The organism is Flavobacterium sp. MMS24-S5, from assembly GCF_050320125.1.
GTDB lineage: Bacteria > Bacteroidota > Bacteroidia > Flavobacteriales > Flavobacteriaceae > Flavobacterium > Flavobacterium tyrosinilyticum.
In genome coordinates this window covers 3,520,496-3,751,181 of the sequence record NZ_CP190016.1, presented here as the reverse complement: position 1 = coordinate 3,751,181, position 230,686 = coordinate 3,520,496, and the positions used below count along the sequence as shown (strand labels likewise).

Sequence of the window (230,686 nt, the reverse complement as noted above, 5' to 3'; positions counted from 1 at the left end):
CTGATATAAATAATTATGATACGAATATCCGTACTAACATAAATTTTACTAATATTTTCATTGCTTTAGACAAAAAACTAAACAACTGCATATATTGGTTTGAAACCAAAACAAATGATCACTGTAATAATTTACAGATTATTTTAAATGAAAATCGTGAATCTTTAGGCATAAATTTGAGAACAATTCCTGTTAGAAATAATAACACAAATACTAATGTACTTTATGTAGGAATTCGTCGTGGCGGGCAAAGAAAAAAAGACAAGTTATCTAATATTTCAGGAAGAATAGCTATTCATCTAGGTTACTATCATAAAGGTTCAACTCAGGGATTACAATTAATACATTGGGCAAAAAATATTGATTGTGAAATTACACTAAAAGTTGTAGAATTTGAAGACTTACAAATGACTATTTAAACACAATAGAAAAAATTATTGCCTATAAATTAAAACCGATGTGTGGAAAACATTAATTACAGAAATACATTTTTCAAACATAAAAACAATACTATGAATAAATACATTACTGATTTGTATGAGGCTTTTAACAATGTCTGCGAAGAATTTTACTGTACAGAATCTGTTAGACAACCTGAAGCTTTTTTTGATGGAAGAATACCCAAAACTACATTCATACAACAAACTGAATTACAGTTTTCAGCAGAATTATATTCCGAATGGAGACAAATAATAAAAAGAGAAAAAGACGATTATCATAATTTAAAAATAGGATTTGAAGTAAGTAAAAAATTTATTGATAATATCTATATAAAAGATCAAGAATCTTTTAGGCCTGATCTAATTCTCCATCAATCACAAATCGACTTCAATCCGGATTTTCAGAAAATTTACATTGAAGTCAAAGCCAATCATAATTTATCTACAAAAAAAATCATGAATGATATCAAAAAAATTGTTCTTGCAATGACGCAATATAAATTTGAACGTGGGGTTTTTATATGTCTAAACTGCAATATAGATAGATTAAAAGTTTTAATTGCTCATGCTAAAGTTAAAATTGAACAAATAAATAACGAAGAAGAAGAAACAAATCTATGGGACAACATTTATTTAATTTCAGGTTTTAATAATCATAGACAAATTATAAGATTTAGTAATATTAATTTGCCTAACCACTTAATACCATTTCACCTATAAACATAATTTTAATCAAAAAAAGAGACTTTCTCAAAAAAGTCTCTTTCCCATTTTTACGATATCGTAAAACGTTATTTCCCTTTAAGCAACTTCTCCGAATACTCCACTTTCTCCTTCTCCGATCGCTCAAATTTATCTCAGCAACGATAGCGCGGATTTGCAATCCGTGCCCGCAAAGATTGGCTCGTTTATTCTCTTTAAAATTTAAAAAAGCATATCAACTTGTGTAACTTTTGTTTCAATGATTTGTTTTGCTTCCTACTGTTGTGGGCACGGATTTGCAAAATGAGTAGAAGTACTTGGTAATGATTTTTTATTTATTGGTATAATTGTTTGGAAATAAATTTGTTGAATTATGGATTTCCGTAAAATTTAGAATCAATAGATTTTGATATTTGTTCAAGGATAATCCAACAGAGAAACAATATTTAATTAGAAATCATTTCAAATTTTATGAAAAAAACTATTTTAACATTTATTCTATTTTCATTTTCATTATTCATTTTTTCACAAAACAAACAAAAAGAAGCTACTCAAGCAGAACAATTTAGTTCGCAAGCTGGAGTTTTAATGGAACGCCAATTTTATGAAATAGGAAAAATTAAAGCTCTTCAGGTAAAAGTACTAAAATTTAAAGATCTAAATTCTTCTGCTACTAAAAGTTCTCTTCGTTTTGAATATGACCATAAAAGTTCCTATTCAAGCGATACTAAGATAGCCGCTCTAGATTTTGATGAATTAGATGGACTAATTAAGTCTATTAAAAATCTCCAAACAAACGTTTTCACTTCCACAAAAGAGGTATATACAGAAGTAACTTTTACAAGTAGATCTGGATTTGAAGCTGGAGCATATTACACCACAGACAAGAATAAATGGACAGCATATGTTCAAGTAGAAAAAAATGACAGAAATTCAATGATATTTCTTCTTCCTGAAGATTTTGCGACTCTTCTTTCTTTAGTTGAACAAGCAAAAACAAAAATGTAAATACAGTTTGATTTTCTAAAACATTATTGCACTCAAAAGCTGGAGTGAGAATCAGCTAATTTTAAATCAAAAAAAATGTCAGATAACCTAAGAAAAAAAAGACCACAAGATGCAAGCAAAATTAGTCTTACCGAATCATGGGAAGTTGATTATTGGTGCGAAGAATTGGGAATCTCAAAAGCTAAATTACAAGAAGCTGTTAAAGCAGTTGGCCATTCAGCAGCGTCAGTAAGAAAATATCTTGCTAAATAATTAGAACAAGTTTTTTGCAGAATCAAAAAAAGAGACTTTCTCACAAAAGTCTCTTTTCCCATTTTTATATTATTCTCGAAAATATTATTTCTCTTTCAACAACTTCTCTAAATACTCCACTTTCTCCTTCTCTGCCTGAACCAAACGCTCATAAAGTTTTTTATTCTCGTCATAAGATTCAATCAACTTATCGATTGGATTAAAAGTTGGGTGAAATTGAAATAAAGCAGAATTATCATGATTAGTTACTGTATTACCAATAATATTAAAAACCGCCTCATCACTAAAATTCTTAATAGTTTCTACAGAAACCCCTAAAGCTTCGGCAATTTTAGTTAGTCTTTCATCATCAATTTTTTCGCTTCCTTCAAGAGTAGAGATATATTGCTGGCTCATACCAAGGGCAATTGCTAGTGCTTCTTGCTTCATGTCTCTAAGCTCTCTAATTCGGCTAATATTTCTGCCAATATGTTTTGGTTTTGTTGCTGTGCTCATAATTCAAAGATATTTAAAATTCTTTAAAGTTTTTTAATTTCAAGAAATCTCTTACTTTAAAAAAAACTAAATATTTTTCTCTCTTATTTCTTATTGCTAAACAATGCAGCAATTGCCCCAGTTGACCATAAAGCCAGAAAAATTAAAACGGGTTGAAAAAACAATCGTATTAATCGCGCCTGATCTGTGTCGAGTCCAAAGGCAGAAGTTCCGTTTAAGTATTGCGCTATATTTCCTGGAAAAACTAAAACGTAAAATAGGGCCAGCGCTATTCCGACTTTCACTTTGTATTGGGTTAAAAATACCATTGCCAAACCTAAAGCAATTTCGACAATTCCAGAAAGTATAACTACCAAATCTTTGTCGAGAGGAATCCAGTTGGGAACCTGTGCCTGAAAATCTGTTCTCTGAAAAGTAAAATGTCCGATAGCAGCTGTTATCATAAACAATCCCAAAAATATTCGAATAAAATTTTGAAGCTTTGAAGTTTTTATATGTTCCATATGTAATTATTATTTTTTTTAAATGAACTTTCTATCAAATTTACAAGAAATAAAGTGAGATTTTTTCTATATTTTTAATGTTGTTTTTGTTTAATAACCATATCCTCTTATTTTAATTGAAAACAAAAAATGATTTCTTTCGTTTTTGTCATCGCCTAATATTGTTACCGAAACTATTTTTTTTCTACTTCTAATCCTCTCTCAAAATATACAAATCTGCAATTTTGTTAATTTTTTTCTTAAAAAAAATACATATTGAAGTAACTTTTCCTACTTAATTCTTTAAATTCGCCGCAAACCAACCCCTAAGCTTTTAAAAACCAATGTCCATTTTTAATCTTTTTAAAAGATCTACTGTAAAATGTCCAAGATGCCTTGGAAAAAGATTTGTTGATTGGGATGATATCCGCCGTTTAAACCGACAATTGAAATGGGTTCCCGCACCATGCGCCTATTGCGATGCCACAGGAAGAGTCCAAAAAGAAATGCTTTCAAAAGTTTCAGTCGATTGCATGTATCTCACAATCGATTTACCAGAATCTGTAATCGAAAAAATAAAAGAAGGCGATCCTGAAACAGTCGAAAAAGGAAAGCTACGCGAACTTTTTGTAGATCATCTTATACAATATTCAGAACATCATTACCTTACAGAAAATCTCGATGCCGAAAGTATTGCCAATTTGTATTTAAAATTCGAGGCAGAAAAAGCTCCTTTTGCTGTAACCAAAGAAGAATTAATAAAATACATTCAAGGCGTAATCGAACTAAAGAAAACGGTGTTACAATAACATTTGCAGCTCGGCTACTCAAAATCTACGACCGTTTACAAAAACAGGTAAAAACACCTATAGCCACCATTTTATTTAGTGGTAATATTGCGGTAAATAATTTTTAGTTTCTAAAAAAGCTTCTAGAGAGCTTCTTAATTTTTTGTCACTTTTTTTTTGGAACAGAAAGTGGAATTTCAAATCGCTGGTACCGATTGGAAATTTCACTTTTTTTTGTTTTTAACTGTGATGTTTTTTTTACCGCAAAGAGCGCAAAGAATTACGCAAAGTTCACAAAGTTTTTCTCTCGCAGATTTAGCAGATCTAAGAGATTTTGTTTTATCTGCTTAATCTGCAAAATCTGCGGGAAAACTATGTTGCTATAAAGCTTTGCGAACTTTGCGGTTTTACTAAGTCTCTAATTAAAAATTCTTAGCGCTCTTTGCGGTAAAAAAAACATCACGCATAAAGCCTAAAATCAAATTTCAGGCTGTATTTTTGCGTTCTGTAAATGCCACGAAATTAAAGTCCAAATGACTAGAGAACATTATATTCCATTCAACAAAGAATTCTTACTGGAACAGCAAATCGCAGCTTTTGCCGAAAATCCAGAAAAGGTTAGCGATTTTAAGAAATTGTTCGAAATTATCGAGCATTATTATCATTACGAATCTTTTAATCTTAATCGAAATCTAAAACAGCATTACGCGCTTTACGATCCCGATTTAAGCGAGAAAGAACGTGAACAATTTATCAATAAAAGCAATTTTCCTGTTTTTAAAGAAACACTTCTTAAAGTTTTAGAGCGTGGCAATTACTACAGAATCAATCAGACCGCATTAGACGAAGCCTTTAATGAATCTGATTTGGTGGGTCTGAATCTTGCGATCGATTTTAATGCTTTTAAAGATTTTGAACTCTATGCGCGCGGGCATCATAAAGCAAAAGAAAAAGTCAAAAAATACTTTTTCTGAACGAAAGAAGTGGAGATTGAATATTACGATCGTGTTCTCATTTACCTCAATTACAGCGATGCAGATTACCTCAAAGAAAAGAAAGTCAAATTGGGTAAAATGCCAATCGATCCAGGTTCTATTGCATTAAAAATCTTTAAACGTGTTCCTAAGAATGATCTCGAAACGGTTTTCCCAAATGCCATTCCGAAAATGTCTTTGAAGGATAAATTATTGCTTTGGGTTCCGGGTGTTTTTGGTGGACTTTCTCTATTAAGCGCCAAAGTGATACCTGCTTTGATTAATATGTACGAAGCTTACCAAACGGGCGAAGCAATTGATCTCTTAAACAGTAAAACGTCCTTAAATCAAGGCTTAATTGCGCTAGGAATTTTAGGAGCGTATTGTTTCCGTCAATACAATAACTTTATAAACAAAAAAATCCGATATTCTAAAACACTTTCAGACAGTTTGTATTTTAAGAATGTTGGTAACAATAGCGGCGCATTTTATTCTTTATTAAATTCTTCTGAAGAAGAAGCTTTGAAAGAAACGATTCTTGCCTATACTTTTCTGCACGAAAGCGAAAAATCTTTAACCGCCGAAGAGCTAGACGATCAAATAGAATCTTGGTTTAAAACCAAGCTAAATACCGATTTGGATTTTGATGTAAACGATGCTTTAGCAAAACTAAAAAGCATTGGTTTAGGAATAGAAACTAACGGAAAATGGAATGTAATTCGACTCAATGAAGCACTTGTTGCCATTGATGAATTATGGGATAATGTTTTTCAGTATAACCAGAAAGTTGATTCTTTAAAAAATTAAAAATGTATACCTACACATGTTCTTGCTGCGGAGAGGTTTTTGATGAAATGCCTTTGTGTTTTGGAAATGAATTTCCTGCTTATTATTTTTCCATTCCACCCGAAGAAAGAGAAAAAAGAATTGAATTCGGAGGAAGCTGGTGTTACATCGATGAAGAACATTTTTTTCATCGTGGCAGATTAACCATTCCTATTCTAGATTATCATGAAGATTTGGTTTTTAATGTTTGGACAACGATAAGTGAAGATAATTTTTGTTTGCGAATGGACTTATGGGAAGATCCAAATCGAGTAAATCAAGAACCTTATTTTGGCTGGATGCAGACCAATGTGCCTACTTATGGCAAAACTATTTCGCTTAAAACAATTGCAATCGAACAAGTTTTAGGCTTAATTCCCGAAATAAAAATGATTGAAGAAAATCATCCTTTGACGCTAGATCAAGAAAACGGAATTACACTAGAGAAAGCCATTTCGATTGTAGATGAAATAATGAAAATTCAGCACGGTAAAAGCTAAAAGAAATTTTATTAGATTTACGCATCTAACCCTAAAACCACAAACAATGAGAACATTAGACCAATGGTTTGCAGAATATGCCGTAAGTCATCAGAACCCAACCAATAAAGCGATTCACTACATTTGCGTTCCCGCAATTTTCTTTTCTATCGTTGGCTTGTTAATGAGTATTCCAAGCGGAATTATTGCCAACACTTTAAACCTAAATTTACCAATTATCGAAAACTGGGCTTTTGTGGTTCTGCTTTTTGTATTGGTTTTCTACATTAGATTATCGGTTGCAATGGCTATTAAAATTGCTTTGTTCTCGGGAATCTGTTTAATTTTAAATTATTATATCGGACAAGTTGTACCGTTGTGGGCATTCTCAATTGGCGTTTTTGTTATCGCTTGGATCGGACAATTTTACGGGCATAATATTGAAGGCAAAAAACCTTCATTCCTTAAAGATCTTCAGTTTTTATTGATTGGTTCAGCTTGGGTGGTAGAGAATTTATTTTCGAAGAAATAAAAGCAGAATGAAAGCTGCAAAAACAAGTAGAACGGCACAATATATGGCCTTCTTTAGAGCGTTGGAAACGAAACGCAATGAGAACGAAAGATTGTTTTCTGATCCTTATGCCATACATTTTATAGACTTTAAACTGAGACTGGCTGTACGTCTGTCTCAATTTCCTTTTTTTAGGAAATATATCAATGGCATCATAAACAAAAAGATTCCAGGAGCTCTTTCTTCTGGAATTGCAAGAACAAAATATATTGATAGTCTACTGGAAAATTCGATCTCCGAAGGCGTAAAACAAGTCATCATTTTAGGTGCCGGATTTGACACTAGAGCAGTTCGCCTTGATTCTCTAAAATCGATTCCCGTAATAGAAATCGACCATCCGAATACTTCAAATTTTAAGGCTGAAATCTATCAGAAACGTATTGGCAAGATTCCAGAGAATGTCACTTTTCTTCAAATTGATTTTAATAAAGAAGATCTAAATCAGCTGGCATTAAAACACAATCTTGACTTTTCAAAACCTACCACGATAATCTGGGAAGGTGTTACCAATTATTTAACGGAAAAAGCAGTAAAAAGTACTTTTTCTTTTATTTCAAAATTTGCCAACAAGAGTCAAATTATTTTTACTTACGTACATAAAGATATTCTTCAAAATCCTGATGCTTTTTTAGGAGGAAAAAAATTGTTAGAAGATCTTAAAAACATAGAAGAACACTGGACTTTTGGATTGCTGCCTGAAGAAGTGCCTGGCTTTTTAAATCTGTTTGAAATCAAACTTTTGGAAGATTTCGGAGCCGATGAATACCGCAATAGATTTCTCCCCGATCGCTCTGAAAAAGGTTACGAATTTTATCGGACTGCAATTGGCATAAAAGAAACCCATTTCTCTTCTACAATCTAACTTCTTTTTGATTGTTCTGAAATTATTCTATTTTTTTTATGCTAATATTTTCTTAATAAAAATCGTACAAAGGCAACATTGTATAATTTAGCATTCGTTAAAATTTAAGAAATCATCAATCAAAAAACCAAAAACAAATGAAAAAAACTATTCTTTTACTCCTCTTTGCAATCTTCAACACCGCTTTTTCTCAAAGTGGAAAAATCTATTTAAAAAACAATAAATTCAATGTAGGCAAACCCAATACCTATATTTTCGAACCACCGCAAGGTCTTGTTATAGAAGACAATGCTAAAGCAAATGTTTTGTACGCTACTCCTGACGATTTTTCTAATGATTTAGTTTCTTTAAAAAAGGACGGAAAACGTTATGAATTCACCACAAAAGTTTCCGATTCGGCTAGAGTGCTTATGGTAACTATAAATGATCTGCACAAAATCGCTGATAGCAATAAAGATCAAGGTTATTCGGTACTACTGAAAACACAAAATGATATTGAATTAGGAAAATCTCTGATGAACCAAATTTTCATGAGAAATTATGGGAATCACTTTTTAAACCTAAAATTAGATACCAAAAAAGAAAACGTTATTGCCGCTTATGACGCTTTGTTTGCAAAATATCCAAAACTAAGAGAAGACAAAGATGCTGTAAATTATTTGTATTTAAAGAAGGCTCTTAATGCCGAGCAAGGCCAAAAAGATCTCAATGCTTTCGCATCAAAATGCATTGAAAAAAATACAGAAGAGTATTTAACTCTTGCTTACAATATCTCTCAAGGCAGCAATAAGCCCGAAGAAACTGAAAAACTCGGAAAAGAAATTTCGGCTAGGTATCCTACAGGTAAACTTGAAAAAATGTTTTTTATGCGAAGCTTCTACGATCAGCCTAATAAAACGGAGGCTTCGATTATGGAAAGCATGAAGACTTACAACGCCAAGTTTAAAGATATTTCAGCAGAGTCTTCGAGAACTTTTTATCGCGCTTTACTAACGGTATATTTGGAGAATGGACAATATGAAAAAGCAATTGCATTAGAACCACATTTAAAAAACGCTAGTGATTTGTACAATGACTTTGCTTGGGGCAAATCGGGAGGAGATCTAACTACACCCGTAAAAGATCTAGATTTTGTTGTAAAAGTATCTGAGAGAGCAATGTATTTGCTTGAACAGCGAAATAAAGAAAGCTATTATCCTGCATATAAAGAGTCGTTTAATATGTTTGCAGACACTTATGCCCTTTTGCTTTATAAACAAGGCAAATATGAAGAGGCGTTTAAATATCAAAGTGGCGTTAAAGAGAATAACGGTTTGGATTCTGGTGGAAAAGACCGCTATTTGACCATGATGGATAAGGTAAAAAGCAAAGACGAAGTAAAAGCTTATATTGACGACGAAATTAGTAAAGGCAATACATCATCAGTATTTCTTGCTAAACTAAAAGAGATTTATATCGAGAAGAAATTGCCTCTTGCAGAATTTAATGCCATTGAGCAAAAAACAGATGCAAAAGCAAAAGAAAACAAAAGCAAAGATCTAATTGAAAGATTCGGAAGTACAAATGCAATTGATTTTACCTTAAAAAATCTAGACGGAAAAGAAACAAAACTTTCTGATTATAAAGGTAAAGTGGTGGTTCTTGATTTTTGGGCAACTTGGTGCGGACAGATGTAAAGCTTCTTTTCCGAAGATGCAGAATTTAGTAACTAAATACAAAGGAAAAGATGTTGCCTTTTTGTTTGTAAACACTTGGGAAAATGGTAAAGAAGAAGATATATTTAAAAAAGTTTCTGCGTATATAACAGATAAAAAATTTGACTTCAACGTTGTTTTTGATTCAAAAACAGAAGTAGTTACCAGTTACAAAGTAAACGGCATCCCGACTCGCGTTGTCATTGACAAAAACGGAACTATTCTGGCTTACGATTATTCAAATACCGATATCGCAGCAATTATTGATGAACAATTAAAATAAGTATTCTCTTATTTTTAAAATAAAATGTACATTTGATATACCAAAACTAAATTTATGATACAGTTAATTTGGGCGATAGTAAACATTGCCACAGTATTAGGGCTTGTCATTTTTTGTACAAAAACGGCTTCAGAAATTCGCAACAAAGTTAGCCTTTCTGCTGCGATTCTTTTTTCTTTTTTTGCTTTATCTTTTATCGCAAGGCCAAGCAAAGAGGAAAAAGATAAAAAATTTGAATTTGAAAATAGGGAAACCAAAACGCAGTCTTTAAATCACAATAACTATTTTTCAAATATTGTTCTTGAAGAGGATCTCCTTTCAAAAATCGAATTGTATGCTAATTCCGATGGCGAAAATGCTACTTCAGCAATGATTCGAAGAATTGGATTTGTTTGTGGTACAACATGGTCTACACAGTACATTATTATAAATAAAACAGAAAAGAAAAACGCCTTTCAATATGAGGTTGGAGGAACTAGAAAATGGACACTTCTTGGTATAGAAGTATACTCAGAGTTAAAAGACTTTAAGGGCTCAGGCGAGTTTAAGTCTTTGTAATTTTCTTTAATCTAATTCATTTCTAAAAAAAATAAAGGGCAAAGAAGAATTTTATCTTTTTGTCCTTTTTTATTTAAAAAACACTACAAAAAATTCAACCTATAAAATGAAAAATTTCATTATCGCTATTACTTCTTTAATTTTACTTTCTTCTTGCAAACAAACAACTAATAAAAGCGTTTCTGGCAAAGCAGAAATAAAAAAAGAGAGTGTTAAAGTTGAAGATGGTGCCAAAACAGCACAATCAGATTCTAACTTATTAGAACAATTTTCTAAAAACAAAAATGAAGTGGTTCTCCAATTAAAATCATTGCCCAATAGAGAAGCTGCCAATGCATTGTATGAAAAATATTTTGAAGCAAATGGCACTTTATTGCAAGAGATCGCCGCAAAAGAATCTGGAGTATTGGATAAGTTTTATAATGAAGACGAAGCCGACAAAAAAGCGGTTAAACTTTTGGGAGAAAGACTTTCTAAACATGAATTGGAGTATTCTGAAATTGGAGAAGGATATGTTGAAATAGATCCGCTTAATGATTTCTATTATAAGATCTTCAAAGATTATGTAACGAATGATTATAAAGATTATCTGTACTTAAAGAGTGAAGAAAATAAGTCGCTCTATTCTGCAGATGCAGGACTTGTAATCTCTTTTAAAGATTTGGGCGACCGAATCATTTCGTGGGAAAATTTTATGGCCAAATACCCGAATTCAAAATTAATTCCATCTGTAAAAGAGCAATACAAAAGTTATCAAATGGATTATCTGGTGGGTCAAGACAATACGCCAACAACCGAAAGGTCTTCAGACGAAAAATATATTTATCCAGAAAACATTCAGGAATTTAATCGTTTCTTGAAAAAATATCCAAAAAGCCCAACGGTTCCTTTAATCAATTTGTTTAAAGAAAACTTTAAAAATGAAAAAATCTATGATCTTATAACGACTGAACAAGATAAATTGTAAATCTGAATTTGAAATATGTTTAACACTAACCAATCTGAATATGGAAAATAAAAACCAACCTATTACATTTGTTTTTTGGATTATTGCGATCATTTTAGGCGTAACTTTATACAAGCAATTTGATTTTAAAAGTCTAAAATTTGAGAATCCTGCATTGGCAGTTATTTACAGTATTGTCTTTGTATTTTCGGTTTATTATATTATTAAAAATTCTAAGAAAAAATAATACAACAAACCAAAGCTGAAACATAGCCAAATCAAATTGAAGTAATTAATTTTAGCTATTATGAGAAAGATAATTGTTTTGTCAATGATTTCATTAGATGGTGTAATGCAAGCTCCAGGCGAGCCAGAAGAAGATACTTCTGGAGGTTTTAAATTTGGAGGCTGGACAATTCCATATGGTGACGAAGCTTACGATAAAGCAGTTCAAAACGAACTGCAACCTGCAGATTATCTTTTGGGCAGGAAAACATTCGAAATTTGGGAAAATTATCAGCCAACCATTCCGAATTTTGGCCAGGAATTAATAATGGAAATAAATATGTTTTCTCTAAAACCAGACAAAAATCAGATTGGAAAAATTCCGTTTTTATTGAAAGTCTTGATGCTATCAAAAAACTGAAAAATTCTGAAGGAAAAGACATTCAAGTTTGGGGCAGCAGCAAACTGATTCATTTATTATTGCAAAATGATCTGGTTGATGAACTTCGCTTAAAAATTCATCCTTTGTTACTTGGAAAAGGAAAAAAACTTTTTGATGATAATGCAAATCCATCGGGATTTTCCTTAATAGAAAGTACGGTAACTACAACGGGAGTAATTTTAGCCAATTATAAAAAAAATGGTGAGGTGAAAACTGGAAATGCTATTGTTTAAATTTATCAAGAAACAATTTTAAATCTTTCACAGGCAATTAATTTAAAATCCCAACAACATCAATGAAAGAAAATTGGCTATTTATAAAAACTCCAGATCATTACGGAATACCCGAAATAATTCAGTTTGATAATAATGAAATTAATTATTTTATTGTTGAAAAGGATAAAGAAAATTCTTCATTAAAAATAAAAGTTGAAAATCGAAGTAAAAATTTAACCGAAATAGAACATCAATTTATAAATCAAAATAGGATTCGTTTTTTTGAAAAAGGAAAAACATCTTACTTTTTAAGTGATGACGAATCAATTACAGAAGATTCTATTTTCGAAAATGATTATCAAAAACTAAATCCCACAGAAACAAAACTAACAGAAATTGAAATTCAGAGTTTAAAATTCGAGCTAAATTGGAACGGCGAAAAAAATATTATACGTTTTAATGAAGATTTAGATCCTCCTTATATGCAAGAAATAAACAAACGTATGAATAGAGATGGACGAAAAATTCTATTAGAAAGGCTAAATGAGACATTATTTGTTTCACTTTATGAAAATGCCATTTTAGACAAACTAATTCCAATAAAATATGTACACAATCAAAGAATTATTTTATACGGTTTTCCTAAAGAACCTTATGAAATAGATTGTCAAATAACAGAATAAAGCTATTTTTTCTCTATAAGATAAACATGCCAAAAGAGCGTTTAACTTTTGGTACGTTCATCTTACCAAGTAGGCTTTTTTTATTGAATCCTTGATAAATCAATCATAATATCCATCATTTATCTCTTTAACAATTTTCCATTTTCCATTTTCTATTTTCATAATCACAAATGATCTCGGTTCAATATATTTTTGCTTAGTTGTAGTTATAGCTTTAGCAAATACAACGTATTCTTTCTTATACATCATAGGTTCTGAAAATGAAAAAACAGTCATTTCATTTTTTTTGTCCATCGCTTTATTGTATTCATTATACAAATATGGTTTTGGAAATGTATTTTCTGGCATGAATTTAACTTTAAAACTTTTAAAATCCTTTTGTTGCCATAATGTCTGCTTCAACCATAAGGAATCAATATTTTTATCATGATTACGATATTTACTATTCATTTCAATCCAAAATTTTTCTTCGAAAACTCTTGGATTTTCGTCAATACTGCTTTCTTTAATATTTGGATTTTCACTTATGCTTGCTCTTTTTTTCCATAAATCCAAAGTGTAATTGTTATTTATTTTGTTCGCTATAATTATTATAGAATCGTTAGTTTTGACTTTCTCCGTCAAATAAGCATTTATAGGAGAAAATTTGCTCTTTGTAGAAGAACAACTACAAACAACACATAATAAACCAATTAAAAAAAAGTTCTTTTTCATATTATCTTAATTACAGGGAATTCCTATTGCTGTTTGTCCATTTACAGAGCCACCCACACTTTCAGTCATATCGTCCCCTTTATCCTTCTATAATCTGGTTTTCATAAAAATAAAAAAAAACAAAAAAAAGCCTGAGAATATTGATTCTCAAGCTTTTTTTTTTAAGTGACCGCGGAGGGGTTCGAACCCCCAACCCTCAGAGCCGAAATCTGATATTCTATCCAGTTGAACTACGCGGTCAAAATGTTAAATTTTTAATTTTTTAAAAATTCCAAATTCCAAGTTTACTATTTGAATTTGGAATTTATATATTGAACTTTCCAATTTGGAATTTGGAATTTCTTTATTGGAATTTATTACGAAAGTAATTTCTTTACAATTGTAGAAATGGTTTTTCCTTCAGCAGTTCCTCCTAATTGAGCAGATGCTAATCCCATTACTTTACCCATTGAAGCAATTCCAGAAGCTCCTGTTTCAGCAATAATTTTTGCTATTACAGCTTCTACTTCTTCTTCGCTTAATTGAGCTGGTAAAAACTTCTCGATTACAGCTACTTGAGCCAATTCTGGTTCTGCTAAATCTGGACGGTTTTGCTCTGTAAAGATTCTTGCGCTTTCTTTACGAGTTTTAACCAATCTCTGAAGTAATTTAATTTCTTCATCTTCAGATAAATCTTCTTTAGATCCAGAAGCTGTTGAAGCCAATAATAATTCTGATTTTACAGCTCTTAACGCTTCTAAAGCTACAGTATCTTTTGCTTTCATGGCCGTTTTGATTTCGTCCATGATTTGTGTTTGTAAACTCATGTTTATGTTTTATTTAAAATAAGCCAAAGCTTATTAATTGATATATTAATTAGCCCTTCGACTTCGCTCAGGGTGATAATAAGATTCACTTTAAAAACCTATTTAGGAAGTCAAATTTTGAAATTCTGTGCGAAGATAAAAAAAATAACCCGAAAATTAAATCCAATTTTCGGGTTACCCAATATTATGATTCTAAAATTAATCTACGTTATCGTGCAAAAATGAATTGTTTGAACGTAATTGCAAATCGTTGTTACTATCTGTTCCAACAGAAATTCTAGAATTTGTATTGTTAGATTGTGAGTTAGACAAATCTATTCCTAATCTTTTATAAGCTGGCTCTTTTTCCAACTCATCAATTCTAGAAACATTGTTATGAAATTTATAGTTAAATTCTTTTAGTTTCTTTCTTCTTTCTTCAGCTCTTAAACGCAATGTTTCTTCAATAGTTAATTCTAAAGGAGAAACTTCAGAAGTTGTAGCGAAATCAGGCTGACTAGCAAAATCAGGTCTTGGTTTCAAAGTGATGTTTAATTCCTCTGGAATTGTCTCTTCAACTACTTTCTCAACTGGTTTAGAAGCCAACAAATCGTTTTCAACTTCCATATATTCTTCTAGAGAATACTTAATGATTCCGTTATCAGAAACTTCAGTTACTGGAACAAATTGTACTGGATCGTTTACTTTAATATCACGAGTTTCATTTGTCAATTCAAACAAAACTCTATTATCTTCAACAACTGGCTCTCTTTTTATAGGCTCTTGTTTGAACAAAGGAAGATCAAAAGAAAAAGTAGTTTGCTCTTCTCTTTCAAATACTCTTTGCTGTTGCACTGGCTGTTGCTGTACTGGTGGCTGTTGCACTTCTCTTGCTGCTGGCGTTTCAGGAGCAGAGATTGTAAAATCGATATCGGTAATTGGCGAAACAATTTCGAAAGTTACGTCAAGATTTTTGATAAACTCAGACATAACCACTAACTCTTCCTGATTAATAGCTGGAGCAACAGCTTGAACTGGAGTCGGAGTAAAAGTTTCGTCATCATCAATTAAATCAAACACTACTTTATCTTCCACTTTTGCTGTTGGTGTATCCACAGTTAAATCAAAAGATGCAAGCGGCTTATTCGTTAGATTATGAACACTTCTTTGCTCATCTTCTAACGTATGAATGATTTTCTTTGGTTCTGTATTTACAATTTCATTTTGTTGTTCTACATCAAAACCTGTTGCAATAATAGTTACTGCAATAGCTTCGCCAAGACTTTCGTCTTCACCAACTCCCATGATAATGTTTGCGTTGTAACCCGCTTCAGCTTGGATGTGATCGTTGATTTCTCCAATTTCGTCCAGAGTAATCTCATTAGTTCCAGAAACGATAAGCAACAATACGTTTTTGGCACCTGTAATTTTATTATCATTCAACAATGGAGAATCCAAAGCCGAAACGATAGCATCTTTAGCTCTGTTTTCGCCTTCAGCTACAGAAGACCCCATTATAGCAGTCCCACTGTTGGCCAAAACAGTTTTAGCGTCACGTAAATCGATATTCTGAGTATAGTGGTGCGTAATTACTTCGGCAATACCTCTAGAGGCTGTTGCCAAAACTTCATCCGCTTTCGAGAATCCAGCTTTAAAACCTAGATTTCCGTATACTTCTCTTAATTTATTATTGTTGATTACAATTAAAGAATCGACTTGCTTGCGCAATTTCTCAATTCCAATAATAGCTTGCTCCTGACGCACTTTTCCCTCAAACTGAAACGGAATGGTCACGATACCAACTGTCAATATTTCTCTTTCTTTTGCTAATTGCGCAATTACCGGAGCTGCACCAGTTCCAGTTCCTCCACCCATACCAGCAGTAATAAATACCATCTTAGTACCGCGGTCAGAACATCTTTTCAATATCAGAAATACTTTCAATTGCAGACTGCTGTCCAACATCTGGGTTTGCTCCAGCTCCTAACCCTTCAGTTAAATTAACTCCTAACTGAATTTTATTGGGAACTGAACTATTTTGAAGCGCTTGCGAATCGGTATTACAAACGATAAAATCTACGCCTTTAATACCTTGTTTAAACATGTGGTTAATTGCGTTACTTCCGCCTCCACCTACACCTATTACTTTGATTACATTTGATTGATTTTTTGGTAAATCAAATGAAATACTTCCAAATTCTGAGTTGCTCATCATCTTTTTGGTTTTTTGAAATTCTTATTAAGTACATTTTTTACTTCTTGACTTGGGGCAAGAAATAATCCTTCTCTTTTTATTATTCTGCGTTGTCTAAAAATTCTTTGATTTTGTCGACATATCGATCAAAAAATGATCTTCTTATTTTGGTTTCAGTAGATTCATTTTTAGGCGCCTTCTGACTTACAACTTCTTCAGGCTCATCAATGGTTTCTACTCTTTCAACGTAGTTTTCTTCTACTTCGTATCGCTGAACTGGCGGAGCGGTTCTATAAACAATTTTTGGCTGCTCTTTTACCATTTCCATTCTAACAGCGCTTTGCGAACTGTTTTCGATACTGTTCATTACTAATCCTACTGCAGTTGCATATAGCGGGCTAGAGATTTCTTCTCCAGAGTTTCCTGCCAAATGCTCGTTCGGATAACCAATTCTCGTATCCATTCCAGTAATGTATTCTACCAGCTGTTTAATGTGCTTTAATTGTGCACCACCACCTGTCAATACAATTCCAGCAATTAGCTTTTTACGAGGATCTTCGTGTCCGTATGCTTTAATTTCTGCAAAAACTTGCTCTACAATTTCCACCACTCTTGCGTGAATAATTTTAGATAAGTTTTTAAGCGAAATCTCTTTTGGCTCTCTTCCTCTTAAACCTGGAATAGAAACAATCTCGTTATCTTTATTTTCGCCTGGCCAAGCAGATCCGAATTTTATTTTTAAAAGTTCAGCTTGTTTTTCGATGATCGAACAGCCTTCTTTGATATCATCTGTAATTACATTTCCTCCAAAAGGAATTACAGCCGTATGGCGAATGATACCGTCTTTGAAAATAGCTAAATCTGTTGTTCCACCACCAATATCGATAAGCGCAACACCAGCTTCTTTTTCTTCCTGACTCAAAACAGCATCTGCCGAAGCTAATGGTTCTAATGTCAATCCAGACAATTCTATTCCTGAACTCTGAATACATCTTCCAACATTTCTGATTGAAGATGCCTGTCCAACTACAACGTGAAAACTAGATTCTAATCTTCCGCCATACATTCCGATTGGCTCTTTAATTTCAGACTGTCCGTCAATTTTGAACTCTTGAGGCAAAACGTGAATAATTTCTTCTCCTGGTAACATCGCCAGTTTGTTTACCTGATCGATTAGAAGCTGAATATCTTTTTCGCCAATTACTTCTTCTGGATTATTTCTACTGATGTAATCTGTATGCTGAATACTTCTGATGTGCTGTCCTGCAATACCCACAACCACATCTTTAATTTTGTATCCTGAATTATTTTCTGCTTCGACAATCGCTTGCTGTATCGATTGAATCGTCTGCGTAATGTTGTTTACTACTCCTCTGGCAACACCCAAACTTTTGGATTTACCAATGCCCAAAATCTCCAACTTACCATATTCATTTTTTTTGCCAATCATGGCAACGATTTTGGTTGTTCCAATATCTAGACCTACTGCAATATTATCTTTTTCCATTTTCTATTATTTAGTGCAAACTACTTGTTCCGTAAACCTAAGGTCAATTTTTTTGTATTTGTATAACGAACTATCTAAAACTGCTTTTTGAAAAAAGGCTTTATAGTTTCTAAATTTCTTATCAACATTCATCGTTCTTCCAAAATCTATGAAGTAATCATAGTTACGATTAAACATTTTTAAGCTTCCATTCGGCATAATCTCTACAGCAATGATGTTTTTTTTCAAAAACGCATCGTCATAAATTGTGCGAAATAAAGCGGCTAAATCTTCGTTATTTTTTTCATTTATTGCCCCTGAAACAAGAGGAACTCGCGCAGTGAAATTGTCCGATAAGGGCATTTTATTTCCCTCATAGTCAATATAAAAAGAAGCAGCGCCGTCATAAACTCTTGCTATGGGCGTCTTCTGTTTTACTACTGCTTTTAGAACTCCATCAATACTTACAAAAACATTTGACTTCTCAATCATCTCTTGCGTATCGAGGGTTTTCTCTATCTTATTCAAATCTAGTTCATCTTTTCTAATACTGGAAGCGTCTCTTCTATTTTCTATCAACAATTTATTAACCGTCTCTGGCTTCACAAAAAGCGTATTTTCTCCTACAAAAACGACCACTGATTTTTTCAATTTTCGATCTCCATTTCGGTGTTTAGCGAAAGAATACAGAAACAAAACCAGTCCGAAAATAAGTACTAATCTAATATTTGCCCAATTAAATATTTTCATTTAAAACCTTTTTAATTGACGGAACCATCTCTCCCAGATCACCAGCTCCAATTGTTACAATAATAGGTGCATCACTGGCTTTAATTTCACCTAATAAATCTTCTTTTGCAACAATTTTTTTGTTCGAATTTGTCATTTTACCCAAAAGCCACTCAGAAGTTACTCCTTCCATCGGAAGCTCTCTAGCAGGGTAAATATCCATCAAAAACACTTCATCAAACTGCGATAAACTTGCCGCAAATCCGTCAATAAAGTCTCTTGTTCTGCTAAACAAATGCGGCTGGAAAATTGCCAAAACTTTACGTCCTGGATACAACTCTCTAATTGCTTGATGAACAGCATTTATTTCTGTTGGATGATGTGCATAATCATCAATATATACTAAATTTTCACTCTTAATTTGATATGAAAAACGTCTTCTTATTCCGTTGAATGAAGCAATGGCTTTTGCAATAGAATCGGTCGGGGTGCCATAAGTTTTAGCCATCGCAATAGCCATCAATCCATTCATTAAATTGTGTCTTCCAGGCAATCCAAAACGCAAATCCTTCATAATTTCTGATGGCGTCTGCACATCAAAAACATAAGCCCCATCTTCAATGCGAACATTAAAAGCCTTATAAACAGCATCTTCATTTACAGCACATTGAACTCCCTCTAAAGGCAATTCTTTGGTAATGAAGAGATTATTTTTATCCTCAACTTTTGAAGCAAATTCTCTAAAAGAAGCCTCAATTGCATCACTTGTTCCGTAGATATCTAAATGATCCGCATCCATAGAAGTCACACAAGCGATATCTGGACGCAAATGCAAAAACGATCTGTCAAATTCATCTGCTTCTACAACTGTTACTGTTTTTCCGCTTCCTATCAAGTTTGAATTATAATTCTCTACAATTCCCCCAATAAAAGCAGTTACATCAGCGCCGCTTTGAAACAAAATATGCCCCAAAATACTAGAAGTCGTTGTTTTTCCGTGCGTTCCTGCAACTGCAAAACAAAAAGTGTCTTTACTTATGATTCCAAGAACTTCAGCTCTTTTTTTAACCTCGTAATGTCTTTCAATAAAATAATTCCATTCTGAATGTGTTTTTGGAACCGCTGGCGTATATATCACCAACGTATTCTCTACATAATAATCTTTTGGAATTAAGTTTATATCATCTTCAAAATGAATATCAATACCGCTTTCAATCAATTCATTAGTTAGCATAGAAGGCGTTTTGTCGTAACCTGAAACTTGTTTTCCAATAAACTTGAAATAACGAGCCAGAGCACTCATTCCGATTCCTCCGATACCAATAAAATAAACGTTTTGTATTTGATTTAAATTCATTTTTTATTTGCTTTAAGCCTTCAACTTATTATATTATTTAATCAACTTCACAATCTCTGCCACAATATCTTGTGTAGCTCTTGGTTTTGCCAATTTTTTAATGTTATCACTTAATTGTTTCTGTTTTCCAGAATCTTTCAGCAGCGCTTCAAAAACAATGCTAAACTGACTGTCAAGCTCAGATTCTTTCAACAAAATCGCACCTTTAGCATCAACAATCGCTTGTGCATTTTTAGTCTGGTGATCCTCAGCTACATTCGGTGACGGAATAAAAATCACTGGTTTCCCCACAATGCACAATTCTGACACTGATGAAGCACCTGCACGTGAAATTATGACATCTGATGCTGCGTAAACAAAATCCATTCTTTCAATAAAATCAACCACTTTTACATTTGGCTGATTGTATTTTTTATAATCTTCAAAATATAATTTTCCGCATTGCCAGATTACCTGAACGTCTTGCGAAAGGAAATTCTGCAATTCTTTTTCAATTAACTGATTGATTCTTCTTGCCCCTAAACTTCCTCCTAAAACCAATAATGTTTTCTTATTCGGCTCTAAACCATAGAAAGCAATTGCTTCTTCACGTTTGCTTTCAATGTCAATTAAATCCTGACGAACTGGATTCCCTGTTAAAACAATTTTTTCTTTTGGAAAAAAACGCTCTAAATTTTCATAAGCCACACAAATCGCATTGGCTTTCTTGCTCAACAATTTGTTTGTAATTCCTGGATAAGAATTCTGCTCCTGAACCACTGTTGGAATTCCTGCCGAACCTGCCGCTTGCAATAAAGGTCCGCTGGCAAAACCACCCGTACCGATTACCACATTGGGCTTAAATTTTTTAATTATTCTTTTTGATTCCAATAAACTGCTTGCCAGTTTAAGCGGAAACATTAAATTTTGTAATGTCAATTTTCGCTGTAAACCAGCAATCCAAAGACCTTTTATTTCGTAACCTGCCTGAGGCACTTTCTGCATTTCCATTTTATCTCTGGCACCTACAAAAAGAAATTCTGCATCAGGAAATTGTAATTTTAATTCATTTGCAATTGCAATCGCAGGATAGATGTGCCCTCCTGTTCCTCCTCCGCTAAGTATGAATTTATACTTTGTCATCTGTCTAAAAATTACAACTTTTTAAAAAATTTTTATATTTTAATCTTATTTGTTTAAAACCGCATTCATCGGATTTCTTGAATTGTCTTCTATCGAATACATTGCCTCTTCTTCATATATTTCATCTGCTGGTAAATCCTCTTCTGCCATTTCTTTATCTATCAATCGCTGTAAGGCTTCTTTTCGTTTTTCTCTCTCCAATTTATCCTCAGCAATTTCTTCTTCTTTTCTTGTTACACTAATGATAATTCCAAGTCCAAGACAGGTCATCCAAATCGAACTTCCCCCGCTACTTATCAACGGAAGCGTCTGCCCTGTAACTGGCAATAATTCTACCGCAACCGCCATATTGATCATTGCTTGAAATATCATCGGAAACCCAACACCAACGACAACTAATTTTCCAAACACTGTAGGAGCTTTATGCGAAGCAATTACAAATCGGAACAATAACAACAAATACAGAATAACAATTGAAACTCCTCCAACCAAACCATATTCCTCCACAATAATGGCATAAATAAAATCGGAAGAAGATTGCGGCAAAAAGTTCTTCTGAACACTTTTTCCTGAACCTAATCCACCTAATTTTCCAGATGCAATTGCAATTTTCGCTTTCTCAATTTGATAATCATCTTCGTCTGGTTTGTCTGTTGTGAAATTCGTAATACGACTTTCCCAAGTTGAAACCCTGCTGAAGAATCTTGAATCTGGAAAAGCTTTTGCCACTAAAAGGAAAAATGCTAACATTGCGACTCCTGAACCAATGATAAAAGCAATATATTTTAATGGATATTTACCAATAAATGTCAGCATCAAAACCATTGCAAAAATTAACGCCGTAGTCGAAAAGTTTGCTGGAAGAATTAATACTAATGTGATAAATACTGGAACCCAAAGCTGAATCAACGAGGTCTGAAATGGCTCATTTTCTTCTTTAGTCTTTGACAAATAACGCGCTACATAAATAAACAAAACAATAGATGCCAATGTTGATGTCTGAAACGTAATTCCGATAAAGGGAACCTGAATCCAACGGCTAGCGTTTGCGCCAGCAATAACAGTTCCTTTTAAAAGCGTATAAAGCAGTAAAATCCAAACCACTGGAAGCGCAATCTTCGAAATGGCTCTAAAATAGTGATACGGAACTCTATGCACCCAGTAAATAATTAAGAATCCGATACAAATATGTGCCAGATGTTTTACTAAATACCCTAATGTATTTCCTGTCCCGTGCCCAATATAAGCCAAATTACTACTCGCACTAAAAACAGGCATAAACGAAAACAACGCCAATAAGGCCACAAATGACCATATTACCCTATCTCCTTTTAGTTTGTTTACTAATTGCTTCATTGTAGATTTCTGATTTTAGATTTTAGATTATTTTCCAAAACCTTCGGTTTTTATTGATTGATTCTTTTATTTACTGTTTTTAAACTACTCACAAAAATTGCTGTTAATTCATTTGCTTCTTTTAACAACGTTTCTAATTCCTCTTTAGCAATCCACATTTTTTCTTTTATAATTTCTAACCAAAACAAAGTTTCATCTGCTTCTTCTAAAACTATGTTCATTTTAGAAATAAATTCTTTATCACTTCGAGCTCTGCATACCGCTCGATAATTCGCACCGACTGATGTTCCACTTCTCACTATTTGACTTGCAATAGATCTAATCACATTGCTATTTGGAAGCTTCTCAGCTAAATCAATTACCATCAAAGAGAATCTCTTTGTTCTCACCTTCATTTCATTCGTCGTCATATTCAAAAGAACTTATTTGAGTTCAAAGATTGGAAACAATCTAAAATCTGAACTCTAAAATCTAAAATTATAAATTGTGTACCGCTTGCTTAAATTGTTTTCCTCTGTCTTCGTAGTTTTCGAATAAATCGAAACTTGCGCAGGCTGGAGACAATAAAACCACGTCGCCTTTTTCTGTTAATCTTTGCGCAGTTTTTACTGCATCATTCATGTTATTTACTTCAACCATAATATCAACAACGTTTCCAAAAGCATCAATAATTTTACGGTTATCGATTCCAAGGCAGATAATTGCTTTTACTTTTTCGCGTACTAACGACATTAATTCGTTGTAATCGTTTCCTTTATCAACACCACCAACAATCCATACTGTTGGCGAATTCATACTATCCAAAGCAAAGAAAGTAGCGTTTACGTTTGTTGCTTTTGAATCATTGATATATTGAACGTTCTGTATTTTTAATACTTTTTCTAAACGGTGTTCAACACCTTGGAAATTAGATAGACTTTCACGAATCGTTGCATTTCTAATTTGCATCAATTTAGCTACAGAGCTTGCTGCCATGGCGTTTTTCATATTATGTTTTCCTTCTAACGCAATGTGTTCTGTATCCATTGTAAACTCTTCTTGGTTGATCTTTATTTCCATTTTGTTGTTATTTATAGAAGCCCCTTCATCAAATTTTTTCGTCAATGAAAAAGGAATTAGTTTTGCTTTTGTTTTGTTCTTCTGTAACCATTCTGTACTTGCGATATCATCCGCATCGTAAATGAGATAATCATTTTCAGTCTGGTTCATTGTTATTCGGAACTTCGAGTTGATATAATTTTCGTATTTATATTCGTATCGATCTAAATGATCCGGACTTATATTGGTTATTATCGCAATATCGGGTCTGTAATTTATTATTCCGTCTAGCTGAAAACTGCTTAATTCAAGCACGTAGGCATCAAATTTATTCTCAGCCACCTGCCAGGCGAAGCTCTTTCCAATATTCCCTCCCAATCCGACATTTAATCCTGCATATTTCAACAGGTGATGGGTCAGCATTGTTGTGGTTGTTTTACCATTACTTCCTGTAATCCCGATGGTCATTGCTTCTGTGTAAGGAATCGCAAATTCAATTTCCGAAATCACTTTCACTCCTGCCGCAACCAGCTTTTTTACTATCGGAGATTTATCTGGAATTCCTGGACTTTTCATTACCACATCTGCATTTAGAATTAAATCTTCTGTATGCTGCTCTTCTTCCCAGGCTATTTTATTAATGATAAGAACTTCTTTGTAACTCTCTTTTATTTTTCCAAAATCTGATACAAAAACATCATATCCCTGTTTCTTACCGAGGATCGCGGTTCCTACACCGCTTTCTCCCCCTCCTAAAACTACTAATCTCATTTATCTTAATTTTAGGGTAATGATTGACAATATGGCTAACATTACTGCAACAATCCAGAAACGAGTTACGATTTTACTTTCGTGATATCCCTTTTTCTGATAATGATGGTGAAGCGGCGACATCAGGAAAATTCTTCGTCCTTCTCCGAAACGCTTCTTCGTATATTTAAAATAAGTTACCTGAATAATTACTGAAGCACTTTCTGCTAAGAAAATTCCACAGAATAAAACAATCAATATTTCTTTACGAACTGCAATGGCCAAAACTGCGATAATCCCACCAATAGTCAAACTTCCCGTATCTCCCATAAATACAGAAGCTGGATAAGAATTGTACCAAAGAAAACCAATCAAAGCACCCACAAAAGCCGAAATAAAGACCGTCATTTCTCCCGAATTGGGGATGTACATAATATTCAGATAATTTGAAAAAATGATATTACCCGAAACGAATGTAAAAATCCCGAGCGCGAGGACAGATATTGCAGAGGTTCCTGCGGCCAGTCCGTCGATTCCATCTGTTAAATTAGCCCCATTTGAAACCGCTGTAATAATGAAAATCACTACTGGAATAAAAATTAACCAAGCCCATTTTTCATATCCATCTCCCATAAAAGACAATACTTCAGCATAATCAAATTCGTTGTTTTTCACAAAAGGAATTGTCGTTGCTGTAGATTTTTCTTCAACCCCTGCTGGTACAATAACTGTTGAATTTACTACAGTTTTAAATACATCTGTACGGCCAGTATCGGTTCTTACCGTTACGGCAGGATTAAAATAAAGAACCGCTCCAACGATAATTCCAAGACCAACCTGTCCAATTACTTTAAAAATACCTTTTAAACCTTGCTTGTCTTTTTTGAATATCTTGATATAATCGTCAACAAAACCAATAGTTCCCATCCATAACGTAGTTACAATAAGCAATACGATATAGATATTATGCAATCTTGCAAATAACAAAACTGGAATTAAGGTTGCAACAATGATAATTAACCCTCCCATTGTTGGTGTACCAGCTTTTTCATTCTGACCTGCAAGACCAAGCTCACGCACTGTTTCTCCAACTTGCTGACGGCGTAAAAAGTTAATTACTCTTTTACCATAAATAGTCGACAGAAGCAACGAAAGCATAAATGCCAAAGCTGACCTAAATGTGATGTACTGGAAAACTCCTGTTCCAGGAATGTCCAATGTTTTATCAAAATATTCAAATAAATAGTACAGCATATTTTCTTATTTTTTTAAATTCCAATCTCGAATTAAATTCCAATTTTTTAAAACCCAAAATCCAAATTTTATTGGGATTTGGAATTTGAAATTTCCTTTTTGTTATTTATTTAGTTGTTCTAAAATCTCTTTTACCGTTTCCATATCATCAAAATGATGGCGAACACCATTTATTTCCTGATACGTTTCATGCCCTTTTCCTGCAATTAAAATGATATCTTTAGGCTGAGCCAATTGACAAGCCGTTTTAATTGCCTGTTTTCTATCTGTAATTCGCAGCATTTTTTTATAGTTTTGAGGCTCAACTCCCTGCTCCATTTCATCCAAAATAACTTCAGGATCTTCATTTCTAGGATTATCCGAAGTCAAAACTGCTTTATCGCTCATATCTGAAGCAATCTTTGCCATAATCGGGCGCTTTGTTTTGTCACGATTTCCTCCACAACCAACAACAGTAATCAGCTGTTCATTTTTGGTACGAATATCATTTATCGTTTTTAAAACATTTTCTAAGGCATCTGGCGTATGTGCATAATCTACAACAGCAGTAATTCCGCCATCTGATACGATATACTGAAAACGTCCCGAAACACTTTCTAAATCAGACAGTAAACGCAACGCTTCAAGACTATCAATTCCTAGCTCTACTGCGGTTCCATAAATCGCTAAAACATTGTATGCGTTGAATGTACCAATCAGTTTTACCCAAACTTCATTCTCATTGATTTTCAACAATAATCCAGACAATTGGCTTTCTAAAATCTGCGCCCTATAATCTGCATACGATTTTAAAGCGTAAGTCAGTTTTTTAGCCACTGTATTCTGAAGCATCACCGATCCATTTTTATCATCAATGTTTGACAAAACAAAAGCTGACTTTGGAAGCGAATCAAAAAATGACTTTTTAACATCTCTATATTCAGCAAATGTTGGATGATAATCTAAGTGATCGTGAGAAAGGTTCGTGAAAATCCCACCCACAAAATGCAAAGCTTCTGTACGTTTCTGGTGAATTCCATGCGAACTTACTTCCATAAAACAATGCGTAACTCCCGCTTCAACCATTTCATTTAAATAATGATTAATAGTTAAAGAATCTGGTGTTGTATGCGTTGCTGGATATTCTGTTTGATCTACTACAATTTTTACCGTTGACAATAAACCAACCTTAAAACCTGCTTTTTGAAACAACTGAAACAATAAGGACGCAATAGTCGTTTTTCCATTTGTTCCTGTTACACCAACTAATTTTAGTTTTGCAGATGGATCTTCAAAATAATTAGCCGCCATAAAAGCCAAAGCCGTGTTAGTATCTTTTACCTGAATATAAGTTACATCACTAACAAGATTTTCAGGAAGCGTATCACAAATAATTGCTTTTGCTCCAAGATCAATCGCTTTTTCGATATAATCGTGTCCATCTGAAAGTGAACCGCGAATTGCTACGAAAATATCATTTGCTTCTACTTTACGAGAATCAAATTCGATTTTCTGAATAGCAATATCTGTTGAACCTTTTACAGATTCAATAGCTACTTTATATAATATGTCTTTTAATACTTTCACGATAATTCTAATACAATTGTTGTGTTTTTACTTATACTGGTTCCTGCTTGAATCGATTGATTCTTTACTTTCCCCATTCCATTTACTTTTACTTTCAAACCTAAATTTTCTAGTAAAGCAATCGCGTCCATTCCTGGCATTCCTTTTAAATTCGGAATCTGGTTAAGCTTTTTATTAGCTTCAGCCGTATATTTATCATAACTAGCATCCTGTTTTGGGATTCTAGAATCTAATTTTTTGATTTTATTTGTCGAAGGCGCATCGGTAAAAATCTTTTGCGCAATTCTCTTAAAAACCGTCCGGCAACATCTGCTCCATAGTAATTATTTCTAGACGTATTAGGTTTATGAACCACTACAATACAAGAATACTTTGGATGATCAGCTGGAAAATACCCCGCAAAAGAAGATGCATAATACATTCCTTCTCTTCCTGCGTTACCATAATTCACCATAGCTGTTCCCGTTTTTCCTGCCATTGAAAAATCTTTCGAATACAACTTAGAGCCTGTTCCTTTTTTAACCACATTCGCCAAGACTGCTTTTACTTTTTTAAGTGTTTCTGGCGAACAAACCTTTGGATTCATTACTTCTGTATCAAACTTTTTAATGGTTTTGTTCCATTCTTTAATTTCTGACACAAATTGTGGTTTTACCATTACCCCATTGTTTGCAACCGCATTATACAAGGTTAAAGTCTGCATTGGAGTAACCGAAACGTTATATCCAAAAGCCATCCACGGAAGTGTAGTTCCCGACCAATGTTTGTCTCCAGGCTGCGGAATATAAGGCCTTCCTTCTCCTTTAAAATGTAATCCTAACGGTTTATTTAAACCTAATTCATTAATATGATTTACAAACTTACGCGGGTTACTTTTATAATTTTCATAAACCGCCTGAACCATTACTGTATTCGACGAAAGCTCAAATCCGCGTGCCAAAGTAACTTTCCCGTAACCACCTCTATGCGAATCACGAACAGCTCTTCCATAATATCTAATTTCCCCTCCATGGCTATCGTAAACTGTACTCGTATCAGCCACTTTATCTTCTAAAATCGCCATTAAATCAACTAATTTAAAAGTCGATCCAGGTTCGTGAGATTCAGCAACTGCATAATTGGTTGTTTCGTAATAAGAACCATCTTCTGCTCTTCCTAAATTTGAAATCGCTTTTATGTATCCTGTTTCTGTTTCCATTACTACCACACAACCGTGATCTGCTTCGTAATCTTCCAATTGTTTCAGCAAAGCGTGGTGTGCGATATCTTGAATGAAAACATCTATAGTCGAAATCACATCGTAACCGTCAATTGGATCTACTTCGTTTACATCGCGAATTGGTTTCCATTGTCCTTTTGCAATTTTTTGCTTTAGAATCTTACCATCTTTTCCGTTCAAATAGCTTTTAAAAGCCCATTCAATTCCTTTTCCTACTTCTATTCCAGTTGCTGGATCAATACGGTCGTAACCAATTGTTCTTTCTGCAATTTTACCTATTGGATGTTTTTCTAACAGTTTCTTGCTCAACAATAATTCCACCTTTGAAAGCACCTAAATTGAATAATGGAAACCCTTTAATTTTCACATATTCCGTGTAACTCAAATTGCGGGCAATCAAATAATAACGGTTTTTATTCTCTCGTGCTTTTCTTAATTCTTTTTGAAAATAACCGCTTGGCTTATCTAAAACAGTTGCTAGAGAATCTGACAATTGCTTTACATATTTTTCGAATGTTTCTTTTTTTGGCGCTTTTGCATCAAAACGAATTTCATAATTCGGAATTGATGTTGCCAATAAACTTCCATCGGCAGAATAAATATTTCCTTTATTGGCAGGGATTACAAAATTCCTAACGGTACGCTGTTTCGCCAGTTTTCTGTAATAATCTCCATCAACCCACTGAATATTGGTTAATTTAACGACAATAGCAATTGCCATCAAAAAGATGAAAACTGCTACGAGGTAAATTCTGTAGGATATATGTTTATCGTCTACTGCCATATTCTTTTAAAGAAACTTTTTTCTTCTTCTTTTTTAACTTCTATTTTCACTGGAGGAACCGTCGACGGAAAAATTTGTTTTTCTAACATTTTATCCGAGATAGTTGACTCCATTTTTAATTTCATCAATTCTGAACGGCGATCTACAAATTCCGATCTTAGTTCTTTTACTTCATTATTTAATTTCGCGATTTCAAAAACCTTTTGTTCGTATCGCTGTGTATTGGCAATCATCAAAATGGCCAGCAGAATTATAAAGACGATAAATCGCCAATTTTTTACTGCATCTTCATGAATCAGGAATCTTGCTTTTAATATGCCAAATACACCACTTTTCATTATTTCCTACCTTAATATATATTATAGCTTTTCTGCGACTCTTAATTTGGCACTTCTTGCTCTATTATTAATTTTGATTTCTTCGTTGTCTGGAACAATCAGTTTTCCGATAGTTTTGAATGGAACTGAAAAATTTCCGTAAAAATCTCTTTCTGGTTCTCCTTCAAACATTCCGTTTTTAATAAACCTCTTTACCAAACGATCTTCTAAAGAATGATACGAGATTACCGAAAATCTTCCTCCTGGCTTTAAAACTTCCAACGACTGCTCAATAAATTCTTTTAGAACATCCATTTCCTGATTTACCTCGATTCGAATTGCTTGATAAATCTGAGCCAAAACTTTGTTTCGAACTTTCTCTGGCAAAAACTTTTTCAGAACATCTTTCAATTCTTCAGTCGTTTTGATCGGGTAATCTTTTCTTGCCTCAACAATTGTTCTTGCCAAAACCGGTGCATTTTTCAACTCTCCATAATCAAAAAAAACACGACGTAAATCCTGTTCTTCATATTCGTTAACCACTCGATAAGCATTTAAATCATTTTTCTGACTCATCCGCATATCTAGTTCGGCATCAAATCTGGTAGAGAAACCTCTTTCTGGAACATCAAACTGATGTGATGAAACTCCCAAATCTGCCAAGATTCCATCTACTGCTTTTACTCCGTGAAAACGTAAAAACCTTTTTATGAACCTAAAATTTTCGTTTATCAAAGTAAACCTTTCGTCTGGCAGTGCATTGGCAAGCGCATCTTCGTCTTGGTCAAATGCAAACAGCCTTCCGTTTGGCCCTAATCTTTTTAAAATCTCTTTTGAATGACCACCGCCTCCAAACGTAACATCTACATACACACCATCAGGTTTAATATTTAAACCATCTACTGTTGGATGAAGCAAAACCGGATTATGATATTCCATCTTCGTCGTCATTAATATTTCCCATTACTTCTTCGGCTAGATCTGCAAAATCCATATCTTCGCCACTAATTGATTTCTCGTATAAATCTTTGTCCCAAATCTCAACAATATTAACCGCAGATGAAAAAACCACATCTTTAGAAATACTTGCAAACGTTACCAAATCTTTTGGAACAAGCAATCTTCCTAATGCATCAACCTCAACCACTTTAACACCAGCAGTAAACCTTCTAATGAAATCGTTGTTCTTTTTTACAAAGCGATTAAGCTTGTTGATTTTTTTCATCATCGCATCCCATTCTACCATAGGATACAACTCTAAACACGGCTGAAAAACAGAACGCTTCAAAACAAATCCGTCTTGAAGAGAAGCCGTCAACTGCTTTTTTAAAGGTGCAGGCATCATTAGCCTCCCTTTAGCATCGACTTTACATTCATATGTTCCAACAATTGTGTTCAAAAAAAACTAGTTAACATGTTATACAGCAAAAATATAAAAAATATTACCACATATTACCACTTTATACCACTTTGTTAATAAGTTTAACCACTTTGCTACCACTTTCCATAACCTGCAATTAATCAATACTTTAACTATTAATTAACAGATTCTTAAATACATTATTCATTCAAAAAAATAATGCGCTAATTTTCTTAAAAAATTGATTATAATGCACATTTCTTAACATTTGCGTATTTTAACAAATATCATCTTAATTACTGATTTTTAACATTTTACATATTCTACTGAAATTATCTAGTTAAAAAATGGCATCAAAAATTCATTTTTGTTGAATTAACCCTATATTTGTCGAAATTGAAATTGGCATTAGATTAGATGGACAAACACTATAAAAAAGAAGGCAAATACAGCTATTTCGAAGCTGGAGAAGGAACTCCGATCGTTATTCTGCATGGTTTAATGGGAGGTCTAAGTAACTTTGATGGTGTAGCACAATATTTCCCAACGAAAGGATATAAAGTTGTTATCCCAGATTTGCCAATATACACCCAAAGCATTTTAAAAACGAACGTAAAAAGTTTTGCGAAATACGTAAAAGACTTTATCACTTACAAAGGGTTTGACAAAGTTATTCTTCTAGGAAATTCTCTTGGAGGGCATATTGCTTTGTACCATACAAAACTTTATCCTGAGAAAGTTGCTGGACTTGTAATTACTGGGAGTTCTGGACTTTACGAAAGCGCAATGGGAGATAGCTATCCAAGAAGAGGCGATTACGAATACATCAAAACAAAAGCTGAAGCTGTATTTTATGACCCAAAAATCGCAACTCCCGATTTGATTGATGAAGTTTACGCTACAGCTAATGACCGCATCAAATTAATCAAAACTTTAACCATTGCAAAGAGTGCCATTCGTCATAATATGGCTAAAGATTTGCCAAAAATGGACGTTGAAACCTGTATTATTTGGGGTCGAAATGACTCTGTAACTCCTCCAAATGTAGCTGAAGAATTTAATAAATTGTTACCAAATTCAACTTTATACTGGATTGACAAATGCGGACACGCAGCGATGATGGAACACCCTCAGGAATTTAATGAAATTCTTGAAAAATGGCTTACTGAAAAGAATTTTTAGCCGTCAAAATTTATTTTTTTTAGGAGGTTTTAAAACGAAAGAACATGAAAATTAACACCGCCGAATTTATTGTCAGCAATTCTGATGCATCAAAATGTCCAAAGGATTTTTTGCCAGAATATGCTTTTATAGGAAGATCAAACGTAGGTAAGTCATCTTTGATTAATATGCTTACCAACAATAAAAACTTAGCCAAAACATCTGGAAAACCAGGAAAAACACAATTAATAAATCATTTCAAAATCAACAACAATTGGTTTTTGGTCGATTTGCCTGGTTATGGTTACGCTAAAGTTTCTAAGAAAACAAAATCAGTTTTTCAGCAATTCATTACTGATTATTTTGAAAACAGAGAACAACTGGTTTGTGCTTTTGTTTTAATCGACATTCGCCACGAAGCTCAAAAAATAGATATCGAATTTATGTCTTATATGGGCGAAAGCGAAATTCCGTTCTGCATTATTTTTACTAAGGCAGATAAAATTAGCAAAACAAAAATAGATTCGCATATTGCAGCTTACAAAAAACAGATGTTTGCCAACAACTGGGCCGAAATGCCTCAATATTTTGTAACCTCATCTACAGAATCTACCGGAAAAGAAGAACTATTATCTTATATAGATGAAGTGAATCAAGAAGTTTTTAAAAACAACTCGGAGTTTTAAAATTTAAATTCCAATTTTTTGAAATTCCAAATTCCAAACTTACGAACTCACAATATTAAAATCCCAAATTCCAATTGTAATCCTGGAATTTGGGATTTTTATTTTTGAAAGTAAAAACTTAAAAATAAATTGTTTTTCATAGTCTGAAAACTATCTTTTAAACTACATTTGACACAACCAAAAATAGTTTATGAAGAACCCAAAACCATTCTTTTTTATTTTCTTGACCCTGATCCTGACCTCTTGCAAAACACCAACTTATATGTTTACATCTAGACCAAGATCCGGTGTTAATTTTACCTCAGGAAGATGGTTGATGAATGAATTAGATTGTCCAAAAAAATCCAAAGACAAATTAACAGAAGAATCTTTAGCGTTTTTTAAAAAGAATTTGAGAGACCGTTTGTTTTATATAAATGATGTTAACGGATTACTAATCAGCCGAAAGATTCATTTAAATCCCAATAAAACCAAACTAAAAGAATTAAAAGATGGAACTGGTTTTGATTTTTTCGTCAATATCTCAACGACAAAACGCAAAAGCGATTTCTCTTACATTGAGCTCTATCAATCCGATGACGAAGTAGGAAAAAACGAAGCTGCCGTACTTGTTGAAATTTACGATCTAAATTCTCAAGAAATCATCTATTCTCAAAATGTGGTCGGCATTTCTCAAAAAACAAAAACCGAACCGATGTGGTCTACCGAAAAATCAAACAAGTTTATTGACAATGTAGAGTTTTATAAAACATCAGATAAATTAATGAAAGGAGCTTTAAAAAAGATATTCAAAGACCTAGACAAAAGATCTATCAAATAAAAAGAAACAACAATCCCGAATCCCAATTGCAAACTTGGAATTTGGGATTTTTTTATTGGAATTTTTTCTTTGCTGTTCTTCTAAAGTTTAAAGCTTTCCATTCTTTATAAATCAAAAATTGATAGAGGATATAAAAGAGCGAATTGAAAAACCAGAAATCAAGCACAAACGGTTCTGTAAAAATTACCGATTCGGTATTTCCTGATAGAAAAATACCCGCACTACTTGTTAGGTAGATAATTAACCCATTACAGAAATAGAAATAATTATGCTTGTGGTTTTTTAAATTTGAAACAATAAAATAAACCGCATAACACAACAATGGAATAGATGTTAGAGCTATTTCTACTAAATTAAACTCCCAATAAAGCGAAGGCTTGTTATAATATTGATATCCTAAAAAAGCAGCACCGAAACGAATAGCATTATCATAACCTGCTTTAATTTCTGGTTTGAAAAACTTTTATAGAAAAAGAGATTAAGTGTGATAAACTGGAAATTAAAATAATAGTGTGAAAGGAAGAAATTAGAATTCGGATAAAGGAATCCGATGATATTGCAAAGCAATTCTACACAAAATAGCAGAACCAAATAAGTGGTTATAATACGATACAATATATCTCTGTTTTTGCACGTCATGTAAAACCGTATCGCATTGGCAAGTAAAAAAAACAATCCGACAAGGCTTACAAGGAAAGGAAATAGCATACAATTTGGTTTACTCAGACAATTTACAATAAAAAGCAAAAAATCCCAAACCCAATCTTTGAAATTGGAATTTGGGATTTTTTTATATTGGAATTTCTATTACTTTGTAAGCTCTAGTTTTTCTGCAAAGTAGTCACAGAAATCTTTCATTGTGTCAGACATTTTTTCGTCGTCTGTTGCACGTTTAAAAGTATCGGCCATCGCAACTAAAGTCTGGTGGAAGAAAATCTTCATTTCATCTACCGGCATATCTTTTGTCCACAAATCAATACGCATGGTTTCTTTTACCTTACTATCCCAAATAGACAGCATGATTGCTTTTGCTTCTTCAGCTTGAACTCCACCATCTTGCGCACTCCATGTTAATTTTTCAGGAACGCGGTTTTCGTCCAATTCTATATTAAATTTAATCTCTGAGTTTATATTTGCCATTATTTCTTAGGTTTATATTTTGATTTTTCGAAGATTTCTTTTGGCTCAAGTTTGAATAATTCAGCCAAAGTAACATCACTATTATTTTTCATGTAAGAACGTACCATCTGCCAGCCAATCCAAGCTCCCACTCGTCCTGGAGAATCGTTATCTATTTCTAAAAAGAATTTAGAAAAAGGTGCTGGAGCTATAAATCGTGCTCTCAGCTTTGGATCTTCACTGTAAAGCATTTCATTTTCTATGAAATAACGCCACATATAGGCTTCGTTTTCTTCACACCATTTTATCTGCTCTGGAGTATATCCCATTTTTTCTGCATCTGTATATTCAGGAATCAGCAAATCTTTTGCATAAAGCTGTTTCCCTTCAAAAACCATTTGAGCAACCAAACTCTTATCTATAGAATTTGGAATATTTCGATACGAAAAACTAGACACTACGTCTGGCATAATTTGTCTTTCTTCAAAGTTCTCTTTTAAGTAATTTGGAAACTCATAAAACTTATGATTTTTTCCTAAATACAATTCTAAAGCTACCACTACAAGACTATCTGCATAAATAGATTTTGCATTATAATCCATTTCTCCAATTACCGTAATTACCTTTGGAATTTTAGTTTTAGGAAAATAGTATTTTACATGCTGAAAAAGTTCATTAAACTCTTTGCGAACCGGCTCAAAATTGCTGTACTTTTTCTGAACTTCTGTATAAACTTCTCTCCAGATTGGATCGTTCATTTTCTGAACCCAAACGTTATCATCATTACCAGGAAAGAAAAACGGATATTGTTTTTTTACTTTCGCAAGATCTTGCGGTTTGGTTTCAAAAAACACCTTATCAAATCGTTCTACTTTAATATCAACAGGAATTTCTTCTACTTCTTTTTCAACCTTACTTTTTTGATTGCAAGACAAAAAAAACAGGCATAGAACCACTGCAAAGCGATATATTTTCATTTTATTTTAATTAGATTTGTGTTATCAGAATTTTAAATAGTTGCATACTCAAAATAATTCTGCAAATATACATCCCTGCATCTTAAAACTTAAACTATTATGGCTAAAAAAAGCACAATTCAGACAGAAAAAGTAAATACGCACATTGTAGAGTGGTTAAAAAATTACGCTGCTAATGCAAAAGTAAATGGTTTTGTAATTGGAATCTCAGGAGGTGTAGATTCTGCAGTAACTTCTACTTTATGCGCACAGACAGGACTGAATGTTTTATGTGTCGAAATGCCTATTCATCAGGCAGAAAGTCAAGTTTCGAGAGGAAGAGAGCATATTGAACAGCTCAAAAAACGCTTCCCTAATATTTCTGACGTTAAGACCGATTTGACCCAAACTTTTGAATCTTTTAAAAGCGCAGTGCCTTCAACTGAAGATGCAGCAAAAGTTAATTTAGCTTTAGCAAACACACGTGCCCGCATTAGAATGACTTCTTTGTATTATTTAGCAGGAATTCATGGTTTACTTGTAGCCGGAACAGGAAACAAAGTGGAAGATTTTGGCGTAGGTTTTTACACCAAATACGGAGATGGCGGCGTAGATTTGAGTCCGATTGCTGATTTAATGAAATCTGATGTTTACGCTTTAGGAGAATTTTTGCAAATTCCACAATCTATTTTAACAGCCGCACCTACCGATGGATTATTTGGAGACAATCGTACAGATGAGGATCAATTAGGCGCAAGTTATGACGAATTAGAATGGGCGATGCTAGCCGCGGAGTCAGGAAAAACGGCATCTGACTTCGAGGGGAGAGAAAAATCTGTCTTTGAAATCTATAAACGATTAAACACCAGCAACAAGCATAAAATGGATCCAATTCCTGTTTGTTTAATCCCAAAAACGTTAAAATAATACATTTTAACATTCTCTGCGAGTTATTACAGAATTTATTTATTAATTTTACCATTCCAAAAACATGAACAATTCTAAAAAAGGTAAAAATTATGATTAAAGTATGTCTAGCAGACAATCATCCTGTGACGCACTTTGGCGTTAAGTCTTATTTTAAAGACCACGATCAAATTTCAATTGTTGCCAACGTAGGCAATTTTTCAATGGTTAGAGATATTCTTCAAACGAAGGAGATCGACATTTTAATTCTAGATTTAGAGTTAGAAGGTCTTTCAAGCATCTTTGAAATTAAATCTATCTTAAAAAATTTCCCAAAAACAAAAATTGTTATTTTCAGTGATCTTGCTGAGCAAATGTACGCTCCAAACGCAATTAAAGCAGGAGTTTCTGGGTATGTACACAAAACAGAAAAACTTGAAACATTAGGTCATTCTATTATTAAAGTACACGAAGGAAAAATTATCATCAACGAAACAGTACGTAAAAACATGGCACTTATTGCGAAACAAAGCAAAAGTGAGCGTCTGTACAGAAAACTTTCTAACCGCGAAATTGAGGTTTTACGTTATTTAAGCGATGGTAAGAAAAACAATGAAATCTCTAAAATCTTAAATCTGAACGAAAAAACAATCAGTACTTACAAACTGAGATTATTGACAAAATTAAACGTTACTAATCTTGTTGACTTAGTGAACAAAGCTAAGACTTTAGAAATTATTTAATCAAGTCGAAAATCTTAGCCTTTTAAGAGAATCGAAAATTATAAAACTCTATCTATTTTGAATTATCAAATTAGATAGAGTTTTTTCTTTTAGTGATAAGGCACTACTACTCGCCCTAATTTTTTCGAAAAGTTATTCAGCAATTTAGAATAATCGATCACCATACTCAAAACTTCCGAATTATCTTCCTGCGGATCGGTTAAAAGAGAATTCTTTAATTCTGCAATAATTCCAGACACCAAATACCATCTCATAGAAAATATCGTATCTGAAACATTCTGCTCAATGGTTTCACTTTTATGTTTTGGGTAAATATTCTGCCCTTCCCAATTATGAATGGTTAATCGTTCATCTTCCATCAAAATATTGGTTACTTCCTGAGCAAAATCAGGTTCTAAATGCATCAAATATTTATCTAAACTAAATGTTTCATTCTGATTATAAAAATCAATGATGTTCGTGTAAATATTCTGAAACAAAATATTGGACAACTGCACCTCATCTTCTTGAAGACTTAGATATATTTTTTCGAATACCTTATATTGTCTTTTTTCTGAAACTTCTTTTACATTTCCTTCTTCATCTGCCCTCAAAAAAACATCTTCAAAATTTTCTACTACACTTCCGTACAATAGCAAAATCTCAATGACTTTTCTTTCGAAACCATATAAAATATCTACTTTTTGATTTTGTTCTTGCGGAAAATATCCTGGATCTCCCGGATAATCGTAACCTTCGGGCGGGCCAGTTCTTGGATCTTCTGGGTCTCCTCCTGAAAATGAACCTGCTTGTGGAGGCTGATTTCTGACTACCTCAAAAGGCCTTTGTTCTTGTTTCTGCTTTTTATTAGCGTCTGCTATATCTTTCTGAATCAGCTGCGCCAAAGTACTCGTCAAGACCTGCTCCGAAATATCCATGATTCGAGCACATTCCTGAATATAAACTTCACGCTGAATACGGTCTGGAATTTTAGAAATACTCGTAACCATATCGCGAATCAGATCTGCCTTTTTTATTGGGTCATTCTTGGCTTCGCCCATTAAAATCGAAGCCTTAAATTGTATAAAATCTTTACTGTTGTTTTCTAGATAAGCGACTAAATCGTCATGAGAATTTTTACGCGCAAAACTGTCCGGATCTTCTCCCTGAGGAAAAGAACAAACACGAACATTCATACCTTCTTCCAAAATCAAATCAATTCCTCGAATGGCCGCTCGTAAACCAGCCGCATCTCCATCAAAAAGAACGGTGATATTTCGCGTCAGACGATTGATCAAACGAATCTGATCTGGTGTTAAAGCTGTTCCAGATGAAGCCACAACATTTTCTATTCCTGCTTGGCTAAACTGAATCACATCGGTATAACCTTCAACCAAGTAACAGTTATTTTGTTTGGCGATAGATTGTTTTGCATGATAAATTCCATAAAGGACTTTACTTTTATGGTAAATATCACTTTCAGGCGAATTGAGGTATTTTGCCGCTTTTTTATCATTCGTTAAAATACGCCCTCCAAAACCTAAAACACGACCCGACATACTTTGAATCGGAAACATTACACGACCTTTAAATCGGTCAAATGGTCGATCTTCTCTCGGAATTGTCAAACCTGTACTTTCTAGAAACTCTAATTTATATCCTTTCCCTAAGGCTTCTTTCGTCAAAGCATCCCAAGTTTCTGGAGAATAACCTAAATTGAATTTTTTAATGGTTTCATTCGTAAATCCTCTTTCTTTAAAATACGATAAACCAATTGCTTTTCCTTCTTCAGAATTAACCAAAACATCCTGAAAATACTTAGCAGCAAATTCAGAAACCAAATACATACTTTCACGAAGATCTGTATTGGCTTTTTCTGCTTCAGTCTGCTCCGTTTCTTCAATTTCGATATTGTATTTTTTAGCTAAATAGCGAATGGCTTCCGGATAAGTAAATTGTGAATGTTCCATTAAAAATTTAACAGAGTTTCCGCCTTTTCCGGTACTAAAATCTTTCCAGATTCCTTTTGCCGGAGAAACCATGAACGAAGGAGAGCGCTCGTCTGAGAACGGACTCAGCCCTTTAAAATTACTTCCTGCACGCTTCAAATTCACAAAATCGCCAATAACCTCCTCTACTCGAGCAGTTTCAAAAACAGAATCAATGGTGGTTTGTGAAATCAAAGTGTATTAAATTTTAGAAGTTGAGAGCTTGCAAAAATACGTAAATCTTGTTGGAATTTTAATCATTTTTACATCAAAAAAAGCATCTCTGTTGAGATGCTTTTTTCATTAACTAAACGACCAATACTTTTAGTTTAAATCTACGCGAAGTCCTAACGATATGTTATTCTCTTTTACTAGATTATTTTGAAATAATGGATTTAAATCATACTTACAATACAAACTTAATTCTCTATATCCGATATAGGAGCTCAAACCATAAATGAAATTATTTACATTGTAATCGCCTTTTATTGTGGTTTTATATTTTAAATCTTCTTCTTCAAATTTTAATATCTGTTTTGATTTTACGTTGATTCCTGCATAACCTCCAATACCAAAACGGAAACTTTTATGAGTTTTAAAATACGTTTTCCCGTCACGTTCTATTGGTCTCGTAAAATCAAATTCTAAATGCACTGGCGCTACCAAATACACATTTCTGAAACGAGATTCGGTCAAATGCACTTGGTTTTCTACTAGATTGGTCTGTTCTCCATCTACGACAAAACTTCTGTTATTTGTTGGACGTATATTATTGTACATTAACGAAAGTCCATATTTTGCATGAAGCAGATTGTCATTTTTCATTAATCTTGAATTATAGGTTAAACCCCATTCGTAAAAATGCGATCCCATAAATTTATAATTTGAATCCTGAAGCTTTCCATCTGCCAGCATATTATTTAAACCCATCGCAAATACAAATTGAGACGTAGTTCTTTTTTCGCTACGAATGGAATCTTTATGATGGCTATATGACTTCCAGCGAATCATGTAGATTTTTGCAGAATCTTCTTTTATTTTCCCATCTACTTTTTTCTGAACTAAATCGTTTAGTTCATTTTGAGCCAGGGTAATTTTTTCCTCCATAATTACAGCTCTTGCCTCTGCCAATTCTTTTTTACGTTTTTCAGCCTGTTCCTGAGTAATTTTTCCTTCAGATAACTGAACGTTTACTGCTTCAACTTCTTCTTTTAAAGCTTCCTTTTCTTCTTTGGTAATTTTTTCGATTTTATTGGCAATTGCTTTTGCTTTTGCTTCAAAGGTTTCCTGGCCTACTACTTTACTTACTACTAAAAAGAAGAAAAGTATAAGGTAAATGGTAAAATTTCTCATGATTGATTGGTTTTTAAATGATTGATTGATGATGATTAATTGTTAATATAAATTGTAAATGGTTGATTCTTTTATTCCATCTCCAGCGGATTAAAACTCTGCGCTACAATACGGATCGTTCCTTCGGGAATACAATCTATTTTCTTTATTCTATGCTATTAATTCTCACTCTTGTTGATTTCTATTAGACAAAGCTACTTTTACTTCCTGAAGGTTTTTGTTTACTTTAGTAATTACTTTTTCTCTAAATGAAAGCTCTAATTCGCCGTCGACTTGATTCAATAAATCGTTGGCATTGATTTTTACTTTTGCTTTTTTAACGCCACTTTCTGCCAGAACTTTATTTTCTGCTGTTTGCAATAATTGATCAACATTTTCTTTTTTAGGATTCTCTGGAATTACGGTTTGATTGTTTGTTGATTGTTTTTCTTGATTGTTTTTGATGATTGAAGACTCCGCTATTTGATTTGATTTATTTTGAGTGTTTTTATTTGAAATTTGCTCCGAAGCTTCGGAATTGCTTTTTTTGTTTTTGTTTCTTGTTTTTTCCGAAGTTTTTTCGGCAATTGCAGTTTCTGTTTTTACTGAATCAACAGTTTTTAAAACAGGTTCTGTTACCGATTCTTTTTCGGCTTCAGTTTCTTTTTCAACAACTACCGTTTCTGGTGTTTTAACTGCATTTTTATTTTGATTGAAAAACAGCGTTCCAACCAATAAAAACCCGATGAAACTTGCTGCGATATAGAGCCATTTACTTTTTGATTTTTTTGAATTAAGCTTAACTGGTTCTTTTTCTTCTGCCACAGCCAGCATTGCATCCAATCGATCCCAGGCTTTGTTGCTTGGCTCAATTTCGCGTTGATTTAGTTTTTCACGGAAATCCTTTTCAAAATTATTCGGTTCCATTATCTTGTTTTTTTAAAATAGTAATTTGTGTTTGCAGCATTTTTCTAGCGTGCGATAATTGCGATTTTGATGTTCCTTCATTAATTCCTAACATCTTGGCAATTTCATTGTGTTTGTAACCTTCAATTGCATATAAATTGAAAACCATTTTATAGCCGTCAGGCAAAGCATCAATTAAATACTGAATTTGTTCTACGGTAAATTGACTGTCGATTTCATTGAAGCTTTCTTCTACAAAAAATTCATCTTCGGCAAATTTTACCTTTTTCTGAACTCTTAAATACGAAATGCATTCGTTAACCATTATTCGGCGGATCCAGCCTTCAAAACTTCCTTTGTGTTCAAACTTGCTTAAATTGGCAAACACCTTCATGAAAGCCGTTATCATTACATCTTCTGCCAATTGTATGTCTTTTATGTATTGACGACACACGCTTAACATTTTCGAAGAAAACTTAGTATAAATCTGCTGCTGTGCCTGACGATTGTTCTCGGCAGCCAGCTTTATGATTTTGGTTTCTTCCTGATGTAACTGGATAATTTTCATTAATAAGCTTTTCGGTTTTGGTTTTAGAAACAGACTTCTATTAGCATAGACGATTGTCGATTTGAAATGGTTGCACGGGAGTAAAAAAAAAATCAAATTTTTAAATTCCAAATTCCAACATATAACAATACATAACTGATTTACAACAAAGTAAACCAATTATCTAATTGACAAATTTTCTGATTATCTAATTTCAAAAGATTATTTCTTTCTCTCAATAACGTAGTTGACCATCAAAGTCAAAGCGTCTTTGTACTCAGAATCTTCGAAGTTTTGAAGTAATGCAAGTGCTTCTTGCTGAAATTCGACCATTTTATTTTCGGCGTAAGCCAAACCATTATTATCTTTTACAAAAGCAATAACTTCTTTTACGCGTTTTTTGTCTTTGTTGTGGTTTTTGATGGAGTTTATCAGCCACTTTTTTTCTTGCGGAGTACAAGTATTTAAAACGTGAATTAAGGGCAAAGTCATTTTTTGCTCTTTGATATCTATTCCTGTTGGTTTTCCGATAGCTTCTTCGCTGTAATCAAATAAATCGTCTTTGATTTGAAATGCCATTCCGATCAATTCACCGAATTTGCGCATGTTTTCTACCTGAGAATCGTCTTCGATTACGGCTTTCGCACCAAGCGCACAACACGCCGCAATAAGCGTTGCGGTTTTCTTTCTGATGATTTCGTAGTAAACGTCTTCAGTAATATCAAGTCTTCTTGCTTTTTCGATTTGAAGCAATTCTCCTTCGCTCATTTCACGAACAGCTACAGAAATAATTCTCAATAAATCGAAATCGCCATTATCTATAGAAAGCAATAAACCTTTAGACAATAAATAATCTCCAACCAAAACGGCAATTTTGTTTTTCCAAAGTGCATTAATTGAGAAAAATCCGCGACGGCGATTACTATCATCTACAACATCATCGTGTACCAAAGTTGCCGTGTGAATAAGCTCAATTACCGAAGCTCCGCGATAGGTTCTTTCGTTTACAGTACCTCCAGAAACCATTTTTGCAGTAAGAAAAACAAACATCGGACGCATTTGTTTCCCTTTGCGGTTTACGATATAATAAGTGATTCGATTTAGCAACGCAACCTTAGAAGTCATCGATTCATGGAACTTTTTCTCGAAAAGTTCCATCTCGGTAAAAATAGGCTGCTTTATTTGAGACGTAATATTCATTTAGATTCCAAATATACTATTTTAAATAAAAATACGTTGTTTATTTTAGGTTAGGATTTAAATATTTTATGTTTTAACCTGAAAAAAAACGCCAAAAATAGCTCTAACTAATACTGATTTGAATTCATTAAGTTAAAAAAAGAACCTAAAACCATTTTTTTTATGAAAACAAAACTTTTATTAATTAGTACTTTTATTACTATGTCTTTTTTCATCAGCTGTAATTCTGATGAAAAAACAAATGACGGATTGGGAGCTGCGATTACCAACGAGGAGATTGTAACCAATGCTAAAATCGATGCTTCTGTTGAGGATGTTACGGATATTGCTGAAGATCAGTTTAGCTCTCAATTGAATGTAAATGCCAAACCAAACGAACCTATAAAAAAATATCTTCCTAGCTGTGCTACAATCACTACCGTTTTAACCAATAATACTTGGACAAAAACAGTAGATTTTGGCGTGGAAGGCTGCACTCTTAATAACGGAAATACAGTAAAAGGTAAAATGGTTGTTTCTTTTTCAAACGATTTTACTTCTTCTACACAAACCATTAGCTACACTTTTGATGGATTTTATCATAATGGTAAAAAAATTCAAGGAAGCAAAAGTATTGTGAGAACTATTAAAGAGACCAATTTATTGGTGACAGCACATCCTGTTTCTATAGCTTCTATAGATTTAACCATTACTTTTGATGATGGAAAAGTGTATACTAGAAAAGGAACGCTAACAAAAGAAATGACTTCTGGCTATGATACATGGTTTGATTGGGATGATAATGTGTTTGTAGTTACCGGAAGCGGCTCTACAACTTTCCCGAACGGAGATACTTTTTCGGCAGAAATTACAACTCCTCTAGAGTTTAATGCGTCTTGCAGAAAATCTATTGCTGTAAAAGGAATCGCTTCTATAACTAAAAACGGCGCTATAGCAACTATTGATTATGGTAGCGGAGAATGCGATACGCTTGTAAAAGTAACAAAAGACGGCGTTACTGAAGAAGTAGATATGAAAAAATAAGCATCCTTTTTGTCCAAGAAAAAAGCATTAAAAACGAGAAATAATTCTTGTTTTTAATGCTTTTTAATTAACCAATCAAATGTCCCGATGGGACATATTCATCATTGTCAATATTTTTTTCTACCGACCAGATACTCTTACGGAGTATTTTTTTATGCTTCTTTATTGGCTAGTTGTCCGCAGGCTGCGTCGATATCTTTACCTCGGCTTCTTCTCACTTTTACCACTACTCCAATATTTTCTAACGCTTTTATGTAAGCCATAATCGATTCTTCTGAAGCTTGCTGGAATTCGCCATCATCAATTGGATTGTATTCAATCAAATTGACTTTACAAGGCACATATTTACAGAATTTAACCAAAGCATCAACCGAAGCTTTATCATCGTTAATTCCTTTCCAAACTACATATTCGTAAGAAATTTTGCTTTTGGTTTTTCTATACCAATATTCTAATGCTTCTCGTAAATCTTTTAAAGGGAAGTTTTTACTGAAAGGCATAATGCGAGCACGAGTTTCATCTATAGCGGAGTGCAAAGAAACTGCCAGCTTAAACTTCACATCATCATCGGCCATTTTTTTGATCATCTTCGGAATTCCTGAAGTCGAAACCATAATTCGTTTTGGAGACATTCCTAACCCTTCTTCTGAAGTAATCATGTCTATTGCTTTAATGACATTATTATAATTCATTAAAGGTTCTCCCATTCCCATGAAAACAATATTAGAAAGCGGATGATTGTAATACAAACGGCTCTCTCTATCAATAGCTAGAACTTGATCGTAAATTTCGCCAGGTTCTAGATTTCGCATTCTTTTTAATCGTGCTGTTGCACAGAAATTACAATCTAAACTACAACCCACTTGACTAGAAACACAAGCAGTAGTTCTAGTTTCTGTAGGAATTAAAACAGACTCTACTACAAGTCCGTCATGAAGCCTAACAGCATTTTTTACTGTTCCATCACTACTTCTTTGCATTGTATCAACCTTAATATGATTGATGACAAAGCTATTTTCAAGCATAGACCTTGTAGCTTTGGCTACATTTGTCATGTCTTCAAAACTGTGGGCTCCTTTGCTCCATAGCCATTCGTAAACCTGATTTCCGCGGAAAGCTTTATCTCCATTTTCAACAAAAAAATCGCGAAGCTGTTCTTTTGATAAGGCTCGTATGTCTTTTTTCTCCATTTGCATGCTGCAAAGTTAGTTTATTTCCAGTATTTTCTAAAACTTAAAGCACTTTCCCGCTTTTTTTATTGATTTCTTTCCAAAAAAATTGGGCTGAAAAAACAGTACGAGATGTTTTCGATCCAAACACACAATAAACTAATAGGCAATTACTTACATCTTGTTTTATTTCCTTTAAAGATAAAATCTGAGTGTTAATAGGCCATTCCCTCCTTTACTATAACAATTTAATAAAACTTTAGCCATGATTTTTATCATTTCGTTTTCTTCGCGCGCGCGATAATTTTGGTCTAAGAAATAAGGATAGTTTTTGATTCTGCATCCACTAACTGAATTTTAAAACATCCTCATTTAAATGATTAACCTATACTTTATCAACATGAAAACAATTCAATCATTTTTACTGACCGTAATTTTTACAACAATAGCATTACAGGCAAATGCTCAAAAAAATTATAGTGTAGCTGCAAACTCAACCTTTGAAGTAGCAGGAACCTCTACAGTACACGACTGGGTAATGAAATCTACAGAAGGAACTGGAATGGCTAACTTAATAGTTAAGGATTCTAAACTTGCTACAATAAATAGTCTAAGAATTTCAATATTGGCCGAAAGCTTAAAAAGCTATAAAGCGAGTATGGACAAAGTAGCTTACGAAGCTTTGGATACCGAAACACACAAGAATATTGAATACGTTTTAAAATCTGCTGAAAAGATAGATGATAACACTTGGAACTTAACAGGAGTTTACACGATTGCAGGAGTAAGCAAAGAATACAAAACCCAAGTAAAAGTAACCACTAGTAAAGGAAATATTATTCTGCAGGGTTCTAACCAAATTACTTTTGGAGATTTTGAAATGACACCTCCTAAAGCAGCTCTTGGAGTTGTTAAAGCTGGAAAAGATTTAACTGTAATCTTTAATATTATTTTAAGCTAACTCAAATCGACTTAATGTTAAAAATTGTCTCTCTTTTAAGATTTTCAATTTTTAGCAAAATGTTAAAAAATGACAATTTAATAAAAATCAATACTCTTTTTTGCCTTAGTAATCGATTATGCAGAAAATGAAAACGTTGTAGTTATTAAATACCTATTTAATAAAATTTTAACAATGATTTTTATCATGTACCAAGCTGGTTTATAAGTAGATCTTTGATACAAGTTAAAACAAACAATAAACACTTAGAGATAGAATTGGCCGAGTTTATCTATTTTTTTTAATCAAAATCCATAATTAAAATGAAAACCCATAAAATGAAATTATTCGCCCTTGTTATTGCAATTTTCGGAATCACCTCATTTGCGACAGCACAAAAATCATATGCCTTAGATAGTAAATCAACTTTTTCTGTAGCTGGTACATCTACACTTCACGACTGGGAGATGAAATCGGCGTCTGGAACTGGAACAGCAACTCTAAACATTGCTAGCGGAAAGCTAACTGACATAGACGCTCTAACCGTTACTCTATTGGCAGAAAGCGTAAAAAGTGAGAAAAAAAGCATGGATAAAGTGGCTTACGAAACGCTAAAAACAGATAAAAACAAGCAAATAAAATATGTTTTAAAGTCTGCTGAAAAAGTAAACGAAACTACTTGGGAACTCACTGGTACTTACACCATTGCTGGAGTTAGCAAAGTTTACAAAACTTCTGTAAAAACGACTGTTACTGCAAATGGATTAAATCTTCAGGGAAGCAACAAAATTACTTTTGCAGACTTCGGAATGAAATCGCCAACAGCAATGCTTGGAACAATCAAAACAGGACAAGACCTGACTATAAAATTTAATTTAAACTTTAATTTATAACCGCCATGAAGAAGATTTATATCCTATTTATTACAGTAATAAGTACGTTCGCTGTAAATGCACAAGTAAGCTTTGGGAATATGCAAAACCAAATATCTAGAGGGAAAGACGGTATCAACGTTTTTGACGTACAAAAAGACAATAGAGAATTTAAAGGCCTTAGCATTGACCTTGGCGGTGCTTTCAACATGGATTTCCAAGCCACAAATTCATTCAACAACCAACCTGCTAGTTCTACGACTACGACCACTACAGCTACTGGGACTACTACTAGAACAATTACGGGATATCGTTTAATGAATACTGAAAACAATTTTACTCTTCCAGCAGCTGATATGTATATTGGTGCACAATTGTTTGACGGAGTACGAGTAAATTTAGATGTTTATTTAGCTTCAAGACACCACAATGACTCTTATGTAAAAGGTGGATACTTACAAATTGACAAGTTAGACTTCATCAAAAAAGACTTCTTGGCCGATGTAATGAAATATGCTACCATTAAAATTGGACAGATGGAGAACAATTTTGGTGATGCTCACTTTAGAGGTTCTGATAATGGTAATACCATTAGAAATGCATTTGTTGGAAACAACATCATGTATTCTTTCACTACAGAAATGGGTATGGAAGTTTATTACAACCGAAGTGGATTGGTAAGCATGTTAGGTGTTACAAATGGTAATTTAAATCAAAGTAATGAAGAAGTTTTTTATACTAATGGTTCAGAACACCAATACAACACATAGCCCTTCAATCTTAGCTAAATTAGGTTATGACAAACAGCTTAATGAAGACTTAAGAGTAAGATTAACTGGTTCTCTTTACCATAATGCAAATCTTGGTAACGCAAACATATATTCTGCTAATAGATCAGGATTTGGTTATTGGGGTATATTGAATAATAACGCTTATAAAAATACGATTACTAAGACCGATGCTAATGGTACTGTTATTTCTACAACTACTACTGATGTTCCTACTAGTTTCAGCAAAACATCTACACCAGAGGCAACGTTCAACCCTAATTTCAAAAACTGGGCTACTACATACATGATTAACCCTTTTGTGAAATATAAAGGACTTGAATTCTTTGGAACAATCGAATTAGCTTCAGGAGGAGATAAAGCGGGTACTGACGACAAACGTACTGCTAATCAATATGCTTCAGAGCTTATTTACAGATTTGGAGGAACTGAACAATTCTATATCGGAGGAAAATACAATACCGTATCTGGAAAACTATCTAATGCTGATGCTAAAAAGGTTACCGTAGATAAATTTGAAGCAAGTGCTGGTTGGTTTATGACGAAAAACATTTTGGCCAAATTAAACTACGTGAATCAAAAATATAAAGATTATTCACAATTTGTAGGAGATCCTGCTACTGGAAATGTAAACAACTTTTATGGCGGTAAGTTTGAAGGTATAGTATTCGAAGCAACCATTGCGTTCTAATATAAAAAAAATGAAAACGAGATTTCAAATATTAATAATGGGTTTAGCAATGTTCTTTTTACTAGGAAGTGCTAAACCCACTTTTTTCGCAGAAGATAGCGCTGTGGCAATTAATAAAATTAAAATAGAAATCACAGGACTATCTACAGTCGGTAAATATAATTGCTCCAATACCTTTGCTATAAAGGATACTGTTTATGTAAACTCAGTTAAAAAAAACACCTTTAATACCGACATCAAAATGTCAAACTTTGATTGTGGCAATAAGGTAATGACCAAAGATTTGCAAGGAACAGTAAAAGTCAAACAATTCCCAAACAGCACAGTTTCTATAAGCGACATAAAGCCAATGGGAAAGAATTACAAATGCAGACTCAACTTCTTCATAACCGACAAAACACTCAAATACAAAGATTTTATACTATATAATACTGATGATAAAATTCAAGGAACGCTTAGTTTAAAGTTCTCTGATATTGAGTTGGAACCACCAGTAAAAATGGCCGGCTTGATTAAAGTGAAAGACGACATTGTTATTAATTTCAGTTTATATAAAAACTAAATTTTATTGTAGAAAAAAAATTGAACACCAAGCTAAAAAAAGTCAAAATTTGGCACAAGAATTGTTTTGCTCTCAAAAGAAAAATAATCTTACAAAGAGCTCAATCATTTTAAAATTTGTAATTTTATTTTCAGCCATTTAACCTTTAAGTTTTATCAACCTAAAAAAATGTAATTATGAAAAAACAAATTTTAAGTTTAGCTGTTATTGCCTTATTAGCATTTGCTGTTCAGTCATGTGAAAAAAAAGAAAACAAACCTGCCGAAGATGAATTAACGCTAGGCAACAAAGTTGATTCTCTTACAACAGATATCGAAGAAGTAAAAGACAGTGCGGTAAGCAAAGCAGAAGGCGCTGCTGCTAAAGCAAAAGATGCTACAGAAACTGCTGCTCAAGATGTAAAAGACGCTACTAAAAAAGCGGCAAACGATGTTGAAAATGCAGCTAAAAAAACGGCAACTGATGTAAAAGATGCTACTAAAAAAGGAGCTGAAAAAGTTGAAAATGCGGCTAAAGCAGCCAAAGACGGAACTGTAAAAACAGCCAAAGACGTAAACGAAGCTTTGAAAAAATAAAGCCTTTTTAAATCTTAAAATAAACCATTCGCAAAACGAATGGTTTTTTTATGCCCAATCGCAAGCAGATATTTTTGTATTTTTGCCTTCAAATTACAAGATACTACACCATGCATTTTATATCACAAGAATTAGAAGATTATATCGAACAGCATTCTGAAAATGAACCAGAATTGTTAGCCAAACTTAATAAAGAAACGTATCAGAAAATACTTTTGCCTAGAATGCTCAGCGGTCATTTTCAAGGACGTGTTTTAAGCATGTTGTCAAAATTGATTCGTCCGGTTAATATTTTGGAAATAGGAACTTATACAGGCTATGCTGCTTTGTGCTTATGCGAAGGAATGCAGGAAAATGGTCAATTACATACCATCGATATCAAAGAAGAATTAATCGATTTTCAGCGAAAATATTTTGATATGTCTCCTTGGGGAGAACAGATTTTTCAGCATTTAGGAGAAGCAGTAAACATTATTCCAGATTTAGACTTAAAATTTGATTTGGTTTTTATTGATGCTGATAAAGAAAACTACTTGAACTACTGGGAAATGATTGTTCCAAAAATGAACAAAGGCGGTATCATTTTATCTGATAATGTTTTGTGGAGCGGAAAAATCCTAGAGCCAGTCCACCCAAATGATGTTAGCACAAAAGTGCTTTTAGAATACAATCAGCTTTTAAAAGACGATCCAAGAGTAGAAACGGTTTTATTGCCAATTCGTGATGGGTTGACGGTTTCGAGAGTATTGTGATTTTTTAAGATGCTAAGATGCTGAGATGCTGAGATTCTAAGTTTTTTTTGCTAAGACTCTAAGTTTTTATACTGAATGAATATATTATTGAGTTTCCTCTAGAACTGGAGGAACATAATTTAAGGTGAAGGGCTTCCTCTAGCTAAGACTGGAGGCAATTCAACAACTATTAAAAATGAATTATAACACAGAAATAAGCGCTGAAGGTTTTTCAATCATAAATAATGTTTTTACAGAAAATGAAATTCAGAATCTAATTTCACTGATTGAAAACAAAACTGCAGATAATCAAGAAAATACGACTTTTAGAAAGTCTCAAGATTTATTTGCGATTAGACAATTTCATAAAGAAATACCTGAAACGCTTCCCTTCATTTTTAATGAAAAACTGCAGGATATTATCGAATCTACTTTTGGCGAAGGCTTTTTTATAACAAAATCTATCTACTTTGATAAACCGGAAAAATCAAATTGGTTTGTGGCTTATCATCAGGATTTAACGATTTCTGTTGACCAAAAAATTGAAGCGGAAAATTTTGAAAATTGGACAGTAAAACAAAATCAATTTGCGGTTCAGCCACCTACAGAAATATTAGAAAATAATTTTACAATCAGAATTCATATTGACAAAACCACTAAAGAGAATGGTGCTTTAAAAGTGATTAATAACTCTCATTCAAAAGGAATTTTGAGAATTGAGAATCTAGATTTTGAAACTGAAAAAGAAACAATTTGTGAAGTCGAAAAAGGGGGGATTATGATTATGAAACCTTTATTATTTCACGCATCAAACAAAACCACAAACAACGAACGCAGAAGAGTCATTCATATTGAATTTAGCAAACAGCAACTTCCAAATGGTTTGGAATGGAGCGAAAAAACAATCATTAACTAAGGTTCTGAGACACTAAGATTCTAAGTTGCTAAGATTCTGAGATTCTAAGTTTTACACTACTCACTTGTCTCCTGCTTTCGCTGGAGGTATATAATTTAACTACCTAAGGCTTTAGACAAATATTATGAAGTATTTGGCTAAAGCCTTTTTATTTGCCCATAAAAAAACCTCCAGCTAAAGCTGGAGGCAATTTAATATATATCTTTAAAACCTTAGAATCTTAGTATCTCAGAACCTTAACACCTTTAAAAAGAACTATCCTGGAAAATACTGTGGTTTTAATTTTCTATAAACTAAATAAAGTAAAAATCCGAAAAGTGCACCAAAGAAATATCCGGTAAGGATATCACCTGGAAAATGCAATCCTAAATAAATTCGGCTGTAAGCAAAAACTAAAGGCCAAAAAAATATGAATCCGAAATATTTGAAATAGCGTTTTAAAATCAAAAATAAGAAAGTTGCAACCGCCATAGTATTGGCAGCATGTCCAGAGAAAAAGCTATATGATTTTCTAACCTGAACAACTCTAATAATTGTATTTACTTCTGGATCATTGCATGGTCGTAAACGCTGAAAAGTGTGTTTGAATAAATTGCAGGTCTGATCTGTAAAAGCAATTAGAACAGCTATAAAAAGCAACAAATACAGGGTTTGTTTTCCTCCTATTTTTTTATAAATAAGATAGAATAGTAATAGAAAAAATGGCGTCCAATACAATTGATTGGTAATAATAAGCCATAATTTGTCGTATGTTTCAGAACCTAATCCGTTAAGATAGATTAAAAGATCTTTATCTAATTCCTGTATTTTTTCAAGCATTACATTTGGCGTTTAATAGGTCCAGAAAGAGTATCAATATCTTCTTTTACTTTTTCGATTTCAGCTGTAGTGTCTCCTAAAAGGTTTCCAGTATCTCCAAGCAAATTAGATTTTGCATTATCAATTTCTGCGTTGATATTTCCAGTAATATCATTCAAAGATTTCGCATCAAGACCATTAGCCTCTGCTCCTTTTTGAATTTCACTTTTAATATCATTAGTTGCATTTTTTAACTGAGCCATAGCCTTTCCCATTGTACGTGCAATTTCAGGCACTTTATCAGAACCAAAAAGCATTAGCACTATAAACAGTATGAAAACTAATTCTCCTCCTCCTATACCAAACATAACTTTTATTTTTGTTGTCGCAAAGATATTAAACTTTTCAGGTTAGAGTTTTAAAATTAACTTAAAAAGTCCTTGAAAATACATTTAGTTAAAATAAAAAAGCTCATCAAGCTTTTATAAACCTGATGAGCATTTTATTAATTTCTATTTTATTTAGTCAAATTTTGACTTTGTTTCTACTTTTGGCCAAGAGTTATTGGTCACATCAATATCTGCTGTTAGCAATTGTGGATCAATTTGAATGCTCTTAATTGCTTTTGTAGTAGCATATACTTTTTTAGCTGTCTCGTTACTTTTTCTCCAGATTTGTGCTGGATATTTGTAATTGTCTTTAGAACCATCTTCGTAAGTAATCTCAACTAAGATAGGCATAATCATTCCGCCTGGCTTGTTAAATTCTACTTCATAGAAGTATTTAGGAGATTTAATAGAAGCTTTTTCTTCAGCAGTAAAAGTCTGATCTACGTAATCTGCCAAAGACTTGAAATCTTGCACTTTTAAAGCTTTTTTCTTAGAATCGTTTACTTCTGCATTATCTCCAGATACTAAGTAAACAAAAGGTCCTTTTTCGAATCCAAAACGTCCTTTTCTAACTTTTACATCTTTAATATCTGTAGTTGGAGTATCTGAAACGTAATATTGTTTTACGTCTTTAATTCCGATATCTACGAAATCTGTTGAGTAGAACCATCCTCTCCAGAACCAATCCAAATCTACTGCCGAAGCATCTTCCATTGTTCTAAAGAAATCTTCTGGTGTTGGATGTTTAAACTTCCATCTGTTTGCATACGTTCTGAATGCGTGATCAAACAATTCTCTTCCCATAACTACTTCTCTCAAAATATTAAGACCTGTAGCTGGTTTTCCGTAAGCGTTATTTCCAAATTGGTGAATAGTCTCAGAGTTTGACATAATTGGCTCTAAAAACTTTTGGTCACCGCTCATGTAAGGAACGATATTTTTTGCTGGTTCCCTTCTTGAAGGGAAATTTGGATCTAATTCCTGCTCTGCCAGATATTCTAAAAATGAATTCAAACCTTCATCCATCCAAGTCCATTGGCGCTCATCTGAGTTTACAATCATCGGGAAGAAAGTGTGTCCAACTTCGTGAATAATAACACCAATCATTCCGTTTTTAACTTCTCTACTTGTCACTCCATTTTCATCTGGACGACCATAATTCCAACAAATCATTGGATATTCCATTCCTTGATCTTCTGCCGAAACAGAAACTGCTTTTGGATAAGGATAATCAAAAGTATGAGAAGAATAGCTTTTTAAAGTATGTGCCACAACCATTGTAGAAGTTTCTCCCCACAACGGGTTTGCTTCTTTTGGATAAACAGATTCTGCCATAACTGTTCTATTTCCAATTTTCACAGCCATTGCATCGTAAATGAATTTTCTAGAAGAAGCAATTCCGAAATCACGAACATTTTTTGCACTGAATTTCCAAGTTTTTTTCTTTTCAGAAAAACCTTTTTCAGCTGCTTCTGCTTCTGCCTGTGTTACAATAACAACAGGTTTGTCAAATGATTTTTGTGCTTGCTCGTATCGCTTAACTTGTTCAGCAGTAAAGACTTCACTTCTGTTCATTAATTCACCAGTTGCATCGATCACGTGATCTGCAGGAACTGTAATATTCACATCAAAGTTTCCGAAAGGAAGAGCAAACTCTCCGCTTCCCCAGAACTGCATGTTCTGCCACCCTTCAACATCGTTGTAAACTGCCATTCTTGGATAGAATTGTGCGATTACATATAATTTATTTCCGTCTTTCTCGAATAATTCGTATCCTGAACGACCGCCTTCTTTTCTATAGTTATTGATATTGTACCACCATTTTATTGAGAAAGAAATTTTTTCTCCTGGTTTTAATGGCGAAGTCAAATTAATACGCATCATTGTTTCGTTGATCGTATAAGACAATGCGCTTCCTTTAGCATCTTTAACTTGTTCAATATTAAAACCGCGCTCTAAATCTTTTTTTAAATATTTAGAAGAAAAACCATCCAATGGAAGAACCTGACTTATTTTGTCACTTTCTGCCAATGAGGTTTGCGTATTTGCTTTTGCTTGATTTTGATCTAACTGCACCCATAAATATTCCAAACTATCTGGCGAATTATTTGTATAGGTAATAGTTTCAGATCCGCTTAATTTTGAATTTTTATCATCCAATTCAACATCAATTTTGTAATCTGCTTGCTGTTGGTAATAAGCAGGCCCTGGAGCTCCAGAAGCAGTACGAAACATATTTGGTGTTGCCAGCAAATCGTACATTTGGCTAAACTTGTTCGTGTCGTACTTTCCCTGTTGTTTGGTTGGTGTGGTTGTTGCTTTATCCTGCGCTACTAACATTGCAGGAAAAAGTAATAATAATGAAAGTTTTTTCATAAAATTTTAATGGTAATTTCTTTAGGCTGTGAAAATAGTAATTAAAACATTAATTTTACTAATACCTTAATATTTTAACAATTCTTTCCTTGAAGATTCTGTAAAAAGAACACTTCTTTTTGTATCAAATGCTGAAATATGTGTAATGTTTTGCTGTTCTGAATTCCAATCTACCAAAATTGTATTGGAAATTTCAAGTGTTTTAAACTTATCTATATCCTTAATTCTGGAATAACAGACCAAAACATCATCAGCTTCTACTTCTTTGGATAAAAAAGTTATTGTTTTTGATTGCCCATTTACTTTAATCAGAAAGTGTTCTGATAAATATTTTTTTAATAATTCAACATCTGCCTGAGTTTCTTTGCTTGTACCAACAAATGTCTTTTTGTGATACTTTTTCTCCATTGCATTATTCAAATCATCAATAAAAATGCGGGAAGTAATTTGCAACATTTTCTTTTCTGCCGCATAATTTACCTGAAAAACACCAACATAAAATTTATGAAAAGCAAATGCCGAAGACAATACAAACAAAACTCCCAGCAAAGGGAAAACTAACTTTTTTTTCATTTTTGAGTAGCCTCAGCTTTCTTAAATTCTTTATTCTTATTAATCATAAAATCCATTAACTGAAACTTCTGATCTGGATTTACCAAGTCTTTAGAATGCGGATCGTTTGAGCAATACATTAAGAAAAGCTCTACTTCATCATCTTTCAGATTAAGCGTTTTAGAATAAAAATCTTTTGTAAAATTATCTTTAGCGTATTCTACAAAAGCAATATCTGTAACTTCTTCCTCTCTTACTTCGTCTTTTTTACTCAAAAGTTTTTTGACATCTTTAAAGATTCGAACAAAATCGGTTCCGTACTTTATAGTTTGGTCAGAAAGCATTGCATTGTTTTTTGCAGTAGACTGCTGATCGTCTTCAAACTGCATATCTACATATTTCTGCGAACCGCCTTGTAACGCTTTTACCTTTAATTCTTTATGAACAACAACTTCTTTAAGCTGATTATTAACTAAATCTAATTTTACTTTTAAAAGGATCTCAGCACAATCTTTTTCGGTTAAAACTATTTTTTTTGATTGAAATGTAAGGCCTGAGAACAATAAAGTGTCTTTTGGCTGTGCAACAATATCAAACAAACCGCCAGAACCAATAAATGTCCTAACATTGGCATTAATATTCATTACATAACCACTTTCTATGGCTAAAAAATCATTTATAACCTGACCGTGTAATGGTTTCCTGAAACCGTTTTGCCCTAATGCAATTTGACAAAATAAGCATACAACGAGTACTCCTAATTTATTTTTCATTTTCGAGAATTGTTAGATATTTTCTTGCTAGATCTGTGATTAAAAACATACTCATTGTTTTGTTTTTGATATTCAAAGATACAGCAAAATCAGCATCATCCACACAAAATAATTGAAATCCTTTAATATCATCTACTGGAATTTTCAATCGATCTGTATAATAATTCTCCTCAAAAAGGTATTCCAATTTTCTAAAAAGCGCTTCTTTTTTCTCTACATTCACCTCTTTTTTCAGCATCGAAGTTCGTCCCGAAATCGCATTTAACAACTTATCTACAGAAGTCGAATTTGCCGTATAAAGTTTTCGTTCTGCAGGCGTATATTTTTTTTGTCCGTACGGAATAATTCCTAAATTCTCAGCCGTTATATTCGCGTTTTCATTGACAATTACTTCTTTTAACTCCACTTCCTTAGCCGTCATTTTTATAACCAAAGAACTGACAGTCAAATCTTCTGCCGATATTCTTCGTTTAACAGGCTCTAAGTTTACAGCAGAAAAAACCAAAACGTCTCCTTCATGCACTCCAATCGAAAAATTACCATCAGAATCCGAAACCGTAGCGGCCTGTGTGGCATTATTTATAATATTAACCCCTTCAAGCGAAGTCGATTGCTCTTGTACTCTTCCCACCAATAACTTCAAATCTGTTTTTTGCCCAAAACCAATCTGAACAAAAAAAGAAAAACAATAATCGATATAATCTTATTTATCCTCACCAGCAATCATTTCTTTATATTTTACAGCCAATTCTCCTAAAAGAAATTCTGTAGAAGTTTTATTTTTCGAATTCAATATCACCGTAAACTTATCATTTTCTATCGCATAATATTCAAATCCCTTTACATAATCTGCCGGAATTTTTAATCGGTCAATAAAATGATCCAGACTAAACATATTTTCCAGAAGTCTCATGAAAAATTCTTTTTTCTCAACCGCAACTTCTTTCTTAAGCATAGCCGTTCTTCCTGAAAAGAAATTCAGCAACGGATCTGCAGAAATAGAACCTCCAGCCATTGACCCTGCATTTGCTGTAGCATTTAACGCAGTCGCCGTCTGTAATTTACGCTCTGCTGCAGTATATTTCTTTTGCCCCATAGGAATTATCCCCAAACTTTCGGCATTAATATTATCATACCGTTTTACCACCACCTCTTGCAATTGATACATAATCATAGTAAGATTGACAGAAAAATTAAGATTTGAAAAATCTTCTTGTTTCAGCATCACTCTTTTTTCTTTAAAACTTATTGAAGAAAAAACCAGAACATCAGTTGGTTTTGCTAAGATTGAAAAAGATCCAGACGCATTCGTTGTTACTGTTTCTTCTGTTTGCGCATTAATCACATAGATACCTTCCAAATCTAAAGTGCTCGAAACCACTTTTCCATTGAAAACAGAACGATCTTGACTTTGAGACCAACAAACCTGGCCCGCGACCACAATTAAAAAACAAGTAATTTTCTGAAGCAAAATAAAATAAATTAGAAATATTCTTAAAATGGTAAAAATATCTCAAGTCCTTCCAAATTTAATACTAATGACTTCGTAAAAATATGTTAATTAAACCATTAAAAACTTAGACAAAAACAGAGTTTTTAATATCTTTAACAAACAAAATTTGAGTTTAAAAAACATGAAAAGCGTTATTATTGCAAGCACCTCTACTTTACATGGAGGCAACTACTTAGAATATATTTTACCTACTTTAAAAACACATTTTAAAAACTGTAAAACCATCTTATTCATTCCGTATGCGCGTCCTGGCGGAATTTCCCATGACGAGTACACCCAAAAAGCTTCAGAGGCTTTTGCAAGCATCAACATTGATGTTAAAGGAATTCATGAATTTGAAAACCCACAAGATGCTGTAAAAAATGCGGAAGGAATTTTTACAGGCGGGGGCAACACGTTTTTACTAGTTACCCAACTTTATAAAAATAATATTATGCAGTTACTTTCTGAAACTGTAAAAAATGGAACTCCCTATTTAGGATCAAGCGCAGGAAGCAATATTTGCGGTTTGTCAATGCAGACTACGAATGATATGCCTATTATTTATCCTCCAAGTTTTCAGACTTTAGGATTAATTCCATTTAACTTAAACCCACATTATTTGGATGCCGATTTGCAATCTAAACACATGGGAGAAACTCGCGAAACAAGAATCAAAGAATTTCATGCATTCAATTCGATTCCGGTTTTAGGTTTAAGAGAAGGAAGCTGGCTTGAAGTAAAAGGCGATAAAATTACTTTGAAAGGTTCTTTATCTGCTAGATTGTTTAGACAAAATCAAGAGGCTCAAGAGTTAGAACCAGAAAGCGAGTTAAGTGATTTAAAGTAAAATCCAATTTTAAAATTCCAAATTCCAAAATTAATTCAACATAATAAATACAGAATTGGGATTTGGAATTTTAAAAATATTGGAATTTACGTTTAGTCTAAAAACAAAAAAGCCTCAAACAATGTTTGAGGCTTTTGAAGAGCGAAAGACGAGGCTCGAACTCGCGACAACCAGCTTGGAAGGCTGGAGCTCTACCAACTGAGCTACTTTCGCATTAACCGGGTGCAAATTTAAAACTTTTAATTTTAAAAACAAATAAAAATCAAAAATTTTATTTTCACAAAAACAAAACTAAAAAGTTTGTTTTCTAGAGCGAAAGACGAGGCTCGAACTCGCGACAACCAGCTTGGAAGGCTGGAGCTCTACCAACTGAGCTACTTTCGCATTGGTTGTGCAAATATAGAAAGAAAGTTCAGTTAAAAACAAGCTTTTCGGCAAAAAAAATCAATAAAAAACAACATTTTTTTATAACTTATTTAAAATTAAAAAGTTATAAATGCAATATTTTTTCAAAAAATCATGATTACAATTAGAGAAATTACATCAAAAGAAACTTATGCTGTTCGCCAACCCGTTTTAAGAAAAGGAAAACCTATCGAAAGTTGCGTGTTTGAAGGCGATGATTTAGAGTCTACTCATCATTTTGGTTTATTTGAGGATGAAGATTTAATAGGAATTATTTCATTATTTGATAAAATCAACACTATATTTGCCGCACAAAATCAGGCGCAAATTCGTGGGATGGCAGTTTTAAATACCCATCAAAAAAAGGGGTTTGGAGAGGCTTTGGTAAGACATTGTGAAACCTATTGCAATGAAAACCAAGTGGATCTGATTTGGTTCAACGCAAGAACAGCCGCCGTAGGCTTTTATCAAAAAATGAACTACCAAACAGTAGGCGAATCATTTGATATTAAAGATGTTGGCGAACATTATTTGATGTTTAAAAAATTATAATATGAAAAAAATCTACTTTTTAGTAGTAATATGTATTCTTGTGGGCTGCAAAAAAGAGCGCCCCGAAATCACACCGATTGTCAAAAAAAAGGTGCCAGCAATTATACTTACTGATGAGAGAAAAGTTGAAATAGATACTGCAACGATAAACGTTTTTAAAAGCGAAACGCTGAAACAATTTTACATTGCATCTGAAAATCAAACAGTATGGGGTAATCTTAAAAAGAGAGCTTTTGTTTTATCGCAATTAGAAAAATCTGAAGAACTAGGCTTAGAACCAGAAGATTACAAAATATCTCAGCTGAAAAAATTTGAAAGCAAAGTGACTTCGCTTAGCGATAAAGATTTGGCCGCTTATGACATTTTACTGACTTATAATTTTGAGAAATATCTTAATCATATTTATAAAGGAAAGCTAGACCCTAAAAAATTATATACCAATTGGGATTTGGACGCGAAGGAATTTGATGTAAATTCTGTTTTAATTAAAGGATTCAATAAAAACAAATTGGACAGCATTGTTGAAAACATTCAGCCTAAAACACAAATTTACAAAGAGCTGTTAAAAGCACTTCAAATCATAAACACTTTTCCAGATGATAATGTAAAACCGATTGAAGCTACTGATAAAATCGTTTTAAACGATACTAATCCTGCTTTAATAAATATCAAAAAAAGGCTTTTGTATTGGAACGATATGTCAGGAAAAGACAGTCTTACAAAGATTTACAATCAAAAAACTTTTGAAGCTGTTAAAAGATTTCAAGAAAGACATGGCTTAGCTTCTGACGGCGTTATCGGAGCAGGAACTATCCGTGCTTTAAACCATTCTAAAGAAAGCAGAAAAAAACAGATAATTGCCAATTTGGAGCGTTGGAGATGGTATCCATCAGAATTGGCTGAAAATTATTTTATCATTAACATTCCCGATTACAGCTTAAACGTTGTTGAAAATCAGGACACCACTTTGGTTCGAAATGTTGTAGTAGGAACTAGCAAAAGAAGAACACCTATTATTACTTCTTTCTTAAAAACAGTTGTTTTTAATCCGACTTGGACTGTTCCGCCAACAATCTTAAAAGAAGATGTAGTTCCAGCAATGAAAAGGAACCGAAATTATCTCGCCAATAAAAACATTACGATTTATGATACTTCTGGAAAGGTAGTTTCTCCAATGGCATGGAATGAAAAAAAACCTAATAATTATCGATATGTACAAAGTCCTGGTTCTGATAATTCGCTGGGATTAATGAAAATTTTGTTCCCAAACCATCACAGTGTTTACCTGCATGATACCAATCACCGTGGTATTTTTGGACGCAATAATCGTTCTATGAGCTCTGGATGTGTGCGTGTTGAAAATCCATTAGAACTTGCACAACACATATTAGATGTTGACGGAAACTGGCCTCAAGACAGAATCGACACAATTATTGCAAGCAAAACAACGATGAGTTTTAAGATTACCAAAAAATATGCTTTATATCAATGGTATTGGACGGCATGGAGCAAAAAAAATCAGCTCATTTTCAGAGCTGATATTTATGATTTAGATTCGGATTTATATGATCAATTAAGAAATTAACCTCTCCTCCATCGAAAAGCTTCTAGATGGATGATAGATATATAAACACGATTTGTCTTTTATTAATTGAATAATTTCATTTGTCAATTCAACTGGAACTGCAGGACAGCCTTGACTTCTGCCTAATCTTTTATGATCTCTGATGAAAGATTCAGATACATAGTCTGCACCGTGCATTACAACGCCTCTTTCACGAGCATTGTCGTTTACGCCATTTTCTAAGCCATCTAAACGAAGTGAAGCACCATGTTTTCCTTGATAGATTTCGCCAGTTGCATAAAATCCTAAACTGCTTTTAAATGAAGAGTTAAGATTTGAAAATGCTGAAGCAAATTCTTCACCAGTATTTCTTCCGTGAGCGACAAGAGAATTAAATAAAATAGTATTGCTAGTTAAATCAATCACCCACAAACGTTTGGAGTTTGATGACAAACTAAAATCAATCAGTGTTAAGATGTTTTTCTTAATCACTCCTTTTTCTTTCAACAAATAAAATCCTTTTAAAGCTTCCGAGAAAGTTTTAAGTTCGGGCATTTTAAAGTTGTTTGAATTTAATGAATTATAAACGCTCTCGATTTTAGAATCTACTGTAACTTTTTCGACTTTAGCAATCGCTTTTACAGTGGCATTTTTTTTAAGGTCGGGTGTGCTTTTTGAATCTTTTCCAAAAGACAACAGCAAAAACACAAATAGCGGATAAATTTTGTAAATCATTGAATTTCTTTAGGTTAAACAAAAAATTTGGGTATCGCAAAAATATAAAAAAATCACGCCTTGCAAAATATAAGCCTGATTTTCAGGCCTTTTTTACTTAAACTTTAACATTATTAACATAAAAATGCTTCTTCTGTAAGATTTTGCCTTACAGAAAAAATCACAACATTTTGGTCTATTTCTTAAAAAAAATGAAACAAAAATGGAAATCTTGAAACAAAAACTGTAACAAGTAGAACAAAATAGAGTCTATTGCTACTATAAAAAATACATTTGCATTTTATTTCGCATCAAAAAACCAATGAAAAAAATTCTATTCTTCTGTTTTCTAATATGCTCTGTATGGAGTTATGGCCAGAAAAAATCAATTCAGGCACAAGTAACTTCACACACTATTTCTATTGATGGAAAACTAGATGAACCTGCTTGGGAAAATGTACCAGTTGCTACAGACTTTATCATGCTGGAGCCAGACAATGGAAAAGCTATTCCGCATGAAAAACGTACAGAAGTAAAAGTCCTATATAATAATGACGCCATTTATATTGCCGCAATGATGTACGATGATGAGCCTTCTAAAATTTTAAAGGAAATCTCTCAGCGTGATAATTTTGGAACGGCAGATCTATTTGGTGTTTTTATAAACGGCTTCAATGACGGACAACAGGACTTTATGTTTTACGTTTCTGCAGCCGATGTTCAAGGCGATTGCATCATGACCGATGCAAATGGTGAAGATTATTCTTGGGATGCGGTTTGGATCAGTAAAGCCGCTATGGCAGAAAATGGATGGGTGGTTGAGATGAAGATTCCGTACTCGGCGTTGCGTTTTTCAGGAGAAAACAAACAAATCTGGGGAATTAACTTCTTTAGAGAAATTAAACGTGACCGTTATAAATATACTTGGAATTTTGTCGACAGAAAGATTGGCACTTTTACACAACAGGCTGGAACATTGGAAGGAATTGAAAACATCAAACCTCCTACTCGATTGTTCTTTATGCCTTATGCATCGTATTATTTAAATGCTGCCGAGGGACAAAAAACATACGGAACAATTAAAGGCGGAATGGATATCAAATATGGTATAACAGATGCTTTTACAGTTGATGCTATTTTAATTCCAGATTTTGGCCAGACAAAATATGACGATCAGATCTTAAATCTTGGCCCTTTTGAACAACAGTTTAACGAAAATAGAGCATTCTTTACAGAAGGAACAGATTTGTTTAGTAAAGGAAATATTTTTTATTCCAGAAGAATTGGGGGCACTCCATCTATCGACCCCACATTAAATGAAAATGAAGAAATTACCGAATTGCCCGCCGCAGTAAATTTAGTTAACGCTTTAAAATTATCAGGAAGGACAAAAAACGGACTTGGAATTGGGGTTTTAAATGCTGTTACAGAAAAAACTTTTGCCACCATAAAAAATACCGAAAATGGCGAAACAAGACAAGTAATTGTAGAACCGCTCACCAATTATAATGTGTTGGTTTTGGATCAGCGCTTTAGAAAAAACTCATCGGTTACTTTTATCAATACCAATGTAACTCGAAATGGCCACACTAGAGATGCAAACGTAACGGGTCTGGCTTGGGACTTAAACACAAAAGCCAATACTTATAGTTTATTTGGAAACGTAAAATACAGCCACATTAATGATCTTCAAGATAAAAATGGCTTTTATTCTACTGTAAGTTTAGCCGAAACCAGCGGAAATTACAGATACAGCATAGGTTCTGATTTTGTCACTAAAGATTATGATCCGAATGATCTTGGGATTAATTTCTATACCAATTATTACAACTTTTACGGAAATGCCAATTATAGAATTCTAAATCCAACTAAACGTTTTAATACATTTAGAATCAATTATAATATGTATTCCGAATTCAACAAAGAATCTGGAAAACTGCAGGACAATAGTGTTAATGCGAACTTAAATCTAACTACCGTAAAAAATAATTACTACGGAACCGGAATCACTTTTTATCCTATAGAAATTAATGATTATTACGAACCGCGTGCCGACAACAGATATGTAATAATTCCGCGAAAAATAGAAACTTGGGGAAGTATTTCAACCAATTACAACCATAAATTTGCGATTGATTTAAATGGAACATTATATCTGTTTGATGAGTCTGAACGCATTACATACGGCTTCGATATTGGCCCGAGATATCGTTTCAGCGATAAACTTTTACTCACTTATTTCTTTAGTTATTTAAGAAAAAATAACAATAAAGGTTACATCGATCAGATTGATGCCGACGATAATGATGCCACTCCAAATGATATCATTTTTGCCAACCGAAACGTCATTACGTACTCTAACACTTTAGGAGGAAAATATGCCATTAACAGCGCAATGACTATAAATCTAGCGGTTCGCCAATATTGGTCTTATGCAGACAATAAAGATATTCTGACTTTAGAATCAAACGGAAATCTAAGTCCGTATCCACAATATACGGACAACAAAAATTCAAGTTTCTATTCTTGGAATGCCGATTTATCTTATTCTTGGTGGTTTGCACCTGGAAGTCAGCTTTGGCACTGTACCGAAATAATGCTGCTAATTTTGAACGAGTTATTGATAAAGATTACAGACACAATGTGGCAGGATTATTAAATAATGATGCCCTAAAACATATCTTTTCTATAAGTGTCAAATACTTTATTGACTACAATGCCGTCAAAAATAAAGTCAGAAAAAGAGCTTAGCGTGAATTAATTTTAAAAAATAAAGGCTTCTTTAATTAAATCAATATTTTTTTTTATAGTTCATTTTATTAAATATAAATGTAACATTCCTCAGGTTTCAAACTTTAGAAATGCCTTATATTTGTAGAAAACAAAAATGTAATGAACAAGAAAGTTATCCTTATGATTTTAGATGGTTGGGGAAAATCTCCTGACCCTAAAGTATCTGCAATAGACAATGCAAATGTTCCTTTTATAAACAGTCTATACAAAAATTACCCAAGCGCTCAACTTAGAACTGACGGATTAAATGTTGGTCTTCCAGAAGGACAAATGGGAAATAGCGAAGTTGGACACATGAATCTTGGTGCTGGAAGAATTGTATACCAAGATTTAGCCAAAATAAATTTAGCTGTAGAACACAAAACTTTAGCAAAAGAGCAAGTTTTAATTGATGCTTTTACTTACGCTAAAGACAACAATAAAAAAGTACACTTTTTAGGATTAGTTTCAGATGGTGGTGTTCACTCACATACTTCACACCTTCGCGGATTAATCGATGCTTCTCAAGAATATGGTTTAGATCAAGTTTACATTCACGCTTTTACAGACGGACGTGACGTTGACCCTAAATCGGGAGGAAAATATATTCATGATTTACAAGATTATATTAAAGATACTCCAGTAAAAATTGCTTCTATTATTGGGCGTTATTATGCAATGCAACGTGACAAACGTTGGGAACGTGTAAAATTAGCTTACGATTTAGTGGTAAATGGCGTTGGAACTCCATCAACGAACGCTGTTGCAAGTGTTTTAGACAGCTACGCAAAAGACGTAACAGATGAGTTTATCGAACCAGTTGTTATTGTTGATGAAAATGCAAAACCTCTTGCTACAATTGTTGAAGGCGATGTTGTGATCTTCTTTAACTTTAGAACAGATAGAGGACGTGAACTTACTGAAGCGCTTTCTCAGCAAGATTTCCACGAGCAAAACATGCACAAACTAAACCTCTATTATGTAACATTGACCAACTACGACGAAACGTACCAAAACGTAAAAGTAGTTTACAATAAAGATAATATCACTGAAACACTTGGTGAGGTTTTAGAAAAAGCAGGCAAAAAACAAATAAGAATTGCGGAGACTGAGAAATATCCTCACGTAACATTCTTCTTTTCCGGCGGTAGAGAAATTCCTTTTGAAGGTGAGTCAAGAATCTTAAGAAACTCTCCAAAAGTAGCAACTTATGATTTGAAACCAGAAATGAGCGCTTACGAATTGGCTGATGCTCTTGTTCCGGAATTGAACAAAGGCGAAGTTGATTTCGTTTGTTTAAACTTCGCAAATGGCGATATGGTTGGGCACACAGGAATTATGGAAGCTGCAATTAAAGCTTGTGAAGCTGTTGACGCTTGCGCGAAAAAAGTTATCGATGCCGCTCTTGCAAATGATTACACAACAATTGTAATTGCTGATCACGGAAACTGCGAAACCATGATTAATCCTGATGGTTCTCCCAATACGGCTCACACAACAAACCCAGTGCCGATTATTTTAGTTGACAAACAATTAAAAAGTATCCAAGACGGTGTGTTAGGCGATATCGCTCCAACAATTTTAGAATTAATGGGAGTTCAGCAGCCAAATGCAATGACTTGTCATTCGCTTTTGTAGAAAATTTAAAACCATAAAAGTGATATAAGTTCATTTAAACGGAACTTAAAAAAATCTCGCAAAGACGCTAAGTCGCAAAGAATATTAAACTTTGCGTCTCTGCGTCTTTGCGAGAACTATTTTATAAATACTCTTATTGTCATCCTGAGCGAAGTGGAAGGCTTATGAAACGTAAATGGGCTTCGACTTCGCTTAGCCTGACAACCCAATATTTGGAAATGTTTTTTATCAAACAATAAAATAATGATAAATCTGCTCCACTCCATAAATAATAAGCCCAATAACTCCACCAACTAAAGTTCCGTTGATTCTGATGTATTGAAGATCTTTTCCTATTTCCAATTCTAATTTTTCTGAGACTTCTTTCCCATCCCAACTTTTTACGGTCGACGAAATCAAATCTCCAATTACTTTTTTGTTATTTAAAAGGACCGATAACAAATCATTTTTTATAAAACTGTTGATTTTATCAATCATAACAGGATCTTCCTTAATTCCATTTCCGAAAGTTTGAACTAAATTTGAAATGCTATTTTTTATGGAAGAATCATCGCCTTTGTTCAAATCGTTTGTAATGGACAATTTAATTTCATCCCAAATTCCGTTGATGTAATCTTGAACCTCTTTTTTTCCAACGAAACCTAAAATCATATCATTGATTTTAATTCTCATTTCCTCGGAGTTTTTTACTTTCTCCAAAAAATTAAAAATATATTCGTCAATTTTTAAACGAACGGCACTTTCAGGCTTTTTAGCTTCATTTAAAAAATCCTGCAAACCATTAAAAACACCTTCTGTGATGCTCTTATCCGCCAATCCGAAACTTAGAAGCGGAGTCGAAGCTTTTACTTTTTGCCTGATTAAATCTTTATTATTGGTCAATTCGGCACTCATAACTTCGAGAAGTTTCGTCAGCATTTGATTTTTTAATTCTCCCTTTTGCAAAGGTTCCAAAGCAACAGCAACCCAATTTCCGAAATTAATTCCTTCTATTTTTTCTTTAAATTGAACCTGAATGAATCTTTTGACATCTTCGTCTTTTATTGTTCGTAAAATTCCGGGAATAATATTTACGGCAACAACATTTGCTATTTTATTGGCATTTTCTTCGTTTGAAATCCAATCTGATGCTTTAACAGCAAAATTAAATTCGTCCAATTTAACCTCCATTTTTTCGCGATTCAGAAATTCTTCAGAAACAAAATTTCCAAGGTTTTCTCCTATTTCATTTTTCTTGGTCGGAATAATCGCTGTGTGCCAAATCGGGATTCCCATCGGATGACGAAAAAGTGCCACAACCGCAAACCAATCGGCAATTCCGCCAACCATTGCCGCCTCACTAAAAGCCTGAAGTATTGGAATTTTAAAATAAATGGCAATTATAAAAAGAAGCACCGCAAAACCCAAAAGCGACAAAGCTGTTGCTTTCATTTTCTTTAATGCTTTTACTTTAGCTATATCTTGATCAGTAGAAATTTCCATAATTATAAACATTTGCACTACTAATTTATGGCTTTTTTCTGAAAGCCTCAAGAGTTATTAGCCACGAATTCACGAATTATATCAAAACTTCACCTTTAAATTCTTTATTAATGAAGTTTATGAAATTCGATTTCTAAGATTTTTATTTGAGATAATTTGTGAATTCGTGGCGAAAAAAAATTACATAAAAAATGAGATAAAAATTGTACTTTTGCGAACTGAAAAATGGAAAAAATATGATTATCCAAAAAACTAGAGAGGAAATTGAATTGATGCGCGAAAGTGCTTTAATCGTATCAAAAACATTAGGAATGATTGCTTCTGAAATTAAAGAAGGAGTAACTACATTATATCTTGACAAATTAGCCGAAGAATTTATTCGCGATCACGGTGCAGTTCCAAGTTTCCTTGGATTGTATGATTTCCCGAATTCGCTTTGCATGAGTCCAAACGCTCAAGTTGTTCACGGTATTCCTAATAATACACCTCTTAAAAATGGTGACGTTATTTCGGTTGACTGTGGTGCATTCAAAAATGGGTTCCACGGAGATCACGCTTACAGTTTCGAAATTGGAGAAGTTGCACCAGAAGTTAAAAAACTTTTACGTGTTACTAAAGAATCTCTTTACGTTGGAATTAGAGAATTTAAAGCTGGAAATCGCGTAGAAGATGTTGGAAATGCGATTCAAAAATATACTGAAGCTCACGGTTACGGAGTAGTTCGTGAATTGGTTGGACATGGTGTTGGGCAAAAAATGCACGAAGAACCAGAAATGCCAAATTACGGAAAACGCGGACGTGGAAAGCTTTTTGTTGAAGGAATGGTTGTAGCAATCGAACCTATGATCAACATGGGAACTAGAAACATCAAACAACTTAAAGACGGCTGGACAATCTTAACTGCCGACGGAAAACCTAGTGCACATTTTGAGCACGATGTAGCTTTAATTGATGGAAAACCTGAGTTATTATCAACTTTCAAATACATCTACAAAGCCCTTGGAATTGAGAGCAACGAAGAAGATGAATTCAGACAAGTGCCTTTGGTATTATAACACAAATTTCACAAATTAACACGAAATAATATTTTGTCGAAATTTCACTGAAATGGAAGAATGAAGAATGAGTGAATTATATTTAAAAGAGGAATCCTATAAAATTATTGGGATCTGTATGGAAGTCCATAAAATTTTAGGAAAAGGACATAGTGAAAAGGTTTATGGTGATGCTTTAGAATATGAATTTAAACGAAATGAAATTCCTTATAATCGAGAATTAAGATATAATATCGCTTATAAAGACATTATATTGCCGAGTTACTATTTTGCAGATTTTGTGATTTTCGATGAAATTATTTTAGAACTTAAAGCAATTACATCATTAACAACAAGCGAGATAAAACAAACATTAAATTATTTGGCTGCATCAAAAAACAAACTTGGTTTATTAGTCAATTTTGGAGAAGACAGCCTTAAATACAAAAGAATAATATTATAACCCAAATCAAAGTTCGTGAAATTTCACCACAACGATAATTAGTGTCAATTTGTGAAATTCGTGTTCAAATTTATTTAACTGTGAAAAAACTTTTCAAATTAGTTTTAAATACAATCCCGCGTCCTTTATTAATTCGTTTGAGTTATGTGGCGCGTCCAATTTTAGCTTTCTCTTTAAAAGGAGATAAATTTACAGATCCAATTGACGGAAAAAGCTTTAAGTCGTTTTTGCCTTACGGATACGGAAAACAGCGTAATAATGTGCTTTCGCCAAGTACACTTTCTTTAGAAAGACACCGTTTGCTTTGGCTTTATTTAAACGATCAGACTGATTTTTTTACAGCACCAAAAAAAGTATTGCATTTTGCTCCAGAACAAGCTTTTTACAAAAGATTTCGCAAGCAGAAAAACTTAGATTACACGACAACTGACTTACTTTCGCCATTGGCCGATGTAAAAGCAGACATCTGTAATTTACCTTTCAAAGACAACGAATACGACGTTATTTTATGTAATCACGTTTTAGAGCACATTCCAGATGACACAAAAGCAATGCAGGAATTATACCGTGTTTTAAAACCAGGCGGAATGGCAATTTTGCAGATTCCTCAGGATTTATCTCGCGAAGTTACATTTGCTGATGATTCGATTACAGACCAGAAAGAACGCGCAAAAATCTTCGGACAATATGATCACGTACGTGTTTACGGACGCGATTATTTCGACAAATTAAGAAGCATTGGCTTTATTGTTATCGAAGAAGATTATACCAATAAAATTGCACCAGAATTGGTTGAGAAATACTGTTTAGCCAAAGGCGAAATTATTCCGCTTTGCTTTAAACAGGAAAACTAATTTTTCACCATATAAGTTCATTTAATAAAGAGTTTTCAAAATATTTAGATTTGAAAACTCTTTATTTTTTTGCCCAAATCTCAAATACAAGCCTAACCAAATCCCTAAATCTTGGAACCTACAAAATCATTTCAGTTCTGTTTTGACATCAGTTTGGAAAAAAATCTGAATGTCTACATTCCAACCGCGTACATTGTTGAGAATAATAGCGAAATCAAATACTTAGATAAAAAAGCAAGTCCAGATGTGCTTGAAAGTTTCGGAATCATTTTTGACAATTTAGATTCCAATTCAAAAAGAATATTAACAGCATGCGACTCTCTTAAACCTGAATTTATTTTTAAAAAGTTTGGTGCCAAAATTAAATCAGCCAAAACAATTGCTGATTTACAGAAAGATTCAAAAATTGAATTTGCCATTCGCCAGCATTTAAAATTCAATTTAAGTTCGTTTTACGATTTAATTGTAAAAGAACAATTTCCTTTATCTTTAAACCTCGGACCTGAAAAAGATTTTTATCGTTCTAGAATTAGCATTGAGCCACTTGATTTTGAACCTCAAATTCAATTTGACAAACATGCCGAAGGAATCACTTACACGCTATCTTTAAAAGAAAATGAAACTATTTTTCCTCCAATGGACAGCAAAATTGACATTCTTTTAGATGAACCAGGCTGGCTGATTATCAATAAAAAATTAGGACAGTTAAAAGAGCTTAATTCAAAAAAATTAATGCCTTTTTTAAAGAAAAAATCTATTGAAATTCCATCCAAATTAGTCGATGATTATTTCAAGAGTTTTATTCCGCAGATTGCAAAGAAAATAGATATTGAAGCAACTGGTTTTGAGATCGAGCTTCGTGATAAAATCATTTCGTGCACGATTCAGCCTATTCATGATTTCTTCAAAAACTGTTATTATCTCAATCTCTATTTTGATTATAATGGGTATTCATTTGATGGAAGCAAAGCAAAAAAGTCACATTCTTTTGTAGATTTCAGCGTTGCCAACGAACCTAAAATAATTCAGTTTAAAAGAAATCCTGACGAAAATTTATATATCGATAAATTAAGTGAAATTGGTTTAACCAAAATCAAAAATGAATTATTTGGATTAAATTCAGAAACCGAAAATACAAATCCATATATCAACATTCAGCTGATTATTGATAACAAAGAGAAACTGAAAAATTTAGGTTTTACTATTGAAAATCTAAAGCTGGAAAGCAAAGAAATCATTACAGAAAATCATACCATTTCTGCTTCAAAAGAAACAACTGGAGATTGGTTTGATATTAAAATAATTATTACCGTTGGAAATTATAAAATTAATTTCAGCGAAATTATTCCGAATATAAAAGGCAAAGAAAGACTTTTTGCATTACCTGACGGAAACTATTTCTTGATTCCATTAGAATGGTTTAGCAAATATGGTTCTTTGGCAAAATTGGCCAAAACAGAAAATGGTGTTTTACTTTTACGAAAAAGCAATTTTACGGCTTTGGACGGAATTTCAGAAATTGATAATGATTTAGATCAAATTCATCAAGCTGAATTTACAGCTTCAGACTTAATAAAAGCAACTTTAAGACCTTATCAAGTTGATGGAGTAAAATGGCTTTTAGGACATTTTAATTCCAATATGGGTGCTTGTTTGGCCGATGATATGGGACTTGGAAAAACCTTACAGACCTTATCTGTTTTAGTTTCTGTACAAGAGCAATTAGGCTTTACTACTAAAACCACCAATTTTGATTTGTTTGCCAACGAAACCACTATCGAAAGAGAACCGCTTAAAGCTTTGATCGTTCTACCTTCTTCGCTTGTTTTTAACTGGTTTAATGAAGCTGGAAAGTTTACACCTCACTTTTCGAAAATGCAATATGTGGGGAATGACCGAAAATCTTTAGCAAGCAGAATCAATTCAACCGACTTGATTTTTACAAGTTACAGCATCATTCACCGAGATATTTCTATTTTAGAAAAATACGATTTCCGTTATTTGATTTTGGACGAAAGCCAATACATTAAAAACAAAAATTCTAAGATTTTTAAAGCGATCAATAAAATAAGCACAGGACATAAAATTGCTTTGAGCGGAACGCCGATCGAAAATTCGCTTGACGATTTATGGTCGCAAATGCAGTTTATCAATCCGGAGATTTTAGGAAGCTATGCTTTCTTTATGGAAAATTTCAAAAATCCGATTGAGAAAAAACAGAATGAAGAAGTTTTGGCAGAATTAAAAAACTTGATTCAGCCTTATATTTTGCGACGAACTAAAGAACAGGTTTTAAAAGATTTACCAGAATTAACAGAACAGATCTATTACTGTGATATGGATCCTGAACAGGAAAAATTATACGAAAAAGAAAAATCTAAAGCTCGTAATTTCCTTCTTAAAACCGACGGATCTCCAGACAAAATTAGCATTATCAATACTTTGATGAAATTACGCCAGTTGAGTAATCACCCAAAAATGGTCGATGCGGATTCTGAAATTGATTCTGGGAAATATATTGCGGTTACCAATTATTTGGAAAGTTTAGTAAAAGGAAAACAGAAAGCTATTATTTTTAGTTCGTTTGTCACCAATCTTCATTTTTATACCGATTGGTGCAAAGAAAACAAAATTGCCTTTTGTGAAATCACTGGCGAAACGCCTGCTGATAAAAGAGAACAACAGGTAAAACAGTTTCAAGAAAAAGAAGAGCCGCTGTTGTTTTTTATTTCGCTAAAAGCTGGTGGGGTTGGTTTGAATATTACAAAAGCTTCTTATGTATTGTTCTTGGATCCTTGGTGGAATCCTTTCGCAGAAAAACAAGGAGTTGGACGTGCACATAGAATTGGACAAATGAATAAAGTAAACGTGATTCGTTTTATTTCTAAAAACACCGTTGAGGAAAAAATCATCAAACTGCAGGAAAACAAAAAACTATTATCTGATTCCCTTTTAGAAGAAAGTTATATTAATGATGAGATTGAAGGTAACTTAGAATATATTTTGGGTTCATAATCGTTAAATCCAATAGAATGGCATCTTTTTCGTTATATAAAATTGTTATATTTACAATCTTACAATGTTTTAAGATGCCAAAATTTTTATATACAAGCTTTATTTTTCTTTTTATTTTCACTTTAGCGAAAGCTCAAGAAAAAGAAATCGACCCACCGTATAATATTAAAACGGTTTCGTTTATCCAGAATGGCAGCAATGTCTCTCCTATTTTCGAATTAGGCTCTGCATTTACCTTTCAATTTGATGATTTATTTGGTAACGAAGCCAATTATTACTTTGAAGTTATTCATTGCGATTACAATTGGTTTCCAACAAATATTCCAAAAACAGACTATGTTGTTGGCATGGATAATCAGAGAATTACCGATTTCTCAAATTCGTTTAATACACTACAGGTTTATACACATTACAGACTTTCTTTTCCGAATCAGTTTACACAGCTTCTGAAGCTTTCGGGCAATTATATGCTGCGAATTCTGAATGAAGACAAAGAAATTATTTTCTCTAGAAAATTCATTTTGTATGAAAACCATTGTACAGTGGGAGTTCAAGTAAAAAGAAGCCGCAACCTCAGCAATATTGATTACAAACAGAATCTTGATTTTGCCATTTTATCTAACGATATTGTTTTTCAGACTCCATTACAAAATGTAAAAGTGCTTTTACTTCAAAATGGCAATTTTCATACCGAGATAAAAAACATTGTTCCTCAATATACAATTGGCAATCAGCTGGTTTATAAATATGACAAAGAAACCCAGTTTTGGGGCGGAAATGAGTTTTTGTATTTTGAAAACAAAGACATTCGAGCAGCCAATAATAATGTTGCAAAAATAGGTTCGAAGAATGATATTTACAATGCGTTTTTGTATACCAATGCCGCAAGAGGAAATCAGATTTATACGAATTATGAAGATGTAAACGGAAATTTTGTAGTTAAGAACATCAATGGTTCTAACAACGATATTGAAGCCGATTATGCTTGGGTTTATTTTACTCTTTCTGCTCCCGCTTTTAGAATGAATAAAGACATTTATATTACTGGAATGTTCAACAATTACAGCCTTTCACCAGAATATAAAATGGACTATAATACAGATAAAGGAGTTTTTGAAAAAGCTATTATGATCAAACAAGGTTTTACTAATTTTCAGTATACCGTTGCAGATAAAAAAGGGGTTATTGACTTTGAAAATGCTATTGACGGAAACTTTTATCAGACTGAAAACGAGTACACCGTGCTGGTTTATTACAAAGAGGCAACAGACCGTTATCAGCGTGTAATCGGAAAGGGAAATGCAAACTCTATCAATATAGTCAATTAAAACAATGTTAAGGTTTTAGTTTAAACGATTTTTTTTCGTAGCTTTGCCTCTATAACACTCACATATATACGGCGTTAGTATGGTTTCTCAAATTACACGAGGCATAAAAATATCTGTTTTGACTAGTTTTGAAGGCACATACTTCAAAAACTACAAGATTCATTTTGCTTTTAGCTACGTAGTTACCATCGAAAATCATAGTAAAGATTCGGTACAATTAACTTCTCGCCATTGGGAAATTTTTGACTCTTTAAATGATTTAGAAGTTGTAGATGGTGAAGGTGTAATTGGTAAAAAACCAGTTCTAAAACCTGGCGAAAACCATACTTACAGTTCTGGCTGTTTATTATCGTCTCCTTACGGTGCAATGAAAGGTCATTTCAATATGATCAATTTTACTACCACAAAAACATTCAAAGTAATTGTTCCTACTTTTAGAATGTGTGCTCCTTTTGCATTAAATTAAGATATAGTTTACATCTATAGCTTTTATCGTTATCTTAATCATAAAATTGACAATTTATTAATTTATCCTTTGTACTTTTGTGCAGCGTTAGATTATTCGTAACAAAACAAATCGTCTAACTTTAAATTGTCTAATTCACAAATTTTAAATAACATGCTTAAAGGATTTTTTCATGTACCAAAAGCGGTAAACGAGCCTGTAAAGAGCTACGCACCAAACTCACCAGAAAAAGCTGCTGTTCAGGCTGCTTATACCACAATGTGGAATTCTCAAATTGACGTTCCTTTATATATTGGAAACGAAGAAATTAGAACTGGAAATACAAGAAACATTACAGCTCCACACAACCACAAACACGTTGTTGGGAAATACCATTTAGCTGAAAAACAACATATTGAAAAAGCAATTGCTAATGCACTTGAAGCAAGAAAAGCATGGGCTAACATGGCATGGGAACAACGTGCTGCTATTTTCTTAAAAGCTGCTGAACTTATCGCATGAACCATACAGAGCTCGTATTAACGCTGCTACAATGATTGGTCAATCTAAAAATATTCACCAAGCAGAAATTGATGCATCTTGTGAATTAATCGACTTCTTACGTTACAATGTTGAGTTTATGACTCAAATCTACAACGATCAGCCAAAATCAGATTCTACTGTTTGGAACCGTGTAGAATACAGACCATTAGAAGGTTTTGTTTACGCTATTACTCCTTTTAACTTTACTGCTATTGCTGCAAATCTTCCTGCAAGTGCTGCTATGATGGGTAACGTTGTAGTTTGGAAACCAAGTGATAGCCAAGTATTCTCTGCAAAAGTTATCATCGATGTCTTCAAAGAAGCTGGAGTTCCAGACGGAGTTATCAACGTAGTTTTCGGAGATGCTTTAATGATTACAGATACTGTTTTAGCTAGCCGTGATTTTGCTGGTGTACACTTTACAGGATCAACTCATGTATTTAAAGATATTTGGGCTAAAATTGGTGCAAACATCAACAATTACAAAACGTATCCAAGAATTGTTGGTGAAACTGGAGGTAAAGATTTTATCATTGCTCACCCAAGTGCAAACGTAAAACAAGTAGCTACAGGAATTACTCGTGGAGCTTTCGAATTCCAAGGACAAAAATGTTCTGCAGCTTCTAGAGCTTATGTTCCGCAAAGTTTATGGCCAGCCGTAAAAGAGCAATTAATTACTGATGTAAAATCTATGAAAATGGGTTCTCCAGAGGATTTTGGAAACTTCATTACAGCAGTTATTCACGAAGGTTCTTTTGACAAATTAGCTAGCTACATTGACCAAGCAAAAAAAGATGCTGACGCTGAAATCATCGTTGGAGGAAATTACGATAAATCTGTAGGATACTTTATTGAGCCAACGGTTATTGTAACTACAAATCCTAAATATACTACAATGGAAACTGAGTTGTTTGGACCAGTTATCACGATTTATGTTTACGAAGATGCTAAATGGGAAGAAACTCTTGAATTAGTAGATACTACTTCTGAGTATGCTTTAACAGGAGCTGTTTTCAGCCAAGATCGTTATGCAATTGAAGTAGCAACTACTAAATTACAAAACTCAGCTGGTAACTTCTATATTAATGATAAACCAACTGGAGCTGTTGTAGGTATGCAGCCATTTGGTGGAGCAAGAGCTTCTGGAACTAATGATAAAGCAGGATCTGCATTAAACTTATTGCGTTGGGCTTCTCCAAGAACTATCAAAGAAACTTTTGTAACTCCTGAAGATTACAGATATCCATTCTTAGGTTAATCTGATTTTAGAGTTTAGATTATAAAAAAGCGGGAATTTCAAATGAAATTCCCGCTTTTGCTTTTGCAATTAGAATTATATAAAAACGCACATCCTTCTGCATATTATATTTTTGTAATACTTTTCTTATTTATTTAAAAATCAGCACTTTAAAAAACTTATTTGCCTTATTTTAATACTTTAAAAACTTTTTGTTCCAGTCAAAAAAAAATCATCCTTATAAATTTGCTTCAATCTTAATTGATATTAAAAGATTTAATAAAATAAACAATATAAGAATGAGAAATCTAAACAATGTTCCTAAGATTATTATGGAATCAAAAAGTATTGGACATCCAATAGATTACAAATGGACAAAAAGAAAAATAAACGAACTTTTAAATCCATCAGAAGAAAATATTAACCTTGAAGACACTCTAATGCAAATTAATCACAAAGGGTCAATTGGTTTAACTGCTGCATTGTTAGAATGGATTTATTGGCGTTTTACAGGGTATACTCAAGCAACAACCGATACACAAAAACGTATTGAAGCACTTTGGTGTTCCATTAATAATCGCGAACAAACAAACCCTTTATTATTTGATACCGATTTTGAAATATCTGCTTCAGGTTCAGTAAATGGTGCATTATGGATTGCCTTAATGAATGTTAGAATGATTGATGTTAGATACAGAAAAGGTTCTTACTTTTTACAAAGCGAACTTATTGGACTGGTTCTTCTTGCACGCCATATTACGCCTAAAAAGAAAAAATTTGACAAGTGGTTTAGTCAAACCATTATAAAGTTAATTCACTCACATCCTAATCCATACAAAAACGATGAATTAGATCAAAGCGATGAAGCTGTTTACGATTCTTCAAACGAATCTGTAATTTCCAGAGAATTTTTCTTTGATACAGAATTCAAATATACAGTTGAAGCAGCTGAAAACTCAATTCATAACTTCATTGATAATTTAAATATAAAAGCAAATCCTTTCTTAGATTTTTCTAAAAAAGCATCTTAGTTAGGACTATTAATTCAAAAACCGGAAAGAAATTCTTTCCGGTTTTTTTTTATCAAACTAAGGCTTAAATTTTAAAGGAAGATGAACCACTTTTTTAGTTTCAAAAAACTCATCCTCAAATATTGCAGCTAAATCATACAAAGTGGCATTCGGAAAATCTTTTAATTCTTCTGTTAAATCGCCACCTTTTAAATATAGTATTCCATTTTTTAAAAGATGCTTGTGTTGCTTTTTGATTTTATCTTTTATCCAAGAAACAAAATCTGGCATATTGGTTACCGCACGGCTAACGATAAAATCGAAATCACCTTTTACCAATTCGGCACGTTTTTGTTCCGCTTTCACGTTCTTTAATTCTAATGCATCTACAACTCCTTGCACCACTTTTATTTTTTTTGCAATCACATCAATCAAATAAAAACGAGTTTCAGGAAATAGAATCGCTAACGGAATACCCGGAAAACCACCCCCAGTTCCAACATCTAAAACTGTCGCTCCAGGCTCAAATTTCATAATCTTAGCAATTCCTAACGAATGCAAAATATGTTTTGTGTATAAAGAATCAATGTCTTTGCGCGAAATGACGTTGATTTTTTCATTCCAATCGTGATATAATAAGTCTAATTTTTGAAACTGTTCGATTTGAAGATCGGTCAAATTGGGAAAATATTTCAATATCTCATCCATTGCTGTAAATTTTTAACAAAAGTACTACTTTACGATTGAAATATTTAACTCAATTTTGCAAATTGAGAATTTATAATAATTACCTTTGAAACCTATTTAAAACAATTATGAATAACACGGCTCCAACTTTTGCAAGGCAAGACAATTTGAAGTTCTTCAGAACGCTTAACTCTCGGGTAAACAATTACTTCAAAGAAAACAATATCAAAAAAACCGGAAACTGGAAATTACACTTAAAAGCCATTATTCTATTTGCTGTTTTTTTAACTCCATACTTTTTAATTCTTACACTTGACATGCCGTTTTGGGTAATGTTGCTTTTATCTATCGTAATTGGTATTGGAATGGCTGGTGTTGGAATGAACGTTATGCACGATGGTAATCACGGTTCTTATTCGACTAAAAGCTGGATTAATAAATTTATGGGAGGAACAATTTATGTTCTTGCCGGAAATGTTTACAACTGGCAGGTACAGCACAATGTATTGCATCATACTTACACCAATATTCCTGGGCACGACGAGGATCTGGATGCAGGAAGAATTATCCGTTTTACAGAACATGCAGAATGGCATAGTTTTCACCGTTTCCAGCATTATTACTCTGTTTTCTTGTATGGCTTATTAACTTTTAATTGGGCCATTACTACCGATTTTAAACAGATGAGAAATTATCTTAAAAGAAAATTATCATACGGTGAACCAAAAAGCCCAAAAATTCTTTGGACAACCCTTATTATTACTAAAGTTATTTATATCTCTATTTGGATTGTTTTACCAATGGTAATTGGAATTACGTGGTGGAAAGTACTTCTTGGATTTTTCGTAATGCATTATACTGCGGGATTAATTTTAAGTATTGTATTTCAGTTAGCACACGTTGTAGATCATACTACAAATCCTTCTCCAAATGAATTGGGAGAAATGGACAACACCTGGGCTGTTCACCAACTGTACACTACAACTAATTTTGCACCAAAAAATGCAATCGTAAACTGGTATACAGGAGGATTAAATCATCAAATCGAACATCATATTTTCCCTAATATCAGTCACATTCACTATGGTAAAATTGCAAAAATCGTGAAGGAAACTGCAAAAGAATGTAATTTACCCTATTACGAATACAAAACAATGGGAAGCGCTATTGTAGCCCACTTCAAACATTTACGTGACTTAGGAATGAAACCTGAATTATCTGTTTAAACTAAAAAAAATCTATTAATAATTAACCTTCCTTAATAGGCGCAGCAAATTAAGGACATTCAAAATTTTTATAATGAATCATATTCTTTCGGACAGAATCAACAATCTTGCAACTTCGCAGACATTAGCAATGGCCGCTTTGGCAAGAGAATTAAAAGCACAAGGAAAAGACATTATCAGCTTAAGTTTAGGTGAGCCAGATTTCAATACGCCAGACTTTATTAAAGAAGCAGTAATAAAAGCAGTAAACGAAAATTATAGCACTTATTCTCCAGTAGAAGGTTACCTTGAATTGAGAGAGGCGATTTGCAGAAAATTCAAAAGAGACAACGATTTAGATTATAAACCATCACAAATCGTAGTTTCTACAGGAGCAAAACAATCTTTATACAACATTGCACAAGTAATGTTAAACGATGGAGACGAAGTTATTTTACCAGCTCCATATTGGGTTTCTTATTTCGAAATCGTAAAACTTTCTGGAGGAGTTCCAGTTGAAGTTCCAACTTCTGTTGAAACAGATTTCAAAATTACTCCAGAGCAACTAGAAGCTGCAATCACACCAAAAACAAAAATGATGTGGTTTTCTTCTCCATGTAATCCTTCTGGATCTGTTTACAGCAGAGAAGAATTAACAGCATTGGCAAAAGTTTTAGAAAAACACCCAAATATTTACGTAGTTGCAGACGAAATCTATGAGCATATCAATTTCTCAGGAACTTTCTGCAGTATCGGTTCAATTCCGGGAATGTTCGAAAAAACAATTACTGTAAACGGAGTTGCAAAAGCATTTGCAATGACAGGATACAGAATTGGGTACATCGGAGCTCCTGAATTTATCGCAAAAGCTTGTACAAAAATTCAAGGACAAGTAACTTCTGGTGCAAATTCTGTAGCGCAAAGAGCTACTATTACAGCTGTAGATGCTGACCCAAGCGTATTAAACGAAATGGTTCAAGCTTTCCACGGTCGTAGAGATTTAGTGGTTGGATTATTAAAAGAAATTCCAGGAGTAAAAATCAACGTGCCAGAAGGTGCATTTTATGTATTCCCAGACGTTTCTTCTTTCTTCGGAAAAACTTTAAAAGGAACTGAAATCAAAGATGCAAACGATGTTTCGATGTATCTTTTAGCTGAGGCAAACGTTGCTACAGTAACAGGAGACGCTTTCGGAAATCCAAACTGTATTCGTTTCTCTTATGCAACAAGCAACGATATTTTAAAAGAAGCATTACGCAGAATCAAAGAAGCTTTGACTGCATAACAATATTCTAAGTTTTATTAAAAACGGCTTAAGGTTCAAAAGTTTCATCATTTTTATACTTTAAGCTGTTTTTTTTTATGAGTTTATTTTGGGCGTGTCCCTCTGGGTCGGGCTATCCGCTACAAGTCCTCGCACTTCCTTCGTCAGGCTGTGGGCTTTCCACTTCTATCCCTCACGCAAACCGTAAACGAGAAAAATTCGTTTTCAAAAGAAAACAATATCTGGTTCAATTGCCTCCAGCTTCAGCTGGAGGTTATAATTAAACTTCTATATAGGCTTTAGCCAAACTATGCATTCGGCTAAAGCCACTAACTTGATCCTTTTAATTCCTCCAGCTAAAGCTTGAGGCAATTGAAACAAAAATATAAGTTTCAAAATTCCCATTCCACAATATTATAAAACCCCAAATGTAATCCTGTAAAACATTCCATTCTATAGTTCCCATCTTTGTAATGTATTAATTTAAAAACTATTAGTCATGATACATACAGATGAAACCACACAAGAAGCAGTTAAAACTTTAGAAGGATTAATTTCAATCCTTGAAGACGGAAAATTAGGATATACAGATGCAGCAGAACATATAGAAAATCCTGCAATGAAAACAGATTTCCTTGAATATGCCCGCGAACGCGCTTTATTTATTGTAGAACTACAAAATCAAATCAATAAACTAGGAAAATCAACAGACAACTCAGGAGGAAGGCCACTAGGAGCTTTACACCGAGTTTGGATCGATATTAAATCGGCATTTACTGGCGGCGACACAGAAGCCATTATAAACGCTTGTATTACAGGTGAAGAAGCTGCTGTTGAAAAATACAAAAAAGCACTAGAAGAAAATCATTTAGAGCACGATCAGATCTATATTGTTTCTAAACAATTAAACAGTATTCAAAATACTTTATCACAAATTAAAATGAGAGCAAGCTAAACGATTCATGCTTTTTTTTGAAAACTGCTCAGTCTTCGGATTGGGCGGTTTTTTTTATTTGTTTAATTAAGATAACAATTCTTACATTTGTGGCGCTAAAAAAATCTTAACTAATCAAATAAAACCTAATGAAGTTTATAATCCGCTTTCTATTTACATTTGTTCTCTTTATCAGCCTATTTTCTAATCATTTAAGAGCACAAGCAACAGGTAACTTCATTAAAGCATCAATAGGTTACGGATCAAGTTCTTCTTATTATATCGAAGATTATGGAAGCCAGGATGAAGTAGATGTTATGGGAGGAGGCCTTTATCTTCAAGGCGAATATATTATAGGACTAAAATCATGGTTTAGTATAAGACCTTACGCTGGTGCCATTTTTGAATCTGTTGATGAAGATCAAAATCTGCAAAATCAACCTCAATATAAAGTAACAACTAATGCTTTTTTGATGGGAGGAAAAGTTCGTCTTTGTGCACCAATTCCATGGGTCGCTCCATTTATTGAAGGTGGTATCGGAACGTCGATTGGCAAATTCGAGACCTTTACACCAAACGTTAATTTTAATAAAAGCGATGTTTTACTACATATTCCATTTAGTATTGGATTGGCTGTCGGCAGACATAATAATTTCGAAATCGGAATTTCTGGGTATTTTCATCCAGCTGCAAAACAGTCTACCGCCGTATTCGCACTTGGGTATAATTTCCCGCTCGATTAATTATCTTTCTTAATCAAAAATTAAAATTAAATCATTCCATATTAAGTTAACAATTTCAAAAAAATCGCTTCATCGCTAGCAAACTCGAATAATTTATTAGACCTTTGCACACTTTTTTTCGGGAATACCACAAAAGTCTAAAGTTTTAGAAATGAAGAAGAAAATCGAAATATTAGCTCCTGCTAGAGATTTAATTGGAGGAATCGCTGCCATAAACAGTGGCGCTGATGCTGTATATATTGGCGCGCCACAATTTGGAGCGCGCTCTAATGCCAACAACTCAATCGAAGATGTGGCAGAACTAGTTAAATACGCGCACTTATTTAACGCACAGGTTTTTGTGGTTATGAATACCATTTTATACGACAATGAATTAGAAACTTGTCGCGCTATGATTTGGGAATTATACGATATTGGTGTCGACGCCCTGATCATTCAGGATATGGCGATTATGGAAATGGACTTGCCTCCTATCGTACTTCACGCCAGTACACAAGCCAATAATCGTGACGCAGATAAAATTAAATTCCTAAAAGATGCCGGAATCAAACGTGTTGTTTTAGCACGTGAATTAAACTTGCATCAAATTAAAACAATATACGACCACGCTGATGTTGAACTAGAGTTTTTCGTAACCGGAGCTTTATGTGTTTCTTTTAGCGGAAACTGTTATATGAGTGTGGCCAACGGAGAACGTAGCGCCAATCGTGGTTCTTGCGCGCAAAACTGCCGTTTACCTTATAACCTAATCGATGGAAACGGAGATACTTTAATCAGAAACAGTCACTTGCTTTCGATTAAAGATTTAGATGTTTCAGATCAGATTCCGAATTTGATTGAAGCTGGAATCGTTTCTTTCAAAATCGAAGGAAGATTAAAAGACGTTGCTTATGTTAAAAATAACGTATCTTATTTACGTCAGAAATTAGACAGCTATTTAGAAGGAAGCGATAAATACATTAAAGCCTCTTCAGGAAAATGCACGTATACTTTTGATTCTACTTTAAGCAGAACTTTCAACCGTGGTTATACCGATTATTTCGTAAACGAAAGACACAGTTCTATTGGTTCTTGGGAAAGCCCAAAATCAAAAGGACAATATATTGGTAAATTAATTAGAACTGTCGGAAACGCTTACGAGATCGAAAACGGCGAATTATTAAACAATGGTGACGGACTTTGCTTCATCAACGAAAATAATGAAGCTGACGGAATCTACGTAAACAAAGCCGAGAACGGAAAAGTATATCCAAACGTTCTGAAAGAAATTAAAGACGGAACTTTCATCTATAGAAACAACGACGCTGCTTTCATTAAAATTGTTGAAAGAGAAGACAGTGCAATCCGTAAAATCGGAACTACTTTATTGCTTACAGAAAACGAAAACGGTTTTGAATTACTCGCTACCGACGAAGATGGAAACGTAAGTACAGTAAAATTAGAGCACCCGAAAGAACAAACGAAAACGGGCGAATCGATCGAAGAAAACATCAAAGTTCAATTAGCAAAAACAGGTTTCACACCTTACAGCGCCGATGAAATTAATGTAATGTTCTCTGAAAACTGGTTCCTTCCTATTTCAAAAATCAACGAAATGAGAAGAAATGTTTTCGAACAATTATCAGAAATTCGTCTAGCAAATTACGTTCGCGAAGAACACCAATTGGTAAAAACGTCACATCCTTATCCAGAAACCAAATTGGATTTCATGTACAACGTTTCGAACAAAACCGCTCGTAAATTCTACGAACGCCACGGTGTTACCGAAATCGAAAAAGCATTCGAATTACAATGGGATCCAGGAAAATCTCGTGTAATGACAACCAAATATTGCATCAAGTACGAGTTAAAAAAATGCCCAATTCACCAAAAAGACATTGTAGGTGTTAAAGTAAAAGAACCTTTGGTTTTAAAACAAGGTGAGTTGGAATACAAACTAAAATTCAACTGCAAACCTTGTGAAATGGAAATCTGGGAAAAAGATGCTGAATTTGAGATTGAAGAAGATCATTTTCACTAAAAAAGTTTAATCGCAAAGGACGCAAAGTTTACGCAAGGTTCGCAAAGATTTTAAAATATCTTTGCGAACCTTTTCTTTTACTTAAAAACTTGACCTTGCGTTCTTCGCGTAATTCTTTGCGCTCTTTGCGGTTAAATTAATTTGCAAAATCAGCACGAGAACTTTGCGGTTAAAAAAAGCTTTTTCCCTACTTTTACTACTCAAACAATACAACACACCAAAATGAAAATATTACTCCTAGGTTCAGGCGAATTAGGCAAAGAATTTGTCATTGCCGCACAACGAATCGGACAAACCATAATTGCAGTTGATAGTTACGAAAATGCTCCAGCCATGCAAGTCGCACACGGTTTTGAAGTCATCAACATGCTTGACGGCGAAGCACTTGATCGAATCGTAGCCAAACACCAACCCGATTTTATAGTTCCAGAAATAGAAGCTATTCGTACCGAGCGTTTTTACGATTACGAAAAACAAGGAATTACCGTTGTTCCTTCAGCGAAAGCGGCAAACTTTACCATGAATCGTAAGGCTATTCGTGATTTAGCAGCAAAAGAATTGGGATTACGAACAGCAAAATATCAATACGCAACATCTGCAGAAGAACTGCAAAAAGCCGTTCAGGAGGTTGGAATTCCTTGCGTGGTAAAACCATTAATGTCTTCGTCTGGGAAAGGACAATCAACAATCAAAACAGAGAGCGATATCGAAAAAGCATGGCAATATGCTGTTGCAGGTTCTCGTGGTGATGTTATCGAAGTTATTGTAGAAGCTTTTGTAGATTTCCATTCAGAAATTACACTTTTAACGATTACTCAAAATAACAACCCAACTTTGTTTTGCGCTCCAATTGGTCACAGACAAGAAAGAGGCGATTACCAAGAAAGCTGGCAACCAGCTTTGGTATCAGAAAAGGATTTATATGAAGCTCAGGATATGGCCGAAAAAATTACGGAAGCACTTGGCGGTGCCGGACTTTTTGGTGTTGAGTTTTTCCTAACCAATGAAGGCGTTTATTTCTCTGAGCTTTCTCCCCGCCCGCATGATACCGGAATGGTAACTTTAGCAGGAACGCAGAACTTCAACGAATTTGAACTGCACTTAAGAGCTATTTTAAGCCTTCCGATTTTTGAAATTACTTTAGAAAAAGCTGGAGCAAGTGCTGTAATTTTAGCATCAGAAGATTCAGCCAATCCAACTTTCAGCGGAATCGAAAAAGTAGCCGCTTTACCCAAAACCGATTTCAGGATTTTTGGAAAACCGACGTCAAGACCTTACCGAAGAATGGGTGTGGTTTTAAGCCACGATACACTTTCAACTCCAATTACCGAAGTAATAGAGCGTGCCAAAGAAACGGCAAAATTAATAACTGTAAACTCTTAGAAAATGAAAAATATACTTTTAGCGACTTTCCTTTTTATTGGAATCGCAGTACAGGCGCAAGACAAAAAGAAATTTGACAAACCAACAATCGTTGAAGCTTCTTGCGGAGAATGTCAGTTCGGAATGAAAGGTAAAAGCTGTGATTTAGCCGTTCGCATTGACGGAAAAAGCTATTTCGTGGACGGAACTACAATTCACGATCACGGAGATGCACACTCAGAAAAAGGTTTTTGTAATGCGATTAGTAAAGCTTTAGTTACGGGAGAAATTAAAGGAGATAGATTTAAAGCAACTTCATTTACTTTAATAGACGATAAAAAATAATGGCATTAATTCTCGAAAACATTGCCAAACACGTTTCTCTGACACAAGAAGAACAGGCGCTTTTTTTATCTAAACTAGAAACCAATACTTACAAAGCCAAAACGCTTTTATTAAACGCCGGCGAAGTCTGCAAACATTCGTATTTTGTAAACTCTGGAATTTTAAGAAGTTTCAATATCAACGACAATATTGTTGAACACGTACTTTCTTTCGCTTGCGAAGGCTGGTGGATGAGCGATATGTACAGTTATTTTTCGCAAAAACCGGGACAGCTTTTTATTGAAGTTCTGGAAGAAGCCGAAGTAGTTTCTTTGTCTAAAGAAAATCAGGAACAATTGTATCTTGAAATTCCAAAACTGGAACGCTTTTTCAGAATTTTAATTGAAAATTCATTGGTTGCAAATCAGCAGAGATTAATGGATAATTTGAGTTTACCTGCGGAAGAACGCTTTGAAAAATTCACTAAAAAATACGGAACATTGGTGCATAAAGTTCCTCAAAAACAAATCGCTTCTTTCATTGGTGTAACACCGGAATTTTTCAGTAAAATGAAAGCTCGCCTTTTGAAAAAGTAAAATTAAACCATTAAGATATTAAGATTCATTAAGCTAGACTTAATCTTCCTTATTTTTAAGGATATAAAGCTTAACTTTCTTAATATCTTAATGGTAAAAAAAAGAATTAAAATTGCTCAACCTCTGTAGAGTGTTCCATTGCGGTTATTGCTGATTTTCCTAACATTACCGTGTTCTGAACGGCATCGAAATAAGAAGTTCCCACAAAAGCCTGATGTTTTACCGCTCTGAATCCGTTTTTCTGTAAAGCGAATTCGCGTTCCTGCAATTCTGAATATCCTGCCATTCCTCGCTCTTTGTACGCTTTAGACAATTCGAACATACTTGTATTCAAAGCATGGAATCCTGCTAAAGTGATGAACTGGAAGCTATATCCCATTGCAGCCAAATCTTCTCTGAATGTTTCCATTTCAGCAACTGATAATTTTGCTGCCCAATTGAAAGACGGAGAACAATTGTAAGCCAGCATTTTATCTGGAAATTCTTTTTTCATTGCTTTTGCAAATTTTCTAGCATAATCTAAATCCGGATTACTGGTTTCCATCCAAATTAAATCGGCATAAGGTGCGTAACTCAAACCTCTTGCAATTCCTTGATCGATTCCGTTATTTACATAAAAGAAACCTTCAGGCGTTTTCTCGCCCGTTAAAAACTTTCTGTCTCTTGGATCTGCGTCGCTCGTTAATAAATTAGCTGCATCAGCATCTGTTCTTGCCACAATTAAAGTTGAAACGCCCATAACATCTGAAGCCAGTCGTGCTGCAATTAGTTTATTTATCGCTTCCTGAGTTGGAACCAAAACCTTTCCACCCAAGTGTCCGCACTTTTTAGCAGAACTCAGCTGATCTTCAAAATGAACTCCAGAAGCTCCAGCTTCAATCATAGATTTCATCAATTCGAAAGCATTTAAGTTTCCTCCAAAACCTGCTTCAGCATCGGCTACAATTGGAACTAAATAATCTTTTTTATCTTCAATATTATTTACAATCTGAATCTGATCGGCACGCAACAACGCATTGTTGATTTTTTTAACCACCATCGGAACGCTGTTTACTGGGTAAAGTGATTGGTCAGGATACATTTCGCCCGCCAGATTTGCATCAGCAGCAACCTGCCATCCGCTTAAATAAATCGCTTCTAAACCCGCATCGACTTCCTGAATTGCTTGATTTCCAGTCAACGCCCCCAAACCCGCAACATAATCCTGACTTTTTAACTTTCTCCATAACTTTTCTGCACCCATTTTCGCAATAGAATGCTCAATTTTATAAGACCCTTGAAGCGTTACTACTTCGCTTGCGGTGTAAGGACGCTCAACACCTTTCCATCTCGGGTTTGTAATCCAATCGTTAATCAATTCCTGAATTCTGTCTTCTGTTGTTTTCATAATATAGTTTAGTTAAAGTGGTTCGTAAGTTTAGTATTCAGTCGCAGTTTTTAGTTTTCAGTTTAACTGGACTAACTTTTCTCATTTTATCTGCCTGATCTGCAAAATCTGCGGGAAAAAAATTATTCGCTCGCAGATCTGGCAGATTGAGCAGATTTTAAAAGTTTATAAGTATTTGTAACACGGAATCGTCAAGAAATCAACGAAATCTGAATTTACCACTAATCTTTCCAATACTTTTTCAGCTAATGGAAATTGTTGTTTTTCATGATTTTCTTCGCCTAATTCCTCTTTGATTTTACTGAATTCATCTAAAGCCAATTCATGATAATAAGCCAAATCTAATTTTCGTCCATTATCCAAAAACACTTTATTCTGAAGCCATTGCCACAATTGCGATCTTGAAATTTCGGCCGTTGCTGCGTCTTCCATCAAATTATGCAATGCTGCAGCACCTTGTCCGTTCAGCCAGGAAGCCAAATACAAAACTCCAACATTGATATTTTTTCGAACACCATTTTCAGTGATGATTCCAATTGGCGGTTCAATCAAATCGGCTTCTGTAATTTTTCGATGTTCTCTTTTTATATGAATCTGATTTGGAGTTGGCATTCCTTTATCAAAAATCTCTTTTGCTATTGCAACTAAATCTGGATGCGCTACCCAAGTTCCGTCATGACCGTTTCGAACTTCACGCTCTTTGTCGGTTTTTACTTTTGCAAAAGCAACTGCATTGGCTTCTTGATTGTTTCGAATCGGAATCTGTGCTGCCATTCCACCAATCGCATGAATTCCTCTTTTATGACATCTCTGAATTACCAAATTCGAATAGGCATTCATAAAAGGCGAAGTCATATTTACCTGATCGCGATCTGGAACAATGAATTTTGGATTTTTTCTAAACTTCTTGATGTATGAGAAAATGTAATCCCAACGTCCGCAATTCAAGCCAACAATATGGTCTTTCAATTCGTGAATAATTTCATCCAGCTGAAAACTTGCCGTTATGGTTTCAATTAAAACCGTCACTTTTATCGTTCCTCTTTTCAGTTTCAAATAATCCTCGGTAAAATCAATTACGTTATTCCACCAGCGCGCTTCCAGATAATGTTCTAATTTCGGAATGTAGAAATGCGCCAGAATTATTTTCCAAAAGTCGTTTATGATTATGAAAAACATACAGTCCGAAATCTATCAAAGAACCCGAAATTTCTTTTCCTTCAATTAAAACATGCTTTTCTGGCAAATGCAAACCTCTTGGGCGAACAATCAGCGTTGCTGTTTTTTCATTCAAATGATACGATTTCTGTTTAACCAAATCTGTAAACGTAATTGTTTTTTTTACTGCATCAATTAAATTCACTTGCCCATCCATCAGGTTTTGCCAAGTTGGCGAAGTGCTGTCTTCAAAATCGGCCATAAACGTTTTGGCGCCAGAATTCAAAGCATTGATAATCATTTTACGGTCAACTGGACCAGTAATTTCCACTCTTCGATCCAGTAAATCTTTAGGAATTTCTCCAGCTGTCCAATTACTTTCTCTGATGCTTTTTGTTTCAGGAGTAAAAACGGGCATGATTCCCTGATCAAAAGTGACTTGTTTCTGTTCTCTCTGTAAAAGCAATAATTTTCTTTGCGATTCGAATTTTCTGTGCAATTCGATAATAAACGCAGTCGCTTCTTCTGTCCAGATTTTTGGATAAGCAAGCTTTTTGTCGGCTAGGAATTCTATAGCCATTTCAGTAATCTCTAATTGGTTTTTCATAGCTGCAGATTTTAATTTTTAATTTGACTAAACAGATTTTCTATTCAATCCTTTTCATCGTATCAAAACAACTCAATCATAACTAATTCATAATTAACAAGTTTCAACGATACAATGTTATAAAAAAGTTTTTCACAAAACAAGCGAACGTTCGCTAAATTTTAAAAATATTTTTTTGGCGATTATTTTTAGATTACTTACATTTGGATTATGGATATCGAAAAAGACTATATAAAGCTGATTTTTGGGCTAAAAATGAAACAAGTTCGAACGCAAAAAAACTTGTCTCTTTTTGGCTTAGCCAAACTGACCAATCTTTCAAAATCGTACTTAAACGAAATTGAAAAGGGAAAAAAATATCCAAAAACAGATAAAATTCTGCTTCTTTGTGAACATTTGGACGTGAATTACGACCAAATGGTATCTTTAAAACTCGACAACAACCTCGCTCCTATTGGCGAAATCTTGAAATCAGGAATTTTAAAAGAGATTCCGCTCGAGCTTTTCGGGATCCAGGAAGCGGATTTAATCGATATTATTGCGAATGCTCCAGCAAAAGTCAATGCGTTTATTAGTACAATAATCGAAATCGCACAACATTACAATTTAAGTCGAGAAAGTTTCTTTTTGGCGGCTTTGCGCTCGTATCAAGAAGCGCACAGTAATTATTTTGAAGATTTGGAAGAAAGAGTAGTTGCGTTTTCAAAGTCTTTTCAGATTAACCTGGATTCTAAAATCAGCGTTGAAGAATTGGAAGCTATTTTAAAAGAAGAATACGAATATAATATCAAAGAAATCGTTTTTACAGATCAGGAAGCTTTGGGCGATTTGCGCTCTATTTATGTTCCGACAAGCAAAACTTTATTGCTTTCTACCGAACTTGACGCTCCACAAAAAGCTTTTATTTTAGCTAAAGAAATCGCTTATAATTATCTAAAAATATCCGATCGATTACTGACTTTCAGCTGGATTAAGTTTGAAAATTTCGATCAGGTTTTGCATAACTTTTATGCTTCTTATTTTGCCGGTGCTTTATTATTGCCGAGAAAATTAGTTGTCGATAAAATCAATTCTTTTTTAGAAAATGAAAATCCAAAACCCGAAGAATTTGTTCAATTAATTGAAAGTTTTGAAGTTTCGCCCGAATCTTTTTACCAAAGATTGACCAATTTATTGCCGAAAGATTTTCAGTTGAAAAATTTATTCTTTTTAAGATTATCACATAAAATCGATTCTGATTTTTACCAGATCAATAAAGAGTTGCATATTACACATCAGCAAGAACCACATGCGAATGAAACCAACGAACATTATTGCAGAAGATGGGTTTCGGTAAAAACAATTGACGAAGCGATCAAACAAAACAAATCTCATTTTTTTGATGCCCAAATATCGAGTTATGCCAATAGCGGAAACGAATATTTAGTATTTTCATCGGCAACAAAAGATCCTTTTTTGCATGATACCATTCGAAGTATTTCTGTTGGAATTTTGATCAATCCAACCATGAAAAAGAAATTCAAATTCATCGACGGAAAACCTTTGGTGAAACGAATTGTTGGTGTAACTTGTGAGACTTGCGCTGTCAAAGATTGCTTAGAAAGAGCCGCCCCACCAATTGTTTTAGAAAGAAAAAAACGCCACGAGAATACAGATGCTGTTGTACAGCAATTTATGAATCAATATAGTTAGAATGCCATGAAATATTTTGCTTTACTCATCACGCTGTTTTTCATTAACTTCAACCAGAAAACAGATAAACTTACTGGCCGATACAATTATTTGATTGAAAACGATAATGATTATATCCTAAAAGATAAAATTACTTTTAAGGACAGCATTTTTGCCTTTGATAACAAATATTTGCCGAAAGGAAAAGTTTCTTATGGCAATGTAATACTATTGGATAATTTCATTAATACCGATTTGATTATCAGTATTCCAAAAGACCAAATCGAAAAAGATACAATTCCTTTTTTTATGCATGATAAGAAAAGCCCTTCTGCGAATTATCTTGATGAAGTGGTAGGGAAAGGCAAATTGGTTAGGATTAAGTAGTTTTTAATAATCTCGCAAAGACGCTAAGTCGCAAAGATTATTTTTCTTTGAGTGCAATTGTCTAACGCAATCTTGTCATCCTTAGGAACGAAGGATCACAGTCGGAAGTCGACAAAGATTGGCGATTATGCAGGCGCAATTTCTAGTGTGATCCTTCGTCCCTCAGGATCACAAACTGTATGGTTAATTTGAAGATAAAAAACCTTTAAAATTTCCAATCTTTGTAGAGTTACTTGCGAAGATTTCTCCTTCGTCGAAATGACAAACTTTATGGTGACTTTGAGGTAAAAACATGTTAATTTCCAATCTTTGTCAACTTCCGAGTGTATCCTTCGTTCCTCAGGATGACAAACTTTGTGGTTACACTTTGTGTTCAATCGTAAATAAAACTTCTTCTGAAAACTAAAAACTTCTAAAATAGCCCCGATAGAAGTGGAAATCCTTTTGTGTCTCGTTCCTTTAACGAGACACAAAAGATTGAAACGGATAGCGGGACTAAACGTCTTTTGAAAACGATACTTCTGCTCCCGAAAAAAACTTAGCATCTCAGCATCTTAAAACCTCAGAATCTTTCTTAATCTACATTAAGTGCTTTTCGTCTACATCGACTGTATCTTTGTACTATCAAAATCAATAAAAGACAAAATCATGGAAAATATAGTATTGCACAAAGCAGACACAAGAGGAAATGCAAATCACGGATGGTTGAACGCTTATCATAGCTTTAGTTTTGCGAGCTGGTACAATCCCGATAGAATTCAGTTTGGAGCGCTTCGTGTTTTGAACGATGATACGATTGCTGCGGGAATGGGATTTGGAACTCACCCTCACGATAATATGGAAATTATTACGATTCCGTTGGAAGGTGATTTGGCTCACAAAGATAGCATGGGAAATACGGAAGTGATCAAAAACGGTGATATTCAGGTAATGAGTGCAGGAACTGGAATTCAGCACAGTGAGTTTAACCCGAATGAAGATCAGCAGACTAAATTGTTGCAGATTTGGTTGTTTCCAAACAAAAGAAATGTTACGCCACGTTACCAACAAATTACTTTGGATGTTGCCGATAGACACAATAAATTGTCTCAGGTTTTATCTCCAAATGCAGATGATGAAGGGGTTTGGATTCACCAAGACGCATGGTTCAATATGGGTAATTTCGATTCTGGAGTTACGGCCGAATATAAAATCAAAAAAGAAGGAAACGGAGTTTATGCTTTCGTTTTAAAAGGAAATGTAACCATCAACGGTCAGGAATTAAACTCTCGTGATGCAGTTGGAATTTCAGGAACTGATGTTTTAAATATTAAAGCCAATACAGATGCTGAATTTTTATTAATGGACATTCCGATGAATTATTAATTCAAACAAAAACAATTAATACCTGTACTTTGAAACGATAATAAATCTGGAAATCAGATTATTATCGTTTCTTTTTTTGCTCCATTTCAAAAAAGAAAGACTAACTTTATGAATAAGAAATTGGTCTGACTTTAAAATTAAATTCATCCTTAAAATTTTAAAACCATGAATCCAAATAACCTAACTAAAGAATATACAAACGGAGAAGTTACGATTGTATGGCAATCTGGAAAATGCATTCATTCTGCCAATTGTGTCAAAAACAATCCAGATGTTTTTCTCCCAAAAGAAAAACCGTGGATTACTCCAGAACAATCTACAACTGAGAAAATAATTTCTACTGTTAATAAATGTCCTTCGGGAGCGCTGACATTTTATATGAATAGCAAAAACTAAGCTTAAGCATTAGTTTTTTTCGCCACAGATTAAAAGGATTAAATTGATTTTTTTCGCCACGTCTCGAGCGATAGCGAACAGGCGTAGCAATTGCTCGAAATAAATTGAATTGAAATTTGTGGAAATTTGTGGAAATTCGTGGCAATATTTCTTTTAATCCTTTTAATCTGTGTAATCTGTGGCAAAAACAATCACATTTTTCATTTCTTAATCTAGGTTAAGTGCTTCAGGACAACTGTCACCGTAACTTTGTCCTATCAAAATGAAACAAATTAATTATTTAAAAAAATAAAATTATGGCAACTACAAAATGGTCAATTGACCCAACTCACTCAGAAATTGGTTTTAAAGTTAAACACATGATGTTTACAAATGTTTCAGGAAAATTCGGAACTTATGATGCTTCTGCAATCACAGAAGGAGAAAGTTTTGATAATGCAGAGTTCAGTTTTTCTGCTGATATTGCTTCAGTAGACACTGCAAACGCGGATCGTGACGGACATTTAAGAAGCGGTGATTTCTTTGACGCTGAAAATCACCCGAAATTAACTTTCAAATCTTCTGCTTTCAAAAAAATCAATGATGGTGAATATGAATTAACTGGAGATTTAGACATTAAAGGTGTTTCTAAAACAGTAAAATTCCCAGTTGAATTTAGCGGAATCATGACTGATCCTTGGGGAAATACAAAAGTAGGTTTAAGCATAGAAGGAAAAATTAATCGTAAAGATTGGGGTTTAAACTGGAACTCAGCTCTTGAAACAGGTGGCGTTTTAGTAGGTGAAGAAGTAAAATTAAACATCGAATTACAATTTGTAAAACAAGCCTAATTAAGCATTCTCGGATTTAATTGGTTGGTTAAGAAATCCTGTACTTTTTAGTATGGGATTTTTGCTTTTAGGAACGGGGCTTCGACTTCGCTCAGCCTGACAATCGTATTCTTAAAGATATCATATGTCAGACTGAGCGAAGTCGAAACCCTTTTTTACTTTATATTTCTAAATTCAGTCGGCGACATTCCGGTTTGTTTTTTGAAGAATCTGGAGAAATACGAATAATCTTCGTAACCGACTTTGAATGCTACTTCATTTACAGCTAATTGTTTGTCGATCAGCATTCTTTTTATTTCCAAAATCACTCGGTCTGTAATTACTTCTGTTGCTGTTTTTTGGAGAATTTCGTTACAGATTCTGTTTAAATGCTTCAACGTAATATTTAGTTTTTCTGCATAAAATGAAGGTAGTTTCTCTGTTCTGAAATATTCTTCTAAAAGCGATTCAAACGTATTGATTTTAATATTGTAAGAATGGGTTTGATGCGAATACGTTTCGCCATATTTTCTGGCGACTTCGATATGAATGCAATCCAATAAATTCAATAATTTGTCTAATTGGTATTTATTAGCTTGATTATTTTCTTGAATCAACAAATCGAAATAAGGTAGGATTTTCGGGATTTCCTTTTCTTCAAAAACCATCTCGGGGCGGTTTTGAATGGAATGGTAAAAATTGTAATCGTTGATTTTTTTCTGTCCGAAATACAGATTGTACAATTCCTGTGAAAAGATAATAACGAAACCTTCAATATCTTCCGATAAATTCCAATGGTGCATTTGTCCAGGTTGAAGCACAAAAAGACTTCCTCTTTTGATTTCGAATTGATCAAAATCGACTTCATGCAATCCCGACCCCTTTGTAAAAAAGACCATTAAATAGGAATCGTGGCGATGCGGTTCTTCTACAAAACTGTGACTTTTTAAATGCTCTTTAAAAGTATTTACATAAAAATCACGATGAATGTCGTTACAGCTAAAATTCTGAACACTATAAATGGGATATTTTTTCATAATAGGTATTATTTATTTTCTTGATTATAAAAATCCCCCGTTTTCCATTTTGTAATTTGGAATTTGCTTTTTGAAAATTTTAAATCAAAATGTCTTTATTGTGCTATAATAAGCGAAGATACTAAAAAGACTTTTATAATGCTCTGAATTACCTTTGTATAAACAAAAATCAACAATATCATGTCAAGCGCATTAACTCATATTTTAAAAAACGAATGTCCTGTTTGTCATAAAGGAAAAGTTTTTACAGACAAAAATATTTTTCTGAATTTCAGTTTTCCGAAAATGAATGAATACTGCAGTCATTGCAATTATAAATTCCAAAAAGAGCCTGGTTATTTCTTTGGCGCTATGTATGTAAACTACGGATTAACAGTTGCTCAAGGAATTGCAACCTATTGTATTGCACAGTATTTTTTCGAAACAAACTTCGATTTAAGAATCCTTCCTATTATTGCTATTGTGATTACTTTACTGACTCCTTTTAATCTTAGATTTTCAAGATTAGCATGGATTTATATGTTTAAGGGATATACGAGCTAAAAAAATAGTACTTTTGCCTCTCAATTGAAACTAATTTTCAATCAAAAAAAATAAAAAACAAATTAGACAAATGAAAGCATACGTATTTCCGGGTCAAGGTGCGCAATTCACAGGAATGGGTAAAGACCTTTATGAAAATTCGGCTTTAGCCAAAGAATTATTCGAAAAAGCAAATGAAATTCTAGGTTTCAGAATTACAGATATCATGTTTGAAGGCACTGCCGAAGAACTAAAAGAAACTAAAGTAACGCAACCAGCTGTATTTTTGCACTCTGTTATTTTAGCTAAAACTTTAGAAAATTTCAAACCGGAAATGGTTGCAGGACATTCATTAGGAGAATTTTCAGCTTTAGTTGCTAACGGAACTTTATCTTTTGAAGATGGTCTTAAATTAGTTTCTCAGCGTGCTTTGGCGATGCAAAAAGCTTGCGAAATCACCCCATCTACAATGGCTGCTGTTTTAGGTTTAGCGGATAATGTTGTGGAAGAAGTTTGTGCTTCTATCGACGGTATTGTGGTTGCTGCAAACTATAACTGCCCTGGACAATTAGTAATTTCTGGCGAAACTACTGCTGTTGAAAAAGCTTGCGAAGCAATGAAAGCTGCTGGAGCAAAACGTGCTTTGATTTTACCTGTTGGAGGAGCTTTTCACTCTCCAATGATGGAGCCAGCAAGAGAAGAATTGGCTGCCGCAATTGAAGCAACTACTTTCTCTGCTCCTATTTGCCCAGTGTATCAAAATGTAACTGCCAATGCGGTTTCTGATGCAAACGAAATTAAAAAGAACTTAATCATTCAATTGACTGCTCCTGTAAAATGGACTCAGTCAGTACAGCAAATGATCGCTGACGGCGCTACTTTATTCACTGAAGTTGGCCTGGAAAAGTTTTAACTGGATTGATTAATAAAATTGATAAAGAAGCTGCTGTTGCTAATGCGTAATTTTTAAGTTGTCAGTAATCAGTTAAAACAATATTTATAAAAAATCCTCATGAACAGATTGTTTATGAGGATTTTTACTTTTATAACTCTTTTGCTTCTACACTGTAATTATTTAGAATTCCAGTAATAAGATAATTTTGATTTCGTTTTTCAAAAAAAATGTACCAAGTCGTTCTCGTATTAGATTTATAAAAGATATAATTTAATCCTAAATATTGAAGCGGTTTTGGAGTTTTCTTATGAGGAAAACTTGAAACACTCGAAATAATAAAACCAACAATTTTATCTATATAATTCTGAGCAGATTCAGAAAAACCAAAATACTCTTCCTTAAAAAGTGTATAAACTAAATTATCAAAATATTCCAGAACGTTATTTTCAAAAATTATTTTTTCCAAGGATAAGCTTTTATTCTTTTAGACATTTCAGCTTTAAACTCCTCTGGCGTCAATCCTTTTGCAAATTCCGCATCAAAATCGAAAGTTTCACGATCTATACCTTTAAATTTTGGTTTTTGAACTTCGTATTCTACTCTTGGTTCTTCAACCTTGTTCTTTTTATTTTCTTTATCCGAGCCCATTATTCCTACATTTTAATTCTTACAAATTTACAAAATAAAATGAATCAGATTTTACAAAACTTTCTTTTCCTTCTTCTTGTAATTTACAATAAAAACACCGAGAATAATTAAAGCTGTAGCAATAATAAAATCTATTGTAATCACTTCGTCTAAAAGCAGCCAGCCTAGAAAAACTGCAATTATCGTATTGATGTACGATAAAATAGAAACCTGCACTGCTGTAACATGTTTCAGAGCGTAATTATAGCTAAAAAAAGCAATTACAGATCCAAAAATCGACAAATACAATGCTGCTAAAATACTTTTAGAACTCCATAAGCTCACATCAATATTGGGCGAAAAAATAAATGCCAAAACAATCTGGATGCACGAAGCCATTGTAAACTGGTAAAATAAATTAAGAATTATATTTTTAGATTTATTCCCATGAAGTTTGGTATAAATTGTTCCTCCAGCCCAAGCCAATATCGCAAATCCCATGAACATCATTCCGGTTCTATAATCAGCATCTAAAAAGGATCCGAGGCCGTCTTTAAAAATAAAAACCACCCCTGAAAATCCAATAATTACACCTATAAATCCTCTTAAACTCATTTTTTGCAGTCCAAACATAATGCTGCCTAGAAAAATAAGTATCGGAGACAAGGCACTTATCACAGATGCTAATCCGCTAGGTACAGTCTGCTCGGCTATGGTTGTAAACCCATTTGCTATTACAATCATTAACACAGAAGGAACGAGCTGATGTTTTAAATTCTCCCATCCAATCCATTTTAACTCTTTCTTAAACAATAAAATTGTCATCATGATCAATCCCGCTAATCCCTGGCGAATTGAAGTTACAAACCAAGGCGGAATCGTTTCAACTGCAACGCGAATTCCTAAAAAGGTTGTTCCCCAGATAATTCCAACTGCTGCAAGAGCAAAAATTAATTTATAATCTAAATTTTGTTTCATAAAAATGCTTTAAAAAAAAGTCCCAAACTATATTACTATAATCTGGGACTTTAAAAAATTATAATTTTATTTAAAAATTACTTATTCCTTACTTTTTGTTCCCATTCCCAGGCGCTTGCCATCGCTTTATCAAGACTTAGTTCAGCCTTCCATCCTAAGACGTTATTTGCCTTATCTGTATTTGCGTAAGCTTCAGTAATATCACCTTCGCGGCGAGGCATCATCTTATAAGGCAGTTTTTTACCGCTGACTTTTTCAAAACTATGAATCACTTCAAGAACAGAACTTCCCTTTCCAGTTCCTAAATTGAAGGTTTCCACTTTTGCTAAATTCTTTTTATTTAACAAACGCTGTAAAGCAATTACGTGTGCTTTTGCTAAATCGACAACGTGAATATAATCGCGAACTGCAGTTCCGTCTGGAGTTGGGTAATCATTACCAAAAACAGATAATTCCTGGCGCATTCCTACACCTGTTTGTGTAATAAAAGGCACTAAATTTTGAGGAACCCCCAAAGGCAATTCTCCAATTTCTACTGATTCGTGAGCTCCAACCGGGTTAAAGTAACGCAATAAAATCGCGCTGATATTGGTAACTTTCGCGGTGTCTGTAATAATTTCTTCTCCAATCTGTTTTGTGTTTCCGTAAGGAGACATTGCCAACTGAACTGGAGCATCTTCTGTAATTGGCATTTTTTCGGCTTGACCGTAAACGGTACAAGACGAGCTAAAAATAAAACTTGCTTCAGGTTTTTGCTGTAATTCCTGTAAAAGATAAATTAAACTGCTAATGTTGTTTTCATAATACAATAAAGGCTGCTCAACACTTTCGCCCACTGCTTTTGAGGCCGCAAAATGAATTACCCCAGTAACATCATTATGTTTTTTAAAAAAATCCTGCACTGCAGTCTTTTCTCTTAAATCTAATTTTTCAAATAAAGGTGTTTTCCCTGTAATTGCTGTAATTCCATTTAAAACATCTTCTGAAGAATTGGAAAGGTTATCAATAATCACTACTTCGAAGCCTTCATTTTGCAATTCGACTACGGTGTGAGATCCAATAAATCCTAATCCTCCTGTTACTAATACTTTCATTTCGTGGTGGTTTGCGGTTATATTTTGGCTAATATTTAAATTGTTTTATTTTAAAAATTCGATTACGCTGTCTGTAATATATTTAATCTGTTCATCATCAAGTTCTGTATGCATTGGTAAAGCAATTACTTCTTGAACTAATTGATTTGTTACAGGAAATTGTTCTTCTTTATAACGAGGATCTAAATATGCTTTTTGAGAGTGAAGCGGAATTGGATAATAAATTGCACAAGGAATTCCTTTATCCAATAAATGTTGCATTAAAGCATTACGATCTGCATCAACGATTCTTAATACATATTGATGAAAAACGTGATCATTTTCGTTTGCATCAAAATCTGGAGTTATGATATGCGCATTTCCAGCGAAAGCTGCATTGTATTTAGTTGCTGCCAAACGACGTGCTTGATTGTATTCATCTAAAAGTGGTAATTTTGCATTTAAAACTCCAGCCTGAATACTATCTAAACGTGAATTTACACCTACAACATCGTGGTGGTAACGCTCATACATTCCGTGATTTACGATTCCGCGGATAATGTGAGCCAATTTATCATCATTTGTAAAAATCGCTCCTCCGTCACCATAACATCCTAAGTTTTTAGATGGGAAGAATGAAGTTGCTGCCACGTGACCAATTGTTCCTACTTTAACTTTTGAACCAGATTTAGAAACATAATCTGCACCAATTGCCTGAGCATTATCTTCGATTACATATAAATTGTATTGAGCTGCAATTTCCATAATCGCATCCATATTTGCAGCGCGTCCAAATAAATGAACAGGAACAATCGCTTTTGTTTTTGGCGTAATTGCTTTTTTTACCGCATCAATATCTATGTTCATATTATGCAAATCAACATCAACCAAAACTGGAGTTAATTGCAATAAAGCAATCACCTCAACAGTAGCAGCAAAAGTAAAATCGGCAGTGATAACTTCGTCTCCAGGCTGAAGACCAAGTCCCATCATTGCAATCTGCAACGCATCAGTACCATTTGCACAAGGAATAACGTGTTTCGCGCCTAAATAATCTTCAAGATTTTTTTGAAAATGATGAACTAAAGGTTCCGTTGATATAAGTATTTGTATCTAAAACTTCTTGAATTGAAGCATCTACAGTAGATTTTATTTTTTCGTATTGACTCTTTAAGTCAACCATTTGTATTTTTTTCATTTTGAATCTATTTAAAAAAATTAAAGACACCGTTTTTAGGCAGAAATCTCTAAAAGGAGGAACAAAAATAGTTATTAATAGCTTCAAACCAATGAAAATAGTCGAAAGAAATGTAATTTAGCTGCAAAAAAAATTACATGCTTTTTTTATACAATCTAACCATTTACATCGCAGGATTTTTCTTAAAAATCATAGCGCTATTTAGTCCAAAAATTAAGCTTTTTATTGAAGGCCGAAAAAATGTATTTTCAGTATTAGAAGAAAAAATTAAAGCAGAGGACAAAACAATCTGGTTTCATTCTGCCTCACTTGGCGAATATGAACAAGGACTTCCTGTTATAGAAAAAATCAAAGAAAAATATCCCTCACATAAAATTATTGTAACCTTTTTTTCACCATCTGGATACGAAGTGCGTAAAAATAACACAGTTGCCGATGTGACCATTTATTTACCGCTTGACACTAAAAGTAATGCAAAACGATTTTTAAAACTGGTTCATCCCGAATTTGCATTTTTTATTAAATACGAATTCTGGCTAAACTATTTAAAGGAATTAGAAAAAAGCAAGACTCCTACTTATTTAATTTCTGGAATTTTCAGAGACAATCAAATGTTCTTTAAGTGGTATGGCGGTTTTTACCGAAAAGCATTAAATGCATTCACCTATTTTTTTGTTCAGAATGAAAGCTCTAAACAAAAAATAGAATCACTTGGTTTTAAAAATGTAATTGTTTCTGGCGACACCCGTTTTGATCGTGTAAATGCTATTTTAGAAAGAGACAATCGCTTAGATTTTGTAGAAAATTTCAAAAACAACCAACCAACAATTGTAGTTGGAAGCTCGTGGCCAAAAGACGAAGTACTAATTGCCGAATATATCAATCAAGCTCCTGAAAATGTAAAATTCATTATTGCTCCACATAATATTAAGCCAGATCAAATTTCAGATCTTTTGTCGAAAATCACAAAATCAACCATTCTATTCTCAGAAAAAGAAAATAAAGATTTATCTAATTATAATGTTCTTATAATAGATACAATTGGCATTTTGACCAAGATTTATAGTTACGGAACCATTGCATATGTAGGCGGCGGATTTGGAAACCCAGGAATACACAACATATTAGAGCCTGCTACTTTTGGAATTCCAATTGTAATTGGCCCTAATTATTCGAAGTTCGCAGAAGCAGTTGATTTAGTCAAAATTGGAGGCTGCATGCCCATATCAACGAGCGCAGAACTTAAAGTGATTTTTGATCAATTATTGAATGATAAAAACTTTCTAGAAGAAAAAAGCGCAATCTGCAAATCGTTTATTCAAGACCATAAAGGAGCCACTGAAACGATCATAAAACTCATCTCATAGCCTTTTGACTTGATAAAGGTGTTAAAATTGAAGAAATAAGTCTAAACGATCCTGCTTAAATACTCTTAAAAAACAATACAAATCCTAAATCAAAGAAACTAAATAACTGATTTTCATAAAGATTATTCAACAAAAAATTATTTAGACGAGAAATTAGATAATTTAAGAAAAATTTATAATTTTGGCATATTCTTTGATAAATAAGATAAACGTGAGTAAGGAAAATATTTTAAAAAAAAAGTGAAAAAATATTTTACATATTAAAAAATTTATATCTTTGCCACGAATTAATAATTAACCTTTTATAATAAAGTAAGATGAAAAAAGTATTTTTAAGTTTAGCTGTTGTTGCTGTTTTAACTGTTGTATCTTGTAAAAAAGCTGACGCTGCTGCTGAAGCTCCTGCTGTAGATTCTACTGCTGTTGCTGTTGATTCAGCTGCTGCTGTTGTTGATTCTGCTGCTGCAACTGTTGATTCTGCTGCTGCTAAAGTTGATTCTGCTGCTGCTAAAGTAGAAGAAGTAAAAAAATAATTAGAACCTAAGTTCTAACGATTTTAAAACCATCTTTATAGATGGTTTTTTTTGCGATTAACTTTTTTTTTCGCAAATTCCACAAATAAAAAAAGCGTCCGCAATTGCGAACGCTTTTTTTTTATTCAGCCGCCTCCTCTACTTCTTCATCTTCAGATTCTTCGTCACCAAAAATTGATTCACTCGAAGAAAAATCCAAAATCTCTGACCTAGAAGAATAAGTCACAATTTCTTTCACCCCTTTCTGCAAAAGCAATTCTGTACTGTATTTTCGACTTGTAGCAAAATGAACATCACCAAGCATCAATTTGAAAAAATATTTCCCGCCAGAGCCTTTAAACTTCAAAAACTTAGCAAGCTCAATATTCGCTTTAAACTTTTCAATATCCTCTTCACACTCAAACCTCAACTCATAACTCAAACTCGTAAAAATTACTTTCCCTCTCCGAGAAGTAAACGTAAACTTATATTCATCATTAAACCGCTTGCTAATTACAAAAGCACCCATTTATAAATTTTAGATTTTAGATTGTTGATTTTTTTTTTGAGATTCTGAGATTCTGAGATTCTGAGATTCTGAGATTCTGAGATTCTGAGATTCTGAGATTCTGAGATTCTGAGATTCTGAGATTCTGAGATTCTGAGATTCTGAGATTCTGAGATTCTGAGATTCTGAGATTCTGAGATTCTGAGATTCTGAGATTCTGAGATTCTGAGATTCTGAGATTCTGAGATTCTGAGATTCTGAGATTCTGAGATTCTGAGATTCTGAGATTCTGAGATTCTGAGATTCTGAGATTCTGAGATTCTGAGATTCTGAGATTCTGAGATTCTAATAAATTTACTGCGTAAATTTATTATCTGCAAGTCTGCAAATAAAAAAAGCCTCTTCAAAAGAAGAGGCTTTAGTACTCAGAGCGGGACTTGAACCCGCACGAACATTGCTGTTCACTGGATTTTAAGTCCAGCGTGTCTACCAATTTCACCATCCGAGCATTGTATGGTTTTTTGAGCGAAAAACGGGGCTCGAACCCGCGACCTCGACCTTGGCAAGGTCGCGCTCTACCAACTGAGCTATTTTCGCATTTTCAAATTCTATTTAAGAACTGCAACACTTAATTTGTTTCGTATTGCGAGTGCAAATTTAGGACATTTATTCAATTACACAAGCGTTTTTTCAAAAAAAAATCCACTTATTTTATAACATTCTGATAACCTAAACTTTAAAATTGAAAATTTTTAGATTTTATTTTTTAACCAGCATTCTTTTGATCTCATTCAGTTTCATCAATGCTTCTACTGGTGTAATTGCATTAATGTCGAGGCTCAAAATTTCCTCTTTTATCTCTTCCAACAAAGGATCATCTAGATTAAAGAAACTCATCTGCATTTCATCATTAGCAGATTTTATTCCGTTTAAAGCATCACTTGAATGGTTCTTTTCTAATTTCTTTAAAAGCTTTTGTGCTTTCGAAATAACCAGCTGAGGCATTCCAGCCATTTTTGCAACGTGAATTCCGAAACTATGTGCGCTTCCTCCTTTTACCAGCTTTCTAACAAAAAGAACGGTATCTTTTAATTCTTTCACCGCCACATTAAAATTCTGGATTCTCGGCATCGATTCTGTCATTTCATTCAGCTCATGATAATGCGTTGCAAAAAGCGTTTTTGCTCTTCCTGGATGCTCGTGCAAGAATTCAGCAATTGCCCAAGCAATCGAGATTCCGTCGTAGGTACTTGTTCCTCTTCCAATCTCATCTAACAGCACTAAACTTCTATCTGAAATATTATTCAAGATCGAAGCCGTTTCGTTCATTTCGACCATAAAAGTAGATTCTCCCATAGAGATATTATCTGAAGCTCCTACTCTGGTAAAGATCTTATCGACAATTCCCATTCTAACACTATCAGCAGGAACAAAACTTCCCATTTGAGCCAAAAGTACAATTAGAGCCGTTTGCCTTAAAATCGCCGACTTACCCGACATGTTTGGCCCGGTAATCATAATAATCTGCTGCGTTTCTCTGTCTAAGAAAACATCATTGGCAATATATGGCGTTCCAACTGGCAATTGCTTTTCGATTACGGGGTGTCTTCCGTTTTTGATATCCAATTCGAATGTATCATCAATTTCTGGCTGCACATATTGATTTTCGACAGCCATTTGCGTAAACGAGCATAAACAATCTAGTTGCGCAATCAAATACGCGTTCATTTGAACTGGTTTGATGTAAGTCGAAATCCAAGCTACCAATTGCTCAAAAAGCTCACTTTCTATTTTATAGATCTTTTCTTCTGCTCCTAAAATTTTGGTTTCATATTCTTTCAATTCTTCGGTAATATAACGCTCTGCATTTACCAAAGTCTGTTTACGAATCCATTCTTCTGGAACTTTATCTTTGTGCGTATTTCTAACTTCAATATAGTACCCGAAAACATTGTTAAAAGAAATTTTCAATGAAGAAATTCCTGTCCTTTCAGATTCTCTTTTTTCAATTCCTTCTAAAAATTCTTTTCCTGAAGTTGAAATCGCACGCAATTCATCCAGTTCTTCATTTATTCCTGCTGCAATCGCATTTCCTTTTGAGATTGCAACTGGCGCATCTTGGTTTAATGTCGTTTTAATTTTTTCGCGAAGCAAATCACAAGCATGTAAACTGTCTCCGATAACTTTTACCGCTTCTTGCGGACTTTCCAGCGCAAGAGTTTTAATCGGAATAATGGCATCTAAAGATTCCTTTAAATACACAATTTCTCTTGGCGAAACTTTTCCTGCAGCAATTTTAGAAATCAAACGCTCTAAATCTGAAATCTGTTTAATCTGATATTGGATATTATGCAGAATTTCAGGATTTGACTTTAAATACGCTACTACTTCATGTCGTCCTTTTATTTTATTAGCGTCTTTTAAAGGCAATGCCAACCAACGTTTCAACAAACGACCTCCCATTGGAGAAAGCGTTTTATCGATAACGTCCAAAAGCGTAACTGCATTTGGATTATAACTATGATACAATTCCAAGTTTCGAATCGTAAAACGATCCATCCACACGTAAGCATCTTCCGCAATACGCTGAATTGCCGTAATATGCTGCACACGATTATGCTGCGTCTCTGACAAATAATATAAAATTGCTCCAGAAGCAATAATTCCTTCTTTTAATTCTTCAACACCAAATCCTTTTAAGGAATTCGTCTGAAAATGCTTTGTTAAAGTTTCTAAAGCGTAATCTTCTTTATAAATCCAATCTTCTAGGTAGAAACTATGAAAATCTTCTCCAAAAGCAGTTTTAAAATCATTCTTATTATTCTTTGCAACCAAAACCTCGCTTGGGTTAAAGTTCTGCAACAATTTATCAATATATTCTGCATTTCCTTGAGCCGTTAAAAACTCTCCAGTTGAAACATCTAAAAATGAAATTCCGATATTTTTATTAGCAAAATAAACAGATGCTAAAAAGTTATTTGATTTCGATTGTAAAACCTCGTCATTCAAAGAAACTCCAGGAGTTACCAATTCTGTTACCCCTCTTTTTACAATTGTTTTGGTCATTTTTGGATCTTCCAGCTGATCACAGATTGCAACACGAAGTCCAGCTTTTACCAATTTTGGCAAATAAGTATTAACAGAATGATGTGGAAAGCCCGCAAGCGCCGTTTCTGTATCAGATCCTGCACCTCTTTTAGTTAATGTTATTCCTAAAATCTTAGAAGCTCGAATGGCGTCTTCTCCAAAGGTTTCATAAAAATCTCCTACTCTGAAAAGCAGACATGCATCAGGATATTTAGCCTTGATTTCGTTGTACTGTTTCATTAAAGGTGTTTCCTTCACCACTTTCTCTTTAGCTGCCAAATTGTAATGTTTTTAAATGAAAAATTAAGACAGCGAATTTATGCTTTTTTAGCCGCATATGAAAAGCTTCAAAAATTAAAATATTTTAAGATTTTTTTAGGTTGTAGTATAAGATTTTTACATAGCTTTGTTTATCATTAAAAAAGACCCTTAAAGATGAAAAAAATAATCTTATTCGCTATGTTAGCTGTAGCTGGTATTACGGCTACTAATGCACAAACAACTAAAAAAGCTAAAGCGGCTAAAGTTGCTAAAGTTGAAGGAGCTGGAATGGCTTTCGAAACTGAAACTATTGATTACGGAACTATCGCTCACAATGCTGATGGAAAACGTGAATTCGTTTTTGTAAACAACGGAACTAAGCCATTAATCATTACTAACACTACAGGATCTTGCGGATGTACTGTTCCAACTACTCCAAAAGAACCAATCGCTCCAGGAGCTAAAGGTGTTATTGGTGTAAAATATGCTACTGATAGAGTTGGTGCTTTTACAAAAACTGTAACTGTAACTTCTAACGCAGAAGGACAACCTACAAAAATCCTTACTATTAAAGGTACTGTTTTACCAGATCCAGTAAAAAGCTAATCTGAAAAACATTTAAAATAATCAAAAAGCTTCCTTATCTTTGGAAGCTTTTTTTATGACTACAATTCAAAAACAATGAGAAAACTCGAAAACAGCGAACTAGACCGTAAATCTATTGAAGATTTTAAAAAATCGGAGAAAACACCTTTAATATTAGTTTTAGACGATATTAGAAGCCTACACAATATTGGTTCTGTTTTTAGAACTGCTGATGCGTTTTTGATTGAAAAAATAATCTTATGCGGAATCACCGCAACTCCTCCAAATAAGGAAATCCATAAAACTGCTCTTGGCGCAACCGAAACTGTTGCTTGGGAACATCACGAAAATGTTTTGGAAGTTATCGAAAACTTAAAGAAAGAAAATGTTCTTACAATGGCAATTGAGCAGGTTGAAAGTTCGATATTTCTTCAAGATTTTAAAATCAAAAAAGACCAGAAATATGCTTTAGTTTTTGGAAATGAAGTTTATGGCGTTTCGCAAGAAGCCGTAGCAATCTGCGACGGATGCATTGAAATTCCGCAACTTGGAACCAAACACTCTCTTAATATTTCTGTAAGCGCTGGAATTGTGGTTTGGGATTTATTTCAAAAGATGAACTGGCCAGAATAAAAACAATCCATTTTTATTAAAAAAGTGTGATTTTACAATATTTTTAAGCTTTAAAATGTTAGAAATGTAAATATATTTTTTTATTATTATAAAATTGATACTTTTATAAAATGAAAAATAATCATTTCTTAAAAGCATCTTTTTTATTCATTTTACTGCTGTCCAGTTTTATTGGATTTGCACAACAATATACTTCAATTCCCGATTCTAATTTTGAACAAGCTTTAATCGATTTAAATATTGATAGCACTATTGATGGTCAAGTTCTGACTGCAAATATTATTAATCTGAAGACATTAGTGCTACAAGGAAAAAATATTTCAGATCTAACCGGAATAGAAAACTTTACAAATCTGGAATATTTAGACTTAGGAGCAACCAATAATGACCCTGATAGGAATAACAAAATCAGCTATTTAAATATCACCAAAAACACGAAGCTAAAGCTTCTAAGTTGCAATTTCAACAATCTAACCAGTCTTGATTTATCAAAAAACACCAATTTAACTGAACTACATTTAAATGGAAACAAATTAAGTAGCATCAACATATCTAACAATAACCTTTTAGCCGTTTTTAATTGCGGCGGCAACAATCTTACAAATCTAGATGTAACCCAAAACACAGCATTAAAACATTTATCTTTCGACAGAAACAAATTAACAGATATAGATTTATCAAACAATACAGCATTAATCGGTTTAGCCTGCAATTACAACCAATTAACGAATCTTAATATCAGCAAAAACATAAATCTTGATAATTTAAATTGCAGTTTCAATAAATTAACCACTCTAGATGTTAGTCAAAATACTATTATTCAAGGCATATCCTGCGATGGCAATCAGCTAACAAGTTTAGATGTCAGTAATAATCCGATTTTAAAAACTTTAACTTTAAATAGCAATAAAGTAAGTGCGTTGGACATTTCTAAAAATCTTCAATTATTTATTATAGATGCTGGCAATAATCAATTAACTAGCATCGATGTAACAAAGCATTTACGTTTGATCCATTTAAATATTGGTAGTAATCCAATATCCAATCTAGATGTTACAAATAATAGCGATTTAGCATCATTATCTTTTAGTTCGACAAAGATTTCCAATATTGATACTTCTAAAAACCCCAAACTAACACAGTTATATTGTTCTAACACATTATTAACTTCTTTAGATGTTTCTAAAAATCCTGAGTTAATAAGCTTTATTTGCAATAGCAATTCATTAACTTCTTTGAATTTAAAAAACGGAAACAATACTCTACTTAATAATTTAAGTTTTGTCTCCAACCCAAGCCTTAGCTGCATTCAAGTAGACAACGCAAATTATTCTAATGCCAATTGGTCTGCTTACAAAGACAATACAGCTACTTATTCTAACGATTGCAGTAAATTTTCGGCTGTGGCTCCGCCAGTAATTAAAGCTATTGGTGATCAATTATATTGTCCTCAAGAAACTATAAAAATTGCAACAGACGTAACCATAACAAATGATCCTTCTGAAATTGGAACCGAAGCCATTTACATTCAAATTTCTTCTGGATATTCTAGCGGTTTTGATAAACTTGTACTTTTAAATCCTACAGCTCATTCTAACATTACCACAAGTTGGGATCCTGTGGCAGGAAAACTAACATTATCTAGCACTACCACTGGAGCCGATGTTTTATATTCCGATTTTGTTGCCGCTATTAAAGATGTTGCCTTTACAAATTCTTCTGCAACAGCTTCTGGAATCAGGACATTTTCTATCACAATGGGTAAAGCAAATTATTTACCCTCTACACAGCATTATTATGAATATGTTCCAAGTATCGGAATAACATGGACAGCGGCAAGAGATGCGGCAGCGGCTCGTACTTATTATGGTCTTCAAGGTTATTTAGCCACTATATTATCTGCTGATGAAGCAAAACTAATTGGCGAGCAAGCTTCTGGAACGGGATGGATTGGAGGCAGCGATGCCGAAACTGAAGGAGTCTGGAAATGGGTTACGGGCACTGAAACAGGAACTATTTTTTGGAATGGAAACGCAAACGGATCAACACCAAATTATGCTTTTTGGAACACAAATGAACCCAACCAACAAGGCGATGAAGATTACGCTCACATTACACAGCCTGGTGTAGGAATACGTGGCTCTTGGAACGACTTATCAAATGCAGGAGATACCTCTGGAGATTATCAGCCAAAAGGATATGTGGTAGAATATGGCGGAATGCCGGGCGAAACTCCTTTACAGATTGCAACCAGTACCAAAATTACCATTCCTGTGGCAACACCAGCTAGCAATCTGAGTCCCGTTTGCAACTCAGGAAGTTTTACTTTAACTGCAACCGCAAATGCTGGTACGATTAACTGGTACGATGCCGCTACAGGAGGAAATTTATTAGAAACTGGACCTACCTACACCACTCCACCAATACATACAACAACCACTTATTATGTTGATGCAGGTTGCGAACTAAACCGAAAATCAATAACTGCAACTGTAAATATAACTCCTTCGACTCCTATTGCAGAACGAGACACCTATACCAATTGTGGCCCAGGAACTCTGACTATTAAAGCAACTTCAAATATTGGTTCTATAAATTGGTATGCTTCAGCAACTGGAGGAACTAGTCTTTATGTTGGAACAACTTTTACCACTCCAACAATTTCATCCAATACCACTTATTATGCCGAAGCATCAAATAGTGGATGCATCAACCCAACAAGAACTCCAATAAATATCGAGATTTACACACCTCCAGCTGTTACTGATGAAACTTTGCCATTGTGCGAATTTAAGACCATAACATTAGATGCTGGAATTTCTGGAATGAATTATTTATGGTCAAATGGAGCTACAACTCAAACTACTACTGTTAGCACTGGCGGAACATACACGGTAGCCGTTACAAGTCCGTCTCCTGAAAATTGCACGAGCACAAAAACAATTATAGTCGAGGAGCATAAAATTCCTCAAATTGCGCGAATTGATGTTGAAGGAACAAGAGCTATTATCTACCCTGTAAAAGCAGAAGATTATTATGAATATTCTGTGGATGGTGTCAATTTTCAAGATTCCACTATTTTCTACGATGTTCCTGGCGGATTACAAACTGCGTATGCACGAGAAAAAAGTGGCTGCGGGCAAAATACCAAACAATTTGTAGTGCTCGTTTTTCCTCCATTTTTCACACCAAACAACGATACTTACAACGATGTTTGGGAAGTAACCGGAATGGAAAATTATCCTCAGGCGGTCGTTACGATTTTTGACCGCTACGGAAAATTGATAGCACAATTAAGCCGTTTCAAAATGACTTGGGACGGTACTTTAAATCAAGTTCCGCTTCCTGCTTCAGATTATTGGTATGCTTTAAAAGTAGATGATTCAATGCCTATTTTAAGAGGACATTTTACTTTGAAAAGATAGTTTTTAACGAGAGAATATGTCAATTTGATAATTAGATAATTTAAACCATTGTTTAGAAGATTATCTAATTGACACATTTTCTAATTAACACATTAGCACAGCTTCTTCTTAATTTCATTTAATATATAAAGATAATCTTCGTGTTTTTTTACAAAATCTCGGTCTGAAACATCAATGATTAAAACATTCAAATCGGTTTGAGATTTTATGTATTCCAAATACCCATTATTGATTTTATCCAAATAGGATCCTTCAATATTCTGTTCGTAAATACGTCCGCGTTTTTTTATATTTTGAAGAAGTCGTTCTGTATTTTGATACAAATAAACATACAAATCTGGTTTTGGCATTTCTTTATAAATGATATCAAACAGATTTCTATACAAACGATATTCATCTTCGGCAAGCGTTATTTTCGCAAAAATCAAAGATTTAAAAATATGATAATCGGCAACTATAAAATCTTTAAACAAATCAAATTGCGCCAAATCATCGGCCAATTGCTGATAACGGTCCGCTAGAAAAGACATTTCTAGAGGAAACGCGTATCTATTTTGATCTTTATAGAATTTGGGCAAAAATGGATTATCTGCAAAACGTTCCAAAACAGTTTTTCCGTTAAAATCTTCGGCTATTTTATGCACCAAAGTAGTTTTTCCTGCCCCAATATTTCCTTCAAAAGCAACATAATTAAATTGATTTAAAGGAATTTTTGCAATCGGACTTTTCAGATTCTGCACAACTGTACAAACACTATCATCTGGAGTTACGGCAATCAATTCGGGAATTGTTTTTTGTAAAATCGGATGTTTCCAACTTAACTTTAAATCCTGCATTGGAAGTAAAACAAAATTCCTGTTCTGCATTAGCGGATGCGGGATTTGAAGTTTTTCCGTATCGATTATTTCGTTATCAAAAGCAATCAAATCGACATCAATAATTCTAGACTGATACCCTTCTTGATTCAAGCGAATTCTTCCTAGTTCTTTTTCGACTTTTAAAATTTGATTTAATACTTTTTGCGCAGATGAATTGGTGTGCAAAAGAAGTGCACAATTATAAAAAGCATCACTTTCAAATCCCCACGCAGGAGTTTCGTAAAGTTTTGAAACCTCGATAACAGTCCCCACATTTTGATGTATTAAATCAATACAATTTTGAATGTTTTCTAGTCTGCTGCCTTGGTTGCTGCCTATCGATAAAACGACTTGATGCTGTAATTTCATAATTAATGCAAATTAACTAAAACTATTTTAGAATTAACCAATATATTTGTGAAACGACGTCTCAAATACAATCCTAAATTTAGATGTCTAGTTTGTAACATTTTGCCCTTTTTTGCTACTTATTAAAAAAATATACATATGAAGTTTTTAGGAAATGTAATTGCCACAGTTATTGGTATTTTTGTTTTTATTATGCTCTTCTTTTTTGGAGTAATCTTTATCGGAGTTGTTTTTGGCGGTGACGACAGTGTCTCTGTTAAATCTAATTCGGTTATTGAATTAAATTTAAAAGAAATTAAAAACGATTACGCAGGAAAATATAAAGATCCATGGGTAACTCGTTTTTCTGAACAAAAAGGCATTGGTCTAACCGATGTAATTAACGCTATTGAAGCGGCAAAAAAAGACGATAACATCAAAGGAATCTCGATCTTAAATGATGAATCGTCTCTTGGACTTGCACAATATAAAGATTTAAGAAATGCTCTGGAAAGCTTCAAAAAATCTGGAAAATTTGTCTGGGCTTATGCCAATACGTATTCTCAAAAAGAATATTACTTAAACTCTGTTGCCAATACCATTTATCTAAATCCAGCTGGAGATTTAGATTTTAAAGGACTTTCTTCTGAAGTTATGTTTTTCAAAGATTTTCAAGATAAATCTGGAATTCATATGGAGGTAATTCGTCACGGAAAATACAAAAGTGCCGTTGAACCTTTCTTAGACAATAAAATGAGCGATGCTAATAGAGAGCAGATTACTGCACTTTTAAACTCTATTTGGGGTATCGTTTCGGCAGATATTTCAAAAAGCAGAAATATTCCGTTACCAAAATTAAACGAAATTGCAAACGGTCTTTTGGCTAGAACTCCAGAAATGGCAAAACAGCAGCATTTAGTAGATATTATTGCTTACGAAGATGTTTATCACGATGCCATTAGAAAAGTTCTAAAAGTAGATAAAGATGAAGATTACAACAAAATTTCAATCTCAGATTACACTCAAAATCATGTAACAACAGCTTTAGCCGATACTTCAAGCGATCAGATTGCGATTATTTACGCTCAAGGCGAAATTGGAAGCGGTGAAGGAGATGTAAATACAATTGGAGAAGGTTCTATGCGCCGTTCTTTGCAAGAAGCGAGAAAAAATGATGATGTTAAAGCAATCGTTCTTAGAATTGACAGCCCAGGCGGAAGTGCGCTAACTTCTGATTTAATCTGGAGGGAAATTGAAATTACTAAAAAAGTTAAACCTGTTGTGGTTTCTATGGGTAATTATGCGGCTTCTGGCGGTTATTATATTGCTTGTAACGCCAATACAATTTTTGCTGAAAACAATACCATTACAGGATCAATTGGAGTTTTCGGAATGCTGCCAAACTTTAGTCCATTGGCTAACAAATTAGGAATCAATTCTGAACAAGTTAAAACGCATGAAAACTCAGCAAACTACAGTCCGTTTGTGCCTGTAGATGAAAAATTCAAAGCTTTTACTTTAGAAGGAGTCGAGAAAGTATACAACACTTTTGTAAGTCATGTTGCCGAAGGTCGAAAAATGACTTTTGCACAAGTCGACTCAATTGCGCAAGGTCGCGTTTGGTCAGGAACTGAAGCTTTAAAAATTGGTTTGGTGGATAAAATTGGCGGATTGAATGATGCGATTGCTGAAGCTGCTAAAATTGCTAAAGTAAAAAAATACAGTACTCAGAATTATCCTGAATACGAAAAAACACTAAACGATCTTCTTTCTAATCTCCCTTTTGCAAGATCTAAAGAAGCTTTTATAAAAGAAGAAATCGGCGAAGAAAACTATCTTCTTATCGAGCAGGTTAAGAAATTTCAAAAACAAAAAGGAGTGCAAACGATATTGCCTTACGGAATCAATATTTATTAATTCAATTAAAAGATGAATAAAGTAATTCTTTTTTTAACGGTTTTGTTTTGGAGTTTCATAAATGCTCAAGACAAAAAAGAAATCACGTTTAAGGAAACACCCGCTATATTAAAAATTAACAACGACCAGATTTTTGGTACGCTGACAACTCCAGATTTAACTAAAAAATTTCCGGTTGCTTTAATCATTGCTGGCTCTGGCCAACAGACAGAAACGGGAATAATCCGATGATGAAAAACAATTCGTTGAAAATGCTGGCAGAAGCTTTGGCTAAAAACGGAATTGCCTCTTTGCGATATGACAAAAGGGCTATAGGAGAAAGTAAAGCAGCAGGCGGATCTGAAGGCAGTCTAGTTTTCGAAAATTATATTCAAGATGCTAAAAGCTGGATTAATTACTTGAAACAAGACAAGCGTTTTTCTAAAATAATCATCATTGGTCATAGTGAAGGCTCTTTAATCGGAATGGTTGCCAGTGCAAAAGCAGACAAATTTGTATCTATTGCGGGCGCGGGCGAACCGGCAGATCAAATTCTGAAAACACAGATTGGTGCCAAATCAATGAAACAGTTAAACGATATGACTTTTCCGATTATTGATAGTTTAAAAAATGGATTTCAGGTTAAAAAAATTGATCCAATGCTGAATTCTCTTTTCAGGCCAAGCATTCAACCCTATTTGATTTCGTGGTTTAAATACAATCCGCAGACCGAAATACAAAAACTGACTATTCCTGTTTTACTAGTACAAGGAAATAATGATATTCAAATTGCAGTAAAAGATGCAGAGAATTTAAAACAAGCCAACAAAAATGCAGATTTGCAGATTATTGATAAAATGAATCATATCATGAAAATTGTTGATGGCAATCAGGAAGGTAATTTGGCTACGTACAACAATGAAACACTTCCTATTTCGGAAGTCTTGGTTGAGAAGATAGTTTCTTTTATTCAGAAATAATAAAATAAATTCACTTAAAAATCCGTTTTGAAAATAGTTCTTAACGGATTTTTTTTATTTAGCAATTTTAATAAAATTCTTACTTTTTTAAGAAAACTTTATCTGCAAACTGTAGTAAAAAAAACTATTTTTGCAGGAGTCGATTTTAAAATGTTAACCCTCAAATCTATTAATATATGCTAAAAAAAGTTTTAAAAATAAGTGCCATAGTTATTGTGGTATTTGTTGCTGCCTTATTTGCCATTCCGTTTTTGTTTAAAGACCAAATCAAATCTAAAATCGTCGAAGCAATTAACGAAAGTGTTGACGCTAAAGTAAGTTTTACAGATGCCGATTTAAGTTTATTTAAAAATTTTCCAAATGCAACGGTTGGAATCGAGAAATTAGTTATCATCAACAAAGCTCCTTTTGAAGGAGACACATTGGTTTCTTTAGGAGAATTAAATTTAAAAATGAGCGTTAAAGAACTTTTCAAAGGAAAAGATGAACCTTTAAGCATTCAGGGAATCAGTTCTACAAACGGATTAATAAACATTATTTTCAATAAAGATGGTGTCGGAAACTTCGATATTGCCTTAAAAGACAAAAAAGAAGATAAAAAAGATGAAGCAAGCAAACCACTTGCGCTTAAAATTCAAAACTATAAGATTGAGAATTTTACTTTTAGATACATCGATCAAGGTTCTAAAATTAAAATGGTAATTGACAGTTTAAACCACGAAGGAACTGGAGATTTTACCAATTCAAAATTAGATTTGACAACAAAATCTACTGCAAAAGTTTCATTGGACATGGATAAAATGAATTACATGAAAAATGTGAAACTGACTTTAGACGCCGTTCTTGGAATTGATTTAGATAAGAGCAAATATACTTTCAAAGAAAATAAAGCTTTAATCAACCAACTGCCTTTAGAGTTTGATGGATTTATTCAAATGACTGAAAAAGCTCAGATTTACGATTTGAAATTCAAAACGCCTACTTCATCGTTTACTAACTTCTTAGGTTTAATTCCTTCAGCATACGCATCTAGTTTAGAAGGTGTAAAAACGACTGGAGATTTTACTGTAAATGGTTTTGCAAAGGGTGAATTGACAGATACGACAGTTCCTAAATTTAATATCAAAATTGCATCAAACAACTCTTCTTTCCAATATCCAAACCTTCCAAAATCGGTTCAGAATATTGTAATTGATACGAAAATCATTAATGAAACCGGAATCTTAAATGACACTTACGTTAATTTAGATAAGTTATCTTTCAGAATTGACCAGGATGTTTTTAGCGCTAAAGCGAATATCAAAAACATAACGGTAAATCCAATTGTTGATGCAGCTTTAAAAGGAACAATCAACTTAGCTAATCTTTCGAAAGCCTATCCAATTAAAATGGATAAACCTTTGGCAGGTATTTTAAAAGCCGACGTAACTACAAATTTTGATATGGCATCTGTAGAGAAAAGTCAATATCAAAACATAAAAAATGCGGGTACAATGAGTTTGTCAGGATTTAAATATACTGATGAAAACAATAAAGCAATGAACATTAGTACAGCGTTGGTCGAATTTAATCCGAGCAAAATCAACTTAAAACAATTTGATGCTACAACTGGAAAAAGTGATATTAGTATTAACGGAGTTCTAGAAAATTTCTATGGTTTTATGTTTAAAAAACAAGAACTAAGAGGAAATTTCAACATGAGCTCAAAACAATTGGCTGTTGATGATTTTATGACTTCTGGCGAACCTGCAACTGCAAAATCAGAAGCGAAACCAGCTGAAGCGATGAAGATTCCGGCTTTCTTAAACTGTACTTTAAATGCTAAAGCTACAACTGTTTTATACGATAATTTAAAACTTCAGGATGTTGCTGGAACATTAATTATTAAAGACGAGAAAGCAACTCTTCAAAACTTTAAAACAAATATCTTCGGCGGATCAATTGGTCTTAACGGAGCCGTTTCTACAAAAGAAAAAGTACCAACGTTTGATATGAACTTAGGTTTCAATCAAGTTGATATTGCACAGACTTTTACACAGTTGGACATGATGAAAAAAATCGCTCCAATTGCGGGAATCATCAACGGAAAATTAAATTCGACTATCAAATTGAACGGTAATTTGGATGCCAAAGAATTAACCCCAGATCTTAAATCAATTTCAGGAGATTTAATTGGCCAATTACTATCTACTACAGTAAACTCGAGTAACTCTACTTTACTTACTGCATTAAGTTCTAATGTTAAGTTTCTTGATTTAAATAAAGTGAATCTGAATGACATTAAAGCTGCTTTAACTTTTGATAATGGAAAAGTAAATGTTAAACCTTTTGATATTAAATACCAAGATATTAAAGTAACGGTTGGAGGAACTCATGGTTTCGATCAAACTATGAATTATACTCTAAAATTTGATGTTCCTGCTAAATATTTAGGAACTGAAGCCAATAATTTAATTGCAAAATTATCTCCTGCTGATGCTGCAAAATTGGAAAACATTCCAATTAATGCCGCTTTGACGGGTAACTTTTCAAATCCTAAGATCAGTACAGATATGAAAGCTGCTGTAAGCAATTTGACTACACAATTGGTTAATCAGCAAAAAGAAAAACTGACTCAAAAAGGAACTACTGCGCTTACAGATTTAATCAATAAAAATACTAAAGCGAAAGATACAACTCAAGCTGCTAAAACTGAGAAAGAGCAAAAAACTCAGGAAGTAACAAAAAAAGCGAGTGATTTATTGAATGGATTGTTTAAGAAGAAGAATCCATAAAAAAGTTGCTAAGATGCTAAGGTTCTAAGATACTGAGTTTCTCTAAAGCTTAAAAAACTTAGAATCTCAGTATCTTAGAAACTTAGCATCTTTAAAAAAAAAATCCTGTTCATTCGAACAGGATTTTTTTTTGTTATTATATTGCTCTTGAATAAAAATTTAATCTACCGTTATTCAAAATTGAATTTATTGTTTTTATGTATTGTTTTTTCGTGTAGAGATTGACATCTATTCCAATACTGCAATTGTCATACGGTTCATATTTTTTCAAATTAGATACAGAAAACAATCCAATAGTTGGTGTATGTACCGAACTTGATAAATGCATAATTCCGCTGTCAGCACCAATAAACAAATCTGCATTTGCAATAACAGATCCTATTTCTCGAATATCTTTACTGTAAAATGTTGGTGCTTTAAACCCAATTTGCGACACATTCTCTACAGGCAAAATCTCAATAATATTATAGTCTTTATACTCTGAAGTAAGTTGAGAATAAAATTTTTCCCACCATTCCTCCGACAGGCATTTTGTTCCTGTTGCATAGGTAAAAATACAGATCGTCTTTTTATCGTTATTCGTCAGCTCTCCTAATATCTTTCTGCCTTCTGCAATTTCAGAAGCAGATAATTTAAGTTCTAAAGGAGCAATTATTTTGTTGCTGTTTGTTGGTAGTCTCAATTTTGAAAGATAATTGCGAAAATTATAAACAGGATATTTTGCAATATGTTCAAAATCACTTTTATGCTCTGTTTCTTCCTCATTCGAGTCTCCAAAAAACTTGTATTTGGCATTTGAAAATTGAACTGCTAATCGTCCAGAAGAAGAGTTTTGATCTACGTTAATCGCTAAATCATATGGTGTTCTCTTTAATGAAATCCAGACTTTTGAATAGGCCAACAAACTTTTAAATGGTTTTTTAGGCAGATGAATTATTTTGTCAACAGTATCGTATTTTTCAAAAATAATTGGTGCCAAAGTTCCTTTTACAAATAAATCAATTTTACAATTTGGAAACATTTCAGACACTTCTTGAACAAGTGGCGTGATTAACAAAAGGTTTCCTAATCTTCCATTTGGTCTACAGATCAGAACTTTTTTGATCTCGCTCTTATCGACCAAAATAAAATCGTCCTGCATATTTGTCTTTCCAACATTCTTAGTCAGATTCCGCATTATGCTACGTCTGTGTACGTTTATTTTGCTTAAAACACTCATTTATGGAATAATTTATTAATTATAAAATCTTAATTAAATTTTAGAAATAGTGGCAGTCTCAAATCTACCTTCTTTTATTATCTAAAAATAAATTCTTCCAATAAGCATTTGTTACAAAATTGTAACCAAATGTATCATCATTTACACCTTTTTGTGTTTTGGAATTGAGCTAAAATTACAATAAATTATCACAGAATTAACAAATTAATAGACGATTATGCAATAAACATCGACAACTCCTTAGAAAACCTAGACATTTATTGAAACCACATACCCTTCCGAACCGCGAATATTAAAAACGGTACCGTCCTCAAATAGTAAATATTGACCTTTAATACCAGTTAATTTTCCGCTAAAAGAAGGTGTTTTATCCAAGTTTAAACTGTTCACTTTAGCCGGATAACTCAAAACGGGATATTGAAGTTCGTAAACATCATTTTTTTCAGCATAGAAATAATCTCTAACTTCTGTTGGAATTAAACTTTCAATTTTTGCTTTCTCTGCGATTAAATCAAAACTTTCAACAGCGTTTTGCAACATTTTTCTCCAATTGGTTTTGTCTGTATAATGGTCTTTTAATGCTACCTCTGTTATTCCTGCCAAATATCGATTTGGAACCTCAACAATGGCAATCGCTTGAGAAGCACCTTGATCGATCCAACGAGTTGGAACTTGCGATTTGCGAGTCACTCCAACTTTTATTTCACAAGCCGAAGCCAAATACACCACGTGTGGTTGCAATTGCGCTTTTGATTCATATTCTAAATCTCTATCTGCAATTCCTAAATGCGCTGTACTCAATTCTGGTCTCATAATCCAATCTCCTACTGCAGGGCTTGAATAAAAACACTCGTAACAGAAACCTTGTCGGTATATTTTTTTCTTTTTACCGCAATTTAAGCATTGACAGCCCACAAAATTGATTTCAATTTCTTTATCTAATAATTGATTAACATTTAAGAAACTATCTTCGAAAACCAAATAATATTGAATTGGACTTCCAAGTTCGGTTTGCATTTTTGTGAGTACACCTTGATATTGCATTCGTATTTTTTATTTATAATTGCTGATTTAGACTTCTCAAAAGATTTAAAATTTTTTGTGTTAAAATTCGACTTATTAGGTAGAATCTTTACCTAAAATCGAATTGTTTATTACAAAAAAATATTATTTTTGATATGAAGACAAAGTTACTATTTGTCTATCGATATTCAAATTTTAAGTTTTTTGTTTTACAGAGATTGTAAGATTTAAAACCTAAAATTAGCTAACTAAAAAACAGATTCATGCCTTTATCTATTATCAATTCGTTTGCATCTTGGTCCTTAAACAAAGGATTCATCAAATAGAGCTTTTTTTAAAATACCCAAATGAAGTTCAGGAAGAATTATTGCACAACTTATTGACGGCATCTGAAAATACGGTTATTGGAAAACAATATGATTTCTCGAGTATTAACTCTTATCAAACCTTTGCAGAAAGAGTTCCAATTGCAACTTATGAAGAATTACAGCCGCTAATCGAACGTACGCGTTTGGGCGAACAAAATGTGTTTTGGGAAACGCCAATTAAATGGTTTGCCAAATCTAGCGGAACCACAAATGCAAAAAGTAAATTTATTCCAGTAAGTAACGAAGCTTTGGAAGATTGTCATTATAAAGGAAGTAAAGACCTTTTGTGTCTTTATTTGAATAATAATGAAGATTCTGAATTGTTTTTAGGAAAAAGCCTTCGTTTGGGAGGAAGTTCTCAGATTTACGAAAACAACAACACTTTCTTTGGCGATTTATCGGCAATTTTGATTGAAAACATGCCTATTTGGGCTGAATTTAGCAGTACGCCTAGCAGTAAAACTTCCTTAATGAGCGAATGGGAAACTAAAATGGCTGCTATTATCAACGAAACTAAAAATGAAAACGTAACCAGTTTTGCAGGAGTTCCATCTTGGATGCTGGTCTTAATGAATAAAGTTTTAGAAAATACTGGCAAACAGAGTTTATTGGAAATTTGGCCGAATCTTGAAGTCTATTTTCATGGCGGAGTAAGTTTTTCCCCGTACAAAGAACAATACAAGAAAATTTTACCAAGTAAAGATTTTAAATATTATGAAATCTACAACGCTTCTGAAGGGTTCTTTGCTATTCAGGATTTAAATAACTCAAGCGATTTATTGTTGATGTTGGACTATGGAATTTTCTACGAATTTATTCCGATGGATACTTTTGGAACTCCAAACCAAAAAGTAGTTCGCCTGGCCGATGTAGAATTGAATAAAAATTACGCCATTGTTATTACTACCAATTCTGGTTTGTGGCGTTATTTGATTGGCGATACGGTTCGTTTTACTTCTTTAAATCCGTACAGAATTAGAGTTACGGGAAGAACCAAACATCATATTAATGTTTTTGGTGAAGAATTAATGGTAGAAAATACTGATCAGGCTATTGCAAAAGCTTGTCAGGTAACCCAAACTGAAGTGATCGATTATACAGTAGCTCCTATTTTTATGCAAGACAAAGAAAAAGGCGCTCACGAATGGATGATTGAATTTAAGAAACATCCTGCTGATGTTGGTCTTTTCCAAAAAGTTTTAGACGAAACGTTGCAGACTTTAAACTCAGATTACGAAGCAAAACGTTACAACAATATGACTCTTAATCCTTTGGTGATTAATGTAGCTCGTGAAAATCTTTTTTATGATTGGCTGAAAGAAAGAGATAAATTGGGCGGCCAACATAAGATTCCGAGATTATCGAATCAGAGAGATTATTTGGAGCAGTTAAAAGAAATGTGCTAATTTATATCTAACTCATTTGATCAAGAAATTTTTATCTAAAAGAGAAATTGAGGTTAAAATTCTAATTGCTCTTCTTTTAATTCTTATTTTCAGTTGCTGTTCTCATTCAAAGTTTGGAAGTGATCAGGCTGAATTTGAATTAAAAGATGCTCTTGAAAATCCAAGGAAGGACAATTATGTCGATAACAAAAAATTACTCATCAAGGATAATCAAACTGCAATCAAAATCGCAGAGCCTATTCTTTTTAATATTTATGGAGAAGATGAAATTAAACATCAAAAACCTTATGAAGTAAATCTAATTTATAATCATTATGTTATTAACGGAACGTTAATGTGGGGAGAACAGGGCGGAACATTTCTAATTATAATTGATGCTAGGAATGCAAAAGTTTTAAAAATCAGTCATTCCAAATAACTATTTAATTTTCTTAAATAAAAATTATACAAAATGAAGGATACCAAATTCAGCGATATGACTACTGAAGAACTGATTAAAAATCAGAAGACATTAAAAACTGTGAATACTATATTCTGTGTTGTGCTTTTTATGCTGTTCGTTCTTAATCTATTCATTGTTTTCATGAAAGGCTTTAGCGCCATGAACGTTATTCCGATAGCTTTGTTGCCTATTCTTTTTTTGAATATTAAGAATTTAAAAGAGATTAAAAAGGAATTGGAATCTCGTGAATAAAAATATCGCTCTTTATGACTAAAAAACTATTTCTCTTTTTCTTTTTTATCTTTTTAGTACAAAAATCAAATTCGCAAGAGACTGAACCACTAAGCAACATTCAGAAAAAACTTTATGATTTTGAAGCAGTTCAAGTTAAGCCTGAATTTACTGATGGCAAAGCTAAATTTGTAGCATATATTTTAGAAAACTTCAAGAAAACAAAAACAGGCAAAAATTTTAAAGGATTTATTTCTCTAAATTTTGTTGTTGAAATGGATGGCTCGATAAATGAAGTCGTCTTTAATAGTGACATTAAAAACAAAGCAAAACAAGATTTTAAAAATGTGATTCTAAAATCTCCAAAATGGCTTTGCGGAGAACATGAGGGATATCACGTTAGAACCAAAGTTGATTTTAATTTTGATATAATTTAAAATCGAAATTCCACTAAACCCGCATGAGGGATAGAAGTGGAAATCTTTTTTATTTTTTCTTTAAAAATAAAAAGATTGTAACGGATAGCCCCCGATTCGCCGCGGCGAAACATGCCCATATAAAAAACCTCAGCTCTTTTATTTGAAGAGACTGAGGTTTGTTTTTTATTTTGATTGTCGAGCTACTTGTGGAGATCCCTCGTTCCTCGGGATGACAAAAAATGGGCTAATTTGTCAGGCTGAGCGAAGTCAAAGCCTTTTCTACATGAAAGCCCTTCGACTTCGCTCAGGGTGACAACTTGTAAATTACATCATATCGATATATCTATCGTGATATCCTAAAAGATATAAAACACCATCAAGACCTAAACTTGAAATTGAAGTTGAGGCGCTTTCTTTTACTTTTGGTTTGGCGTGGAAAGCGATTCCTAAACCTGCTAAGTTTAGCATTGGTAAATCGTTGGCTCCGTCTCCAACTGCGATGGTTTGATTGATGTGAATTCCTTCTTTTTCGGCAATTGCTTTTAGATATTCAGCTTTTTTCTGGCCGTCTATGATATCGCCTATATATTTACCGGTCAGTTTACCGTCTTTTATTTCTAATTGATTGGCGTGAACGTAATCTATTCCTAGCTCTTTTTGAAGATATTCTCCAAAATAAGTAAATCCTCCAGATAGAATTGCGGTTTTATAGCCGTAATATTTTAAGGCTTTCATTAAACGATGTGCTCCTTGTGTTATTGGCAGATTTACAGCAACGTTTTGTAGAACTTCTTCGCTTAAACCCTCAAGAAGAGCCATACGTTTTTTGAAACTTTCGTTGAAATCAATTTCGCCATTCATAGCCGATTCTGTAATCGCTCGAACTTGATCTCCAACACCATTCAATTCTGCAAGCTCATCGATTACTTCGGTTTGAATTAAAGTCGAATCCATATCGAAGCAAACCAAACGACGGTTTCTTCTATAAATATTATCTTCTTGGAATGAAATATCAACGTTTAGCGTTCTAGAGATCTCCATAAAACTCGCCGTCATGATGATCTTATTTACAATTTCGCCTGTTACAGACAATTGAATACAAGAACGCGGATATTCTTCTTTTTCTACAATTGAAGTTCTCCCTGTTAATCGGATAATAGAATCGATATTTAAATTTTGGTCTGACAATATTTGAGTTACTGCAGACAATTGTGAAGCCGCAAGTTTCTCACCCAAAATATTGATGATATAACGTTGTTTTGATTGTGATTTTACCCACGTTTCGTAATCTTCGATAGAAATCGGAATAAATTTTACTTTGATTTCCAATTCGTATGCTTTAAACAAAAGATCTTTTAAAACGGGAGCCGAAGAAGAACCTGCAGCAATTTCGAACAAAATTCCTAAAGAAAGCGTATCATGAATATCGGCCTGCCCAATATCTAATATATTAGCATCATACGCTGCCAAAACAGCCGTTAAACCTGCTGTAACCCCAATTTTATCGTGTCCTGAAACTTTTAATAAAATTATTTCTTTATCTTCTGCTGCCATTTTTCTTTCTTGATTATGAAGCGACAAAAATCGGCAATCTCTCGTTGATAAAAAAGAATAATCCTTGTTTTTTTGAAAAGAAAAAGCACATATAAATGTGCTTTTTCGAGTAATTTAACAATTATCTTTTATTATTAAAATAACGTAACTTTTAAGTTATTTCATTCCTTCATTTTTATCAAAACTTACCATCCAGTTGATGCCGAATTTATCTTTAAACATTCCAAAATAAGATCCCCAAAAAGTGTCGTTCATCTGCATTTCTACTTTTCCTCCAGCCGAAAGTCCGTTAAAAATTTTATCGGCATCTTCTCTACTTTCTGCATTAATGGAAATCGAAAAATTATCTCCAAAACCTACATCTCCGTATCTCGGATGACTGTCACTTCCCATTAAAATAGTATTTCCAATTGGAAGAGAAACATGCATAATTCTATTTAGAGCTTCCTCAGAAAGTACTTCTCCTTCTTCTGCTGGTGCATCTTTATATTTTCCGATGTACGGAAAATCTCCACCAAAAACTGATTTATAAAACAGAAATGCCTCTTCACATGTTCCGTTAAACATTAAATATGGATTGACTGCTGTTGCCATGATATTTCTTTTTAATTGTTAATTATCTACCTTCCATCTCTCCTCTTTATTCTTTATTCTTTATTCTTTATTCTATTCTCTTTCTTCTAACTTTTACTTCTCAGACAATTCTTTAATTAATTCCACCGCTTTCGGAAACGCATCTTTGAAGTAATCAATATGTTTTTCAATTACATCTACCTCAATATGAAGATCTACAACATCTCCTTTTTGAGTCAGTCTGTAAGTTTCCATTGCACCGCTCCATTTTTCTGTTTCTGCATTTGGTGGTACTTCTTTATGATCCTTGATTTCGCCAAGATGCTTAAAAGCCATATATTCATTCGGAATTTTGGTCTCAATCAGACTATTCATTCCATCTGCTCCTCCAGTAACCTAAAAAATAAATTTTGTCCCCTTCGTTCCAAGTTGACTCAGCGTAACTTCCTTCGGCAAAAACGCTTGTCCATTTTCTGTACGTTTCATCGTCCCATAAGACTTTCCAAATCTTTTCTTTTGGAGCCTTTATATCGATATTAAACACTAATTTTTCCATCTTAACCTGGTAATTTGCTAAAATCCATAAATAAAACATTCCAACGATGACCATCCAAATCGGCAAAACCACAGCCGTACATCCAACCCTGACTTTCGGCAGGAGGAGCAAAAACGTTTCCGCCAGCTTCTTTGACTTTCTCTGCTAGTTCATCTACTTCTTCCCTGCTTTCTGCATCAATCGAAATCAACACTTCTGAGCTTAATTTCGTATCTGTAATACTATTTTGCGAAAAGCTTGAAAAAAGCATTTCTTCAAAAAGCATTACTACAAAATGTCCTTCACCTACCACCATGCACGTCGAACTTGGCGTGTCATGCTGTTCATTAAACGAAAAACCTATTTTCCAGAAAAAATCTTTCGCTTTTGCCACATCCTTTACAGGAAGATTCAACCATATTTGTTTTGTCATTTTTTGTTTTTTTTGTTGGGTTAGATATTTATTTCTTTTAAACCATATAAGTGATATAAGCTATTTAAGTTTGTAATCTTTGAACCTTTGTTACTTTGAGCCTTTAAACCTAAAAACTAATTAGCCTCAACGTAACTTTTAAAATTATCCAGAATTGCCTGCCAGCCTGCACGCTGCATTTCTTCTGGATTTTGTGTTTCTGGATCAAAACTTTCAACGATTTCTACACCGTCTGGAGTTTCTGTAAAAGTAATTTCAACTTTTCTTCCGTCTCCCAGAACATACGAAAGTGCTTCGTTTGGTTTAACCAAAGTAAATTCTCCTCCAAAATCAAAACTCATGCTTCCGTCTTTGGCTGCCATAGTCGATTTGAACTTGCCTCCTTCTCTCAAATCTGCTTCAGCATAAGGTGTGTGCCAATCGGGAGATGCAAAACTCCATTTTGTAATGTGTTCTGGAGTATTCCAAAAATTCCAAACTTTATCAAGAGATGCGTTGACAGTGTTTTTTATTGTTATCATTTTTATCGTTTTTTTTGTGATTTGTTAATTGATTATTACATGTTAGCTGGAATCTGACTTTCATCCATAAAGAAAACTTCCCAGTGATGTCCGTCTACATCTAGAAAAGTTCTTTGATACATCCATCCGTAATCTTTTGCTTCAATATAATCTGTTCCTCCAGCTTTAACAGCTTTTTCAAGCATTTCATCTACTTGTTTACGAGAATCAAGAGAAATCGAAATAAGAACTTCGCTTGTTGTAGCAGAATCACAAATCTGCTTATTAGTAAAGGTTTTATAAAACTCTTCTACCAATATCATTACAAATATATTTTCGTCAATAACTATGCAAGCTCCTTTTTCGTTTGTGAATTTCGGATTGGTTGAAAAACCAAGTCCGTTGTAAAAAGACACTGCCTTGTTCAAATCTTTTACAGCAAGATTTAAGAAGATTTTTGTTTTCATATTGATAAAATTACGAATTAATTAAAACAAATTTAATTTTTTAAGATTACTTAAAAATGCCAATAAAAGTCATTTTTAGGGGCATTTAAGACAAAATGCTTATTTTTGCCTGGATGTGAAATTTTCAAAACAATCAAAATCATGAGCAAGAAATTAGGATTAATCGTGCCTCACGACTATAAATTATTAAGTATTGCGGCTATTTTAGAAGTATTCGAAACAACCAATAAATTAAGTTCGGGAATCGAAAAACCATTCGAAATCATGATTTTTCAATCTAAAGAACAATCGGATCAAGGAAAGATATTTGGTTATACTTCTAACGAAATTGAAACTTCTGATATTATTTTAGACCTCATTTTGATTCCCGCTTTTACTACCGATAATATGAGCGAGATGATTAAAAAGAATAAAAGCTTTATTCCGTGGCTGCAAAAACAGCATAAAGCCGGAGCCGAATTAGCCAGTTTTTGCACTGGAGCTTTTTTGTTTGCTGCTTCTGGTTTATTGAACGAAAAATTGGCCACAACACATGTTGACGCTTGCAGTGCCTTTACCAAAGCTTTTCCGATGGTAAAATTAAAACCTGAGGAAACTTTGACTGCAGACGGAAGTTTATACACCAGCGGCGGATCTACCTCAACCTTTCATTTATTGATTCTTTTGGTTCAGAAATTCTGCGGTAACGAAATGGCAGTTAAAATTGCTAAAATATTTTCAATTGATTTGAATCGATACAAACAAAGTTATTTCAGCACCTTCAGACCCAATCATTTACACAATGATTCCTTAGTTGCACTTTTACAGCAAAAAATTGAAAATCAGTATCATTCTATCGAAAAACTGGAAGAAATCACAAAAGATATCCCAACAAGTGCCCGAAACATGACTCGTCGTTTCAAACAAGTGACAGGAATTCCTCCGATTGAATATTTACAGAATATCAGAGTAGAAAGTTCGAAGAAATACTTAGAACAAACCCAACTTTCGATTTCAGAAATTATCGAAAAAACCGGCTATAACGACCCAAAAGCTTTTAGAAAAGTATTTTATAAAATGGTCGGTATGAAACCAATTGAATATCGAGAGAAATTTAGAGTGCAGTAATTTTTAGAAGCAGATCAATTCATTTTCATCAGAACGTTTTGTCCTGCTCTACACTGTATTCCCGATAAACAAAAACTACGGCTAAAAAGCCTTGTTTTTCTAAATCGGGAGATGTCGTTTCGATCAGGGCTATTGAGCAGCTTTAGTTTTTCAGAAAAACCCAAAATCAGGACTTAACAACCCACAATAAAACTTTTTTATTCGTTTTCAAAAGTTCGTCAATTTCTTTCATGCTTTCGTTTGAAACAGCTGGACAGCCCCAGCCTTCTGGTGTTCCTTGGGGATAAACTTCATTATCTGAAATTGCATCCCAAGAATGCAGAACTATAGCGCGACTTCTGGCATTTGAATTTGTTTTGTCTTTTCCCTGCAAAACATAATTTACCTTTATTCCCCACTGACTTACACCACGATCTAAAACAACATATTTTCCAAGTGAAGAACAATGTGAATCAAATTCATTGCTTATCTGTGGTTTCTCTTTAGAAGAAGTTCTTCCCCATTGATTGTCTCCACAGCCGTGACTTACCATATAAGATTTTGAAACTGCTTTCTTTTTAAAATCGTAAACAAAAAATCTTTTATAACCAGAATGCAATCCGAGATCAATCAAAATAAATTTTTCTTGATTTAAATTATTGACTTTACAATAGTATGCTGCTTCTTTATAATAATTATTGTAATTAACTTCAATACGAGGATTTTCTGAAACTGCTTCTCTTTTATACTTATTTTCAGAAACAGTTATTCTTTCGCTTTCTTTATTACAAGAAAAAACAAATACCAGACAAATTATAAAAAGCATTCTTTTCATATCAAATATTTACACAAAAGCACAAACGAAAATAGAATTAAAAAAGTATTGAGTCGTCCTGAAAAAAGTTGACTCGATTAGTAATATAAAATTAGTTAAATCGGAACAGAATTACTTTTGTTCCGATTTATTTTTTTCCATGTTTTGAGTTTAATTTGATTTTGTAAATGTGCTTGATTTGGAGTTAGCATATTTATTGATAAATGCACTCTGATTTGATTGTAAAATAAAATGGATTGCTGGACTTGCTTTTTTAAGTTCTCAAAATCTTCAAAGATTTCCGATAATCCGAACTCCTCTTTTAAAATGCCATTTACTCTTTCTGCAATTGCATTTTCATATGGATCATAGTTTTGTGTCATACTTATAAGGATCTTACTTTGAGATAAATACTGAGTATACTCTTTGCTGCAATATTGAAGACCTCTATCGGAATGATGTATAAGATTTCTGTTGTATTTTCTATTGCTAACAGCCATCTTTAAAGCTTCTAATGTAGAACAAGCCATTAAATTATCCGATAAATTATAGCCTACAATCTTCTTTGAATAAGCATCAGTTATTAAATGAAGGTAGTACGTTTTTTCTTTTATTCTTAGATAAGTAATATCAGCAACCCAAACCTGCTCCGGCTCATTGAGCTTAATTTCTTTTATTAAATTGGGATATTTACGCATCCAATGCCTTGAATTTGTTGTTTTATAATATCTTCTAACTTTAGGAATCAATAAATATTCATCACGTAAAAAATCAAATAATTTATCTCTGCCAATCTTTATTTGATATCTTTTTAAATCATCTTTCAGCATATAATACAGTTTCCTGCCGCCAGTTTTTGGTAGTTTTTGACGAACCGACATTACCAAAGATTTGAGATATTCTTTGTCATGACCTTAACTTTAATTGATGTGATGTTCGTTTGTAATAAGCCTGTTTACTATATCCAAACAATCGACATATTTCACAAGGACTAACCTTGTGCATACGATTTATTTCTTGGACTGCTTGGAACCAGACTTTTTTACAATCTCGATTTTTAGTTCGCGTTCGGCTATTTCTATAAACTTTTTAAAGACCAGTAATTCCTGCTCTTTCTTAGCTAATTGAGCTTCGAGTTCTTTGATGCGTTGAGATTGAGGATCTTTCATAGGACGTCCCAGTGTTAGTTTTTCCAGATATGTAAATTTACCATATTTTCTTAACCAACTATCAATACAGCTATGGCTTCTGATTTGATAGCGACGACGTAGATCTGCTTTACAAAATAATCCCAATTCAAATTCTTTTACAACCTGTTTTTTGAATGCCTCACTGTAAGTGCATATAGGCATAACTCTTTTAAATTCTTCTCTTGGTAATGACATAATTAGATTAATTATAGTCAACTTTTTTCAGGACGAGACATATATAAAAAAAACCTGCTCAAATAAATGAGCAGGTTCTATAAGATGAGCTTTTTCAAAGTTTAAATCTTTGAAAAAGTTGATTTTAAAATTTAAGAAGCAATTTCCATACGTTTCAATAAGTTTTTACTTAACGTATGTTCTGCATATTCTTTGTCGATTGTCAGACTAATATCATCAGATGTTGGCAGTTCGTACATGGCATCTGTTAAGATAGCTTCACATAAAGAACGTAATCCACGAGCACCTAGTTTATACTCTAAAGCTTTATCTACAATAAAATCTAAAGCTTCATCGGTAATTGTAAACTCAACATCATCCATTAAGAATAACTTCTGATACTGTTTGATCAACGCATTTTTAGGCTGTGTCAAAATTGCACGAAGCGTTGCTTTATCCAAAGGATCCATGTGCGTTAAAACTGGTAAACGTCCAATAATCTCAGGAATCAAACCAAAGTCTTTAATGTCTTTTGGGATAATGTATTGCAACAAATTGTCTTTATCTATATTGTCAGCATTTTTAGAAGTTGAGTACCCAACTGCCTGACGGTTTAAACGTTTTGAAATAATACGTTCTACCCCATCAAAAGCACCACCAGCAATAAATAAGATATTTTGAGTATTTACCTCAACAAATTTCTGGTCTGGATGTTTACGTCCTCCTTTTGGCGGTACGTTTACAACTGTTCCTTCTAATAATTTCAATAAAGCCTGCTGAACACCTTCTCCAGAAACATCACGAGTAATTGATGGATTATCGCTTTTACGAGCAATTTTATCAATCTCATCAATAAATACGATTCCTCTTTCTGCTTTAGCCACATCATAATCTGCAGCCTGAAGTAAACGTGTTAAAATACTTTCAACGTCTTCTCCAACATAACCCGCTTCTGTCAATACAGTTGCATCAACAATTGCTAACGGCACATCTAACATTTTGGCAATAGTTTTTGCCACTAATGTTTTTCCAGTTCCTGTCTGACCAACCATGATGATGTTACTTTTTTCGATCTCTACTTCATCGTCTAATTGCTGTTGCATTAAACGTTTGTAGTGATTGTAAACCGCAACTGACATCACTTTTTTTGTCTGGTCTTGACCAATAACATATTGATCTAGAAAAGCTCTAATTTCTTTCGGTTTCTTTAAAATTAAGTCCCCAACTAGTTTCGCGCTTCCGCTAGATTTTAATTCTTCTAAAACAATTCCGTGAGCCTGTTCAATACACTTATCACAAATATGTGCATTGATACCTGCAATTAATAAATTAGTTTCTGGCTTCTTTCTTCCACAAAACGAACATTCTAATACTACTTTTGCCATTCTATATTTAAGTTACTAAGCTGCAAAGATACTAAGTTTCTAAGCTTTTTGACCTAAAACTTAAAAACTTAGCTCTTTACAGCTTAATATTTTTGTTTAAAGTTTAAAGTTTCAGGTTTCAGATTTGCCGAAGCAACTTGAAACATGAGACCTGAAACTAATTCTTAGCTTCTTCTTAATACTTCGTCAATCATTCCGTACTCTTTTGCTTCATCTGCTTTCATCCAGTAATCACGCTCACTGTCTTTGTGCACTTTATCAAAAGTTTGTCCAGAATGTTGAGAGATGATGTTGTATAGTTCATCTTTTAATTTCAACATCTCACGTAAGTTGATTTCCATATCTGTTGCAACACCTTGCGCTCCTCCAGATGGTTGGTGAATCATTACTCTTGAGTGAGGTAGTGCAGAACGTTTTCCAGCAGCTCCTGCACATAATAAAACTGCTCCCATAGAAGCGGCCATTCCTGTACAAATTGTTGCTACATCTGGCTTGATGTACTGCATAGTATCGTAAATTCCTAAACCTGCATAAACACTTCCTCCAGGAGAGTTTAAATAAATTTGAATATCTTTTGAAGCATCAGCGCTTTCTAAAAATAACAACTGAGCCTGAACAATATTAGCAATCTGATCGTCAATACCAGTTCCTAAAAAGATAATTCTGTCCATCATTAATCTTGAAAAAACGTCTAATTGAGAAATATTCAGCTGACGCTCTTCGATAATATATGGAGTCATGTTTGTTGGTGTCATCGCTGCTACGATTTTATCGTAATACATTGCGTTTACTCCTTGGTGCTTTGTAGCAAATTTTTTGAATTCTTTACCGTAGTTCATATTTTTAGTTTAAAGTTGAAAAGTCTAAAGTCAGCATGTGACTTAAACGAATTAAACAAAGTTCATACCTTTTTATAAGAAATGCCAATTTGTCGTCTTTTTTAAGATGCTAAGATTCTAAGTTACTAAGGTTCTAAGTTTTTTTTCTAAGAAACATTTACCAACTTCAAACCTGAAACAAAAAAAGAACGTCAACAGAATAAAAAATTCCATTGACGTTCAAATATAATTATTTTTATCTTTCAGTTTCTGTAATAAAATCTTAATTTTTAAAAAGTATATCTCTTAACTCTCGACTTTAGAACTTTTGACTTTCAGACTAAAATTTATTCTCCGTAAGATGCAGCAATAAATTCTTCGTAAGTAACCTCTTTAGTAGTTGGGTTAGCTTTTTCTTTGAAAATATCTAGCATTTTAGCTGCTACTACTTGCTCAGAAAGTCTTTTCACTTCGTCTTGGTTAGATAAAACTCTAGCCACGATTCCTTGAACTTCTTCGTCAGTTGGGTTTGTTTGACCAAATTGAGCCATTTGCTGTCTGATTGCATTTGATGTAAACTCTTTTAAGTCATCAAATGTAATTTGAATATTACTTTGAGCCAATGCTTTTCCTTCGATTAATTGGAAACGTAAACCTTTTTCAGATCTTGCGTATTCAACTTCTGCTTCTTCTGGAGTTAATTTTTTCTCTCCAACAGTTTGCAACCATTTTTTAAGGAATTCAGCTGGTAAATCGAATTTTGTGTTTTCGATCAAGAAATCCTGAACGTCTAATAATAATTTTTGGTCTGCTTGCTGAGCGAATTGCGCTTCAGCATCTTCTTTAATTTTAGCTTTTAAATCTTCTAAAGAAGCAACATTTCCTTCACCAAAAAGTTTATCAAATAATTCTTGGTTTAATTCAGCTGGCTCAGAACCGTTAATAGCTTCGATTGTGAAGTTCACTTCAACATCTAAACCGTGAACACCTTCGTGACCTACTTTTAAGTAATCCATTAATTGGTGATCGTCTTCAAATAAACCTTTTGTGCTTACTGTAACTACATCTCCAACTTTTTTACCTGTGAATTGTTTTTGAGCTTTTTTGCTGAATGTATCAACAGAAATTGTAGTCGTATTATTGATTCCGTTTGCTTCGTTTGAGAAAGTTCCAGTTAAATCAGATTTAGCATCAGAAACTTCTTGAGGAACTGCTTTTCCAAATTGTTTTTGGATACGCTCCACTTGTCCGTCGATTAATTTATCGTCTGCAGTAACGATATATTTTACGATATTATTTTTAGCTTCAAGATCAATTTCGAAGTTTGGCACTAAACCAATTTCGTATTCGAAAGTTAACTCTTCAGCATCCCAGTTAAAGTTTTCGTTTACTTTAGCAAGAGGAGTTCCTAAAAGATTTAATCTTTCAGATTGAATATAACGCTCTAAAGCCAAATCAACTACTTTTTTGATCTCTTCTTGCTTAATAGCTTTTCCGTATTGTTTTTCAACAAGATCTTTAGGCACTGCCCCTTTTCTAAATCCTTTTACTTGCGCTAAAGGCATTTTTTCGTTAATTCTTTTTGCTACTTGACCTTTATAATCCATATGAACAACGTTCATAACAATCGTCTCGTTTACAGCGTCTATTGCTACTCTTTTAATATCCATCTTCTTCTTTAATTTACATAATAAAATTGGGTTGCAAAATTATAAAATTTTTGCAACCCAACCAAGTTTTTAATCTATTGTATTTGAAGCAGTTTTAATCTGCTCAATTGTTTTATTTATCGTCTCCCAATATTTTATAAGTAAGAGATTGAAGGATAGACAAAATAATGCTGAATATTAATGCTGTCCAGAATGTATCGACTACAAAACCGCCAACAATTTTTGTACAAAGCAAAATAATCAAAGCATTTATAACTAATAAAAATAAACCAAGTGTAACAAACGTTACCGGCAGAGTTAGCAATACCAAAATTGGTTTAATGAAGATATTTAGCAATCCTAAAACTACTGCAACAATTACGGCCGTACCAAAACTTTTAACATCTACTCCAGTTAAAATGTTTGACAATAATAAAACTAAGGCAGCTGTAACAAGAAGTCTAAGTAATAATTTCATAGTTATTCAGGTTTAAAATTTATTTAAAAGTACTAATTTTTCATCAAAAAATAACTACTCTTTCAAAAACTCCGTTGTCAATTCAAAAAACATTTTCGGATTTTCAGCATGCAGCCAATGCCCAGCATTTGGGATGGTTTCTAATTTTAAATTTGGAAAATGTTTACGGATTCCCTCCAAATCTTGATCTTGAATGTATCCAGAGTTTCCTCCACGAATAAATAATGTCGGGTTATTAAAAACTAAATCGTCTGCCAAAGGCTTTCCAATGGCATCCAGATTATTATTAAAAGCTTCAAGATTAAATCTAAAAGCCAATTGTCCAGGTTCTTTCCAGTATAAATTTTTCAACAAAAACTGACGTGTTCCAAAATCCGGAACGTATTGAGACACGATTTCCTCAACATCATTTCGGCTTGGTTTTACCGAAAAATCAACCGCATTTAATCCTGCCAAAATCTCCTGATGGTGCTGTTTGTAGAATCTCTGGCCAATATCTGCCACAATCAATTTATCTACAATCTCCGGGTGCGTTGTCGCGAAAAGCATTGCTACTTTTCCTCCCATTGAATGTCCAAGAATATCAATTCGTGTTAGATTATTTGCCTGACAGTATTCGTATACATCTTGAACCATTGCTTCGTAACTCCATTCGTTTGAATGAAAACTGCGCCCGTGGTTTCTTAAATCTAAAATATGAACCTGAAATCCAGCTTCTACATATTGCCCCGCAAGAGTTTTCCAGTTATCAGACATTCCTAGAAATCCGTGCATGATAACAAATGGTTTTCCTTCGCCTTCTATTTTTGAGTATAACATTTAATTTGCTTATAAAAATTCTATTTACAAATGTAAAAAAACTTATCCATTACGACGATAACAGATATATCTATAAAACATTTTCAGATCATTAATATTAATAAAAAAAACTTTACATCCTTACGGTTTCCCGTAATGTTTAGAGAATTTAATCTGCTACCTTGCGCCCCGAAATAAAAACTAAAATTTCATTTTAATTTAAACACAAATCATGATCAAAAAACTACTTTTATTATCATTGATTGCTTCGCAACTTATGATTTCATGTTCTAGCGACAACAGCGATGAAGTAATTCCAGAAGTAAAACCAGACCCAAAACCAGAAGTAGAGCTAACCATAGAAGAGCAAATTGCAGCTTTATTAAAACAGCCGTATTCAAACCTTACTCCTGCACAGCAAAAAACAAAATTTGAAGCTGAAGCTAATGAAATGCTTGTTCAATTAGACAAAAGCAAAACCTCTGGAGCAATCGAAGCTATTAAAAACTTAGGCCGTTTGTTTAGCCTTAAACATATTGATCTTTTTGACGGAAAAAGTCAAAATGGTGTAGAAGAAGTTTTAAACATTTCGGGCGTATATGGTACATATACTTGGGATGATGCTAAAAAAACATGGACTAAAACTGCTTCAACTACAGAATTGAAATTCGTTTTCCCTGCAAAAGAAGGACAAACTACAAACAATGCAATATTAACATCTAAAAGCACTTCTTCGAACATTAAATTTTCAAATGTTGACACTTATGCTGAGTGGGGCTACAATTCAGAAACGCAGCAATACCTGACCTATTACTCCTTCTGTACAAGATTGGTTTTACTTACCATCAACTGTAGAGGCTCTTTTAACTATTAATGGTGCACAAGCTGCTACTTTTACTTCAAATGCAAAATACTCAAGCCAAAACAAATCGCCAGAAGATTACAGCTACAAATTAGCCTTAAATGACGGTTATACTTGGGAAATGAGCGGTAAGAAAGGTACAGAAACTACTTCTAAAGCATTGTTTACTTATAACGGAAAAAGCTTAATTAACTTTAATGTTGCAAGTAATGCTGATATCGACAAATTGATCGAAAATGTAGAACTAAGCCAATACAAAGGAAAAGCAAATACGCTGTTTTCAATAATGGATAACTTTATTGTTATTGGTAATACAGATTTAGCTGCTGACGCTGCCGATAAAGAAGCTTTATACAAAAACAATACTCGCCCTGCATCTCCTGACGGTGAAAATCCTAAAAGTGACTACAAAGCTTATTACACAGCTTTGAATGCCTATGAGAAAAAAATATCTGAAGGAAAAGCAGCTAGCTTTAACAAAAACACGAAATTGTCTTTAGTTTCTAAAAAAGACGGTACTAAAATCGCTGATATTGTTTTGCGTTCTGAAAAAGTTGAAGACGATTATCTTGTTAGTTTACCTGTTTGGAATGCTCAAGGAAAATACTGGACATGGAGCCCTAATGGCGAACTATTTGCACAACCTTATCTTGATGAAGTAGTTTATTTAAAGTTCAATGATACTACAGAAGCTGCGATGGATGTTTATTTCTCTGAAATATTTAATTCACTTCATACTAAATTTACAGATTTCACAAGCGCTTTTCAAACAAAAAGCAAATAAACCTTTTTAATAAAAATGAAGCCGATTTGAATTACTCAAATCGGCTTTGTTTTTTTAGAAGAAGTCTGGATAATTATATTACTTTGCCCATACCCAGCCCAAATACCTATTCCTCCTTTTATATTTGATTTTAAACTTGTATTAGATGGATAAATTGGATTTTTGGCATTCACAATTTCGTTTTGCCAACTATTCCAGAAGTCTAAAGATTCTTTCGTTTGGGTTCGTAACTTTACATGAATCAAATCTCCATCAGTAAAATTTGGTGTAAATTTAGTTTTAGGAAACAATAAAATCCCTCTGTTGATTTGCATTTCAATGGCAGGCTTTTCGAAATTTTTATCATCTAAATTACCATAAAAAGAGGGAACAAAAATGGGTTCTTCGCCTTCCACTTTTGTTGCAATTTGATAATAATTTTTTTCAGATACTGGATCATCAAATTTCACGAAGACATATCCTGTTGTATCTGTTGCATTCTTTTTTATGTATTCTGCACTTTTAAGCTGTACCGATTTTGGAATTGTCGTCGTCGCTTCAACAACACGGTTTAAATATTCAATTTTAATCGAGTATTCTTTCCCTGCCTGCCCCATTAGAGTCAAACCAAAATATACAAATGGAGGAATACGGTTTCTATCGTTTTTTACTCTTAAAACTTCTGAATGCTCTCCGTCAGAAATTGTGATTTTTGCAGATCGAATTACATGATTTAAAACGTTTGTAGAATCAATGCCATCTGTTACCGGAATACTGCTAGACAGCAAAACATTTGCATAATCTCCTTCTTCAATCCAGCCTTCTACCACTATTTTAGATTCTATGCTTTTCTGCTCACTAAAATTATCATTAGAACAGCCGACCGCTAATAAACCCAAAAGAAACAATATATATTTTTTCATCTCATTTTAAAATTTAAATCTCCAACTTATCGAAGGAAGAATTCTATACAAAACTTTCTCATCTTGCTTTACCACAACTTTATCTTTGTTTTCGTTTACTTCGACATCCAAAACAACATATATAGGATTAGAAAAATTAAATGTATTGTAAATCGAAAAGTTTAAAGCGCTTTCTTTCTTAGAGGTTTTTATAAAATAATAATTAACTGAAAGATCTGTTCTGATATAATTTGGCATTTGAGCATTATTATATCCCGAATATTCTTTTACAGGGTTATTATTTATAAAATACCACGAGGTTGGCATTGTAAATCTATTTCCAGAACCAAATATTTGAGTTATTCCAAAATTCCATTTTGTATTTAAATCATACATTCCAACTACAGAAAGATTATGTCGTCTATCATATTTTGCAAAATACGTGTTGCCATTATTCAATTCATCAAAGTTTCTTTCTGACCAACTCAAAGTATAGCTTAACCAGCCAGTAAATTTTCCATTGCTTTTTTTCAACATCATTTCAAATCCATATGCCTTACCTTCTCCAACATACAAATCGTTCTTTAAAGTTGTAATTTCATTAAACTGAGTTATTCCATAAGGATATTCGAGTAGATTTTTCATCGAACGATAAAACCCTCCAAACGAAGAAGAAAAACTTCTGCTTATATTTTGATTTGATCCAATAGAAAATTCATTAGAAGACTGCGGTTTAATTCCGTCAGAACTCGCAATCCAAAAATCAGTAGGAATACCAACACTCGAAGTTGTGATCAAACTTAAATATTGATATTGTTTATTGTAAGAAGCATAAAACGAATACTTTTCGTTTGCATAATAATTCAGTACCACTCGCGGTTGAAAATGCAGATACGAATCAGATCCCGAAATATAGTAGTTCATTCGAAGTCCTAATTCGGCTGTTAGATTCTCCAATAATTTAGGTTTGGCACTCACAAAAATTGCGGCTTCGTTGGCATCAATTTTTCTTTGAGAATAATTGTCAATTGTTGCCAGATTTTCGACATTTATTTTTTGAGGTTGCAAGTCATGATAAACATATTGCAATCCAGATTCAAACGGAACATTATGGATTGAAAACCTTACTGAATTTGCAAATCCTAAATCCTTTACATAAGAAGAAACTCCAAACTCAATTGTTGCCTGCTCCATATTTAAGTCATTTAAGTATTGGCTAAAATAAACCGTATTAGACATACTTACTTTAGACGAAAATGTGGTCGTTAAAGATGGCGATACTGTAAAATTACTCCATTTTAAATCGGTGTCAAGTGCAAAATTTTTATCCTTTATTTTGAGTTTATCAGCGCTGTAAAAAGCATTTAAAGAAAACAAACTCTTTTCTGAGACTTGAGACAAAAAAGTAATATTGGCATCCGAAAAACCATATTTCATATCCTGAACATCATTCTTCGAATCAGATTTTAGCAACGGTCCAACGACTTCATCAATATAAGTTTTTCTTCCAGAAATATAGAATCCGGTTTTGTCATTTACAGGAACCGCTAAAGTTACCTGCGATGCCAGAATTCCAGCATTCCCTTGAATCGAAAACTCAGAAGGAAGTTTTTTATTGGCATTTAAAAGTGTTGTAGAACTCAAGCGTCCCCCATATTTTGCATTCGAACTCGATTTGTCAAATTCAACATCTTTAATATGATCTGTATTGTAAAAAGGAAATATCCCTAATAAATGCGACATTCCATAAATGGGAGTTTCATTATATAAAATCGCATTATGGCCAGGATCACCACCACGAACATACAAATAACCATTTGCGTCTCCAGAATTTTGTACTCCAGGCGTTAACTGCAAAAGTTTGATCACATCTGTTGTTCCCAAAAGTGTTGGAACAGCGTTTAATTCTTTCAAGTTAAAAGAAAGTCTTCCGCCAGATAAAGTTTTGATTTGATTTTTCTTATCACCTGAAACGATCACCTCTTTTAACTGAGAAATATCTTTTTCTAAAACTACAGCAATCACGGTATCTTTTAGGATATTGAACTCAATAGTTTTTGATATAAAATCAGAATGATTAACTTTTATAACAAGTCTGCCAGAAGAAATGTTTTCTGAAAAATTCCCTAAAACATCAGTAGCAACATTCCATTGTTTTTTATTTATTTCTAAAAAAACATTTGCGCCAACAAGATTTTGGCTGTCAGAAGATTTTACACTTCCAGATATCTTTATAGTTTGTGCAAAGAGGCCTGAAAAGGAAAACAAGAGAAAGAAAAAAATAGATTTTAGCACTTCGTTTTAATAAGAAAAGTGCGAAAATAAACAATTATAACCCAAATGTATCAGGTTATAATTGTTTTAAGTAGAAAGTTTATTTCAATTTATTCAGATACATATTTACAGTATTATCCAATCCAAGATAAAGTGCCTCTGAAATTAAAGCGTGGCCTATAGAAACTTCTAATAAACCTGGAATATTTTCTTTGAAAAATTTGATATTTTCTAAGCTTAAATCATGTCCAGCATTGATTCCTAAACCTAATTCGTTTGCCAATATTGCAGCTTTTGTGTAAGGATCAATTCCTTTTTCGTTTCCTAAACTATATTGATGCGCAAAAGATTCGGTGTATAATTCAATTCTATCTGTCCCTGTTTTTTTAGCGCCTTCAATCATTTCTAGAATTGGATCAACAAAAATCGAAGTTCTAATTCCGTTTCTTTGAAACTCCCCAATAACCTCTGTTAAATATTCTTGATTTTTGATGGTATCCCAGCCTGCAGATGATGTTATTGCTCCAATTGCATCTGGAACTAAGGTTACCTGATCTGGTTTGCATTCTAAAACCAAATCAATAAAATTATGCTGTGGATTTCCCTCAATATTATATTCTGTAGTAACAACTGCTTTTAAATCGCGTGCATCCTGATAACGAATATGACGCTCATCTGGACGCGGATGAATGGTAATTCCTTGCCCACCAAATCGCTGAATATCTACAGCTACTTTTAATAAATCAGGGACATTTCCGCCGCGAGCATTTCGAAGCGTTGCTATTTTATTGATATTTACACTTAATTTTGTCATATAAATAGATATTAATTCTAGTAATCTTATATTTGTTACGACAAAAATACAAAGTAAAACAGAGCAGTTTTCGGTATTTTTTGATTATTTTGCATCAAATATCCTCAATTGATTTATGACAGAAATTACAAACTATATCACAAACGATTTCAGAGCGATTGACAGTCAGGAAACGATTGCTTCGATTCAGGACTTTTTTATCGATGTAAATTTTTCTCATTTTCCGATTTTAGAAGATGGTATTTTCATCGGAAGCATCTCTTCTGATGATGTTGAAACATTTGACATTGATAAAAAAGCAATTGATTACAAATATACTTTGGAACGTTTTTTTGCGCGAAAATCTATGATTTGGTTAGATGTTCTAGAAGTTTTTGCAAAAAATCATACCAATATTCTTCCTATTCTTGACGAAAACAATACTTACATAGGCTACTATGAAATGGAAGATATCATGAAGTTTTTTCAGGAAACTCCGTTTTTAAAAGAACCAGGTGCAATTATTATTGTTCAGAAAGGGCTTTTGGATTATTCTATGAGCGAAGTAACCCAAATTGTAGAAAGCAATAATGGTAAGATTTTAGGCTGTTTTGTTTCTGAAGCTGATACAGAAAATGTTCAGATTACAGTAAAAATAGGCTTAGGAGCAATCAATGAAATAATCCAGACGTATAGAAGATACGGATACGAAATTATTTCAGAACATCAAGAGGACAACTATATCAACAGCTTAAAAGAGCGATCAGATTATTTAGACAAATATCTCAACATATAAATTATGAATGTGCCAATGGGAGAATTAGTTAATTAGATAATTTTCGCATTTTCCAAATTATCTAATTGACACATTGACAAATTATCTAATTTACAAAGAATGAAAATAGCCATTTACGGACAATACTATCAGAATAGCACTGAACCTATCATAAAAGACATTTTCTCATTCTTCAATACCAATAACGTCGAAATGGTAATTGAAGAAAACTTCCTGAATATGCTTTATGAAAAACAGCTTGTAAAAAAAGAATACAAAACTTTTTCGCCAAGTACTGCTTTAGACAATAGTTTCGAAATGCTGATTAGTATTGGAGGTGATGGAACGATTTTAAGAGCCGCTGCTTTTGTTCGTAATTCTGGCGTTCCTTTATTAGGTATAAATGCTGGACGTTTAGGATTTCTTGCTAAAGTTCAAAAAGAAAATATCGAAAGTTTATTGCAATATGTAATAGATCAAAACTATACCACTTCTGAAAGAACTTTATTAGGAATTACATGCGAACCTTTTAATGAAGCCTTTAAAGAACTTAATTTCGCTATGAACGAAGTTACAGTGAGTAGAAAAGATACAACCTCGATGATTACAGTGGAGACTTATTTGAACAACGAATATTTAAACTCTTATTGGGCCGACGGATTAATCATTTCTACACCAACTGGTTCTACTGGATATTCTCTAAGCTGCGGCGGCACCATTTTAACCCCAGATGTAAAAAGTTTAGTTATTACGCCAATTGCCCCTCACAATTTAACTGCCAGACCGCTTGTTATTCCAGACGATACCGAAATTACACTTCGAGTAACAGGAAGAGAAGACCAATATTTGGTTTCTTTAGACTCGAGAATTTCTTCTGTAAAAAACGAGTCTATTTTAAAGATTAAAAAAACAGATTACAAAATTAAAATGGTTGAAATACCAGGCGAAACTTTCTTAAAGACCTTAAGAAACAAACTGCTCTGGGGAGAAGATAAAAGAAATTAAACTCTTTTCTGATTCTTCACTATACGATAATACCACATTTTCTCGTTCTGCATGTAGTGAATCATCATTAAATGGCTCTAAATCATATCGTAAATTGAAAAAAAAGCACATTTAACCAAAGGAACTTTGATTCGTATTGATAATTATTATATTTGCACGCAATTTTGAATTAAATGAAGAAAATTTTTAATTTATTGTTATGTTTTTTCCCCTTTATTACACTTAATGCTCAAATCCATGAGCTTGGTGTCTTTCTTGGCGGAAGCAACTTTGTAGGTGATGTTGGAAAAACCACTTACATAGCCCCAGAAAAGCTAGCTTTTGGAGTTCTTTACAAATGGAACAGAAGTCCGAGACATGCATGGCGCTTCTCTTATACACAATCAAACATTAGTGGAAATGATTATAAATCAGATGAAACTGGAAGAAATCAGAGAGGCTATCGTTTTGACAATGATATAAAAGAGCTTTCTGCTGGTTTAGAATTCAATTTTTTTGATTTTAATCTTCACGATTATCACACCAAAATAACACCTTATGTATTTACCGGTCTAAATTACTTTTTCTACAATAATTTATACCGATATACTTCAAGTCCAAACACTATATACGAGCTAAAAAATCAAAGCTCGGTTGCTATACCTATTATATTAGGTATAAAATCAAATATATCACCACGTTTTGTTTTAGCCGCTGAAGTTGGTGCGCGCTACACCTTTACAGATAATCTTGACGGAAGTAATCCTAATACAAGCAGTCCAAATATCATGAAATTTGGAAATTTAAATAATAATGACTGGTATATTTTTTCAGGTATGACATTAACGTATACCTTTGGAAAGAAACCATGCTATTGCGCATACTAAAAAATGAATTTACTAGAATCAATAGATCACACAAACTTACCTAAGCATCTGGCCATTATTATGGACGGTAACGGACGATGGGCAAAACAACAAGGTTTTTTGCGCGCATTTGGCCACGAAAACGGTACAAAATCTGTAAAAGAAATAATCAAAACTTCAGCTAAGCTTGGTATTGAATATTTAACCTTATATGCTTTTTCTACAGAAAATTGGAATCGTCCTAAATTGGAAGTTCAGGCATTGATGAAAATATTGATCAATTCATTAAAGAAAGAGCTTGTTACGCTTCAAGAAAACAATATTCGTCTCAACGCAATCGGAAATCTTGACAAATTACCCAAAACAGCCCAAAAAGAACTTTTGGATGTTATAGAAAAAACGAAAAACAATACTCGCTTAACTCTTACTCTTGCTTTAAGCTACGGCTCTAGAGAAGAATTAGTAAATGCCATAAAGTCAATTAGTGATAAAGTTAAAAATAATATAATTTCAATAGACACTATTGACGATTCAATTATAAATGAGCATCTTTACACGCAAAATTTACCAGACGTAGATTTATTAATACGAACAAGTGGAGAACATAGAATAAGTAATTTTTTACTGTGGCAGATTGCCTATGCAGAATTATATTTTACTAATGTCTTGTGGCCAGACTTTAAAGACCAAGATTTATATGAGGCTATTATTAGTTATCAAAAAAGAGAACGTAGATTTGGAAAAACCAGTGAACAAATTAAATAATTTTTTAGTGTTACAAAAAAGAATACCACAAATAATCTGTGCCCTTTTATTACTGGGTAGTTTTTCACAAGTCAAAGCACAAGAAAGAGTTCCTTTTGATCAAGGAAAAAAATATATTCTAGCTAAAGTTTCTGTTGTTGGTAAAATAAGCTTCAATGAGCAAACTGTTGTAACCTTTTCAGGACTTCAAAAAGGTCAAGAAATTACTGTGCCTGGAGAAGAAATCAGTAGCGCAATTAAAAAATTAGGTAAACTAGGACTTTTTGACGAAATCGCTTTCTATGTTAACAAAGTAGAAAACGACAGTATCTATTTAGACTTAGATATTGTGGAGCTTCCTAAATTAAACGAAGTTAAAATCGTTGGTGTTAAGAAAAGCAAAATCGAAGGATTAATTAAAGATAATAACCTGACAAAGAACAAAATTGTCAACGAAAACTTAATTACTACGACAAAAAATTACATCGAAAACAAATACAAAAAAGAAGGTTTTTATAATACGAAAGTTACTATAACAAACACTCCTGACACTATTAACGGACATCAAGTTAATATGCTTGTTAGAATAGATAAAGGAGATAAAGTTAAAATTAGCAGTATTGATTTCATAGGCAATAAACAGCTTACTGACAATCAATTGCGCGCCGCAATGAAAGACACGAAACAGAAAAATTTCATTCGTGTATTTAAAGCTTCTAAATTCATTCCAGAGAAATACAAAACTGACTTAGAAAAAGTAATTGCTGCCTACAAAGAAAAAGGATATCGTGATGCCCGTATTATCTACGATTCTGTTCAATACAGCAAGCAAAAAAATACCCTTGCAATTAAGATTAATGTAGAAGAAGGAAATAAATATTACTTCGGAAACATCAAATTCCTAGGAAATACTGTTTATTCAGATCAGCTTCTAAGCCGTTATTTAGGAATCAAAAAAGGAGAAACTTACAACGGAGTTTTACTAGAAAAAAGAATTGCCGATAAGACTAAACCAGACGCAGAAGATATTACGAATTTATACCAAAACAATGGTTATTTATTCTCTAACATCAACGCTGTAGAGGTAAAAACAGTTAATGACACTATTGATTTTGAGATTAGAGTTACAGAAAGTTGCCTATCGCTTATTTCAATAAAATTACGGTTGTTGGAAACGACAAAACAAACGACCACGTTATTTACCGTGAGTTAAGAACAAAACCAGGTGAAAAATATAGTAAAGAACAATTAGTTAGAACCATTCGTGAGATTGGACAATTAGGTTTCTTTGATCCTGAGGCCATTGATCCTAAGTTTAAAAACGTAGATGCTGGAGCTGGAACTGTTGATATTGAGTATAATGTAGTAGAAAAAGGATCGAGCCAGGTCGAACTTCAAGGAGGTTATGGCGGTGGAGGTTTCATTGGTACATTGGGACTTTCGTTTAATAACTTCTCGGCACGAAAGCTCTTTGACAAAGAAGCTTATAAGCCTTTACCAATGGGAGACGGACAAAAAGTTGCACTTCGTTTACAAGGAAGCACCTATTTCCAAACCTACAGTTTATCTTTCTCAGAGCCATGGTTTGGGGGTAAGAAACCTGTACAGTTTAGTTCGTCTATTTCATACAGTAAGCAATTTCTTAACAATTACATCACTAGAACTGTTGATAGAAGCAAAAGTTTTAATATTTTTACAATCCAAGTTGGGTTAGCAAAAAGATTAACGGTGCCAGATGATTACTTCGTATTATCACAATCTGTAAGTTATCAGCACTATGACTTGAACAATTATAACACAGGTTTATTTACTTTTGGTAATGGTGCATCAAGAAACTTAGCGTATACAATCGGGCTTTCAAGAAGTAATAAAGGGGTAAACCCAATATTCCCTACTTATGGTTCTGAATTTAGTATTAGTGCTAAAGTTACACCTCCATATTCATTATTTAACGGTGTTGATTATGGTAATTTACAAAATGAAAAGGAATACAAAACACAATATACAGGAACATCTGGAAGTGGTATAGACGGAAAACCACTTAACACTGGTGATTATGTTAAAACAGAAACTATAAATGGAACATCTGGTTATGTAAGTGTTGGATTTGATTTTGCAAGTGCTGATACAGATGTAGCAAAAGTCGATCAGAAAAAATACAACTGGTTAGAGTACTATAAAATTAAATTTAAAGGAGACTGGTATACTAAAGTTTATGGGAAATTAGTATTAAGAACACTTACTGAATTTGGTTTCTTAGGGGCTTATAACCAAGAAAGAGGTGTGATTCCGTTTGAGCGTTTTTACTTAGGAGGTGACGGTATGGCAAACTACTCAATGGATGGTAGAGAGACTATTCAGTTGAGAGGTTATCCAAACAACTCTTTAACTCCGGTAAATGCAAATGGTGATGCAATTGGAGCAACGATTTACAACAAATTCTCTATGGAATTACGTTACCCAATTACATTAAAAGCATCGGCTTCTATTTTTGCATTAACGTTCTTAGAAGCAGGTTCATCATACCCAACGTTCAAAGATTATAACCCATTCGACTTAAACCGTTCTGCTGGTGCTGGTTTACGTGTATTCATGCCTGCATTTGGATTATTGGGTATTGACTTTGGTTACGGGTTTGACGCTCTTCCAGGACAAACAAAAGCTAATGGTTGGGAAACACACTTTATCATTGGACAACAATTTTAAAGAAATAACGTTTGGTTAAAAATCATCAAATAAAGTTATGTTATGAGAAAACAATTTTTATTTATATTTTTAGCCTTGATTGTAGCAAATACAAGTCAGGCACAAGGTAAGACTACTCGAATTGGCTACATCGACATGGAATATATTTTAGAAAATGTTTCCGATTATAAAGAAGCTAAATCCCAATTAGAGCAAAAGGCTCAAAAGTGGAAACAAGAGGTAGAGGCCAAAAAATTAAATATAAATAATTTGAAGGAAGGCTTAAAGACAGAAAAAGCTTTACTTACAAAAGAATTAATAGAAGAAAGAGAAACTGAAATTAAGTTTCTTGAACAAGAAATGATGGATTATCAGCAGAAACAATTTGGTTCTGACGGAAATCTAATGAGACAAAAAGCGGCTTTGGCAAAGCCAATACAGGATCAGGTTTTTACTGCTGTACAAGATATCGCAGAAGCAAAAAATTACGATTTTGTTTTTGACAAATCATCAGATCTTACCATGCTTTTTAGCAATAAAAGATTTGATATTAGCGATCAGGTTTTAAGAATCTTAAACCGTACTGAAAAACGTGAGCAGCTGACAAAAAAACAATTGAAAGAGCAAGAAGTTAAAGAAAATCTTGAGAATGCAATTGACGAAAATCCAGCAATGGCTGACCGCCAAAAAGCACTTGACGAGAAAAGAGCTGCTAGAGAAAAGCTTATTCAAGATAGAAAACTAGAGCAAGAGGCTAAGAGAAAAGAATACGACGATAGAAGAAAAGCTCTGCAAGAAGAGAGAGACGCGAAAAAAAATGGCACGGTTTCTGGAACAGCTACAACAACAGCCGTTCCTGCTGCAACGAGTGGTGCTGTTAATACAAACTCGACTGCAAAAACAGCAACGCCTGATGCTAATGGAGAGACACCTTCAGCTGAACAGTCTGGAATGACAAAAGCAGAAGAAAGACAATTACTTTACGAACAACGTAAAAAAGAATTGGAAGAAAGAAGAAAGAAAATTTTAGAAGAAAGAGAAGCGGCTAAAAAAGCAAAAGAAGCCGAATCGCAAAAAACAAATACGACCAATAATTAATTAATATTTTAAAAATGATGAAACAAATCAAAACTTTACTAATTGCTGCAATTCTTATTTTAGGAGCAAGTAACACAATGAACGCACAAGCGAAGGTAGCTCATGTTGATGTAAGCGAGATCATGTCGAAAATGCCTGCTATGCTAGATGCTCAAAATCAACTGCAAAAATTAAGTGGTACATATGATGCTGAATACAAAAAAATGGTTGACGAATATCAAGTAAAAATCAAAAAGTACGAAGCTGAAGCTGCAACTGTAACTGATGCTGTAAACGGTGAGCGTTCTAAAGAGGTTCAAGATATGCAAAAGAGAATTGTTGACTACAGAGACAATGCTCAAAAAGAATTACAACAAAAAGAAACTGACATCGTAAAACCATTAATGGAAAAAGTTAGAACTTCTATTCAAAAAGTAGGAAAAGCTAAAGGTTTCCAATATGTTTTAGACGGTTCTACTTTATTATTAGCTGATGGTCCAAACATCACTGCTGACGTTAAAAAAGATTTAGGATTCTAAGAAATTAAATCTCTATAATTAAACTGCTCAATTAGACAATTGAGCAGTTTTTTTTTACAAAAATTTAAAAGTAATCTTTGGAATTATTTCAAGATTTGACTTAACTTAGAATAACGAATTATAGTAAAAAATATTAAATTTGCTTTATGATAAACAATAATCCTATAGGCGTTTTTGATTCTGGTATTGGCGGAACTTCCATATGGAGCGCTATTCATGATCTTCTTCCAAACGAAAAAACCATTTATTTGGCTGACAGTAAAAATGCTCCTTACGGGCAAAGAACCAAAGAAGAGATTGTTGCATTAAGCAAAAAAAACGTAGAATTTCTACTAGAGAATAATTGCAAACTAATTGTTGTAGCGTGTAACACTGCAACTACAAATGCCATATTTGAACTTCGTGCAGATTATGATGTTCCATTTGTTGGAATTGAGCCCGCTATTAAACCTGCTGCAAACAATTCTCAAACACAGGTAATTGGAATTCTAGCTACAAAAGGAACTCTCAACAGCGAATTGTTTAATAAAACTGCTGAGATGTTTCAAAATACAAAAATCATTGAGCAAGTAGGACACGGACTTGTACAGCTAATTGAAGATGGCAATTTGTACTCGCCAGAAATGACTCAGTTATTAGAATCATATCTGCAACCTATGATTGAAGCTAATATTGATTATTTGGTTTTAGGATGCAGCCATTACCCTTATCTAATTCCTCAGATAAAAAAAATTCTCCCAGATCATATTAAAATAATAGATTCAGGAGAAGCTGTTGCGCGTCAGACTAAAAATCTGCTGCGTGATAAAGTTGGTTTTTCTGAAAGTACAGATCATGATCCTATATTTTATGTCAACTCAAACCCAAAAGTTTTGGAGTCAATTTTAGAACATAAATATCCTGTAATCAAAAAAGACTTTTAAATCATTATTCAAACTTTCGCTTGACGAACCAAATTCCGTCCAACGACAAATTGATTGATATTTTATGGTAATTTTCTTTTATTAAATCATTTGCAATTCGGCCTTTCTGCCCATAAGAATACGAAATGTTAAGTGACGAAAATGTGTTTTCAATTGGCAAGTTTAATCCAATAGAAACAGACGCATTATTGACACGATGTTTATCAACTTCAAGATAGCCATTATCAAAATTTACACCTGCAGAATACCCTACTCTATCCCAATATTTCCTAATATTCTTTTTAGCATTATAGGAAATTCCGAGTGCAAAACGGTCTTGATTTACAAATTCTCCATAAAGTTCAGATTGCTTTGTGCTATCCCAGAAACTCTTCTCATAATCTAAAGTTAGATTCAAATTATTTTTAAATCGTTTACTGACTCCAAAACCTAGCTCTAAAGGCATGTAATAATCGTCTGTATCTGTAGCTACATTGGTTTCTACAGCAGTCTCCACTTCATCTGCAATACTTGCTACCGACTGCACTTTGGACGCTTTTATTCTTGACGGAACTTTAACTGTTGTCCCGATTGTAAAAGTAGAATCTATTTTGAATTGCCCCCCTAATGTTGCGCGTACGCCATTATAATCTGTTTTTTTATGTATGGTCGTAATGGCATTCGAAATCAAAAAAGCACGATCGTCTACTGTATTTCCAAAAAGAAACGTTCCTGTTGCTCCCAATGTTAATTTTTTTCCAAATCTATATCCGTATGAAAAATCCAAATTGTTTAAACCTCCAGATCCCTGTGCCGTCACATAATAATATTCCTGACTATCGGCAATGGGAAGTTTTAAATTTGAAATCTTAAACACCGAACTAGAATAAGGACGAAGTGCTAAACTAAAACCAGAATTTTTAGTAACTGGAAAAGCAAAAGCCAAATGAGAAAATTGAAAATTATTTCGCTTTTCTGTACGAGTACTGCTCTGATAAGTTGTCGCAATGGCTTTCCCTCCAATATCAAAAAGAAAGTGATTCTGATACATAAATCCTAAAGATGCTGGATTTAGATTATTAATAAAAGTATCTGAAGGCAAAGCAATTCCAGAACCACCAATTGAAGGCAGATTACCAAAATCTGAATCGTACAAACTTCCGACACCATAAAGTGAATATGGAGAACTTGAGATACTTTGAGAAAATGAAGTCAGCGACATTAAAAGGAAGCAACTCCATAAAACAATTTTATTTTTCATTTAGTAAGAGATGTAATAAATTTTGAGCTGAATTTTGTTGTCGACATGTTTTTGATTCCCTAAAATAATTCGGTTAACCGATTTAGAAATTGAGGGTAATGTGAGAATAAGCGATGATCTAGCATCAGCTTGCTTAAGCATTTCTTTTTGAAGAAAAGCGCCAACTGGAATTGTATACCCTACATTTTCATTAAACTCGTCGCTCTTTTTATTCAATATTCCATAGACAGTGGTTCCTGCAGAATTCACCAATGTTCCGCTTATTCGATTTAAATTATCACCAATATAAACCGCCAAAGAATCTGCCAGAGGATATTTATCAGAATAAGAATTGTTGATTGGCTTCACGACTAATTCTGCATTTACAATAGCTCCATTAGTTGAGATATTTTTAAACTGCTTGATATTCGGAAATTCAACCCTACAAGCAACTCCTGTTCCTGACTGAATAAATCCTTGATTATTGGTTAACTTACTAGAAAGGTTACTGCTAGAAACGGGAAGATTTTGCAGTATTGTTCCCGTTTTATCCAGAGAAATAGAATTGAACTGTTTTGTGTTGTCAATAATTGTAAAATCGAGATAATAAGAAGCTTGATCTGCATCTCCTTTATATTTTGAATAATACAATCTAACTTTACTGTTTCCCCCACTAAATCCGATTACACTAGAAGAATTGGATGTGTCTGGAACCAAAACAAGTCCTTTTAAATATTCGGTAAAACTATCTAAATCTGTAACTTCTTTCTTTTTAAGTTTCTGAAAGAGATCTTCTCCAAACTCATCATCCATTTTAATATTTATAGAGTCCTTTTGTGTTGGTCTTGGCATAAAGGATATCTTTCCCAAGCTTTCAGAACTATAATTAAATGCCGAATTGTTGTATAAATCACTCTCGCCAGTATTGGCCTTAATTTTTTGAAGCAAACGATGAATATCAAATGTTTGAACTTTTGTAGTATCTCCGTAATAATATTTATCATATTTCAGAATCATCGAAATAGAATCGAAAACATAATTTACCGATTCAGTATCAGAGCCTGAACTATTTAAGGTATAAATATTGCTTGAAACCTGAAAATAGCTGTTTGATTTTACTTTTCCAAAAACAGGATCATCATAATTTCCAACCAAGATTCTGTTTTTAGCCGAAGTTACCAGCGAGTCAAAATTGATGGTTGACATTTCTACTGTCACAGTATCTATCATAATCACTTTATTGCTTAAAGCCAGATAATCTGAACCAACGGTAAATTCTCCAGTATCTGTATCTGTACCGCATGAAAATAGGGTAAATACAAAAAGCAGTATCAATATAAACTTGTGCATAATTTAATTTTTGGGCAAATATAAATTGTGCACTTTGGCAACACACTATAACATATACTACCGCGCTTTTTTAAGCTACAAATTGCGCAAAACGATCTATAATCTGAATTCTCTTCTCAAATTTTAATTCGGCCTTAAAAACAGCGATTTTGTCTATCAAAACGCCTCATACATATATCTTCTTTTTTTTAAGGGCTCCATCCATCTAATTTTGAACCAATAAAATAAATAATGAAAGTAAGGTTTTTAGTTTGTTCTCTTTTTTTGATTTCGTTTTTAGGTTTAAAAGCTCAGGAAAACTTTGGCGCTACGGCAAATTTTAAAACTGAGCCAACAGAAAAGATAAATTTTAGCGAAACAGATGTTGCTGTTTTTTATGAGAAGAAACTAGGAACAAAAAGCAAAATAACAAACACGTTAGAATATTCTAATTTGAAGGTGAATTACGAATTCAATCCCTATAATTTTTATGCGGATGAGGATAAATTCAATCAAGTTCAAAACAAATTCGAATATTCGTCTGAAATATCAGAAAAAACAAAATGGCAATTTTCTGTAATTCCGACAGCAAATTTCCAGAGTAAACTGGACTTTTCGAACCTGACAGTTCTAGGAAGTTTGACAGTAAGCCAACAGTTGACTTCAAAAATAAATTTAATTGTCGGAGCTGGCAGAACATCGATTTTTGGAGCCCCAAAAATAACGCCGATTGTGGTTTTTGATTATAAAATGAATGAGCAAACCGATTTTAAAATTGGGTTTCCAGATTCGAGAATTTCTTATTCTAATAATGATCGAAACCAATTCAGTATGACGAATAGTTTTAATGGAAATTTCTATCATTTGGATGAAACAAATAAAGATAATAATGCCGAAAAAGCAGTTTTATCGCAAATGACATCGGCTTTAGAATATGAAAGAAATGTTACTGGCAATTGGTTTTTAAATTTTAAAGCTGGTTACGATTTCAACAAAAAATACAATTTACTAGATAACAGTGACCATAAAGTATATGACTATAATAGCGGAAATGGTTACGTTTTAGGAATAGGGATCAAATACAAACAATAAATATTAAATACACTATGATTAATCTAAAAAAAGGAATTTTATTCACCGCGCTTTTTTCAAGCCTCTTTTTGATAAGCTGCAGCAATGATAATGATGATGATGATTTGATGGGTAACTGGATTAAAAAATCAGCTTTTGACGGTCCTGCAAGATCTAGTGCAACAAGTTTCGTTATCGGAGATTATGCTTATGTAGTTGGTGGCTATACTGGCGATGTTTATTTAAAAGATTTATGGGTTTATAACTCAAACGGAGATTACTGGGAGCAAAAAGCAGATTTTGGAGGCGTAGGAAGAAGTTCTGCGTCTAGTTTTGCATTAAATGAAAAAGGTTATGTTGGTCTTGGTTATGATGGAACGAACAAACTGAAAGACTTTTACCAATATGATCCTTCTGCAAATAGCTGGACACAAAAAACAGATTTTGCAGGAACAGCGCGTTATGCCGCCGTAGGTTTTCAAGTTGGCGGTAAAGCCTATTTTGGAACAGGTTACGACGGAAACTATTTGAAAGATTTCTATCAGTACGATGATCAGGCAAATACGTGGACTCTGGTAAACGGTTTTAGCGGTAACAAAAGACGAAATGCAACGGTCTTTACAATTGCAGACAAAGCATATTTAGTTACTGGTGTAAATAATGGAGTTTACCAGGAGGATTTCTGGGAATTTGATCCAGCAACAGATGTCTGGACCAGAAAAAGAGACGTTGACAAAGATACAGATGACGATTACAGCTACAATGATGATTATGCTATTGTACGTTCTAATGCTTCAAGCTTTTCTATGAATGGATTAGGATACATTATAGGTGGTGAAAACATAAAAACAGTTTGGGAGTACAATCCATCAACTGATTTATGGACAGAAAGAACTCCAATGGAAGGCGCTACAAGAACAGATGCTGTTGGTTTTGCCATCAACAACCGTGGGTTCTATATGTTAGGAAGAGTTGGTTCTACTTATTTTGATGATGCTTGGGAATTTAGCCCATTAGACGAACAAAGCGACGATGATAATTAATATTAAACAATTCTTCTGGAGTAACATCCAGAAGAGTTTTGTAGTTTTTGCTATTCTATTCTTCATCGCTTGTGCGAAAAAAGAAACCTTAACAACAGCTTCTTTTAAAACAAACTCCGGTTGGGGATACACCATTGCCTACAAGGAAAAAATTTTAATTAAACAGTCTGTTATTCCCGTAATAAGCGACACTAAAAGTTTTGAAACAGAAACAGATGCTCTAAAAGTTGCAGATCTTGTTAAGCAGAAGCTCCAACAAAACTTATCTCCAACGGTAACTAAAAATGAATTAATTTTATTAAAAATAAAATTGTAAATGCAGATCGATACCATTAAAAATACAGGCTATAACAAAATATTATTCCATTCTATGATATGGATTTTCTTTATTTTAACTTCTTTGATTCAATTTTACGAAAGTCCATTTAAACTCGACAGCGATTTTTACGCCCAATGGTTTTCTGGAATTTTATTGTTTTATCTGAACTATTTTTATTTGGTTCCCAATTATCTGTTGCAAAAAAAATATTGGCTGTATGGTATATTTGCTATTGGCCTGATTGTACTATTTATGGTAATAAGATTTAATTATTTTGTTCCTGAATTTAGACATTTAAGACCTGAAAATGCAATGTATGCTAAGACCGTTATTCGTGACCCCCATTTTTTTCCGAGAGACGGCAGAATGCACCACAGAGTAGAAATGAGACAGCCGTTTTTTTTTAAGATTGCTCCTTCATTTTTCTACATCCTGATCATTACCATTTCAGCAATTATTAGAACATTAACTGAATTTTATAATAATCAACAAAATAAACTGATTGCCGAAACACATAGAACAAATACAGAATTGATTTATCTGCGTAAACAAACCAATCCGCATTTTTTATTCAATTCTTTAAACAGTATTTATTCTTTGGCACACAAAAAATCTGATTTGGTCCCTGATGCCATCGTGACTTTGTCTGAACTTATGCGCTACATGCTGTATGAGACAGATAATAAAACGGTGGCTTTAGAAAAAGAAGTCAATTATATCCAGAATTATATCGAGTTGCAAAAGCTGCGATTAAATAATATCGAAGACATTGTTATAAACGTACATGGCGATACTAAAAATAAATTTATTGAGCCTTTGTTACTGATTTCTTTTGTCGAAAATGCCTTTAAGTATGGAACAGATTATAAAGGCGCGGCTCATGTAAAAATTAAGATTCTAATTACAGATCATAATCTGGATTTCTGGATTGAAAACACCATTGAGAATTACGTAAAAGATCCTGAAAACTCAGGAATCGGATTGGTAAATATTCAAAGCCGTCTTGATCTCTTATATCCTAACGCACACGAACTAACCATTACTCAGGATAATGAATATTACCGAGTTCATTTGAATTTAAAGTTGGACGAAATTAAAACTGCGATACATTAAACAAAACTGATTATGGACAGAAAGAAATTTATCCGAAATGGTATTTTGGGCATTGCATCATTGGCAACAGCTTCAAAATTTTTAGAATCTTGTTCTAAAAGTGACAATGACGAAACTGACACAAGCAATTCTGGAGACGGAAGCTGTACAGTTTCTCCTTCAGAAACAAAAGTGTCCATTCCCTATCAAAACGCCAAGTCAGCTGGTTTTAGAAAACATCAAATCTGATCGTGTTGGAATTGCGCTATTGATTAATTTAAAAATCGAAAATAAAAGCAACAATTGCGAACCTCTTTCGGGAGCTTTAGTAGATGTTTGGCATTGCGACAAAGACGGAAATTATTCCGAATATGGCGGCACGCAAATGCAGCAGACAGATTATACTTCTGTTCATTTCCTTAGAGGCAGACAAACTTCTAATGCTAGCGGAGAAGTTTCTTTTATTTCAATTTATCCTGGTTGGTACCAAGGAAGAGCGCCACATGTGCATGTAGAAGTTCTATCGAGCACAGGAACTTCTTTATTGGTAACGCAGATTGCTTTTCCTGAAACCATTTCAAGTGAAGTATATTCAAGTACCAATTATGCCGCACATGGGCAAGCAGATACTGCAAATACAAAAGACAATGTTTTTGCTGATAGCTTATCCGACGAGCTAGCTACAATAAGTGGTAATTTGACAGATGGCTTCACATTGACTAAAACTATAACTGTTAACGCATAATTTTGATTTGTAAAAACCAGTATTTTATGAAAATTTTAAAACTTAATTTACTGGTTTCAAACTACTTTTGACTGCGAAATAAACTTTAACAAATTAATGCCGAAAAGATGAAATGTGTAATTATTGATGACGAACCTTTAGCTGTAGACTTATTGCAGGATTTTGTCAAAAAAGTAGAGGCTCTAGAGCTGGTAAGCACTTTCAATAATGCTATTGATGCTGTTTCATTTATCAACCAGAATAATATTGATTTGGTTTTTCTAGACATCCAGATGCCTCATTTTTCTGGAATTGATTTTTTAAATACAATTGAAAAAAAACCTCTTGTTATTTTTACAACTGCTTATTCTGATTATGCTGTAGAAGGTTTTAATTTGGGCGCTGTGGATTATTTAGTGAAGCCAATTCCGTTTCATCGATTTTTGAAAGCAGTCGTAAGAGCACAACAAGTCTTGCAACCTGTAGCCAATACTGCAATTGCAGAAAACAATAATGCACCCGAAATTGAGCAGGATTTTATGTTTGTTAGGGCTGAATATGAAAATGTAAAATTAAATTTTGCTGATATTCTTTTTATTGAAGGCTTAAAAGATTATGTCAAAATTTATACAACAGATAATAAATTTACACTGACATTAATTAGTTTGATCAAACTTGAAAATCTACTTTCAAGCAAAGGTTTTGCCAGAATTCATAGATCGTATATCATCAATATCAAACATGTAAAATCGATTCAGAAAAACAAGGTTTTAATAAGCGATAAAAGAATTCCAATCAGCGAAAGCTATAAAAATACTTTCTTCGAAAAAATCAATCTATAAATTTCTGAAATTCCAATAATAAAAAATTCCAAATTCCAAGGATCTGATCTTTTTGGAATTTGGAATTTCTATTTTGGGATTTTATTATTTTTATTTTTCTTCTTTAAACCAACTAGAATACATCACATAATTGTTTGAAATACGTCCTATTTCGCCTGCAAAATCAGATTGATCGATGTCTTTTACTTTTTTGGCAGGAACTCCAGCATAAATACTTCCAGAGGTTACAACGGTATTCTGAGTTACAACAGCCCCAGCAGCAACAATAGCATTGCTTTCTACTACACAGTTATCCATTACAATTGCTCCCATTCCGATTAAAACATTATCAAGAATAGTACAGCCATGCACAATTGCGTTATGTCCAATTGAAACGTTATTTCCTATAATGGTTGGGTGTTTTTGATATGTACAGTGAATTATGGCACCATCCTGAATGTTAACCTTGTTTCCGATTTTAATGAAATGAACATCTCCCCTCACAACAGCATTAAACCAAACGCTACAAGATTCTCCAAAAGTAACATCTCCCACAATAGTCGCGTTTTCGGCAACATAACAGTCCTCTGGAATAAGAGGTGATTTTCCGTTTACAGATTTAATAAGCATAATAATAATTTTAGTTAACCGCAGGACAATTACAGTCGTAACGTGCTTTTCTGCAGAATAAATTAACTCCTAAAGTAATTTGATGAAAACCGCCTGTATCAAACTTAACATCTCCCATTAACTGAGTATAGGTGTAAGCAAACATAAAGTTCTTGAAATTAACTCCAACAATCGGTGTAAAGTATTGTAATTTTTGAGACGACACTCCAGTTCCCGAAATATATTGCGCACCATCAAAACCTCTTCTATAAGATAAAGCCGCCCATAGACTTCCAAAATCCATGTTTTTGTAGGCTTTCATATTCAAATCAAGCGTTTTTGCTTTTGTCTGATCAAATAGCTGAAAAAGAAAAGAAGGCTCCCAAGTCCAACTGCTATTTTTTCCAAATACATAACCAGCGCTCAATAAAAACTTTCTAAGATTATCCGATTCATAATCAGTATATAATTCTCTTCTAGTTTCTAACAATCCTTGAACTGTTGCGTGTGCATAGAAATCTAAATAATTATAAGACGCTCCAACGTCAAGATTGAAATAAGAATCTTTCTGAATTGACCCAAAAACAATTGGATCAAAAGTTCCGCCAAATTTAGTTTCGTCCAATTGGCTTTGTATTAAACCTCCGCTAATTCCAAAAGACAACTGATTCAAATCTAATTCATCTCTTGAAAACATAATATGGTGCGCGTAAGTCAATTTCACACCTTTTTGAGAATGATATCCGTTTTTATCATTAAAAAGAATTATACCAGCTCCAGAACGTTCTCCAACTCTTCCGTTAAAACTTAGAGTCTGTAAAGATGGAGCATCTTCTTCTCCAAACCATTGCTTTCTGGCCGTTAATCTTATTTTGGCACAGTTAGCCGCGCCAGCCATAGAAGGGTGAATTAAGTAATAATTATCAGACAAATAATCCGAATAAACAGGTAGTCCCTCTTGAGAGTAGGAATAAAAAGTAGTAATAAGAAAAATTAATAAAACCTTGATTTTAAATTCCATAAAGACAATTTTGTTTTCATATAATTTTCACTCTTGCAATTTAACACGATTTATTTGAAAAGAGTCTTAATTATTTCATTAAAAAATCAAATATAGCCATTAGTAGAAAATAACTTTAGTAAATTTGCAAAAAATATATTACCATGACTAAAATCACTATAAAAGAAACTCAAAATCCAACTATTTTAAAGTTCGAATTTGATGATTTCATTACTCAAAATCAAAACTTTGAATTCAAAAATATTGATGAGGCGCAAGCTTCTCCTCTAGCACAGCAATTATTCTATTTACCGTTTGTTAAAACAGTTTATATCTCAGGAAATTTTATCGCTATCGAAAGATATAGCATTGTAGATTGGGATGATGTAAAAGACGCGGTTGCAGAGCAAATTAGTGCTTTTGTAGACAAAGGTGGCGTTATCATTAAAATCGACGAAACAAAAGCAAAAAAACAGCCTATTACAGTTTACGGAGAAACAACTCCAAACCCTTCTGCATTAAAATTTGTTGTAAGCAGAATGTTAACTCGCAATGCTGTAGAATATAAAAATATTGACCAGACTGCTTCTTCTCCATTAGCTCAGGAATTATTTAAATTTCCTTATGTGAAAGAAATTTTTATTGACGAAAATTATATTTCGGTAACCAAATATGAAATCAATAATTGGGATGAAATCACTTTAGAATTAAGAACTTTCATTAAACAATTTATTGAAAATGGAGGAACGGTTTTAGACGAAAGTTTAATCGAAACTAAAGTCAAAAATGAAGCAACAAAAGATGAAGCTTTTGATAAATTGGATGTTACTTCACAGCAGATCATCAATATCTTAGAAGAGTATGTAAAACCAGCTGTAGCCGCTGATGGTGGAAACATTGCTTTTGAATCTTATAATGAAGATGACAAAACAGTAAAAGTACTATTGCAAGGCGCTTGCAGCGGTTGCCCTTCATCTACATTTACTTTAAAAAGCGGTATCGAAAATATGCTGAAAAGCATGCTGAATGATGACGCTATAAAAGTAGAGGCATCAAATGCATAGTTTGACTAAATTATTATTCAAAAGCGTCTCATTGAGGCGCTTTTTTTATTATTAACCACTAGTTACCAATTATTTACCATTTAAAAAACGAGTAATTCTATAAAATTAATTAATATTGTAATCTTAACCAATTAATTAACAACCATGGGATTATCTTCATTTTTTAAAAATCTATTTGGCTCAACCAAAGAGTCTGTAACTGAATTGGCAAATAATGCCGAAAGTACTTTTGAACAAGCAAAAGAAGCTGCTGCGCCATATATCGAGAAAGCGGAAGCTTTTGCAGAAGAAGCAATTGAAAAAGTAAAAGAAGTTTCGGAACCTATTATTGACAACGCAGCCGAGTATGCTGAAAAAGCAAAAGATACCGTAAGCGAATATGCCGATAAAGCCGCTAAAGTAGTAAATGATGTAGTCGATTCTGTTAAAGAAAAAACAGCTTCTGCAGTAGTTAGCGAGAAGCCAGAAACTATTTCTGAAACCGTTGTTGATGTAAGCGAAAAATCGGCTGCAGAAGTAGAAGAAATCGCCGATGAAGCAGCCGACAAGGCCTAAACATACTTTTCTGATAATGTAAATATTTTTATATTTGCACTACTAATATACCTTCTCTTTTGAGAAGGTTTTTTTATTTGAAAATCATGAACATTAGCCCAGAACAAGTCAGTAAATACGTTGCTCGATTTATTGATATTTTAGTCGATTATTCACCAAAACTGATTTCTGCATTTTTAATCTTATTTGTTGGTTTATATGCCATCAGATTGATTAATCGAATTATTAGAAAAATAATGATTCAGCGAAATCTCAATCCAACCTTAACAAAATTCTTAGCTGACATTTTATTATGGGCTTTAAGAATTTTATTATTTGTAACCTTTATTTCTAAATTAGGAATTGAAACTTCTTCATTTGTTGCCATTTTAGGAGCAATGGGACTTGCGGTTGGCTTATCATTACAAGGATCACTTTCTAATTTTGCTGGCGGAATGCTTATTATTGTTTTTAAACCATTTAAAGTTGGAGATACGATAGAAGCACAAGGCATTGTTGCTACGGTTGAAGAAATTCAAATTTTTGTAACAAAAATGATTACTGGAAACAATCAGACTGTTTTTGTTCCCAATGGTGCTTTGTCTAACGGAAATATTATTAATTATTCCATGAAGGGAGAAAGAAAAGCCGACTTGACATTTTCAGTTTCCTACGACTCTGATATTAAAAAGGCAAAAGAAATTCTCTTAGATGTCTTGCTTAAAAACCCAAAGGTTCTTAAAAACCCTGCTCCAGAAGTCTTTGTGAAAAATTTATCTGCAAGTTCGGTGGATTTTGCAGTTCGCCCTTGGGCTAAAAATGCCAATTATGGAGCCGTTTTTTCTGAAACATTAGAAAACTGTAAAATAGCATTAGACGAAGCCGGAATATCGGTTCAACCCTACACTATACAAAAATAAATATTACTGTTTCTTTGGAGGAGCAATCATAAAATCTTTTAAATAATAAGGTTCAAAATAAGCGACATCTACAGTGTCGCTTTTTTGATACTTATCAAAACTGATTTTACTCATGGCTTTCGCTGAAGGATATTTTATGTCTTCTAAAAACACAAAATTGTCTTTAGTCAAAACAGATTTACATTTATCAGCACAATCGCCAACAAAATAAAGTTTCTCTGTATATTCTTGAAATGAATTTTCGTCAATAATTTCAGCTTGGATAGCCCTTTCGACTGTCAAATCTGAATTAAAAATAGCGCTGTAAACTTCCATACGGCGCGCATCTAACATCGGTATAATTTTTCCGTCTGTAACTCCAGCCTGAGAAGCTAGAGCATGTAAAGTGTCGACAGCAATTAACGGAATATTTAAAGCATAACACAACCCTTTTGCTGCTGAAACCCCAATTCTTAAACCTGTGTAAGATCCTGACCTTGACTAACCGCAACAGCATTTAAATCCTTTGCCGAAATGCCTGCTTTTGCTATTACTTCTTCAATAAAAACATGAAGTTTTTCGGCATGCGAATAGCCTTCATCTGCCAATTCATTGCAAACAATTGTTTCACCATCTTTTGCAATAGATACAGAACAATTTTTAGTAGCCGTTTCGATATTGAGAATAAAAGACAAAATATGTAGTTTTAAAAATTAATTATTGATGTCAGGCTGTGCGAAGTTGCAACTTCGAATTCGCTCAGCCTGACAATATGCTTATATTGTTATTTTTTTGGAGCTTCAGCTTTCTTAAGCTTTACCTTGTCTCCAGAATTAAGATCTTTAGAAACTGTTGTGTAAGGCCCTGTAATTACGACATCCCCAGGTTTAAGACCAGACATTACTTCAATATTAGTATCATCCTGAATTCCAGTTTTAATAACTCTAATCTTGGCCTTATCTCCAACTTTCACAAAAACACATTCGAATTTTTTATCGTTTTTTGGAGCTGCTTTTTTATCTTCATTTGGATCTTCAACCTTAAAATCTTTTACAGCAGTAGTATCCGACTTTACGACAACAGAACTAATTGGCACTGCCAAAACATTGTTTTTTGTTGTTGTAATAATATCTACAGTAGCAGTCATTCCTGGTCTAAAAGGAGAATATGTACTTGGTTTTCCTTCTAACAAATCTTGATAAGAATCTTTCAGAATACGAACTTTAACTTTAAAATTCGTTACCTGATCTGAAGTTAATGTTGTGCTTGCAGAATTAGAAATACTGGTTACAACGCCCTTAAATTTCTTTTTTAAATAAGCATCAACTTCAACATTTGCTTCATCTCCAATTTTAATTTTTACAATGTCATTTTCATTCACATCTACTTCAACCTCCATATTGTTTAGGTTTGCCACACGCAAAAGCTCCGTTCCGGCCATTTGCTGTGTTCCTAAAACTCTTTCTCCCAATTCTACATTTAATACCGAAATGGTTCCATCTGCAGGAGAATAAATTGTGGTACGTCCTAAATTATCTCGAGCTTCAGTAACAGATGCCGAAGCACTTTGAACATTGTAATAAGCGCTTTGTTTTGTTGCTTTGGCCACTTCAAAAGTAGAAATAGCTTTATCCCAATCTGATTTTGAGATTACACCTTTATCATACAATATTTTATTACGCTCATAATTTGCTTTTGCCTCTTTAAAACTTGCGTCAGACTGAGTTAGACTTGCTTTTGTTCCAGCTAAATTTGCAACAGATCTTTCTAGTCCAGAGGTATATAAATCGGGATTTATTTTTACTAATAAATCTCCTTTTTTAACCACTTGCCCTTCTTTTACATTTAATGAGATAATCTCGCCTGACACCATCGAAGCAATTTTAACTTCAATTTCAGGCTGAATTTTACCTGTTGCCGAAACAGTTTCAACAATTGTTGAAGCAGTTACATTTGCAATTTCTACTTCTTTTCCTTCGTCCTTATTTCCTATTACTCCAGCCTTAGAAAGACCGACCAAAGCTGCAATAATAACTATTGCACCACCTAATAAGAAATAAACAGTTTTTTTTGACATAATGAATTATTTTGTAATAATTGGAACAATTGGAATTCCGAAATAAAACTCTAATATTTTAATTTTAAACATGTAATCGTATTTTGTTCTGATAACATCCGACTGCGCATTAGTCAATAATGTTTGAGCTTGAGTGAAATCAAATGAATTCATTAAACCAACATCATATTTTTCTTTTGCATAATTGTAAGCCTGCTGTCTTGCCTCTAAAGTTACAGTAGAAGATTCATATGTATTTAGAGCTCCTCTTGCATCTGTAAAAGCGGTATACACGTTACGTTGCAAATCTAAACTTTTTTGCTCTAAATCTATTTTAGATTTTTCTAAACTTACTTTATTACGTTCTACATTATTTCTTACTGAGAAACCATTAAAGATAGGAACGGAAAGCTGAAATCCAAAAGATTGCCCTTTGTTATCATTAAACTGGTCAAATATTGGATCTGCTTTACCTAGAACAGGTGTGTAGTTATCCTGAAGAACTGCCTGATTTGTTCCTTCAACATATCCAATCTGTGAAGTAGGATTGGCTGTATTTGGCGTTGTTCCTCTTATTACATCACTGTAACTTGCTCTTGTATTAAAATTGTAGAAAGCACTTAAAGTTGGCTGAAAAGCTCCTTTTGCAATAGCAACATTTTTCTCTGCAATTTCAAGATTAGTCTGTGCTAACTTTAACTCTGTTCTAGTTTCCTTAGCTCTATTGTAAATTTCAATTGGACTCTGAGCTAGAATATTGTTTTCATCTGCTACATTCGTATCGTCAACTACATCAAAATCTGCAAACTCTTTTAATTGTAAAAGCTGAGCCAAACTCAATTTAGAAATCAATAAATTGTTTTCAGAAACTGCAATGTTTTGTTTATCTGTTGCAACAGTAGCTTTCAAATCGAACAAATCTCCACGAGGAATAGTTCCCGCATTTACCATTTCTTCAGAACGCGCATATCTTTTCTCGTCGATTGTTAACTGCTCTTTTTTAACTTTCAAATCTTCTTTATTAGATAAAATCTGCAAAAATGCGCTTGCCACATTCAGAGAAATATCTTCTTGCATTTTTAAAAGCTGATATTGCGAAGAAATGATTGTTAATTTCGCTTTTCTCATCGTATTTTGATTCTGCAGACCTTTGTAAATATCTACACCAGCACTCAAACCAAGAGAAGAATATTGTGTAGTTTGATTACGTAAAATACCCGTTGTAACATCCTGGTTCAAACCGATATTCCAAGAATGAGAAGCATTTCCGTTTACCGATGGAAGATAATTTCCTAATGCTGCTTTTTTATCAATAGCAGCATTCTTTAAATCCAATTCCGATTGTTTGATTGTGATATTATTTTCGAGTGCATATCTCACACACTCTTCCAAAGTCCATTGTTTTGATTGTGCCTGCCCAGTTAATCCGAATCCGAATAACACTGCAAAAACCAGACTATTATATTTATTTATTTTCATATACTTTTAATGAAGGCGCAGTAAACCGAACTACGCAAATTTAACATTTTTAAAACCAAAAAGATCCTTAACCTTTCAAATTAGCTTATTTTTTTTCTTTGTCCCCTTCGTTAATCAAGCCCTGATTCCAGATTTTAATTTTATCTGTATCACTTATACCGCTTTTAACTTGAACGTAGATTCCGTCGCTTACCCCCAGAACCAAATCTCTTCTTTGAAATTTCTGTGGAGCATTTTCGACTTCTACATAAGGCTTTTGTGTTTTTTTGTCAAATTGAACCAAAGATTCTTTTATTGCTAAAACTTTCTCTGCTTTCTCCAAAATAATAGAAGCATTGGCACTTAAACCAGCTCTAATAAAAGTATCATCTCTGTTGATCATTTGTGCTTTTATTTCAAATTGGATTGCGCCATTTTCTGTAACTCCTTTTGGAGCGATATAGTTTAAAACTGCATCAAATTTTTTGTTTTCGATAGCACCAATTGTAATCTCGATTGGCATTTTTTCTTTAATTTTTCCAACCTCAGATTCATCAATTTTTCCTATAAAAATCATTCTTCCAACATCGGCAACACTTGCAATTGTAGTTCCCTCGTTAAAGTTATTACTTTCGATAACTTGGTTTCCTACTTTTACTGGAACGTCTAATACCATTCCGTTCACTGTAGAACGAATTAATGTATTAGCATAATTTCCTAAAGATGAAGTTGTTCCTGTCTTAACAATATCCAAACCTTGTTTTGCAGCCAGATAATTTTGTTTTGCCTGATTGTAAGCCAGCTGTGCAGCATCATAATCATTTGCAGAAATTACATCTTTCTCAAACAATGTTTTCTGTCTTTTGTAGATTTTTTCCTGATTATCTAATGCTATTTTAGCAGTCTGTACCTGATTCTGAGAGCTACTTACATTCGAAACGTTTGCTACAACTCTAATCTTAGCAATCATATCGCCAGCTTTGATTTTTTCACCAGCTTTGATGTACACTTCTTCAATAATACCTGAAATATTTGGTTTGATTAAAACTTCTTCATCAGGCTGAATATTTCCTGTCGCAATAGTATTTTTTACGATAGTTTTTATTTCTGCTTTTTCCGTTTTAAATACAATCGGTGATTCTTGGTTTTTAGCATACAAATAGTAAAGCGCGCCAAAAAAAACAACTGCAATAAATATTAAAATGGTTACGGTTACTCCTTTTTTCATTTGTTCTTGGTTTAATCGATTTATTTTGATTGATAATTTATTCTGTCCTTAATGCATCTACGGGTTTCACATTGATGGCGGTCTGTGCCGGTATAAATCCAGCGAGCAAACCAGATCCGACCAATATAATTAATGCTACAAATACAACTCCTAAATCTACAGTTGGATTAGCAAACATAGTATTTTGATCAGGAGGCATCGAATCTAATACCATATTTAAAAGTGCTATAATTCCTGTTGCAACAGCAATTCCGAGCATACCCGAAATAATGGTTAAAAATATAGACTCTGATAATATTTGTCCTCTAATGGCTCCAGGCGTTGCGCCCAATGCTCTTCTAATTCCGATTTCTTTTGTACGTTCTTTAACCACAATCAGCATGATATTCGAAATTCCGATTACACCCGAAATCAAAACTAATGTTCCTACGAAATAGGCAATTACTTTTAGGATATTAAATAAGCTTTGTACTTTATTAAACTGCTCATACAAATCAAAATTTCCAACCGCTCTTTCATCTGTCGGATTTATAGAATGCAGTGCTTTTATAATCTCTAAAATTTTCGGCTTTAAATCGGTTATAGAAGTTTCGTCTTTTGCCGTAAGCGCCATCCATCCCACTTTATCTCCATAGTTAAAGGCTTGCTGAAAAGTTGTAAAAGGAATAAAAATATTCTTCTGTTCCTGTTCTGCATTTCCTCCCTGCTGTTTCGATTTATAAACTCCAACAACCATAAAATTAATGCTGTTAATTTTTATATAAGTTCCAACCGCTTCCTCCTCTTTACCATAAAGCTCACTGATAACTCCTTTACCAATTACGCAAACTTTTCTTCTCTGCTCAATATCCTGCTGATTTACAAATCTTCCTTTAATAATATCCATCGGCTGTTGTTTAATCAGCTCTGGGTAATCTCCATAAATTGTAAATGCAGAAGTTTTTGTGCCTCTTACCACGTTATTTGTTCCGTTAAAATCACCTAATTGATTTCTCGGAGAAACATATAATAAATCTGGCAATGCTGCTTTTAAAGCTGTTACGTCGCTATTTCTAAAGTCATATCGTCTTGTTTTTGGTAAACCTTTATACGCCTTAGAAGTAGTCTGGCTCCACATAAACATGGTATTGGTCGCGATTCCATCAAAACCTTTTTTAATACCATTTTCCAAACCATTACCTGCAGCAAGTAAAATTACCAAGATAAAAATACCCCAAAAAACACCAAAAGCTGTCAGGATAGTCCTGAAAGGATTGGCGGTTAAGGCCTGTAAAATCTCGTCCCAATTATCTTTTTTAAACATAATTATTCGTCTCTAAGTGCTACAATAGGTTTAATTTTGGCTGCTCTGTAGGCTGGGAAAAATCCTGCCATTGCTCCGGCAAAAACAAGTAATACCAAAGTAGTTAAAGCTACACTAAAATCTACTTCAGGGTTTCTGAAATACTCGCTCTGAACCATCGGACCAACGAACTCCAATAAAGCAAGACTGGCCAATAACCCCACAAAACCAGCAATGGTTGTAATAAAAATCGATTCATGAAGAATCATCGTGATAATAGAAAAAGGCGAAGCTCCCAGTGCTTTTCTAATCCCGATTTCTTTTGTACGTTCTTTTACAATAATAAGCATGATATTACTTACTCCAACAACTCCTGCTATAATGGTACAGATACCAACCCACCAGAAAAAGAGTCTGATATATAAATTTAAATCGTAAAACTGTTTAGCGTCTTTAACTGAATTATAAACTCCTACACCACCATCATCTTCAGGAGCTACAACGTTTTTACTTTTTAATAAGTTTTTTAAATCTTGGGTAAATTTTTCTGATTGAGCCAATGCTTCATCATAATCGCTTGTCTTTTTTAGGGTAAAAAACAAGTTGCTAATTTTATCGCCACCTCCAAATGTTTTCTGAACTGTAGTTAAAGGCAAATAAGCACGAGTCTCTTCTCTTTCTCCTCCTGGATCTGTAAAAACTCCAACGACTTTAAAGTTAATGTTGTTTATTAGGATTTCTTCTCCTATTGCCTCTTTGTCTTTAAGCAAATCGGTTTTTAATTTCATTCCGATTACAGCCACTTTTGCATTACTTTCTAAATCCTTTGCGTTTACATAACGGCCTTGAACTATGGTTAAATTCTCAATTCCGCCATAATCTGGATTTACTCCTCTAAATTGATAATTACCAGATTCTTTGCCATAAGCAAAAGACTGCCCCCAATAATTATTTGTTGAGGCTCTCAAATCTAATTTATCTTCGAATTTCTGTACCGATTGATTATAATCGCTATTGCGAAATTGAATTTGTCTCCCTGGATTTAATCCCTTATATTCTTTAGTAGTAGTTCCAGACCAAACCTCTATAATTCCAGCCGCATCGCGTTCGAATTGTTTTTCAATTCCGTTCTGAAGACCTTTTCCTGCACCAAGCAAGATTACCAAAATAAAAATTCCCGAAGCCACAGACACTCCCGTTAAAAATGTTCTTAAACGGTTTTTAGAAATGGCCTCAAATATTTCCTGCCAACGTTCAATATTAAACATAAGACGAAGCTCTAACTTGTTCTACTCTTTTATCATCGATAATTAATCCATCTTTTAGGACTACATTTCTTTTGCACATTGCTGCAATATCAGGTTCGTGTGTCACAATCAAAATTGTTTTTCCCTCGTCATTAATCCCTTGAATAAGCTCCATAACTTCATAAGAAGTTTTGGTATCAAGAGCTCCCGTCGGTTCATCGGCAAGTAACACTTTCGGATTCGAAGCTAATGCTCTCGCAATAGCGACACGTTGTTTTTGACCTCCAGAAAGTTCATTTGGCAAATGGTTAACATGAGAACCCAAACCTACTTTCTCCAAATATTTCATTGCTATCTCGTAACGTTCCTTCCTTTTAACACCTTGATAATACAAGGGCATCGCTACATTGTCTAATGCTGTTTTGTAATTTATTAAGTTAAAAGACTGAAAAACAAAACCTAAAAATTTGTTACGATATTTTGAAGCAATTGTTTCGTTTAATTTCTTAATTGGTGTTTTGTCTAAAATATAACTTCCTGAATCGGCTTCATCCAAAATTCCTAAAATGTTAAGAAGTGTTGATTTACCCGAACCAGACAATCCCATGATTGCAACCAATTCTCCTTCCTCTATATTAAAATTAATCCCTTTTAATACATGTAATTGTGAACTTCCCATTTTATAGGATTTGTGTAAATCTTTAATTTCAATCATGGTATTGTTAAATTTTTTAGACAATAATAACGTATTTATTAAGTAATTTATGATAATAAAAAGTTAATACTTATGTTATCTATTTTATATTAGACTACCTTTTTTAGTTATTGTTACACTTTTTTCAGAAAATATGATTGTTTTTGTAATTTTACCTTGTCTAAAAATTCATACTAAAATGAAGCTTACTTCTATTATTACAATGTTTTCGGTGCTTGCCGTATTAACAAGCTGTTCTTCAACTTCAAAATTAGAAACATTAAAACCTGAACCCGATGATGCCAGCCCGCTAGTTTATGACAGCAGTCCATCCTTTATCAACCTTCCGATTACGATCAAATTAAGTGATATCGAAAATCAGACAAACACGCTCCTTAACGGATTGATTTATGAGGATAATAACATCGAAGATGATGATATCGAAATGAAAATCTGGAAACAGGCTCCGATCAAAATTCAAAATGATCCATCAAATCCGAATAAAAGAATTAGAACGATTTTACCGCTTAAAGCGAATATCAAATATCGAATCGGAACAAAAAAAATGGGGATAGAGCTGTACGACGTTAGAGAATTTAACCTAAACGGAGTGATAACTTTATCTAGCGAAACCACTCTTACCAATTGGAAACTAACAACAAAAACAGAGTTCAAGTCTCTTAATTGGAACGAAAGCCCAACAATGACCATATTTGGTAAAAATATGCCGATTACTTATTTAATAAATCCAGCTATTTCTATTTTTAAAACCCAACTGGAAAAGGAAATTGATGGAGCAATTGAAAAATCAATGGATTTTAAACCAAACGTTCTTCAGGCTGTTGAAAAAATTTCTACTCCTTTTCAAATGAGTGATACCTATGAAAGCTGGCTGCGAATTGTTCCAATTGAAATTTACTCTACAAATGCAAAACTGAAAAACGATTCTTTCTTGCTCGATATGGGAATGAAATGCAATATGGAAACCATCGTTGGAAAACAGCCAGAATCAAAATATAATGCTAGCAAAATTGCTCTAAAACCTGTTGCTAAAATCCCAAATCAGATTTCTGCTAATATTGCAGCCATTTCGAGTTATGTAGATGCATCAAAGATTATGACCAAGAATTTTGCAGGTCAGGAGTTTGGTTCTGGAAGCAAAAAAGTAACCGTAAAAAATGTTTCTATTTGGCATAAAGACGGAAAAATGGTCATTGCTTTAGACATTTTAGGCTCTATAAACGGAACCATTTATTTAAATGGATTTCCTTCATACAACGCACAAACTAAAGAGATTTATTTTGAAAAACTAGATTACGTCTTAGACACCAAAAGCAAACTGATGCGTACAGCAAACTGGCTCGCGCAAGGTTATATTCTTAGAAAAATGGAAGAAAGCTGCCGTTATTCTATTCAACCGAATTTGGAAGAAGGCAAAAAAAGTATGGCGGGTTACTTAAAGAACTATTCGCCGATGCCTGGAGTATTTGTTAACGGAAAAATGGAAGACATTCAGTTTGATAAAATACAGTTAACCAATCAAGCCATTATAGCGTTCATCAAAATAAACGGAACGGTTAATGTTTCGGTTAACGGATTGAAATAAAAACAAAAAAAAGCAGTGTAAATTTACACTGCTTTTTTCTTTTTAGAATACATTCGATAAATCAAGTATCCAATTATCAATACAAGTAAATAAGGAATTACCATCAAGTAAACAATTCCATCATTTACAGCTTCAGCCTTTTTGATATTAGAATCTCCTCCTAAAGCCGCACGGCACATTGCACATTGCGCATTAGCAGAAATTCCAACAAGGAAAAAACAAACTCCAAAAAACAGCGCTTGAAATTTGAATTTCACGATTTGAATATTATTTTTTTTAGTGTACATAATATGGAGAAATCATTAAGTAAACCACCACTCCCGTTACTGCTACATATAACCAAAGCGGGAAAGTGATTTTAGCTATTTTTCTATGTCTGTCAAAACGTTTTGCAAGCGCTCTTACATAAGTTATTAAAACAAGCGGAATAATAGCAATTGACAATAAAATATGCGTTACAAGAATAAAGAAATACACATAACGCAATACTCCTTCTCCTCCGTATTTTGTAGAATCTGAAGTCATATGATACGCTACATACATAACCAAAAATGCAACCGACAATGCAATAGCAAAAGTCATTAATCTTTCGTGTAATTTTTGATTTCCTTTCTTAATTGCCATAACAGCCAAAATTAGCACAACCGCAGTAATACCATTTGTAGTTGCATAAATTGGAGGTAAAAACGATAAAGGCTCCACATTGAAACCAAAATCTTTTAATTTAACACCAAATAAAATTGCCACGACAACTGGAATTACAATTGAAACCACAATAATGAACTTGTTATATTTTTTCTCTAAAGTATTATCTTCCATTTTTATTCTTCTAATAAAATTTTAATGTCTTGCTGAATATCTCTAACTCCTTTTTTGTCTAAACCGTCGTAATAAATACTCGGATTTCCGAATTCATCTTTTCTGCATCGAATGTTTCCGTCTTTGTCAATTAAAGCAAACAAACCAGAATGCTCAAATCCGCCGCTTACTTTATCATTTTCTCCTGCATAAAGATTAAATCCTTTATTAGACAAATCCATAATTACGTTTCTGTCTCCAGTTAAGAAATTCCAGTTTGAAGATTTCACACCTAACAATTTAGCATGGTCTTTTAAAACTTGTGGAGTATCGTGTTTCGGATCGATTGTAATAGAAACAATTCCAAAATTAGGATTCCCAAAAAAAGTCTTTTCAATCTCTAGCATGCTCATGTTCATCTTTGGACAGATAGAAGGACAAGTTGTAAAGAAGAATTCCAAAACATAAACTTTTCCTTTATACGTTTCATTCGAAATTTTCACATTGTCTTGATTGGTCAATTCGAATTTTGGAGCCGGACCAATTGTCAAAAGCTTCGCATCTTTTGAAGTTTTAACCCCAACATTATCCAAACGGTTTCCTTTTACAACGTCACCGTTTTTAACTCGATCGACAATTTTAGGAATGGCATAAATCCCGAAAATTAGAATCACAAAAGAGATTCCGATATATGATTTGTTTTTAAACATTATAAATGATTTTTTAAAGTTGCTTTGTAGCGTTATGATTCTTCTTTAAAGCTGCGCGATATTCGTAAAGAATAATCTTGAAGTCATCAAGCATTTCATTACTCAACTCAGACGGATGAAAAGTATCATAACCTTCTTTGTATTCTTTCTGATCTTTTCTTCCTCTCAGATTGCGTTCTTTATCGACAATATACACATTAGAAGTTCCAAGGTTTTCATTCAGTTTTTCTTTTAAATGCAGTCCGTCATAAAATTTCTGGATCTCTTCTTTTGAAGCAAAAACAAAATTCCAATTCTTAACATCTGTAAAAGGAGATAAAGCATCAACAATTTTTTGAGCTTCTTTTTCAGTTCCTATAGGACACAACACTACAAACTGAAGATCTTCAAAACCGTTATAACGTTTGTAGATCTTTTCATTTAGATTAAAATAATTACCTCTATTTTCTAGAATATTTGTACCAGCAAAACCTAGCACGGTAATCTTTTTATCAAGGGAGATTTTTTTTCCGTTTAATGAATTCCAATTTCCAAAATCGGCCACTTTTGGTGTTATTACAGGAAGTGTTGTAAAACTATTTACACCTGAAGCGAAAAACAAATACGCTACAATTGGCAATACAAAAAGTACAAAGAGAACTATATTTTTTTTCATTGTATAAACGGAGAATTATTGAGGTACAAAAATAAAAAAAGCTCCGTAAATCGGAGCTTCTTTTCGAATTAATATCATGTTAAAAATTCCATTTAATAGTAGAATCTTTAAAAACCCCATAAATATAATGTCCTTCTGTCAATAGAATAAACAATAAATATAAAACTAGGAAGATAACAGGAGAAACTACAGACCATCTAAGGCTGCTTTTTTCACCTTCCATGTGCATAAATGCCCATACAATATAGTATGCTTTGAAAATTGTAAGGATATAGAAAATCCAGTTTAACAAATTCAAACCAATAAAATGAGTAAATTCTAATGATGCAGGTTTGTAGATACCCAAAATAACTTCAACTGTAGTTACTACTGAAAGTAATGCGAAAACAAACCAGATTCTTTTTGTATTTGATACGTGCTCGTGTGACATAATAATTAAATGCTAAAAATTAAACTAGGTAGAAAACTGTAAATACAAATACCCAAACTAAATCTACGAAGTGCCAGTATAAACCAACTTTTTCTACCATTTCGTAGCTTCTTCTCTTCTCGTAAGTACCTAATAATACATTAAAGAAAATAATGATATTGATAATAACTCCAGAGAATACGTGGAATCCGTGGAAACCTGTAATAAAGAAGAAGAAATCAGCAAATAATTTATTACCGTACTCATTTCTGATCAAGTTAGCACCTTCTACTACATACTTAGCTGTTGCTAAATGTTTTTCAGATTCTTCTCTTGACAAGATTGTCTTTTTCTTTTTATCTGTAAGTTTTTCTGTTCTGATTAAAACTTCAGGGTGCGCTTTAAAACCAGCCTGAACTTCAGCAACTGTGTAAGTTGGAAGAGACTGAGCGTCTTCCATAAACCAAGTTGAGTGGCTTCTTGTTAAAGCTTCTCTTTGTTCTGGCAATTTAACAGCAAAATCAGCTAAAGCTACTCTTTTACCATCTTTATCCACAAACTGAAGTAAACTACCTCCAGCAGTTTCAACTGCACCATATTCTCCTTTAATGAAGTTTTTCCATTCCCAAGCTTGAGAACCAACGAAAATTAAACCTCCAATAATAGTTAAGAACATGTAAACAGCAACTTTTGTCTTTTTCAATTGGTGTCCTGCATCAACAGCTAATACCATTGTTACAGAAGAAAAGATCAAAATAAAAGTCATTAATGCTACATAATACATTGGAGCCGCAACACCATGCATAAATGGGAAGTGAGTGAACACTTCATCAGCCAAAGGCCAAGTTTCAATAAATTTGAATCTAGAAAAACCATAAGCTCCTAGAAATCCAGAGAATGTTAAGGCATCTGATACGATAAAAAACCACATCATCATTTTACCATAACTTGCTCCTAAAGGCTCATTGTGACCGCCTCCCCAAGTTTTTTCGTCGTTGTTTGCAGTAGTAACTGTCGCTCCCATAAAAGATATTCGTTAAAAAGTTCCCAAATTTACGTTTTTTTCTTATTTAAAGAAATATAAAAATAAAAATAAATATACCCATAATAAATCCAAAAAGTGCCAATACATCGCACCTAGCTCTATCCCAAGAGTTTGAGTCGAATTGTATTTTTGTTTAAAATGATTATAAATTATAATTAAAAGTGAAATTAATCCGCCAGCTAAGTGTAACAAGTGTGTAACTGTTACCACATAAAGAAAAGTTGTAGTAATTGAACTACCTTCTCCAGTAAAGTAATACCCTTCTGAAACGATTTGCCCAAATCCTTTGAATTGTAATACCACAAATAAAATCCCTAAAGCTAAAGTTCCAAGAAGCAATCCTGTAACCGCACTTCTATTGTCTTTTTGAATGGCTTTTTTTGCCAAGTAAAAAGTAACACTGCAGGCAATAATTACTGCTGTACTCCAATAGAAAGCTGAAGGAAGTTCAAAATTCTTCAACCAGTCTGCTCTTGATTTACTAACTACAAATGCACTTGTTAAACCAGCAAACATCATGGTCATACTAACCATCGCGAAAAGCAGAATCAGTTTTGCCGATTTTGATTTCCTTGCTTGCTCTTCATTTGTTTTCAATGTCATTTCCATAACAACTATCTTAAAAATTTATCTACTATAAATACAATTTGCAAAAGCGAGATATAAGAAACACTCACTAGCATTAATGTTCTCGCTGCCTTTGCAGTTCTTAACTTATACAAACGAACCGCATAAAAAAGCATCCAAATCCCTAAAAGAAACACTAAAACTGCCGCAATTGGAGAAATAAACAACTGCCCCGTAAAACCTAACATAGGTAATAACGATGCTATAATAAGCCAAATTGTATACAATATTATCTGTAATGCTGTTCCTTTATCTTTTTTACCTGTCGGAAGCATAAAAATTCCTGCTTTCTCATAGTCTTCATATAAAAACCATCCAATAGACCAAAAATGCGGGAACTGCCAAAAAAATTGAATTAAGAATAAAGTCCCTGCCTCGATGCCAAATTCGCCAGTTGCTGCTACCCAACCCAACATAAACGGAATCGCTCCTGGAAATGCTCCAACAAAAACAGACAACGAAGTTACTGTTTTTAATGGTGTATAAACACTTGTATACAGAAATATAGAAATCGCAGCAAACATTGCTGACTTTGCATTTATCGTATAAAGAAGCGCAATACCAATAATAGTAAGCAAACTTGCTACTAATAAAGCGACTTTAGGAGACATACGTCCTGAAGGAACTGGACGGTTTTTGGTACGATCCATTAAAGAATCGATATCTTTTTCTATTACTTGATTAAAAGCATTCGAAGCTCCAACCATGCAATAACCTCCAACTGCCAAAACAGCCAAAACACTCCATTTGAAGGGATGCTCAGAATCTACTCCTAATAAATATCCAGCGATTGAAGAGAACAATACACTAATAGCTAAACCAGCTTTAGTAATCTCTTTAAAATCCAGAAATATTGATTTGATTGATAATGTATTTTTTGCAGCGTTCAATACCGTTGTATTTTGTGTATTTTTTTTGAGTGGTGCAAATGTACAAATTAGATTGTAGAATTTAAGCCTATAAAAATAGATTTTTTTCAATAAAACCTTTGCAAATTAAGATCTCAGCATTCTTTAACACTATTATTTCGAAAAATCTTATTAAAAACTAGTAATCAAAATACCAATTAAAAATATCTGAACGTAATCCGATACTAAACCAAGTCGTACTTTGTTTAAAAGTTGCTGCCGTTTCTTGAGTCGGATCAAAATTTCTATAGATCAAATTTCCAAATAATTTCAAGTTTGTCATTGGATTAATTAAATATCCTCCTTGAACATCTGCAATAAAAACACTAGTTTTATTTCCTTGCCCGATTTTCACACCCGTATCATACGGACGTTTTACATCGTAACTTTTATAAATATTTCCTCCGTAGTTATATGAGTCTGCTGCGGTATCAAAATCCAAACCTCTAGTTCCAACAGTCAATTTTGCATCGGCAAGCCAACGCCCTTTGTGGTATCTCGCAATTGCAATAAGTTCTTTAAAATTACCACCCCATTGATGTCCTACACTCTGATTGTTGTGTCCGTAGTTTGTAATAACAGCACTATGCGAGTACACATAAGGACGTACACTGTTCAATTCTACCTGTAACAAAAGATCTTTTACATTAAATGCGTTGAAATATTTTGCTCCAAATTGAAATCCGAATTTATTTTTCCAGCTTTGATTTCCCGCTCCAACATCTGAAACAGAAAATTCATCAATCAAGAACTGCGAATACAGATTTATGCTATTATTCCATTTGTATTTACCCGTAATCCCCAAAAGTGCATTTCCACTTTTAGATGAAGATCCAAATTCTACTGCACGGTAAAAAATAATCGGATTAACAAAATTAGCATCAAAACCTCTGTTGTTGGTGTCTGTCCAAACTACAGATTCAAAAAATCCTAAGTTTACTCTATTCGAAACGTTCCAGCTTAAATAATGGTTCGCCATAAATTTTGTTGCATACGTCTTTTCGGCTGTTACTTCTGGACGAACATCTTTCATCCACATATACGTATTGGTATATTTAATTTTCCAAAATTTAGTATTGATTTTAAAGTACGGGTACGGACTTGCTCCATCGCTTTCCAATAAAGAGCGATAACCATCACCTATGAAATTTCTTCCATAACCCAATTGAAAATCAAATATTTTTCCTGGTGCGAAAGTGATATTCGCTTCCGCTAAAGGAAAATCATAGGCATCGGTTTTGAATCTTTTTGCAATTCCAACTCCTGGAATTATTGCTGGATTTCCTCCGGATGGCTTAATAGATTCCGCATAATCGTTAAAATACCCTGCAAATCTTCCCTGACTTTCAAAAAATGTAGTCGTAAAGTTAATTTGTTTCCCTAAACCTCCTCTAAAGTTTAGCGCTCTAGTATTCACATAAGTGTAAGATGCATCAAGATCTGAAGCCTTACCCATTTGTAAATCTACAATCGGATTTAATGAAAACCAATAATCCTCTCCTTGAATCTGCACTAGATTTTCATTCCACCATTTTCTTCCCAGCCAGGTGGATGTTTTTTTCTGCAACGATTCATTGACCGCTCTTAAATTATAATATTTTGAAACCTCAGCGTAAGTATAAGGCTTAGATGCCGTGTGGTTATTAATCCCAACTTGATTCATTTCTGCATCAAACTGCGCATAATAACTATGTGAAAAAGGAATATTTAAATGGCTATCAAATTCTGGATTATTGTATTTTTTGTACACAATACTATCCAGCTCAGTCATTGGTTTTTGTGTTGGCTTTAAGATTTCTGCCGCTGCCTGAGCTTCTGCTGCAAGTTGCGATGCACTTTTTAACGGTATATCAATAGAAATCGTATATTTAGAATACGTTGGTTTTCCGTTGTAAGTTGAAGGTTTTATTTTTGGAAATGTGCTAAAAACTCTTTTTGCTTCTTCAGACAATTCTTCAGTTTCTGCAGAAACATAAATTACTTTAAATTCGCCTTCTGCATTTACCTCAAAAAGTACTTTTACCACTCCTTTATAATTGTTTTCTTTTAATTTTTGAGGGACTTGAAAATTGCCAAACACAAAATCTTGAACTTCTTTATAAAAACAATTTTCTAATTTTTTACCTTCTAAATTTTCGCAGTTAGGAAAAACTGGAAACATTTCTGCCGCAAAACCTGGCTGAACAGAAGAATTACCATTTTGCTGAGCAGAAACAATAAAGAACGAAGAAATTAAAACAAGGGACAAAAAAAACTTATTCACTTAAAATTTGGGTATTTATTTAATATTGATTTGGGGAAATTTCTCCGTTTACAATTGCTTTTGCTGCCGAAGTTCCGATACGTTTTACTCCTAAACGAATCATTTCTGCAGCTTCTTCAAATGAACGGACTCCACCAGCTGCCTTTACTGAAAGCGGCGAAGCATTTTCGAGCATCATAATTATTGCTGGAACTGTTGCTCCATTTGGAAGATCATTCTCTGTTTTATAAAAACCTGTAGAGGATTTCACAAAAACAGAATCAAAATCTTCTTCTTTAAAATTAGATACTACAACATGTTTTATTAAAGAAGATAACTGGATAATTTCTTTATCTGTTAGGCCGCAACTTCAATAATCCATTTTACTGTTTTATCATTTGCCAATCCAATCTGCGTTCCAATTAAGATTTCTTTTTTAACCAAATCGAGATCTCCATTCTTGAACGCTTCATAATTACAAACAAAATCTAAATCGTCAGCTCCATTTGCAATGGCTTCGTTTGCTTCTTTAATTTTGATTTCCAAACTTGACTTTCCTTCTGGAAAATCAATTACAGTTCCAACCAACAAAACAGAATTCGCTTCAACAATCATCTTTTTTGCCAAAGAAACATATTCTGGACGGATCATAATTAGCTTAAAACCTTCTTGAATCGCTTCCTCAATTGATTTTTTGACCACAACAGTATTTTCTGCTTCCGAAAGACCAGCTTGCGATGCAGTTTTCAAATACGTGGAGTCTAAATATTGCTTTACATTCATTTTGATTGAAGTTGCAGGAAACCAGCACAAAAGTACATTTTAAATTGAAAAAACATAGCTTTTAACTGCTTGATTTTCTTGTAATAAAAAACCCACCGAAGTGGGTTTTGAAATTATATTTTATCGATTTGACTTTTAAAAGCTATTGCAGAAAAAACTGCCACAACCGCTCCTAGTGCATTTGCTAAAACATCTGTAACATCTGAAGCTCTTGTGACTGTAAGAGCACTTTGGAGAATTTCGATTGTAATTCCAAAAAAAACAGAGAATATAAAAGAAATCAAATACGCTTTATAAGCGTCTGCATCTTTTCCTTTTAACTCTTTTTTGAAAAACAAAATCCATGAAATTGTAAATCCAAAATGAAAACAGAAATGTACAATTTTATCAATGCTTGGAAAACTAACCGCCGGTATATTACTAGAATCTGTAAGACAAAAATAAGTAATGATTCCAGAGCAGATAATTGCCCAAATTAGTAATAGTTGTTTAGGCACCGATTAATTCTTTATAAGCTTGATCAGACAATAAAGTGTCAATTTCTGAAGCATCAGCAATTTTTATTTTAATCATCCATCCAGCTCCATAAGGATCTGAATTTACAGTTTCTGGAGCACTTTCTAAGTCTTCATTAAAAGCAATGATCTCACCTGTTAATGGTAAAAATAAATCAGAAACTGTTTTTACAGCCTCAACAGTTCCAAAAACTTCATCTTTTGAAAGTGTCTGATCTAAAGTTTCTACCTCAACATACACGATATCTCCTAACTCTTTTTGTGCAAAATGAGTAATTCCTACAGTTGCAACATCTCCTTCGATGCTAACCCATTCGTGATCTTTTGTGTACTTTAAATTTGCTGGTATGCTCATAATCGTTGTGTTTGAAAATTGATTGTTTAAAATTTAAGCCACAAATGTAATAATCTTCTAATAAAATCTAGTTTAGAAACTAAAATTTAATTTCCAAAATTATAACGAAGTGTGAAACCTGATCTGATATTCGTTAAAGGGAAAGAAGTCGAAATAACTGCTTTCGAGAACGAATGATCGTAATAAAATATTGCTGTTAAGTTTTTACTAAACGCATAATCGGCCGTTAATTTTAAAGTCCAGATGTTCTGTCCCGCTGCCAGCTGATTATTATCGTAATCTAAATATCGAACTAAAGTTTCATTATTTCTATATGAAAAATCAGCTTTTATATTGATATCACTCTTAATAATTCCAGTTGGATTATCTGCCAATCTTGATGAGATAATAACATCTTTAAAACGATATCCTACTCCAACAACATATTCTATTCCTTTAACCTCTGTCAATAAATTATTATCAAAACTCATAGACAATGCACGGTCATTTTTAACTTCTGTCAATAAACGGAATGAATTTTTCAACTCAAAATCAATTCTCATCAGCGGGCTAAATTGCTCCACTAAGTTAACATTAGACATGATTGTTTTATTGAAGAAGTTCGTATTTACGTCTTGCCCTCCAGGGGTTTCCAAATAATCAAAATTTGACCTAAACTGACTTATTGTATATGATGCTCTATAATTATGTTGTAACGAAAAACGTCTAAAATGATCTTTGAAATACTTATAACGCATTAAACCATTATACTTCACATTCCAGTTTGGGATAGGGAAACTTCTAAAAATACCTGTTGAACTCTTTGAAGCATCTGCTCCTGTATATGCCGCCATAAATGAAGGCAATAATACCGCTTGATTACTCTTTGAGAAACCAATAGGATAACCTTGATTGGCAACATAAATTTTGTAATTCGGATCTGATTCATCTGGAATAGGATTATTTGCATCTCCGTATCTCGGAATTTCCCCTCCTCCATAATGCTGTTCTGCCAAACGATTTGCAATAACTAAACGATTGCTTCTAAAATCATCAAATGCCGAAGACTCCGTTTCTGTACTTGTTGAGAAAGCAGTCTTAATCAATACGGTAGAAATTGAAAACATTCCATAACTGTATGGTGACAATGCTATATACTCTCCTGTATTTTGGTCTACACTATATTGCTCTGATGAATTTTCAGAATAAGCGCGATCCATAGCCAGATCGATTTTCAAATCTGGCAATAAATCTACGTTTGCCATTACTTTCAAAAGCTTATTACTTACTTGCGTAAAGTTTTGATTAAAGTTCTGGTAACTAGTCAGCCATCCATTTTTAGCAGCTTCAAAACGTACATCATCTTGACTACCAAAAACAAATCCTAACGAAGGTTTAGAGGTTCCAAAGAAACCAACTCCTGGAATATATCCTGGTAAAACGGTTCCGCTGTTTTTTGTATAGTTGATCTGAACATTTTTAACACTTGTCAAAACTCCAATCAAACCATCATAAAAAGGATTACTGCTGGTAACTGGTTTAGCCGTATTTACAATTTTCTCTCCTGGTTTTGGCGGTGCAGCAGGTTTTGCTTTTGCTGGCTTGCCTCCTGGTGTCAAACCTAAATATTTATACAGTGTATTCATATTTAATGTCGTAGAGAAAGTATTCGAATTGGCATTTTGAACCGTATTTCCTAAATCCCAAGACACTCCACTATCATCAACGTATTGAGAAAGTGCCGTAGACGATCTTTGCCAATTGTAATCTGCCGTATAAGAATAGTTTGCTTTTATAAAACTAAATATTGGAATTTTATTAATTGGAATGTCATAGTTTAAAACCAATTGCTGTAAATGCTGATTTGGTATACCAATATCAAAATAATCATCCCAGATATTAAAATCTTCTTTTGGCGTATTATCGTCGTTCAAAAAGTTTCTTACGATATTGTTAGACGCTGCTGTGTAATTTAATTTTAACGATTTTGTCAAATTAAATCCGAAACCATATTGATAATTAAACGCAAAGTTTCTTCTGTAAAGAGGATCTAATCCAATACCTTCTACATCAACTTGTCTATATTGCTGGCGATTACTTTGCCTTAAAATATTCGTGTTAAATGAAACATTCGAAGGAAGATAATTGATATTAAAATCGCTTAGCAATTTCCAATATTCACTTGTTTTCATGAATTTGGTTTGCTTAAACGGAACTACTTCTTTAGGCTGAAAAGTATAAGCATAATTGACAGAAGTATTAGACTGCTCATCATTATAACTTTCAACTTCATAATCATGTCGCTCTACCTGATTATAAGACTGCGAGAACGTAAAGTTTTCTACATCATAAACATGCGGTTTCTGTTCTGGCGCTCTATCTTTTCTTACCCCAATAAAATTGATGCTTTTACGCTTCGTATAATCAACCGCACGAGTTCTAATATTTTCTTTTTCTGCCGGATCTGTCGTTTCTTTAATCAATTGATCTAACTTAATATCCTGATTAAACGGATCGTATTCTGGCGTAATAACTTCTTCTCCAATAGCATAATTGAATGGAAGATTAATACCCCATTTTGGCGGCAACAGCTTTCCTAAATTTATATTGGTTACAATGTTGTACTGCTGAATATCTTCACGATCTCTCTCGTTGGCTCCCTGCTCAAGAGAACCAAAACCGATCGTGCTCTTTTTACCAGAAGCCGATAATGTCATTAAATCGGCCATATTAGTATCAACATTAAGCAATGCAGCCATACCGCCTTTGTTTTCCAAATCGGACATACGAAGTTCGTTAAACCATACTTCTCCCATAATATCCTTATGGTTTGCCGCGCTTTTTACCCCGACCATTAAATTTCGCACTAAACCGAAATTCGGATTTCCTTTAATACCTAAAGTCAATTTACCATCCTGGTCACCACCGTCTACATCTGGATCTCGGTCTGGATAATAAATACCATTTATATCTCTTTTTGGCGAATTAATATCGATATTCATTCCCAAGATTTTCATTCTAGTAAGCAATGAAAGTGCTACATCAATATTATTTTCTTCAAGCCATACTTGATCTGGACTTATAGTACAACTTCCTCCAGTTCTCGTTACTTTTAATGGAATCTCAATTTGATAAAAGTTCTGCGTAAAGTCATTACCAAAACGAATAAATCCGATCATCTCATCATCTAAAAGCTGAGTTTCGTTTGGCAGAGATTCTGCATGAAGGAACATTTTCAGTTTTTTGTACTGACGCATATCAACACTTACATTTTTGAAAACTGCTCTAGAATCTTGATATTCTAATCCTGAACCTGCAATTCTCAATGCTAAAGACTGTTCGTTCTGATTGATAATTGTATTGTTGTTGTACAATTGCTCCCTTTGAACTCCTGGCGGAATAACATAGTTTACAGGACATTTAGTTCCGTTTTCCTGAATATTTACAGCTGCAACATCAAATTGAGTTCCGTCATCATCAGGGTTTGTATCATTTGCATCAAGCGTTCCTGTATACTTTCTCCATTCTCCTCTAACTAAATCTAATGCTCCAAAACGAACTGTCATTTGATCATTAAACCCAGTCATGAACATACGCATGAAACGAATAGATCTAAAATCGGTAATATTTCCAATAGTATTTTGAGGTTTCGAAACCGGAATTTTAAACTGAATCCATCTTGCATTGGTAGTACTACCATTAGGAAGATCTACATTCTGAACCTCTCTAATATCCGTAATATAATTTTCTCCAACTTGCATTCCTGGTCTTACGTCAATACTATACTCATAATACGCATTGATTGTACTCATGGTATTATCACGATTAATGTCTTCAACGTCTGGAAGAGTTGTTGAACCACGATTTGGATCATCAACGCTTACTGCAGAGTTCCCTTCTGTTCCATTGTATCTTTTATAACGCTGCAAAATGCCTCCTTCTGTATTTAAGAAGTACTTATAGTTATCTGCCGCTGGATCTTCTTCTCCTGCATAGTTGGTATAGATTGATCCCTCTTTTGCGTCTGGCAAACCATCTAAACCAACATCCTGATTTTTACGATTGTCTGGATTAGTATCAAATGCATAAATCAATGATTGAGATGCTGGTACGTCTCCCCAAATCGGCTGTGGATTTACCATAATCTGATCTGGCCCTAAACCATTTTCATATTGTTTTCTTCCGTCTTTTAGAACATCTTCTGAAACTTCTCCTAAATTGAAGTAAATTTTTCCATTATTAGTTCCTTGAGCCTGCCCCGTTCCAACATAAGGATCCAATACCCAGAACTGAATGTATTCAACATTTCCTTGTTCAAAGTTTGTAGAATTCAGCGCACGCATAATTCCACCAAAATTAGACGAAGGGCTACTTGAACTAAAATTAGGGTTATTATTGTAAGGTCCTCTATCTGATGGATAATACGTTAAGTCTAATGTATTAACAACCTGAATCTGCCCTTGTGCAATATCTGTATTTGGATAAAGCTCTCTGCTATAAATTCTTCTTGTTGAGTTTAATGATAAATCATCATTTGAAACTCCAGATGGTTTTGAAGTATAGAAAATTGGATCAATAGTATACCAAGCCAATTTTGCACGTTTAAAACCATACTCAAGCGTATTGGAGTTGGCATTAAAAGTATTGTCTGTAGCAGAAGTAATAAATGGTGTAGAAGCCAAACTCCATGCATAAGCAGATCTCATATCGATTGTGGTCTGAGTACCTTCAAAATCATCAATATAAATAGTTGCTTCGCCTTCAAAATCACTTGCCTTTGGAGCATCTGGTTTCAAAAATGCTACTTCTCCACGAATCGAAAGATTAGACGGAACGTCTGTATCTATGTTAGGCAATTTATTAGCCAATCTTGTCAAAAACGGAACTTCTGTCGCATAATTTCCATTAAAACCAAAAATGGTATTATTTACAGATTCTTGTCCGTAACTTGATTTTTGAGTGAAAGGACGCTCTGTCATTTTCAAAAATGTACCTCCAACAACAAACTTTTCAGAAATTTTATGTTCAACATTGAATCCCATAAATCTTCTTGTCTGCTGCCCAAAGATTGAATTGTTCTCCAACGAAACTTCAATAGGCGTATTAGAAGCTTGAAGCGAAGGATTTAATATCTGTACACGTCCTAATTGATAATCGACGCTATAATCAATACCCTCTACTAAAACACGTCCTGCTGCAGTTACCACAACAGACCCTTGCGGAACATTAAAGGCTCCGATAGGAATACCATTGCTTCCCGAAGATTTATATTTTCCTCTTAATAAGAATTTGTTTTTATCACTATCCTGCAATGCACCAGCCTGAGTATTCTTGTACATGTTTCTAAACACATACTTTCTCTGATTTGCATTATAAGTAGCCGGATCATCATAACTTTCTCCAGAGTTGGTATTCAATTTTCTAAATAAAAGTTCTCCAAAAGGCTCTTTAGTGGTAAAAATAATTCGGGCATTCTGCACATCAACCGTAACTCCTGGAACATAATCGAAGAATCCGTCTCCTCCCGTTTGTGGATCGTTGTTGTAATTTAAACGGTCAAGATTAAAAACATTCAATAATGGCGTTTGATCAACTTTATCGTCTGGTGCTGGATTTGCCGGAAAAGTACTTCCTGTTACTGGCGTAATATAATTTATTGGTGAAGGATCGGTATAAAGAATGTTAAGTCTAAAATCTTCTTGTTTGATTTGGTAGGCTTGAGGAATTTGATAAACGTTTTTCATCATCAAGTTCCAAACCGGATTTTGAACGTTTGTCAAACTACTTTTCAGCATTTTTAAAACCAAACTCTGTGTTACAATTGCTTGATTGGCATTGTTGTTTCCTGTAACTACAGTTGCATCTACACCATCACTACCAAACTCCCCTACTTGGTATGTTTTTCCTCCAACTGTATATTCAAACGCAACCGCTAGAATTTCGTCATTGGCCAATCGCTGCTGTAACGAGATGTAACCCAACTGTGCATTAAAAGTATATTCGTTTGTAGTTAATTTTCTAGCATTTTCCAGAACAGAATAATCAGTTCCCTCGTTTACGTTGGTATTATTAAATCCAGATTTTGCTGTTACAATTTCTCTAATATTAGAGTTTAAATAACTTCCTGCTTTTCCAATTGAAGCTGGATCGTATTTGTTATTTGTATTATCTGTAGGTGAATCTATTGGGTTATTAAAGAATCCCACAGGATTTGTAATTACAACAACCTGGTTATCTGGCACACCAGAAACTTGTCCTTCCCCTAAATCCTGAAGAGCAATAACGTTTCTTAAGTTGTTACTGGTTGTTGTTACCCTATTTTGTTTATTCGTTACCCATACTTCGATTCTGGTAACTTGAACACGGCTGTCAATTAATGGATAGTTCTTAAGAGAAGAATCGTATTTATTTCTAAAGTATTGTGATAAGAAGAAATGTCGGTCATTATCATAATCTAAGGCAAACAAATCGAAGTTTTGTACGGTACCACCACCCTCTGCGACTATACTTTTGGTTTGAGACTTTTGTTCTGAGAAAACTCCCGTAACAGTTGTCTTACCAAATTGCAGTTGCGCTTTGACCCCAAATAAACTTTGAGCACCTCGAATTAAGGTACTATTTAAAGGCATACTAACGTTACCGACCTCAACTTTCTGAACAATATCGTCTTCTGAAGGCGTGTAAGCTAATTTAAATAAATTCTGAAAAGCAAATGTAGATTGCGTATCGTAGTTGGCATTTACTTCCAAACGAGTTCCAATTTTCCCCATTAAACTCATGCTGATTCTTTGATCAAAATCAAAAGTCAGGGAGGATCTGTTTCTTGGCGAAAATGACGGGTTGTCTTGTTTGGTATAACGCATACCCAAGTCCATTTCTACTGATCCTGTGGGCTTTACATCTATAGTATTACTTCCAAAAATGCTTTCGAATAAGCTCGAGTTGATGTAATATCTTGGCAATAAATCTTTTTTTGCTGCCTCAGCTCCCGCTTTTTTACCATCAATAGCATCGGATTTTTTTCTAAAATAATCTCTTCTTGCTTCTCTGAGAACTAAATCTTCGTATTCTTTTGGAGTTAGAATTAAAGGGTAATTGATGGAGAAACCATCTACCGAATTGGTATAGATATAACGATCTGTAATAGGATCGTATCTATATGCCGAAAGTACGCTCGGAGGATCTTCGAGCTCTATCTTACCTACTGAAAACTGAGTTTTAGTTGTATCTTGTGCCGCCGGTGTAACCTGTGCCCGTAAAACATTACCGCAGAGCAATACCAGCAACAAAATACAAATTTTACGCATAGAATTCTTTTATATAAAATGAAATTTATAAGCTTTTTAAAGCCTTTTTGATAATTGTTTCAACGGTAGCTTCTGGATCTTCTTTTACGATTCTTTCTACCACTTTTTCGGAAGCTTTTCGGACAAAACCTAACACTTCTAGAGCAGATAACGCTTCATCTCGGTTTCTATTGTTTTGAACAGCAAAAACTTCGTCAATATCGTACAATTTAACAACTTTTTCCTTTAAATCAAGTATAACTCTTTGTGCTGTTTTGTTTCCAATCCCTTTGATAGACTGGATTACGCCAACATCTCCTGATGCAATAGCGTTTATAATTTGCTTTGGTTCTATAGACGAAAGCATTGTTCTCGCGATTCCAGCACCGATTCCTGAAACAGAAAGCAGCATTCTAAAAATTTCGCGCTCGGATTTTTCGGCAAAACCATATAAAGTATGCGCATCTTCTTTAATTTGAAGATGCGTATATAATTTTATATTTTCAGAATTTGGAATTAAGGAGAAGGTATGCAATGATATATTTACCTGATAACCAACCCCTCCACAATCAATTACAACCTCTGTAGGATTCTTTTCTACTAATCTTCCCTGCAAATGTGCTATCATAAATGTAATTTATTAGTATCAAATATAACAAAAATGCCATAAAACTACGATAAATTTGTTCAATCCTTGTTAGAACGTTTATTGTGTTATTTTATTCTTTTTACTTTCTTTTTCCTGTGCATCAATAACAGCAATAGCTGCCATATTTACCATTTCTTCAACGCTAGCACCCAATTGGAAAATGTGAACTGGTTTGCCCATACCCATCATAATTGGTCCTATTGAATTCACTTTATACAATTCTTTCAATAATTTGTAAGTGATATTTGCTGACTCTAAGTTAGGAAAAACCAATGTATTCACTTTTTTTCCTGCTAATTTAGAGAATGGGAATTTCTCTTGAAGCATTTCTGGATTTAATGCAAAATCTGCTTGAATTTCTCCATCAACAATTAATTCTGGATGATTTTTATGTAAGTAAGATACAGCTTCTCTAACTTTTGAAGCGCTTTCGCTAGTTGAAGATCCAAAGTTTGAGAATGAAACCATTGCTATAACTGGCTCAATACCAAACATTTTTGCAGTTTTTGCAGTCATAATGGCAATATTAATCAAATCTTGTGCAGACGGATTAATGTTTATTGCTGTATCTGATAAGAACATTGGCCCACGAGAAGTAAGCATCATATTTGCAGTTGCTACCAAAGAAGCATTAGGCGCTTTTTCGATTAACTGAAGCATTGGCTTAACTACTGAAGGATAGCTTCTAGAATGTCCTGTTACCACTGCATCTGCCTCTCCTTCGTTAACCATCATAGCGGCAAAGTAGTTTCTCTCGCGCATGAATTTTTCAGCATCTAATTTAGAAACACCTCTTCTTCCTCTAGTTTCCCAGAATGATTTTGCAAACTTATTACGCCTTACGGCTTCCTCATCTGTTTTTGGATCGATAATTTCTAAATCGGCATCAAAACCTAATTCTGCTTTTAATTCCAAAATCTGCTCTTTGTTCCCTAATAAGATAGGGAATCCGATTCCGTCTTCGTAAACAATTTGAGCTGCTTTTAAAACGTTTAATTGATCTGCTTCAGCAAAAACAATTTTCTTTGGATTTAATTTTGCACGGTTTGTAATCAAACGCACCATTTTGTTATCGTTACCCATACGTTCGCGAAGAACATCTTCGTAAGCTGCCCAGTCTGTAATAGGATTTTTTGCCACTCCAGATTCCATTGCTGCTTTTGCAACCGCTGGAGCTACCACTGTAATCAATCTAGGATCGAATGGTTTAGGAATGATATATTCTTGACCAAAACCAAGTTTTGTTGCACCGTATGCTACGTTAACTTGTTCTGGAACTGGTTCTTTTGCCAAAATAGCTAAAGCTTTTACAGCTGCCATTTTCATTTCTTCGTTAATTTTTGTCGCTCTTACGTCTAGCGCTCCTCTAAAGATGTAAGGAAAACCTAAAACGTTATTTACCTGATTAGGAAAATCTGAACGTCCAGTAGCCATAATAACATCTTTACGAGTTTCTGTAGCTAAATTATAATCGATTTCCGGGTTCGGGTTTGCCATTGCAAAAACGATCGGATTTTTAGACATTGTCAATAACATTTCTGGCGAAAGAATATCTCCAGAAGATAATCCGATGAAAACGTCAGCGTCTTTTACCGCTTCAGCCAAAGGAATCTGAGGTCCGTCAATTGCATATTTTAATTGTAAATCTGAAAGTGCAGGATTGTCTTTAGTTAAAAGTCCTTTACTGTTGTACATTAAAACGTTTTCAACTTTTACTCCAAGTAAAACATATAAATCTGTACACGCAATCGCCGCAGATCCTGCTCCAGAAACTACTACTTTTACGTCTTCTGCTTTTTTACCTGCCAATTCCAGTGCGTTGATTAAAGCTGCAGAAGAGATAATTGCTGTTCCGTGCTGGTCGTCGTGCATTACCGGAATATCCAATTCTTCGATCAATCTTCTTTCGATTTCAAAAGATTCTGGAGCTTTAATATCTTCCAAATTGATACCTCCAAAAGTTGGAGCAATATTTTTTACCGTTTGAATAAATTCTTCCACATTTTCAGTATCGATTTCGATATCAAAAACGTCTATATCAGAAAATATTTTAAATAATAAACCTTTTCCTTCCATTACAGGTTTTCCTGCTTCTGAACCAATATTTCCAAGACCTAAAACAGCTGTACCGTTTGAGATTACGGCTACTAAATTTCCTTTGGCTGTATATTTATAAACGTCTTCTTTGTTTGCTGCGATTTCTAAACATGGTTCTGCAACTCCTGGCGAATAAGCCAATGATAAGTCTCTCTGGGTTGCATATTTTTTTGTTGGAACTACCTGAATTTTTCCTGGAGTTGGTTCTGCATGGTACAGTAACGCCTCTCTTCTTTTACTCTCTTTGTTCATTTTTTTAGCATTTATTCTAGCTTACAAAGATATAAGTCTTGTTTTAAAATGGCGTCTTTTTAGCGTTTTCTTTTCTTAAAATCTATTCGAATAAATAAAAAAAGTCCAATAGAAATTGGACTCGTTTGAATTTTTATCGTTTTTAGTTACTGTTTATTGAGAAATATAAGAATTCAAATGGTTGATTGTATCTTTTTGAATTTCTATAATTGCCTTCACCACATCGCTGATTGAAATTACTCCAACCACTGTTCCGTCTTCTAAAACAGGCAGGTGTCTTATTCTTTTTTCGCTCATAAGTTCCATACAATCTTCAAGATTATCTGAAAGTTTTACGGTAAAAACATTACTTTCCATAATCTCATGAACAAAAGTTTCTTTAGAAGATTTATCCTTCAGAACAATTTTTCTGGCATAATCCCTTTCCGACAATATTCCTTTTAGAATAGTATCATCCATAACTAAAATTGCTCCAATGTTTTTTTCTCCCATAACTTTTAACGCATCATAAACCGTTAAATTGGAGAAAATAGAATACACATTCCTTCCTTTTGCTTTAAGTATTTGATCTACAGTCATAATGAAAAATTTTTAGGTTTATAAAGTTAAAACAAAAACCAACACGATCTACAGCGAAATCGATTTTTTAAAAACATAAACAATTCATTTTAAACATAATACATCAAAATTTATATTTTCAAAATTATAGTGTAAAGAATGAAATTGTTTAGAATTGTTTTTTGAGGAAAATTAGATTTTTTAACGTTTACCGACCAGAAACCCCTAGCGGTTTTTTTCATTTTTTTTGACCATTAAAAATGCTCCTGCGGAGCATAATATTTATAGCCGAAAAATTATGGCAAAAGAAAAGAGCTCCAGAGGAGCGACATATAAACCCACATTATCCCGTAGAGATTGTAAAATTTCAGAAAGATATTAACACGACATATATGTCGTTTTATCTTTTTTTTCATTTTAATAGATTTGCCTTTAATCTTATTTGTAAGATTTATTTTAAACAACATACGGTCGTATGTCGGAAATAATAAAAAGAAAAGAATCTTGCATCAAATAATTTAGAATAATAAAACATCTATTCTTTCAACTAAACACCTCATTATATGGAATCAAACGAAATCAAAAATTTAGATCTTAAAAAATTAACCTCTTTATATTTTCATACTTTAAAACCTGCAAATGACAAAACTAATGTTGCTGAGATTAAGTTTCAAAATTATTTAGAACTCGGCTGCGTAATTACCGATATGCTGAAATTATGTATTTTGGCTTTGGAGCAAGATGCCTATAAAATTCCTGAAACTGACAAACGCCAATCTATCAATATAGGTTTAATTCTGGAAACTGTTCTTCAATTAATACCTCAAGATGAATTTGATTTTTTAAGTGAAATTGACTATTTACTTAATAGAAATTCTAATATCATTACAGAATAAACAAAAACCCTTTTTCTGATTTAATACACAGATCATAAAATATAAATTTTGATTTATCAATTGATTTTTATTAACCAATCAAATGTCCCTACAGGACATAATGAACTCGGATAATCATTTCCGTTCTACCAATCAGTCACTCCTAGCGGAGTGGTCTCGAATTATATATAATGGTTGAAAAAACACTCCGCTAGGAGTGACTGATTGGTAGAAAAAAAAATCACACCCAAACCATTATCCCGTAGGGATTATTTCTAAACAAAAAACCCCTTTTCTAAAATTTAGAAAAGGAGTTTTATAATTTATAAAGAAGATGTTTTACATCGCAACAATAATAAACTCGCTTCGTCTATTTTGCATGTGCTGTTTTTCTGTACATTTCACTCCGTCTGCACATTTGTTTACTAATTGCGTTTCGCCATAACCTTTTGCAGTTAATCGATCTTCGCTGATTCCTTTTTGAATTAACCAGTTTTTTGTCGATTGCGCTCTTTTTTCTGAAAGAATCTGATTGCTTTCTGAAGAAGAACGGCTGTCGGTATGCGAACGAATATCTAGTCTCATGTTTGGATAATCATTTAAAAGATTTACCACTTTCATTAATTGTGGTTCTGATGTCTTTTTAATAGTTGCTTTACCCAAATCAAAGAAATTCATAGGCAGGTTTAACAATTTTGCAATGTCTACTCCTACACGCATAGAACTCAATTTTACTGGACTAATAGCCACTTTTTTGATCGCTACCGTTTTTGCTGCAAGTGGTTTAAAGACTTTATTTAATGCAATCATTTCTGTAGTTTCTCCTTTTTCTTTAAGGATTGTTACTACAACTTCTTTGGCATTATAATCGTTTTTAGCAGTTCTAATAGTGTATTTTTTGCCACATCTTAGATCGGGAAAAATGTAATTCCCTTTTTCATCTGTGGTGATTGTTCCAACTGGATCAAATTTTTCATTAAACAAAGTCAGAGAAGTATTGGACAATATTTCGTTTGTTTCTGCATCTGTTACTGTTCCTGATAAGTTTTGTTCGCAGATTAATCTTCTTGTTTCTGTAAATCTGTAAATATCATCCATTCCTAGTCCGTTTTCTCTGTTTGAAGAAAAGTAACCACTTCTGCTTTTGCTGTCAATACTGAAGGCAAAATCATCTTGTTTACTATTAACAGGTTCTCCAACATTTAAAACATCATCATAAGTTCCGTTTGCTTTAATACGAGAAGCAAAAATGTCTAATCCTCCTAAACCTGGACGTCCGTCTGTAGCAAAATACAATTCGTTTTCTCCAGAAATAAAAGGAAAGGTTTCTCTTCCTTCTGTATTAATAGCTGGGCCTAAGTTTTCGGGTGTACCAAAAGTTCCATCATTATTAATTGCAACTTTATAAATATCAGATTGTCCTAATGTTCCCGGCATATCTGAGGCAAAATAAAGTGTTTTTTCGTCTACACTTAAAGCGGGATGCGCCGTACTGTATTGATCACTATTGAACGGAAGTTCTGCAACATTTTTCCATTCGTTATCGATCAATTCTGCTTTGTACAATTTTAATAGCGTTACATTTTTGTCGTTACTGCGTCTTTTACCATCTGTAAAATTATTTCTAGTAAAATACATCGTTCGTCCATCTTTTGTAAAAATCGGACTTGACTCATTGAAATTATCTTTTTTTCTTTTTACTAAAAGTTCTGGTTTTCCAACGCTTCCGTCTAGAAGTAGATCTGCTGTGTATAATCTAGAGAAAGATCTATTTGTCCATTGAAAATTAGCTTTAACAACTCCGCCTGTGTCGCGTGCAGAAGTAAAAACGATTTTATTATTGTAAACAACACTTCCGTAATCTGAATATCGAGAATTAACTCCAGCGTCGGCAATTTGGAATCGGCCTGAGTTTTCTTTTATATCTTCTAAATAATTCTTGTCACTTCTAATAAGATCTGCTCTCTTTTCTGCAGTTGCTTTTTGATTGAATTTCTGCAAAATCTCATCAGATCTACGATAGTCTCCTCCCGATTTTAATGATTGTGCGTATCGATACAAATATTCAGCTTCTTGGTTTTCGTTTATCACAAATAACTGTTCGTACCATTTTAAGGCTTTCTTTAATTCACCATTAAAATAGTATGAATTTGCCAAACGCTGAATTACACCTTCGTTGGTAGTTTCAGCATTTACTAAAGTCTCGTATACTTTTATAGCATCCGCGTAAGCGTACTCTTCGTATTTTTTATCTGCATATTTTATATTCATCGTAGTAAATGGATTTTGTGCATTTACATTTGAAAAAAAACAAAACAGTAAAATAATCAATATTAAATTTCTAGCTTTCATAGGTTGTATTAAAAGAATCTTGGGGATATCATTTTATTGTAATTATTAAAGAATTCAAATCTTAAGAAAATCTCATGAGATCCAGAATTGTATTTTCTTAATCGTGTCGTTTCATGATCGTAACCATAACCTATGTACATTCCTTTTGTAACTTGAAATCCTGCCATTGCACTAACAGATGCACTCCAGCGATAAGCAAGTCCTAAAACGAATTTGTCATTAAACATAAAATTTCCTGAAACATCAACCTGTAAAGGAGCTCCTTCTACCATTTTGGTCATTAATGCTGGTTTGAATTTTATGTACTCTAAACGATCTAGATTAAATACATAACCTGCTATTAAATAATAATTGATTTTTTCTTTGAAAATAGCCACATCGTCTGAGTCATAACGATTTGTTTCTATAAAATTAGGAACCGATAACCCGACATACGCTCTGTCTGAATGAAAATAAAGTCCAGCTCCAACATTGGGCGAAAATTTATTCTTCAGGTTCTGAAACTGCGGATCATCTTGATCTTCATAACTCAATTTATTGATATCGATGTTAAAAAGATTAGCTGTTCCTTTTATTCCGAAAGACAAATTCCATGTATCTGAAGTTGGAATTGTATAAGACAAATCTGCCGATAAAGTATTCTCTACCGTTGGTCCGATTTTATCATTTACCAAAGAAACTCCAAGTCCTAAATCAGTATTATTCAAAGGTGTATTAACAGAAAATGTACTCGTTTCTGGCGCTCCATCTAATCCAATCCATTGTGTACGATATAAACCAAAAACGCTTAATGCTCCACGTGAGCCTGCATAGGCTGGATTGACTTCGATTGTGTTATACATGTATTGTGTATATTGCGCATCTTGCTGCGCATTTGACACAATCGAAAAAAACATAAAAACTAAAATTAATTTTTTCATTTATTAAGTTTTAGAACGGCCTAGGGTTAACTAAGCCGTAATCCATTTTATTTATTAAGGTATAAGTAACCAGATTCTTGGTGAGATTTCTGAGCACTGTCTTTGTATTTTAAGATATAGAAATACGTTCCAACCGGAAGACCATCTGTTTGTTTGATTGTAGAACGTCCGTTAGAATATCCTTCAAAAACTCGATCGTTATTATTGTACTGATCTATACTGAAAACCAAAACTCCCCAACGGTTATAAATTTCAACCGTGTTATCTGGATAACATTCAATTCCTCTAATGTAGAATCTTGCATTCTTGCTGTCTCCGTTTGGAGAGAAAGCATTCATTACTTTAATTGAACATCCGTTTAGGTCTAAGACTGTTGGACTATCTCCGCTATTACTTGCATCGTCTGACTGATCTTCAACTACAACTCCTCTTACACTGCTTCCTTTAACTGTTGCTTGATTACTCACACTGCCGCGGTTAATATCTTCTTGAGTGATTTTGTAAACCGCTGTAAAATTAGTTTCGTTCGATTCGTTGACACCCAAATTAATTGCTTGTCCAGAAACTACCACTCCTGGCAACGGATCGTTTATAGTGATTCCAACAAGTGGTACATTTCCTGTATTGGTTACAGTAAATTTGTACGTAATTGTTTCTCCTGCATTTGCAAAACCGCTCTTATTTTCGTCATTGAAAACTGCTGTTTTAATCACAGAAATAGCAGGCACTTCTACAAAAACATTTAATGTCGCAGTAGAACAATTTGACGAATTTGCCTTTTCGCAAACCTGATAAGTCAACGGATAATTTCCTCCTGGCGTGTTTGGCTTAACATTTACCGTTCCGTCAGCATTCCATTCAAAATATGGACTTTCTGTTAAAGGTTTAATTGTAACATCAGCAGGATTTATTGGTTTTCCGTTTATTAAATCATTTTCTAAAACATTTACAAATTCTAATGAACCATTAATTCCATCTGCACTAACATCATTATCATTATTTAAAGTAATTTGATTTTCTGTTGGCGGAGCTGGATCTGCAACATTATCAACTGTAATTTTAATTACCGCTTGACTGCAATTTGATGTATTTGCAGCTTCACAGATCTGATAAGTCAATTCGTAAATTCCATCTGGCGTATTTGCAGCAATATTGACTGAACCATTTTCATTTAATGAGAAGTTTGGATTTACTACAGGTATTGATAAAATAACATCTGAAGGCTTAATTTGCGCTCCATTCAATAAGTCATTTAGAAAAATATTAACCGTAGCGTTTGCTCCTTTTTTCACATTTACAGGTCCCGTTTCATCATTATTTGCTTTTATTGAGAATGTTGGATGTGCATTACAATCTGGCGTAGCTGGCGGATAAGCAACAGAAACTGTAACCGTTGGATTTAATGAAAACTCAATTTTCACTCCATTTCTGGTAGCTTCAAATCCGTCGGCACCTTCTGACCATATTCCGTTATTTAAAATCCATCCTGGCCAATCTGTTCCATTTTTGTTACTATCAACCTCTGCTCCAGGCCATAAAATATTTCCGCTTAATGGCAGATTGGTTTGAGTTGCCACTACATTGTTATTACTATCAATCCATTTTACTGTTAATAGATTATTTGTTGTGAAATTTTCTGGTGAAACCGAATAGTTAACATAAGGAACATTGTTTGAACAATAACTATTTGCAGTTACTGCCATTTTTGGTTCTGTTACCGTAACTTTTACAACATTTGAATCACAGTTATTCGGATTTAATTTCTCGCATATTGTGTATGTCAATTCATATTCTCCCGCAGGTGCATTAGGAGCTAGTACAACATTTCCGTCTGCATCCACCGTTAAATATCCTTTTGGATCTTCTTGCGTTACTTTAAGATCTACCTCTGATGGTACTAATTTATTTCCGTCTTTAGTATCGTTCTCAAAAACGTTGATTACTTTCTGTGGAATGTTTACTCCAACTGCCGATGGCATAAGGTCTTCATTCGCTACAAGATTTCCTCCCGTAACTGGTACAGTTATAATCACTGAATCGCAATTTGTTGGATTCGTGTTTTCGCAGATTTTATATTCTACTTTGTAATCTCCTTTTGGAGTATTTGGCGCAACGCTTATGGTGTAATCTGAATTAAGGGTTAATCCTGATGGAAGCGTTCCGATAATTTCAAACTTAACTTCTCCTGCTGCCGTTCCAACTGTGATTGGGCTTCCGTTTAATTTATCGTTTGCAGTCAATGAAATCGTTTTTCCGCCAATGTTTCCGTTTATCGAAGCGATCACGTCTTCAACTGCATCAATTACTGGCAATCCTACTGTTACTTTCACAGTATTTGAACTGCAGTTGTCTGGGTTTAATTTTTCGCAGATTTCATACGTTAGTTCATAATCTCCTGCTGGAGGATTTGCGCCCAAGATAATTTTCCCGTCTGCATCTACAGTCAGATATCCTTTCGGATCTGCCGACGTAGTTTTCAGCGTAACATCTGACGGATCTAATGGCTGTGCATTTTTAGTGTCATTGTCAAATACATTTTTCCCTAATGTCTGAGGAACATTCGATCCTAAAACTGATGGAATTTCATCAGCATTTGCCACAAGGTTTCCTGCTGTTACCGGTACGGTAATAGTAACCGAGTCGCAGTTTAGTGGATTCGTGTTTTCGCAGATTTTATATTCTACCTTATAATCTCCTTTTGGAGTATTTGGCGCAACGCTTATGGTGTAATCTGAATTAAGGGTTAATCCTGATGGAAGCGTTCCGATAATTTCAAACTTAACTTCTCCTGCTGCCGTTCCAACTGTGATTGGATTTCCGTTCAATTTATCATTTGCAGTTAATGAAATCGTTTTTCCGCCAATGTTTCCGTTTATTGGACTTACCGTATCTTCAACTGCATTAATTACTGGCAATCCTACTGTTACTTTCACAGTATTTGAACTGCAGTTGTCTGGGTTTAATTTTTCGCAGATTTCATACGTCAGCTCATAATCTCCTGCTGGAGGATTCGCTCCCAAGATAATTTTTCCGTCTGCATCTACAGTCAGATATCCTTTCGGATCTGCCGACGTAGTTTTCAGCGTAACATCTGACGGATCTAATGGCTGCCCATTTTTAGTGTCATTGTCAAATACATTTTTTCCTAATGTCTGAGGAGCATCCGATCCTAAAACTGATGGAATTTCATCAGCATTTGCCACAAGGTTTCCTGCTGTTACCGGTACGGTAATAGTAACCGAGTCGCAGTTTAGCGGATTCGTGTTTTCGCAGATTTTATATTCTACTTTGTAATCTCCTTTTGGAGTATTTGGCGCAACACTTATGGTGTAATCTGAATTAAGCGTCAATCCTGATGGAAGCGTTCCGATAATTTCAAACTTAACTTCTCCTGCTGCCGTTCCAACTGTGATTGGACTTCCGTTCAATTTATCATTTGCAGTTAATGAAATTGTTTTTCCTCCAATGTTTCCGTTTATAGAAGCGATCACATCTTCAACTGCGTCAATTACTGGCAATACAACCGTAACCTTCACAGTGTTTGAACTGCAGTTGTCCAGATTTAATTTCTCGCAGATTTCATACGTAAGTTCATAATCTCCTGCTGGAGGATTTGCTCCTAAAATAATTTTTCCGTCTGCATCTACAGTCAGATATCCTTTCGGATCTGCCGCTGTAGTTTTCAGCGTAACATCTGCTGGGTCTAATGGCTGTGCGTTTTTAGTGTCATTGTCAAATACATTTTTCCCTAATGTCTGAGGAGCATCTGACCCTAAGACTGACGGAATTTCATCAGCATTTGCCACAAGGTTTCCTGCTGTTACCGGTACGGTAATAGTTACCGAGTCGCAGTTTAGTGGATTTGTGTTTTCGCAGATTTTATATTCTACTTTGTAATCTCCTTTTGGAGTATTTGGCGCAACACTTATGGTGTAATCTGAATTCAGCGTCAATCCCGTTGGAAGCGTTCCGATAATTTCAAACTTAACTTCTCCTGCCGCCGTTCCAACTGTAATTGGACTTCCGTTCAATTTATCGTTTGCAGTTAATGAAATCGTTTTTCCGCCGATATTTCCGTTTATTGGACTTACCGTATCTTCAACTGCATCAATTACTGGCAATCCTACTGTTACTTTCACAATATTTGAACTGCAGTTGTCTGGGTTTAATTTCTCGCAGATTTCATACGTCAGCTCATAATCTCCCGCTGGAGGATTCGCTCCCAAGATAATTTTTCCGTCTGCATCTACAGTCAGATATCCTTTTGGATCTGCCGATGTAGTTTTCAGCGTAACATCTGCTGGGTCTAATGGCTGCGCATTTTTAGTGTCATTGTCAAATACATTTTTTCCTAATGTCTGAGGAGCATCCGATCCTAAAACTGATGGAATTTCATCAGCATTTGCCACAAGATTTCCTGCTGTAACTGGTACAGTAATAGTAACCGAGTCGCAGTTTGCAGGAACTGCACCTACTTCACATATTGTATATTCTACTTTATAATCTCCTTTTGGAGTTCCTGAAGCTACTGTAATAGTTCCATTTGTATTTAATGTCAATCCTGATGGTAAAGTGCCAACAATATTTATTGTAACTTCTCCTGAATTAGTTCCAATTACTGCTTTATCACCGTTTAGTGTATCGTTTCCTATTAGGGATACTGTTGTTCCACCAATGTTTCCATTAATTGGAGTAATAGTATCGAGTACTGCGTCTATTGTATTCACAACTTTAACTTCTGCTGTCGTTGTCTTGCAGTTTGATGGATTCGCACCCTTCTCGCAGATTTCGTATGTAATGCTGTAGCTTCCGCTTGGCGTGTTGGCTGCCAGAGTAACATCTCCATTTGCATCAACGCTCAATGCTACGTTGCTGTCAATTGTAACAACAGTATTTACAGACGTAACAGATGCTCCGTCTAAAGTGTCGTTTGATTTAACATTTCCGACAATTGCAGCTGTTGATCCAGAAGTTTTTGTTCCGAAATCATCTTTAACCGCAATTAGACCGTTTTCAACTTTAACCTCTGCTGTCGCTGTCTTGCAGTTTGATGGATTCGCACCCTTCTCGCAGATTTCGTATGTGATGCTGTAGCTTCCGCTTGGCGTGTTTGCCGCAAGAGTAACGTCTCCGTCTGCATCAACGCTTAATGGTCCGTCGCTGTCAATTGTAACAACTGTATTTCCAGACGTAACAGATGCTCCGTCTAAAGTGTCGTTTGATTTAACATTGCCAATAACTGCAGCTGTAGATCCAGAAGTTTTTGTTCCGAAATCATCTTTAACCGCAATTAAGCCATTTTCAACTTTAACCTCTGCTGTAGCTGTCTTGCAGTTTGAAGGATTTGCGTTTTTCTCGCAGATCTCATATGTAATGCTGTAGCTTCCGCTTGGTGTGTTGGCTGCCAGAGTAACATCTCCGTTTGCATCAACGCTTAATGGTCCGTCGCTGTCAATTGTAACAATTGTATTTCCAGATGTAACAGATGCCCCGTCTAAAGTGTCGTTTGATTTTACGTTTCCGACAATTGCCGATGCTGATCCTGAAGTTTTTGTTCCGAAATCATCTTTAACCGCAATTAAGCCATTTTCAACTTTAACCTCTGCTATAGCTGTCTTGCAGTTTGATGGATTCGCACCCTTCTCGCAGATTTCGTATGTAATGCTGTACGTTCCGCTTGGCGTGTTTGCTGCCAGAGTAACGTCTCCGTCGGCGTCAACGCTTAATGGTCCGTTGCTGTCAATTGTAACAACCGTATTTCCAGACGTAACAGATGCTCCGTCTAAAGTGTCGTTTGATTTAACATTGCCAATAACTGCAGCTGTAGATCCAGAAGTTTTTGTTCCGAAATCATCTTTAACCGCAATTAAGCCATTTTCAACTTTAACCTCTGCTATAGCTGTCTTGCAGTTTGATGGATTCGCACCCTTCTCGCAGATTTCGTATGTAATGCTGTACGTTCCGCTTGGCGTGTTGGCTGCTAGAGTAACATCTCCATTTGCATCAACGCTCAATGCTACGTTGCTGTCAATTGTAACAACCGTATTTACAGACGTAACAGATGCTCCGTCTAAAGTGTCGTTTGATTTAACATTGCCAATAACTGCAGCTGTAGATCCAGAAGTTTTTGTTCCGAAATCATCTTTAACCGCAATTAAGCCATTTTCAACTTTAACCTCTGCTGTCGCTGTCTTGCAGTTTGATGGATTCGCACCCTTCTCGCAGATTTCGTATGTGATGCTGTAGCTTCCGCTTGGCGTGTTTGCCGCAAGAGTAACGTCTCCGTCTGCATCAACGCTTAATGGTTCGTCGCTGTCAATTGTAACAACAGTATTTACAGACGTAACAGATGCTCCGTCTAAAGTGTCGTTTGATTTAACATTTCCGACAATTGCAGCTGTTGATCCAGAAGTTTTTGTTCCGAAATCATCTTTAACCGCAATTAAGCCATTTTCAACTTTAACCTCTGCTGTAGCTGTCTTGCAGTTTGATGGATTCGCACCCTTCTCGCAGATTTCGTATGTGATGCTGTAGCTTCCGCTTGGCGTGTTGGCTGCCAGAGTAACATCTCCGTCTGCATCAACGCTTAATGGTCCGTTGCTGTCAATTGTAACAACTGTATTTCCAGACGTAACAGATGCCCCGTCTAAAGTGTCGTTTGATTTTACGTTTCCGACAATTGCCGATGCTGATCCTGAAGTTTTTGTTCCGAAATCATCTTTAACCGCAATTAGACCGTTTTCAACTTTAACCTCTGCTGTCGCTGTCTTGCAGTTTGAAGGATTCGCATCTTTCTCGCAGATTTCATATGTAATGCTGTAGCTTCCGCTTGGCGTGTTTGCCGCAAGAGTAACATCTCCGTCGGCATCAACGCTTAATGGCCCGTCGCTTCCAGCTGTAACAACAGTATTTGCAGACGTAACAGATGCGCCGTCTAAAGTGTCGTTTGATTTTACGTTTCCGACAATTGCCGATGATGATCCTGAAGTTTTTGTTCCGAAATCATCTTTAACCGCAATTAAATCATTTACAATTTCAACTTCTACTGTAGCTGTATTGCAATTTCCACTATTAGCAATTTCACAAATTGAATAATCAAAAGTGTAAGTACCTGTTGGAGTATTCGGTTTTACTGAAACAGCACCATTTGCAGCATTGAAAATTAACACTGAAGGTACAGTACCATTTACTGTAACATCAACATCTCCTCTATTTACTTTATTACAATTTAAAACATCATTATCAAAAACATTAGTAATAACAACTCCTCCAGCTACTCCATTTGATGAAGAAACACTATCATCATTTGCTGTAATTTCACCAATTACTTTAACGATTTGCGTGCAAGTCTCTGTATTTCCTCCTGCATCTGTTGCTGTCCATGTCACCGTAGTATTTCCGATTGGGAAACTTGAAGGTGCATCATTTGTCACTGTTATAGTTCCAGAGCAATTATCTGATACTGTCGGAGTACCTAAAACAACTCCAGTTGCAGTGCATGAATTCGCATCTGTCGAAACTGAAACTCCCAACGGACAAGTGATTGACGGCTTCTGGGTGTCTTTAACAATTACTTTTTGAGTCGCAGTTTCTACGTTTCCGTTTCCGTCGCTAAAACTCCAGTTAATGGTATAAGTTCCCTGAGTGTTATAGGTCAATGGATCTGTCGTTGTTCCAGTCACCGTTCCTTTACAATTATCCGTCGTTGTCGGAGCAGTTGCTGTTGCAGAACATTCTCCCGTAATATCAGCCAATGTTGGTTTTACAGGTTTCTGAGTGTCTTTAATAATAACTTTTTGACTCGCAGTTTCTACGTTTCCATTTCCATCGCTAAAACTCCAGTTAATGGTATAAGTTCCCTGAGCATTATAAGTTAGCGGATCTGTCGTTGTTCCAGTCACCGTTCCTTTACAATTATCTGTCGTTGTCGGAGCTGTTGCTGTTGCAGAGCATTCTCCCGTAATGTCAGCCAATGTTGGTTTTACAGGTTTCTGCGTGTCTTTAATAATTACTTTCTGAGTTGCGGTTTCTACGTTTCCGTTCCCGTCGCTAAAACTCCAGTTAATGGTATAAGTTCCCTGAGCGTTATATGTCAATGGATCTGTCGTTGTTCCAGTCACTGTTCCTGCACAGTTGTCTGTGGTTGTCGGAGCAGTTGCTGTTGCAGAACATTCTCCCGTAATATCAGCCAATGTTGGTTTTACAGGTTTCTGAGTGTCTTTAATAACTACTTTTTGAGTCGCAGTTTCTACATTTCCGTTTCCATCGCTAAAACTCCAGTTAATGGTATAAGTTCCCTGAGCGTTATATGTTAATGGATCTGTCGTTGTTCCAGTCACTGTTCCTGCACAGTTGTCTGTCGTTGTCGGAGGAGTTGCAGTTGCAGAACATTCTCCTGTAATATCAGCCAATGTTGGTTTTACAGGTTTCTGAGTGTCTTTAATGATTACTTTTTGAGTCGCCGTTTCTATGTTTCCATTTCCATCGCTAAAACTCCAGTTAATGGTATAAGTTCCCTGAGTACTATATGTCAATGGATCTGTTGTTGTTCCAGTCACCGTTCCTTTACAATTATCTGTCGTTGTCGGAGCTGTTACTGTCACTGAACATTCTGCTGTAATATCTGCTAAAACAGGTTTTACAGGTTTTTCTGTATCACTAACTTTTACTGTTGAAGCAGCAGAAGTTGCCTCACATCCAGTTGAAGAATTTTTAATTTTTACTTTATAATCTCCATCAGAATTTACAACTAACGTAGAAGAAATTTGACTAGGAATCGCAACATTATTTTTGTACCAAACATAAGTTGCTGAACTTGCATTTGAATTGGCTGTCAAAGTCGTAGTCAAGCATGCTGTTAAATTTCCAGATATAGTTGCTGTAGGTAAAGCATTTGTCGTTACTGTATGAGTAGTCGTTACCTGCTCATTACATCCTGCAGCACTTGCTGTGATTGTAGTTGTTCCCGACCATCCAGCAACATAAGTTACTGCTCCAGTAGTTGAATTTATAGTATTTCCGCCTGTGCTACTTGCAGAATCTAGGCTATATATAATACCACCTGTTGAATTTGTTGCTGTTGTTGTTCTTGTTATTGTTTCAACTCCTTGGCAACGAGAAGACGTTGCTGGTGAAAATGATGCAATTGCTACATTTGGTGTTAAGGTAACTGTTCCTTGAATTGTTACTTCTGCGCAAGGAGCTGTATGACCAACTGTAGTAATGATATAAGTACCAGCTGATGTTGGATTTCCAGAAATTGTTACTGTTTTTGCATTAGTATCAACTGCAGCAGATAATCCTGTAGGCAAGTTAGACACTGTAGCATTTGTAGCACTTCCTCCAAAAGTATATACTGCATTCGGAACTGATGCTCCAGAACAAACTGTTGGATTTTGAGTACCACTTGTAAATACAATACTTGAAGCTTTATTTATAACTGCCGCGACAGCAATTCTAGACGTTGAAGTACAACCTGACGATGTTACTGCTCCTACATAGTAAGTTGTAGTAGCTGTTAAAGTTGGAGTATTGAAAGTTGTTCCTGTTCCTAATACTGTCGAACTTGTAGGATCAGCATACCAATTAATAGTCGATCCTGTTGATGCAGTTGCAGTTAATTTCACTGATCCAGAACCACATATTGAACCTTCTGTTGTCGAATTTATTGTTGGTACTGTATTTATTGTTGCTTTAACTTCTGTTCTTGTTGGTGTAGTACAACCATTTTCTGTTGCGTCAACGTAATAAGAAGTTGATGTTGATAAACTTGGCGTTGTAAAACTCTCTCCTGTTCCTAATGATGTTCCTCCTGTTGCTGCTGCGTACCAATTAATAGTTCCTGCTGATGCTGTAGCCTCCAAAGTTACTTCTCCTGCACCACATCGTGAGTTAGAAGTAATTGTTGCAATTGTTGGTTTTGCATTAACAACAAAATTAACAGCCGCTCTACAATTTGAATTACCTGAACAAGCCGCATAATACGTTTTTGTTGTTGCTGTAGCGGTACTTGTCAATCCAGATCCTGTAACTCCCACTGGATTAAAAGAAGTACCTGTATAAATTGATGAACCTCCTGTAGATGTAGTATACCATTCAATTCCCCCTATAGTATAATTTACAGTAATCTGCATATAATCTACATAGGCAGTAATGTCATTATTTGATGTTCTAGTGATACTTGCAGATAAAGCAATTCCAAAATTTGCATTATTAATATCTGCGGGCGTCCAAGTTGTATTCCATAAATCTGATGATCCACCATAATTTGCCACAGAAGTCGAACTTATTGGCCAATTAGATCCTGTTATACTTTTATTTTCACCAATAACAGTTCCTGCTTTAATTAGACTAACAACATTATCTTTAACATTCACTGTAGAGCTGGCAGTACTACTATAACGACCAATTGTAACTTGAATTCCAGTAATTGTAGCATTAGAAGGAATATTAAAATCAAAATCTGTTCCTTGAAGAGACCTTGTCACAACAGTGATATTCCCTCCACTGCTAACAGTTGCAGATGCATAGCTTGAATCATTAGAATTCACTCTTGAAGGATTAGACCAAGAAAGTGATGCTGTGCCTACACTATTACCTGCTCTTGCAATTTTTGCTCCTGAGCTATTAGATGTTCCACATGGAGAAGTAGCTGTCAATGAACCACTTCCATCTTGACAAATAGTCACACCTGTTGCCGTTGGCGCTCCAGCAACTGCATTAATAACAATTCCAGTGTTTGCAGCAGAAGTACATCCTTGTGCATTTGTTGTAGTTACCGAATAGGTACCGGGTACCAATCCAGAAAAAATACCAGTTGTACTATTTACTGAAGCAGAAACAGGATTTGTTCCCGTTAATGTATAACTTATTCCAGAACCGTTTGCAGGTGTATTAACCGTTATTGTACCTGTTGGAGCAGTACAAGTTGTTTGCGTTCCACTCACTGTTGGAGCTGCAGGCAAAGCTAAAATTGATATATCATCAACGGCAGTACTTGTTCCATTAAAATTTACACCTGGAACATTTGATTGGCCTGTACCTTCGTACGTTTTATTCGCACTACCATAAGCATTTGTAAATGCCGTTATTCTTCTAGTAGAATTGGCTGTTGTACGTGTTGGGTCAAGATATAATGCTTGCGCATTTGCACTATAAGTTCCTGCTGCTATCGAAGCTGCTACTTTTCCAACTAAAGTGATGGTAACAACTCCATTTTGTGCAATGTTAAATCCTCCAAAAACAGGATTATTAGCCGTAGCTGTAGCCGAATTGGCTAGAGTTCCTGCTGGTCATGAAGCTCCGGTAGAGTAAGTTGCTGTAGCGGAATCAAATTCGATACCTGTTGGAAAACTAAAATCCAACATCACGCCAGCAGCATTTCCTGCTCCCGTATTTTTTATTTCGATTTCATAAGAAACTTTTTCATCAATTGCATTACAAATTGCAGTAGTAGATAATGTTTTGGCTTTTGTCTCAAGAACTGGGAAACAATTCGCATTAACTTGTAAATTTGCAGGAACGTCTGCAACTGTAAAAGTTGATACATAACCATCTGTTCCAGCAATAGCTCCATGATTAATTCCGTTTCCTGCATTAGATTTACCAGCTGCTCCACCAGTTACATTTGTTGTAATGGTCACTGAACTTGAAACATTATGACAGATTATTCCACCACCACCACCACCACCTGGTCCGTGCTCGTTATTATTATCGTTTTCAGTGTTTCCACCTACTCCTCCTTTAGCTTGAATTTGAATGGTAGCAGTACTATTGTTAGAAACATTCAGCAAAACTGTTCCACCTGCTCCTCCACCTCCAGCACCATCAGGTGAGTTAGCGTAGGTTCCAGGTGCTCCTTTTCCTCCATTTGCATAAATAGTACCATTCCCTAAAACATTCCCTGCGTTTATAAGAATAATTGCTCCTCCAACACCACCTTTTACACCAGAAGAAGCATCATTTGCATCACCTGCGCCTCCTCCACCGCCCATAATAAGCCTTGGAAATTTTTCAATCACAGTATACGATTTTGATCCTGGTCTTCCTGCTCCTGTAAGGTTATTGGAGAATAAATCTCCTCCTCCACCTTGCCATCCAGCGCCACCAAGTCCACCAAATCCACCATTTCCACCGCCTCCACCGCCGGTATTATGGTCGTTACCACCACCTCCTGCATTCGCTGGAGCTCCTCTTCCTGAAGAACCTCCTGGCATTCCTTCCACTGTATTTGCTACCTGATTAAAACCATCCCACATATACTTAGGCGTACCAGCTATTCCTTCTCCTTTTCCTGAAATTTTGCTATTTGATGAATCACCAACATAAGTTTTTGAGTCATTAGCATCCGAACCTGCTTTTGGGCTATATCCTCCTCTAAAACCTCTTGCACTTCCATCAATACTAAAACCATTAAAGTTGAAGGTTCCAGAAACATTAAATGCAATAATACCACCCGCAACTCCATTAAAAGGAGGAGTAGTAATATTGGCTGTAAGAGTTAAATTAGAATATTGAGGTACTCTAACGACTTGAAATGTTTTCTTTCCTCTTGAAGTAGTTGGATCTGCATTATAAAAACTATTCAAGACACCATTATTAGCACCTGTACCTTTAAACGTTAAATTTCCTCCTGTCAAGGGTACATTATTTGTTGCAATTACATACTCAAAAACCCCGGTATTACCGAGAGCTGTAAATCCTGTTCCTCCTAGATTATCTGGACCGCTGTTCGTCGTACCAGAACCATAACTACTTGTATTTGTATAATTTATTGAGGCATCTTGCATTTGAATAATTAAAATCAAATCTCCAGCAGAGATTGGAGTTGTGCCAAAATTATTCGAGTATTGATCCGTTGCTGGCACACCTGCTAGATATATAGATTGTGCTCCTGCATTCAGTGTAACATTTCCTGTGATCGGATAATATGTATTCACTGAACTTGACACCGCAACAGGTCCGTCAACTCCAGGGGTACCACATACTTGTGAGTATGAGAATATTGGTAATGTAATAAATAAAATAAGAAAAATTAGCCTGTAAAATCCAGACTTACAAAAAGTAGAGTTACGCATAGACAACTTGAGTTTGTGGAACAGAAATTTCGGATGCTAAAAAACAGATGATTGTTTTTAGCATATTGATGAGATACGTGAAAAAATATAAAATGGATTTAAAAAAACTTAGAACAGCTTTTTCAAGACATACATATAAAAAAGACATTATGCAGACCATTGTCATATAGTAATTTAAAGACTACAAAAGTCTCACTGGTTTTAAATTAAGTAGATTTGGAAAGTGCGAAAGTATATCTAGGAATGAAATCAATCCTCATTATTTCGACAAAGTGCACATAAAGTCGTTAAACAACATTTTTTAACAATTGTTTACCTATTGAAAATCTAATTTCTGTAAATATTTGACAATAAAACAGCTGAATTTTCTTAAATAATTGAAAAGATGTTCAATTCCTACAGAATTTATTGATATATAGGTAAAAAAACGTAGGAAAAAAAAATAGCACAAAGGAGAAAAAGCCTTTTAAAATAAAAAACTGATAATCAAAAAGATAAAATAACAAAACACATTTGGTTGTTACTGTAAAAACTTAATATTACGTTTTAAGCCATCAAATTTGGTTCTTTTAATAGGAGAGTTTTTAAAAACTAGCTTAAAGGTTTCTTCTGTAATCTCTATCCAGTCTTTTTTAGCAAAAGAAAGCAGCTCTGGATTAGGATTAAATAAAGGTTCTGAGTGGGGTTTAGAAAATCGGTTCCATGGACAAACATCTTGGCAGGTATCACAGCCAAACATCCATTCATCGAATTTTCCTTTCATTTCTTCAGGAAGATTTTCTTTTAATTCGATGGTATAATAAGAAATGCATTTGCTACCATCAACAATATATGGTGCTACAATTGCCTGGGTAGGACAGGCATCAATACAGGCGGTACAAGACCCACAATGGTCTGTAACTGCATAATCGTATTCTAATTCTAAATCAATAATAAGTTCGGCAATGAAATAAAAAGAGCCAACCTTTTGAGTAATCAGGTTACTGTTTTTTCCAATCCAACCCAAACCGCTCTTTGCCGCCCAAGCTTTATCTAAAACAGGTGCCGAATCGACAAAAGCACGTCCTGATACCTCTCCAATATTTTCTTGAATTGAATGTAAAAACTCCTTTAACTTATCCTTAATTACAAAATGATAATCTTGACCGTAAGCATATTTAGAAATCTTAAAACTTTCATCATTTTGCTTAGAATCTGGATAGTAATTAAGCAATAGCGACACGACACTTTTACCATCATCAACCAACAAAGTTGGATTGAGACGTTTATCAAAATGGTTTTCCATATAAGCCATTTGACCATTTCGATTGTTCTTTAACCAATTTTCGAGTCGAGGAGCTTCTTGTTCTAAAAAACCAGCTTTCGATATTCCGCAAGAAATAAACCCAAGTCTTTTGGCTTCTTCTTTTATAAATTTTGAATATATTTCTTTAGAATTGATACTCATCTCTTAGAAAATGAAACTTCAACGTTAATAGGTTTCAAAGTAATTAATGGATTAAACTGAACGGTATCATTATCGGCTTTAATATTATACTTTTTAACAATCTGAGATATCGTTAAACACATTTCATAGATGGCAAATCCAGTTCCAATACACATTCTAGGTTCAGCTCCAAAAGGATAAAAATATTGCATTGATTCCTTTTTTTGTTCTCCAAGAAATCGCTCTGGAATGAATTCATCAGGATTATTCCAATATTTTGGATTACGATGCAATTCGTAAAAAGAAACTCCAATCAAAGTGTCTTTTTTAATTTTAAATTCAGCCAAAGAATCATCCTCAAGATTTTGTCTATCAGTAATCCAAGCTGGCGGATATAAGCGCATAGACTCATTCAAAACAGCATTTGTATAGATCATTTTTTGAAGCTGTTCGATACTATTGCTTGTTTGAGATTCAACCTCAATGATTTCCTCAAAAACCTTTTGTTGAACTTCGGGATTTCTTCCTAAAAGATAAAGTGTAAAAGTTAACGCGTTTGCCGTAGTTTCATGTCCTGCAATAAAGAGAACTTTAATTTCATCAATCAATTGTTCAATAGACATGCTTTCTCCCGTATCTTCATATCTGGTTTCTAAAAGCATGTTCAATAAATCATTAATTTCTTCATTCGAAGCTTTTCTTTCTTCAATGATTTCCTTAATAATACTATTATTTTCTTCCGCTAACTTAAGATGTTTCTTGACCTGACCACTCACTGAAAACCACCAAGCTTTATGTGGAAGTCTAATTTCCTTAATCAAGAAGTTTTGCACTTCTTCTATAATGAATTTAATGCGATGAAATTTATCCTCAGCATTTGAAAGCTGGAATAAAGATTTTGCCACAACATTAAACGCAAGATTACTCATAACTGGAAAAAGATCTATTGGCCTTTCTTCAACTAAATTATTTACTTCTGAAGCAATAGTCCCATTCATATTATCAACCAGCTGATTCATTTTTTGTTTATGAAATGCTGGCTGAATAAGTCGTCTCTGTTTTAACCAAAAATCACCATCACTGGTTAAAAGTCCCTTTCCTAAATATTTGGAAAGATAAACCGATTGAAATTTAGATTTGTTATAATTCTTTTGGTTCTTAACTAAAATATGCTGTGCAATTTCATTATCTCGTGACAAGATTATATACTTGGAAAAACCAATTCGTATAGAAAAAGAATCTCCGAATTTCTCAAAATATCTTTTATGAAAAGGAATCGGATTTCTACGAACACCTTCAGCATCCTTGAAAAATCTAAGTAAAGATAAATTCTGAGGATAAGTATATTTAAACTTGTTTGACATATAATTAAAATAAACCTCCCTGTATATTTGTGTTTATTTTTCCAAGATGCTTATACGCTTTATCCGTAACTTCTCTACCTCGAGGCGTTCGCATGATAAATCCTTCTTGAATCAAGAAAGGCTCATAAACTTCTTCTATAGTTTCACTGCTTTCACTTACAGCTGTCGCTAAAGTTGAAAGTCCTACCGGACCGCCTTTAAATTTATTAATAATAGTTAATAGTATTTTATTATCCATTTCATCTAGACCATGAGCGTCTACATTTAAGGCTTTTAAAGCATATCTTGAAATTTCAATATCAATTCTTCCATTTCCTTTAATTTGAGCAAAATCACGAACACGCCTTAATAATGCATTTGCAATACGAGGAGTTCCACGACTTCTTCCAGCAATTTCAATTGCAGCTTCTAGATCAATAGGCATTTTTAGAATAGAGGCACTTCTTTCAACAATTGTTGTCAAAAGTTCTGTAGTATAATATTGTAAACGCGAAGATATTCCAAAACGAGCACGCATTGGAGCCGTTAATAATCCCGATCGAGTTGTTGCTCCAATCAAAGTAAAGGGATTCAAATTGATTTGCACTGTTCTCGCATTTGGTCCCGATTCAATCATAATATCAATCTTGAAGTCCTCCATCGCAGAATACAAATATTCTTCCACTACAGGACTTAATCGATGAATTTCATCAATGAACAAAACGTCTCTTTCATCTAAGTTTGTCAGCAAACCAGCCAAATCACCAGGCTTATCCAATACGGGACCAGAAGTAATTTTGATTCCTACTTGCAGTTCGTTAGCCAATATATTTGCCAAAGTCGTTTTCCCTAAACCAGGAGGTGTCCATGAAAAAGTGCATGATCGAGTGCTTCACCACGCTGATTAGCGGCGGCAACAAACACTTTTAAATTTTCCAAAACTTGATCTTGTCCAGCAAAATCATCAAATGATAGCGGACGCAATCTTTTTTCGAGATCTAACTCTTCTGAGTTATATCCTTTAGTAGTAGGATCTAGATTTTCATTCATCCTACAAAGATATATAAACTAATCAGTTTGTAAAATAGCAAGACTGAACGATTAAAACTTTAACTAAACAAAAAAGGCTATCATTTCTGATAGCCTTTGATTATTTTTAGTGGTGTAAAACTTCTTCACCTTCTTTCATCGGTACATTTTGAGGAACAAAATCTACATCATGATTTGGGTTACTGTAGTCATACGGCCAACGATATACGTGAGGAATTTCTCCTGGCCAGTTTCCGTGAATATGCTCAACTGGAGTAGTCCACTCTAAAGTTGTAGATTTCCAAGGGTTTTGAACTGCTTTCTTACCGTAGAAAATACTGCTAAAGAAGTTGTATAAGAATACTAATTGGAATGCACCTCCTACAAGAGCAAATGTTGTAATTAAAACATTCACATTTTGTAAATCATCAAATAATGGGAAGTTAGTATTTGTATAGTAACGTCTTGGTAAACCAGCTAATCCGATAAAGTGCATTGGGAAGAAAACTCCGTAAGCACAAACTGCAGTTACCCAGAAGTGAATATAACCTAAGTTTTTGTTTAACATTCTTCCGTACATTTTAGGGAACCAGTGGTAAATACCAGCAAACATTCCGTAAAGTGCAGAGATACCCATTACTAAGTGAAAGTGAGCAATAACGAAGTAAGTATCGTGAACGTTAATATCTAAAGTACTATCTCCTAAAATGATTCCTGTTAAACCTCCAGTGATGAAAGTAGAAACCATTCCAATAGAGAATAACATTGCAGGGTTGAATTGTAAGTTACCTTTCCATAAAGTTGTAATCCAGTTGAACGCTTTTACAGCAGATGGAATTGCAATCAATAAAGTTGTAAAGGTAAACACAGATCCTAAGAAAGGATTCATACCAGAGATAAACATATGGTGACCCCATACAATAGTTGATAAGAATGCAATTGCAAGAACTGACATAATCATCGCTCTGTATCCAAAGATTGGTTTACGAGAGTTCGTAGCCATAATTTCAGAAACAAGACCCATCGCTGGTAAGATTACGATATAAACCTCAGGGTGACCTAAGAACCAGAATAAGTGCTCAAACAATACTGGAGAACCACCTTGGTAATGTAAAACCTCTCCTGCAATATAGATATCAGATAAGAAGAATGAAGTACCAAAACTTCTATCGAAAATTAATAATAAAGCAGCTGACAATAATACTGGGAATGAAATAACACCAATAATAGCTGTTACGAAAAATGTCCAGATTGTAAGAGGAAGTCTAGTCATAGACATTCCTTTAGTTCTTAAGTTAAGTACAGTAACAATGTAATTTAAAGATCCCATCAAAGAAGATGCGATGAAAATAGCCATAGATACTAACCATAATGTCATACCTGTTCCTGATCCTGGAATTGCTTGTGGCAATGCACTCAAAGGAGGGTAGATTGTCCATCCTGCAGATGCTGGACCAGCTTCAACGAATAAAGAACATAACATTACAACAGCTGATAAGAAAAACAACCAGTATGAAATCATATTCATAAACCCAGACGCCATATCTCTTGCTCCAATTTGAAGCGGAATAAGTAAATTACTAAAAGTTCCACTTAAACCTGCCGTCAGTACAAAGAATACCATGATGGTACCGTGAATTGTTACTAAAGCTAAATAAATATCATTTGCCATTACACCATCAGGTGCAAATTTATCTCCTAATAAAACATTAAATATCTTAAAAGACTCTTCTGGCCACGCCAATTGCATTCTAAAAAGCAAGGACATTGCAATACCAATGATTCCCATAATAATACCAGTAATCAAGTATTGTTTAGCAATCATTTTGTGATCAATACTAAAAATATATTTAGTAATGAACGTGTCTTTATGATGATGTTCGTGCTCGTGATCGTGTCCGTGATCGTGATCGTGCGCTTCTGCTGACATATATGTGTACTTTAAATTTTCTAAATAATATTATTTCAATGCAACTTTAGCTACAGCTGCTTTAACAGTATCGACAACAGCTTTAACAGTGTCAATTACTTTTGCAGTAGAATCTGCAGTTGGAGCAGTTCCTTCAGCTGGTTTTTCAGCTGCTTTCGCAGCAGCAATATCCTGAGCCAAAGTAGTTTTCTCACTTAACCATTTTTTATAGTCTTCTGGAGAATCTACAACAACTTTCATTTGCATATTGTAGTGAGAAGCTCCACAAATTTTATTACATAATAATAAATAATCAAATGTATAAGGATCTAAAGCTGTACCACCTTTTGCAGTTAATTCAGCGCTTTTTTCAGCTCTTAATTTGTTGATGTGTGCAACTTTTTCAACCATAAATGGTAACTCTCTATATTCCGCAGTAGTATAAGTTGGAACGAAAGCAAATTCAGTAACCATACCTGGAACACAGTTCATTTGTGCTCTAAAGTGAGGAAAGTAAGCAGAGTGCAATACATCCTGAGAACGCATTTTAAAGTGAACTTTTTTACCTTTAGGAATGTGCAATTCTGAAACTACGATATCATCTTGAGCATTTGGATCTGACATATCAACCCCTAATGTATTTATTCCTTCGATTAAACGTACGTTAGCTTTTCCTAAAACATTATCCTGTCCAGCATATCTTGCAGTCCATTTAAATTGCTGAGCATATAATTCGATTTCGATTACATCTTCATCTTTATCAACAAACATAATGTTATTCCAAGCATATAATCCATAAAGAATTAAACAAGCTAAAACAACAGAAGGAATGATACTCCAAATTGCCTCTAATTTATTACTATCAGCAAAGAATAACGCTTTTTTATCTTTGTTACCTTTATATTTAAAAGAAAACCAATACAATAGACCTTGTGTAATTACTTGAACAGTAAAAATCAAAACCCAAGTAATGTTCATTAAATTATCTACTAAAGTACCATGCTCAGAAGCAGGGGTATGAAGTGCCAAATTACCCCATTTTAGTAAACCATAAATAGTAAATATATAAATGAAAGCTAAAAAGCCAAACATGATATATCCCTGAACGTTATTGTCATTATCTGATGCAACTTGAGAATCGTCCGAAGAAGCTCCTACCTGAGTAAGATCAAATATCTTCGTCAATTGCCATAATGCAACTGCTAATAAAACTAAAACTATAATTACCAACAAACTTGTCATCTGTTTACTTCTTTAAATATTAATAATGAAAATGTTTACTTTCTTCGATGAAAGGATTTCTTTTTGCAAGCAAAGGAGATTTAGTTAATGCAGTAAATACAACAAATATAAATAAACCTAAGAAGAAAAGAATCGATGCAATTTCAGGAACTCCAATAAACCATTTGTCTCCTACAGTACCAGGCATAATCATATTAAAGAAATCAACATAATGACCTAATAATATCACAATACCAGCCATAACAACAACCCAGTTAAGACGTTTGAAGTCAGTATTGATCAATATTAATAATGGGAAAACAAAGTTCATAACAACCGCTCCAAAGAAAGGAAGGTTATATAACTGAATTCTTGTTACAAAATAAGTTACCTCTTCTGGAATATTAGCGTACCAAATCAACATAAATTGAGAGAACCATAAATAAGTCCAGAATACACTAATACCAAACATGAACTTAGCTAAATCATGGATATGACTTGTATTTACATACTCCAAATATCCTTTAGATTTTAAATAGATAGTTACTAATGCAATAGCTGTAATACCACTTACAAAGAAAGAAGCAAATACATACCATCCAAATAAAGTACTAAACCAGTGTGGATCAAAAGACATAATCCAATCCCAAGACATAATAGACTCAGAAACGATAAAGAATACCAAGAATCCTGCAGATGCTTTGAAATTCTTTTTGTAGTAAAGATCATCATTTGCTTCATCTTGTGCTAAACAGTTTTTTCTAGAAAAATGACGGTAGATATTCCATCCTAATAAAAAGATAAAAGCTCTTGCAATCCAGAAAGGAAAATTTAAATATCCAGATTTTCCTGCGATGATAGCATCATAATTTGGGCTTTTTGGATTGGTTACTCCTTCTCCTAACCATACAAAAATATGATTAAAATGTAATCCACATAATACTAAAAGTATAAAGAAGATTATAGAACCAGCTGGCAAATAAGCTGTTATACCTTGCATAACTCTAAACAAAACTGGAGACCAACCTGCTTGAGCAACTTGTTGAATTGCATAGAAAGCTAAAACCCCCATTGAAAGAAGTAAAAAGAAAATACAAGCTACATATACAGCAGACCAAGGCTTATTTTGCAATTGGTGCAGTACGTGCTCTAAATGTTTTTCGTGCTCATTTGCACCAGAAACTTCTGCATGCTCAGCTCCTTTATGAGAGTCATGTGCAACTTCAGCAGCCTCATGATGACCTGCTTCTTTGTGAGATGCCTCCGCTTTTTCTTCATGCGCAGCGCCATGAGAACCATGTTCATCTGCAGCAAGTATTTTTTCAACTTCTTGAATATCTTTTGGTGCACTTAAAAAACCATACCCAATTCCTAATAGACCAACGGCCATTAAGATGATAGAAAAAGTTTTTAATTTACTTGAAAATGTATACATATCTATTACGATCAGTTTGTTCAACAATTATAATTGGCTTTTTAGTTTCAGAACATAGTCAGCAACTAACCAACGTTCGTGAGCACTTAATTGATTTGCATGTGAACCCATTGCATTTAAACCATAAGTCTCAACATGAAAGATACTTCCTTCAGTGATCTCTCTGTCTTTATAGCTAGGTACTCCAAGAAATTTCTCTCTTTCAACCAATTTACCTTTACCGTTACCAGTTGCACCATGGCAGCTGATACAATAAATATCAAAAAGCTCTTTACCTTTTCCAGAGTTTTTCTCTTCTTCTGTCAAAGGTGATTTTAAATTAGCTTTTGCTAATTCATAACCAGCAGTTGAGTTTTCATATTCATAAGGTTCAAAACCTCTATTGATAGTTCCTTCAACAGGAAGCTGTCCTTCTTTTCCTCCCTTAAATATTTTTGCTTCTGAATATGGCTCGTAAGCAACAGATTCATACATATTAGGGAAATACTGATAGTTCGGTGCCGAATTATTGTGGCAAGATGAAACTAAAATAGTTATACCAACTAAAAGTGTTATTTTATATATCCTTTTCATAGCTACAATTAATTCTTTTCTATTACTTTAACTTCAACAGCTCCAGTTCCTTCAAAGAAAGAAACTAATTCAGCTTCGTTATCATTTACAGCAACCTCCATTAAAAAGTGGTCATCAGTTGTTCTTACATCTGGGTTTTCAGCTTCTTTAAAAGGCCATAATCTACTTCTCATGTAAAAAGTAATAACCATTAAGTGAGCTGCAAAGAATACAGTCATCTCAAACATAATTGGCACAAAAGATGGCATATTTTGGATAAAACTAAAACTTGGTTTACCTCCAATATCCTGTGGCCAGTCATGAATCATGATGTAACCCATCATAGTTGTTGCAACAGAAATACCAACACATCCATATAAAAAAGCACATATTGCTAATCTTGTTGGTGCTAATCCCATGGCTTTATCCAATCCGTGAACCGGGAATGGAGTAAAAACCTCTTCAATATGATGATGAGCAGCTCTAGTTTTCTTTACTGCATTCATCAAAACGTCATCGTCATTATAAATGGCGTATATAACTTTATTACTCATGATGTGAATCTTTACTGTTTGCTCTTTCTCTAATATAATTATCTCCTGTTCCTTTCAAAATTGTTTTAACCTCTGCCTGAGCAATTACAGGGAATGTTCTAGAGTATAATAAAAACAATACAAAGAAGAAACCAATTGTTCCAATGAAAATTCCAATATCAACAAATGTTGGTGAGAACATTGTCCAAGAAGATGGAAGGTAATCTCTATGTAAAGAAGTAACAATAATTACGAATCTTTCAAACCACATACCGATGTTAACTACAATCGAAATGATGAATGAGAACATGATACTAGTTCTTAATTTTTTGAACCACATAAACTGAGGAGAGAACACGTTACATGTCATCATTGACCAATATGCCCACCAGTAAGGTTCAGTAGCTCTGTTTAAGAATGCATATTGCTCATATTCTACACCTGAGTACCAAGCTACGAACAACTCAGTGATGTAAGCTACACCTACAATAGATCCAGTAATCATGATAATGATGTTCATTAACTCGATATGTTGTAATGTGATGTAAGCTTCAAGATTAGATACTTTTCTCATAACGATCAACAATGTATTTACCATCGCAAATCCAGAGAAAACCGCTCCAGCAACGAAGTATGGAGGGAAAATTGTTGTATGCCATCCTGGAATTACAGAAGTAGCAAAGTCCATAGATACAATCGTGTGTACAGAAAGTACAAGTGGAGTAGCTAAACCAGCTAATACTAAAGATACTTCTTCAAAACGCTGCCAGTCTTTTGCTCTACCGCTCCAACCAAAACTTAAGATAGAATAAACTCTTTTGTTAAATGGAGTAATAGCTCTATCACGAAGCATTGCAAAGTCAGGTAACAAACCAGTCCACCAGAAAACTAATGATACTGAAAGATACGTTGAAATCGCGAATACGTCCCAAAGTAAAGGTGAGTTAAAGTTTACCCATAAAGATCCAAATTGGTTTGGTATAGGTAATACCCAATATGCTAACCATGGACGTCCCATGTGAATAATTGGAAATAAACCTGCTTGTACTACAGAGAAAATAGTCATAGCTTCAGCAGAACGGTTGATGGCCATTCTCCAACGTTGACGGAAAAGTAATAATACCGCAGAAATTAATGTTCCAGCGTGACCAATACCAACCCACCAAACGAAGTTAGTAATATCCCAAGCCCAGCCAACTGTTTTATTTAATCCCCATGTTCCGATACCGGTAGATACGGTGTAAATTATACAACCTAACCCCCAAAGGAAGGCTATTAATGCGATTGAAAATACAATCCACCATTGCTTGTTTGCAGGCCCTCAACAGGTGCAGCTACATCTACAGTTACATCGTGATAAGATTTATCACCAATAACTAAAGGTTTTCTAATGGGTGCTTCGTAGTGAGACGACATAATCCTTTATATTGTTTCTTAATTAATAATTTTACTAAGTATTTCTAACTTTAACATGGTAAACCACATTAGGTTTTGTACCTACATGCTCTAATAAGTGGTATGATCTTTCGTCAGCAGCTAATTTAGCAACTTTACTTTCTTTATCATTTACATCACCAAATATCATTGCTCCTGAAGAACAAGCACTAGAACAAGCTGTTTGGAATTCACCATCTCTAACTGGACGGCCTTCGTTTTTAGCTTTTAATTTAGTAGCTTGTGTCATTTGGATACACATAGAACATTTCTCCATAACACCACGAGAACGTACGTTAACGTCAGGATTTAATACCATACGGCCTAAATCATCGTTCATATGATAATCGAACTCGCTGTTTTTGTTGTATAAGAACCAGTTAAAACGACGTACTTTATATGGACAGTTGTTAGCACAGTAACGAGTACCAACACATCTGTTGTAAGCCATATGGTTTTGACCTTCACGACCGTGAGAAGTTGCAGCAACTGGACAAACTGTTTCACAAGGTGCGTGGTTACAGTGTTGACACATTACAGGCTGGAATGCAACTTGAGGATTATCTCCTGCTTTTTCCATTTCATTAAATGTAGATAATGAACTAGATAAACCAGCAATTCCTTCTTTTCTTTCATTATCACCTTCAAAAGTGCTTTCAGAAGAATAATATCTATCGATACGTAACCAGTGCATATCACGGCTTCTTCTTACCTCTGCTTTACCTACAACTGGAACGTTGTTTTCTGCGTGACAAGCGATAACACAAGCTCCACATCCAGTACAAGCATTTAAGTCAATTGAAAGGTTGAAGTGGTGCCCAGTTGTACGATCGAATGATTCCCAAAGATCTACAGTAGTAGCCTCAACTTCTTGGTGATCTAAAGATACCATTGGTTTTTCATTCCAATGTTCAGCATCTTTAGTATTAAATATTTCTAAAGTAGTTTCTTTAATAATATCTCCTCTACCCATTAAAGTTTTCTGACCTTGAACACAAGCAAACTCATGTACACCACCAGCTTTAGTAATAGATACTGATTGAACATTATTGAAACCTTTATATAAAGCGTAAGCATTTAAACCTACTTGCATTTCTTCTTTTAGAGCTGCTTTACGTCCGTATCCAAGAGCTAGACCTAAAGTACCAACTGCTTGACCTGGCTGAACGATAACTGGAACATTTTCCAATTTAACACCATCAACAGTAATAGTAGCATAACTACCATTTAAACCTCCGTTTGCAACAATTTCATTTGATAAACCAAGTTTTTTAGCATCTGCATTAGAAACTGTAACATAGTTATCCCAAGAAACTCTTGTAATTGGATCTGGAAACTCTTGTAACCATGGGTTATTAGCGTGTTGTCCATCTCCTAATCCTGTTTTAGTATATAATACTAATTCAAAATCACCAGCAGATTTAGATCTTGCAACAGCATTTGCAGCAGTAGCAGCATCAATAGCACCTCCAGACAAAGCTGAAGTTCCAAGAACAGCTACACCATCATGCAATACTTTATTCCAAGAAGCTCCTGCAGTGTAAGCTCCAGAATTTGTTTTTAAGTAGTCATAAAAAGTACCAGTAGTACCATTTACTGACAATAAAACATCTTGAAATTGTTTTGTATTAAAGATTGGGCGAATTGTAGGCTGAGTTAAGCTATATGTTCCGCTTGTAAGTTCAAGATCTCCCCAAGATTCTAAGTAGTGAGGAGCTGGCGCAGCAATTGAAACAATTGATGCGGTTTCGTCTTCTTTTAATGAAAAAGCAACAGACGTTTTAACTTTTTTCAATCCAGATACAAAAGAAGCTGAATCAGCTAAAGTGTAAACAGGATTAACTCCGCTCATAATTAAAGTATGAACACTTCCAGCATTCAAATCTTTAATCAACTGTGCAACTGCAACATTAGAACCTTTTCTAATTTGTCTAGCTCCAGCAGTACTAAAAGCTTCACTAGCCAATACTTGATTGATAGCTAAAACTAATAATTGAGCATTTTTATCTTCGATTCCAGATACTAAAACTCCTTTTGACCCAGCAGCTTTAAGCTGTTGCGCAGCTTTTACTACTTCAGTTTTAAAGTTTCCTTCTAAAGCCACAGGAATAGAAGCACCTACAACAATATTATAAATTTGAACTAAAGCTTGCTTTTGAGCAGCTACAGTCATCGGAACACGCTTATCAGCAGCAGCTCCAGATAATGTCATGTTTGATTCAAACTGAAAATGACGAGACATTTTTCCGTTTTGAGGAATACGTCCTTGTGCATATCCTGTATCATATCCTCCACCTTGCCAGTCTCCTAAGAAATCAGCACCAACAGAAACGATTAAAGAAGCTTTTGAAAAATCATAATCAACTAAAGCTCTTTGACCATAAGCAGATTCAAAAGCATCTAAAGCCTCAGATGAAGAAACCGCATCATACACAACATGCTTAGCGTTTGGATTTTTTGCAATAAACTCAGCAATTAATTTTTCTGTAGATGGACTCGCTAAAGTGTTAGTTAATAATACTACTTGACCACCTTTAGCTTTTGCATCTGCCAAACTTGATTTAATTTTTAAATCAACAGCTGACCAAGAAGAATTTTTACCATCTACTTTTGGCTCTTTCAAACGAGTACTATCATACAATCCTAAGATAGATGCATGAATTCTAGCATTCGCAGAAAATTTAGCTCCTGCAATTGTATTGTTTTCAATTTTAATTGGACGACCCTCACGAGTTTTCACCAAAAGATTAGCAAAATCAAATCCGTCAAAAACTGTAGTTGCATAATAATCTGCAACACCAGGAATGATTTGTTCTGGTTGTAATACATAAGGGATAGACTTGTGAACAGGCAACCTTCGCAAGCAGCTAATGTTACAGCCGCTGTACTAAACCCTACGTACTTTAAAAAGTCACGACGTGAAGTCCCAGATGTAGATAAAGCCTCAGCGTTACCCAAAAACTCATCAGTAGGAATCTCTTCAACAAATTCGTTATTTCTAAGCGCCTCAACAATAGAGCTATTTTCTAGCTCTTCAACACTTTTCCAGTATTTTTTGTTTGATGACATTGTATATATATATTAAAATCTTAATAAATCGATTAATAGTGGCATTTACCACACTCTAAACCTCCCATTTGCGCTGCAGTTAATTTCTCTACACCGTATTTTTTAGAAAGTTCAGCATGAATTTTGTCATAGTAAGCGTTACCTTCCATCTTAACATCAGTTTTTCTATGGCAATCAACACACCATCCCATTGTTAATTTAGAGTACTGCTTCATGATTTCAAATTCTTGTACTGCAACTGTGACAAGTTTGACATTCAATACCTGCAACAGAAACGTGTTGAGAGTGGTTGAAGTAAACAAAGTCAGGTAAGTTATGAATACGAACCCATTTTACAGGCTGTGTTTTTCCAGTATAAGCTTGTTTAGTCTTATCCCATCCAACAGCATCATATAATTTTTGAATTTGAGCATCGTAGAATGCTTTACTGTACTCAGGAGTCGCAGTTGTTTCAGCAACCTCAGAAATATTTTTATGACAGTTCATACAAACATTTAATGAAGGTATACCAGCAGTTTTACTTACACGAGCAGCAGAGTGGCAATACTTACAATTGATTTCATTATCACCAGCGTGAATCTTGTGAGAGTAGTGAATTGGCTGAATTGGCTCATAATTCTGATCTACACCTACTTGCATTAAGTATCCGTAAACAAAATAACCACTAGCCAAAAGCAAGAAGATTGAAGTTACTAAAACCAAGAATTGGTTTTTAACGAAAGCTTTCCAAATTGGAGTTCTAGCTTCTTTTGGAGCAATTTCAATACCGTTTTTGTTTGCAACTTTAGTCAAAACCTTGTTTACCATAAACAACATCACAACTAAAATAGCCATCACAAGAGCAAGAGCTCCTAAAATAATGTTATTTGAAATAGCACCATCCTGAACACTTGTCCCAGGAGGAGTTGCAGCACCTCCTGGAGCTGCAGCTGGTTCAGCTTTCGGCTCAGAAGTATAAGCTATAATATTATCAATATCACCTTCAGATAACTGAGGAAAAGAAGTCATTACTGCTTTATTATTTTCCTCGAAAAGTTTAACAGCAACAGGATCACCTGACTTAATCATGTCAGAACTGTTATGCACCCACTTATAAAGCCAAGCTTTATCATGTTTATCAGCAACTCCTCGTAAAGCAGGGCCTGTTGATTTAGCATCTAATTTGTGACATGCAGCGCAATTTGCATTAAAAAGTTCTTTCCCTTTTACTGGATCACCGCCTCCTGCAGCTGGAGCAGCCGCAGCAGCCTCAGGCGCCGCCGGAGCAGCAGCATCTTGAGCAAATGAAGTTAGGGAGAAAATTAACGTTAGCGATAAGCCAAACAGCAATTTTCTTGAGATCGAATTATGGTTACCCACCTTTTTCATATAGTATAAATAATTGTCTACTAATTTTTGGTATGATTTTTTCTGTACTAAATCCAGTAAAAACCTATACCCTCTTTTAAAACTTGCACAAAAATACGACTTATGAACTATTCTCAAAACCTTAAAATAGTCTTAATTATCAATTTATATCAATTCTAAATAATATTAAAATTTCACACTCAAACTTTAAATAGTATTTTTGCATAAAAACCATCACATTATGAGAATTTTAAGTCCTTCAAAAAACCTTTTCTTAACAATTACAACGATTGCTTTCGCACACAATATTAATGCTCAAGATCAAAATTTAACACTGAACCAAGACCCTAAATTTGAGCAGCTACTTAACGAAAAGCGCAAAATTAACACGTCAATAAATACAAACGACACTTATAGAATTCAAATCTTTAGCGGTAAAAGCGACGAGGCAAAAAAAACGTTATCGGATTTTAAAAGAGAAAATTCGAATATCGACGGAACCATTATTTTCAGCACTCCAAACTACAAAGTAATTGTTGGAAATTTTAAAACCAGAATAGAAGCAGAAAGAAACCTGGCAGAAATCAAAAAAAGATACAAAAGCGTTTTCTTACTTAAACCTGGAAAATAATTCAGTCAAAAACAAAAAAAAGGCGAGATAAAAATCTCGCCTTTTTTTTATTTCATTAACATATCTTAAACACTTATCCTCTAAAAAATAAAACCATTTCACTTATTAGAAACCGTCGCATTTTTAATTTTTAATTTACCACTTTTATTCCACTAGCCAAGAAACGAATTTCCTCTTTAGGCGCGTTAATAGCATCTATTTCTGCCTTTATTTTTTTAGCATCTTTTGCATAATGCTTCAACTCTTCAACTGATGTTACTTCTCTCTCTACACTTCCTTCTAAAACAACATTCTTACCTTTTACTGCCGTTGGTACAAAAAAAGCATAATCTTTCATTTTAACGAAGAAAGACGCCCCGTCATCCGTTTTAACACTTATCCAACAACCTCTTTTCGGACAAACATCTGTCACTTCTCCCCTAACCGCAACGCTTTCTATTTTATTTGTAGCTTTTAAATCTTTCTGCAATTCCCCTACAGAAATTGCTTTACTCATCAAAGCATCTGAAACATTTTCGCCGTAATAATCTCCAACTAAAGCATTACCTGCTGGTGGAGCTGGTTTTTCTACAGCTTCTTGAGCAAAAGACGAAGTGAAGAAACACATAAACAAAATCATCGAGTAAAATACTTTTTTCATATTTCATTATTTTTAATTCAATACATCAAACTTGAACAAACTAAAATACACATTTATCTCAAATTATTACAGGTCAATTTCATCTCAAAATTTCACAAATAAAAAAAGTCCCAATTCACATTGGGACTTTTAAATTATATAATTGAATATTATTTCAATTTCTTTTTGATTGCTACTTCATGGTAAGCCTCAATAACATCATTAATTTCGATATCATTAAATCCTTTTATCTGGATACCACAATCGTAACCTTTAGTTACTTCTTTCACATCGTCTTTGAAACGTTTCAAGGCAACTAACTCACCTGTATGAACCACAACCCCATCTCTAATAACTCTAATTTTAGAAGTTCTTAAGATTTTACCATCTGTCACCATACATCCAGCGATCGAACCAACTTTAGAAATTTTGAAAATCTCACGAATTTCAGCATTTCCTAAAATTTCTTCTTTCATCTCTGGAGCAAGCATTCCTTCCATCGCATCTTTCAAGTCATCGATAGCAGCATAGATAATAGAATAGTAACGGATATCGATTTCTTCTTTATCAGCAAGCTGTCTCGCATTTCCTGCTGGACGAACGTTAAATCCGATGATGATTGCATCTGATGCAGAAGCCAAGTTAACATCGGTTTCTGTAATCGCACCAACTCCTTTATGAATAATATTGATCTGAACTTCTTCTGTAGAAAGCTTAGAGAACGAATCTGATAATGCCTCAACAGAGCCATCCACGTCTCCTTTAAGAATCACGTTCAATTCTTTAAACTGACCAAGAGCGATACGACGTCCAATTTCATCAAGTGTAATATGTCTTTGTGTACGTACAGACTGTTCACGCATTAATTGAGAACGTTTAGATGCAATTTGTTTTGCTTCTTTTTCGTCTTCAAATACATTAAACTTATCACCCGCTGTTGGAGCTCCATCTAAACCTAAAACAGATACCGGAGTCGAAGTAACCAGCACTTAAAATAGTATGCCCTCTTTCATCATGCATTGCTTTAACTTTACCGTGGTGTTTACCAGCCAACATATAATCTCCAATTTTCAAAGTACCTTGTTGTACTAAAATCGTAGACACATATCCTTTTCCTTTATCTAAGTAAGCCTCAACAACAGTTCCTTGAGCTCCTTTATTTGGATTTGCTTTTAGATCTAAAATCTCAGCTTCCAATAAAACTTTCTCTAATAATTCTTTAACACCTGTTCCAACTTTTGCAGAAATATCATGTGACTGAATTTTTCCACCCCAATCTTCAACAAGTAAATTCATACCAGCCAAACGCTCTTTAATTTTATCAACATTCGCGTTTGGTTTATCAATTTTATTGATTGCAAATATAATTGGCACTCCCGCAGCTTGTGCGTGAGAAATTGCTTCTTTAGTTTGTGGCATGATATCATCATCTGCCGCTACTACGATAATAGCAATATCGGTAACCTGAGCTCCACGCGCACGCATCGCGGTAAACGCCTCGTGACCCGGAGTATCTAAGAATGCAATTTTTTGTCCGTTATCTAAAGTAACTCCATATGCCCCAATGTGCTGAGTAATACCTCCCGACTCACCAGCAATTACATTTTCTTTACGAATATAATCCAGTAAAGATGTTTTACCGTGGTCAACGTGACCCATTACTGTCACAATTGGCGCTCGTGTTACTAAATCTTCTTCTCTATCTTCTACAACCTCGATTGCTTCTTCAATATCTACTGTAATAAACTCAACATCATAACCAAATTCATCTGCTACAATAGTTAATGTTTCAGCATCTAGACGCTGGTTCATGGTAACCATGATACCAAGAGACATACAAGTTCCAATTACTTTAGTAATCGGCACATCCATCATGATAGCAATTTCACCTACAGTAACGAACTCTGTAACTTTAATCGTTTTACTTCCTTCGTCAAGAGCTCTTTGCTCATCATCAGATTTCTGACGGTGCGTTTCTCTTTTATCTCTTCTATATTTTGCCGCTTTAGATTTTCCTCCTTTACCTTGAAGTTTTTCAAGAGTTTCTCTAATTTGGTTTTTTACTTCTTCTTCAGTAGGCTCAACTTTTGCTACAATTGCAGGACGGTTTCCTTTTACAAAACCTGGTCTCTGACTTCTGTTAGCATTAAATCCTCCTCCACTATTTTGAGCTGGTTTATTATTCGGATTTGGCGTTCCACCTGCATTACCTGTAGCAGGCTTTGGCGCACCAGGCGTACCTGGTTTTGGACCAATTCTTTTACGCTTATTTTTATTATTTGCGTTGTTATTATTACCAACACCAGGAGTTCCAGGTTTATTCTGAGCCGCTTTAGGATCTTCTTTCTTCTTCTTAGGCTTATTAAATTGAGATAAATCAATTGTCTGACCTGTAAGAGTTGTTCCTGTAAGTTTTTGGTATTGAGTAGTAATAGTTTCCTCTGAAGTTGTTGGATCAGTAGACACGATTGGCTCCTGAGCAACTTTAGATTCTGCCTTAACTTCTTTTTTCTCAGTAATAATAGGTTCTTCTTTTTTTGTTTCAGAAACAGGAGTTGAAACAACTGGTTCAGATTTTACTGTTTCATTTTGAACAGGTTTTTCTGGTTGCACAGGTGCAACAACAGCTTTTGGCTCTTCAGCCTTAACCGTTTCCTCAGAAGGAGTAATCGCAGGTTTTTTTGGATTCAAGTCAATTTTACCCACTTGTACAGGCCCGAAACAACTGCTCTCGCTTTAATTATTTCTTGCTGTTTTTGACGCTCTTCTTCTTGTCTGCGTTTGTCTTCAATTTCTTTCTCACGCTCTACACGTAATGCTTCTTTTTCCTTTCTTTTTTCTTCTCCAACCTCTTTAGAAGCCTCCTTGTTCCCCTTATCGCCCGCAAATTGGCTTTGAAGGATATTAAATTCGCTATCAGAAATTTTTGCATTTGGATTTGCATCAATAGCAATTCCTTTATCTTTTAGATAATCTACAGCTCTTTCTAACGAAATATTTAATTCCCTTAAAACCTTGTTTATTCTTATTACTCTCTCTTCAGACATATAACCTTTTTATTATTACCTTTTTCGTTGTGTTGTTAGAGCAGATCTAAGCCATTGCTTAATTATCAAACTCTTCTTTTAGTATCTTCATAACATCTAGAATCGTTTCCTCTTCTAAGTCTGTTCTTCTTACTAAATCTTCTACGTCGTGTTTCAAGATACTTTTTGCTGTATCCAAACCGATCTTTGCAAACTCTTCAATTACCCACTCTTCGATCTCATCTGAGAACTCTGTTAATTCAACATCGTCTTCATCTGCAACAGTACCGGCAACATCTCCTTCACGAATAACATCTAGCTCATAACCTGTCAATTGACCTGCTAATTTGATATTGTGACCACCTCTACCAATTGCTTTAGAAACCTCTTCTAATTTCAAGAACACTTCAGCTCTTTTGTTATCTTCATCAATTTTGATAGAAGAAACTTTAGCAGGGCTTAAAGCTCTTGTTATAAATAATTGAATATTGTTTGTATAATTGATTACATCAATATTTTCATTTCCTAATTCGCGAACAATTCCGTGAATACGAGAACCTTTCATTCCCACACAAGCTCCAACTGGATCAATTCTATCATCATAAGAATCAACAGCTACTTTTGCTTTTTCACCAGGAATGCGAACTACATTTTTAACTGTAATTAGTCCGTCGAAAACTTCTGGAATTTCTTGTTCAAATAATTTTTCTAAAAACTTCTCTGAAGTTCTAGACATAATAATTTGAGGTTTATTTCCTTTTAATTCAACGCTTTCAATAATTCCACGCACATTATCTCCTTTACGGAAGAAATCTGATGGAATTTGTTTTTCTTTTGGAAGTACAATTTCATTTCCTTCGTCATCCACTAAGATTACTACTCTTGGACGTACATGGTGTACTTCTGCTGTATAAATATCACCGATAATATCTTTAAATTGCTTGTAAAGATTTGTATTATCGTGTTCGTGAATTTTAGATATTAAATTCTGACGAAGCGCTAAGATAGCTCTTCTTCCTAAATCAATCAATTTTACTTCTTCAGAAACTTCTTCACCAATTTCAAAATCCGCTTCAATTTTTCTTGCTTCAGTCAATGTAATTTCCTCATTTTCAAAATCAAGATCCTCATCAGCAACAATTACTCTTCTTCTCCAAATTTCCATATCACCTTTGTCAGGGTTTATAATGATATCGAAATTTTCATCTGAACCGTATTTTTTCTTTAATGCATTTCTAAATACGTCCTCTAAAATTGCCATAAGCGTTACACGATCAATAAGTTTATTATCTTTAAACTCTGAGAATGAATCGATTAATGCTAAATTTTCCATGCGAATTTTTTAATTAAAATTAAAATGTTACCGTAACAACTGCCTCTTTAATTTCTGTATAAGGTATTTGTTGCTCTTTTTGAACTGTTTCTTTTCCTTTTCCTACTTTTTTCGGTTCTCTTGCTTTCCAAGACAAAATTATAAAAACATCATTAGCTTCTACTAATTCTGCTTCTATTTTTTCCGTATTTGTGGTAACAATCAACGTTCTACCAACATTTTTCTTGTATTGTCTTACCATTTTTAATGGCGTTCCTACTCCAACCGATGCTACTTCAAGAGAAAAATCTTGCTCTTCACGATCTAGATTATTCTCGATTGCACGACTAATGTCGATACAATCTTGCAACGCCACTCCATTATCACCGTCTAAACCAACACTAATTTTAAAAGAATCCGAAACTGCCAAATCAACCAAAAAGACTGATGGTTTTTCCAGAAGAGCTTCTGTAATTAATCCGTTTACTTTTTCTTTAAATGTCATAATTTTATAAAAAGAGGGGACACTTAGTCCCCTCATTATTTAGATTTTAATAAATAACAGTGCAAATATAGTGTTTTTTTTATAAATCAAATAAATTGATTGCTCTAAAATAATTCCGTATCTTTATAATAGCATTAAAAACACAGAATTATTCATATTTTAACCCTCAAATCATGAAACGAATTTTAGTACCTACCGACTTCTCAGAACACGCAGAAGACGCTTTAAGAGTTGCCGCTCAAATCGCAAAAAAGAACAATTCTGAAATCATTCTTCTTCACATGCTTGAATTACCGCAACAATCTAACGATGCTATAGTGGGCGGAACAAGCATTCCTGAAACTATGCTTTTTATGAAAAAAGCAAACGAAACACTAGATGAAGTTGCCTCAAAAGAATATTTAGAAGGAATTCCGGTAACTGAAATTGTAAAAATGGACAAACCGATACACGGAATTACACAAATAGGAAAAGATTATGATGTTGATTTAATAATAATGGGATCTCACGGCTCATCTGGCGTTGAAGAACTATTAATTGGCTCTAACACTGAAAAAGTAGTTAGAAATTCAGAAATTCCTGTTTTAGTCATCAAGAAAAACATCCCAAACTTTAACGCCTCAAACATTGTTTTTGCTTCTGATTTTTCTGAAGAAGCAAAAAAACCATTTGAAAAACTTTTAAATTTTACGAAACTATTTGATTCAAAACTCCACCTGGTTACCATTTGCACACCTAATAGTTTTAAGCCAACTCATGTTAGCGAAAAAGCAATGAACGATTTTGTAGCAGAATTCGACATTACCAATTATACAACCCAAATTTACAATG

193 protein-coding genes, 5 tRNA genes and 17 pseudogenes (2 of these 215 cut by a window edge) are annotated in these 230,686 nt (G+C 34.0%); 98 read left to right on the top strand and 117 right to left on the bottom strand.

Annotated elements, in window-relative coordinates:
* From ACPWTF_RS17320 to ACPWTF_RS17305, 4 genes are all read left to right on the top strand, one after another.
* A protein-coding gene (locus ACPWTF_RS17320) for a hypothetical protein (RefSeq protein ID WP_427872296.1) crosses the window boundary here: on the top strand, positions 1-419 show its 3' portion. The gene continues 94 nt to the left of window position 1, outside the view; the window shows 419 of its 513 coding nt (coding positions 95-513); its start codon lies beyond the left edge, outside the window; it ends in the stop codon at positions 417-419.
* Between the two features lie 93 nt (positions 420-512).
* Positions 513-1,160 carry a hypothetical protein gene (locus ACPWTF_RS17315; protein WP_427872295.1) on the top strand — a complete coding sequence of 216 codons (648 nt, stop codon included), beginning with the start codon at positions 513-515 and terminating at the stop codon, positions 1,158-1,160.
* A gap of 453 nt (positions 1,161-1,613) precedes the next feature.
* Positions 1,614-2,150 carry a hypothetical protein gene (locus ACPWTF_RS17310; RefSeq protein ID WP_427872294.1) on the top strand — a complete coding sequence of 179 codons (537 nt, stop codon included), beginning with the start codon at positions 1,614-1,616 and terminating at the stop codon, positions 2,148-2,150.
* A gap of 75 nt (positions 2,151-2,225) precedes the next feature.
* The gene (locus tag ACPWTF_RS17305) at positions 2,226-2,402 is read left to right on the top strand and encodes a DUF3606 domain-containing protein (RefSeq protein ID WP_427872293.1); all 177 of its coding nucleotides are present in this window, start codon (positions 2,226-2,228) and stop codon (positions 2,400-2,402) included.
* Between the two features lie 84 nt (positions 2,403-2,486).
* On the opposite strand, the gene ACPWTF_RS17300 is transcribed toward ACPWTF_RS17305, so the two are convergent.
* Both ACPWTF_RS17300 and ACPWTF_RS17295 read right to left on the bottom strand, forming a co-directional pair.
* Positions 2,487-2,897 carry a helix-turn-helix domain-containing protein gene (locus ACPWTF_RS17300; RefSeq protein WP_427872292.1) on the bottom strand — a complete coding sequence of 137 codons (411 nt, stop codon included), beginning with the start codon at positions 2,895-2,897 and terminating at the stop codon, positions 2,487-2,489.
* Between the two features lie 83 nt (positions 2,898-2,980).
* The gene (locus tag ACPWTF_RS17295) at positions 2,981-3,400 is read right to left on the bottom strand and encodes a DoxX family protein (protein WP_427872291.1); all 420 of its coding nucleotides are present in this window, start codon (positions 3,398-3,400) and stop codon (positions 2,981-2,983) included.
* Positions 3,401-3,723: 323 nt separating this feature from the next.
* Here ACPWTF_RS17295 and ACPWTF_RS17290 point away from each other — a divergent pair, with 323 nt between their 5' ends.
* From ACPWTF_RS17290 to ACPWTF_RS17225, 14 genes are all read left to right on the top strand, one after another.
* The gene (locus ACPWTF_RS17290) at positions 3,724-4,188 is read left to right on the top strand and encodes a hypothetical protein (protein WP_427872290.1); all 465 of its coding nucleotides are present in this window, start codon (positions 3,724-3,726) and stop codon (positions 4,186-4,188) included.
* 512 nt (positions 4,189-4,700) lie between these two features.
* A complete protein-coding gene (locus ACPWTF_RS17285) occupies positions 4,701-5,141 on the top strand; it encodes a hypothetical protein (RefSeq protein ID WP_427872289.1) in 441 nt (146 codons plus the stop codon).
* A 9-nt stretch (positions 5,142-5,150) separates the two neighbouring features.
* Positions 5,151-5,948 (top strand): TMEM143 family protein, encoded by a 798-nt coding sequence (locus tag ACPWTF_RS17280; RefSeq protein ID WP_427872288.1) that lies wholly within the window; start codon positions 5,151-5,153, stop codon positions 5,946-5,948.
* 2 nt (positions 5,949-5,950) lie between these two features.
* Complete coding sequence (locus ACPWTF_RS17275) at positions 5,951-6,466, top strand: DUF2199 domain-containing protein (RefSeq protein ID WP_427872287.1); 516 nt, start codon at positions 5,951-5,953, stop codon at positions 6,464-6,466.
* Between the two features lie 46 nt (positions 6,467-6,512).
* Positions 6,513-6,977 carry a DUF962 domain-containing protein gene (locus tag ACPWTF_RS17270; RefSeq protein ID WP_427872286.1) on the top strand — a complete coding sequence of 155 codons (465 nt, stop codon included), beginning with the start codon at positions 6,513-6,515 and terminating at the stop codon, positions 6,975-6,977.
* Between the two features lie 7 nt (positions 6,978-6,984).
* Entirely contained in the window at positions 6,985-7,878 is an 894-nt protein-coding gene (locus ACPWTF_RS17265) for a class I SAM-dependent methyltransferase (protein ID WP_427872285.1), read from the top strand.
* Positions 7,879-8,015: 137 nt separating this feature from the next.
* Positions 8,016-9,554, top strand: a complete 1,539-nt coding sequence (locus ACPWTF_RS17260; protein ID WP_427872284.1) for a peroxiredoxin family protein — start codon at positions 8,016-8,018, stop codon at positions 9,552-9,554.
* Between the two features lie 16 nt (positions 9,555-9,570).
* Positions 9,571-9,855, top strand: coding sequence for a TlpA disulfide reductase family protein (locus tag ACPWTF_RS17255; RefSeq protein ID WP_427872283.1), 285 nt, complete (start codon positions 9,571-9,573; stop codon positions 9,853-9,855).
* Positions 9,856-9,909: 54 nt separating this feature from the next.
* A complete protein-coding gene (locus tag ACPWTF_RS17250) occupies positions 9,910-10,413 on the top strand; it encodes a hypothetical protein (protein WP_427872282.1) in 504 nt (167 codons plus the stop codon).
* Positions 10,414-10,519: 106 nt separating this feature from the next.
* Positions 10,520-11,380, top strand: a complete 861-nt coding sequence (locus ACPWTF_RS17245; protein ID WP_427872281.1) for a hypothetical protein — start codon at positions 10,520-10,522, stop codon at positions 11,378-11,380.
* A gap of 40 nt (positions 11,381-11,420) precedes the next feature.
* Positions 11,421-11,606 carry a hypothetical protein gene (locus tag ACPWTF_RS17240; RefSeq protein WP_427872280.1) on the top strand — a complete coding sequence of 62 codons (186 nt, stop codon included), beginning with the start codon at positions 11,421-11,423 and terminating at the stop codon, positions 11,604-11,606.
* Positions 11,607-11,666: 60 nt separating this feature from the next.
* Positions 11,667-12,005, top strand: a complete 339-nt coding sequence (locus tag ACPWTF_RS17235) for a hypothetical protein (protein ID WP_427872279.1) — start codon at positions 11,667-11,669, stop codon at positions 12,003-12,005.
* Positions 11,906-12,259, top strand: coding sequence for a dihydrofolate reductase family protein (locus tag ACPWTF_RS17230; RefSeq protein WP_427875765.1), 354 nt, complete (start codon positions 11,906-11,908; stop codon positions 12,257-12,259). Before ACPWTF_RS17235 ends, ACPWTF_RS17230 begins: the two co-directional genes overlap by 100 nt.
* A 62-nt stretch (positions 12,260-12,321) precedes the next feature.
* Complete coding sequence (locus ACPWTF_RS17225; RefSeq protein ID WP_427872278.1) at positions 12,322-12,924, top strand: hypothetical protein; 603 nt, start codon at positions 12,322-12,324, stop codon at positions 12,922-12,924.
* Between the two features lie 99 nt (positions 12,925-13,023).
* On the opposite strand, the gene ACPWTF_RS17220 is transcribed toward ACPWTF_RS17225, so the two are convergent.
* The 17 genes and pseudogenes from ACPWTF_RS17220 to ACPWTF_RS17140 all read right to left on the bottom strand — a co-directional run bounded on the left by ACPWTF_RS17220 (position 13,024) and on the right by ACPWTF_RS17140 (position 30,994).
* Complete coding sequence (locus ACPWTF_RS17220; protein WP_427872277.1) at positions 13,024-13,638, bottom strand: hypothetical protein; 615 nt, start codon at positions 13,636-13,638, stop codon at positions 13,024-13,026.
* Between the two features lie 166 nt (positions 13,639-13,804).
* Positions 13,805-13,878, bottom strand: a tRNA-Arg gene (locus ACPWTF_RS17215).
* Between the two features lie 116 nt (positions 13,879-13,994).
* Entirely contained in the window at positions 13,995-14,444 is a 450-nt protein-coding gene (locus ACPWTF_RS17210; protein WP_198854339.1) for a GatB/YqeY domain-containing protein, read from the bottom strand.
* Between the two features lie 198 nt (positions 14,445-14,642).
* Positions 14,643-16,638: pseudogene (gene ftsZ / locus ACPWTF_RS17205) on the bottom strand (cell division protein FtsZ).
* A gap of 79 nt (positions 16,639-16,717) precedes the next feature.
* On the bottom strand, positions 16,718-18,124 hold the full coding sequence (gene ftsA, locus ACPWTF_RS17200) for a cell division protein FtsA (protein WP_250834005.1): 1,407 nt from the start codon (positions 18,122-18,124) through the stop codon (positions 16,718-16,720).
* A gap of 6 nt (positions 18,125-18,130) precedes the next feature.
* Positions 18,131-18,853 (bottom strand): cell division protein FtsQ/DivIB, encoded by a 723-nt coding sequence (locus ACPWTF_RS17195; RefSeq protein WP_248729504.1) that lies wholly within the window; start codon positions 18,851-18,853, stop codon positions 18,131-18,133.
* Positions 18,840-20,189 (bottom strand): UDP-N-acetylmuramate--L-alanine ligase, encoded by a 1,350-nt coding sequence (gene murC, locus ACPWTF_RS17190; RefSeq protein WP_427872276.1) that lies wholly within the window; start codon positions 20,187-20,189, stop codon positions 18,840-18,842. The genes ACPWTF_RS17195 and murC overlap by 14 nt, the downstream gene beginning before the upstream one ends.
* A gap of 33 nt (positions 20,190-20,222) precedes the next feature.
* Entirely contained in the window at positions 20,223-21,311 is a 1,089-nt protein-coding gene (gene murG, locus ACPWTF_RS17185; RefSeq protein WP_427872275.1) for an undecaprenyldiphospho-muramoylpentapeptide beta-N-acetylglucosaminyltransferase, read from the bottom strand.
* Between the two features lie 45 nt (positions 21,312-21,356).
* On the bottom strand, positions 21,357-22,667 hold the full coding sequence (locus ACPWTF_RS17180) for an FtsW/RodA/SpoVE family cell cycle protein (protein ID WP_427872274.1): 1,311 nt from the start codon (positions 22,665-22,667) through the stop codon (positions 21,357-21,359).
* 50 nt (positions 22,668-22,717) lie between these two features.
* Entirely contained in the window at positions 22,718-23,077 is a 360-nt protein-coding gene (locus ACPWTF_RS17175; protein ID WP_201998398.1) for a four helix bundle protein, read from the bottom strand.
* Positions 23,078-23,144: 67 nt separating this feature from the next.
* Complete coding sequence (gene murD / locus ACPWTF_RS17170; RefSeq protein WP_201998400.1) at positions 23,145-24,476, bottom strand: UDP-N-acetylmuramoyl-L-alanine--D-glutamate ligase; 1,332 nt, start codon at positions 24,474-24,476, stop codon at positions 23,145-23,147.
* Entirely contained in the window at positions 24,477-25,709 is a 1,233-nt protein-coding gene (mraY, locus tag ACPWTF_RS17165; protein WP_427872273.1) for a phospho-N-acetylmuramoyl-pentapeptide-transferase, read from the bottom strand. It abuts the gene before it with no gap.
* Between the two features lie 102 nt (positions 25,710-25,811).
* A complete protein-coding gene (locus tag ACPWTF_RS17160; RefSeq protein ID WP_427872272.1) occupies positions 25,812-27,275 on the bottom strand; it encodes a UDP-N-acetylmuramoyl-L-alanyl-D-glutamate--2,6-diaminopimelate ligase in 1,464 nt (487 codons plus the stop codon).
* Positions 27,272-29,278, bottom strand: a pseudogene (locus ACPWTF_RS17155) (penicillin-binding protein). The gene ACPWTF_RS17160 and the pseudogene ACPWTF_RS17155 overlap by 4 nt, the downstream one beginning before the upstream one ends.
* Positions 29,269-29,616: an FtsL-like putative cell division protein gene (locus ACPWTF_RS17150; RefSeq protein WP_289665141.1), complete on the bottom strand. Its 348-nt coding sequence runs from the start codon at positions 29,614-29,616 to the stop codon at positions 29,269-29,271. Before ACPWTF_RS17150 ends, ACPWTF_RS17155 begins: the two are co-directional and overlap by 10 nt.
* Positions 29,617-29,637: 21 nt before the next feature.
* Positions 29,638-30,546 (bottom strand): 16S rRNA (cytosine(1402)-N(4))-methyltransferase RsmH, encoded by a 909-nt coding sequence (gene rsmH / locus ACPWTF_RS17145; RefSeq protein ID WP_172426853.1) that lies wholly within the window; start codon positions 30,544-30,546, stop codon positions 29,638-29,640.
* Positions 30,521-30,994 carry a division/cell wall cluster transcriptional repressor MraZ gene (locus tag ACPWTF_RS17140; protein ID WP_035691746.1) on the bottom strand — a complete coding sequence of 158 codons (474 nt, stop codon included), beginning with the start codon at positions 30,992-30,994 and terminating at the stop codon, positions 30,521-30,523. Before ACPWTF_RS17140 ends, rsmH begins: the two co-directional genes overlap by 26 nt.
* A gap of 378 nt (positions 30,995-31,372) precedes the next feature.
* Between ACPWTF_RS17140 and ACPWTF_RS17135 the strand changes: the two genes are divergently transcribed.
* The 3 genes from ACPWTF_RS17135 to ACPWTF_RS17125 all read left to right on the top strand — a co-directional run bounded on the left by ACPWTF_RS17135 (position 31,373) and on the right by ACPWTF_RS17125 (position 33,622).
* Positions 31,373-32,137, top strand: a complete 765-nt coding sequence (locus ACPWTF_RS17135) for an alpha/beta fold hydrolase (protein WP_427872271.1) — start codon at positions 31,373-31,375, stop codon at positions 32,135-32,137.
* 44 nt (positions 32,138-32,181) lie between these two features.
* Positions 32,182-32,802 (top strand): ribosome biogenesis GTP-binding protein YihA/YsxC, encoded by a 621-nt coding sequence (gene yihA, locus ACPWTF_RS17130; protein ID WP_095928581.1) that lies wholly within the window; start codon positions 32,182-32,184, stop codon positions 32,800-32,802.
* Positions 32,803-32,992: 190 nt separating this feature from the next.
* Entirely contained in the window at positions 32,993-33,622 is a 630-nt protein-coding gene (locus tag ACPWTF_RS17125) for a hypothetical protein (RefSeq protein ID WP_427872270.1), read from the top strand.
* Positions 33,623-34,429: 807 nt separating this feature from the next.
* Here ACPWTF_RS17125 and gldC read toward each other — a convergent pair.
* Together gldC and gldB are read right to left on the bottom strand one after the other, a co-directional pair.
* Entirely contained in the window at positions 34,430-34,762 is a 333-nt protein-coding gene (gldC, locus tag ACPWTF_RS17120; RefSeq protein ID WP_172426852.1) for a gliding motility protein GldC, read from the bottom strand.
* Entirely contained in the window at positions 34,762-35,718 is a 957-nt protein-coding gene (gene gldB / locus ACPWTF_RS17115) for a gliding motility lipoprotein GldB (RefSeq protein ID WP_427872269.1), read from the bottom strand. The genes gldC and gldB overlap by 1 nt, the downstream gene beginning before the upstream one ends.
* Before the next feature lie 99 nt (positions 35,719-35,817).
* On the opposite strand from gldB, the gene nadE reads away from it, so the two are divergent.
* Both nadE and ACPWTF_RS17105 read left to right on the top strand, forming a co-directional pair.
* A complete protein-coding gene (gene nadE / locus ACPWTF_RS17110) occupies positions 35,818-36,624 on the top strand; it encodes an NAD(+) synthase (protein ID WP_427872268.1) in 807 nt (268 codons plus the stop codon).
* 92 nt (positions 36,625-36,716) lie between these two features.
* Positions 36,717-37,346, top strand: a complete 630-nt coding sequence (locus ACPWTF_RS17105; protein ID WP_008467169.1) for a response regulator transcription factor — start codon at positions 36,717-36,719, stop codon at positions 37,344-37,346.
* A gap of 89 nt (positions 37,347-37,435) precedes the next feature.
* Here ACPWTF_RS17105 and dnaG read toward each other — a convergent pair whose 3' ends face one another.
* The 5 genes from dnaG to ACPWTF_RS17080 form a co-directional block, all read right to left on the bottom strand.
* Positions 37,436-39,508 carry a DNA primase gene (gene dnaG, locus ACPWTF_RS17100; RefSeq protein ID WP_250834015.1) on the bottom strand — a complete coding sequence of 691 codons (2,073 nt, stop codon included), beginning with the start codon at positions 39,506-39,508 and terminating at the stop codon, positions 37,436-37,438.
* A gap of 129 nt (positions 39,509-39,637) precedes the next feature.
* The gene (locus ACPWTF_RS17095) at positions 39,638-40,666 is read right to left on the bottom strand and encodes a hypothetical protein (protein ID WP_427872267.1); all 1,029 of its coding nucleotides are present in this window, start codon (positions 40,664-40,666) and stop codon (positions 39,638-39,640) included.
* Positions 40,667-40,831: 165 nt separating this feature from the next.
* Entirely contained in the window at positions 40,832-41,572 is a 741-nt protein-coding gene (locus tag ACPWTF_RS17090; protein WP_427872266.1) for a hypothetical protein, read from the bottom strand.
* Positions 41,559-42,119, bottom strand: coding sequence for an RNA polymerase sigma factor (locus tag ACPWTF_RS17085; protein ID WP_427872265.1), 561 nt, complete (start codon positions 42,117-42,119; stop codon positions 41,559-41,561). Before ACPWTF_RS17085 ends, ACPWTF_RS17090 begins: the two co-directional genes overlap by 14 nt.
* 201 nt (positions 42,120-42,320) lie before the next feature.
* On the bottom strand, positions 42,321-43,298 hold the full coding sequence (locus ACPWTF_RS17080) for a polyprenyl synthetase family protein (protein WP_427872264.1): 978 nt from the start codon (positions 43,296-43,298) through the stop codon (positions 42,321-42,323).
* 162 nt (positions 43,299-43,460) lie between these two features.
* Between ACPWTF_RS17080 and ACPWTF_RS17075 the strand changes: the two genes are divergently transcribed.
* The gene (locus ACPWTF_RS17075) at positions 43,461-44,321 is read left to right on the top strand and encodes a hypothetical protein (RefSeq protein WP_427872263.1); all 861 of its coding nucleotides are present in this window, start codon (positions 43,461-43,463) and stop codon (positions 44,319-44,321) included.
* A 152-nt stretch (positions 44,322-44,473) separates the two neighbouring features.
* Here ACPWTF_RS17075 and rlmN read toward each other — a convergent pair whose 3' ends face one another.
* A complete protein-coding gene (gene rlmN / locus ACPWTF_RS17070; protein WP_095928570.1) occupies positions 44,474-45,517 on the bottom strand; it encodes a 23S rRNA (adenine(2503)-C(2))-methyltransferase RlmN in 1,044 nt (347 codons plus the stop codon).
* Positions 45,518-45,890: 373 nt separating this feature from the next.
* Between rlmN and ACPWTF_RS17065 the strand changes: the two genes are divergently transcribed.
* From ACPWTF_RS17065 to ACPWTF_RS17030, 8 genes are all read left to right on the top strand, one after another.
* On the top strand, positions 45,891-46,451 hold the full coding sequence (locus ACPWTF_RS17065) for a YceI family protein (protein ID WP_095928569.1): 561 nt from the start codon (positions 45,891-45,893) through the stop codon (positions 46,449-46,451).
* 317 nt (positions 46,452-46,768) lie between these two features.
* The gene (locus ACPWTF_RS17060; protein ID WP_427872262.1) at positions 46,769-47,323 is read left to right on the top strand and encodes a YceI family protein; all 555 of its coding nucleotides are present in this window, start codon (positions 46,769-46,771) and stop codon (positions 47,321-47,323) included.
* Positions 47,324-47,328: 5 nt separating this feature from the next.
* Entirely contained in the window at positions 47,329-48,072 is a 744-nt protein-coding gene (locus tag ACPWTF_RS17055; RefSeq protein ID WP_427872261.1) for a hypothetical protein, read from the top strand.
* A complete protein-coding gene (locus ACPWTF_RS17050; RefSeq protein WP_427872260.1) occupies positions 48,023-48,781 on the top strand; it encodes a hypothetical protein in 759 nt (252 codons plus the stop codon). The genes ACPWTF_RS17055 and ACPWTF_RS17050 overlap by 50 nt, the downstream gene beginning before the upstream one ends.
* Before the next feature lie 10 nt (positions 48,782-48,791).
* Positions 48,792-49,343, top strand: coding sequence for a hypothetical protein (locus ACPWTF_RS17045; RefSeq protein WP_250834023.1), 552 nt, complete (start codon positions 48,792-48,794; stop codon positions 49,341-49,343).
* A gap of 176 nt (positions 49,344-49,519) precedes the next feature.
* On the top strand, positions 49,520-49,918 hold the full coding sequence (locus tag ACPWTF_RS17040) for a hypothetical protein (RefSeq protein WP_250834024.1): 399 nt from the start codon (positions 49,520-49,522) through the stop codon (positions 49,916-49,918).
* A gap of 110 nt (positions 49,919-50,028) precedes the next feature.
* Entirely contained in the window at positions 50,029-50,670 is a 642-nt protein-coding gene (locus tag ACPWTF_RS17035) for an O-methyltransferase (protein ID WP_095928565.1), read from the top strand.
* A 175-nt stretch (positions 50,671-50,845) separates the two neighbouring features.
* Positions 50,846-51,565 carry a phytanoyl-CoA dioxygenase family protein gene (locus tag ACPWTF_RS17030; RefSeq protein WP_427872259.1) on the top strand — a complete coding sequence of 240 codons (720 nt, stop codon included), beginning with the start codon at positions 50,846-50,848 and terminating at the stop codon, positions 51,563-51,565.
* A gap of 255 nt (positions 51,566-51,820) precedes the next feature.
* On the opposite strand, the gene ACPWTF_RS17025 is transcribed toward ACPWTF_RS17030, so the two are convergent.
* The 7 genes from ACPWTF_RS17025 to ACPWTF_RS16995 all read right to left on the bottom strand — a co-directional run bounded on the left by ACPWTF_RS17025 (position 51,821) and on the right by ACPWTF_RS16995 (position 57,924).
* On the bottom strand, positions 51,821-52,384 hold the full coding sequence (locus ACPWTF_RS17025) for a phosphatase PAP2 family protein (RefSeq protein WP_250834026.1): 564 nt from the start codon (positions 52,382-52,384) through the stop codon (positions 51,821-51,823).
* Positions 52,384-52,731 carry a Sec-independent protein translocase subunit TatA/TatB gene (locus ACPWTF_RS17020; RefSeq protein ID WP_095928562.1) on the bottom strand — a complete coding sequence of 116 codons (348 nt, stop codon included), beginning with the start codon at positions 52,729-52,731 and terminating at the stop codon, positions 52,384-52,386. The genes ACPWTF_RS17025 and ACPWTF_RS17020 overlap by 1 nt, the downstream gene beginning before the upstream one ends.
* Before the next feature lie 153 nt (positions 52,732-52,884).
* Entirely contained in the window at positions 52,885-55,128 is a 2,244-nt protein-coding gene (locus ACPWTF_RS17015) for a M1 family metallopeptidase (RefSeq protein ID WP_427872258.1), read from the bottom strand.
* 66 nt (positions 55,129-55,194) lie between these two features.
* Positions 55,195-55,701, bottom strand: coding sequence for a DUF6702 family protein (locus ACPWTF_RS17010; protein ID WP_427872257.1), 507 nt, complete (start codon positions 55,699-55,701; stop codon positions 55,195-55,197).
* Positions 55,698-56,453 carry a hypothetical protein gene (locus tag ACPWTF_RS17005; protein ID WP_250834029.1) on the bottom strand — a complete coding sequence of 252 codons (756 nt, stop codon included), beginning with the start codon at positions 56,451-56,453 and terminating at the stop codon, positions 55,698-55,700. Before ACPWTF_RS17005 ends, ACPWTF_RS17010 begins: the two co-directional genes overlap by 4 nt.
* Positions 56,443-57,096, bottom strand: coding sequence for a carboxypeptidase-like regulatory domain-containing protein (locus tag ACPWTF_RS17000; protein WP_427872256.1), 654 nt, complete (start codon positions 57,094-57,096; stop codon positions 56,443-56,445). Before ACPWTF_RS17000 ends, ACPWTF_RS17005 begins: the two co-directional genes overlap by 11 nt.
* Positions 57,097-57,156: 60 nt before the next feature.
* Positions 57,157-57,924, bottom strand: a complete 768-nt coding sequence (locus tag ACPWTF_RS16995; RefSeq protein WP_427872255.1) for a carboxypeptidase-like regulatory domain-containing protein — start codon at positions 57,922-57,924, stop codon at positions 57,157-57,159.
* Positions 57,925-58,087: 163 nt separating this feature from the next.
* On the opposite strand from ACPWTF_RS16995, the gene pepE reads away from it, so the two are divergent.
* Positions 58,088-58,795 (top strand): dipeptidase PepE, encoded by a 708-nt coding sequence (pepE, locus tag ACPWTF_RS16990; protein ID WP_427872254.1) that lies wholly within the window; start codon positions 58,088-58,090, stop codon positions 58,793-58,795.
* 140 nt (positions 58,796-58,935) lie between these two features.
* Here pepE and ACPWTF_RS16985 read toward each other — a convergent pair.
* Together ACPWTF_RS16985 and ACPWTF_RS16980 are read right to left on the bottom strand one after the other, a co-directional pair.
* Positions 58,936-59,008 (bottom strand) — tRNA-Gly (locus ACPWTF_RS16985).
* Positions 59,009-59,106: 98 nt separating this feature from the next.
* A tRNA-Gly gene (locus tag ACPWTF_RS16980) sits at positions 59,107-59,179 on the bottom strand.
* Positions 59,180-59,314: 135 nt separating this feature from the next.
* On the opposite strand from ACPWTF_RS16980, the gene ACPWTF_RS16975 reads away from it, so the two are divergent.
* Positions 59,315-59,752, top strand: coding sequence for a GNAT family N-acetyltransferase (locus tag ACPWTF_RS16975; protein ID WP_427872253.1), 438 nt, complete (start codon positions 59,315-59,317; stop codon positions 59,750-59,752).
* Position 59,753: 1 nt separating this feature from the next.
* Positions 59,754-61,337 (top strand): L,D-transpeptidase family protein, encoded by a 1,584-nt coding sequence (locus ACPWTF_RS16970; protein WP_427872252.1) that lies wholly within the window; start codon positions 59,754-59,756, stop codon positions 61,335-61,337.
* On the opposite strand, the gene ACPWTF_RS16965 is transcribed toward ACPWTF_RS16970, so the two are convergent.
* Positions 61,326-62,051 carry a murein L,D-transpeptidase catalytic domain family protein gene (locus ACPWTF_RS16965; RefSeq protein ID WP_320492789.1) on the bottom strand — a complete coding sequence of 242 codons (726 nt, stop codon included), beginning with the start codon at positions 62,049-62,051 and terminating at the stop codon, positions 61,326-61,328. The genes ACPWTF_RS16970 and ACPWTF_RS16965 overlap by 12 nt on opposite strands.
* Positions 62,052-62,352: 301 nt before the next feature.
* Here ACPWTF_RS16965 and ACPWTF_RS16960 point away from each other — a divergent pair.
* Both ACPWTF_RS16960 and gpmI read left to right on the top strand, forming a co-directional pair.
* Positions 62,353-64,781 (top strand): annotated as a pseudogene (locus ACPWTF_RS16960) (DUF5916 domain-containing protein).
* 141 nt (positions 64,782-64,922) lie between these two features.
* Positions 64,923-66,440, top strand: a complete 1,518-nt coding sequence (gene gpmI / locus ACPWTF_RS16955) for a 2,3-bisphosphoglycerate-independent phosphoglycerate mutase (protein WP_427872251.1) — start codon at positions 64,923-64,925, stop codon at positions 66,438-66,440.
* Positions 66,441-66,668: 228 nt separating this feature from the next.
* On the opposite strand, the gene ACPWTF_RS16950 is transcribed toward gpmI, so the two are convergent.
* The gene (locus tag ACPWTF_RS16950; protein WP_427872250.1) at positions 66,669-67,922 is read right to left on the bottom strand and encodes a DUF445 domain-containing protein; all 1,254 of its coding nucleotides are present in this window, start codon (positions 67,920-67,922) and stop codon (positions 66,669-66,671) included.
* 236 nt (positions 67,923-68,158) lie between these two features.
* Here ACPWTF_RS16950 and map point away from each other — a divergent pair, with 236 nt between their 5' ends.
* The 8 genes and pseudogenes from map to ACPWTF_RS16910 all read left to right on the top strand — a co-directional run bounded on the left by map (position 68,159) and on the right by ACPWTF_RS16910 (position 77,872).
* Complete coding sequence (gene map / locus ACPWTF_RS16945; protein ID WP_095928550.1) at positions 68,159-68,977, top strand: type I methionyl aminopeptidase; 819 nt, start codon at positions 68,159-68,161, stop codon at positions 68,975-68,977.
* Positions 68,978-69,044: 67 nt separating this feature from the next.
* Positions 69,045-69,419, top strand: a complete 375-nt coding sequence (locus ACPWTF_RS16940; protein ID WP_427872249.1) for a GxxExxY protein — start codon at positions 69,045-69,047, stop codon at positions 69,417-69,419.
* A gap of 80 nt (positions 69,420-69,499) precedes the next feature.
* Positions 69,500-70,273: a class I SAM-dependent methyltransferase gene (locus ACPWTF_RS16935; protein WP_008467221.1), complete on the top strand. Its 774-nt coding sequence runs from the start codon at positions 69,500-69,502 to the stop codon at positions 70,271-70,273.
* Between the two features lie 111 nt (positions 70,274-70,384).
* Positions 70,385-73,288, top strand: a complete 2,904-nt coding sequence (locus ACPWTF_RS16930) for a DEAD/DEAH box helicase (RefSeq protein ID WP_427872248.1) — start codon at positions 70,385-70,387, stop codon at positions 73,286-73,288.
* Positions 73,289-73,362: 74 nt separating this feature from the next.
* On the top strand, positions 73,363-74,616 hold the full coding sequence (locus ACPWTF_RS16925; RefSeq protein WP_427872247.1) for a DUF5103 domain-containing protein: 1,254 nt from the start codon (positions 73,363-73,365) through the stop codon (positions 74,614-74,616).
* A 79-nt stretch (positions 74,617-74,695) separates the two neighbouring features.
* A complete protein-coding gene (apaG, locus tag ACPWTF_RS16920; protein ID WP_008467225.1) occupies positions 74,696-75,082 on the top strand; it encodes a Co2+/Mg2+ efflux protein ApaG in 387 nt (128 codons plus the stop codon).
* Between the two features lie 153 nt (positions 75,083-75,235).
* Positions 75,236-76,862 (top strand): annotated as a pseudogene (pruA, locus tag ACPWTF_RS16915) (L-glutamate gamma-semialdehyde dehydrogenase).
* A 278-nt stretch (positions 76,863-77,140) separates the two neighbouring features.
* The gene (locus tag ACPWTF_RS16910) at positions 77,141-77,872 is read left to right on the top strand and encodes a hypothetical protein (RefSeq protein ID WP_427872246.1); all 732 of its coding nucleotides are present in this window, start codon (positions 77,141-77,143) and stop codon (positions 77,870-77,872) included.
* A 57-nt stretch (positions 77,873-77,929) separates the two neighbouring features.
* Here ACPWTF_RS16910 and rsmG read toward each other — a convergent pair whose 3' ends face one another.
* Positions 77,930-78,559: a 16S rRNA (guanine(527)-N(7))-methyltransferase RsmG gene (gene rsmG / locus ACPWTF_RS16905; RefSeq protein ID WP_250834046.1), complete on the bottom strand. Its 630-nt coding sequence runs from the start codon at positions 78,557-78,559 to the stop codon at positions 77,930-77,932.
* 107 nt (positions 78,560-78,666) lie between these two features.
* Here rsmG and ACPWTF_RS16900 point away from each other — a divergent pair, with 107 nt between their 5' ends.
* The 8 genes from ACPWTF_RS16900 (at position 78,667) to ACPWTF_RS16865 (ending at position 86,986) form a co-directional block, all read left to right on the top strand.
* Positions 78,667-79,764, top strand: a complete 1,098-nt coding sequence (locus ACPWTF_RS16900; RefSeq protein WP_427872245.1) for a fatty acid desaturase family protein — start codon at positions 78,667-78,669, stop codon at positions 79,762-79,764.
* Positions 79,765-79,837: 73 nt separating this feature from the next.
* Complete coding sequence (locus ACPWTF_RS16895) at positions 79,838-81,028, top strand: pyridoxal phosphate-dependent aminotransferase (RefSeq protein ID WP_379796257.1); 1,191 nt, start codon at positions 79,838-79,840, stop codon at positions 81,026-81,028.
* A 478-nt stretch (positions 81,029-81,506) separates the two neighbouring features.
* A complete protein-coding gene (locus ACPWTF_RS16890) occupies positions 81,507-81,962 on the top strand; it encodes a ferritin-like domain-containing protein (RefSeq protein WP_427872244.1) in 456 nt (151 codons plus the stop codon).
* A 128-nt stretch (positions 81,963-82,090) separates the two neighbouring features.
* Positions 82,091-82,684 carry a hypothetical protein gene (locus ACPWTF_RS16885; protein ID WP_427872243.1) on the top strand — a complete coding sequence of 198 codons (594 nt, stop codon included), beginning with the start codon at positions 82,091-82,093 and terminating at the stop codon, positions 82,682-82,684.
* A gap of 151 nt (positions 82,685-82,835) precedes the next feature.
* Positions 82,836-84,704, top strand: a complete 1,869-nt coding sequence (locus ACPWTF_RS16880) for a peptidase U32 family protein (protein ID WP_427872242.1) — start codon at positions 82,836-82,838, stop codon at positions 84,702-84,704.
* A 222-nt stretch (positions 84,705-84,926) separates the two neighbouring features.
* Entirely contained in the window at positions 84,927-86,087 is a 1,161-nt protein-coding gene (purT, locus tag ACPWTF_RS16875; protein ID WP_427872241.1) for a formate-dependent phosphoribosylglycinamide formyltransferase, read from the top strand.
* 3 nt (positions 86,088-86,090) lie between these two features.
* Entirely contained in the window at positions 86,091-86,411 is a 321-nt protein-coding gene (locus ACPWTF_RS16870) for a DUF6370 family protein (RefSeq protein ID WP_379796245.1), read from the top strand.
* Positions 86,411-86,986: a Crp/Fnr family transcriptional regulator gene (locus ACPWTF_RS16865; RefSeq protein ID WP_427872240.1), complete on the top strand. Its 576-nt coding sequence runs from the start codon at positions 86,411-86,413 to the stop codon at positions 86,984-86,986. Before ACPWTF_RS16870 ends, ACPWTF_RS16865 begins: the two co-directional genes overlap by 1 nt.
* Positions 86,987-87,092: 106 nt before the next feature.
* On the opposite strand, the gene aceA is transcribed toward ACPWTF_RS16865, so the two are convergent.
* Positions 87,093-88,373 carry an isocitrate lyase gene (gene aceA, locus ACPWTF_RS16860; protein WP_320492775.1) on the bottom strand — a complete coding sequence of 427 codons (1,281 nt, stop codon included), beginning with the start codon at positions 88,371-88,373 and terminating at the stop codon, positions 87,093-87,095.
* A 165-nt stretch (positions 88,374-88,538) separates the two neighbouring features.
* Positions 88,539-90,138, bottom strand: a pseudogene (gene aceB / locus ACPWTF_RS16855) (malate synthase A).
* 210 nt (positions 90,139-90,348) lie between these two features.
* Here aceB and ACPWTF_RS16850 point away from each other — a divergent pair.
* The 5 genes from ACPWTF_RS16850 (at position 90,349) to ACPWTF_RS16830 (ending at position 94,787) form a co-directional block, all read left to right on the top strand.
* Entirely contained in the window at positions 90,349-91,830 is a 1,482-nt protein-coding gene (locus tag ACPWTF_RS16850) for a helix-turn-helix domain-containing protein (RefSeq protein ID WP_427872239.1), read from the top strand.
* A 6-nt stretch (positions 91,831-91,836) separates the two neighbouring features.
* Positions 91,837-92,196 carry a hypothetical protein gene (locus tag ACPWTF_RS16845; protein WP_427872238.1) on the top strand — a complete coding sequence of 120 codons (360 nt, stop codon included), beginning with the start codon at positions 91,837-91,839 and terminating at the stop codon, positions 92,194-92,196.
* Positions 92,197-92,844: 648 nt separating this feature from the next.
* Complete coding sequence (locus ACPWTF_RS16840; RefSeq protein ID WP_427872237.1) at positions 92,845-93,561, top strand: pirin family protein; 717 nt, start codon at positions 92,845-92,847, stop codon at positions 93,559-93,561.
* A 165-nt stretch (positions 93,562-93,726) separates the two neighbouring features.
* Entirely contained in the window at positions 93,727-93,957 is a 231-nt protein-coding gene (locus tag ACPWTF_RS16835; RefSeq protein ID WP_427872236.1) for a (4Fe-4S)-binding protein, read from the top strand.
* Positions 93,958-94,253: 296 nt separating this feature from the next.
* Positions 94,254-94,787, top strand: a complete 534-nt coding sequence (locus ACPWTF_RS16830; protein ID WP_427872235.1) for a YceI family protein — start codon at positions 94,254-94,256, stop codon at positions 94,785-94,787.
* Between the two features lie 155 nt (positions 94,788-94,942).
* Here ACPWTF_RS16830 and ACPWTF_RS16825 read toward each other — a convergent pair whose 3' ends face one another.
* On the bottom strand, positions 94,943-95,803 hold the full coding sequence (locus tag ACPWTF_RS16825; protein WP_427872234.1) for a helix-turn-helix domain-containing protein: 861 nt from the start codon (positions 95,801-95,803) through the stop codon (positions 94,943-94,945).
* Positions 95,804-95,983: 180 nt separating this feature from the next.
* Between ACPWTF_RS16825 and ACPWTF_RS16820 the strand changes: the two genes are divergently transcribed.
* Both ACPWTF_RS16820 and fabD read left to right on the top strand, forming a co-directional pair.
* Positions 95,984-96,346 carry a DUF983 domain-containing protein gene (locus ACPWTF_RS16820; RefSeq protein ID WP_427872233.1) on the top strand — a complete coding sequence of 121 codons (363 nt, stop codon included), beginning with the start codon at positions 95,984-95,986 and terminating at the stop codon, positions 96,344-96,346.
* Positions 96,347-96,416: 70 nt separating this feature from the next.
* Positions 96,417-97,288: pseudogene (gene fabD, locus ACPWTF_RS16815) on the top strand (ACP S-malonyltransferase).
* Between the two features lie 80 nt (positions 97,289-97,368).
* On the opposite strand, the gene ACPWTF_RS16810 reads toward fabD, so the two are convergent.
* The 5 genes and pseudogenes from ACPWTF_RS16810 to ACPWTF_RS16790 form a co-directional block, all read right to left on the bottom strand.
* Positions 97,369-97,686, bottom strand: coding sequence for a hypothetical protein (locus ACPWTF_RS16810; protein WP_427872232.1), 318 nt, complete (start codon positions 97,684-97,686; stop codon positions 97,369-97,371).
* A complete protein-coding gene (locus tag ACPWTF_RS16805) occupies positions 97,674-97,868 on the bottom strand; it encodes a hypothetical protein (RefSeq protein ID WP_427872231.1) in 195 nt (64 codons plus the stop codon). The genes ACPWTF_RS16810 and ACPWTF_RS16805 overlap by 13 nt, the downstream gene beginning before the upstream one ends.
* 51 nt (positions 97,869-97,919) lie before the next feature.
* A complete protein-coding gene (locus ACPWTF_RS16800; RefSeq protein WP_250834064.1) occupies positions 97,920-98,825 on the bottom strand; it encodes a DMT family transporter in 906 nt (301 codons plus the stop codon).
* Between the two features lie 77 nt (positions 98,826-98,902).
* Complete coding sequence (gene galE / locus ACPWTF_RS16795) at positions 98,903-99,919, bottom strand: UDP-glucose 4-epimerase GalE (protein WP_427872229.1); 1,017 nt, start codon at positions 99,917-99,919, stop codon at positions 98,903-98,905.
* 45 nt (positions 99,920-99,964) lie between these two features.
* Positions 99,965-101,096: pseudogene (locus ACPWTF_RS16790) on the bottom strand (DegT/DnrJ/EryC1/StrS family aminotransferase).
* Between the two features lie 137 nt (positions 101,097-101,233).
* On the opposite strand from ACPWTF_RS16790, the gene ACPWTF_RS16785 reads away from it, so the two are divergent.
* Together ACPWTF_RS16785 and ACPWTF_RS16780 are read left to right on the top strand one after the other, a co-directional pair.
* A complete protein-coding gene (locus tag ACPWTF_RS16785) occupies positions 101,234-102,463 on the top strand; it encodes a 3-deoxy-D-manno-octulosonic acid transferase (RefSeq protein ID WP_427872228.1) in 1,230 nt (409 codons plus the stop codon).
* 317 nt (positions 102,464-102,780) lie between these two features.
* Positions 102,781-102,996, top strand: a complete 216-nt coding sequence (locus ACPWTF_RS16780; RefSeq protein ID WP_008467260.1) for a PG1828 family lipoprotein — start codon at positions 102,781-102,783, stop codon at positions 102,994-102,996.
* Positions 102,997-103,117: 121 nt separating this feature from the next.
* On the opposite strand, the gene ACPWTF_RS16775 is transcribed toward ACPWTF_RS16780, so the two are convergent.
* The 4 genes from ACPWTF_RS16775 to mutS form a co-directional block, all read right to left on the bottom strand.
* Positions 103,118-103,504 carry a DUF1508 domain-containing protein gene (locus tag ACPWTF_RS16775; RefSeq protein ID WP_427872227.1) on the bottom strand — a complete coding sequence of 129 codons (387 nt, stop codon included), beginning with the start codon at positions 103,502-103,504 and terminating at the stop codon, positions 103,118-103,120.
* 401 nt (positions 103,505-103,905) lie between these two features.
* A tRNA-Leu gene (locus ACPWTF_RS16770) sits at positions 103,906-103,991 on the bottom strand.
* A 16-nt stretch (positions 103,992-104,007) separates the two neighbouring features.
* Positions 104,008-104,080 (bottom strand) — tRNA-Gly (locus tag ACPWTF_RS16765).
* Between the two features lie 162 nt (positions 104,081-104,242).
* Positions 104,243-106,849 (bottom strand): DNA mismatch repair protein MutS, encoded by a 2,607-nt coding sequence (mutS, locus tag ACPWTF_RS16760; RefSeq protein ID WP_427872226.1) that lies wholly within the window; start codon positions 106,847-106,849, stop codon positions 104,243-104,245.
* 156 nt (positions 106,850-107,005) lie between these two features.
* Here mutS and ACPWTF_RS16755 point away from each other — a divergent pair, with 156 nt between their 5' ends.
* The 3 genes from ACPWTF_RS16755 (at position 107,006) to ACPWTF_RS16745 (ending at position 111,474) form a co-directional block, all read left to right on the top strand.
* Positions 107,006-107,437 (top strand): DUF1573 domain-containing protein, encoded by a 432-nt coding sequence (locus ACPWTF_RS16755; RefSeq protein WP_095927851.1) that lies wholly within the window; start codon positions 107,006-107,008, stop codon positions 107,435-107,437.
* Positions 107,438-107,512: 75 nt separating this feature from the next.
* Entirely contained in the window at positions 107,513-108,049 is a 537-nt protein-coding gene (locus ACPWTF_RS16750; RefSeq protein WP_427872225.1) for an RNA methyltransferase, read from the top strand.
* A 110-nt stretch (positions 108,050-108,159) separates the two neighbouring features.
* On the top strand, positions 108,160-111,474 hold the full coding sequence (locus ACPWTF_RS16745) for a T9SS type B sorting domain-containing protein (protein WP_427872224.1): 3,315 nt from the start codon (positions 108,160-108,162) through the stop codon (positions 111,472-111,474).
* A gap of 92 nt (positions 111,475-111,566) precedes the next feature.
* On the opposite strand, the gene folK is transcribed toward ACPWTF_RS16745, so the two are convergent.
* Complete coding sequence (gene folK / locus ACPWTF_RS16740; RefSeq protein ID WP_427872223.1) at positions 111,567-112,700, bottom strand: 2-amino-4-hydroxy-6-hydroxymethyldihydropteridine diphosphokinase; 1,134 nt, start codon at positions 112,698-112,700, stop codon at positions 111,567-111,569.
* A gap of 138 nt (positions 112,701-112,838) precedes the next feature.
* On the opposite strand from folK, the gene sppA reads away from it, so the two are divergent.
* From sppA to ACPWTF_RS16720, 4 genes are all read left to right on the top strand, one after another.
* Positions 112,839-114,596 carry a signal peptide peptidase SppA gene (gene sppA / locus ACPWTF_RS16735; protein WP_427872222.1) on the top strand — a complete coding sequence of 586 codons (1,758 nt, stop codon included), beginning with the start codon at positions 112,839-112,841 and terminating at the stop codon, positions 114,594-114,596.
* Positions 114,597-114,608: 12 nt separating this feature from the next.
* Positions 114,609-114,827, top strand: a complete 219-nt coding sequence (locus tag ACPWTF_RS16730) for a hypothetical protein (protein WP_427872221.1) — start codon at positions 114,609-114,611, stop codon at positions 114,825-114,827.
* Positions 114,824-115,555, top strand: coding sequence for an alpha/beta hydrolase (locus ACPWTF_RS16725; RefSeq protein ID WP_427872220.1), 732 nt, complete (start codon positions 114,824-114,826; stop codon positions 115,553-115,555). The genes ACPWTF_RS16730 and ACPWTF_RS16725 overlap by 4 nt, the downstream gene beginning before the upstream one ends.
* Positions 115,556-115,731: 176 nt before the next feature.
* The gene (locus tag ACPWTF_RS16720) at positions 115,732-118,329 is read left to right on the top strand and encodes an AsmA-like C-terminal region-containing protein (protein WP_427872219.1); all 2,598 of its coding nucleotides are present in this window, start codon (positions 115,732-115,734) and stop codon (positions 118,327-118,329) included.
* Positions 118,330-118,465: 136 nt separating this feature from the next.
* Here the strand turns inward: ACPWTF_RS16720 and ACPWTF_RS16715 are convergent, their stop codons facing one another.
* Together ACPWTF_RS16715 and ACPWTF_RS16710 are read right to left on the bottom strand one after the other, a co-directional pair.
* Positions 118,466-119,548, bottom strand: coding sequence for a glycosyltransferase family 9 protein (locus tag ACPWTF_RS16715; RefSeq protein ID WP_427872218.1), 1,083 nt, complete (start codon positions 119,546-119,548; stop codon positions 118,466-118,468).
* 249 nt (positions 119,549-119,797) lie between these two features.
* Positions 119,798-120,592, bottom strand: a complete 795-nt coding sequence (locus ACPWTF_RS16710; protein ID WP_095927858.1) for a DUF2797 domain-containing protein — start codon at positions 120,590-120,592, stop codon at positions 119,798-119,800.
* 242 nt (positions 120,593-120,834) lie between these two features.
* Here ACPWTF_RS16710 and ACPWTF_RS16705 point away from each other — a divergent pair.
* The 4 genes and pseudogenes from ACPWTF_RS16705 (at position 120,835) to ACPWTF_RS16690 (ending at position 123,455) form a co-directional block, all read left to right on the top strand.
* A pseudogene (locus ACPWTF_RS16705) lies at positions 120,835-122,345 on the top strand (GH3 auxin-responsive promoter family protein).
* 16 nt (positions 122,346-122,361) lie between these two features.
* Complete coding sequence (locus ACPWTF_RS16700) at positions 122,362-122,763, top strand: NTF2 fold immunity protein (RefSeq protein ID WP_427872217.1); 402 nt, start codon at positions 122,362-122,364, stop codon at positions 122,761-122,763.
* Between the two features lie 33 nt (positions 122,764-122,796).
* Entirely contained in the window at positions 122,797-123,039 is a 243-nt protein-coding gene (locus ACPWTF_RS16695) for a redox-active disulfide protein 2 (protein WP_427872216.1), read from the top strand.
* A gap of 14 nt (positions 123,040-123,053) precedes the next feature.
* A complete protein-coding gene (locus ACPWTF_RS16690; protein ID WP_427872215.1) occupies positions 123,054-123,455 on the top strand; it encodes a hypothetical protein in 402 nt (133 codons plus the stop codon).
* A gap of 306 nt (positions 123,456-123,761) precedes the next feature.
* Here ACPWTF_RS16690 and serB read toward each other — a convergent pair whose 3' ends face one another.
* From serB to ACPWTF_RS16655, 7 genes are all read right to left on the bottom strand, one after another.
* Entirely contained in the window at positions 123,762-124,991 is a 1,230-nt protein-coding gene (serB, locus tag ACPWTF_RS16685; RefSeq protein WP_427872214.1) for a phosphoserine phosphatase SerB, read from the bottom strand.
* Positions 124,992-125,147: 156 nt separating this feature from the next.
* Positions 125,148-125,585 carry a VOC family protein gene (locus ACPWTF_RS16680; RefSeq protein WP_379796186.1) on the bottom strand — a complete coding sequence of 146 codons (438 nt, stop codon included), beginning with the start codon at positions 125,583-125,585 and terminating at the stop codon, positions 125,148-125,150.
* Between the two features lie 93 nt (positions 125,586-125,678).
* The gene (locus ACPWTF_RS16675; RefSeq protein ID WP_427872213.1) at positions 125,679-125,900 is read right to left on the bottom strand and encodes a hypothetical protein; all 222 of its coding nucleotides are present in this window, start codon (positions 125,898-125,900) and stop codon (positions 125,679-125,681) included.
* A 31-nt stretch (positions 125,901-125,931) separates the two neighbouring features.
* Positions 125,932-126,120 (bottom strand): hypothetical protein, encoded by a 189-nt coding sequence (locus ACPWTF_RS16670; RefSeq protein ID WP_427872212.1) that lies wholly within the window; start codon positions 126,118-126,120, stop codon positions 125,932-125,934.
* A 1-nt stretch (position 126,121) separates the two neighbouring features.
* Entirely contained in the window at positions 126,122-126,532 is a 411-nt protein-coding gene (locus tag ACPWTF_RS16665) for a VOC family protein (protein WP_111283865.1), read from the bottom strand.
* A 116-nt stretch (positions 126,533-126,648) separates the two neighbouring features.
* Positions 126,649-127,053 (bottom strand): SRPBCC family protein, encoded by a 405-nt coding sequence (locus ACPWTF_RS16660; RefSeq protein WP_379796177.1) that lies wholly within the window; start codon positions 127,051-127,053, stop codon positions 126,649-126,651.
* Between the two features lie 35 nt (positions 127,054-127,088).
* Positions 127,089-127,499 carry a VOC family protein gene (locus ACPWTF_RS16655; RefSeq protein WP_379796175.1) on the bottom strand — a complete coding sequence of 137 codons (411 nt, stop codon included), beginning with the start codon at positions 127,497-127,499 and terminating at the stop codon, positions 127,089-127,091.
* A 141-nt stretch (positions 127,500-127,640) separates the two neighbouring features.
* Here ACPWTF_RS16655 and ACPWTF_RS16650 point away from each other — a divergent pair, with 141 nt between their 5' ends.
* The gene (locus ACPWTF_RS16650; protein WP_427872211.1) at positions 127,641-128,606 is read left to right on the top strand and encodes a GlxA family transcriptional regulator; all 966 of its coding nucleotides are present in this window, start codon (positions 127,641-127,643) and stop codon (positions 128,604-128,606) included.
* Between the two features lie 166 nt (positions 128,607-128,772).
* Here ACPWTF_RS16650 and ACPWTF_RS16645 read toward each other — a convergent pair whose 3' ends face one another.
* From ACPWTF_RS16645 to ACPWTF_RS16615, 7 genes and pseudogenes are all read right to left on the bottom strand, one after another.
* Complete coding sequence (locus ACPWTF_RS16645) at positions 128,773-129,411, bottom strand: murein L,D-transpeptidase catalytic domain-containing protein (RefSeq protein WP_427872210.1); 639 nt, start codon at positions 129,409-129,411, stop codon at positions 128,773-128,775.
* A gap of 104 nt (positions 129,412-129,515) precedes the next feature.
* Positions 129,516-130,784, bottom strand: a pseudogene (locus ACPWTF_RS16640) (IS3 family transposase).
* Positions 130,785-130,915: 131 nt separating this feature from the next.
* Positions 130,916-132,148, bottom strand: a complete 1,233-nt coding sequence (gene clpX, locus ACPWTF_RS16635; protein ID WP_095927868.1) for an ATP-dependent Clp protease ATP-binding subunit ClpX — start codon at positions 132,146-132,148, stop codon at positions 130,916-130,918.
* A gap of 164 nt (positions 132,149-132,312) precedes the next feature.
* A complete protein-coding gene (clpP, locus tag ACPWTF_RS16630; protein ID WP_095927869.1) occupies positions 132,313-132,987 on the bottom strand; it encodes an ATP-dependent Clp endopeptidase proteolytic subunit ClpP in 675 nt (224 codons plus the stop codon).
* Positions 132,988-133,313: 326 nt separating this feature from the next.
* Entirely contained in the window at positions 133,314-134,636 is a 1,323-nt protein-coding gene (locus tag ACPWTF_RS16625) for a trigger factor (protein WP_427872209.1), read from the bottom strand.
* A 112-nt stretch (positions 134,637-134,748) separates the two neighbouring features.
* Complete coding sequence (locus ACPWTF_RS16620) at positions 134,749-135,093, bottom strand: phage holin family protein (protein ID WP_250834093.1); 345 nt, start codon at positions 135,091-135,093, stop codon at positions 134,749-134,751.
* A 54-nt stretch (positions 135,094-135,147) separates the two neighbouring features.
* Positions 135,148-135,912, bottom strand: coding sequence for an alpha/beta fold hydrolase (locus ACPWTF_RS16615; protein WP_427872208.1), 765 nt, complete (start codon positions 135,910-135,912; stop codon positions 135,148-135,150).
* Positions 135,913-136,123: 211 nt separating this feature from the next.
* Here ACPWTF_RS16615 and ACPWTF_RS16610 point away from each other — a divergent pair, with 211 nt between their 5' ends.
* Together ACPWTF_RS16610 and ACPWTF_RS16605 are read left to right on the top strand one after the other, a co-directional pair.
* Positions 136,124-136,765, top strand: a complete 642-nt coding sequence (locus ACPWTF_RS16610) for a hypothetical protein (RefSeq protein WP_427872207.1) — start codon at positions 136,124-136,126, stop codon at positions 136,763-136,765.
* Positions 136,766-136,874: 109 nt separating this feature from the next.
* Entirely contained in the window at positions 136,875-137,537 is a 663-nt protein-coding gene (locus tag ACPWTF_RS16605) for a hypothetical protein (protein ID WP_427872206.1), read from the top strand.
* 35 nt (positions 137,538-137,572) lie between these two features.
* On the opposite strand, the gene ACPWTF_RS16600 is transcribed toward ACPWTF_RS16605, so the two are convergent.
* From ACPWTF_RS16600 to ACPWTF_RS16590, 3 genes are all read right to left on the bottom strand, one after another.
* Positions 137,573-138,439, bottom strand: a complete 867-nt coding sequence (locus ACPWTF_RS16600) for a DUF4249 domain-containing protein (RefSeq protein WP_427872205.1) — start codon at positions 138,437-138,439, stop codon at positions 137,573-137,575.
* Positions 138,440-138,445: 6 nt separating this feature from the next.
* On the bottom strand, positions 138,446-140,713 hold the full coding sequence (locus tag ACPWTF_RS16595) for a TonB-dependent receptor plug domain-containing protein (protein ID WP_427872204.1): 2,268 nt from the start codon (positions 140,711-140,713) through the stop codon (positions 138,446-138,448).
* Positions 140,714-140,792: 79 nt separating this feature from the next.
* Positions 140,793-141,506, bottom strand: a complete 714-nt coding sequence (locus ACPWTF_RS16590) for a pyridoxine 5'-phosphate synthase (protein WP_427872203.1) — start codon at positions 141,504-141,506, stop codon at positions 140,793-140,795.
* 115 nt (positions 141,507-141,621) lie between these two features.
* Between ACPWTF_RS16590 and ACPWTF_RS16585 the strand changes: the two genes are divergently transcribed.
* From ACPWTF_RS16585 to murI, 8 genes and pseudogenes are all read left to right on the top strand, one after another.
* On the top strand, positions 141,622-142,281 hold the full coding sequence (locus ACPWTF_RS16585) for a CBS domain-containing protein (protein ID WP_250834099.1): 660 nt from the start codon (positions 141,622-141,624) through the stop codon (positions 142,279-142,281).
* A gap of 99 nt (positions 142,282-142,380) precedes the next feature.
* Positions 142,381-143,265, top strand: coding sequence for an NAD kinase (locus tag ACPWTF_RS16580; protein ID WP_427872202.1), 885 nt, complete (start codon positions 142,381-142,383; stop codon positions 143,263-143,265).
* A gap of 173 nt (positions 143,266-143,438) precedes the next feature.
* Complete coding sequence (locus tag ACPWTF_RS16575) at positions 143,439-144,131, top strand: DUF6089 family protein (RefSeq protein WP_427872201.1); 693 nt, start codon at positions 143,439-143,441, stop codon at positions 144,129-144,131.
* Between the two features lie 3 nt (positions 144,132-144,134).
* Positions 144,135-144,875, top strand: a complete 741-nt coding sequence (locus ACPWTF_RS16570) for an isoprenyl transferase (protein ID WP_427872200.1) — start codon at positions 144,135-144,137, stop codon at positions 144,873-144,875.
* Positions 144,808-147,560, top strand: a pseudogene (locus ACPWTF_RS16565) (BamA/OMP85 family outer membrane protein). Before ACPWTF_RS16570 ends, ACPWTF_RS16565 begins: the two are co-directional and overlap by 68 nt.
* Positions 147,561-147,602: 42 nt before the next feature.
* Entirely contained in the window at positions 147,603-148,637 is a 1,035-nt protein-coding gene (locus tag ACPWTF_RS16560) for an OmpH family outer membrane protein (protein WP_379796150.1), read from the top strand.
* A gap of 14 nt (positions 148,638-148,651) precedes the next feature.
* Positions 148,652-149,155 (top strand): OmpH family outer membrane protein, encoded by a 504-nt coding sequence (locus ACPWTF_RS16555; RefSeq protein WP_172426837.1) that lies wholly within the window; start codon positions 148,652-148,654, stop codon positions 149,153-149,155.
* A gap of 146 nt (positions 149,156-149,301) precedes the next feature.
* Positions 149,302-150,078 carry a glutamate racemase gene (gene murI / locus ACPWTF_RS16550; RefSeq protein ID WP_427872199.1) on the top strand — a complete coding sequence of 259 codons (777 nt, stop codon included), beginning with the start codon at positions 149,302-149,304 and terminating at the stop codon, positions 150,076-150,078.
* 4 nt (positions 150,079-150,082) lie between these two features.
* On the opposite strand, the gene ACPWTF_RS16545 is transcribed toward murI, so the two are convergent.
* Entirely contained in the window at positions 150,083-151,318 is a 1,236-nt protein-coding gene (locus tag ACPWTF_RS16545; RefSeq protein ID WP_427872198.1) for an aromatic hydrocarbon degradation protein, read from the bottom strand.
* Positions 151,319-152,647 (bottom strand): DUF4270 family protein, encoded by a 1,329-nt coding sequence (locus ACPWTF_RS16540; RefSeq protein WP_427872197.1) that lies wholly within the window; start codon positions 152,645-152,647, stop codon positions 151,319-151,321.
* Positions 152,648-152,878: 231 nt separating this feature from the next.
* Between ACPWTF_RS16540 and ACPWTF_RS16535 the strand changes: the two genes are divergently transcribed.
* The 7 genes from ACPWTF_RS16535 to ACPWTF_RS16505 all read left to right on the top strand — a co-directional run bounded on the left by ACPWTF_RS16535 (position 152,879) and on the right by ACPWTF_RS16505 (position 157,717).
* Complete coding sequence (locus ACPWTF_RS16535) at positions 152,879-153,718, top strand: DUF6268 family outer membrane beta-barrel protein (RefSeq protein ID WP_427872196.1); 840 nt, start codon at positions 152,879-152,881, stop codon at positions 153,716-153,718.
* A gap of 14 nt (positions 153,719-153,732) precedes the next feature.
* A complete protein-coding gene (locus ACPWTF_RS16530; RefSeq protein ID WP_095927887.1) occupies positions 153,733-154,740 on the top strand; it encodes a Kelch repeat-containing protein in 1,008 nt (335 codons plus the stop codon).
* The gene (locus ACPWTF_RS16525) at positions 154,730-155,056 is read left to right on the top strand and encodes a DUF4907 domain-containing protein (protein ID WP_427872195.1); all 327 of its coding nucleotides are present in this window, start codon (positions 154,730-154,732) and stop codon (positions 155,054-155,056) included. Before ACPWTF_RS16530 ends, ACPWTF_RS16525 begins: the two co-directional genes overlap by 11 nt.
* Positions 155,057-156,172, top strand: coding sequence for a sensor histidine kinase (locus ACPWTF_RS16520; protein WP_427872194.1), 1,116 nt, complete (start codon positions 155,057-155,059; stop codon positions 156,170-156,172).
* A gap of 12 nt (positions 156,173-156,184) precedes the next feature.
* Positions 156,185-156,400: a hypothetical protein gene (locus ACPWTF_RS16515; protein ID WP_427872193.1), complete on the top strand. Its 216-nt coding sequence runs from the start codon at positions 156,185-156,187 to the stop codon at positions 156,398-156,400.
* A gap of 19 nt (positions 156,401-156,419) precedes the next feature.
* Positions 156,420-156,896, top strand: coding sequence for a protocatechuate 3,4-dioxygenase (locus ACPWTF_RS16510; RefSeq protein WP_427872192.1), 477 nt, complete (start codon positions 156,420-156,422; stop codon positions 156,894-156,896).
* 107 nt (positions 156,897-157,003) lie between these two features.
* The gene (locus tag ACPWTF_RS16505) at positions 157,004-157,717 is read left to right on the top strand and encodes a LytR/AlgR family response regulator transcription factor (RefSeq protein ID WP_427872191.1); all 714 of its coding nucleotides are present in this window, start codon (positions 157,004-157,006) and stop codon (positions 157,715-157,717) included.
* 90 nt (positions 157,718-157,807) lie between these two features.
* On the opposite strand, the gene ACPWTF_RS16500 is transcribed toward ACPWTF_RS16505, so the two are convergent.
* Together ACPWTF_RS16500 and ACPWTF_RS16495 are read right to left on the bottom strand one after the other, a co-directional pair.
* On the bottom strand, positions 157,808-158,326 hold the full coding sequence (locus tag ACPWTF_RS16500; protein ID WP_427872190.1) for a gamma carbonic anhydrase family protein: 519 nt from the start codon (positions 158,324-158,326) through the stop codon (positions 157,808-157,810).
* 10 nt (positions 158,327-158,336) lie between these two features.
* Complete coding sequence (locus ACPWTF_RS16495) at positions 158,337-159,326, bottom strand: PorP/SprF family type IX secretion system membrane protein (RefSeq protein ID WP_095927893.1); 990 nt, start codon at positions 159,324-159,326, stop codon at positions 158,337-158,339.
* Positions 159,327-159,469: 143 nt separating this feature from the next.
* On the opposite strand from ACPWTF_RS16495, the gene ACPWTF_RS16490 reads away from it, so the two are divergent.
* The 3 genes from ACPWTF_RS16490 to ACPWTF_RS16480 all read left to right on the top strand — a co-directional run bounded on the left by ACPWTF_RS16490 (position 159,470) and on the right by ACPWTF_RS16480 (position 161,823).
* The gene (locus tag ACPWTF_RS16490) at positions 159,470-160,369 is read left to right on the top strand and encodes a NifU family protein (RefSeq protein ID WP_250834113.1); all 900 of its coding nucleotides are present in this window, start codon (positions 159,470-159,472) and stop codon (positions 160,367-160,369) included.
* Positions 160,370-160,513: 144 nt separating this feature from the next.
* Positions 160,514-160,924 carry a YtxH domain-containing protein gene (locus tag ACPWTF_RS16485; protein WP_427872189.1) on the top strand — a complete coding sequence of 137 codons (411 nt, stop codon included), beginning with the start codon at positions 160,514-160,516 and terminating at the stop codon, positions 160,922-160,924.
* A gap of 86 nt (positions 160,925-161,010) precedes the next feature.
* Complete coding sequence (locus tag ACPWTF_RS16480) at positions 161,011-161,823, top strand: mechanosensitive ion channel family protein (RefSeq protein WP_427872188.1); 813 nt, start codon at positions 161,011-161,013, stop codon at positions 161,821-161,823.
* Between the two features lie 3 nt (positions 161,824-161,826).
* On the opposite strand, the pseudogene tsaB reads toward ACPWTF_RS16480, so the two are convergent.
* The 7 genes and pseudogenes from tsaB to ACPWTF_RS16445 form a co-directional block, all read right to left on the bottom strand.
* Positions 161,827-162,497: pseudogene (gene tsaB / locus ACPWTF_RS16475) on the bottom strand (tRNA (adenosine(37)-N6)-threonylcarbamoyltransferase complex dimerization subunit type 1 TsaB).
* A gap of 89 nt (positions 162,498-162,586) precedes the next feature.
* Positions 162,587-163,879 carry an efflux RND transporter periplasmic adaptor subunit gene (locus tag ACPWTF_RS16470; RefSeq protein WP_427872187.1) on the bottom strand — a complete coding sequence of 431 codons (1,293 nt, stop codon included), beginning with the start codon at positions 163,877-163,879 and terminating at the stop codon, positions 162,587-162,589.
* Between the two features lie 6 nt (positions 163,880-163,885).
* Positions 163,886-165,337 carry a TolC family protein gene (locus ACPWTF_RS16465; RefSeq protein WP_427872186.1) on the bottom strand — a complete coding sequence of 484 codons (1,452 nt, stop codon included), beginning with the start codon at positions 165,335-165,337 and terminating at the stop codon, positions 163,886-163,888.
* An 85-nt stretch (positions 165,338-165,422) separates the two neighbouring features.
* Positions 165,423-166,544, bottom strand: coding sequence for an efflux RND transporter periplasmic adaptor subunit (locus tag ACPWTF_RS16460; RefSeq protein WP_095927900.1), 1,122 nt, complete (start codon positions 166,542-166,544; stop codon positions 165,423-165,425).
* Positions 166,545-166,581: 37 nt separating this feature from the next.
* Positions 166,582-167,847 (bottom strand): ABC transporter permease, encoded by a 1,266-nt coding sequence (locus ACPWTF_RS16455; protein ID WP_095927901.1) that lies wholly within the window; start codon positions 167,845-167,847, stop codon positions 166,582-166,584.
* A 2-nt stretch (positions 167,848-167,849) separates the two neighbouring features.
* Positions 167,850-169,094 carry an ABC transporter permease gene (locus tag ACPWTF_RS16450; protein WP_095927902.1) on the bottom strand — a complete coding sequence of 415 codons (1,245 nt, stop codon included), beginning with the start codon at positions 169,092-169,094 and terminating at the stop codon, positions 167,850-167,852.
* Positions 169,087-169,788, bottom strand: a complete 702-nt coding sequence (locus tag ACPWTF_RS16445) for an ABC transporter ATP-binding protein (protein WP_427872185.1) — start codon at positions 169,786-169,788, stop codon at positions 169,087-169,089. The genes ACPWTF_RS16450 and ACPWTF_RS16445 overlap by 8 nt, the downstream gene beginning before the upstream one ends.
* A 178-nt stretch (positions 169,789-169,966) precedes the next feature.
* On the opposite strand from ACPWTF_RS16445, the gene ACPWTF_RS16440 reads away from it, so the two are divergent.
* A complete protein-coding gene (locus ACPWTF_RS16440) occupies positions 169,967-171,373 on the top strand; it encodes a DUF4403 family protein (RefSeq protein ID WP_427872184.1) in 1,407 nt (468 codons plus the stop codon).
* Positions 171,374-171,396: 23 nt separating this feature from the next.
* Here ACPWTF_RS16440 and ACPWTF_RS16435 read toward each other — a convergent pair whose 3' ends face one another.
* The 16 genes and pseudogenes from ACPWTF_RS16435 to ACPWTF_RS16360 all read right to left on the bottom strand — a co-directional run bounded on the left by ACPWTF_RS16435 (position 171,397) and on the right by ACPWTF_RS16360 (position 191,262).
* Positions 171,397-171,660: a hypothetical protein gene (locus tag ACPWTF_RS16435; RefSeq protein ID WP_427872183.1), complete on the bottom strand. Its 264-nt coding sequence runs from the start codon at positions 171,658-171,660 to the stop codon at positions 171,397-171,399.
* Positions 171,650-172,192 (bottom strand): DUF420 domain-containing protein, encoded by a 543-nt coding sequence (locus ACPWTF_RS16430; protein WP_427872182.1) that lies wholly within the window; start codon positions 172,190-172,192, stop codon positions 171,650-171,652. The genes ACPWTF_RS16435 and ACPWTF_RS16430 overlap by 11 nt, the downstream gene beginning before the upstream one ends.
* Positions 172,193-172,194: 2 nt before the next feature.
* Positions 172,195-172,881 carry an SCO family protein gene (locus ACPWTF_RS16425; RefSeq protein ID WP_095927905.1) on the bottom strand — a complete coding sequence of 229 codons (687 nt, stop codon included), beginning with the start codon at positions 172,879-172,881 and terminating at the stop codon, positions 172,195-172,197.
* 13 nt (positions 172,882-172,894) lie between these two features.
* The gene (locus ACPWTF_RS16420) at positions 172,895-173,536 is read right to left on the bottom strand and encodes a hypothetical protein (RefSeq protein WP_320492727.1); all 642 of its coding nucleotides are present in this window, start codon (positions 173,534-173,536) and stop codon (positions 172,895-172,897) included.
* A 79-nt stretch (positions 173,537-173,615) separates the two neighbouring features.
* The gene (locus ACPWTF_RS16415; protein WP_095927907.1) at positions 173,616-173,966 is read right to left on the bottom strand and encodes a cytochrome C oxidase subunit IV family protein; all 351 of its coding nucleotides are present in this window, start codon (positions 173,964-173,966) and stop codon (positions 173,616-173,618) included.
* Between the two features lie 19 nt (positions 173,967-173,985).
* On the bottom strand, positions 173,986-174,969 hold the full coding sequence (locus ACPWTF_RS16410) for a cytochrome c oxidase subunit 3 (protein WP_095927908.1): 984 nt from the start codon (positions 174,967-174,969) through the stop codon (positions 173,986-173,988).
* A gap of 42 nt (positions 174,970-175,011) precedes the next feature.
* Complete coding sequence (locus ACPWTF_RS16405) at positions 175,012-175,599, bottom strand: cytochrome c oxidase subunit 3 (RefSeq protein WP_379796103.1); 588 nt, start codon at positions 175,597-175,599, stop codon at positions 175,012-175,014.
* Positions 175,600-175,604: 5 nt separating this feature from the next.
* The gene (gene cyoE / locus ACPWTF_RS16400; RefSeq protein ID WP_427872181.1) at positions 175,605-176,507 is read right to left on the bottom strand and encodes a heme o synthase; all 903 of its coding nucleotides are present in this window, start codon (positions 176,505-176,507) and stop codon (positions 175,605-175,607) included.
* A 157-nt stretch (positions 176,508-176,664) separates the two neighbouring features.
* On the bottom strand, positions 176,665-178,788 hold the full coding sequence (locus ACPWTF_RS16395) for an energy transducer TonB (protein ID WP_427872180.1): 2,124 nt from the start codon (positions 178,786-178,788) through the stop codon (positions 176,665-176,667).
* 19 nt (positions 178,789-178,807) lie between these two features.
* Positions 178,808-179,550, bottom strand: a pseudogene (deoC, locus tag ACPWTF_RS16390) (deoxyribose-phosphate aldolase).
* A gap of 113 nt (positions 179,551-179,663) precedes the next feature.
* Entirely contained in the window at positions 179,664-180,047 is a 384-nt protein-coding gene (locus ACPWTF_RS16385; protein WP_427872179.1) for a VanZ family protein, read from the bottom strand.
* The gene (gene gcvH / locus ACPWTF_RS16380; RefSeq protein ID WP_095927914.1) at positions 180,040-180,420 is read right to left on the bottom strand and encodes a glycine cleavage system protein GcvH; all 381 of its coding nucleotides are present in this window, start codon (positions 180,418-180,420) and stop codon (positions 180,040-180,042) included. The genes ACPWTF_RS16385 and gcvH overlap by 8 nt, the downstream gene beginning before the upstream one ends.
* Before the next feature lie 86 nt (positions 180,421-180,506).
* Positions 180,507-187,706 (bottom strand): cell surface protein SprA, encoded by a 7,200-nt coding sequence (gene sprA, locus ACPWTF_RS16375; RefSeq protein WP_427872178.1) that lies wholly within the window; start codon positions 187,704-187,706, stop codon positions 180,507-180,509.
* 25 nt (positions 187,707-187,731) lie between these two features.
* Positions 187,732-188,313, bottom strand: coding sequence for a Holliday junction branch migration protein RuvA (ruvA, locus tag ACPWTF_RS16370; protein WP_095927916.1), 582 nt, complete (start codon positions 188,311-188,313; stop codon positions 187,732-187,734).
* A 78-nt stretch (positions 188,314-188,391) separates the two neighbouring features.
* Positions 188,392-190,683: an NADP-dependent malic enzyme gene (locus ACPWTF_RS16365; protein WP_427872177.1), complete on the bottom strand. Its 2,292-nt coding sequence runs from the start codon at positions 190,681-190,683 to the stop codon at positions 188,392-188,394.
* Between the two features lie 153 nt (positions 190,684-190,836).
* Entirely contained in the window at positions 190,837-191,262 is a 426-nt protein-coding gene (locus tag ACPWTF_RS16360; RefSeq protein WP_095927918.1) for a CBS domain-containing protein, read from the bottom strand.
* Positions 191,263-191,804: 542 nt separating this feature from the next.
* Here ACPWTF_RS16360 and ACPWTF_RS16355 point away from each other — a divergent pair.
* Positions 191,805-192,137 (top strand): hypothetical protein, encoded by a 333-nt coding sequence (locus ACPWTF_RS16355; protein ID WP_427872176.1) that lies wholly within the window; start codon positions 191,805-191,807, stop codon positions 192,135-192,137.
* 318 nt (positions 192,138-192,455) lie between these two features.
* Here ACPWTF_RS16355 and ACPWTF_RS16350 read toward each other — a convergent pair whose 3' ends face one another.
* The 15 genes and pseudogenes from ACPWTF_RS16350 to ACPWTF_RS16280 form a co-directional block, all read right to left on the bottom strand.
* Positions 192,456-194,468 carry an OmpA family protein gene (locus ACPWTF_RS16350; RefSeq protein ID WP_427872175.1) on the bottom strand — a complete coding sequence of 671 codons (2,013 nt, stop codon included), beginning with the start codon at positions 194,466-194,468 and terminating at the stop codon, positions 192,456-192,458.
* An 8-nt stretch (positions 194,469-194,476) separates the two neighbouring features.
* Complete coding sequence (locus ACPWTF_RS16345) at positions 194,477-195,388, bottom strand: PorP/SprF family type IX secretion system membrane protein (RefSeq protein ID WP_427872174.1); 912 nt, start codon at positions 195,386-195,388, stop codon at positions 194,477-194,479.
* A 47-nt stretch (positions 195,389-195,435) separates the two neighbouring features.
* The gene (locus ACPWTF_RS16340) at positions 195,436-206,334 is read right to left on the bottom strand and encodes a gliding motility-associated C-terminal domain-containing protein (protein ID WP_427872173.1); all 10,899 of its coding nucleotides are present in this window, start codon (positions 206,332-206,334) and stop codon (positions 195,436-195,438) included.
* A 345-nt stretch (positions 206,335-206,679) separates the two neighbouring features.
* Positions 206,680-208,326, bottom strand: coding sequence for a hypothetical protein (locus tag ACPWTF_RS16335; RefSeq protein ID WP_427872172.1), 1,647 nt, complete (start codon positions 208,324-208,326; stop codon positions 206,680-206,682).
* A gap of 658 nt (positions 208,327-208,984) precedes the next feature.
* Positions 208,985-209,911 (bottom strand): tRNA epoxyqueuosine(34) reductase QueG, encoded by a 927-nt coding sequence (gene queG, locus ACPWTF_RS16330; protein ID WP_427872171.1) that lies wholly within the window; start codon positions 209,909-209,911, stop codon positions 208,985-208,987.
* Positions 209,908-211,254: a cytochrome P450 gene (locus ACPWTF_RS16325; protein ID WP_427872170.1), complete on the bottom strand. Its 1,347-nt coding sequence runs from the start codon at positions 211,252-211,254 to the stop codon at positions 209,908-209,910. Before ACPWTF_RS16325 ends, queG begins: the two co-directional genes overlap by 4 nt.
* A gap of 4 nt (positions 211,255-211,258) precedes the next feature.
* A pseudogene (gene ruvB, locus ACPWTF_RS16320) lies at positions 211,259-212,283 on the bottom strand (Holliday junction branch migration DNA helicase RuvB).
* Between the two features lie 106 nt (positions 212,284-212,389).
* The gene (locus tag ACPWTF_RS16315) at positions 212,390-214,192 is read right to left on the bottom strand and encodes a cytochrome c oxidase subunit I (protein WP_427872169.1); all 1,803 of its coding nucleotides are present in this window, start codon (positions 214,190-214,192) and stop codon (positions 212,390-212,392) included.
* A 30-nt stretch (positions 214,193-214,222) separates the two neighbouring features.
* A complete protein-coding gene (locus ACPWTF_RS16310) occupies positions 214,223-215,413 on the bottom strand; it encodes a cytochrome c oxidase subunit II (protein ID WP_427872168.1) in 1,191 nt (396 codons plus the stop codon).
* Positions 215,414-215,432: 19 nt separating this feature from the next.
* Complete coding sequence (locus tag ACPWTF_RS16305) at positions 215,433-216,827, bottom strand: quinol:cytochrome C oxidoreductase (protein ID WP_427872167.1); 1,395 nt, start codon at positions 216,825-216,827, stop codon at positions 215,433-215,435.
* A 27-nt stretch (positions 216,828-216,854) separates the two neighbouring features.
* On the bottom strand, positions 216,855-217,400 hold the full coding sequence (locus tag ACPWTF_RS16300) for a c-type cytochrome (protein ID WP_248729362.1): 546 nt from the start codon (positions 217,398-217,400) through the stop codon (positions 216,855-216,857).
* Between the two features lie 8 nt (positions 217,401-217,408).
* Positions 217,409-217,933, bottom strand: a complete 525-nt coding sequence (locus ACPWTF_RS16295; protein ID WP_008466841.1) for a DUF3341 domain-containing protein — start codon at positions 217,931-217,933, stop codon at positions 217,409-217,411.
* Positions 217,926-219,328: pseudogene (nrfD, locus tag ACPWTF_RS16290) on the bottom strand (NrfD/PsrC family molybdoenzyme membrane anchor subunit). Before nrfD ends, ACPWTF_RS16295 begins: the two are co-directional and overlap by 8 nt.
* Positions 219,329-219,362: 34 nt before the next feature.
* Positions 219,363-222,415: pseudogene (locus ACPWTF_RS16285) on the bottom strand (TAT-variant-translocated molybdopterin oxidoreductase).
* Positions 222,416-222,447: 32 nt separating this feature from the next.
* Positions 222,448-223,783, bottom strand: a pseudogene (locus ACPWTF_RS16280) (c-type cytochrome).
* Positions 223,784-224,003: 220 nt separating this feature from the next.
* Between ACPWTF_RS16280 and ACPWTF_RS16275 the strand changes: the two are divergent.
* A complete protein-coding gene (locus ACPWTF_RS16275; protein WP_095927933.1) occupies positions 224,004-224,393 on the top strand; it encodes an SPOR domain-containing protein in 390 nt (129 codons plus the stop codon).
* A gap of 130 nt (positions 224,394-224,523) precedes the next feature.
* On the opposite strand, the gene ACPWTF_RS16270 is transcribed toward ACPWTF_RS16275, so the two are convergent.
* The 4 genes and pseudogenes from ACPWTF_RS16270 to rimP all read right to left on the bottom strand — a co-directional run bounded on the left by ACPWTF_RS16270 (position 224,524) and on the right by rimP (position 229,855).
* Positions 224,524-225,033, bottom strand: a complete 510-nt coding sequence (locus ACPWTF_RS16270) for a DUF4920 domain-containing protein (RefSeq protein ID WP_427872164.1) — start codon at positions 225,031-225,033, stop codon at positions 224,524-224,526.
* A 149-nt stretch (positions 225,034-225,182) separates the two neighbouring features.
* A pseudogene (infB, locus tag ACPWTF_RS16265) lies at positions 225,183-228,059 on the bottom strand (translation initiation factor IF-2).
* Between the two features lie 58 nt (positions 228,060-228,117).
* Positions 228,118-229,371 carry a transcription termination factor NusA gene (gene nusA, locus ACPWTF_RS16260; RefSeq protein ID WP_095927936.1) on the bottom strand — a complete coding sequence of 418 codons (1,254 nt, stop codon included), beginning with the start codon at positions 229,369-229,371 and terminating at the stop codon, positions 228,118-228,120.
* A gap of 19 nt (positions 229,372-229,390) precedes the next feature.
* Positions 229,391-229,855 (bottom strand): ribosome assembly cofactor RimP, encoded by a 465-nt coding sequence (gene rimP, locus ACPWTF_RS16255; protein WP_172426838.1) that lies wholly within the window; start codon positions 229,853-229,855, stop codon positions 229,391-229,393.
* A 173-nt stretch (positions 229,856-230,028) separates the two neighbouring features.
* Here rimP and ACPWTF_RS16250 point away from each other — a divergent pair, with 173 nt between their 5' ends.
* On the top strand, positions 230,029-230,686 hold the 5' portion of the coding sequence (locus ACPWTF_RS16250; RefSeq protein WP_427872161.1) for a universal stress protein. 167 nt of this gene lie beyond the right edge of the window; the window shows 658 of its 825 coding nt (coding positions 1-658); its start codon is at positions 230,029-230,031; its stop codon lies beyond the right edge, outside the window.

Coding starts and splice junctions, on each gene's coding strand:
- ACPWTF_RS17315 (WP_427872295.1), top strand. CDS start 513: ATGAATAAATACATTACTGATTTGTATGAGGCTTTTAACAATGTCTGC.
- ACPWTF_RS17310 (WP_427872294.1), top strand. CDS start 1,614: ATGAAAAAAACTATTTTAACATTTATTCTATTTTCATTTTCATTATTC.
- ACPWTF_RS17305 (WP_427872293.1), top strand. CDS start 2,226: ATGTCAGATAACCTAAGAAAAAAAAGACCACAAGATGCAAGCAAAATT.
- ACPWTF_RS17300 (WP_427872292.1), bottom strand. CDS start 2,897: ATGAGCACAGCAACAAAACCAAAACATATTGGCAGAAATATTAGCCGA.
- ACPWTF_RS17295 (WP_427872291.1), bottom strand. CDS start 3,400: ATGGAACATATAAAAACTTCAAAGCTTCAAAATTTTATTCGAATATTT.
- ACPWTF_RS17290 (WP_427872290.1), top strand. CDS start 3,724: ATGTCCATTTTTAATCTTTTTAAAAGATCTACTGTAAAATGTCCAAGA.
- ACPWTF_RS17285 (WP_427872289.1), top strand. CDS start 4,701: ATGACTAGAGAACATTATATTCCATTCAACAAAGAATTCTTACTGGAA.
- ACPWTF_RS17275 (WP_427872287.1), top strand. CDS start 5,951: ATGTATACCTACACATGTTCTTGCTGCGGAGAGGTTTTTGATGAAATG.
- ACPWTF_RS17270 (WP_427872286.1), top strand. CDS start 6,513: ATGAGAACATTAGACCAATGGTTTGCAGAATATGCCGTAAGTCATCAG.
- ACPWTF_RS17265 (WP_427872285.1), top strand. CDS start 6,985: ATGAAAGCTGCAAAAACAAGTAGAACGGCACAATATATGGCCTTCTTT.
- ACPWTF_RS17260 (WP_427872284.1), top strand. CDS start 8,016: ATGAAAAAAACTATTCTTTTACTCCTCTTTGCAATCTTCAACACCGCT.
- ACPWTF_RS17255 (WP_427872283.1), top strand. CDS start 9,571: ATGCAGAATTTAGTAACTAAATACAAAGGAAAAGATGTTGCCTTTTTG.
- ACPWTF_RS17250 (WP_427872282.1), top strand. CDS start 9,910: ATGATACAGTTAATTTGGGCGATAGTAAACATTGCCACAGTATTAGGG.
- ACPWTF_RS17245 (WP_427872281.1), top strand. CDS start 10,520: ATGAAAAATTTCATTATCGCTATTACTTCTTTAATTTTACTTTCTTCT.
- ACPWTF_RS17240 (WP_427872280.1), top strand. CDS start 11,421: ATGGAAAATAAAAACCAACCTATTACATTTGTTTTTTGGATTATTGCG.
- ACPWTF_RS17235 (WP_427872279.1), top strand. CDS start 11,667: ATGAGAAAGATAATTGTTTTGTCAATGATTTCATTAGATGGTGTAATG.
- ACPWTF_RS17225 (WP_427872278.1), top strand. CDS start 12,322: ATGAAAGAAAATTGGCTATTTATAAAAACTCCAGATCATTACGGAATA.
- ACPWTF_RS17220 (WP_427872277.1), bottom strand. CDS start 13,638: ATGAAAAAGAACTTTTTTTTAATTGGTTTATTATGTGTTGTTTGTAGT.
- ACPWTF_RS17210 (WP_198854339.1), bottom strand. CDS start 14,444: ATGAGTTTACAAACACAAATCATGGACGAAATCAAAACGGCCATGAAA.
- ftsA (WP_250834005.1), bottom strand. CDS start 18,124: ATGGAAAAAGATAATATTGCAGTAGGTCTAGATATTGGAACAACCAAA.
- ACPWTF_RS17195 (WP_248729504.1), bottom strand. CDS start 18,853: ATGAAAATATTTAATTGGGCAAATATTAGATTAGTACTTATTTTCGGA.
- murC (WP_427872276.1), bottom strand. CDS start 20,189: ATGAATTTAAATCAAATACAAAACGTTTATTTTATTGGTATCGGAGGA.
- murG (WP_427872275.1), bottom strand. CDS start 21,311: ATGACAAAGTATAAATTCATACTTAGCGGAGGAGGAACAGGAGGGCAC.
- ACPWTF_RS17180 (WP_427872274.1), bottom strand. CDS start 22,667: ATGAAGCAATTAGTAAACAAACTAAAAGGAGATAGGGTAATATGGTCA.
- ACPWTF_RS17175 (WP_201998398.1), bottom strand. CDS start 23,077: ATGACGACGAATGAAATGAAGGTGAGAACAAAGAGATTCTCTTTGATG.
- murD (WP_201998400.1), bottom strand. CDS start 24,476: ATGAGATTAGTAGTTTTAGGAGGGGGAGAAAGCGGTGTAGGAACCGCG.
- mraY (WP_427872273.1), bottom strand. CDS start 25,709: ATGCTGTACTATTTATTTGAATATTTTGATAAAACATTGGACATTCCT.
- ACPWTF_RS17150 (WP_289665141.1), bottom strand. CDS start 29,616: ATGAAAAGTGGTGTATTTGGCATATTAAAAGCAAGATTCCTGATTCAT.
- rsmH (WP_172426853.1), bottom strand. CDS start 30,546: ATGACGACGAAGATGGAATATCATAATCCGGTTTTGCTTCATCCAACA.
- ACPWTF_RS17135 (WP_427872271.1), top strand. CDS start 31,373: ATGGACAAACACTATAAAAAAGAAGGCAAATACAGCTATTTCGAAGCT.
- yihA (WP_095928581.1), top strand. CDS start 32,182: ATGAAAATTAACACCGCCGAATTTATTGTCAGCAATTCTGATGCATCA.
- ACPWTF_RS17125 (WP_427872270.1), top strand. CDS start 32,993: ATGAAGAACCCAAAACCATTCTTTTTTATTTTCTTGACCCTGATCCTG.
- gldC (WP_172426852.1), bottom strand. CDS start 34,762: ATGGCAAATATAAACTCAGAGATTAAATTTAATATAGAATTGGACGAA.
- gldB (WP_427872269.1), bottom strand. CDS start 35,718: ATGAAAATATATCGCTTTGCAGTGGTTCTATGCCTGTTTTTTTTGTCT.
- nadE (WP_427872268.1), top strand. CDS start 35,818: ATGGCTAAAAAAAGCACAATTCAGACAGAAAAAGTAAATACGCACATT.
- ACPWTF_RS17105 (WP_008467169.1), top strand. CDS start 36,717: ATGATTAAAGTATGTCTAGCAGACAATCATCCTGTGACGCACTTTGGC.
- ACPWTF_RS17095 (WP_427872267.1), bottom strand. CDS start 40,666: ATGAGAAATTTTACCATTTACCTTATACTTTTCTTCTTTTTAGTAGTA.
- ACPWTF_RS17090 (WP_427872266.1), bottom strand. CDS start 41,572: ATGGAACCGAATAATTTTGAAAAGGATTTCCGTGAAAAACTAAATCAA.
- ACPWTF_RS17085 (WP_427872265.1), bottom strand. CDS start 42,119: ATGAAAATTATCCAGTTACATCAGGAAGAAACCAAAATCATAAAGCTG.
- ACPWTF_RS17080 (WP_427872264.1), bottom strand. CDS start 43,298: ATGAATATTACGTCTCAAATAAAGCAGCCTATTTTTACCGAGATGGAA.
- ACPWTF_RS17075 (WP_427872263.1), top strand. CDS start 43,461: ATGAAAACAAAACTTTTATTAATTAGTACTTTTATTACTATGTCTTTT.
- rlmN (WP_095928570.1), bottom strand. CDS start 45,517: ATGCAAATGGAGAAAAAAGACATACGAGCCTTATCAAAAGAACAGCTT.
- ACPWTF_RS17065 (WP_095928569.1), top strand. CDS start 45,891: ATGAAAACAATTCAATCATTTTTACTGACCGTAATTTTTACAACAATA.
- ACPWTF_RS17060 (WP_427872262.1), top strand. CDS start 46,769: ATGAAATTATTCGCCCTTGTTATTGCAATTTTCGGAATCACCTCATTT.
- ACPWTF_RS17055 (WP_427872261.1), top strand. CDS start 47,329: ATGAAGAAGATTTATATCCTATTTATTACAGTAATAAGTACGTTCGCT.
- ACPWTF_RS17050 (WP_427872260.1), top strand. CDS start 48,023: ATGAAGAAGTTTTTTATACTAATGGTTCAGAACACCAATACAACACAT.
- ACPWTF_RS17045 (WP_250834023.1), top strand. CDS start 48,792: ATGAAAACGAGATTTCAAATATTAATAATGGGTTTAGCAATGTTCTTT.
- ACPWTF_RS17040 (WP_250834024.1), top strand. CDS start 49,520: ATGAAAAAACAAATTTTAAGTTTAGCTGTTATTGCCTTATTAGCATTT.
- ACPWTF_RS17035 (WP_095928565.1), top strand. CDS start 50,029: ATGCATTTTATATCACAAGAATTAGAAGATTATATCGAACAGCATTCT.
- ACPWTF_RS17030 (WP_427872259.1), top strand. CDS start 50,846: ATGAATTATAACACAGAAATAAGCGCTGAAGGTTTTTCAATCATAAAT.
- ACPWTF_RS17025 (WP_250834026.1), bottom strand. CDS start 52,384: ATGCTTGAAAAAATACAGGAATTAGATAAAGATCTTTTAATCTATCTT.
- ACPWTF_RS17020 (WP_095928562.1), bottom strand. CDS start 52,731: ATGTTTGGTATAGGAGGAGGAGAATTAGTTTTCATACTGTTTATAGTG.
- ACPWTF_RS17015 (WP_427872258.1), bottom strand. CDS start 55,128: ATGAAAAAACTTTCATTATTATTACTTTTTCCTGCAATGTTAGTAGCG.
- ACPWTF_RS17010 (WP_427872257.1), bottom strand. CDS start 55,701: ATGAAAAAAAAGTTAGTTTTCCCTTTGCTGGGAGTTTTGTTTGTATTG.
- ACPWTF_RS17005 (WP_250834029.1), bottom strand. CDS start 56,453: ATGAAAAATAAATTAGGAGTACTCGTTGTATGCTTATTTTGTCAAATT.
- pepE (WP_427872254.1), top strand. CDS start 58,088: ATGAAAAGCGTTATTATTGCAAGCACCTCTACTTTACATGGAGGCAAC.
- ACPWTF_RS16975 (WP_427872253.1), top strand. CDS start 59,315: ATGATTACAATTAGAGAAATTACATCAAAAGAAACTTATGCTGTTCGC.
- ACPWTF_RS16970 (WP_427872252.1), top strand. CDS start 59,754: ATGAAAAAAATCTACTTTTTAGTAGTAATATGTATTCTTGTGGGCTGC.
- ACPWTF_RS16965 (WP_320492789.1), bottom strand. CDS start 62,051: ATGATTTACAAAATTTATCCGCTATTTGTGTTTTTGCTGTTGTCTTTT.
- gpmI (WP_427872251.1), top strand. CDS start 64,923: ATGAACAAGAAAGTTATCCTTATGATTTTAGATGGTTGGGGAAAATCT.
- ACPWTF_RS16950 (WP_427872250.1), bottom strand. CDS start 67,922: ATGGAAATTTCTACTGATCAAGATATAGCTAAAGTAAAAGCATTAAAG.
- map (WP_095928550.1), top strand. CDS start 68,159: ATGATTATCCAAAAAACTAGAGAGGAAATTGAATTGATGCGCGAAAGT.
- ACPWTF_RS16940 (WP_427872249.1), top strand. CDS start 69,045: ATGAGTGAATTATATTTAAAAGAGGAATCCTATAAAATTATTGGGATC.
- ACPWTF_RS16925 (WP_427872247.1), top strand. CDS start 73,363: ATGCCAAAATTTTTATATACAAGCTTTATTTTTCTTTTTATTTTCACT.
- apaG (WP_008467225.1), top strand. CDS start 74,696: ATGGTTTCTCAAATTACACGAGGCATAAAAATATCTGTTTTGACTAGT.
- ACPWTF_RS16910 (WP_427872246.1), top strand. CDS start 77,141: ATGAGAAATCTAAACAATGTTCCTAAGATTATTATGGAATCAAAAAGT.
- rsmG (WP_250834046.1), bottom strand. CDS start 78,559: ATGGATGAGATATTGAAATATTTTCCCAATTTGACCGATCTTCAAATC.
- ACPWTF_RS16900 (WP_427872245.1), top strand. CDS start 78,667: ATGAATAACACGGCTCCAACTTTTGCAAGGCAAGACAATTTGAAGTTC.
- ACPWTF_RS16895 (WP_379796257.1), top strand. CDS start 79,838: ATGAATCATATTCTTTCGGACAGAATCAACAATCTTGCAACTTCGCAG.
- ACPWTF_RS16890 (WP_427872244.1), top strand. CDS start 81,507: ATGATACATACAGATGAAACCACACAAGAAGCAGTTAAAACTTTAGAA.
- ACPWTF_RS16885 (WP_427872243.1), top strand. CDS start 82,091: ATGAAGTTTATAATCCGCTTTCTATTTACATTTGTTCTCTTTATCAGC.
- ACPWTF_RS16880 (WP_427872242.1), top strand. CDS start 82,836: ATGAAGAAGAAAATCGAAATATTAGCTCCTGCTAGAGATTTAATTGGA.
- purT (WP_427872241.1), top strand. CDS start 84,927: ATGAAAATATTACTCCTAGGTTCAGGCGAATTAGGCAAAGAATTTGTC.
- ACPWTF_RS16870 (WP_379796245.1), top strand. CDS start 86,091: ATGAAAAATATACTTTTAGCGACTTTCCTTTTTATTGGAATCGCAGTA.
- ACPWTF_RS16865 (WP_427872240.1), top strand. CDS start 86,411: ATGGCATTAATTCTCGAAAACATTGCCAAACACGTTTCTCTGACACAA.
- aceA (WP_320492775.1), bottom strand. CDS start 88,373: ATGAAAACAACAGAAGACAGAATTCAGGAATTGATTAACGATTGGATT.
- ACPWTF_RS16850 (WP_427872239.1), top strand. CDS start 90,349: ATGGATATCGAAAAAGACTATATAAAGCTGATTTTTGGGCTAAAAATG.
- ACPWTF_RS16845 (WP_427872238.1), top strand. CDS start 91,837: ATGAAATATTTTGCTTTACTCATCACGCTGTTTTTCATTAACTTCAAC.
- ACPWTF_RS16840 (WP_427872237.1), top strand. CDS start 92,845: ATGGAAAATATAGTATTGCACAAAGCAGACACAAGAGGAAATGCAAAT.
- ACPWTF_RS16835 (WP_427872236.1), top strand. CDS start 93,727: ATGAATCCAAATAACCTAACTAAAGAATATACAAACGGAGAAGTTACG.
- ACPWTF_RS16830 (WP_427872235.1), top strand. CDS start 94,254: ATGGCAACTACAAAATGGTCAATTGACCCAACTCACTCAGAAATTGGT.
- ACPWTF_RS16825 (WP_427872234.1), bottom strand. CDS start 95,803: ATGAAAAAATATCCCATTTATAGTGTTCAGAATTTTAGCTGTAACGAC.
- ACPWTF_RS16820 (WP_427872233.1), top strand. CDS start 95,984: ATGTCAAGCGCATTAACTCATATTTTAAAAAACGAATGTCCTGTTTGT.
- ACPWTF_RS16805 (WP_427872231.1), bottom strand. CDS start 97,868: ATGGGCTCGGATAAAGAAAATAAAAAGAACAAGGTTGAAGAACCAAGA.
- ACPWTF_RS16800 (WP_250834064.1), bottom strand. CDS start 98,825: ATGAAACAAAATTTAGATTATAAATTAATTTTTGCTCTTGCAGCAGTT.
- galE (WP_427872229.1), bottom strand. CDS start 99,919: ATGAAAGTATTAGTAACAGGAGGATTAGGATTTATTGGATCTCACACC.
- ACPWTF_RS16785 (WP_427872228.1), top strand. CDS start 101,234: ATGCTTTTTTTATACAATCTAACCATTTACATCGCAGGATTTTTCTTA.
- ACPWTF_RS16780 (WP_008467260.1), top strand. CDS start 102,781: ATGAAAAAAGTATTTTTAAGTTTAGCTGTTGTTGCTGTTTTAACTGTT.
- ACPWTF_RS16775 (WP_427872227.1), bottom strand. CDS start 103,504: ATGGGTGCTTTTGTAATTAGCAAGCGGTTTAATGATGAATATAAGTTT.
- ACPWTF_RS16755 (WP_095927851.1), top strand. CDS start 107,006: ATGAAAAAAATAATCTTATTCGCTATGTTAGCTGTAGCTGGTATTACG.
- ACPWTF_RS16750 (WP_427872225.1), top strand. CDS start 107,513: ATGAGAAAACTCGAAAACAGCGAACTAGACCGTAAATCTATTGAAGAT.
- ACPWTF_RS16745 (WP_427872224.1), top strand. CDS start 108,160: ATGAAAAATAATCATTTCTTAAAAGCATCTTTTTTATTCATTTTACTG.
- folK (WP_427872223.1), bottom strand. CDS start 112,700: ATGAAATTACAGCATCAAGTCGTTTTATCGATAGGCAGCAACCAAGGC.
- sppA (WP_427872222.1), top strand. CDS start 112,839: ATGAAGTTTTTAGGAAATGTAATTGCCACAGTTATTGGTATTTTTGTT.
- ACPWTF_RS16730 (WP_427872221.1), top strand. CDS start 114,609: ATGAATAAAGTAATTCTTTTTTTAACGGTTTTGTTTTGGAGTTTCATA.
- ACPWTF_RS16725 (WP_427872220.1), top strand. CDS start 114,824: ATGATGAAAAACAATTCGTTGAAAATGCTGGCAGAAGCTTTGGCTAAA.
- ACPWTF_RS16720 (WP_427872219.1), top strand. CDS start 115,732: ATGCTAAAAAAAGTTTTAAAAATAAGTGCCATAGTTATTGTGGTATTT.
- ACPWTF_RS16715 (WP_427872218.1), bottom strand. CDS start 119,548: ATGAGTGTTTTAAGCAAAATAAACGTACACAGACGTAGCATAATGCGG.
- ACPWTF_RS16710 (WP_095927858.1), bottom strand. CDS start 120,592: ATGCAATATCAAGGTGTACTCACAAAAATGCAAACCGAACTTGGAAGT.
- ACPWTF_RS16695 (WP_427872216.1), top strand. CDS start 122,797: ATGAAGGATACCAAATTCAGCGATATGACTACTGAAGAACTGATTAAA.
- ACPWTF_RS16690 (WP_427872215.1), top strand. CDS start 123,054: ATGACTAAAAAACTATTTCTCTTTTTCTTTTTTATCTTTTTAGTACAA.
- serB (WP_427872214.1), bottom strand. CDS start 124,991: ATGGCAGCAGAAGATAAAGAAATAATTTTATTAAAAGTTTCAGGACAC.
- ACPWTF_RS16680 (WP_379796186.1), bottom strand. CDS start 125,585: ATGGCAACAGCAGTCAATCCATATTTAATGTTTAACGGAACATGTGAA.
- ACPWTF_RS16675 (WP_427872213.1), bottom strand. CDS start 125,900: ATGGCTTTTAAGCATCTTGGCGAAATCAAGGATCATAAAGAAGTACCA.
- ACPWTF_RS16670 (WP_427872212.1), bottom strand. CDS start 126,120: ATGGAAAAATTAGTGTTTAATATCGATATAAAGGCTCCAAAAGAAAAG.
- ACPWTF_RS16665 (WP_111283865.1), bottom strand. CDS start 126,532: ATGACAAAACAAATATGGTTGAATCTTCCTGTAAAGGATGTGGCAAAA.
- ACPWTF_RS16660 (WP_379796177.1), bottom strand. CDS start 127,053: ATGATAACAATAAAAAACACTGTCAACGCATCTCTTGATAAAGTTTGG.
- ACPWTF_RS16655 (WP_379796175.1), bottom strand. CDS start 127,499: ATGAAAACAAAAATCTTCTTAAATCTTGCTGTAAAAGATTTGAACAAG.
- ACPWTF_RS16650 (WP_427872211.1), top strand. CDS start 127,641: ATGAGCAAGAAATTAGGATTAATCGTGCCTCACGACTATAAATTATTA.
- ACPWTF_RS16645 (WP_427872210.1), bottom strand. CDS start 129,411: ATGCTTTTTATAATTTGTCTGGTATTTGTTTTTTCTTGTAATAAAGAA.
- clpX (WP_095927868.1), bottom strand. CDS start 132,148: ATGGCAAAAGTAGTATTAGAATGTTCGTTTTGTGGAAGAAAGAAGCCA.
- clpP (WP_095927869.1), bottom strand. CDS start 132,987: ATGAACTACGGTAAAGAATTCAAAAAATTTGCTACAAAGCACCAAGGA.
- ACPWTF_RS16625 (WP_427872209.1), bottom strand. CDS start 134,636: ATGGATATTAAAAGAGTAGCAATAGACGCTGTAAACGAGACGATTGTT.
- ACPWTF_RS16620 (WP_250834093.1), bottom strand. CDS start 135,093: ATGAAATTATTACTTAGACTTCTTGTTACAGCTGCCTTAGTTTTATTA.
- ACPWTF_RS16615 (WP_427872208.1), bottom strand. CDS start 135,912: ATGTTATACTCAAAAATAGAAGGCGAAGGAAAACCATTTGTTATCATG.
- ACPWTF_RS16610 (WP_427872207.1), top strand. CDS start 136,124: ATGATCAAAAAACTACTTTTATTATCATTGATTGCTTCGCAACTTATG.
- ACPWTF_RS16605 (WP_427872206.1), top strand. CDS start 136,875: ATGAGCGGTAAGAAAGGTACAGAAACTACTTCTAAAGCATTGTTTACT.
- ACPWTF_RS16600 (WP_427872205.1), bottom strand. CDS start 138,439: ATGAAAAAATATATATTGTTTCTTTTGGGTTTATTAGCGGTCGGCTGT.
- ACPWTF_RS16590 (WP_427872203.1), bottom strand. CDS start 141,506: ATGACAAAATTAAGTGTAAATATCAATAAAATAGCAACGCTTCGAAAT.
- ACPWTF_RS16585 (WP_250834099.1), top strand. CDS start 141,622: ATGACAGAAATTACAAACTATATCACAAACGATTTCAGAGCGATTGAC.
- ACPWTF_RS16580 (WP_427872202.1), top strand. CDS start 142,381: ATGAAAATAGCCATTTACGGACAATACTATCAGAATAGCACTGAACCT.
- ACPWTF_RS16575 (WP_427872201.1), top strand. CDS start 143,439: ATGAAGAAAATTTTTAATTTATTGTTATGTTTTTTCCCCTTTATTACA.
- ACPWTF_RS16570 (WP_427872200.1), top strand. CDS start 144,135: ATGAATTTACTAGAATCAATAGATCACACAAACTTACCTAAGCATCTG.
- ACPWTF_RS16560 (WP_379796150.1), top strand. CDS start 147,603: ATGAGAAAACAATTTTTATTTATATTTTTAGCCTTGATTGTAGCAAAT.
- ACPWTF_RS16555 (WP_172426837.1), top strand. CDS start 148,652: ATGATGAAACAAATCAAAACTTTACTAATTGCTGCAATTCTTATTTTA.
- murI (WP_427872199.1), top strand. CDS start 149,302: ATGATAAACAATAATCCTATAGGCGTTTTTGATTCTGGTATTGGCGGA.
- ACPWTF_RS16545 (WP_427872198.1), bottom strand. CDS start 151,318: ATGAAAAATAAAATTGTTTTATGGAGTTGCTTCCTTTTAATGTCGCTG.
- ACPWTF_RS16540 (WP_427872197.1), bottom strand. CDS start 152,647: ATGCACAAGTTTATATTGATACTGCTTTTTGTATTTACCCTATTTTCA.
- ACPWTF_RS16535 (WP_427872196.1), top strand. CDS start 152,879: ATGAAAGTAAGGTTTTTAGTTTGTTCTCTTTTTTTGATTTCGTTTTTA.
- ACPWTF_RS16530 (WP_095927887.1), top strand. CDS start 153,733: ATGATTAATCTAAAAAAAGGAATTTTATTCACCGCGCTTTTTTCAAGC.
- ACPWTF_RS16525 (WP_427872195.1), top strand. CDS start 154,730: ATGATAATTAATATTAAACAATTCTTCTGGAGTAACATCCAGAAGAGT.
- ACPWTF_RS16520 (WP_427872194.1), top strand. CDS start 155,057: ATGCAGATCGATACCATTAAAAATACAGGCTATAACAAAATATTATTC.
- ACPWTF_RS16515 (WP_427872193.1), top strand. CDS start 156,185: ATGGACAGAAAGAAATTTATCCGAAATGGTATTTTGGGCATTGCATCA.
- ACPWTF_RS16505 (WP_427872191.1), top strand. CDS start 157,004: ATGAAATGTGTAATTATTGATGACGAACCTTTAGCTGTAGACTTATTG.
- ACPWTF_RS16500 (WP_427872190.1), bottom strand. CDS start 158,326: ATGCTTATTAAATCTGTAAACGGAAAATCACCTCTTATTCCAGAGGAC.
- ACPWTF_RS16495 (WP_095927893.1), bottom strand. CDS start 159,326: ATGGAATTTAAAATCAAGGTTTTATTAATTTTTCTTATTACTACTTTT.
- ACPWTF_RS16490 (WP_250834113.1), top strand. CDS start 159,470: ATGACTAAAATCACTATAAAAGAAACTCAAAATCCAACTATTTTAAAG.
- ACPWTF_RS16485 (WP_427872189.1), top strand. CDS start 160,514: ATGGGATTATCTTCATTTTTTAAAAATCTATTTGGCTCAACCAAAGAG.
- ACPWTF_RS16480 (WP_427872188.1), top strand. CDS start 161,011: ATGAACATTAGCCCAGAACAAGTCAGTAAATACGTTGCTCGATTTATT.
- ACPWTF_RS16470 (WP_427872187.1), bottom strand. CDS start 163,879: ATGTCAAAAAAAACTGTTTATTTCTTATTAGGTGGTGCAATAGTTATT.
- ACPWTF_RS16465 (WP_427872186.1), bottom strand. CDS start 165,337: ATGAAAATAAATAAATATAATAGTCTGGTTTTTGCAGTGTTATTCGGA.
- ACPWTF_RS16460 (WP_095927900.1), bottom strand. CDS start 166,544: ATGAAAAAAGGAGTAACCGTAACCATTTTAATATTTATTGCAGTTGTT.
- ACPWTF_RS16455 (WP_095927901.1), bottom strand. CDS start 167,847: ATGTTTAAAAAAGATAATTGGGACGAGATTTTACAGGCCTTAACCGCC.
- ACPWTF_RS16450 (WP_095927902.1), bottom strand. CDS start 169,094: ATGTTTAATATTGAACGTTGGCAGGAAATATTTGAGGCCATTTCTAAA.
- ACPWTF_RS16445 (WP_427872185.1), bottom strand. CDS start 169,788: ATGATTGAAATTAAAGATTTACACAAATCCTATAAAATGGGAAGTTCA.
- ACPWTF_RS16440 (WP_427872184.1), top strand. CDS start 169,967: ATGAAGCTTACTTCTATTATTACAATGTTTTCGGTGCTTGCCGTATTA.
- ACPWTF_RS16435 (WP_427872183.1), bottom strand. CDS start 171,660: ATGTACACTAAAAAAAATAATATTCAAATCGTGAAATTCAAATTTCAA.
- ACPWTF_RS16430 (WP_427872182.1), bottom strand. CDS start 172,192: ATGGAAGATAATACTTTAGAGAAAAAATATAACAAGTTCATTATTGTG.
- ACPWTF_RS16425 (WP_095927905.1), bottom strand. CDS start 172,881: ATGTTTAAAAACAAATCATATATCGGAATCTCTTTTGTGATTCTAATT.
- ACPWTF_RS16420 (WP_320492727.1), bottom strand. CDS start 173,536: ATGAAAAAAAATATAGTTCTCTTTGTACTTTTTGTATTGCCAATTGTA.
- ACPWTF_RS16415 (WP_095927907.1), bottom strand. CDS start 173,966: ATGTCACACGAGCACGTATCAAATACAAAAAGAATCTGGTTTGTTTTC.
- ACPWTF_RS16410 (WP_095927908.1), bottom strand. CDS start 174,969: ATGGGAGCGACAGTTACTACTGCAAACAACGACGAAAAAACTTGGGGA.
- ACPWTF_RS16405 (WP_379796103.1), bottom strand. CDS start 175,599: ATGGAAATGACATTGAAAACAAATGAAGAGCAAGCAAGGAAATCAAAA.
- gcvH (WP_095927914.1), bottom strand. CDS start 180,420: ATGAGCATACCAGCAAATTTAAAGTACACAAAAGATCACGAATGGGTT.
- sprA (WP_427872178.1), bottom strand. CDS start 187,706: ATGCGTAAAATTTGTATTTTGTTGCTGGTATTGCTCTGCGGTAATGTT.
- ruvA (WP_095927916.1), bottom strand. CDS start 188,313: ATGATAGCACATTTGCAGGGAAGATTAGTAGAAAAGAATCCTACAGAG.
- ACPWTF_RS16365 (WP_427872177.1), bottom strand. CDS start 190,683: ATGAACAAAGAGAGTAAAAGAAGAGAGGCGTTACTGTACCATGCAGAA.
- ACPWTF_RS16360 (WP_095927918.1), bottom strand. CDS start 191,262: ATGACTGTAGATCAAATACTTAAAGCAAAAGGAAGGAATGTGTATTCT.
- ACPWTF_RS16355 (WP_427872176.1), top strand. CDS start 191,805: ATGGAATCAAACGAAATCAAAAATTTAGATCTTAAAAAATTAACCTCT.
- ACPWTF_RS16350 (WP_427872175.1), bottom strand. CDS start 194,468: ATGAAAGCTAGAAATTTAATATTGATTATTTTACTGTTTTGTTTTTTT.
- ACPWTF_RS16345 (WP_427872174.1), bottom strand. CDS start 195,388: ATGAAAAAATTAATTTTAGTTTTTATGTTTTTTTCGATTGTGTCAAAT.
- queG (WP_427872171.1), bottom strand. CDS start 209,911: ATGAGTATCAATTCTAAAGAAATATATTCAAAATTTATAAAAGAAGAA.
- ACPWTF_RS16325 (WP_427872170.1), bottom strand. CDS start 211,254: ATGTCAAACAAGTTTAAATATACTTATCCTCAGAATTTATCTTTACTT.
- ACPWTF_RS16315 (WP_427872169.1), bottom strand. CDS start 214,192: ATGTCAGCAGAAGCGCACGATCACGATCACGGACACGATCACGAGCAC.
- ACPWTF_RS16310 (WP_427872168.1), bottom strand. CDS start 215,413: ATGACAAGTTTGTTGGTAATTATAGTTTTAGTTTTATTAGCAGTTGCA.
- ACPWTF_RS16305 (WP_427872167.1), bottom strand. CDS start 216,827: ATGTATACATTTTCAAGTAAATTAAAAACTTTTTCTATCATCTTAATG.
- ACPWTF_RS16300 (WP_248729362.1), bottom strand. CDS start 217,400: ATGAAAAGGATATATAAAATAACACTTTTAGTTGGTATAACTATTTTA.
- ACPWTF_RS16295 (WP_008466841.1), bottom strand. CDS start 217,933: ATGAGTAATAAAGTTATATACGCCATTTATAATGACGATGACGTTTTG.
- ACPWTF_RS16275 (WP_095927933.1), top strand. CDS start 224,004: ATGAGAATTTTAAGTCCTTCAAAAAACCTTTTCTTAACAATTACAACG.
- ACPWTF_RS16270 (WP_427872164.1), bottom strand. CDS start 225,033: ATGAAAAAAGTATTTTACTCGATGATTTTGTTTATGTGTTTCTTCACT.
- nusA (WP_095927936.1), bottom strand. CDS start 229,371: ATGGAAAATTTAGCATTAATCGATTCATTCTCAGAGTTTAAAGATAAT.
- rimP (WP_172426838.1), bottom strand. CDS start 229,855: ATGACATTTAAAGAAAAAGTAAACGGATTAATTACAGAAGCTCTTCTG.